Source organism: Pseudomonas sp. H3_C08, assembly GCF_054669455.1.
In genome coordinates, this window is the sequence record NZ_CP162803.1 from 3938529 (window position 1) to 4169214 (window position 230686).

206 protein-coding genes, 3 tRNA genes, 1 other RNA gene, 2 pseudogenes and 1 riboswitch (2 of these 213 only partly in view) are annotated in these 230686 nt (G+C 59.2%); of the genes and pseudogenes, 95 read left to right on the forward strand and 117 right to left on the reverse strand.

Features of this window, described 5'->3' with window-relative positions; all coding sequences use genetic code 11:
• Positions 1-3417: the 3' portion of a dermonecrotic toxin domain-containing protein gene (locus tag AB4N74_RS17955; RefSeq protein ID WP_460096796.1), read on the forward strand. Its footprint begins 1710 nt before the window's first position; the window shows 3417 of its 5127 coding nt (coding positions 1711-5127); its start codon lies beyond the left edge, outside the window; its stop codon occupies positions 3415-3417.
• A gap of 110 nt (positions 3418-3527) precedes the next feature.
• Here the strand turns inward: AB4N74_RS17955 and AB4N74_RS17960 are convergent, their stop codons facing one another.
• The 5 genes from AB4N74_RS17960 to AB4N74_RS17980 form a co-directional block, all read right to left on the reverse strand.
• Positions 3528-4031, reverse strand: a complete 504-nt coding sequence (locus AB4N74_RS17960) for a CS1 type fimbrial major subunit (RefSeq protein ID WP_175559563.1) — start codon at positions 4029-4031, stop codon at positions 3528-3530.
• Positions 4032-4064: 33 nt separating this feature from the next.
• Positions 4065-4808: a molecular chaperone gene (locus tag AB4N74_RS17965; protein WP_460096798.1), complete on the reverse strand. Its 744-nt coding sequence runs from the start codon at positions 4806-4808 to the stop codon at positions 4065-4067.
• Between the two features lie 44 nt (positions 4809-4852).
• Positions 4853-6079, reverse strand: coding sequence for a hypothetical protein (locus tag AB4N74_RS17970; protein WP_460096800.1), 1227 nt, complete (start codon positions 6077-6079; stop codon positions 4853-4855).
• Between the two features lie 4 nt (positions 6080-6083).
• Entirely contained in the window at positions 6084-8606 is a 2523-nt protein-coding gene (locus AB4N74_RS17975; protein WP_320336390.1) for a CS1-pili formation C-terminal domain-containing protein, read from the reverse strand.
• A gap of 123 nt (positions 8607-8729) precedes the next feature.
• Positions 8730-9209: a CS1 type fimbrial major subunit gene (locus AB4N74_RS17980; protein ID WP_099757076.1), complete on the reverse strand. Its 480-nt coding sequence runs from the start codon at positions 9207-9209 to the stop codon at positions 8730-8732.
• Between the two features lie 499 nt (positions 9210-9708).
• On the opposite strand from AB4N74_RS17980, the gene AB4N74_RS17985 reads away from it, so the two are divergent.
• Both AB4N74_RS17985 and AB4N74_RS17990 read left to right on the forward strand, forming a co-directional pair.
• Positions 9709-10284 (forward strand): PadR family transcriptional regulator, encoded by a 576-nt coding sequence (locus AB4N74_RS17985; protein ID WP_093430616.1) that lies wholly within the window; start codon positions 9709-9711, stop codon positions 10282-10284.
• The gene (locus tag AB4N74_RS17990; protein WP_093430617.1) at positions 10281-11066 is read left to right on the forward strand and encodes a siderophore-interacting protein; all 786 of its coding nucleotides are present in this window, start codon (positions 10281-10283) and stop codon (positions 11064-11066) included. The genes AB4N74_RS17985 and AB4N74_RS17990 overlap by 4 nt, the downstream gene beginning before the upstream one ends.
• A gap of 102 nt (positions 11067-11168) precedes the next feature.
• Here AB4N74_RS17990 and AB4N74_RS17995 read toward each other — a convergent pair whose 3' ends face one another.
• Both AB4N74_RS17995 and AB4N74_RS18000 read right to left on the reverse strand, forming a co-directional pair.
• Entirely contained in the window at positions 11169-11810 is a 642-nt protein-coding gene (locus AB4N74_RS17995; RefSeq protein ID WP_460096802.1) for a Pr6Pr family membrane protein, read from the reverse strand.
• Position 11811: 1 nt separating this feature from the next.
• Positions 11812-12042 (reverse strand): VF530 family protein, encoded by a 231-nt coding sequence (locus AB4N74_RS18000; RefSeq protein ID WP_007916799.1) that lies wholly within the window; start codon positions 12040-12042, stop codon positions 11812-11814.
• 300 nt (positions 12043-12342) lie between these two features.
• On the opposite strand from AB4N74_RS18000, the gene AB4N74_RS18005 reads away from it, so the two are divergent.
• The 12 genes from AB4N74_RS18005 to cmoB all read left to right on the forward strand — a co-directional run bounded on the left by AB4N74_RS18005 (position 12343) and on the right by cmoB (position 30325).
• Entirely contained in the window at positions 12343-13704 is a 1362-nt protein-coding gene (locus AB4N74_RS18005) for a carbohydrate porin (protein WP_093430619.1), read from the forward strand.
• Between the two features lie 220 nt (positions 13705-13924).
• Positions 13925-16336 (forward strand): glucose/quinate/shikimate family membrane-bound PQQ-dependent dehydrogenase, encoded by a 2412-nt coding sequence (locus AB4N74_RS18010; protein WP_460096804.1) that lies wholly within the window; start codon positions 13925-13927, stop codon positions 16334-16336.
• A gap of 519 nt (positions 16337-16855) precedes the next feature.
• Positions 16856-17230, forward strand: coding sequence for a DUF6124 family protein (locus AB4N74_RS18015; protein ID WP_460096806.1), 375 nt, complete (start codon positions 16856-16858; stop codon positions 17228-17230).
• 243 nt (positions 17231-17473) lie between these two features.
• Positions 17474-17926 carry a hypothetical protein gene (locus tag AB4N74_RS18020; RefSeq protein ID WP_460096808.1) on the forward strand — a complete coding sequence of 151 codons (453 nt, stop codon included), beginning with the start codon at positions 17474-17476 and terminating at the stop codon, positions 17924-17926.
• 207 nt (positions 17927-18133) lie between these two features.
• Positions 18134-23143: a membrane-targeted effector domain-containing toxin gene (locus AB4N74_RS18025; protein ID WP_460096809.1), complete on the forward strand. Its 5010-nt coding sequence runs from the start codon at positions 18134-18136 to the stop codon at positions 23141-23143.
• Positions 23128-23859, forward strand: coding sequence for a membrane-targeted effector domain-containing toxin (locus AB4N74_RS18030; RefSeq protein ID WP_460096811.1), 732 nt, complete (start codon positions 23128-23130; stop codon positions 23857-23859). Before AB4N74_RS18025 ends, AB4N74_RS18030 begins: the two co-directional genes overlap by 16 nt.
• A gap of 272 nt (positions 23860-24131) precedes the next feature.
• Positions 24132-26549, forward strand: coding sequence for an endopeptidase La (gene lon, locus AB4N74_RS18035; protein ID WP_095122462.1), 2418 nt, complete (start codon positions 24132-24134; stop codon positions 26547-26549).
• Between the two features lie 257 nt (positions 26550-26806).
• On the forward strand, positions 26807-27199 hold the full coding sequence (locus AB4N74_RS18040) for a protease inhibitor I42 family protein (protein ID WP_093430626.1): 393 nt from the start codon (positions 26807-26809) through the stop codon (positions 27197-27199).
• 2 nt (positions 27200-27201) lie between these two features.
• A complete protein-coding gene (locus AB4N74_RS18045) occupies positions 27202-27852 on the forward strand; it encodes a lysoplasmalogenase (RefSeq protein ID WP_460096813.1) in 651 nt (216 codons plus the stop codon).
• Between the two features lie 127 nt (positions 27853-27979).
• Positions 27980-28474 (forward strand): hypothetical protein, encoded by a 495-nt coding sequence (locus tag AB4N74_RS18050; protein ID WP_099757089.1) that lies wholly within the window; start codon positions 27980-27982, stop codon positions 28472-28474.
• Between the two features lie 154 nt (positions 28475-28628).
• Complete coding sequence (gene cmoA, locus AB4N74_RS18055) at positions 28629-29372, forward strand: carboxy-S-adenosyl-L-methionine synthase CmoA (RefSeq protein ID WP_007916813.1); 744 nt, start codon at positions 28629-28631, stop codon at positions 29370-29372.
• The gene (cmoB, locus tag AB4N74_RS18060) at positions 29369-30325 is read left to right on the forward strand and encodes a tRNA 5-methoxyuridine(34)/uridine 5-oxyacetic acid(34) synthase CmoB (RefSeq protein ID WP_460096816.1); all 957 of its coding nucleotides are present in this window, start codon (positions 29369-29371) and stop codon (positions 30323-30325) included. Before cmoA ends, cmoB begins: the two co-directional genes overlap by 4 nt.
• A 151-nt stretch (positions 30326-30476) precedes the next feature.
• Here the strand turns inward: cmoB and tadA are convergent, their stop codons facing one another.
• The 7 genes from tadA to treP form a co-directional block, all read right to left on the reverse strand.
• Positions 30477-30977: a tRNA adenosine(34) deaminase TadA gene (gene tadA, locus AB4N74_RS18065; RefSeq protein WP_257356049.1), complete on the reverse strand. Its 501-nt coding sequence runs from the start codon at positions 30975-30977 to the stop codon at positions 30477-30479.
• On the reverse strand, positions 30977-32353 hold the full coding sequence (locus AB4N74_RS18070; RefSeq protein ID WP_093430630.1) for a multicopper oxidase family protein: 1377 nt from the start codon (positions 32351-32353) through the stop codon (positions 30977-30979). The genes tadA and AB4N74_RS18070 overlap by 1 nt, the downstream gene beginning before the upstream one ends.
• Before the next feature lie 117 nt (positions 32354-32470).
• The gene (locus AB4N74_RS18075) at positions 32471-32761 is read right to left on the reverse strand and encodes a PTS transporter subunit EIIB (protein WP_460096817.1); all 291 of its coding nucleotides are present in this window, start codon (positions 32759-32761) and stop codon (positions 32471-32473) included.
• A 2-nt stretch (positions 32762-32763) separates the two neighbouring features.
• A complete protein-coding gene (gene ptsP, locus AB4N74_RS18080) occupies positions 32764-35292 on the reverse strand; it encodes a phosphoenolpyruvate--protein phosphotransferase (protein ID WP_460096819.1) in 2529 nt (842 codons plus the stop codon).
• Positions 35293-35354: 62 nt separating this feature from the next.
• Positions 35355-36578 (reverse strand): maltoporin, encoded by a 1224-nt coding sequence (locus AB4N74_RS18085; protein ID WP_095125900.1) that lies wholly within the window; start codon positions 36576-36578, stop codon positions 35355-35357.
• Between the two features lie 105 nt (positions 36579-36683).
• Positions 36684-38333, reverse strand: coding sequence for an alpha,alpha-phosphotrehalase (treC, locus tag AB4N74_RS18090; RefSeq protein ID WP_095125901.1), 1650 nt, complete (start codon positions 38331-38333; stop codon positions 36684-36686).
• 90 nt (positions 38334-38423) lie between these two features.
• The gene (gene treP / locus AB4N74_RS18095) at positions 38424-39866 is read right to left on the reverse strand and encodes a PTS system trehalose-specific EIIBC component (protein ID WP_095125902.1); all 1443 of its coding nucleotides are present in this window, start codon (positions 39864-39866) and stop codon (positions 38424-38426) included.
• A 235-nt stretch (positions 39867-40101) separates the two neighbouring features.
• Between treP and treR the strand changes: the two genes are divergently transcribed.
• From treR to AB4N74_RS18115, 4 genes are all read left to right on the forward strand, one after another.
• Positions 40102-40806: a trehalose operon repressor gene (gene treR, locus AB4N74_RS18100; RefSeq protein ID WP_034156275.1), complete on the forward strand. Its 705-nt coding sequence runs from the start codon at positions 40102-40104 to the stop codon at positions 40804-40806.
• A gap of 101 nt (positions 40807-40907) precedes the next feature.
• Positions 40908-43994, forward strand: coding sequence for a membrane-targeted effector domain-containing toxin (locus AB4N74_RS18105; RefSeq protein ID WP_460096824.1), 3087 nt, complete (start codon positions 40908-40910; stop codon positions 43992-43994).
• Between the two features lie 249 nt (positions 43995-44243).
• Positions 44244-46316 carry a TerD family protein gene (locus AB4N74_RS18110; RefSeq protein WP_460096826.1) on the forward strand — a complete coding sequence of 691 codons (2073 nt, stop codon included), beginning with the start codon at positions 44244-44246 and terminating at the stop codon, positions 46314-46316.
• A gap of 157 nt (positions 46317-46473) precedes the next feature.
• Positions 46474-49614, forward strand: a complete 3141-nt coding sequence (locus AB4N74_RS18115) for a membrane-targeted effector domain-containing toxin (protein ID WP_460096828.1) — start codon at positions 46474-46476, stop codon at positions 49612-49614.
• Between the two features lie 76 nt (positions 49615-49690).
• Here AB4N74_RS18115 and guaA read toward each other — a convergent pair whose 3' ends face one another.
• From guaA to AB4N74_RS18135, 4 genes are all read right to left on the reverse strand, one after another.
• Positions 49691-51268: a glutamine-hydrolyzing GMP synthase gene (guaA, locus tag AB4N74_RS18120; RefSeq protein WP_038363003.1), complete on the reverse strand. Its 1578-nt coding sequence runs from the start codon at positions 51266-51268 to the stop codon at positions 49691-49693.
• A gap of 99 nt (positions 51269-51367) precedes the next feature.
• Positions 51368-52837, reverse strand: coding sequence for an IMP dehydrogenase (gene guaB, locus AB4N74_RS18125; protein WP_460096829.1), 1470 nt, complete (start codon positions 52835-52837; stop codon positions 51368-51370).
• Positions 52838-52953: 116 nt separating this feature from the next.
• On the reverse strand, positions 52954-53502 hold the full coding sequence (locus AB4N74_RS18130; RefSeq protein ID WP_095048343.1) for a sugar ABC transporter ATPase: 549 nt from the start codon (positions 53500-53502) through the stop codon (positions 52954-52956).
• A 151-nt stretch (positions 53503-53653) separates the two neighbouring features.
• Entirely contained in the window at positions 53654-54421 is a 768-nt protein-coding gene (locus AB4N74_RS18135; RefSeq protein ID WP_093430640.1) for a sulfite exporter TauE/SafE family protein, read from the reverse strand.
• 100 nt (positions 54422-54521) lie between these two features.
• On the opposite strand from AB4N74_RS18135, the gene AB4N74_RS18140 reads away from it, so the two are divergent.
• From AB4N74_RS18140 to leuA, 4 genes are all read left to right on the forward strand, one after another.
• Positions 54522-55466, forward strand: coding sequence for a LysR family transcriptional regulator (locus tag AB4N74_RS18140; RefSeq protein WP_460096831.1), 945 nt, complete (start codon positions 54522-54524; stop codon positions 55464-55466).
• 85 nt (positions 55467-55551) lie between these two features.
• Positions 55552-56931 (forward strand): exodeoxyribonuclease VII large subunit, encoded by a 1380-nt coding sequence (gene xseA, locus AB4N74_RS18145; RefSeq protein WP_099757096.1) that lies wholly within the window; start codon positions 55552-55554, stop codon positions 56929-56931.
• Between the two features lie 3 nt (positions 56932-56934).
• Entirely contained in the window at positions 56935-57756 is an 822-nt protein-coding gene (locus AB4N74_RS18150; RefSeq protein ID WP_460096832.1) for a peptidoglycan DD-metalloendopeptidase family protein, read from the forward strand.
• A gap of 464 nt (positions 57757-58220) precedes the next feature.
• Positions 58221-59900, forward strand: a complete 1680-nt coding sequence (leuA, locus tag AB4N74_RS18155) for a 2-isopropylmalate synthase (protein ID WP_460096835.1) — start codon at positions 58221-58223, stop codon at positions 59898-59900.
• Between the two features lie 168 nt (positions 59901-60068).
• On the opposite strand, the gene AB4N74_RS18160 is transcribed toward leuA, so the two are convergent.
• From AB4N74_RS18160 to trmJ, 21 genes are all read right to left on the reverse strand, one after another.
• Entirely contained in the window at positions 60069-60860 is a 792-nt protein-coding gene (locus tag AB4N74_RS18160) for an amidohydrolase (protein ID WP_093430645.1), read from the reverse strand.
• Entirely contained in the window at positions 60848-61996 is a 1149-nt protein-coding gene (locus tag AB4N74_RS18165) for a pyridoxal phosphate-dependent aminotransferase (RefSeq protein WP_099757100.1), read from the reverse strand. The genes AB4N74_RS18160 and AB4N74_RS18165 overlap by 13 nt, the downstream gene beginning before the upstream one ends.
• 234 nt (positions 61997-62230) lie before the next feature.
• A complete protein-coding gene (gene der, locus AB4N74_RS18170; RefSeq protein WP_093430647.1) occupies positions 62231-63700 on the reverse strand; it encodes a ribosome biogenesis GTPase Der in 1470 nt (489 codons plus the stop codon).
• Positions 63701-63836: 136 nt separating this feature from the next.
• The gene (bamB, locus tag AB4N74_RS18175; RefSeq protein ID WP_034156262.1) at positions 63837-64988 is read right to left on the reverse strand and encodes an outer membrane protein assembly factor BamB; all 1152 of its coding nucleotides are present in this window, start codon (positions 64986-64988) and stop codon (positions 63837-63839) included.
• Positions 64981-65622, reverse strand: coding sequence for a YfgM family protein (locus AB4N74_RS18180; protein WP_093430648.1), 642 nt, complete (start codon positions 65620-65622; stop codon positions 64981-64983). The genes bamB and AB4N74_RS18180 overlap by 8 nt, the downstream gene beginning before the upstream one ends.
• A 41-nt stretch (positions 65623-65663) precedes the next feature.
• Positions 65664-66953, reverse strand: a complete 1290-nt coding sequence (hisS, locus tag AB4N74_RS18185; RefSeq protein WP_016984369.1) for a histidine--tRNA ligase — start codon at positions 66951-66953, stop codon at positions 65664-65666.
• 37 nt (positions 66954-66990) lie between these two features.
• Positions 66991-68100: a flavodoxin-dependent (E)-4-hydroxy-3-methylbut-2-enyl-diphosphate synthase gene (gene ispG / locus AB4N74_RS18190; RefSeq protein ID WP_003227888.1), complete on the reverse strand. Its 1110-nt coding sequence runs from the start codon at positions 68098-68100 to the stop codon at positions 66991-66993.
• Positions 68101-68103: 3 nt separating this feature from the next.
• Entirely contained in the window at positions 68104-69129 is a 1026-nt protein-coding gene (locus tag AB4N74_RS18195; protein WP_093430649.1) for a RodZ domain-containing protein, read from the reverse strand.
• Positions 69129-69887, reverse strand: a complete 759-nt coding sequence (pilW, locus tag AB4N74_RS18200; protein WP_460096839.1) for a type IV pilus biogenesis/stability protein PilW — start codon at positions 69885-69887, stop codon at positions 69129-69131. The genes AB4N74_RS18195 and pilW overlap by 1 nt, the downstream gene beginning before the upstream one ends.
• Before the next feature lie 12 nt (positions 69888-69899).
• Positions 69900-71048: a dual-specificity RNA methyltransferase RlmN gene (gene rlmN, locus AB4N74_RS18205; RefSeq protein WP_016984373.1), complete on the reverse strand. Its 1149-nt coding sequence runs from the start codon at positions 71046-71048 to the stop codon at positions 69900-69902.
• A gap of 28 nt (positions 71049-71076) precedes the next feature.
• Complete coding sequence (ndk, locus tag AB4N74_RS18210) at positions 71077-71502, reverse strand: nucleoside-diphosphate kinase (RefSeq protein WP_007916882.1); 426 nt, start codon at positions 71500-71502, stop codon at positions 71077-71079.
• An 88-nt stretch (positions 71503-71590) separates the two neighbouring features.
• Entirely contained in the window at positions 71591-71791 is a 201-nt protein-coding gene (gene iscX / locus AB4N74_RS18215; RefSeq protein WP_008084655.1) for a Fe-S cluster assembly protein IscX, read from the reverse strand.
• Positions 71792-71805: 14 nt separating this feature from the next.
• Positions 71806-72147: an ISC system 2Fe-2S type ferredoxin gene (fdx, locus tag AB4N74_RS18220; protein WP_007916885.1), complete on the reverse strand. Its 342-nt coding sequence runs from the start codon at positions 72145-72147 to the stop codon at positions 71806-71808.
• Positions 72147-74012 (reverse strand): Fe-S protein assembly chaperone HscA, encoded by a 1866-nt coding sequence (hscA, locus tag AB4N74_RS18225; RefSeq protein WP_093430652.1) that lies wholly within the window; start codon positions 74010-74012, stop codon positions 72147-72149. The genes fdx and hscA overlap by 1 nt, the downstream gene beginning before the upstream one ends.
• Before the next feature lie 51 nt (positions 74013-74063).
• Positions 74064-74585, reverse strand: a complete 522-nt coding sequence (hscB, locus tag AB4N74_RS18230) for a co-chaperone HscB (RefSeq protein ID WP_460096842.1) — start codon at positions 74583-74585, stop codon at positions 74064-74066.
• A gap of 8 nt (positions 74586-74593) precedes the next feature.
• Complete coding sequence (iscA, locus tag AB4N74_RS18235) at positions 74594-74917, reverse strand: iron-sulfur cluster assembly protein IscA (RefSeq protein ID WP_003227904.1); 324 nt, start codon at positions 74915-74917, stop codon at positions 74594-74596.
• A gap of 34 nt (positions 74918-74951) precedes the next feature.
• Complete coding sequence (iscU, locus tag AB4N74_RS18240; RefSeq protein WP_007916892.1) at positions 74952-75338, reverse strand: Fe-S cluster assembly scaffold IscU; 387 nt, start codon at positions 75336-75338, stop codon at positions 74952-74954.
• Between the two features lie 101 nt (positions 75339-75439).
• Positions 75440-76654, reverse strand: coding sequence for an IscS subfamily cysteine desulfurase (locus tag AB4N74_RS18245; RefSeq protein WP_007916899.1), 1215 nt, complete (start codon positions 76652-76654; stop codon positions 75440-75442).
• A gap of 47 nt (positions 76655-76701) precedes the next feature.
• The gene (iscR, locus tag AB4N74_RS18250; RefSeq protein ID WP_038362955.1) at positions 76702-77193 is read right to left on the reverse strand and encodes a Fe-S cluster assembly transcriptional regulator IscR; all 492 of its coding nucleotides are present in this window, start codon (positions 77191-77193) and stop codon (positions 76702-76704) included.
• A gap of 237 nt (positions 77194-77430) precedes the next feature.
• Positions 77431-78207: a serine O-acetyltransferase gene (cysE, locus tag AB4N74_RS18255; protein WP_025109222.1), complete on the reverse strand. Its 777-nt coding sequence runs from the start codon at positions 78205-78207 to the stop codon at positions 77431-77433.
• Positions 78208-78210: 3 nt separating this feature from the next.
• Entirely contained in the window at positions 78211-78981 is a 771-nt protein-coding gene (trmJ, locus tag AB4N74_RS18260) for a tRNA (cytosine(32)/uridine(32)-2'-O)-methyltransferase TrmJ (RefSeq protein ID WP_460096845.1), read from the reverse strand.
• 145 nt (positions 78982-79126) lie between these two features.
• Between trmJ and suhB the strand changes: the two genes are divergently transcribed.
• A complete protein-coding gene (gene suhB / locus AB4N74_RS18265) occupies positions 79127-79945 on the forward strand; it encodes a type III secretion system regulator SuhB (RefSeq protein WP_016984379.1) in 819 nt (272 codons plus the stop codon).
• A 248-nt stretch (positions 79946-80193) separates the two neighbouring features.
• Here suhB and AB4N74_RS18270 read toward each other — a convergent pair whose 3' ends face one another.
• From AB4N74_RS18270 to queA, 6 genes are all read right to left on the reverse strand, one after another.
• Complete coding sequence (locus AB4N74_RS18270; RefSeq protein ID WP_007916907.1) at positions 80194-80742, reverse strand: glycine zipper 2TM domain-containing protein; 549 nt, start codon at positions 80740-80742, stop codon at positions 80194-80196.
• Positions 80743-80863: 121 nt separating this feature from the next.
• A complete protein-coding gene (gene secF / locus AB4N74_RS18275) occupies positions 80864-81778 on the reverse strand; it encodes a protein translocase subunit SecF (protein ID WP_186624502.1) in 915 nt (304 codons plus the stop codon).
• A gap of 9 nt (positions 81779-81787) precedes the next feature.
• The gene (gene secD / locus AB4N74_RS18280; RefSeq protein ID WP_093430656.1) at positions 81788-83656 is read right to left on the reverse strand and encodes a protein translocase subunit SecD; all 1869 of its coding nucleotides are present in this window, start codon (positions 83654-83656) and stop codon (positions 81788-81790) included.
• A gap of 64 nt (positions 83657-83720) precedes the next feature.
• The gene (gene yajC / locus AB4N74_RS18285) at positions 83721-84059 is read right to left on the reverse strand and encodes a preprotein translocase subunit YajC (RefSeq protein ID WP_007916913.1); all 339 of its coding nucleotides are present in this window, start codon (positions 84057-84059) and stop codon (positions 83721-83723) included.
• Between the two features lie 43 nt (positions 84060-84102).
• Positions 84103-85218, reverse strand: coding sequence for a tRNA guanosine(34) transglycosylase Tgt (gene tgt, locus AB4N74_RS18290; RefSeq protein ID WP_163004798.1), 1116 nt, complete (start codon positions 85216-85218; stop codon positions 84103-84105).
• Between the two features lie 14 nt (positions 85219-85232).
• Positions 85233-86297 carry a tRNA preQ1(34) S-adenosylmethionine ribosyltransferase-isomerase QueA gene (gene queA, locus AB4N74_RS18295; protein ID WP_007916915.1) on the reverse strand — a complete coding sequence of 355 codons (1065 nt, stop codon included), beginning with the start codon at positions 86295-86297 and terminating at the stop codon, positions 85233-85235.
• A gap of 107 nt (positions 86298-86404) precedes the next feature.
• Between queA and AB4N74_RS18300 the strand changes: the two genes are divergently transcribed.
• Positions 86405-86489 (forward strand) — tRNA-Leu (locus tag AB4N74_RS18300).
• A gap of 135 nt (positions 86490-86624) precedes the next feature.
• Positions 86625-86954: a hypothetical protein gene (locus AB4N74_RS18305; RefSeq protein ID WP_460096847.1), complete on the forward strand. Its 330-nt coding sequence runs from the start codon at positions 86625-86627 to the stop codon at positions 86952-86954.
• A gap of 12 nt (positions 86955-86966) precedes the next feature.
• On the opposite strand, the gene AB4N74_RS18310 is transcribed toward AB4N74_RS18305, so the two are convergent.
• Both AB4N74_RS18310 and AB4N74_RS18315 read right to left on the reverse strand, forming a co-directional pair.
• Positions 86967-87335, reverse strand: coding sequence for a PH domain-containing protein (locus AB4N74_RS18310; protein ID WP_460096849.1), 369 nt, complete (start codon positions 87333-87335; stop codon positions 86967-86969).
• A gap of 45 nt (positions 87336-87380) precedes the next feature.
• A complete protein-coding gene (locus AB4N74_RS18315) occupies positions 87381-88127 on the reverse strand; it encodes a hypothetical protein (RefSeq protein ID WP_460096851.1) in 747 nt (248 codons plus the stop codon).
• Positions 88128-88152: 25 nt separating this feature from the next.
• On the opposite strand from AB4N74_RS18315, the gene AB4N74_RS18320 reads away from it, so the two are divergent.
• The 4 genes from AB4N74_RS18320 to AB4N74_RS18335 all read left to right on the forward strand — a co-directional run bounded on the left by AB4N74_RS18320 (position 88153) and on the right by AB4N74_RS18335 (position 91456).
• Positions 88153-88446: a hypothetical protein gene (locus tag AB4N74_RS18320; RefSeq protein ID WP_460096852.1), complete on the forward strand. Its 294-nt coding sequence runs from the start codon at positions 88153-88155 to the stop codon at positions 88444-88446.
• Between the two features lie 10 nt (positions 88447-88456).
• Entirely contained in the window at positions 88457-88612 is a 156-nt protein-coding gene (locus AB4N74_RS18325) for a hypothetical protein (protein ID WP_460096855.1), read from the forward strand.
• A gap of 115 nt (positions 88613-88727) precedes the next feature.
• Entirely contained in the window at positions 88728-89465 is a 738-nt protein-coding gene (locus AB4N74_RS18330; RefSeq protein WP_093430661.1) for a hypothetical protein, read from the forward strand.
• Between the two features lie 71 nt (positions 89466-89536).
• Entirely contained in the window at positions 89537-91456 is a 1920-nt protein-coding gene (locus AB4N74_RS18335) for an alkaline phosphatase D family protein (protein WP_460096858.1), read from the forward strand.
• A gap of 60 nt (positions 91457-91516) precedes the next feature.
• On the opposite strand, the gene AB4N74_RS18340 is transcribed toward AB4N74_RS18335, so the two are convergent.
• A complete protein-coding gene (locus AB4N74_RS18340; RefSeq protein ID WP_460096859.1) occupies positions 91517-92689 on the reverse strand; it encodes an acetylornithine/succinylornithine family transaminase in 1173 nt (390 codons plus the stop codon).
• A 102-nt stretch (positions 92690-92791) separates the two neighbouring features.
• Here AB4N74_RS18340 and AB4N74_RS18345 point away from each other — a divergent pair, with 102 nt between their 5' ends.
• The 5 genes and pseudogenes from AB4N74_RS18345 to AB4N74_RS18365 all read left to right on the forward strand — a co-directional run bounded on the left by AB4N74_RS18345 (position 92792) and on the right by AB4N74_RS18365 (position 95851).
• Entirely contained in the window at positions 92792-93697 is a 906-nt protein-coding gene (locus AB4N74_RS18345) for a LysR family transcriptional regulator (protein ID WP_257356081.1), read from the forward strand.
• 56 nt (positions 93698-93753) lie between these two features.
• Positions 93754-94158, forward strand: a complete 405-nt coding sequence (locus tag AB4N74_RS18350; RefSeq protein WP_077574458.1) for a GNAT family N-acetyltransferase — start codon at positions 93754-93756, stop codon at positions 94156-94158.
• A gap of 60 nt (positions 94159-94218) precedes the next feature.
• The gene (locus AB4N74_RS18355) at positions 94219-94734 is read left to right on the forward strand and encodes a DUF6622 family protein (protein WP_257358621.1); all 516 of its coding nucleotides are present in this window, start codon (positions 94219-94221) and stop codon (positions 94732-94734) included.
• 49 nt (positions 94735-94783) lie between these two features.
• Positions 94784-95032, forward strand: a pseudogene (locus tag AB4N74_RS18360) (ATP-binding protein); the annotation flags it as partial.
• A 117-nt stretch (positions 95033-95149) separates the two neighbouring features.
• Positions 95150-95851 carry a hypothetical protein gene (locus AB4N74_RS18365; RefSeq protein WP_007949995.1) on the forward strand — a complete coding sequence of 234 codons (702 nt, stop codon included), beginning with the start codon at positions 95150-95152 and terminating at the stop codon, positions 95849-95851.
• Between the two features lie 302 nt (positions 95852-96153).
• Here AB4N74_RS18365 and AB4N74_RS18370 read toward each other — a convergent pair whose 3' ends face one another.
• The 8 genes from AB4N74_RS18370 to hmpA form a co-directional block, all read right to left on the reverse strand.
• Positions 96154-96645 carry a RidA family protein gene (locus tag AB4N74_RS18370; RefSeq protein ID WP_007916938.1) on the reverse strand — a complete coding sequence of 164 codons (492 nt, stop codon included), beginning with the start codon at positions 96643-96645 and terminating at the stop codon, positions 96154-96156.
• 407 nt (positions 96646-97052) lie between these two features.
• Complete coding sequence (gene cyoE / locus AB4N74_RS18375) at positions 97053-97940, reverse strand: heme o synthase (RefSeq protein WP_007916939.1); 888 nt, start codon at positions 97938-97940, stop codon at positions 97053-97055.
• 11 nt (positions 97941-97951) lie between these two features.
• The gene (gene cyoD, locus AB4N74_RS18380; protein ID WP_007916940.1) at positions 97952-98287 is read right to left on the reverse strand and encodes a cytochrome o ubiquinol oxidase subunit IV; all 336 of its coding nucleotides are present in this window, start codon (positions 98285-98287) and stop codon (positions 97952-97954) included.
• Positions 98287-98910 carry a cytochrome o ubiquinol oxidase subunit III gene (gene cyoC, locus AB4N74_RS18385; RefSeq protein ID WP_007916943.1) on the reverse strand — a complete coding sequence of 208 codons (624 nt, stop codon included), beginning with the start codon at positions 98908-98910 and terminating at the stop codon, positions 98287-98289. Before cyoC ends, cyoD begins: the two co-directional genes overlap by 1 nt.
• A gap of 3 nt (positions 98911-98913) precedes the next feature.
• Positions 98914-100944 (reverse strand): cytochrome o ubiquinol oxidase subunit I, encoded by a 2031-nt coding sequence (cyoB, locus tag AB4N74_RS18390; protein ID WP_007916945.1) that lies wholly within the window; start codon positions 100942-100944, stop codon positions 98914-98916.
• A gap of 3 nt (positions 100945-100947) precedes the next feature.
• On the reverse strand, positions 100948-101889 hold the full coding sequence (cyoA, locus tag AB4N74_RS18395; RefSeq protein ID WP_007916947.1) for a ubiquinol oxidase subunit II: 942 nt from the start codon (positions 101887-101889) through the stop codon (positions 100948-100950).
• 843 nt (positions 101890-102732) lie between these two features.
• Positions 102733-103242, reverse strand: a complete 510-nt coding sequence (locus tag AB4N74_RS18400; protein ID WP_025109264.1) for a disulfide bond formation protein B — start codon at positions 103240-103242, stop codon at positions 102733-102735.
• 235 nt (positions 103243-103477) lie between these two features.
• Complete coding sequence (gene hmpA, locus AB4N74_RS18405; protein ID WP_257356082.1) at positions 103478-104659, reverse strand: NO-inducible flavohemoprotein; 1182 nt, start codon at positions 104657-104659, stop codon at positions 103478-103480.
• A 164-nt stretch (positions 104660-104823) separates the two neighbouring features.
• Here hmpA and norR point away from each other — a divergent pair, with 164 nt between their 5' ends.
• The 5 genes from norR to AB4N74_RS18430 all read left to right on the forward strand — a co-directional run bounded on the left by norR (position 104824) and on the right by AB4N74_RS18430 (position 109403).
• The gene (gene norR / locus AB4N74_RS18410) at positions 104824-106383 is read left to right on the forward strand and encodes a nitric oxide reductase transcriptional regulator NorR (protein ID WP_460096863.1); all 1560 of its coding nucleotides are present in this window, start codon (positions 104824-104826) and stop codon (positions 106381-106383) included.
• A gap of 326 nt (positions 106384-106709) precedes the next feature.
• Positions 106710-107612, forward strand: a complete 903-nt coding sequence (locus AB4N74_RS18415) for a chemotaxis protein CheW (protein ID WP_460096865.1) — start codon at positions 106710-106712, stop codon at positions 107610-107612.
• Between the two features lie 27 nt (positions 107613-107639).
• Positions 107640-108098, forward strand: a complete 459-nt coding sequence (locus AB4N74_RS18420; protein WP_460096867.1) for a GNAT family N-acetyltransferase — start codon at positions 107640-107642, stop codon at positions 108096-108098.
• 145 nt (positions 108099-108243) lie between these two features.
• On the forward strand, positions 108244-108570 hold the full coding sequence (locus AB4N74_RS18425) for a hypothetical protein (protein ID WP_414927047.1): 327 nt from the start codon (positions 108244-108246) through the stop codon (positions 108568-108570).
• 83 nt (positions 108571-108653) lie between these two features.
• Positions 108654-109403 carry a YkgJ family cysteine cluster protein gene (locus AB4N74_RS18430; RefSeq protein ID WP_093430675.1) on the forward strand — a complete coding sequence of 250 codons (750 nt, stop codon included), beginning with the start codon at positions 108654-108656 and terminating at the stop codon, positions 109401-109403.
• A gap of 139 nt (positions 109404-109542) precedes the next feature.
• On the opposite strand, the gene AB4N74_RS18435 is transcribed toward AB4N74_RS18430, so the two are convergent.
• From AB4N74_RS18435 to AB4N74_RS18450, 4 genes are all read right to left on the reverse strand, one after another.
• Complete coding sequence (locus AB4N74_RS18435; RefSeq protein WP_286079715.1) at positions 109543-109698, reverse strand: hypothetical protein; 156 nt, start codon at positions 109696-109698, stop codon at positions 109543-109545.
• A gap of 19 nt (positions 109699-109717) precedes the next feature.
• Positions 109718-109957: a hypothetical protein gene (locus tag AB4N74_RS18440; protein ID WP_038362870.1), complete on the reverse strand. Its 240-nt coding sequence runs from the start codon at positions 109955-109957 to the stop codon at positions 109718-109720.
• 111 nt (positions 109958-110068) lie between these two features.
• Entirely contained in the window at positions 110069-110374 is a 306-nt protein-coding gene (locus AB4N74_RS18445) for a hypothetical protein (protein WP_093430676.1), read from the reverse strand.
• 228 nt (positions 110375-110602) lie between these two features.
• Complete coding sequence (locus AB4N74_RS18450) at positions 110603-110965, reverse strand: DUF6124 family protein (protein WP_460096870.1); 363 nt, start codon at positions 110963-110965, stop codon at positions 110603-110605.
• A gap of 1069 nt (positions 110966-112034) precedes the next feature.
• Between AB4N74_RS18450 and AB4N74_RS18455 the strand changes: the two genes are divergently transcribed.
• The 7 genes from AB4N74_RS18455 (at position 112035) to AB4N74_RS18485 (ending at position 122101) form a co-directional block, all read left to right on the forward strand.
• On the forward strand, positions 112035-113192 hold the full coding sequence (locus AB4N74_RS18455) for an efflux RND transporter periplasmic adaptor subunit (protein WP_460096872.1): 1158 nt from the start codon (positions 112035-112037) through the stop codon (positions 113190-113192).
• The gene (locus tag AB4N74_RS18460) at positions 113189-116290 is read left to right on the forward strand and encodes a multidrug efflux RND transporter permease subunit (RefSeq protein WP_093430679.1); all 3102 of its coding nucleotides are present in this window, start codon (positions 113189-113191) and stop codon (positions 116288-116290) included. The genes AB4N74_RS18455 and AB4N74_RS18460 overlap by 4 nt, the downstream gene beginning before the upstream one ends.
• Before the next feature lie 9 nt (positions 116291-116299).
• A complete protein-coding gene (locus tag AB4N74_RS18465) occupies positions 116300-116977 on the forward strand; it encodes a heavy metal response regulator transcription factor (RefSeq protein WP_007916978.1) in 678 nt (225 codons plus the stop codon).
• Positions 116967-118331, forward strand: coding sequence for a heavy metal sensor histidine kinase (locus AB4N74_RS18470; protein WP_320336349.1), 1365 nt, complete (start codon positions 116967-116969; stop codon positions 118329-118331). Before AB4N74_RS18465 ends, AB4N74_RS18470 begins: the two co-directional genes overlap by 11 nt.
• 306 nt (positions 118332-118637) lie before the next feature.
• Positions 118638-118859, forward strand: coding sequence for a hypothetical protein (locus AB4N74_RS18475; RefSeq protein ID WP_093430681.1), 222 nt, complete (start codon positions 118638-118640; stop codon positions 118857-118859).
• 196 nt (positions 118860-119055) lie between these two features.
• On the forward strand, positions 119056-120372 hold the full coding sequence (locus AB4N74_RS18480; protein ID WP_460096875.1) for an OprD family porin: 1317 nt from the start codon (positions 119056-119058) through the stop codon (positions 120370-120372).
• 220 nt (positions 120373-120592) lie between these two features.
• Entirely contained in the window at positions 120593-122101 is a 1509-nt protein-coding gene (locus AB4N74_RS18485; protein ID WP_460096877.1) for a sensor domain-containing diguanylate cyclase, read from the forward strand.
• A gap of 176 nt (positions 122102-122277) precedes the next feature.
• On the opposite strand, the gene lpxC is transcribed toward AB4N74_RS18485, so the two are convergent.
• The 18 genes from lpxC to rsmI form a co-directional block, all read right to left on the reverse strand.
• Positions 122278-123189 carry a UDP-3-O-acyl-N-acetylglucosamine deacetylase gene (lpxC, locus tag AB4N74_RS18490; RefSeq protein WP_007916984.1) on the reverse strand — a complete coding sequence of 304 codons (912 nt, stop codon included), beginning with the start codon at positions 123187-123189 and terminating at the stop codon, positions 122278-122280.
• 112 nt (positions 123190-123301) lie between these two features.
• Positions 123302-124498, reverse strand: coding sequence for a cell division protein FtsZ (gene ftsZ / locus AB4N74_RS18495; protein ID WP_016986475.1), 1197 nt, complete (start codon positions 124496-124498; stop codon positions 123302-123304).
• 67 nt (positions 124499-124565) lie between these two features.
• Positions 124566-125825 (reverse strand): cell division protein FtsA, encoded by a 1260-nt coding sequence (gene ftsA, locus AB4N74_RS18500; protein ID WP_007916987.1) that lies wholly within the window; start codon positions 125823-125825, stop codon positions 124566-124568.
• Between the two features lie 15 nt (positions 125826-125840).
• Positions 125841-126707 carry a cell division protein FtsQ/DivIB gene (locus tag AB4N74_RS18505; RefSeq protein WP_053123632.1) on the reverse strand — a complete coding sequence of 289 codons (867 nt, stop codon included), beginning with the start codon at positions 126705-126707 and terminating at the stop codon, positions 125841-125843.
• A 4-nt stretch (positions 126708-126711) separates the two neighbouring features.
• Positions 126712-127671 carry a D-alanine--D-alanine ligase gene (locus AB4N74_RS18510; protein ID WP_093430684.1) on the reverse strand — a complete coding sequence of 320 codons (960 nt, stop codon included), beginning with the start codon at positions 127669-127671 and terminating at the stop codon, positions 126712-126714.
• Positions 127668-129128: a UDP-N-acetylmuramate--L-alanine ligase gene (gene murC, locus AB4N74_RS18515; protein WP_016987574.1), complete on the reverse strand. Its 1461-nt coding sequence runs from the start codon at positions 129126-129128 to the stop codon at positions 127668-127670. Before murC ends, AB4N74_RS18510 begins: the two co-directional genes overlap by 4 nt.
• Complete coding sequence (gene murG, locus AB4N74_RS18520; RefSeq protein WP_460096880.1) at positions 129121-130191, reverse strand: undecaprenyldiphospho-muramoylpentapeptide beta-N-acetylglucosaminyltransferase; 1071 nt, start codon at positions 130189-130191, stop codon at positions 129121-129123. Before murG ends, murC begins: the two co-directional genes overlap by 8 nt.
• On the reverse strand, positions 130181-131398 hold the full coding sequence (gene ftsW / locus AB4N74_RS18525; protein WP_007916996.1) for a putative lipid II flippase FtsW: 1218 nt from the start codon (positions 131396-131398) through the stop codon (positions 130181-130183). The genes murG and ftsW overlap by 11 nt, the downstream gene beginning before the upstream one ends.
• A complete protein-coding gene (gene murD / locus AB4N74_RS18530) occupies positions 131395-132741 on the reverse strand; it encodes a UDP-N-acetylmuramoyl-L-alanine--D-glutamate ligase (RefSeq protein WP_460096882.1) in 1347 nt (448 codons plus the stop codon). Before murD ends, ftsW begins: the two co-directional genes overlap by 4 nt.
• 5 nt (positions 132742-132746) lie before the next feature.
• Complete coding sequence (gene mraY / locus AB4N74_RS18535; RefSeq protein ID WP_007917000.1) at positions 132747-133829, reverse strand: phospho-N-acetylmuramoyl-pentapeptide-transferase; 1083 nt, start codon at positions 133827-133829, stop codon at positions 132747-132749.
• Entirely contained in the window at positions 133829-135196 is a 1368-nt protein-coding gene (locus tag AB4N74_RS18540; protein WP_099757142.1) for a UDP-N-acetylmuramoyl-tripeptide--D-alanyl-D-alanine ligase, read from the reverse strand. Before AB4N74_RS18540 ends, mraY begins: the two co-directional genes overlap by 1 nt.
• A complete protein-coding gene (locus AB4N74_RS18545; RefSeq protein ID WP_427118926.1) occupies positions 135189-136652 on the reverse strand; it encodes a UDP-N-acetylmuramoyl-L-alanyl-D-glutamate--2,6-diaminopimelate ligase in 1464 nt (487 codons plus the stop codon). Before AB4N74_RS18545 ends, AB4N74_RS18540 begins: the two co-directional genes overlap by 8 nt.
• Positions 136652-138391 (reverse strand): peptidoglycan D,D-transpeptidase FtsI family protein, encoded by a 1740-nt coding sequence (locus AB4N74_RS18550; RefSeq protein ID WP_175559568.1) that lies wholly within the window; start codon positions 138389-138391, stop codon positions 136652-136654. Before AB4N74_RS18550 ends, AB4N74_RS18545 begins: the two co-directional genes overlap by 1 nt.
• Positions 138391-138684 (reverse strand): cell division protein FtsL, encoded by a 294-nt coding sequence (ftsL, locus tag AB4N74_RS18555; RefSeq protein WP_007917008.1) that lies wholly within the window; start codon positions 138682-138684, stop codon positions 138391-138393. Before ftsL ends, AB4N74_RS18550 begins: the two co-directional genes overlap by 1 nt.
• Positions 138681-139628 carry a 16S rRNA (cytosine(1402)-N(4))-methyltransferase RsmH gene (gene rsmH / locus AB4N74_RS18560; RefSeq protein ID WP_371748248.1) on the reverse strand — a complete coding sequence of 316 codons (948 nt, stop codon included), beginning with the start codon at positions 139626-139628 and terminating at the stop codon, positions 138681-138683. Before rsmH ends, ftsL begins: the two co-directional genes overlap by 4 nt.
• Positions 139625-140080 (reverse strand): division/cell wall cluster transcriptional repressor MraZ, encoded by a 456-nt coding sequence (gene mraZ, locus AB4N74_RS18565; RefSeq protein WP_007917012.1) that lies wholly within the window; start codon positions 140078-140080, stop codon positions 139625-139627. The genes rsmH and mraZ overlap by 4 nt, the downstream gene beginning before the upstream one ends.
• A 402-nt stretch (positions 140081-140482) precedes the next feature.
• Positions 140483-140837: RNase P RNA component class A (rnpB, locus tag AB4N74_RS18570), an RNA gene on the reverse strand.
• Positions 140838-140910: 73 nt separating this feature from the next.
• Complete coding sequence (rsmI, locus tag AB4N74_RS18575; protein WP_093430688.1) at positions 140911-141816, reverse strand: 16S rRNA (cytidine(1402)-2'-O)-methyltransferase; 906 nt, start codon at positions 141814-141816, stop codon at positions 140911-140913.
• 177 nt (positions 141817-141993) lie between these two features.
• Between rsmI and AB4N74_RS18580 the strand changes: the two genes are divergently transcribed.
• From AB4N74_RS18580 to AB4N74_RS18595, 4 genes are all read left to right on the forward strand, one after another.
• A complete protein-coding gene (locus AB4N74_RS18580) occupies positions 141994-143805 on the forward strand; it encodes a penicillin-binding protein activator (protein ID WP_257356095.1) in 1812 nt (603 codons plus the stop codon).
• Positions 143805-144167 (forward strand): YraN family protein, encoded by a 363-nt coding sequence (locus AB4N74_RS18585; RefSeq protein WP_093430690.1) that lies wholly within the window; start codon positions 143805-143807, stop codon positions 144165-144167. Before AB4N74_RS18580 ends, AB4N74_RS18585 begins: the two co-directional genes overlap by 1 nt.
• Positions 144168-144271: 104 nt before the next feature.
• On the forward strand, positions 144272-144865 hold the full coding sequence (locus tag AB4N74_RS18590) for a phosphoheptose isomerase (protein ID WP_093430691.1): 594 nt from the start codon (positions 144272-144274) through the stop codon (positions 144863-144865).
• Positions 144862-145440: a BON domain-containing protein gene (locus AB4N74_RS18595; RefSeq protein ID WP_007917023.1), complete on the forward strand. Its 579-nt coding sequence runs from the start codon at positions 144862-144864 to the stop codon at positions 145438-145440. The genes AB4N74_RS18590 and AB4N74_RS18595 overlap by 4 nt, the downstream gene beginning before the upstream one ends.
• Positions 145441-145491: 51 nt before the next feature.
• On the opposite strand, the gene AB4N74_RS18600 is transcribed toward AB4N74_RS18595, so the two are convergent.
• From AB4N74_RS18600 to rplM, 7 genes are all read right to left on the reverse strand, one after another.
• On the reverse strand, positions 145492-145905 hold the full coding sequence (locus AB4N74_RS18600; RefSeq protein ID WP_007917024.1) for a ClpXP protease specificity-enhancing factor: 414 nt from the start codon (positions 145903-145905) through the stop codon (positions 145492-145494).
• A 16-nt stretch (positions 145906-145921) separates the two neighbouring features.
• A complete protein-coding gene (locus AB4N74_RS18605) occupies positions 145922-146539 on the reverse strand; it encodes a glutathione S-transferase N-terminal domain-containing protein (RefSeq protein WP_007917025.1) in 618 nt (205 codons plus the stop codon).
• Between the two features lie 146 nt (positions 146540-146685).
• On the reverse strand, positions 146686-147468 hold the full coding sequence (locus AB4N74_RS18610) for a cytochrome c1 (RefSeq protein WP_093430692.1): 783 nt from the start codon (positions 147466-147468) through the stop codon (positions 146686-146688).
• Entirely contained in the window at positions 147468-148679 is a 1212-nt protein-coding gene (locus tag AB4N74_RS18615; protein ID WP_093430693.1) for a cytochrome b, read from the reverse strand. The genes AB4N74_RS18610 and AB4N74_RS18615 overlap by 1 nt, the downstream gene beginning before the upstream one ends.
• Positions 148679-149272: a ubiquinol-cytochrome c reductase iron-sulfur subunit gene (gene petA, locus AB4N74_RS18620; protein ID WP_003228055.1), complete on the reverse strand. Its 594-nt coding sequence runs from the start codon at positions 149270-149272 to the stop codon at positions 148679-148681. The genes AB4N74_RS18615 and petA overlap by 1 nt, the downstream gene beginning before the upstream one ends.
• A gap of 269 nt (positions 149273-149541) precedes the next feature.
• The gene (rpsI, locus tag AB4N74_RS18625; RefSeq protein WP_008080273.1) at positions 149542-149934 is read right to left on the reverse strand and encodes a 30S ribosomal protein S9; all 393 of its coding nucleotides are present in this window, start codon (positions 149932-149934) and stop codon (positions 149542-149544) included.
• Positions 149935-149948: 14 nt separating this feature from the next.
• The gene (gene rplM, locus AB4N74_RS18630) at positions 149949-150377 is read right to left on the reverse strand and encodes a 50S ribosomal protein L13 (RefSeq protein ID WP_007917032.1); all 429 of its coding nucleotides are present in this window, start codon (positions 150375-150377) and stop codon (positions 149949-149951) included.
• A 245-nt stretch (positions 150378-150622) separates the two neighbouring features.
• Here rplM and AB4N74_RS18635 point away from each other — a divergent pair, with 245 nt between their 5' ends.
• Positions 150623-151663: an NADP(H)-dependent aldo-keto reductase gene (locus tag AB4N74_RS18635; RefSeq protein WP_099757145.1), complete on the forward strand. Its 1041-nt coding sequence runs from the start codon at positions 150623-150625 to the stop codon at positions 151661-151663.
• A 102-nt stretch (positions 151664-151765) separates the two neighbouring features.
• Here the strand turns inward: AB4N74_RS18635 and AB4N74_RS18640 are convergent, their stop codons facing one another.
• Positions 151766-152902: an acyl-CoA dehydrogenase family protein gene (locus AB4N74_RS18640; RefSeq protein WP_099757146.1), complete on the reverse strand. Its 1137-nt coding sequence runs from the start codon at positions 152900-152902 to the stop codon at positions 151766-151768.
• 250 nt (positions 152903-153152) lie between these two features.
• Here AB4N74_RS18640 and AB4N74_RS18645 point away from each other — a divergent pair, with 250 nt between their 5' ends.
• Positions 153153-154049, forward strand: coding sequence for a GlxA family transcriptional regulator (locus AB4N74_RS18645; protein WP_175555647.1), 897 nt, complete (start codon positions 153153-153155; stop codon positions 154047-154049).
• A gap of 202 nt (positions 154050-154251) precedes the next feature.
• Here AB4N74_RS18645 and zapE read toward each other — a convergent pair whose 3' ends face one another.
• The 3 genes from zapE to AB4N74_RS18660 all read right to left on the reverse strand — a co-directional run bounded on the left by zapE (position 154252) and on the right by AB4N74_RS18660 (position 157446).
• Positions 154252-155346 carry a cell division protein ZapE gene (zapE, locus tag AB4N74_RS18650; RefSeq protein WP_093430696.1) on the reverse strand — a complete coding sequence of 365 codons (1095 nt, stop codon included), beginning with the start codon at positions 155344-155346 and terminating at the stop codon, positions 154252-154254.
• A 90-nt stretch (positions 155347-155436) separates the two neighbouring features.
• Positions 155437-156792, reverse strand: coding sequence for a tryptophan--tRNA ligase (locus AB4N74_RS18655; protein WP_116255171.1), 1356 nt, complete (start codon positions 156790-156792; stop codon positions 155437-155439).
• A gap of 24 nt (positions 156793-156816) precedes the next feature.
• Positions 156817-157446 carry an alpha/beta hydrolase gene (locus AB4N74_RS18660; RefSeq protein WP_460101185.1) on the reverse strand — a complete coding sequence of 210 codons (630 nt, stop codon included), beginning with the start codon at positions 157444-157446 and terminating at the stop codon, positions 156817-156819.
• Positions 157447-157590: 144 nt separating this feature from the next.
• Between AB4N74_RS18660 and AB4N74_RS18665 the strand changes: the two genes are divergently transcribed.
• Positions 157591-158025: a Z-ring associated ZapG family protein gene (locus AB4N74_RS18665; protein WP_007917055.1), complete on the forward strand. Its 435-nt coding sequence runs from the start codon at positions 157591-157593 to the stop codon at positions 158023-158025.
• A 254-nt stretch (positions 158026-158279) separates the two neighbouring features.
• Here AB4N74_RS18665 and AB4N74_RS18670 read toward each other — a convergent pair whose 3' ends face one another.
• A complete protein-coding gene (locus AB4N74_RS18670; RefSeq protein WP_099757148.1) occupies positions 158280-159017 on the reverse strand; it encodes an OmpA family protein in 738 nt (245 codons plus the stop codon).
• Positions 159018-159134: 117 nt separating this feature from the next.
• Entirely contained in the window at positions 159135-159776 is a 642-nt protein-coding gene (locus AB4N74_RS18675) for an MBL fold metallo-hydrolase (protein WP_257356097.1), read from the reverse strand.
• Between the two features lie 201 nt (positions 159777-159977).
• Here AB4N74_RS18675 and AB4N74_RS18680 point away from each other — a divergent pair, with 201 nt between their 5' ends.
• Positions 159978-165236: a matrixin family metalloprotease gene (locus AB4N74_RS18680; protein ID WP_460096890.1), complete on the forward strand. Its 5259-nt coding sequence runs from the start codon at positions 159978-159980 to the stop codon at positions 165234-165236.
• A gap of 95 nt (positions 165237-165331) precedes the next feature.
• On the opposite strand, the gene AB4N74_RS18685 is transcribed toward AB4N74_RS18680, so the two are convergent.
• The 5 genes from AB4N74_RS18685 to AB4N74_RS18705 all read right to left on the reverse strand — a co-directional run bounded on the left by AB4N74_RS18685 (position 165332) and on the right by AB4N74_RS18705 (position 174873).
• Positions 165332-168064: a LuxR C-terminal-related transcriptional regulator gene (locus AB4N74_RS18685; protein ID WP_257356099.1), complete on the reverse strand. Its 2733-nt coding sequence runs from the start codon at positions 168062-168064 to the stop codon at positions 165332-165334.
• A gap of 176 nt (positions 168065-168240) precedes the next feature.
• Positions 168241-169605, reverse strand: coding sequence for a DUF1329 domain-containing protein (locus AB4N74_RS18690; RefSeq protein ID WP_093441275.1), 1365 nt, complete (start codon positions 169603-169605; stop codon positions 168241-168243).
• Positions 169606-169632: 27 nt separating this feature from the next.
• Positions 169633-171522, reverse strand: a complete 1890-nt coding sequence (locus AB4N74_RS18695) for a DUF1302 domain-containing protein (RefSeq protein ID WP_257356101.1) — start codon at positions 171520-171522, stop codon at positions 169633-169635.
• A gap of 337 nt (positions 171523-171859) precedes the next feature.
• Positions 171860-173542: a fatty acid--CoA ligase gene (locus tag AB4N74_RS18700; RefSeq protein ID WP_093441279.1), complete on the reverse strand. Its 1683-nt coding sequence runs from the start codon at positions 173540-173542 to the stop codon at positions 171860-171862.
• A 146-nt stretch (positions 173543-173688) separates the two neighbouring features.
• Positions 173689-174873, reverse strand: a complete 1185-nt coding sequence (locus AB4N74_RS18705; RefSeq protein WP_460096893.1) for an MFS transporter — start codon at positions 174871-174873, stop codon at positions 173689-173691.
• 84 nt (positions 174874-174957) lie between these two features.
• Between AB4N74_RS18705 and AB4N74_RS18710 the strand changes: the two genes are divergently transcribed.
• Positions 174958-175722, forward strand: coding sequence for an AraC family transcriptional regulator (locus AB4N74_RS18710; RefSeq protein ID WP_095125778.1), 765 nt, complete (start codon positions 174958-174960; stop codon positions 175720-175722).
• A 127-nt stretch (positions 175723-175849) separates the two neighbouring features.
• Here AB4N74_RS18710 and AB4N74_RS18715 read toward each other — a convergent pair whose 3' ends face one another.
• Complete coding sequence (locus tag AB4N74_RS18715; protein ID WP_093441294.1) at positions 175850-176479, reverse strand: LysE family translocator; 630 nt, start codon at positions 176477-176479, stop codon at positions 175850-175852.
• Positions 176480-176570: 91 nt separating this feature from the next.
• On the opposite strand from AB4N74_RS18715, the gene AB4N74_RS18720 reads away from it, so the two are divergent.
• The 3 genes from AB4N74_RS18720 to AB4N74_RS18730 all read left to right on the forward strand — a co-directional run bounded on the left by AB4N74_RS18720 (position 176571) and on the right by AB4N74_RS18730 (position 179403).
• Complete coding sequence (locus tag AB4N74_RS18720) at positions 176571-177536, forward strand: 2-hydroxyacid dehydrogenase (RefSeq protein ID WP_460096895.1); 966 nt, start codon at positions 176571-176573, stop codon at positions 177534-177536.
• 32 nt (positions 177537-177568) lie between these two features.
• Positions 177569-178567, forward strand: a complete 999-nt coding sequence (locus tag AB4N74_RS18725; protein WP_460096897.1) for a methyltransferase — start codon at positions 177569-177571, stop codon at positions 178565-178567.
• Positions 178568-178606: 39 nt separating this feature from the next.
• Positions 178607-178731, forward strand: a riboswitch (yybP-ykoY riboswitch).
• 87 nt (positions 178732-178818) lie between these two features.
• Positions 178819-179403 carry a TMEM165/GDT1 family protein gene (locus tag AB4N74_RS18730; protein WP_077574495.1) on the forward strand — a complete coding sequence of 195 codons (585 nt, stop codon included), beginning with the start codon at positions 178819-178821 and terminating at the stop codon, positions 179401-179403.
• A 124-nt stretch (positions 179404-179527) separates the two neighbouring features.
• On the opposite strand, the gene AB4N74_RS18735 is transcribed toward AB4N74_RS18730, so the two are convergent.
• Positions 179528-180346 carry a M48 family metallopeptidase gene (locus AB4N74_RS18735; protein ID WP_093441307.1) on the reverse strand — a complete coding sequence of 273 codons (819 nt, stop codon included), beginning with the start codon at positions 180344-180346 and terminating at the stop codon, positions 179528-179530.
• A 1441-nt stretch (positions 180347-181787) separates the two neighbouring features.
• On the opposite strand from AB4N74_RS18735, the pseudogene AB4N74_RS18740 reads away from it, so the two are divergent.
• Together AB4N74_RS18740 and AB4N74_RS18745 are read left to right on the forward strand one after the other, a co-directional pair.
• A pseudogene (locus AB4N74_RS18740) lies at positions 181788-181847 on the forward strand (hypothetical protein); the annotation flags it as partial.
• A 198-nt stretch (positions 181848-182045) separates the two neighbouring features.
• On the forward strand, positions 182046-182750 hold the full coding sequence (locus AB4N74_RS18745; RefSeq protein ID WP_460092273.1) for a methyl-accepting chemotaxis protein: 705 nt from the start codon (positions 182046-182048) through the stop codon (positions 182748-182750).
• Positions 182751-182970: 220 nt separating this feature from the next.
• On the opposite strand, the gene AB4N74_RS18750 is transcribed toward AB4N74_RS18745, so the two are convergent.
• The 3 genes from AB4N74_RS18750 to AB4N74_RS18760 are packed head-to-tail and all read right to left on the reverse strand — an operon-like array spanning position 182971 to position 184083.
• A complete protein-coding gene (locus AB4N74_RS18750; protein WP_099757161.1) occupies positions 182971-183594 on the reverse strand; it encodes an SOS response-associated peptidase in 624 nt (207 codons plus the stop codon).
• Positions 183595-183630: 36 nt separating this feature from the next.
• On the reverse strand, positions 183631-183891 hold the full coding sequence (locus AB4N74_RS18755; protein WP_007912819.1) for a putative signal transducing protein: 261 nt from the start codon (positions 183889-183891) through the stop codon (positions 183631-183633).
• 9 nt (positions 183892-183900) lie between these two features.
• The gene (locus AB4N74_RS18760) at positions 183901-184083 is read right to left on the reverse strand and encodes a CPXCG motif-containing cysteine-rich protein (protein WP_320336337.1); all 183 of its coding nucleotides are present in this window, start codon (positions 184081-184083) and stop codon (positions 183901-183903) included.
• 142 nt (positions 184084-184225) lie between these two features.
• Between AB4N74_RS18760 and AB4N74_RS18765 the strand changes: the two genes are divergently transcribed.
• Entirely contained in the window at positions 184226-185389 is a 1164-nt protein-coding gene (locus AB4N74_RS18765) for a 1-acyl-sn-glycerol-3-phosphate acyltransferase (RefSeq protein WP_200887272.1), read from the forward strand.
• An 87-nt stretch (positions 185390-185476) separates the two neighbouring features.
• Here AB4N74_RS18765 and AB4N74_RS18770 read toward each other — a convergent pair whose 3' ends face one another.
• Positions 185477-185755, reverse strand: a complete 279-nt coding sequence (locus AB4N74_RS18770) for a hypothetical protein (protein ID WP_093441332.1) — start codon at positions 185753-185755, stop codon at positions 185477-185479.
• Between the two features lie 193 nt (positions 185756-185948).
• On the opposite strand from AB4N74_RS18770, the gene AB4N74_RS18775 reads away from it, so the two are divergent.
• Positions 185949-186155, forward strand: coding sequence for a hypothetical protein (locus AB4N74_RS18775; protein ID WP_008083982.1), 207 nt, complete (start codon positions 185949-185951; stop codon positions 186153-186155).
• A gap of 292 nt (positions 186156-186447) precedes the next feature.
• Here the strand turns inward: AB4N74_RS18775 and AB4N74_RS18780 are convergent, their stop codons facing one another.
• The gene (locus tag AB4N74_RS18780) at positions 186448-187032 is read right to left on the reverse strand and encodes a YajG family lipoprotein (RefSeq protein ID WP_007912832.1); all 585 of its coding nucleotides are present in this window, start codon (positions 187030-187032) and stop codon (positions 186448-186450) included.
• Between the two features lie 204 nt (positions 187033-187236).
• On the opposite strand from AB4N74_RS18780, the gene AB4N74_RS18785 reads away from it, so the two are divergent.
• Together AB4N74_RS18785 and mqo are read left to right on the forward strand one after the other, a co-directional pair.
• Complete coding sequence (locus AB4N74_RS18785; protein ID WP_007912834.1) at positions 187237-187470, forward strand: hypothetical protein; 234 nt, start codon at positions 187237-187239, stop codon at positions 187468-187470.
• Between the two features lie 710 nt (positions 187471-188180).
• On the forward strand, positions 188181-189689 hold the full coding sequence (gene mqo / locus AB4N74_RS18790; RefSeq protein WP_460096900.1) for a malate dehydrogenase (quinone): 1509 nt from the start codon (positions 188181-188183) through the stop codon (positions 189687-189689).
• A 67-nt stretch (positions 189690-189756) separates the two neighbouring features.
• Here the strand turns inward: mqo and AB4N74_RS18795 are convergent, their stop codons facing one another.
• The 3 genes from AB4N74_RS18795 to AB4N74_RS18805 form a co-directional block, all read right to left on the reverse strand.
• Complete coding sequence (locus AB4N74_RS18795; RefSeq protein WP_093441345.1) at positions 189757-190044, reverse strand: PA4642 family protein; 288 nt, start codon at positions 190042-190044, stop codon at positions 189757-189759.
• Positions 190045-190107: 63 nt separating this feature from the next.
• Positions 190108-190587 carry a hypothetical protein gene (locus tag AB4N74_RS18800; RefSeq protein WP_460096902.1) on the reverse strand — a complete coding sequence of 160 codons (480 nt, stop codon included), beginning with the start codon at positions 190585-190587 and terminating at the stop codon, positions 190108-190110.
• A gap of 180 nt (positions 190588-190767) precedes the next feature.
• Positions 190768-191325 carry a hypoxanthine-guanine phosphoribosyltransferase gene (locus tag AB4N74_RS18805; RefSeq protein WP_008086142.1) on the reverse strand — a complete coding sequence of 186 codons (558 nt, stop codon included), beginning with the start codon at positions 191323-191325 and terminating at the stop codon, positions 190768-190770.
• A gap of 163 nt (positions 191326-191488) precedes the next feature.
• Here AB4N74_RS18805 and upp point away from each other — a divergent pair, with 163 nt between their 5' ends.
• Complete coding sequence (gene upp, locus AB4N74_RS18810) at positions 191489-192127, forward strand: uracil phosphoribosyltransferase (RefSeq protein WP_007912842.1); 639 nt, start codon at positions 191489-191491, stop codon at positions 192125-192127.
• A gap of 2 nt (positions 192128-192129) precedes the next feature.
• Positions 192130-193404 (forward strand): uracil-xanthine permease family protein, encoded by a 1275-nt coding sequence (locus AB4N74_RS18815; protein ID WP_077574503.1) that lies wholly within the window; start codon positions 192130-192132, stop codon positions 193402-193404.
• Between the two features lie 122 nt (positions 193405-193526).
• Here the strand turns inward: AB4N74_RS18815 and hemH are convergent, their stop codons facing one another.
• A complete protein-coding gene (gene hemH, locus AB4N74_RS18820) occupies positions 193527-194552 on the reverse strand; it encodes a ferrochelatase (RefSeq protein WP_093441360.1) in 1026 nt (341 codons plus the stop codon).
• A 13-nt stretch (positions 194553-194565) separates the two neighbouring features.
• The gene (locus AB4N74_RS18825; protein ID WP_186624684.1) at positions 194566-195468 is read right to left on the reverse strand and encodes a TIGR01777 family oxidoreductase; all 903 of its coding nucleotides are present in this window, start codon (positions 195466-195468) and stop codon (positions 194566-194568) included.
• 197 nt (positions 195469-195665) lie between these two features.
• Here AB4N74_RS18825 and AB4N74_RS18830 point away from each other — a divergent pair, with 197 nt between their 5' ends.
• The 12 genes from AB4N74_RS18830 (at position 195666) to AB4N74_RS18885 (ending at position 205799) form a co-directional block, all read left to right on the forward strand.
• Complete coding sequence (locus AB4N74_RS18830) at positions 195666-196652, forward strand: NAD(P)/FAD-dependent oxidoreductase (RefSeq protein ID WP_099757164.1); 987 nt, start codon at positions 195666-195668, stop codon at positions 196650-196652.
• Positions 196649-196864: a TIGR02450 family Trp-rich protein gene (locus tag AB4N74_RS18835; RefSeq protein WP_093441373.1), complete on the forward strand. Its 216-nt coding sequence runs from the start codon at positions 196649-196651 to the stop codon at positions 196862-196864. The genes AB4N74_RS18830 and AB4N74_RS18835 overlap by 4 nt, the downstream gene beginning before the upstream one ends.
• A 220-nt stretch (positions 196865-197084) precedes the next feature.
• Complete coding sequence (locus AB4N74_RS18840; RefSeq protein ID WP_093441378.1) at positions 197085-198047, forward strand: YbgA family protein; 963 nt, start codon at positions 197085-197087, stop codon at positions 198045-198047.
• Positions 198047-198988: a MerR family transcriptional regulator gene (locus AB4N74_RS18845; protein WP_093441383.1), complete on the forward strand. Its 942-nt coding sequence runs from the start codon at positions 198047-198049 to the stop codon at positions 198986-198988. Before AB4N74_RS18840 ends, AB4N74_RS18845 begins: the two co-directional genes overlap by 1 nt.
• Positions 198989-199008: 20 nt before the next feature.
• On the forward strand, positions 199009-200454 hold the full coding sequence (gene phrB, locus AB4N74_RS18850; protein ID WP_460096905.1) for a deoxyribodipyrimidine photo-lyase: 1446 nt from the start codon (positions 199009-199011) through the stop codon (positions 200452-200454).
• Positions 200447-200869, forward strand: a complete 423-nt coding sequence (locus AB4N74_RS18855; protein WP_093441392.1) for a nuclear transport factor 2 family protein — start codon at positions 200447-200449, stop codon at positions 200867-200869. The genes phrB and AB4N74_RS18855 overlap by 8 nt, the downstream gene beginning before the upstream one ends.
• The gene (locus AB4N74_RS18860; RefSeq protein ID WP_099757166.1) at positions 200866-201648 is read left to right on the forward strand and encodes an SDR family NAD(P)-dependent oxidoreductase; all 783 of its coding nucleotides are present in this window, start codon (positions 200866-200868) and stop codon (positions 201646-201648) included. The genes AB4N74_RS18855 and AB4N74_RS18860 overlap by 4 nt, the downstream gene beginning before the upstream one ends.
• On the forward strand, positions 201645-202892 hold the full coding sequence (locus AB4N74_RS18865) for an NAD(P)/FAD-dependent oxidoreductase (RefSeq protein ID WP_257356108.1): 1248 nt from the start codon (positions 201645-201647) through the stop codon (positions 202890-202892). The genes AB4N74_RS18860 and AB4N74_RS18865 overlap by 4 nt, the downstream gene beginning before the upstream one ends.
• On the forward strand, positions 202889-203704 hold the full coding sequence (locus AB4N74_RS18870) for a DUF1365 domain-containing protein (RefSeq protein WP_460096907.1): 816 nt from the start codon (positions 202889-202891) through the stop codon (positions 203702-203704). The genes AB4N74_RS18865 and AB4N74_RS18870 overlap by 4 nt, the downstream gene beginning before the upstream one ends.
• Positions 203691-204956: an SAM-dependent methyltransferase gene (locus tag AB4N74_RS18875; RefSeq protein ID WP_099757169.1), complete on the forward strand. Its 1266-nt coding sequence runs from the start codon at positions 203691-203693 to the stop codon at positions 204954-204956. The genes AB4N74_RS18870 and AB4N74_RS18875 overlap by 14 nt, the downstream gene beginning before the upstream one ends.
• Positions 204949-205440, forward strand: coding sequence for a DUF2878 domain-containing protein (locus AB4N74_RS18880; protein WP_093441415.1), 492 nt, complete (start codon positions 204949-204951; stop codon positions 205438-205440). The genes AB4N74_RS18875 and AB4N74_RS18880 overlap by 8 nt, the downstream gene beginning before the upstream one ends.
• A 53-nt stretch (positions 205441-205493) precedes the next feature.
• The gene (locus tag AB4N74_RS18885; RefSeq protein WP_077574517.1) at positions 205494-205799 is read left to right on the forward strand and encodes a YkgJ family cysteine cluster protein; all 306 of its coding nucleotides are present in this window, start codon (positions 205494-205496) and stop codon (positions 205797-205799) included.
• Positions 205800-205928: 129 nt separating this feature from the next.
• Here AB4N74_RS18885 and AB4N74_RS18890 read toward each other — a convergent pair whose 3' ends face one another.
• The 6 genes from AB4N74_RS18890 to hemA form a co-directional block, all read right to left on the reverse strand.
• Positions 205929-206447, reverse strand: coding sequence for an acyloxyacyl hydrolase (locus tag AB4N74_RS18890; RefSeq protein WP_093441419.1), 519 nt, complete (start codon positions 206445-206447; stop codon positions 205929-205931).
• Between the two features lie 112 nt (positions 206448-206559).
• Positions 206560-207351, reverse strand: coding sequence for a glutamate racemase (murI, locus tag AB4N74_RS18895; RefSeq protein ID WP_116255216.1), 792 nt, complete (start codon positions 207349-207351; stop codon positions 206560-206562).
• On the reverse strand, positions 207344-208099 hold the full coding sequence (locus tag AB4N74_RS18900) for a molybdopterin-synthase adenylyltransferase MoeB (RefSeq protein ID WP_460096909.1): 756 nt from the start codon (positions 208097-208099) through the stop codon (positions 207344-207346). Before AB4N74_RS18900 ends, murI begins: the two co-directional genes overlap by 8 nt.
• Entirely contained in the window at positions 208093-208923 is an 831-nt protein-coding gene (gene prmC / locus AB4N74_RS18905; RefSeq protein ID WP_095050607.1) for a peptide chain release factor N(5)-glutamine methyltransferase, read from the reverse strand. Before prmC ends, AB4N74_RS18900 begins: the two co-directional genes overlap by 7 nt.
• Positions 208924-210006: a peptide chain release factor 1 gene (gene prfA, locus AB4N74_RS18910; protein ID WP_077574521.1), complete on the reverse strand. Its 1083-nt coding sequence runs from the start codon at positions 210004-210006 to the stop codon at positions 208924-208926.
• Positions 210003-211289 (reverse strand): glutamyl-tRNA reductase, encoded by a 1287-nt coding sequence (hemA, locus tag AB4N74_RS18915; protein ID WP_007951716.1) that lies wholly within the window; start codon positions 211287-211289, stop codon positions 210003-210005. Before hemA ends, prfA begins: the two co-directional genes overlap by 4 nt.
• 182 nt (positions 211290-211471) lie before the next feature.
• On the opposite strand from hemA, the gene AB4N74_RS18920 reads away from it, so the two are divergent.
• The 8 genes from AB4N74_RS18920 (at position 211472) to ychF (ending at position 218393) form a co-directional block, all read left to right on the forward strand.
• The gene (locus tag AB4N74_RS18920; RefSeq protein ID WP_093441433.1) at positions 211472-213196 is read left to right on the forward strand and encodes a tetratricopeptide repeat protein; all 1725 of its coding nucleotides are present in this window, start codon (positions 211472-211474) and stop codon (positions 213194-213196) included.
• A gap of 3 nt (positions 213197-213199) precedes the next feature.
• Positions 213200-213817 (forward strand): lipoprotein insertase outer membrane protein LolB, encoded by a 618-nt coding sequence (gene lolB, locus AB4N74_RS18925; RefSeq protein WP_038360912.1) that lies wholly within the window; start codon positions 213200-213202, stop codon positions 213815-213817.
• A 3-nt stretch (positions 213818-213820) separates the two neighbouring features.
• Positions 213821-214672: a 4-(cytidine 5'-diphospho)-2-C-methyl-D-erythritol kinase gene (ispE, locus tag AB4N74_RS18930; RefSeq protein ID WP_460096912.1), complete on the forward strand. Its 852-nt coding sequence runs from the start codon at positions 213821-213823 to the stop codon at positions 214670-214672.
• 36 nt (positions 214673-214708) lie between these two features.
• Positions 214709-214783 (forward strand) — tRNA-Gln (locus AB4N74_RS18935).
• 45 nt (positions 214784-214828) lie between these two features.
• The gene (locus tag AB4N74_RS18940; protein WP_003171603.1) at positions 214829-215770 is read left to right on the forward strand and encodes a ribose-phosphate pyrophosphokinase; all 942 of its coding nucleotides are present in this window, start codon (positions 214829-214831) and stop codon (positions 215768-215770) included.
• Between the two features lie 141 nt (positions 215771-215911).
• A complete protein-coding gene (locus tag AB4N74_RS18945) occupies positions 215912-216514 on the forward strand; it encodes a 50S ribosomal protein L25/general stress protein Ctc (RefSeq protein ID WP_093441442.1) in 603 nt (200 codons plus the stop codon).
• Positions 216515-216685: 171 nt separating this feature from the next.
• Positions 216686-217270: an aminoacyl-tRNA hydrolase gene (gene pth, locus AB4N74_RS18950; protein WP_008079560.1), complete on the forward strand. Its 585-nt coding sequence runs from the start codon at positions 216686-216688 to the stop codon at positions 217268-217270.
• A gap of 22 nt (positions 217271-217292) precedes the next feature.
• On the forward strand, positions 217293-218393 hold the full coding sequence (gene ychF / locus AB4N74_RS18955) for a redox-regulated ATPase YchF (RefSeq protein ID WP_007912904.1): 1101 nt from the start codon (positions 217293-217295) through the stop codon (positions 218391-218393).
• 185 nt (positions 218394-218578) lie between these two features.
• On the opposite strand, the gene AB4N74_RS18960 is transcribed toward ychF, so the two are convergent.
• Positions 218579-219796, reverse strand: coding sequence for an MFS transporter (locus tag AB4N74_RS18960; protein WP_460096914.1), 1218 nt, complete (start codon positions 219794-219796; stop codon positions 218579-218581).
• A gap of 333 nt (positions 219797-220129) precedes the next feature.
• On the opposite strand from AB4N74_RS18960, the gene AB4N74_RS18965 reads away from it, so the two are divergent.
• On the forward strand, positions 220130-222187 hold the full coding sequence (locus AB4N74_RS18965; RefSeq protein WP_460096916.1) for a methyl-accepting chemotaxis protein: 2058 nt from the start codon (positions 220130-220132) through the stop codon (positions 222185-222187).
• On the opposite strand, the gene AB4N74_RS18970 is transcribed toward AB4N74_RS18965, so the two are convergent.
• A complete protein-coding gene (locus AB4N74_RS18970; protein ID WP_093441458.1) occupies positions 222180-223082 on the reverse strand; it encodes a LysR substrate-binding domain-containing protein in 903 nt (300 codons plus the stop codon). The genes AB4N74_RS18965 and AB4N74_RS18970 overlap by 8 nt on opposite strands.
• Before the next feature lie 226 nt (positions 223083-223308).
• Between AB4N74_RS18970 and AB4N74_RS18975 the strand changes: the two genes are divergently transcribed.
• From AB4N74_RS18975 to AB4N74_RS19000, 6 genes are all read left to right on the forward strand, one after another.
• Positions 223309-224427 (forward strand): ABC transporter ATP-binding protein, encoded by a 1119-nt coding sequence (locus AB4N74_RS18975; RefSeq protein ID WP_460096918.1) that lies wholly within the window; start codon positions 223309-223311, stop codon positions 224425-224427.
• 15 nt (positions 224428-224442) lie between these two features.
• Positions 224443-225363: an ABC transporter permease gene (locus tag AB4N74_RS18980; protein WP_064120432.1), complete on the forward strand. Its 921-nt coding sequence runs from the start codon at positions 224443-224445 to the stop codon at positions 225361-225363.
• Entirely contained in the window at positions 225363-226169 is an 807-nt protein-coding gene (locus AB4N74_RS18985) for an ABC transporter permease (protein ID WP_093441465.1), read from the forward strand. The genes AB4N74_RS18980 and AB4N74_RS18985 overlap by 1 nt, the downstream gene beginning before the upstream one ends.
• Before the next feature lie 27 nt (positions 226170-226196).
• On the forward strand, positions 226197-227243 hold the full coding sequence (locus tag AB4N74_RS18990; protein WP_093441473.1) for an ABC transporter substrate-binding protein: 1047 nt from the start codon (positions 226197-226199) through the stop codon (positions 227241-227243).
• 60 nt (positions 227244-227303) lie between these two features.
• Positions 227304-228758, forward strand: a complete 1455-nt coding sequence (locus AB4N74_RS18995) for an amidase (RefSeq protein ID WP_460088984.1) — start codon at positions 227304-227306, stop codon at positions 228756-228758.
• A gap of 86 nt (positions 228759-228844) precedes the next feature.
• A tRNA-Met gene (locus AB4N74_RS19000) sits at positions 228845-228921 on the forward strand.
• A gap of 95 nt (positions 228922-229016) precedes the next feature.
• On the opposite strand, the gene AB4N74_RS19005 is transcribed toward AB4N74_RS19000, so the two are convergent.
• Positions 229017-230117, reverse strand: a complete 1101-nt coding sequence (locus tag AB4N74_RS19005; RefSeq protein WP_460096920.1) for a DUF2817 domain-containing protein — start codon at positions 230115-230117, stop codon at positions 229017-229019.
• 267 nt (positions 230118-230384) lie between these two features.
• On the opposite strand from AB4N74_RS19005, the gene ggt reads away from it, so the two are divergent.
• Positions 230385-230686 carry the start of a gamma-glutamyltransferase gene (gene ggt, locus AB4N74_RS19010; RefSeq protein ID WP_460096922.1) on the forward strand. It continues 1531 nt past the right edge of the window, so 302 of the gene's 1833 nt are visible here — the first part of the coding sequence; its start codon is at positions 230385-230387; its stop codon lies beyond the right edge, outside the window.

Here is a 230686-nt window from a genome sequence, read left to right on the forward strand (position 1 = left end):
AACGAACACGTCCTGCCGCTGGAAGGCAAGCTGTATGTCGTCGAAAAGGCCACGACTGATGCGACGTCCAACACCCACCGTATCAAGCACCCGAGCCGCGCCAACGCCTACCGGCCGAAAATCGAACACAACGGCCACGTCGCCTGGGTGCATGAAGCGGAGACCCCGCACAACTGGCCGAATGACGCGCTGATGCGACGACTGGGCCACAGCGTCGAACGCTTTTCGCCCGCGGAACTTGAGCAGATCCGCATCGGCAGCGGCACCGATCACGACGCCCTGCGTCAGATGCATATCGACAACAGCCCGCCTCCGCCGCTGTTGGCCGACACGGTCAAGCGCTTCAGCGCCTACGACGATGTACTCACGGCGACTGCCGACATCCGCGCGGGCCGCCCGATCGATCCACAGGCCGTCTGGCTGGAACCGGTGTTGACCGGTTTGCCGGGCTGGCCTTACAGCAAAGCGCTGGAGGTGTTTGCCGATGCCAGCCTGAGCGGTTACTCGCGCAAGTACGGCAATCCACAGGCTGCGCCGGCGGAGACGTTGCGCATCAGCCTCAACGATCTGAATGCGGGACAGTTGCCGGATCGCGTGACGAACTTCCTCACCAATGAAGAATTCAACCACCTGCTGGGCCCGGACATTGCCCCTGACCAACGCGTCGCGGCCTTGCGCAATCGGCTCGCCAATGCCGTCGATGAGCGCCGTGGCGAAGTATCCCGTCATGTCTATCAAGCCGGGGAAAGATCAGATAAAGCCGACGTCAAAACCGTCAAACAGACCTTCCCCGACCTCCCGCTGCCGCTTGCCGAAAAACTCGTAGCCCAGGCCAGCCCCACCGAACTGCAAAGAATCGCCGAGGAAAAACGCCTGCCGTTGCGCCTCAAGGTCCAGGCCCGCGAAATGGCCTTCGAAGCCTGCGCCACCCACGCCTACGAGGGCTTTTATCATGACGAGCTGATGACCGCAGACAGTGAACGCCTGGCCCTCAATACCCTCAGGCTCAACACCGACACCTTTGCCGATCTGCGTCTGGAAGTGCGCGACGGCACCTACGACGGACCACTGCGCTGCAGTGTCGGACCCGATGATGCAAGCGTCGTCAGGCGCCTGATCCGCAACGAACAGGGGCGCTATGAAGTGCTCGACGCAGGCAACCGCACGCTGCATGACGCGGATGATTTCTACGAGTCGATTCTGCAGGCCGTGCCTGCCGAAAAATTGCCAGCCGTGGGTTACCGGCACGGTCAGGGGCGCCCGCTGAAACGGTGGATCATGGAAGAGGCCGCCGCCCCTGCGCAGCGCCGAACCGCGCTGGCGGAACCGCCGATCCGCTCAGTGGCGACGATCGAGACCGAAACGCTGGTGCGCGGTTGGCCGTGGTTTTGGGCTGAACCGACGCTGGAACAACGCGTCAGTACGCTCTACCCGAAAATGAACACAAGAGAGGTGAATGCCTTCATTGAAGTCTTGCGGCGCAAGAGCGACGGCAATGCAGTCGATGCCATCGCAAAGCTGGAGAGCGAACGCAAGGATTTGCACCGTAAATTACAGGCATCGCGTGAAAAACACCCCGCCGGCGTGGACGACGAGGGAAATCCGGGCTACGGAGCGTCCATGGATTACATGCAACTTGGCGGGAGGCACATAGAAGAAAGGTTAATTGAGTGTTTCGAGCGCAAAAGCGCGGGGTTCGACGAACAGATCCATCATCCAGAGCAAGGCTATACGCTGGACCTGACCACTGAGTTGAACCGATATGATCTCGAATACTGGTGGGAAGAATTGCGCAAGCAACCCGGCATGAAGCAACACCTTGATCAGATCACCGCACTGAGGCTCAACAAGACATCCCTCTCGGCAAATCGCGACGGACTGCTCGGCAGCTTCCCTCATCTGCGCCAATTGAGCGCCCGCCAGTGCAATCTGAAAGAAATACCCTCCAGCATCGGCCAGATGCGTCAACTCGAGGATCTGGATCTGGCCGATAACCGCATCGACTTGACGTATCGCTCCAGCAAACAACTCGACGCACTGGTACGTCTGCGCACGCTAAACCTGAACGGCAATCCCTTGCGCATCCCCCCGGATGTCGGGCGAATGTACCGGCTGGAGGAGCTGAGCCTGGCTAACACCGACATCCAGACCTGGCCCAAGGGGCTGTTCAAGGTGGACAGCGTTGACCGGCAGCGACCGCGCAGTTTCATGCTCGACATGCGGGGGGCGCCAATCAATACCCTGCCCGAAGTCACGCCTGGCTCTGATCAGGCGTTTGTGCTCAGCCGCGCACGTTTCAGCCTGGAAAAACTGACCAATGAAGAGCGGAAGCGTTTTGGCGAGTATCGAGAGTCTTCACGCCTGGGTTTGGTGCAGGATTATTTTCCCGCCGCCAATGACGAACTCCGCCATTGGCAACTCGCTGCCGATGTGCCCGGCGGTTTCGGCCCGTCTTCGGCACTGAGCAAATATCGCGAAGAAACCTGGCATGACCTGATGGCCGAGCCGCACTCCGCCGGTTTTTTCAGCGTGATTGCCAAACAAAGAGAAAGCGCCGACTACCTGACGGAGCCCGCACGCCGCAAGCTGACCCAACGTGTCTGGGAAATGGTCGAAGCCGCCGCCCTCGATTCAGAGCTGCGCGAAAAACTGTTCAGACAGATTGTGTCCCCGGAGGACTGCGGCGATCTCGGTGCGCAATTGTTCAATTCACTGGGAATGAAAGTGCTGGTGTCCAAAGCCTATACAGCGCCGACATCGGCCCAGGTTCTGGATAACACCCTCGTACGCCTGGCCCGCAGTGCTGCGCGGCTGGACTTTGTGAGCGACGAGGCTCGCGTGGAGTACAGCAGCCAGGCGCAACAGAACCTGATCGATTCGAGGAAGCCTGCACCGGATGAAGTAGAGATTCATCTGGCACTCGAAACCGGCCTGGCGCAAAGACTGGAACTGCCTTGGCAATCGGAGGGCATGCGCTATCAGCCTCGATCCGGTGTCACTAACGCGGAGATCGAACTGGCTCACAGAATGATCATGAATCGGGAACAGGGCGACGGGTTGGTCAATAAAATGATCAACCTGGCTTCAGACAACTTCTGGGAGCGTCATCTGCGCAAGACTCACCCGACACAATACGAGCGCAATGATCGTCTGTTCGAGAACAAACTCGAATGGGTCGAAGAGTTGAAGAAAATAAAAGCGCAGTGGGCTGACCTCAAGGATCCGGGTCAGATAAAACCACTGACGCAAAAACTGGAAAGTCTTGCGAACCAACTCGGCATTTCCGTGGCCGATGTACTCAAGGATGAGCCCTTGAGCCAAAGGCTGTACCAGGACCTGCAGAAACAAATCGGTTATCAGCGCGATGACCTTTCCCGACAATTGACCCGGGAGGCCATGAGAATCGCGAACCTCTGACGGCAGGCTTGCAAACCGGTCAGACCATCAAGGACTGGCCGGCCCCTGCGACAGCTTTTCGCCCCCCCATAGGCCCGGGCTTGCGTGCTCTGGGTCAGGCCAAACCGCGCTCATTCTGCACCCGGCGCCCTGGCGGTGAACATCAGCACCACCGTGCCTTGGTAATCCCCGGAGAGATAGCCGCCCTCCGGCTCGATCGGATCGATCTTCAACGCCACGCGTTTGCTCCTGGCGGCTTCTTCCTCGGACAGCACCTGGCGCGGAGTGGCGTGCGAACTCAGCTCGACATCATTGAAAGAGACCCGCAGATCGATCACTCCGCCGGGGCGGCCATTATCCAGATAGGGGTCAAAGATCAAACGCGCTTCGATCGCGCTGCTGTCATGGTGCACATCGAAATTGCGCATCAGCCCGCTGAGGGTCGAGCGCTGATAGTCCCACTCAAGCCGCTGTGGCCGGTGAATCCAGTCCGGTTCTGCCGGAATGATGTAGAACGGGCGGCTGGGAATGGTCAGGGACACTTCGAAAGTGTGCTCTTCGCGCGCGGCCCACGCCCCGGCGCCGGTCAGCGCAGTGGCGACCACCAGCGCGGCGGCGGTGCATTGCTTGATCATGTTGGTTACCCGATGGGTCAATGGAAAACAAACCTAGCGACTGGCGGTCTTCATGCTTTTTTTCTCGCTGCCTTCGATCAGGAAGAAGCGGTATTCGCGGCCCTTTTCCTTGTCAAAGGCAAAGGTCTTGCCCGCCAGCACGTGGTGTTTGGTGGTCGCGCCGCAGTCGCTTTCCTTGCTCAGTGAACAGCTCTTGAACTCATCGACAATCAGCACGGTGTTGCCATCGTTACGCAGTTCATAGCGTTTTTCGGTGTCATTGATGACGGTGGCAAAACGCGCGTCCTTCGGCCGCACAAAGAAGATCGTGCCGAACCCGGTCATTACGTTGACCCCGGCTGAAAGCGAGTTTTTGTAGTCTTCGCGCTCCTCGCTGCTGACCACGAACTCGTCTTCCTTTTCCGGCACCACCGGGACGAAGCGCACGCGGAAATAGCGCTCGTGATCGCGCTCGCCCATGTACAGCAAACGCGTACCCTGCATGCCCTGCGCCGGGACGATCAGCCGCGCCGGACTGGCCATCACGCCATTGCGTGAAGCACCGTCGGCAGCGTTTTGCACGGGCACTTCCTGCGGCACGCCATCGGCGCCGTAGATGATCTCCAGCACGTTGACCTTGACGAAGGCCGTGGCATCGCCGCTGTTGAATACGCGCTTCAGGTAAGTACTTTTATCAGCGTCGAGATAGTCGTAGACGGTGCCGACATTGATTTGCGGGCCGGCCTGCGCCGTCAGGCAACACATGCTGAGCACGCCCAGCAGAAAACCACGTTTCATCGCGTTCAACTCCATGAAAATCGAAATGGGCCGGACTGGAGCGCTCACGCATCCGAGTCCCAGATAATGGTGATGTTGCCGCGCAGCCGGTCGTTCTTTCCGGGGCGCAGGAGGAATTCGATCGCAAACGGGTCCAGCTCGAAATGCAGCGTGCCGCCCTTGCGCTCCACGTACATGTTTGGCTGGAACGGCCCCATCCAACGGTTGAAATGCAGTGGAATTTTGCTGACGGGGCCACCGCCGGGGCCACCGCCGGGGCCGTCGATTCCCGCAGGCAAGGACATCGAGACCTTGACCTGAACGGAATCGCCCGAAGGGCTGCCGAGGTTGCAGTACGCCCCGCCCTGGGAACTGCACAGCATCATCACCTTGAAGCGCGAAGATGCCGAGATGAAGAACGGTTGGTCGCGGAAGATCCGCGACGGCTTGCGCCCGCTGTCGATCCACGGCGCCCATCCGCCTTCGGGTTCCAGCGACACTTTGTTGCCACCCGGCGGGAGATCGACTTTGAGGGTGTGCTGTACGTCCAGTACGAAGTCGAGGGTCAGGTTGGAGTCATCAGGTTGAAAACTCTGGCCCATATCGAAATCGCCGCCATTGCCCAGGCGGTAGCTCAGTGACCCGGTGTAAAGGCCCGATGACATGCCCAACGGATTTGGCGTGCGCAGTTCATAGGCGAAGTCGAGGGTATCGAAGTACATGGACGGAATGGTCGCCAGGGTCTTTTTGACACAGAGGTCTTCGACAGGGGTTTTCCAGAAAAACCGGTAGTCGGTCGGGGAGTAAGCGCCGACGCCGCTGTACAGGCACGGCGGGGACGCATACACCCAACTGCTGCCTTCCCAGAGCCGTTGATGGCCGAGCAATGGATCGCTCACTCCGACCAGTTCGTGGGCCGGCTGGCTCAGGACGTATTTGGAACCGACGCCCGTAATACGCACTTCCACGGTTTCCGTTTCCATCGTATCGGTATTGGTTACTGTCAATCGGCGCCAATTGGCGGGCACCTTTATGCCGACGCCCCAATTGGGCGGGAGGGTCAGGGTGGAGTTGAACCGGACCGGCGTCTGAATGCTGAACATCGAGTTTTCCGCGCATTGATCCGGATAAGTCGCGCAGTAACCGCTGTTGGGGGTTTTGTTGACGAATACGTTCTTGCCCGGCTGCGAAGAGTCGGGCTGAAACAACGCGCGGATCTCGTGGCTGGCCGCCTGCGCCGAGGACACACCCAGCGCCAGTGCCAGCGCACAACCACCTGTCATCATTTTCATAAGATCAACCTGCCTTCTGTTCGGTGGAGGTGGCGTCAGCGAGGGTGTCCGGCGTGCAGCGCAGATCGCCGATCATCAGCACATTGTTTTCGCTGCGATGGTCGGACTCGTTGAGGCGGAACTGGCAGAGCAACTGGTTGCCCTGACGCACTTCCAGGGTCGGTGAGCCGGCGTTCATTTCCATCGAGAAGAACCCGTCGACTTCGCTCACCCCACGGCTGGCGTGGTTGATCACGTGGTGGCCCTTGAGCGGCCGCCCCTGGCCATCCACCAGTCGGCCGAGCACGGTCATGGTTTTCATCACGCGGACCTTGCGGTACTCCACGCCACCCTTGTTCAGGTGATAGCGGGTGCGCGGCGGTTCGATGGACGCGGCCGGTACGTGGTTGCCCTCGAAGTCGAAACTCACCGAGCTGTTCTGGTACGCGGTGATCGGGATGAAATTGCGCCCCGGCTTCAACGCCGCACCGCCACCGCTGAAATCATCGGCCCGCAGGACGATGTCCTCGATGTCCGACTCGACGTCGACAATCAGCCCGGCGCCACGCACTTCGGTCTGACTGGTCATGAGCATCTGCTGCGCACCGACCACCAGCGTGCTATCGAGGTTGAGGCCGCCGGTGAAATTGCCGTTGTAGGAGGAGCGCTGAATAAAGCCGTCACCATTGACCGCGTCGGTGCGGAAGTTGGCCAGGCTGGCGACGCCCACCCCGTAGGTGTCGGTGAGTGCCGTGACCGACACGTTCTGCAAAACGTGATCCCGGAAATCCTTGCGCCAGCCGAGCGAGGCGTTGTTGTCACGGGCACCGTCACGGGCCGTGCGTGAGCCGATACTGCCGCTGATCTGCTGACCGGGGGCGCCGAGTGCCATGTTGATGCTCAGGTCGACCCCGCGATTGCGCGCATCGCCGCTGCTGAAACTGCCCGGCCGATCAAAAATCGACAGGCGCCAACTGGCATCGCTGCCCAGCACCATCGTGCGCTGGGTCCAGCCCAGATCGACGCCCATGCCTTCGACATTGCCCTCGCTGTGCGAGACCCGCGCGTTGACCGAACTCTTGCTGCTGAGGCGATGGTTGAGCGCCAGCGAGGAATTGCTGGTCTGGCCGATGAACACATTGCGCGGGCGCACCCGGGTGCCGTCCGGCAACGTGTCGTAGGTATTGGTGGTGTCGAGCCAACTGCGGTTATGGCTGACGACAAGACTGCCGGCGCCGTAGTTGTAGAGGCTTTGCAGATCGAGACCGGTGCCGTAATCCTCGGTCTTGTAGACGTTGGCGTAGAGGCTGATGTGATTGGCCAGGGTCCAGTCGATGGACGTGCCGTATTGCAGTTTTTCGCGAATCTGCCGTGCCGACAGCCCGAGGATGACGCGCGGATGCAACAGGTAATTCAGCGAGGCACCTGCGGTCGGGCTGCCGCTGGCCTGGGTGTCCCAGTTGCTCAGCAGTTTCTGTTCTTCGCCGGCAAAGACGTTGTAGCGCCAGCGCTCGTCGAGGTTGCGCCAGTTGTTGGGCTTGTACACCAACTCCTGAGTAGTGGAGGTGATCTGGCCGTCCTCGATCAGCCGGACTTCCACTTCATAAATGCCACCGGGCAGCGGCCGGGTGTCGAGGGTCTGCAAACCGGCCGGCACCGATTGGGTATTGATCAGCAGGCCATCGCGCCAAATCTCCACCGAACCCTGGCGGTTGGCGGTGACATAGATCGGATAAACGCTGGGCATCGGGCTGTTGATGGCCAGGCTGTCGGAGCTGCCGTACATCACGCCGACGGCGGTGTCGGGACTGCTGCCGAACGTGCGCGGCTGGCGCGTCAGCCCTTCGGAATTGGGGGTGAAATAGCCCAGGCGGAAAAAACTGCCTTGCAGTTCGCGCTGAGTGTGCAGCTCTTGAACGGAGTGAAAAAGCTTGTCGTCCGGACCGCCGAGACGGGCTACTTGCAGATTCAGTGTCTGACTCCAGCTGCCCAGACTTGAGCTGGCTTCGAGGCCGAAACGCCCGCCGAGATCCTGATCCTGGCCGCCATTGAGGTTGAGCTGGTTACGCACCATCAAGCCATGACTGCCACCATCAGGCTGTTCGAAGTAACGCTTGGCTTCAACGTCGCGTTCGGCATTTTCGGTGAGAATCGAGACCAGCGAGTTTTCCAGGTTGTAATGCACCGCCAGAAACTGGTCCGGGCAGGAACCGCTGCACGCACCCAAGGGCACGCCGGGTTTCAGATAGCTCGCCCATTTTTCCCGCTCGGCGGGGCCAAAACGATTTTCGCTGGTGTCAGTGAATTCGAGCAGGGTGAGGCGATCGTCGCGGGACAACACCACCATGGCCTCACCCAGTGGTTGCTGATCGACTTCGACCCGTACCGCCAGCGGCACATCAAAGAAATGCTCCTCGAAATCCGCCGGCAAACCCTTGGCCTGCGCCAGCAGACTGCGTGGTGTGGTGCCGGTGGAGTTGGAAGCCACAGCTGCGCTGGCACAAAACAACAGCGCAAGCGCAGCCGCGATGGGTGTCATCGGGAACATGAACGCGTACTCGGATAACAAACAATGGAAGTCCGTCGAGGCAAACAAATCGTCAGCCCCGACGGTCAAGCGTCAACATTGAAGTTGGGCTTAGTGCCTGATCGATCGATCAAGTGACTGCTGTTATGGCGTCACGGCGTCGAAGATCATCGCCACGGCCCCGGTGTAATCACCTGGCTGGAAGTTGTTGCCCACCGCGCTAATGTTCAGCGGCGCACGGTAGTTGACGTCGGACTCGGCTTCACCCACGACCAGTTGCGGAGTCAGGGTCAGTTCCTTGTTGTTGAACAGCACGCGCAGTTCGATAGAAGTACTGCCCGAGATCAGTTTTGGCAGGCTCTCGAGGCTGGCGTGTACCGAGCCGTTATTGTTGCGCACGTCGAAGAAGCCATTGACGTCGCGCATCTTGCCGGTGGTTGGCTGATAGCTCATGTCCTGGTCCTTGTTGACCAGATCCGGATCGGTCGGCACCACATAGAAACCGTTGGTCGGCACATGCGCGACAAGGCTGATCGAGTGCGACGCTTCACCAGCGGCGAATGCGCCAGTGGAACCCAGTGCCAGAAGAGCCAGTGGAGCGGCGATTGCGAGTTTCTTGAACATCGTTATGTACCTGTTTTCTTGATAGGGGGATGAACATTGAAAGTTCAGGTAAATCATTGCCCGAGTTGAGCCAGATCAACTTGAACGTTCAACGCCTAGGCATCATCGACTGTTGCCTCTGGAAAGTAAGCAAGCAACTTCCGATAACCTCGTAGTTAAACAACCCCATGACCCGCCAGAAAAAAGAACAAAATAACGATATTCGAAACAGTAACTGTAAGTTATCCCCTACAGACAGTTTAAATTAAAAAACCATACAGCAACTTCGCCCCGACAGTACGGCAACTCAGGGTCATTTAGAACATATACTCTACATCAAATAGAGTGATGACTTTAACTTTCAAGTTATCGCTGACTTACATCCCGCCGAAAAATCATCGCTTGCATTGGTGGGTGGGCTGCCGCTCGTCAGCCGAGGTCGCGACGCGGGGAAAAACGTCTTGCATAGACATTAAGATATATCTTAAGTTGTATCTAAACACGACGAGAGAAGACCGAAATGAGAGACCATCATTCCCCCCACCGCGAACACGGCGACGGCCGTGACGGCTTCGAGAAGCGCCCCGGACGTGAGCGCGGCGGCCGCGGCCCACGGGTATTCGCCCCCGGTGACCTGAAATTGCTGCTGCTGGCGCTGGTGGCCGAACAGCCGTGCCACGGCTACGACCTGATCCGCCAGATCGAAGGCATGTTCGACGGCGCGTACAGCCCCAGCCCCGGGGTGATCTACCCGACCCTGACCTTTCTCGAAGAGAGCGAACTGATCACTGGCGACGCCGAGGGCGGTAAAAAACGCTACAGCGTCACCGAGGCCGGTCGTTTATCTCTCAGTGAGCAAGCGGTCGCGCTGGACGGCGTGCGCATGCGGATCGATGTGAGCAAACGCTCACTACGTGGCCATGATCGGCCGCCGGAAATCCACGAAGCCGTGCACAACCTGCGCCATGCCCTGCAAATGCACCACGGCCGCTGGAGCGCCGCAGAAATCCTGCGCGTGCGTGACCTGCTCAACGACACCGCCAAAGCCATCGTCGACGGCCCTGCCGTTCAACCTGCCCCGGAGAAAGCCGAATGACTGCAGTCGATACCCAAACCATTCACCGTGTGATGCACGAAATCAAACGCCGCAAGCTGGAAGTCCTGCGCGTGGTCGACCTGACCCCGCGCATGCGCCGCATTACCCTCGGCGGGCCGGAGCTGGCCGGGTTTATCAGCCTGGGCACTGACGATCACGTCAAACTGTTGTTCCCGCAGAACGCCGAACAAGCCGCCGCGCTGGAGACCATGGTGCTCGGCGCCGGCAAGGACGATGGACCAAAACCGGAAATGCGTGATTACACGCCGCGTCGCTACGACCTCGATGCGCTGGAACTGGACATCGATTTTGTCCTGCACGGTGACGGCCCTGCGTCGACCTGGGCTGAGCAAGCCAAGCCAGGACAATTCCTGCACATCGGCGGCCCGCGCGGCTCGATGATCGTCCCGGATATTTTCGACAGCTACTTGCTGATCGGCGACGAAACCGCCCTGCCCGCCATCGCCCGCCGCCTCGAAGGCCTGGCGGCCAATCGCAAGGCCTTGGTGGTGATCGAAGTGGAAAACGGCGCCGAACAGCAAGTGCTCGAAAGCGCGGCGCAGGTCAATGTGATCTGGGTGTTGCGCGAAGGTAGCAAGGACAACCTGCTGGCGACGGTGAAGCAATTGCAGGTGCCTAAAGGCAATCTGTATGCGTGGGTGGCGACCGAAACGAAAGTTTCACGGCAGATTCGCCGGGTGCTGATCGATGAGCATGGGCTGGATGAACAACTCATCAAAGCCGTCGGCTACTGGCGCGCTGAAGGATCGGAAGAAGAGTGATATCCCTTGTAGGAGTGAGCCTGCTCGCGATAGCGGAGTGTCAGTCAATAAATTTGTAACTGATCCACCGCCATCGCGAGCAGGCTCACTCCTACAGGTGCTTTAACTTCGTGCAAGCCTCCAGCGGTCGAGGCCAATGACCAGCAAGCCAATCCCCACAAACCCCAGCAATATCCCCCCGGCATTCAGCAGCACCTGTGAATAACCCAACACCGCCACATCAATGAACGGATACGCATACGCGCCGAGCAGATGCCCGCGCAGCAAGGCGTAGATGAAATACACCAGCGGATAGATCAGCCACACCGGCAGATGCCCCAACCGCAGCGTACCTTTCGGTACGCAGAGCCACCAATAGCCAAGAAACAGCAGCGGCATCACGTCGTGCAGCAACTCGTCAGCAATAAATTGCCAGCCTTCCGGGTGCCACAAATGCCGCAGCAAAAGGCTATAGGCAAGCCCGACCACAGCAATACTCACGGCAATGCCACTGCTGACCCACGGCTGCAAAAACCAGCGGCGCGCGGCGGTTTCGCGAGCGGTCACGGCACAGGTCAGCACCGTCGCCACCAGCGTGTTGGTCAGAATCGTGAAGTAGCTGAAAAAGCTCACCAGCCCGCCCAACAGGCTGGCGCCGACGCTTAAACGTGCGAAGAAAATCAGATAAAGCTGAATGCCCAACCCCGCCCAGCCCAATATGGCTGCGCAGGTGATCAGGCGGCGGCGCCAACAACCGGTATGCATTTCAGAGCGGTCGCTTGGTGCGCATCAATTTCACGTACAGACGCTCGACCTTCTCGCGCGCCCATGGCGTTTTACGCAGGAACGTCAGGCTCGACTTGATGCTCGGATCACTCTTGAAGCAGCGAATATCGATGCGCTCGGCCAGTCCCGACCATTCGTAATGGCTCACCAGTGCATTGAGGATCTGTTCAAGGGTGACGCCGTGCAGCGGATCGGGAGTTTGTTCGTTCATGCCAGGCCTTTGGGCGAAGTGAAAATGCGGAAGCCGCGCACCTTAGCCGAGGGGCTGACCGGGTGGAAGGCCTGACTTCAAATGTAGGCCAACCTGGAAAGATCGCAGGCCACGACCCGGCCGACAATGCGCCCGTTTGCCGCACTGTTACCGAATCCGAAACGCTGCATGTTCACAAAAGGCCTTTGTCTTTTTGTAACAGATCTTTATCCTGCCGCCCTTCCGCTGAATCGCTTCACTGCCTGCGACATATTGAAGCGCTCGAATTGCACCCCGAAAACACCAAAAAAAGACTGAGCCATGCCCGACTTTTCCTTCTCCCGAGACAGCGCTATCTCAACCCTGCGCACCCTTGGCGGCTTTACCGCCCTCGGCCTCGCCACTTGCGTTCAAGCGGCGCCCGCGTTCGACAGTGAATCACCGTACATGCTCGGTGACTGGAACGGCACGCGCACCGAACTCTCGGAAAAAGGCTACGACTTCAAGCTCGATTACACCGGCGAAATGGGCAGCAACCTGCACGGCGGCTACGACCACGACCGCACTGCGCGCTATAGCGATCAGTTCGGCCTGGGCACGCACCTGGACTTGCAAAAGATCCTCGGCTGGGACGACGCCGAATTTCAACTGACCATCACCAAACGCAGCGGCAACAACATCAGCAACGACCGCATCAACGATCCGCGCGTTGGCGGCTTCACCTCGGCCCAGGAAGTCTGGGGCCGTGGCCAGACCACGCGCCTGACGCAGATGTGGTATCAGCAGAAATTCTTCGATCAGAAACTCGACATCAAGGTCGGTCGCTTCGGTGAAGGCGAAGACTTCAACAGCTTCCCGTGCGACTTCCAGAACCTGGCGTTCTGCGGCTCGCAGGTCGGCAACTGGGTCGGCGGCATCTGGTACAACTGGCCGGTCAGCCAATGGGCGCTGCGCGTCAAATATCACCTGACCCCAGAGCTGTACGCACAGGTCGGCGCTTACGAGCAGAACCCGTCGAACCTCGATCGCGGCAACGGTTTCAAACTCAGCGGCAGCGGCACCCAGGGCGCGATCCTGCCGATCGAACTGGTGTGGACGCCGAAACTCAACGGCCTGCCGGGTGAATACCGTGCCGGTTACTACTACAGCAACGCCAACGCCAGCGACGTCTATAAAGACAGCCACGGCCAACCGGCGGCCCTGAGCGGTGAAGCCTATCGCAGCGCGTCGAGCAAACACGGCGTGTGGCTGGGTATTCAGCAGCAAATCACCAGCATGGCCAGCGATAACTCGCGCGGCTTGAGCGTGTTCGCCAACGGCACGATGCACGACAAGAAAACCAACGCGATCGACAACTACGTGCAGGCCGGCATCACCTACAAAGGCCCGTTCGATGCGCGCGCCAAGGATGACATCGGTTTCGCCCTCGCCCGCGTGCACGTCAACCCGGCCTTCCGCAAAAATGCCGAAGCCAGCAACCGCGCCAACGCCGTGTACGACTACGACGATCCGTCCTTCCTGCCGCCGCAAGACACCGAATACAGCGCCGAGCTGTATTACGGCGTGCACGTGACCAACTGGCTGACCGTACGCCCGAACCTGCAATACATCCGCCACCCCGGTGGCGTGAACAACGTCGACGACGCCCTGATCGGCGGGATCAAGATCCAGTCCTCGTTCTAAACGATTTACGTAAATCCATTGTAGGAGTGAGCCTGCTCGCGATAGCGGTGTTTCAGGCGACATCTCCAGTGACTGAAACACCGCCATCGCGAGCAGGCTCACTCCTACAAAAAAGAAATTCGTTAGCTAGACAAGTTTTTATCTGAACCATGCCTGTGCCAAATCGTCATCTAAAGTGACTACAGCGCGGGACTACATAAACGTCACGGAGAATCACACTATGAGCACCGTAAGTGCTTCGAGTCGGGGCCGTCTGCTACCGAGCCTGCTCGGCATTCTGCTTCTACTGATGGGCCTGGCCATGTTGGCCGGTGGGGTCAAGCTGAGCATGCTCGGCGGCTCGCTGTACTACCTGCTGGCCGGTATCGGCATCGCGCTGTCCGGCATTCTGATGCTGATGCGCCGTCGCGCGGCGCTGGGCCTGTACGCCATCGTCTTGTTTGCCAGCACCGTTTGGGCGCTGTGGGAAGTCGGTCTGGACTGGTGGCAACTGGTGCCACGTCTGGCGCTGTGGTTTGTCCTCGGTTTCGTCATGCTGCTGCCGTGGTTCCGTCGTCCGCTGCTGCTTAACGGCCCGGCGCCGATGGGCACTGGCGGTCTGACCGTCGCTGTGGTGCTGGCCGGCGTCACCGCTCTGGCCAGCCTGTTCACCCACCCGGGCGAAACCTTCGGCGAACTGGGCCGCGACACCGCGGACACCACCAGCACCGCGCCAGCCATGCCCGATGGCGACTGGCAGGCCTACGGCCGCACCGAATTCGGTGACCGCTACTCGCCGCTGAAGCAGATCACCCCGGCCAACGTCGGCAAACTGCAAGAAGCCTGGCGCATCCAGACCGGCGACTTGCCGACCGCTGATGACCCGGTCGAGCTGACCAATGAAAACACTCCGCTGAAAGCCAACGGCATGATCTATGCGTGCACCGCGCACAGCAAAGTGTTGGCCCTGGACCCGGACACCGGCAAAGAACTGTGGCGCTTCGATCCGCAGATCAAGAGCCCGGTCGGCTTCAAAGGCTTCGCCCACATGACCTGCCGTGGCGTGTCGTACTACGACGAAGCCGCTTACGCGAAAACTGAAAACGCTGCCTCGGCGGTGATTTCCGAAGCTGGCAAAGCCGTTGCGCAGGCTTGCCCGCGTCGTCTGTACCTGCCCACCGCTGATGCTCGCCTGATCGCCCTGAACGCCGACACCGGCAAGATCTGCGAAGGCTTCGGCAACAACGGTGTGGTTGACCTGACCCAAGGCATCGGCCCGTTCACCGCTGGTGGCTACTACTCCACCTCGCCAGCGGCGATTACCCGTGATCTGGTGATCATGGGCGGTCACGTGACCGACAACGAATCGACCAACGAGCCATCGGGCGTGATCCGCGCTTTCGACGTGCGCGACGGTCACCTCGTATGGAACTGGGACAGCGATAAGCCAGACGCCACCGAGCCTTTGGCACCGGGCGAAACTTACAGCCGTAACTCGGCGAACATGTGGTCGCTGGCCAGTGTCGACGAAAAACTCGGCATGGTTTACCTGCCACTGGGCAACCAGACCCCAGACCAGTGGGGCGCTGACCGCACCCCGGGCGCCGAGAAATTCAGCGCCGGTGTAGTTGCTCTGGACCTGGCCACCGGTAAAGTGCGCTGGAACTACCAGTTCACCCACCACGACCTGTGGGACATGGACGTTGGCAGCCAGCCAACCCTGCTCGACATGAAAACCGCCGACGGCGTGAAACCGGCGCTGATCGCTCCGACCAAACAGGGCAGCCTGTACGTCCTCGACCGTCGTGACGGCACGCCGATCATTCCGATCAAGGAAATCCCGGTCCCGCAAGGCGCCGTCAAAGGCGACCACACCGCACCGACCCAGGCCCGTTCGGACCTCAACCTGCTGGCCCCGGAACTGACCGAAAAAGCCATGTGGGGCGCGAGCCCGTTCGACCAGATGCTGTGCCGCATCCAGTTCAAGGAACTGCGTTATGAAGGCCAGTACACCCCGCCGTCGGAACAGGGCAGCCTGATCTACCCGGGTAACGTTGGCGTGTTCAACTGGGGCGGTGTTTCGGTCGACCCGGTTCGCCAGATGCTGTTCACCAGCCCGAACTACATGGCCTTCGTTTCGAAAATGGTGCCACGCGAGCAAGTCGCCGCCGGCAGCAAACGCGAAAGCGAAACCGCTGGTGTGCAGCCAAACACCGGCGCGCCATACGCGGTGATCATGCACCCGTTCATGTCGCCATTCGGCGTACCGTGCCAGGCCCCGGCCTGGGGCTACGTCGCCGGTATCGACCTGACCACCGGCAAAGTCGTGTGGAAACGTAAAAACGGCACCAGCCGCGACAGCTCGCCCATCCCGATCGGCTTCAACTTGGGCGTGCCTAGCATGGGCGGTTCGATGGTCACGGCCGGCGGCGTCGGCTTCCTCAGCGGCACCCTCGACCAGTACCTGCGCGCGTACGACGTGAACAGCGGTAAAGAGCTGTGGAAATCGCGTCTGCCCGCTGGCGGCCAGGCAACTCCGATGACCTACACCGGCAAGGACGGCAAGCAATACGTGCTGCTGGTTGTCGGCGGTCACGGCTCGCTGGGCACCAAGATGGGTGACTACGTGATTGCCTACAAACTGCCGGAGTAAGTTTTAGCGGCGGTAAAAATGAAGGCGATGTCCCGCAAGGGACATCGCCTTTTTTTGTGCACACCCATTTTGAATCCACCGGAGAACCCTGTGGGAGCGAGCCTGCTCGCGAAGGCGTCAGCACATTCAACATCTACGGTGCCTGACACACCGCTTTCGCGAGCAGGCTCGCTCCCACAGGTTGAAAAGTGTTTATCCGTGGGAAAGGTGCTCGTCCTACAGACGTTGAAAATTGCGCGGAGTTTTCCGACAAGTCGCGTCGGTTGTGCCTCGGAAATCGGCTGGATAGGCTCGGGGGGTCGCTGCAAATTCAGCGAACGGGCGTCGCGGCCCGACTTCTGGGGCATAATTGCCGCCGCTTAACAGCAGCACCCCGAGTGCTTGTTTTATGGTGGCTGTACGCGGGATACCTTCGGGTATGCCGAATGCTCAGGTCGGTCCGCGAACCCGCGTACAGCTGCCACCCTCTTTTTGCGTCGCGGCAATTAGAGGAATGGCCCAATTCCTGAGGAGCAACAAATGAAAAAGCCGACACCCAATCCCCCCGAAATCGAAGACACCACCCCCTACGAATTCCCCGGCTCGAAGCGATTCCACGAAGCCGCCGAACGCGCGCTCGACCACTACCTCAAACCCAACGCCTTGACCCTGCGCTTTCACAAACCCAGCACCATGTTCCAGGTTGCCCCCGAACAGGACAGCGAAAGCCTGCTGGTCCACGCCTGCGAATCGCTGGCCCAGGCCAGCCTCATGACCAGCGACATCGCCGCCTACATCGACCTGCCGCAGCGACGCACGATTCTGGCCATCCAGCAAATCATCATGCTCGCCGAACTGGCCGTGAACCGCGTGCTGGATAACCACGAAATCCGCCAATCCCCAACACACAGCTAACCCTCTGTGGAAGCGAGCCTGCTCGCGATGGCGTCAGCGCATTCGGCAGTTGGACTGACTGACACAGCGCTTTCGCGAGCAAGCCTGCCCCGCACTTGATCAACACTGTGCCTGCTATATAACTCCTATCAAGAAGGCTCATCGCGAACACGTATAAAAACCTGTCAGATATGACAGTTCACTGTCTTCACCCGCCCAATCAGACTTCCTTCTCCAACCAAAATCAGGCACAGGAAGCACCCCATGACCCATCCAAAGGCATCCCCAGCAGTTTGGGTAAACGGTATTCTCAACGTTAATGTAAAAGGCACCATTGGCGGTACGCCGGTTAATCTGACCAGCTTCGCGACAACCAGCATTTCCACCTCTTTCAACGAGCTCGGCGGTTACAATTTTTCTTTCGAAGATAACCACGGTTCATCGAGCCAACGAACCATCTCCATCTCGCTTCGCAAGCTGCTGGACCCTGCAATCGCTGGCTACCTTGAAAATGTCGTGACCGAACGAGGTATTCAGCTTTATGACTATGAAGTGACATCCTCTTCCGACATTTCTGTAAGTCAACTCAATAGCGGCCTGTACTTATACTCCCTCGACAATTTGCAACTTTCCGGTAAGGCACGCCACGGTGATGAAACACGAGAACTCACCGGTAACGGATACTTTTTTCTCCAAGAGCTGACTCACCCTGTCTAACAAACAGGTCAGGATTTCACTCGTCAGGTTAAACGTGCGTCTGCCGTTCCGTCACAGGTGTAGGGCAGACGCATGCCCACGTGAAATACCGAGTCGAACCCAAGCTCTACATCGACAGACCAATAACCCCCCTATACATATATACCACCCGCCCCCCACTGCCCCTCGCCATGCTGGCCGCTCACCCTCAGCATGGAAAAAATGCCCATGAACCTCGCCACACCCCCCACCTCCGAAGAGGTCAAAAACGATCTCAACGCGATCGCCCATCACCTGTTCAATACATCAACCCCGCTGCTTCCCGAACAAAAACCGAGTACCGAACAGGCCTTTCTGAAACGCCTCGACGAACAACTGAAAACCTATCGCACCAGCTACCTGCAACGCAGCCGCGAGCTGTATCAGGCGCTGGAAAACAGCGATCTGCAAAGCGACGAAGGCAAACAACTGATCGCCACCCTGAAAGTCAGGCTGGCCACTCAACTGATCAACATGGATCAACGCGACCGGATCGACGATAAACCGGCGAAAACCTTCCTCAAATATGACGCAGGCTTCACCGCCATCGGCCACGAAGCCAGACAGGCCGTCACCGACCGCTTGCTGCACCCGCAAGCCGGCGAACTGCTGCAAAAACTCGATGCGGTGCCGGTGCTGCGTCCGGCCATGTACGCGCTGCAGTTCAGCTATCAAGACACCACCGTTGAGCTGGCTGGCGCCTTTGTGGTCACGGAAAAGGACACTCGCCGAGTCAAGGACCTGCTGACCGACCAGAGCATGGGTTTCGCCCTGCTGTTTACCCCCGCAAGAGGCATCGAATTCTTCAACTCCCTTGCTGATCTCGACAACCAACTGCGCACATTGCTGAACCAGGCCAGCGGTAGCGAGGAGTTCATGTCCATGCTGCCGACGCGCTATCACGCCGTCGGCGCAGCAGGGATCTGGCCGCTGCTGCTCGCGCCAATCGACAGCAGACCGTTGTTCGAACACACCTACGACGCGCTGATCGAAAAACGCACGCAGGATATCGAGCGCGCCTTGAGCTTCGCCGAAAACCCACAGCAAGACCCCAGGCAATTGCTCACCGCGCTGGACCGCGCCATTGCCGCTGCCCTGCCGGATCTCACGTCGCGTCTGGAATTACGCGCGCAAACCTTGTTCGAGCGCCACCTGCGCTACAGCGCACCGGACTGGTTTCGAAGCGCCAGCACCGCGCAAAAAGACGCACTGGCGCAGCATCTGCGCAACTATCAGCAGGCGCGGCGAGACCTGCTCGACTTGATGGAGCCGGCCGGCAGTCTGACGGCACTGGCCCGCCAGCAATGGCTGGAGCGCCTGAGCGAAGACCTGGAAATCGACGATCTCGAGCCGGCAAAGTTAAGCCTTGCGACCGATCGCCGAGTGCCGGGCTACGGCGTTTATGTGCATCAATCCAGTTTGCTCGAGCTGTCCTTGCGCGGCCCGCACACCGGCGATGAATTACCGGGCTCGGAGTTTTTGAAGTACACCACCCTCACCTACGATGACGCGCCTTTGCCGCCAGCCTACGCGGACGTGACGCCGGCGTGGCTGATCAGGCAAGCCGTGGAGCTGCAGCCTCGGATTGACTTCAATCACTTGCAAAATGAGCTGCAGGCCAGGCCCGCAATCAAACCCGCCATCGAGCAGATGCTCGATAAACGTATCGTCGCCCTCGCTCACACGGCGGTGCTGCAAGGGCACTTGCTCGACAGTGACCTGCAACTGATCCAGCGCCTGCGTGACGGTAGCGATGCGCGCCTGCGCGCCGCCACCCTGTCGCTGCACGGCGCCCAGTTGCAGGATTTGTGGGTGCTGCGCCAGAACGATGACGGCGGCGCGCTCAAACGGCTGTTGCTGTGCACACCACAGGCGCCGCGAACGCAACAATTCCAGGCCTTCGACAGTGAGCGCGAATGCCAGACCCACCTGCTGGGCTGGGCCAAACACAGTGATGCCGCCGACAGCATGGCCGGCTACCTGATCAGCCGTGCGCCCATGCGCTTTCGCGCAAAGCTGCGCCACGTGTTGGCCGGACTGAGTTTCAAACCTGAGGCGCTGGAGCATCAAAAGGTCACGTTCGCTCACACCGGCAGTCATCCCGATTGCCTGCGCACGATGGCTGAACATGTGCTCGCCACACGGATCGACGACTACGATTTCTGTACACCGCTGTGGTATCGCTCCACCACGGCTGCCAACCGCCGAAAGCTGACGACCCTGAGTGAAGACGCCGAAGGCGCCTTGCGCGCGTTCAACAAGCATGCCTTGTCGGGCAGCCGCTTTCCGGCGTTTGATGACTACGTGCACGAGCAAGCCAAAATCAGCTTGAACCGCTTGCTCAAGCGCACCACCAACGATGTCGATCCGGATACCGTCTGGGCTTACTCGCCGACCGCCATCGTGCGCTCGTGGACGCCAAAACCGCTGAACTACACCACGCTGTATCGCGATGGCTACGCCGACGGCGTCGGTTTTCTCGATGAAAAATTTTCCCGCTCGGCGCGTTTCAGAGGCCCGCAGGGCATCGACCTCAGCAACCTGACCGCACAGAATGTCGCGCGCTCGGTCACCGGTGTGTGGATCGGCCAGCGCTACATCGACAAGGTCAAGGCTGAACTGCAAAGTTCGACGAGCGAAGGCTATGACTTTCGGCGCAACACGACCCTGGCCATTACCCAGCGCCAGATGAAAAGCGCCGCGCTGGAATGCCAGCTGCAGGGCCATATCGCCAGCCATGATCTGCAATGGCTGGAGCAGAGTATCGACAGCATGGCTGAAACTTCCGGCGCCATGCGCACGACCTATCCACTCCACCGTTTGATGATCGACGGCGAATGGGTGCTCGATGCGTGGCTGTTCAGCCATGGCGCCAACCCGGTTCTGCTCTACACCCCGGAAGCGCCCGACGGCGTCGCTTTCCGCGAAGCGCGGCTGTTCAATTACCTGCTTCAACAGCAGTCCGGCATGCTCGAATACCTGACGTTGCGCGTCGACGTCAGTGCCCGAACCCGGGTTCGCACATACCTTGAAAACATCAAGAAAGGGTTGCCCAAAGACCTCAATAAAACCACGCCCAGCCCTGCACGTTACGACTCGACCCGCGCAGTCGCGGCGGTCAGTGACCTGCGCACTGTCCTTTACGACATGAAGTTGCAACGTCGTATCGACGACGTTAACGCCACCACCACCAGCCGTGCCGAGATGATCGCCGGTCTGGTCTGGACCAGTGTCGAATGGTTCACCGCCATTGCCACGGCGCCGTTCCCGCTGCTGAGCCTGAGCACCGGCCTGCTCCTGGCGTTCAAGGACGCCATGCTCGTGCTGCACGCGTACCGTCAGGGTGACCACGGCGAAGCGTTCCAGCACCTGCTCGGTTATCTGTTCAACAGTGTCGGCGCGTTGCTGACCGACCTGCGTCCGGCGCTGCGTTCGCTCAAAACTGTGCGCCGGCCTGTGCGGCAGAGCCTCGCCAGTGTCAGCAACGAACAACGCGATGTCATGACCGTGATCGAACAAGTGGAACCTGGCCCCAAGCGGAATGAAATGAGTCCGGTGGTGTACAGAAATGAGCTGTTCTATATCGACAAAGATCCTGACTCCAGCGGTCGTTTTTTGCTTTACCGAGCCAATCCGGATTCCGGCGAACTCACCTCGAGCACCATCCTGACCGTGCGCAACGCAGACGGAAAGTTGGTGCGCAGTGGTTTGGCCGGCGGTGCGCTCGAGTACGAGGTCGTGCCAGAGACACCCGGCCCGGAAAAGGTCTATGGTGTGAAGTCCAAATACCACGATCGCATCGAAATGGTGATGAACCCGCAAATCCGGGAGAACATGCTCAAAAACAGTCAGGACTTCAGCGGCATCGATCCGCAAATTTACCTTGCCGGGTTTGTGGAAAGTTTCGTCCCGGCGCGCACCGCTTACCTGAAGCAGGTCGAAAAGCTCAGCACCGACGCCACCGCGCATTTCGCCGAACTTGCCCCGTTGCCAGCCCGCGCCGAAGTCCCGCCAGTCGCCGACGACCTGTCGTTTGCCCAGTTACTGGCGAGCGACGCCGTCAAAGGAAAAAATCTGGTGATCGGCGCCCAGCCCGGCTCGATCGCCAGTAAACAGTTGCTGATCGAGGGTGTGGACGAACTCGTGAGCAACGGCTTCAAGCGACTTTACGTGGAATACCTGGCGGGCGATGTCTTCAAAATCAAGCTGGAAAAACTGAATAAGGGCGGAACCTGGAAACACATCGAAAAACATCTTAAAGTCGTCGACCTTGCGCTGGGGCATGAGAAAAAAGCGCCATTCTCTTATCTGGCACTGGTGCGTAAAGCGCGCGAAAAGGGTCTGAAAATCCATGCGCTGGATGCGTCGACCAGCTATCAACTGGAAGGAGTGATGGTACTGGACGACGTCTCGCCATTGACCCCTCGCAGCAACAGCATCAGGAATTTCTATTCGCACAAGACGCTGGCCGTCGATATCGCCGATGCGCCTGAGGAGCGCTGGATGGTCCTCACCGAACAATCACGCATGAGCACCTTCGACAACACCCCCGGCCTGGCCGACCTGCACGCGGCTGTCGCCGTGCGCGTGGAAGATGTCGCACAGGATCAGGCGGCACGCATCAGCCTCGATTCAGCCGGGGCAATCCCCGGGGACTCGGCCGCCAAGGGCGATTATCGTGTGCAACGGCCGACGGCGTACAAGGCGCCTCAACCCGTCTCCCGGCCAGCATCGATTGCCCCTGCTGTCGAGCATTTCAGCGAATACGATATTCCACCCGCCATGCGTAACGATATCGCGAGGATGTTGCATCAGCCCAAAGCCATGGACTCACGCTATACCCCGACCGTACCGAAAGAACAACAGGCGCACGATGCGTTCATCGCCAACCGCAAGCGTCTGGAGAAAAAAGCCAGGGACACGTTTACTCATTACACGCCCCCTGACGCTGCCACGCTCCCGACGCTCACCTCAGACATCAAGTTCGAGGAGTTTTTGCGGCTGGTGGCCGACGGCCGCTTGAACCTGCTGATCGGCGAGGCCCATAGCCACGTATCGAGCAAAGCGTTGCTGAAAAAGTACATGCAGGCGCTCAAGCAAGCCGGGTATGACACGCTCTACGTGGAACATCTGTTCACCGATTTGCACCAGGCCGATCTGGATACTTTTTTCGGACACAGCGCATGCCGGACAGACTGAAGAATTACCTGCGCGTTCAGGATCGTGGCCAAATGCCCACTTATAAAGGTAACGATACCTACACAGAGGTCCTCCAGGCGGCGGCCAAGTACAAAGTCCGTATCAGGGCCCTCGATTGCACGGCGTCTTACCACCTCAAGGGTGTGTTTAACGAAGATATCTCGCGAAACGAGATGTTCAGCTATTTTGCCACCCAAGTGATCGAAGCCGACCAACTGTTAAATGGGCCGCATAAGTGGGTGGCCCTTATCGGCAATGCCCACACTAACTACAACCTGGGTGTGCCGGGTCTGGCGGATACCCTCTCGGCGGTCAGTCTCCACGTACGCGACACCGCTCCGGAACTGGCCAGAGATATCCATCGCGGGACCTGGAGAGCGGTGGCCAGCGAGCGCGGAACCAATAGCCGGGCCTTGCGCAGCGATTTCCTGCTGGACGTGGCCGTCGCCGGCAAGAAAAAACCAGCCCTGACGCCGGCCGTCGAGCGCAGCAAACTGACCCGGCCCGGGATGTTCATGATCGAAAATACGGATACGGGCGAGCTCCGTCTGGTGCATAAATCCAGGGCCGACGACATCGTTGAGACACCGATTCAGGTCAATGACCACGGCTTGTTTTTCATTGATCGCTGGGAGAAAAAAGATGAGCGTTTCAAATACCTGGGGACCTTGATCGATATGCTGGTCAGTGATTTGAGAATGACCGAGGTGAAATAAGCGTCAGGTGTAACTGCGCATTGCCAACAACCACCGGGCTTGACTGCCCGGTGGTTTTTTATCGCCAATGCCACAGTTCTGCCCCCTGCCGAAATAGCGCAGCCCATTGGGCGCGAGCGTGCTGCGGGCGGCGTTCAGCCAAACAACAGAGGTCGCCAGGTCCAGAGAAACCCTGTCAAAACCCTGAACACACAAGCAGAAACGTCTGCCCCCATTGAAACCACCCAAGGCCTGCCCCATCTAAGACCCATACTCCATTGCGCAGGTGCCCCATGAGCGACCAGCAAGAATTCCCGGAAAACCCCGACGACTACACCGAAGCCGAAAACATCGAACACACCTCCTCCGGCAAAGGCCTCGCCCTGCCCGGCCAGAACCTGCCGGACAAGGTCTACATCATCCCGATCCACAACCGCCCGTTCTTCCCGGCCCAAGTCCTGCCGGTCATCGTCAATGAAGAGCCGTGGGCCGAGACCCTCGAACTGGTCAGCAAATCCGAACACCACTCCCTGGCCTTGTTCTTCATGGACACGCCCCAGGAAGACCCGCGCCACTTCGACACCGGCGCCCTGCCGCAATACGGCACCCTGGTCAAAGTCCACCACGCCAGCCGCGAGAACGGCAAACTGCAATTCGTCGCCCAAGGCCTGAGCCGAGTGCGCATCAAGACCTGGCTGAAACACCACCGCCCGCCGTATCTGGTGGAGGTCGAATACCCGCACCAGCCCACCGAGCCGACCGACGAGGTCAAGGCTTACGGCATGGCGCTGATCAACGCGATCAAAGAACTGCTGCCGCTCAACCCGCTGTACAGCGAAGAACTGAAGAACTACCTCAACCGCTTCAGCCCCAACGACCCGTCGCCGCTGACCGACTTCGCCGCCGCGCTGACCTCAGCCACCGGCCCCGAACTGCAAGAAGTGCTCGACTGCGTGCCGATGCTCAAGCGCATGGAAAAAGTCCTGCCGATGCTGCGTAAGGAAGTCGAAGTCGCGCGCCTGCAAAAAGAGATTTCGGCGGAAGTTAACCGCAAGATCGGCGAGCATCAGCGCGAGTTCTTCCTTAAAGAACAACTCAAGGTCATTCAGCAGGAACTTGGCTTGACCAAGGACGACCGCAGCGCCGACCTTGAACAGTTCGAGCAGCGCCTCGAAGGCAAAGTCCTGCCGGCGCAGGTGCAGAAGCGCCTCGAAGAGGAAATGAACAAGCTGTCGATCCTCGAGACCGGTTCGCCCGAGTACGCGGTCACCCGTAACTACCTCGACTGGGCGACGTCAGTGCCGTGGGGCGTCTACGGCGAGGACAAACTCGACCTCAAGCACGCGCGCAAAATCCTCGACAAACACCACGCCGGCCTCGACGACATCAAGGATCGCATCCTCGAGTTCCTCGCCGTCGGTGCCTATAAAGGTGAGATCAGCGGTTCCATCGTGTTGCTGGTCGGCCCGCCGGGCGTGGGTAAAACCAGCGTCGGTAAATCCATCGCCGAATCCCTCGGCCGGCCGTTCTACCGCTTCAGCCTCGGCGGCATGCGCGACGAAGCCGAGATCAAGGGCCACCGCCGCACCTACATCGGCGCACAGCCGGGTAAACTGGTGCAGGCGTTGAAAGACGTCGAGGTGATGAACCCGGTGATCATGCTCGACGAGATCGACAAGATGGGCCAGAGCTACCAGGGCGACCCGGCCTCGGCGCTGCTGGAAACCCTCGACCCGGAGCAGAACGTCGAATTCCTCGACCATTACCTCGACCTGCGCATGGACCTGTCGAAAGTCCTGTTCGTGTGCACCGCCAACACTCTGGATTCAATCCCCGGCCCACTGCTTGACCGCATGGAAGTGATTCGCCTGTCGGGCTACATCACCGAAGAAAAAGTCGCCATCGCCAAGCGTCACCTGTGGCCGAAACTGCTGGAAAAGGCCGGCGTGTCCAAGGGCAGCCTGAGCATCAGCGACACCGCGCTCAAAGCCTTGATCGACGGTTACGCCCGTGAAGCCGGCGTGCGTCAGCTGGAAAAGCAAATGGGCAAACTGGTGCGCAAAGCGGTGATGAAGCTGATCGACGAGCCGAAAGCGGTGATCAAACTCGGGCCGAAAGACCTCGAAGCGTCACTCGGCCATCCCGTGTTTCGCAACGAACAAGTGCTGTCCGGTACTGGCGTGATTACCGGTCTGGCGTGGACCAGCATGGGCGGCGCGACGTTGCCGATCGAAGCCACGCGGATTCATACGCTTAACCGTGGCTTCAAACTCACCGGGCAACTCGGTGATGTGATGAAGGAGTCGGCCGAGATCGCCTACAGCTACGTCAGCTCGCACCTGAAACAATTCGGCGGCGACGCGAAGTTCTTCGACGAAGCCTTCGTCCACCTGCACGTACCGGAAGGCGCGACACCGAAGGACGGCCCGAGCGCCGGCGTGACCATGGCCAGCGCCCTGCTCTCGCTCGCACGCAATCAGCCGCCGAAGAAAGGTGTAGCGATGACCGGCGAATTGACCCTGACCGGGCATGTGCTGCCGATTGGCGGGGTGCGCGAGAAGGTGATTGCGGCGCGCCGGCAGAAGATTTTCGAGTTGATTCTGCCGGAGCCGAACCGGGGTAATTTTGAGGAATTGCCGGATTATCTGAAGGAAGGCATTACGGTGCATTTCGCGAAGAAGTTTGCCGATGTGGCGAAGATCCTGTTCTGACAAACAGCCCCTCACCCCAGCCCTCTCCCACAGGGAGAGGGAGCCGACCGAGTTGTCTTGCGCTATACATCGACCTGAAACACCGAGTCGATTATGGATTCAATGATCTATTTCAGGTCGGTGGACTTCTGGAATATCCCCCGGTCAGTCCCCTCTCCCTCTGGGAGAGGGTTAGGGTGAGGGCTTGGCGTTGTCACACTTTGTCTCATCTTCAGTTATGCTCGCCGTTCGTCGTAAACGCCGGAGCCTCTGACCTTATGTCCCCCACTCGCCTGTTTGTCCCCCTCGCCCTTTCGTTGCTGGCCGCCTGCGCCACACAACCGAAACACAACGTGACCGTGGAAAAACAAAGCGAATGCCCCGTACGGCTGACTAACGGGCAAAACCTCATCATCATGCTGCCAAGCAACCCGACCACCGGCTATCGCTGGGCCATTCAGGATTCGGCTGGCGGCGTATTGCGTGCACTCAGCCCCGAGGTCTATAGCAATCCGGAAGACGCCGGCGTCGTCGGCGCAGCGGGCGTATCGACCTGGCGCTTTCAAGCATTTGCCCCCGGCACTGGGCGTCTGCGCCTGACCTCACAACAGCCATGGGCACCGGAAGTGCTGCCAGTGGAAACCTTTGACTGCGCCATTTCGGTGAACTGATCGTGGGCTGGCTGATTCTGGCGCTGATGGGCGCGGTGACGTTTCTCTACGGTGTCAGCACCCACGCGGCGTTACTGTGTCTGTTGGTCAAACCATTGCCGGTGCTGGCGCTGCTCGGCTGGCTCCATGACGCACCGCCCAGCGACTATCGGCGCTGGATCAGTCTCGGCCTGATTTTCTCGTTGCTGGGTGATGTGTTGCTGGCATGGCCAGGCGATTTGTTTGTATTTGGACTTGGCGCATTTCTGATCGCACATCTGGCGTACCTGAAGGCTTATCTGAGCGACTGCAAGCGTTTGGCGGTGATGCCCTTGGTGCTCGCGCTCGGTGTTGGAGCGGTCTTACTGGGGATTCTGATTTCCAGCGGGTTAGGTCCGTTGCTGGTGCCGGTGATTGTGTACGGCACTGCGATCAGCGCGATGCTCTGGCGCGCGCTTGCTCGTCTCGGCACCGATGTGCCGAAACGCTCGGCGTTGCTGGCGGCGGGCGGTGCAGTGGCGTTTGTGTTCTCCGACAGCGTGATTGGCATTGACCGGTTTGTATCGCCATTTCACGCTGCACCGTATGTCATCATCCTCAGCTACTGGCTGGGCCAATGGGGCATCACTGCCTCGTCATTCGAAAGAGTGGAACAACTCAAGCGCACGCTATAAGCCAATAGTTGCCCTTTTATCTCGAAATATTATAAAAACCTGTCAACTCTGACAGTAGTTCATGATTTTTGTTCTCCCTAGTATTCGTTGGCGTTATACAATCCCATGTAATACAAGGAAGAACTTCATGAGCTTTTTCAAAAGTAAAAACGCAACACTTTCCAACACTGCGGAACCTATCATTACCGTCAGTGCTGAAACACTTGCAACGGTGTCTGGCCGAGTGAAATTCGACAGCCAGATTGTGGAGTTCGATGCTGATCCGGCAAGTGATCAGATTGCACTGGTGACCCGTGCAAATTCTCAAGATTATTCGCATCGCAGTAAAAAAGGTCTGGTACTCGTATTTGATAAAACCATTAAATCGGGCAACTACCCTGTTACTGATCCAGGCTTCCCTTTCCATGATGCCTATTATTTTGAAACGGGTACCATCCCCGGCTTTACAACCTCGTTTCAATACACGGCAAAAAGCGGAACGTTCAATGTAGAGGTGATTGAGGCCACAGCCGAGAAACTGCATTACCAAATCGACTTTGATTTCAAGGGTGTCAACGAGCGTAATCAGGAACTGAAAATCGCCGGCAAATCTACTTACATCGTATTACTGCAACCTCGGTAATCAGCGTTAAATAATGAATGACCAAGCTCGCCTAGCGAACCTGGTCATTCAGCCTTTCTAAACCCGCTTTCCCACGCTTTATCAGACAACCCAAGCATCCCCGCGCCCTTTTGGCTAAAATGCCGGCCTTTCCATTTACACCGCCGGAACCGCCGTGAGCAAAGAACCCGATCGTATTTTCGCCAAGCCTTTGGCCCAGGTGCCTGACTTCGCCTTCAATGAAGACGTGGTGCGGGTGTTCCCGGACATGATCAAGCGCTCGGTGCCGGGTTACCCGACCATCGTCGAAAACCTCGGCGTGCTCGCCGCGCAGTTCGCCCAGCCGAACAGCGTGCTCTACGACCTCGGCTCGTCCTTGGGCGCTGTCACTCAAGCCCTGCGTCGCCACGTACGCACCGACGGTTGCCGGGTAATCGCTGTGGATAACTCGGCAGCGATGGTTGAGCGCTGCCGCGAATACCTCAACGGTCAGGACTCGATGTTCCAGGAGTTGCTGCCGGTCGAAGTGATCGAAGGCGACATTCTCGCCCTCGACTTCCAGCCCGCCTCGGTGGTGGCGCTGAACTTCACCCTGCAATTCATCGCCCCCGATCAGCGCACGGCGTTGCTCTCGCGCATTCGCCAATCGCTGCTGCCGGGCGGCGCGCTGATCCTCTCGGAGAAGCTGCGCTTCAACGATGCCGAAGAACACGCGCTGCTCACCGATCTGCATGTCGCCTTCAAACGCGCCAACGGCTACAGCGAACTGGAAATCGCCCAGAAGCGCAGCGCCATCGAAAACGTCATGAAGCCCGACAGCCTCGAAGAACACCGCGAACGCCTGCTGGCCGCCGGGTTCTCGAAAGTCGTGCCGTGGTTCCAGTGTCTTAACTTTGCCTCGTTGATTGCCTTGCCATGATTGATCTGTCCCCCCTCGCCCGCCGTCTGGCCGGCACACCACTGGCCGAATGGGCCAACACCCTGCAAGCGCAACTCGACAAGAAAATGGAGAAAGGTCACGGCGACCTGGAGCGCTGGCAAAGTGCGCTGGATGCCCTGCCGAAAATCCAGCCGAGCGAAGTCGACCTGCTCAACGGTCTGAAACTCGACACCGACTGCGACGAGGAAACCCGCGCGCAGATGCGTACCGCGCTGATGGGCCTGTCGCCCTGGCGCAAAGGCCCGTTTGATTTGTTTGGGGTGCACGTCGACACCGAATGGCGTTCGGACTGGAAGTGGTCGCGTGTCTCTCCGCACCTCGACTTGAAGGGCAAACGCATCCTCGATGTCGGTTGTGGCAACGGTTATTACATGTGGCGCATGCTCGGTGCCGGCGCGGACAGTGTGATCGGTGTTGACCCGAACTGGCTGTTCTTCTGCCAGTTCCAGGCCGTGCAGCGTTATCTGTCAGAACCCAATGCCTGGCACCTGCCCTTTCCGTTCGAAGACCTGCCGCCAAACCTAGAAGGCTTCGACACGCTGTTTTCCATGGGCGTGTTCTACCACCGTCGCTCGCCGATCGAGCATTTGCTGGCGCTGAAGGATTGCCTGGTCAAGGGCGGCGAACTGGTGCTGGAAACGCTGGTGGTCGAAGGCGACAAGCATCAGGTGCTGGTGCCGGAAGACCGTTATGCGCAGATGCGTAATGTGTGGTTCCTGCCGTCGGTGCCGGCGCTGGAGTTGTGGCTGCGCCGTGCCGGGTTCACCGATATTCGTTGCGTGGACGTGAGCACAACCACGGTTGAAGAACAGCGCGGGACTGAGTGGATGAAGTATCAGTCGCTGAGCGACTTCCTTGATCCCGAGGACCACAGCAAAACCATCGAAGGATTGCCGGCGCCGATGCGTGCGGTGATTGTCGCTCGTAAATAATCCAATCGCCCAAACACCGCGGTGAGCCCCCTCACCCCAAGGAGAGGGGGCTGATCATTGAGCTTTTCAAGACTTGAGTTCAACTCGATAACTCAGGTCGGCGCAGATCGCCCATTCAACCCGGTCAGTCCCCTCTCCCTCCGGGAGAGGGTTAGGGTGAGGGGCTTTTTGCTCTTCGGGCGCGAAAGAATTCGGTCAACACCGCGCCACACTCCTCCGCCAACACCCCACCCTCATACAACACCCGGTGATTCAAAAAGCCCTGAGTGAAGAACTGCCCCTGACTCTGCACAATCCCCGCTTTCGGTTCCAGCGCGCCATACACCACCCGCGCCACCCGCGAATGCACGATCAAACCGGCGCACATGCTGCACGGCTCCAGCGTCACATACAGCGTGCTGCCCGGCAGACGATAGTTATCCACCGCCTGCGCGGCTTCGCGAATGGCGACCATTTCCGCGTGGGCACTCGGGTCGCTGGTGCTGATCGGGCAATTGAAACCGCGACCGATGATCTCGCCGTCCTGCACCAGCACTGCACCCACCGGCACTTCGCCGAGGGCTGCGCCTTGTTCGGCAAGGATCAGGGCTTCGCGCATGAAATCGCGGTCACGGCTGCGGTCGATGATCGCGGCAGGGCGAATCTGGCGCATCACTTCACCTCGATGGCGGCCATCAGGCCGGTTTCCATATGGTCGATCACGTGGCAGTGGAACATCCACACCCCCGGATTATCGGCCACCAGCGCCACTTGCGCGCGCTCGTTCTTGCCCAGCAGATAGGTGTCGGTGAAGTACGGAATGATCTTGTGCCGGTTCGACGCGATCACCTTGAAACTCATGCCGTGCAGGTGGATCGGGTGCTGATACTGGGTCATGTTCTTCAATTCGAAGATGTAGCTCTGCCCCAGTTTCAGACTGGCAATCGGCCGGTCGGCGCAGGTCTTGTCGGTGATGTCCCAGGCCTTGCCGTTGATCTGCCACAGGCTCGGCGGCCTGCCGTTGTCGACGTTGACCGATACCGAGCCGACCCACTCGAAATTGAAGTTGAGTTTCTCGGCATTGGCCAGGTCCGGCTCCGCCACCGGATTGGCCGGCAGCGCTTTCGGCCAGTCAGTCGGCGCATCGTTATTGGCCACTGAACGCAGCGTGCCCAGACGCACCGGGCCGTTGCGCAGCGACAATTCTTCACCCGCTGCCGGCGCCTTGATCGCCAGACAGATACGCATGCCCGGGCCCAGCCAGTATTCCTTGCCCAGCGGCCGCGGTTCGACCGGGTTGCCGTCCAGCGCATAGATCTGCGCTTCGACGCCGGGAATGTTGATGCGGTAAGTCAACGTGTTGTCGAGGTTGAGCAAACGCACCCGGGTGATCTGCCCGGCCGGCAGGTCGATCACCGGGGTCGGCACGCCGTTGATGGTCGACAACCGCCCCGCCGTACCGCCACGCGCCGCTTCACGGGGAATACTGAACTCGACGAAATTGCCTTCGTCATCGATGTGCCAGTTTTTCAGACTCAGGGTCTTTTCGTACTTGAAACCGGTCGGTTCGCGCTCTTCGATGATCAATGGCCCGACCAGGCCGCGCCCGAGCTCTTCGCTGCTGCTGACATGCGGGTGATACCAGTAGCTACCGGCATCCGGCACGCGGAATTTGTAATCGAAATACTCGCCCGGCAACACCGGCAGCTGCGACACGTACGGCACACCGTCCATTTCCAGCGGCAGACGAATGCCATGCCAGTGAATGGTCGTCGCCACCGGCAAGTGGTTGATGAAACGCACCCGCAGCCATTCACCCTGACGCACCCGCAACTCGGTACCCGGCGCCGACGGCCCGAATGCCCAGGCCTCGGTCTTGTGCCCCGGCACCAGCTCGACGTCCAGCGGTGCGGCGATCAGCTCATAGTCGTGGCCCGCCTCGGCGTCGGCCATTTTTCCCAGCCAATACCGCGACGCGCCCCCCGCACCGACACCAACGACAACAAGACCGGCCAGGCCACCGAGGATTTGGCGACGGGTAAAGGACATGAACTCAACTACCTCACGTATCAGCGACAGGCCCTGAAAGCCTGCAAAAGGCGAATACGATACACCTGCGGTTGAGAAACAGTAAGGGCGACCTGAGGCCGCACATCAGCTGTCGGCTTAAGATCGCAGCCCGGTAATCAGGTGCACGACACCGTCCTCCAAGGGCATCACGCCCGCGACCCCGGCGACGCTCAACGCCTGTTGATCGATACCCGACACATCACGCAATACAACCCGCACCCGCGTCAACGCCAGCGGTTGCTGTGACTGCAGGTTATCCACACCGCCCAGCGCCGCGACGATCGCGGCGCTCAATCCGGCGCTCGGCTCGGCGGGTGCTTCGGGTGTGTCCACCACCAGATCCGGGGTCAGGGCCTTCCAGAATGCCTTCTGCCATTTATCCAACATCTTCAGTTCTCCAGAACCCGTAAAGTATCGACGGTTGCCTCGTGAAAGAGCTGCAACGCCTCGCGCACCTGCCCGGCACTTTCCAGCCCCAGCACCTGTTGGGTGATGATCTGACAATCGGCCAGCTCGAGTTCGCGCACCGTCGCCTTGACCGGTGCAATCATCGGCACGCTCACCGACAGTTCATCCACGCCCAACCCCAGCAACAACGGCACCGCCAGACGTTCCGAGGCCATTGCCCCGCAGACTCCGACCCATTTGCCATGGGCGTGCGCGGCCTTCACAGTCATGGCGATCAGGCGCAATACCGAGGGATGAAAACTGTCCGCCTGACTGGCCAGACGCGGGTGATCGCGATCCATCGCCAGGGTGTATTGCGTCAGGTCATTGGTGCCGATCGAGAAAAAATCCACCAGCGGCGCAAACAGGTCCGCCATCAGCGCCGCGGCCGGCACCTCGATCATGATCCCCAGTTTCGGCCGTTGCGTTAGCCCCAGCGCGAGGATTTCCTCGTCGAGCATTTGCCGCGCCAGACGCAGCTCCGACAGTTGCGTGACCATCGGCAACATGATGTGCAAACGTGTCAGCTCGCAGCAGCCGAGCATGGCCCGGAACTGCTCACGCAATAACTGCGGGCGCTCCAGGCACAAACGAATGCCGCGCACGCCAAGGAACGGGTTGGTTTCGCTGTCCATCGGCACGTAGGCCAGCGGTTTGTCACCACCGACATCAAGGGTGCGCACCACCAGATTGTGCGCAGGTCCCACGCAGCGAGCGATGGCGCTGTAGGTCGCAGCCTGTTCGTCATGGCTCGGCGCATGATTACGGCCCAGGTAGAGAAACTCCGAACGCAGCAGGCCGACACCCGCACCGCCAAGGGCCATGGCCTGCTCGGTTTCCGCTAACGAGGCGACGTTGGCCGACACCTCGACGTGATGGCCGTCACGGGTCCGCGCCGCGAGCGATGCACTGGCCAACTCATGCTCATGGCGTTGACGCTGTTGCGCGTGCCGCGCCTGCCATTGACTGACGGCCGCAGGATCGGGACGCACATGCAATTCGCCCTTGTCGGCATCGAGCAACACCGGGGTGCCGTTGCTCAACGCCAACATCTGCACCGGCACCCCACAGATCGACGGCAGACCACAAGCGCGCGCAAGAATCGCCACGTGACTGGTTGCGCCGCCGCCGACCGTGGCAAAACCCAGCACCTTGCTGGTATCGATGCCGGCGGTCTGCGACGGGGTCAGTTGATCGGCAATCAGAATGCTTCCATGCGGCAGCTCCATCGCCTGCTCGCCAATCCCCAGCAATAGCTTGAGCACGCGGCGCCCGACATCGGTCAGGTCCGCCGCCCGTTCAGCCAGCAACGCACTGCCCAGTTGGCGAAACATCGCCGCGGTTTCTTCAGTGGCCGCGCGCCAGGCAAACGCTGCGCTTTTGCCCTCGCTGATCAATGCCTGGGCCTGATCGAGCAGCCCCGGATCTTCGAGCAGTTCCTGATGCGCCTTGAAGATCTCGGCCTCGGCCTCGCCAGCGGCGGTGTCGCGCAAATGCTGCAAGGCCAGATCGGCTTCGATCAGGGCATTGGCGAGGGCCTCGCGCTCGCCGTCTGCGCCGCCGCCAAACTCGCTGACGTCGAACACCGGCTCGCTGATCTGCACCACTTGGCCCAACGCCGAACCGGGTGACGCGCAGACGCCACGCAGCAGGGTCAGAACCTCGGTTTCAACCAGCTCGACTGGCGCCACCGCCGTCACCGTTTCACCGCAGCCTTCAATCAGTAATCGAGTCAGCGCCTCGATTGCCGCGTCAGCATCTTCGCCCACCGCACTGACCTGTACGCTGTCGCCGCACGCGGTCTGCAACGCCATGATCGCCACCAGGGATTTGGCGTTGGCCTGAGCCTGCTGTTTATGCAGGTAAATCTTTGCCACGAAGCCCTTTGCCGCTTGCGCGAACACCGCTGCCGGGCGCGCGTGCAATCCGTTGGGATTGGGCAGTTTCAACGTTTGAGAGAACACGGCCTGACCTTCTGCCGCGCCAGCATCCACGCCACAAGCCTGAGTACGGGCGAGCTCAAGCAACGGCTGACCGGTTTCGACCCATCCGCTCGACGCGACCTGCCAGGTGAACGGTTCTCCGCTAATCACCAGCACCAATGTCATCAGGCTGCGCGCATGCCGGGCAATGTAATCGGCGTCGAACTCAATCAACGCTTGTCCGGCGGCAACCCGTTGCCCCTCTTCAACCAGGCGGGTGAAGCCTTGTCCGCCGAGGTTCACGGTATCAAGGCCGATGTGCATCAACACTTGCACGCCATGGTCATCGGTGATGCTCACGGCATGCCCGCTGGCCTGCACGTTGCTGATGACGCCGGCTATGGGCGCACACAGGGTCGATGAAGTCGGGTCGATGCACAGACCGTCGCCGATCACGCGCCCGGAAAACACCGGATCGGGCACCTGCTCAAGCGCGATCAGGACACCGGACAAGGGAGCCAGCAATTGCAATGGTTGGGGTGTGGCCATGACGTCACCTGCAGTTTTGTTCTTTGAAGTGCCCATGGAGCGCGACGCTCCATCAGCATCGCTTATTTCCACCAGTATTCGACCTGCAATCCGACATTCGCACCGTGGCGAGCGCTACCGAAGGCGCCGGTGTCGGAGAGTGCCGAGCCTTTGGCCAGTTCGTTGGCCGCCCGTTTGGCCGCCTCGTTCCAGGTGGCGTACGTGTAATACAGCCGCACCTCGGGACGCGCCCAGAACTCCGGGCCTTTCGGCGACCAGGTCGGGGCAAAGGTAAATTTGCTCAGTTTGCGCGTACCCCCCGGAGCTTCGACTTGATCGTGACCCAGCTCGGTGACCAGTTTGAAGTGTTCGCTGAGCGCATAAGTCGGTCGCACCCCCAGCGAGATCCAGTTCTGGTCGACACCGTCCGGGCGGATGTCTTTCTGGTACACCGCTTCAATCTGGCCACCGAAGCGCGGCGTCACCTGCCAGTCGAAAAACTCGACGACTCGATAACTTTTATTGCTGTCGTCCAATTTGACGTTGCCGGTATAACCCAGTCCGGTGCCCGGCCCTTCACCGTATTGCAGCGCCAGTTTGTTTTTGCCGCCGAGAAAATCCGTCTGCACATGTTGCGTGGTGATCGCCCAGCCCCGGTGGGCATCGCGGCTGTCGGGTTTGTCGATATAACTCAAGCCGAACTCCAGCTCACCGCCAGGATTGGTCTTGAAACCGGCGATGTTGAAGTCGTGCCGATTGATGTAGTCCTTCTGGTACAGGTTGTCCTTGCGCGAGAAGGCGTAGCTGTATTTCAGATCGCCGATCAACACGTCTTCGACCCCGCCCCCCGTGGCGCTCTGGTTCCAGTAGTAGAAGTCGGAAATATGGATGTCATTGCGCTTGTAGTAACGGCGTCCGGCCCACAATGAACCACCGTTGAGCGCGGGCATCGCCGACCACTGTGCGTAGGCCTGCGGCAAGCGGATCGAACCATTGTCGTCTTTGAACGTGGGGCTGCGGTCGTAACGGTTATACAGCGAGGCCATGCCGTCGACACTCAGTACCGAACCGTCGTCAAGGGTGTACAGGTCCTGCCGCAACTCGAGTTCGCCGTACTGCTCGCATTCGTTACCCAAGCGATATTTGGTCTGCGCACCCGGTAACTGGAAGCACGACTGACCGCTGCTGTTGACTGACGTGCCGACACCGCTGCGCAGGTAGCCGCCAAACTCCAGCGCTTGTGACGTTGGCGGTAAGGCCAGGCAAAAACCTGCGACTGCAAGGCTGCGATTTATTGTTGTTTTCATAAGCCACCCCATTGTTTTTATTGTCTGGTTGCATGAATTCGGCGCGCAGAAATCCCCCGCGCAGTGCTCTGCGTGTTTTTTGAACGTTGTTTTTTTAGTTAAAGGTCAGGGATCGATCAGGTGCAGGACGAAGGACTCGTAAGGTCGCAACGTCACCTGGCGCTTGCGCAACGCGCCCTCTGGATAATTGCTGATCAACTGGCGCTGGCTCATCGATTCACTGATGACCGTCGCCGGTAATTCCACTTCACAGGTTGTCCCGTAGAAGTTGTTCACCACCAACAAACGCTCGGCGTCACCTTCACGCACATACGCCCAGACCTGCGGATGTTCGGGCAGTAATTGTTGGTACAGCCCGTCGGTGATCAACGGTTCACTGCGGCGCAGCGCGATCAGACGGCGGTAGTGATGCAACACCGAGTCCGGGTCGTCGAGCTGGTTTGCGACGTTGATCTGCGCAGCATTGGCCGGCACTCCGATCCACGGTTCGACACGGCTGAAACCGGCGTTTGGCCCGGCGTCCCAGTGCATCGGCGTGCGCCCGTTATCGCGGGATTTCTGCATGATCGCTGCCATGTTGTCGGTATCGCTGCTGCCGGCCTCGCGCTTGAGGCGAAAAATGTTCAGCGTCTCGACATCGCGATAATGCTCGATCGATTCGAACCCCGGATTGGTCATGCCCAACTCTTCGCCCTGATACACGAACGGCGTGCCCTGCAGAAAGTGCAGTGCGGTGCCGAGCATCTTCGCCGAGCATTCGCGGTACTCGCCGTCGTTGCCGAAGCGCGAGACCACGCGCGGCTGATCGTGGTTGCACCAGAACAGCGCGTTCCAGCCGCCACCCGCCTGCATGCCGGTCTGCCAGTCGGACAGAATTTTCTTTAGCTGAAGGAAATCGAAGTCGGCGCGTACCCACTTCTGCAGGTTTGGATAATCGACTTTCAGGTGATGAAAGTTGAAGGTCATCGACAACTCTTTCGACTGCGGATTCGAATAGCGAATGCAGTGTTCGAGGCTGGTCGATGACATCTCGCCGACATTGATCAGGTCGTGCCCTTCGAAGACTTCGCGGTGCATCTGCTGCAAGTACGCGTGGACATTCGGCCCGTCGGTATAAAAGCGTCGGCCATCGCTGTCGTCTTCGGGGAAGTCCGCAGGCTTGGAGATCAGATTGATCACGTCCAGGCGAAAACCGCCGACGCCCTTGTCTCGCCAGAATTGCATCATCCGGAACACTTCAGCGCGCACCTTGGGATTGTCCCAATTCAGGTCGGCCTGGGTGTGGTCGAACAGGTGCAGGTAATACTGACCGGTCTGGGCTTCGTACTCCCAGGCGGAACCGCCGAACTTGGATTCCCAGTTGTTCGGCTGATCACGCCAGATGTAGAAGTCACGGTACGGGTTGTCGAGGCTGCTGCGCGCCTGTTGAAACCAGACGTGTTCGATCGAGGTGTGATTGACCACGATGTCGAGCATCAGCTTGATCCCGCGCTTGCCCGCCTCGGCGATCAGCAATTCGCAGTCGGCCATGCTGCCGTAGCTCGGGTCGATGGCGTAGTAATCGCTGATGTCATAGCCGTTATCGCGTTGCGGCGAACGCAGAAATGGCGTTATCCATAAACAGTCGACGCCCAGCCACTTCAGGTAATCGAGTTTGGCGACGATACCGAGCAGATCACCCGTCGGGTTGCCGGCGTGACTATGAAAACTCTTCGGATAGATCTGGTAGATCACCGAACGCTGCCAGTCTTGCATGGCACAACTCCTTCAATAAGTCCGTGCGGCTCGCGCCCAGATTGAAATGCAATCAACTGTGGGAGCGAGCCTGCTCGCGAAAGCGATTGTTCAGGCAACCCGATAACCGGGCCGGACGATCTTCATGCTCAATGCACAGGTCAAAACAAACGGCACGAGCATGGCAATCAGCATCCCCAGCACAAACATCGGGATGTACTGCGGGATGATCGAGATGAACCCCGGCAGTCCGCCGACGCCGATGGCCGAGGCCTGAACCTTGTTCAGCGACAGGAACACGCAGCCCAGTGCCGAACCGGTCAGCGCGGCATAAAACGGAAATTTGTAGCGCAGGTTGACGCCGAACATCGCCGGCTCGGTGATACCGAAGTAGGCAGAGATTGCCGAAGTCGACGCCATGCTCTTGTCCCGTGCATTACGGGTCATCCAGAACACCGCCAGGGCGGCACTGCCCTGAGCAAGGTTGGACATGACGATCATCGGCCAGATGAAGGTACCGCCCTGGGTCGAGATCAATTGCAGGTCGACCGCGAGAAACATGTGGTGCATGCCGGTGATCACCAGCGGCGCATACAGCAGACCGAAAATCGCGCCACCCACCATGGGTGCCAGGTCAAACAGCATGACCAGCCCTTCGGTGATGAAGATGCCGATGTGGCGGGTTACCGGGCCAATCACGGCCAGCGCCAATACGCCGGTAACGACGATGGTGGTGATCGGTACCACGAGTAACTGAATGGCGTTGGGCACGCGCGCGCGCAGCCATTTTTCGATGACGCTCATTACGTAAGCGGCCAGCAGAATCGGCAAGATCTGCCCCTGATAGCCGACCTTTTCCACCTGAAACAATCCGAGAATGTCGAAGTACGGCAACTGCTGCCCGTCCAGCCCGGCAACGGCCTTGCCGTAGTTCCAGGCGTTAAGCAGATCCGGGTGCACCAGCATCAGACCGAGGACGATGCCGAGGATCTCGCTGCCGCCGAAGCGCTTGGCCGCCGACCAGCCCACCAGCGCCGGCAGAAACACGAACGAGGTGTTGGCCATCAGATTGATCAGGCTCCACAGCCCATCGAGTTTCGGGTAGGCATCGAGCAGGGTCTGCCCGTCGATGAACATGCCTTTGGCACCCAGTAGATTGTTGATGCCCATCAGCAGGCCGGCAATGATCAGCGCCGGCAGAATCGGCATGAACACGTCGGAAAACACCCGCACCAGACGCTGCATGGCGTTGATCTTTTCAGTGCTTTTCTGTTTGACGTCAGCGATCGTCGACGCCGCGAGACCGGTCTGACGACGCAGTTCGGCATAGACCTTTTCCACTTCGCCCGGACCGATCACCACCTGATACAGGCCACCGGTAAAGAACGAGCCTTTGACCAGGTCGATCTGGTTGAGCATGGCACTGTCGACCAGGCCCGGATCTTTCAGGGCCAGCCGCAACCGCGTGACGCAATGGGCGGCCTGTTCGAGGTTGTCGCTGCCGCCGAGGCTTTGCAGCAATTGCCTGGTGATGTTCGGATAGTCGTGGCTCATGCTAGTTCTTCCGCTATGGATTGTTGTTATTGGCAGCACGTCGAAGCGAAAAATACTCGTCTGTACGAGTTAATGCAACAACTCGTACAGACGAGTTTGTTTATGTATGTTCCTGCCAGACCGAAGGCGAATTTTCCTACCCTGCCTTAGGGTGATTTCCATCGCCCACATGGACAAAGCCCTACCCTGGCCTTAAGGTTCGAAGCTTTGAGCACAGTCGGCACCGAGCCTACCCATGAGCAAATACAACCAGATCTATAGCGATCTGCTGGCCAGCATCACGACTGAACGCCTGGAGCGCGGCGCCCGCCTGCCTTCCGAAACCGAACTGATGGACAGCTATCAGGCCAGCCGAGGCACGGTGCGCAAAGCCATTGAACTGCTTCAGGAGCGCGGCTTTGCGCAGAAAATCCACGGCAAGGGCACCTTTGTGCTGTCGACCAACCCGATCGAGTTTCAGCTCGGCGGCATCGTCAGTTTTCAGGAAACCTATCCGCGCCTGGGCAACGATGTCAGCACCGAAGTGGTCGAGCTGAGCCAGATCCCGCTCGAAGGCGCCCTGCTCGAACACATCCATGCCGAACCCGGCAGCCTCATCACCCGAATCAAACGTGTGCGGCGGATCGACGGTAAACGCGTGATCCTCGACATCAACCACTTCGTCAGCGAAGTGATTCCCGGCCTGTCCCTCGACATCGCCGAGCAATCGATCTACGCCCATATCGAGCAGACCCTGCAGCTACAGATTGCCTACGCCCAACGCACCATCGAAGCGGTGCCGCGCAGCAAGGATGATCAACTGCACCTGGACCTCGATGGCCAGAGCCATGTGATCGTGGTCAGCAACCAGACCTTCCTCCAGGACGGGCGTCAGTTCGAGTACACCGAATCCCGCCACACCCTCGACAAATTCTACTTTTCCGACGTGGCACGGCGCTGACCCCGACACGTTTCCAACGATCATGTGCGGTACATATGTAGTGCACTCCCCTTGAGCGAATCGGCCATGCTCGGCCTTCATTTCTCAAGGATGGAGAAAGCATGTACGCCACCCAACAAAGCCTTCTGCCTAACGCGGCAGACAAGGCGGTTCTGAAGCGAATCGCCTATACCGTCGTGCACAATTGCCCCGGACTGCAGGACGCCGCCCATGAAGCCGCCCGTGATCTGCTGGAAGCAAAAGGCCTGTCGAGCCTCGACCCGGATGAGGTTTATTTCCATCGCTTCAAGACGGCCCAGAGCAGCATTCGCTCGTTTACCGGCTGGGAGCACATCCGCGAGAAACCCTACGAATCGATGACCCTGACACAGCTGGTCATTCATCGTTTTCGTGCCACCGACCAGGACAACGCCGACCTGCTCGATCTGTACGGCGGCTTCTACAGCGAAGGTCCGCAGGGCGAGAATTTCGACGAAAAAAACCAGGTGTGCCTGCACGGCAACGAGGTCTTGAAGGCGTTCTGGAGCCTCGATTTCAGTGGGCACTACAGCGCCACGCTGACGGACTTCTGGAACAGCCACGGCGAGGATTTCCGCACATTGGCCAAATGCAATTTCCTCAGCCGTGCAGTGCAGGCGCTGGACCTTGGGCAACTCACCCGCAGTGACTTTCAATGGCTGGTGGACACAGTGGTGGGACCGGTCAGCTGGCCGGTCACCCTGAGCACGTTGCAAGCAAGCCACACAACAACGGGGAATGTGTTCGCCTTCGACATTGACGGGCATATCTCCACGCAATTGCTACGCTTCGTCGATTCTGCCGGTCGGCAGATTATCTATCTGCCGAGTGAGACCGCAGCGTTCGTGGTCAAGGAAACGCCGGCAGACCTGCATTGGTGGGTTCTGGATCAACTGAACGACGCCAAACGCCGCGCGACCTTCCTGGAGCATTTTGCCCTCGCCGATCGTCAGCACATGAGCGAGAACATGCCCGATCTGATGAATCGCTTGGTGGCCACCTGGGGCCGGGCCGACCATCACCTGATCAACCGCACAAACCAGGAGTTGAGCGATGATGCATTCAGTTGGCTGCGTGACTCGACACGTCAGGCGATGTTTGCTGAAGCCCACCTGTCCCTGACGTCCAATGGCGATCTGCGCAAGAAACTGTGGATCGGTTATCTGAGTGCGGGCCTCAAGGTATTTGCGCCGATGGCCACCGTCGGTTGGCCGCTGGCGTTACCGGTGATTGGCGCCACCCTTGCCAGCATGGGTCTGAATATCGATCAGGCACAAAACGGCAGGACAAGGGCCGAACGCAAGGCCGGCGTGCTGGGTGCGGTTTTGAGTGGTCTCAATCTGTTATTCAACCTTCCATTGCTGATCGGCACCGGGCCGATGCTGGAGGTTGGCGCCGAGGTCGAGGCGGCAGAAGCCGCCGAAATGGCTGAGTACAGCGAAGCCTTGAATGCCTCTGCCGAAGCCGATTACCAAGAGCCGATCATGGTGCCGGACGATGCCGACATCACCCTGCCAAATATCGATGAAACGACGCTAATTCCGGCGCAAAACGCCCTACCGCCTCCGGTGCCCGAACGCTACCAATGCAACGAGTTGCTTGATGGCACAGCGCTCGGCGAAGAGTCGGGGAAATTCCAGGGTGTCTACCGCCTCGACTCGGATCCGCCCTATGCCATTCTGATGAATGACACGCCGTACTATGTGCGCTACTTCGCCAATGCTCAAGGCAGCGGCGACTGGGCGATCGTCGACCCTGAGCGCCCAAACCAGCTTGTCCACTCGCTGCCTGTGCGTCTCAATGGCGAAGGAGAATGGGAGCGCATGCCAGCCTTGGGTCTCAAGGGTGGCGGCCAGTGCATGGGCAAACAATGCACTCCGGATCTCGAACTCGACACCTTCGAACCTGCCTCGCCCGAAACGCCCGTGCAACCGACAGAAGAACCGCAACCCTCGACATCGCGGCCCCCACGCCCGGTGACCAGTGCCTTTGACATCGAACCGTCGGTACGCCGTTCGATAAAAGCCTGGGCGTTGAACCTCAACGAAACCCATGCCCGGTTGCAGCCCGACGGTGCCGGCGGTTTCGCCATGGACGATCCGTTCGAGTTGTATGCCGCCGGCAAACGCCAACTTCTGCAAAGTTCAGCCCGAGGTTTTTTCAAGAACCTGCCGTGGGTCATCCAGCCCCCGCGCCCGGTGATACCCGAGATCAACCGGCTGATGCCACTGACCGATCTTTTCGATGGCGTTTTTGAAAGTGCCTCCGGACTGGTGGTCGCAGAAACCCTTGATCGCATTGCCAGCATGGGTTTTCTGATCGAAAACATGCCGGCGCTGGCCCGACACGTGAAAACCCTCTACCTGCGCGGCCTGCTCAGTGACTTCGCTCAAGTGGAACTGAACCGCTACTTCATCAGCGGCAATATGACTGCGGATTTACACACTTACCTGAACAGCTTGGGCACCGATCCCGCCGGTCGATTCAACCCACTGGAACTGGTCCAGGTCGCGCGAGCGAACGGGGTTCGGGTCCAGGCGATCGACTGCGCCGCCAGCTACAAAATGAAAACACCGCTGCCCTCCGTCGACGAGCAAATGATGAACACCTTCCTGACCAACGACATCATGACCGGTGACGTCTACCTCAACAGCCCGGGAAAATGGATCGTAGTAACCGATGCTAACAGCACCAATACCTTCAGAGGACTGCTGGGCATCAGTGAACTGAAGGGGGGAATAGGCTTGCGAATCGATGAAGTCGGCGCCGGTGAAGAGCTGGGCGTGGATGTCGATCCGGGTATTGAAGTACCACGCGGCAGCTCGCCCGGCGGCACCGTCAGGCAAGGCAATCCAGATCTTCTGCGTGCCGATCTGCGCTTGAGAATGCCCGCACCCGAGGTGACCTGGACCGAAGAAACGCTGGAGAATCTGTTGTACAGGCGCGGCATGTATCTGTTCGAAAAAACAGGTGAGCGCTACACGCTGATCCACCGCAGCAAACAAGGCATGCTGCAACGCACACCGATCACTCGATCAAGTGACGGCAAGGTCTCCCTCCACCGACCTGCGTGGCAGCGGGTGAATGACATCGCATTCGCCAACCTGAAGGACATGTCTCAACGGTTGTCCGATACCGGGCTGATATTGCGTAGCCGGATCCCTGATTGAGGCTGATCGGTAGTAACCAATCTTCTACCGAAGCAGCTTGTTACCGTTGAGACAGGCAACCACCTGACAAACAGAGACAACCTTACGTAGAATGCCGCCGTGGCTATGGAACACCTTCCTTCTAAACCTCCTATGACCTAGGGGTTTCGCTCTCCACACTGCGCCTGCTTTCTTGCAGGCGTTTTTATATCTGCTGTAGACACGATGCTGCAGCTCGTCCATGACGGCGATCAAAGGAGAAACTCAAGTATGAATCAGGAGCTGTTCCTGCGTCGCCGCAGCAAAGTTCACGTCCCGATGGGCTCTGGCGGTGCTACGCGCGCCCAGGTCGCGTCGGCTGTCCAGGAAATCGCGGCGTTCCGATGCGTACTGTCAGAGTCTCTGATTGAGAAAATCGGCACGTTGTCAGCTACAGAGCTGAAGTACTGGCTACGCGAAATTATCAGAGTGCTTCGACGGCAGACTGGTGCTCACGTGCATCACCGGCCGTTTTATCCTGACTTCCCGGAGCAGGTTCTGACGGCCTCCCAGGCGGAGTTGTACCTTAACGCCGTCATCCACTACCTCACGCTCTGGCGCTTACCAGCAACAGAACACGCTCGACCTCCGATGCTTGAAGGCAACTTCATATCCCGCGTTATCGAACCGGGAAGCGTCTCTGAATTCGAGTCACTGCTTGAGCCGCTGGTTTCATCGCGCACTTCGCTCTCTGAAGAAGAAACGGCCGATGTAGTCTGGTTTATTCGAGAGTACAAAAGCGATGTGTTCCGCTTGCTGCCTGAGACCATTCCGTTCCGGGAGATCCGTGCACAGGTTGGCGGCGCACTGATCCGGTATGTCGCCACCGATGCAAGGGTGGACGCCTTCCTGCAACGAAACGTCGAGACCGCAACTGACGTGCTACGACTGGCAGTCGCGTTGAGTGGCGCAGATGTGTCGCTGACGACAGCTACGACACGCTTCAAAGCAATGAAGCGCTCGATGCGCCGTCTATTTTTGCGCCTGCTCGATAACATACCCAACGCTGCAGAAGACGTGATGCGCCATGCTGAGCGCTGGAAGCGTCTGGCTGAAGTACTACATCCCGGCGATTACGGCGATAAGTATCCTCGAGCCTTAGCCGCTATCACGGCAGCGCGCCGTAACGATCCGCCCGTCACATTTAACTCACGTGTCGAAACATTGCTGGCCCAGCGTGACATCACCGCGCTTACGCCCCTTTTACAAAGCCGTCCAGGTGAGTTCGCACGAAGACTGGATGTGACCCTGCGCCGCGCGACGGAAGCAGACTCGGTACTCGACGCGTTTGAGGCGGTTGCAGCACGAGTGTCCTCGCCTGTGCTGTTGCAGGTGCTGGCCCAGGTTCGCGCCCCGCGCCCCTTGCCCCTGCGGGCGTTCACACCGAAAGGTTCATTCGCCAAAGTCTATGCCATCAGGGATCACCGAGAGCCTCTTTCACCTGAACTGTTGGCGCGCGCTGCTCGCATCTGCGAAGACGCTCTGGTAAATCGTTTTGCGCTGCTACCGCCATTAGGCCGCTGTTACGTCGATCCAGCATTACGCGAATACAAGGTGCCGCTGGCTCAGCGTGCCTCATCGAAGTCGCTGCGAACCCTCGTTCGGGGCAGTCGGCTGCCAATGCCCGACACACGTTTCATTCGACTGTTTCTGTGGTGGAAGAACGGTCGTGCTCGTACGGACATCGACTTGTCCGCCGCATTTTTCGACGCCAATTTCGTGTTCAAAGATACGGTCGCGTACTACAACCTGAAGGGTTACGGCGGCTATCACAGCGGCGACATCGTCGACGCGCCCGACGGGGCTTCGGAGTTCATCGACCTCGACCTTGATGTTCTGGTCGAGAAAGGTATCCGCTATGTCGTCACATCCATCAATTCCTTTACTCAGCAGCCGTATTGCGATCTTCCGGAATGCTTCGCCGGATGGATGGCCCGCAACGACACGGCGTCGGGTGAAGTGTTCGAGCCACGCTCCGTAGTCGACCGCATCGATATCGCCTCCGACACAGTAATTTGTCTGCCATTCGTGATGGACTTACAGGAACGACGCGTGGTCTGGGCCGATCTGGGGCTAACTTCATCTCCCCGGTGGAACAACGTCGACAAAAACCTAAGCGGGGTTTCATTGATGCTGCGAGCCTTGGTGCATACACCACGGCCGGATCTGGAAACGCTGTTCGACTTACATGCTCGAGCGCGGGGAGAACGAGTGGATTCGCCGCAGCAGGCAGAGGCAGTGTTTGCGCTAGATAAAGGGCTGAAGCCGTTCGATGCGGATCTGATTCGATCCCAATATCTTTGATACCGGCAACAGGTGCCTGGAGGACGCCGGACAAACAGCCCTACTCCATCACCCCACTCTATTATCAATAGGGGAGCAATATGCGGTAGCCGGGTAGTGCACTGCCCTTGAGCGAATCGGTCATGCTCAGTCTTTGTTTCTCAAGGATGAAGAACGCATGACCTCCCCCGAACGACGTCTCCTGCCAAACGCTGAGGACAAAACCGCCCTCAAAGCCATTGCTGCGACGATCGTGCAGACCTGCCCGAGTCTGCTCGACGCTGCCCATCAAGTTGCCAACGAAATACTGGCGGACAACGGACTGTCCGGCCTCGATTCCGACCGTGTTTACTTCCACCGTTTCAAAACGGCGCAGAGCAGCACGCTGACCTTCACGGGTTGGGAACATTTGCTGGAAAAACCTTACGAAACGCTCACCCTCACACAGTTGGTGATCCATCGCTTTCGCGCGACTGATCAAGACAACGCAGATCTGCTTGGTCTTTACTGCGGGTTCTACTCGGATGGCCCGGAGGCAGAAAACTTCAATCAGAGCAATGAAGTCCGGTTGCTGGGCAGTGATGTGCTGAAGGCGTTCTGGGACGTCGACTTCAGCGCGCGCTACATAGGCCAACTGACGACTTTCTGGCAAACCTCGTCGGATAACTTCCGAGCCCTGGCAAAGTGCAACTTTCTCAGCCTGGCGGTGCAGGCGCTGCAACAGGGTGACCTTGACGGAACTGACTTTCAGCGCGTCGTCGACTCGGTAATCGGGCCCGTTACTTGGCCTGTTACCTTGCCAATGCTGCAAGCGTTACACCCGGTCGGTGCTGAAGTGCGGGCGCTGGATCTCGATGGCCACGTAGCCTCCAATGCACTGCGTCTGGTGGAAGACAGTGGCCGCCAGACCCTTTACTTGCCAGGCGAAGCCCAGACATTCCTCTTGATGGAGAATGAAGCGGATCTGCATTGGTGGATGCTGGAGCAGATGAATTCAGAGGACAAGCGCACGGCTTTTCTCAAGCATTTCCCGCTGGCTGACCGCAATCACTTGACCGAAAACCTCACCGATCTGATGAACCGCCTGGTGAGCACTTGGGGTCACAGCGATCATCAAATGATCAATCGCAGCAACGTCGCGATCAGCGGTGACGCATTCACTTGGTTGAGCGAGTCGACACGTACGGCCATGGTTGCCGAGGCGCACCTTGTGCTCACTTCCAACAGTCAATTGCGCAAAAAACTCTGGATCGGTTATTTGAGTGCAGGTCTGAAAGTATTCGGCCCGATTGCAGCGGTGGGCTGGCCTTTGGCGTTGCCTTTGATTGGCGCCAGCATCGCGAACATGGGATTGAACATTGATCAGGCCATCAACGGCACTACGCTAACCGAACGCAAAGCCGGTGTTACCGGAGCAGTGCTCAATGCGATCGACATTGTGTTCAACATTCCGTTTCTGATCAGCACGGGCGCGCAACTTGAAGTGGGCCCGCAGGTGGAGTTTGCCGAAGCGCAAGAAATGCTCGGGTTGGTCGAGTTCACTGCGCCTGACGCACCCTTCTTGCCGCCTGTGGATCAACCGCCAGTCGCGACGATTGATCCACAGGCGACCGTCGAGCTGGCAAACGAAATCGCCACCGGGACCACCATCGCATCCACCCGGCAGTTGGCCACACCGGCTGCGCGCCAAGGTTGGTCTGTTCCAAAGATTCCTGCCAAATATCGATGCAACGAGCTACTTGCCCAGCGTTCTGCAGAGGCAGCACCAGGCAAGTATGAGGGCATTTACCGCCTGGACAAGGAGCCGGGCTATGCCATCGAAATGGAGGGTGCGGCTTACTACGTGCGCTACTTTGCCGACTCCGAAGACACTGGCCACTGGGCCATCGTCAATCCCGAGCGACCCAATCAGTTCGCTTACTCGTTGCCAGTACGCTTGAGTAGTAGCGGCAAGTGGGAACGCATACCCGCGTTGCGCCTCAGGGGAGGCGGCCAATGCCTGGGCAAGGCCTGTTTACTGGGCATTGACCTGCCCTCGTCCTCATCCTCGGCTCCAGCCTCATCAACCCCGTCAGCGGAGCTTCCCCTCGTTGAACCGGTTTCACCGGTTGCGCGACCACTGCGTCTGGTTACTCCCCTGAACGACATCGTAGGAATGGACATTGCGAAAATGAAAAGATGGGCAATGAACCTGCCCGAGACTTTCGCCGAGCTCTCCAGTGCAAACCGCGGTCATCCATCAACTGCCGAAACGTATGAGGCTTATTTCCGCGACAGACGCACATCCCTGCTAAACGAGGCCAAAGAGTATTACTCGGAGATGAAATGGACCAACCTGCCCGCACGGCCAGTCATCCCGAAAATCGATCCAGAGATGCAGACGGCTGAGTTGATTGATCGCATCTTTGCCAATACCGATGGACTGGTCGTCGGCGAAACCCTTGATCGCATCGCCAGCATGCGGTTCATGATCGAAAACATGCCAGCGTTCGCACGGCATATCGACACACTGTACGTACGTGGTTTGCTGAATGATTTTGCCCAGGCAGATCTCAACGACTTTTACCTGTCGGGAGAGATGTCAGAGGATCTTCGCGGCTACTTGTCCAGCCTGAGTACCGACCCTGATGACCGATTCAACATGCTCGAACTGATCAAGGCTGCCCAGGCCAATGGCATCCGCAGCCATGGTCTTGAAGTCGCACACAGTTACAAGCTGAAAATACCGCTGACTTCGATCGAAGAGCAGATGATCCACGCCCGGCTCGCCTCTCAAATCATGTGGGGTGACGAGCTCCTCAACAGACCCGGAAAATGGGTTGCCCTGGTCGAGGCAACGAACACCAACGCTTTCAGAAATCTGCCAGGCATAAGCGAACTCAGGGGCGGCATCGGTTTACGCATTGAAGAAGCGGTGCCCAGCGAAGTGCCCGGCGTCAGTCTCGACCCGGGACTGAAAGTCACTCGGGGCCCGTTTGATAACGGGGCAACGACGCGCAACTCATCCGATATTCTATTCGCCGATCTGCGCTTGCAGATCGAAACACCTGTGCCGCAATGGACTGAGGCAACAGAGAACACACTCCTCAATCGCAACGGCATGTTCATACTCAAAAAAATGCAAAACACCTACATGCTCGTGCGTCGCGACAGCTCCAGCAATATCGTTCGAACAATAGTAAATTGCAGGAATGGTCAGTTTTACATCTGGGCACAGTCGATGCCCCGGATCAGCGGCATCATGTTCCGTAACCTCGGCGCTTTATCCCAGCGTCTGATAGAGATCGGCTTGACCCTGCAAAGTCGCTTACCCAACTAACCCGTTTTCAAGGCATGAAACCAAAAAACCCTTGGCTTCAGGCCAAGGGTTTTTCGTTAATCAACGGGTAGTGAGATCATTCCCACTCAATCGTCGCCGGCGGCTTGCTCGACACGTCGTAAGTGACGCGGGAGATGCCTTCGATTTCATTGATGATGCGGCCGGAAACGGTTTCCAGCAGTTCGTAAGGCAGGTGAGCCCAACGCGCGGTCATGAAGTCGATGGTTTCTACGGCACGCAGGGCCACGACCCAGGCGTAACGACGGCCATCGCCGACCACGCCAACCGATTTCACTGGCTGGAACACGACGAACGCCTGGCTGACTTTGTGGTACCAGTCAGCTTTGCGCAGTTCTTCAATGAAGATGTGGTCAGCGCGACGCAGCAGGTCGGCGTATTCCTTCTTCACTTCACCGAGGATGCGCACGCCCAGACCCGGGCCCGGGAACGGGTGACGGTAGACCATGTCGTACGGCAGGCCCAGCTCCAGACCCAGACGACGAACTTCGTCCTTGAACAGTTCGCGCAGTGGCTCGACCAGTTTCAGGTTCATCTCTTCCGGCAGGCCGCCCACGTTGTGGTGCGACTTGATCACATGGGCCTTGCCGCTTTTCGCGCCAGCCGATTCGATCACGTCCGGGTAGATGGTGCCCTGCGCGAGGTACTTGATGTTTTCCAGTTTGTTCGACTGGGCATCGAATACGTCGATGAAGGTGCGACCGATGATCTTGCGCTTCTTTTCCGGATCGGCTTCGCCGGCCAGGTTGTTGAGGAACTGGTCCTCAGCGTTGGCGCGGATCACCTTGACGCCCATGTTCTCGGCGAACATGGCCATCACTTGCTCGCCTTCGTGCAGACGCAGCAAGCCGTTGTCGACGAAGACGCAAGTCAGTTGGTCGCCGATGGCTTTGTGCAGCAGCGCGGCAACTACCGAAGAGTCGACGCCGCCGGACAGGCCCAGCAGCACGTTGTCGGTGCCGACTTGGGCGCGGATGTTGGCAATGGCGTCTTCAGCGATCTTCGACGGCGTCCACAGGGCTTCACAGCCGCAGATGTCGAGGACGAAGCGCGACAGGATGCGACCGCCCTGTTTGGTGTGGGTCACTTCCGGGTGGAACTGCACGCCGTAGTAGCCACGGTCGTCGTTGAACATGCCGGCGATCGGGCAGCTCGGGGTGCTGGCCAGAATGTGGAAGTCTTCCGGCATCTTGGTGACTTTGTCACCGTGGCTCATCCATACGTCGAGGCCGAACAGGCCGTCAGCGTCGATGTGGTCTTCAATGCCGTCGAGCAGGCGGCTCTTGCCGACCACGTCAACGCGGGCGTAACCGAACTCACGCAGCTCGGAACCTTCAACCTTGCCGCCCAGTTGCTCAGCCATGGTCTGCATGCCGTAGCAGATACCGAAAACCGGTACGCCCAGATCGAACACTGCCTGTGGGCAACGCGGGCTGTCGGCGACGTGCACGGACTCGGGGCCGCCGGCGAGGATGACGCCTTTAGGAGCGAATTCGCGGATCGCATCTTCGTCCATGTCGAACGGGTGCAGTTCGCAGTACACACCGATTTCGCGCACGCGGCGGGCGATCAGTTGGGTGTATTGCGAGCCGAAGTCGAGGATCAGGATGCGGTGAGCGTGAATATCGAGGGCCATGATTCAGTCTCGTCTAAGTCGTTCAGAAACAGTCGTGATTCAGAAACAACTCGGGGCTGAATCAAACAGCCCCGGTTGCTTTGCTTGTAGCTTGAAGGCTCAACCTACGCGGTAGTTTGGCGCTTCTTTGGTGATCTGCACGTCGTGAACGTGGGATTCGGCCATGCCGGCGCCGGTGATCCGCACGAATTCAGGCCTGGTGCGCATTTCTTCGATGTTGGCGCTACCGGTGTAGCCCATCGAGGAACGCAGACCGCCCATCAACTGGTGAATGATCGCGCTCAGGGTGCCTTTGTAAGGCACACGGCCTTCGATGCCTTCCGGAACGAGTTTCTCGGCGCCTGCCGAGGAGTCCTGGAAGTAACGGTCGGAGGAACCTTGAGCCTGGGACATGGCGCCCAGCGAACCCATGCCGCGATACGCCTTGTACGAACGGCCCTGGAACAGTTCGATTTCGCCCGGCGCTTCTTCAGTACCGGCGAACATCGAGCCCATCATCACGCAGGAAGCACCGGCTACGATGGCCTTGGACAGGTCACCGGAAAAACGGATGCCGCCGTCGGCGATCAACGGTACGCCAGTGCCTTCAAGGGCAGCGGCGACGTTGGCGATGGCACTGATTTGCGGGACGCCGACACCGGCGACGATACGGGTGGTGCAGATCGAGCCAGGGCCGATACCGACCTTGACCGCATCAGCGCCAGCTTCGGCCAGGGCCTTGGCTGCGGCGCCGGTGGCGATGTTGCCGCCGATCACCTGCACTTCAGGGAAATTCTCTTTGACCCAGCGAACGCGGTCGATCACGCCTTTGGAGTGACCGTGGGCGGTATCAACTACCACCACGTCCACACCGGCATTGACCAGAGCAGCGACGCGGTCACCGGTGTCTTTACCGGTACCGACCGCAGCGCCCACGCGCAGACGACCTTGATCGTCCTTGCTGGCCAGCGGGTAGGCTTTGGCTTTTTCGATGTCTTTGACGGTCATCATGCCTTTGAGGGCAAACTTGTCATCGACGATCAGAACTTTTTCCAGACGGTGCTTGTGCAGCAGCTCGCGGACTTCGTTCTTGTCGGCGCCTTCACGCACGGTGACCAGACGCTCTTTAGGCGTCATCACTTCACGTACGGTGGCTTCCAGACGGGTTTCGAAACGCACGTCACGGGAAGTGACGATGCCGACCAGGTCGCCATCGTGCAGGACCGGAACGCCGGAAATGTTGTGCATGCGGGTCAATTCGAACAGGTCACGTACCGTGGCATCAGCCTCGATGGTGATCGGATCCTTGACGACGCCGGCTTCGAACTTCTTGACCTTACGCACTTCGGCAGCTTGCTGCTCGATGGTCATGTTCTTGTGGATAATGCCGATGCCACCTTCCTGAGCCATGGCGATTGCCAGACGGGCTTCAGTGACGGTGTCCATTGCGGCAGAAACCAGAGGAATGTTCAGCTCGATGCCACGGGTAAGGCGGGTCTTGAGACTGACTTCGTTAGGAAGCACCTCGGAATAACCAGGCACTAAGAGAATGTCGTCGAATGTCAGAGCTTCTTGGCTGATACGCAGCATCGCGGGGGCTCCCGAGCGGGAAAATGGAAGCGCGCCATTATAGTCATCCACCCCCTGCTGTTCAATGTAAAACTCAGCTTAATATCAATGTTGCTGATGTACGGGAATCCCCGCCGTTACAGCTCCACCTTGACCCAAGAGACAGGTTGATCGAGCCAATCGGCGAACTCATCGATAAAGCTCTGCTTGAAGCCCGCCTCCAGCCAGTTGTTGAAGATGAAACCGAGGTTGGAAAACCCGCACTCCTGCAGGTACAGGAAGCCGTTGATGTCGTCTTCGTGACCGCATTCCGGGCAGGTGAAGTTGTCGGTGCGCCCCGGCATCCAGTCTTCGAGGCTTTCGAACAGCGCTTCGCCGATCTCGCGACGACACTCGGCGCAACCGGCCTCTTCGAGAAAGCCCTTGGCCGGTGTGTAGATGCAGCGTTTGGTGACGATCTCCAGCCCGTTGATCGGCTCACCAAATGGCAACGCTTGCGGGTGAAGCACCACGGCACGGGCGCCATCAGCAATCGCATACGCCATGCGGTTGCCGGTGCGGCCACAGGTTGTCAGCTCTTCTTTGATGATGTTCTTGCGCACCAGCCAGCGCACGATCGCCCGGGCCCGGGGTTCGTGGACCGGCAGGGTGGAGATTTTCGGGACGATGATGCTTTGCGAATTCATGGGAAATCCTGCGGTGTGACTTCTGACGCCTTCGCGAGCAAGCTCGCTCCCACAATGGAATGCAGTTCCCTGTGGGAGCGACGGTGCGACGATTCGACCTGCTCGCGAAGAGGCCCTAAAGGCCGGCAGCTTAATCCCTGACAAAATCCGGTCAAGTGCTGAGGTAGCGCCCGATCAATGCCAGCCCGCTCGCCAGCACCAGCCACGTCACCAGCCGTACAAATGCCTCGCGCGACAACTTCATGGTCAAGCGCCGCCCGATCCACAGCCCCAGCGCCATGGCCGGCAACAGACACAACGCCAGCATCAACAAGGGTAGCTCGGCATACACACCGGCGATGGCAAACAGGCTCAAACGCACCACCGTGCTGCAACTGATAAGCGCACTTTGCGTGGCCCGCGCGGCGTCTTTCGGCAGCCGACTGTTGAGATAAATCGCGTATAGAAAGCCGCCACTGCCAAACAGCGCGCCGAACAACCCGCCCACTGTCCCCATCGGCACTGCCCAGGCCGCCGACAATTGCGTCGGCCGGGCTTTGACCCACAGGCTGTAAATCGCGTAAGCGCTGATAAACAATCCCATCAACAACAGCAACAGATCGGATTTCAGATTAAGCAGGAAAATCACTCCCAGCGAGCAGCCCAGCGCCATGCACGGCAGTAGCCGCAACAACTCCGGCTTGGCCACATCCCGCCGCGACGGCAGCAGGTTGCCGAACGCTGCAACGAAATCGAGTAGCACCAGCAGCGGCACAATCTTTGACAACGGCATGAACAGAAGCAGAATCGGCCCCGCCACCAATGCAGTGCCAAATCCGGCAATGCCGAACACGATGTAAGCCAATGCGATGCCCAACCCAATCACAGCCCAGCCGCCAGCGCCCCACGCCCATTCACTCAACAACCCCGCCACACTCATCGTTCCGCTTCCTTAATAAGCCTCAGATGACTTTAGCCAGCGCCGAGGGTTGCGACTAATATCTTCAAAGTCGATCACCCATCTCAAAAAGGCATAACTGGTGCTTTCAACTCGTCAATTGCGTTACTTCGTCGAAATTGCCGACTGCGGCAGTTTCAGTGCTGCGGCTGAACGTTTGTTCGTTGCGCAATCGGCGCTGAGCCGGCAAATCAAGGACATGGAAACGCGCCTGCAAACCCCGCTTTTCGAGCGCACCGCGCGCCAGCCTCGCCTGACTGCAGCAGGCGAAGCTTTTTTGCCGCGAGCAAGAAATCTGCTGAACGAGCTGAGCAAGGCCAGCGCCATGGCCACGGAAGTCGGCAACGGTCAGCTCGGCACCTTACGCCTCAGCCATTCCAGCACTGTGTCGATCAGCGGCCGTTTGCTCAGTGACATCGGCGCTTATCTGCAGCAACAGCCTGGCGTGTCACTGGATATCGGCAAACTCTCTTCGGAAGCGCAATTGGAAGAGTTGGCCGAAGGACGCCTCGACGTCGGCCTGCTGCGCCTGCCGGTGTTGCGCCAGCGCGAAGGTGTTCAGATTGTGCCGCTGTTTACTGAACGGCTGCTGTTGGCAGTTCCGATGAATCATCGATTGGCAGAGGCTGAGCGTGTCGACCTGGCCCAACTGAAGGACGAGGCATTCATCTCGATCCCGCATCCGCAACGCGGCGGTCTGAGTTATCTGTGTGCTGAATTGTGCATGCGTCAGGGCTTCTTTCCGCGAGCGGCGCGGGTCATGTCGCGCAAGACCACCCAGCTCCAGCTGATTCAGGCCGGGTTCGGCATCGCCCTGCTGCCGGAATCGATGCAGGACATCGCTCCGAGCGGTGTACGATTTCTGCCGCTGACCGATCCCGATTGCCAAAGCACCGTCGCGCTCGCCTACCCACAGAACCCCACGCCGCTGATCCAACACTTCCTCCAGACTTTCACCAATCCCCCCTGTGGGAGCGAGCTTGCTCGCGAAAGCGGACCGTCAGCCACTGAAGGTGTCGAAGGATAAGACGCCTTCGCGAGCAGGCTCGCTCCCACAGGGATTTATGGTCATTCATGGAGATTGATCAGCAAATGCCTTTAAACTGCGCCCCATGATTAAAGATCCCTTTGCAAGACTTGGCCTGGACCGTGAGGTCCTGACCGTCAGCCAGCTCAACGGCCGCGCGCGGGTGTTGCTCGAAGACGTGTTCAGCAACATCTGGGTCGAAGGCGAAATCTCCAACCTCGCGCGCCCGGCGTCAGGCCACATCTATTTCACCCTCAAGGACAGCGGCGCTCAGGTTCGATGCGCGTTGTTCCGGCAGAACGCGGCGCGCGTGCGTCAGGCGCTGAAGGATGGCCTGGCGGTGAAGGTGCGTGGCAAGGTTTCGCTGTTCGAAGGCCGTGGCGACTATCAGTTGATTCTCGACACTGTCGAACCTGCCGGTGACGGTGCACTGCGTCTGGCCTTCGATGCGCTGAAGGAAAAGCTCAGCGCCGAAGGTCTGTTCAGTGCCGAACGCAAAGTGCCGTTGCCCGCGCATCCGCAGCGCATTGGCATCATCAGCTCGCCAACCGGCGCGGTGATTCGCGACATCATCAGCGTATTCCGCCGCCGTGCGCCGCAGGTGCAACTGACGCTGATTCCGACTGCCGTACAAGGCCGCGAAGCCACCGCGCAAATCGTCCGCGCGCTGAAAATGGCCGATACCCGTGGTTTCGACGCACTGATCCTCGCCCGTGGCGGCGGCTCGCTGGAAGACCTCTGGTGCTTCAACGAAGAAGCTGTAGCCCGCGCCGTTGATGCGTGTGTAACGCCAATCGTCAGCGCCGTCGGTCACGAAACCGATGTGTCGATCAGTGATTTTGTCGCTGACGTGCGCGCACCCACGCCGTCCGCAGCAGCTGAACTGCTCGCTCCTGATTCCAGCCATCTGATCCGTCAGGTCGAAAGCCTGCATCGGCGCTTGGTGATGCGCATGCGCGACCGTTTGATGCGTGATCGTCTGCGCCTGGAAGGCATGGCCCGTCGCTTGCGCCATCCCGGCGAACGTCTGCGCCAACAGGCCCAGCGCCTGGACGATCTGGACATGCGCATGCGCCGAGCGTTCGAGCGTCATCTCAATACCCGTCGCGAGCGCCTGATCCGCCTAGAAACCCGCCTCGCCGGTCAGCATCCGGGGCGGCAATTGGCGATGTTGCGCCAGCGACTCGACAGCCTCGCCGAACGCTTGCCTCGCGCCATGCGCGAAGGTCTGAAGAACCGTCGCCTGCAACTGCACAGCCAGATGCAGACGCTGCACGTGGTCAGCCCATTGGCGACGCTCGGTCGCGGTTACAGCATTCTGCTGGATGAGCGCGGCCACGCGATCCGCAACGCCGCGCAGACCCACACTGGCCAGCGCCTCAAAGCCAAGCTGGGCGAAGGCGAACTGCAAGTGCGCGTCGAGGACAATCACCTGACGCCTGTCACCCTCTCTTTACTGGACTGATCCATGCCGCGTTTTCTGGCTCCACTGTTTTTGCTCTGCCTGACCTTCAATGCCCACGCCGACAGTTACATCACCCGGCTACTGAACAAACCGGTGCCGGGCGGTGTGGCGGTGGTTGATCTGGGCACCGCCGCGCAGGCACCGAAAGCCACATATCAGGGCAAACCGGTGCTGGTGGTAAAAGAACAGAACACCTGGCTGGCGATCGTCGGCGTGCCACTTACCGTTAAACCAGGTGCGCAGCAGATCAGCAGCGGCGGACGTAACTTGCCATTCACCGTGGGCACCAAGAAATACCCGGAACAACGCATCACTCTGAAGAACAAACAGCAAGTCAACCCGGATCAGTCGAACCTCAAACGCATCGAGGGCGAACTGGCCGAACAGATCAAGGCATATCGCAGCTTCAGCCCGAACACGCCGAGCAATCTGTTGTTGGACAAACCGGTGAACGGTCCGTTGTCGAGCAAGTTTGGCGTGCGTCGCTTCTTTAATGGTGAAGAGCGCAATCCACATGCAGGCCTCGACTTCGCGGTGCCAGCGGGCACGCCGATCAAGACCCCAGCGGCGGGCAAGGTGATTCTGATCGGCAACTACTTCTTTAATGGCAACACTGTGTTTGTCGACCATGGGCAGGGCTTTATCAGCATGTTCTGCCATATGTCGAAGATTGATGTGAAAGTCGGCGATCAACTGGCGCGGGGCGCTGTGGTCGGCAAGGTTGGCATGACCGGCCGCGCGACCGGCCCGCACATGCACTGGAATGTCAGCCTGAATGATGCGCGGGTGGATCCGGCGATTTTCATTGGCGCATTTCAGCCTTAAACGATAGAGCGAAGCTTAAGGCCTCATCGCGAGCAGGCTCACTCCTACATTGGACTGGTGTTGTGAACACGATCAACTGTAGGAGTGAGCCTGCTCGCGATGGCGGCTTATGCTGTACTCAAACACCCCTGACACCCCATCACCCCCGATTGCGCCCCAATCAAACCTCGCGCAAATATCACAACGATCAGCGACCTCCAGCGCAATAAAATCCTGCAAAAACCCGCTTTCCGAGTATTCCTCTCAATTTTTTCCGACTGCTTGCCATCCTCTCCCCTCGCGGTTAGGGTTGAAGGCATGAAAACCTCTCACACCCTCATTCAGCTTCGCCAGCACCGCAGCCTGTGCCTCGTCAGCGCACGACTGCCAGGCTGAATCGCGGCACCTCGTCCCACGCTTTTCCAAGAACATTCGTAACAACGGCAGGCCGCCTCTTTTCGGCCCAGACAATAAGGAATTTCCCGATGAGCATGCTCAAAGATCCGTCTTCGAAATACCGCGCGTTTCCCGTCATCAACTTGCCGGATCGCACCTGGCCGTCGAAAACCATCGACACCGCGCCGATCTGGTGCAGTTCCGACCTGCGTGACGGCAACCAGTCGCTGATCGAACCGATGGACGCGGTGAAAAAGCTGCGCTTCTGGAAAACCCTGGTGCAGGTCGGTGTAAAGGAAATCGAAGCGTCGTTCCCGGCCGCTTCGCAAACTGACTTCGACTTCGTGCGTACCCTCATCGAAGAAGGCCACATCCCGGACGACACCACCATTCAGGTGCTGACCCAGGGCCGTGAAGACTTGATCGAGCGCACCTTCGAATCCCTCCGTGGTGCGAAGAAAGCCATCGTTCACTTGTACAACGCTACCTCGCCGTCTTTCCGTCGCATTGTCTTCAACCAGGACAAGGACGGTATCAAGGCCATTGCAGTCAACGCCGCCAAGCTGTTCGTCAAATACGCGGCGATGCAGCCGGACACCGAATGGACTTTCGAATACTCGCCGGAAACCTTCAGCGCTACCGAGTTGGAATTCGCCAAGGAAGTCTGTGACGCGGTGATCGAGGTGTGGAACCCGACGCCTGAGCACAAGATGATCCTCAACCTGCCCGCTACCGTTGAGTGCGCGACCCCGAACGTCTACGCCGACCAGATCGAGTGGTTCGGCCGCAACATCAACCGTCGTGACAGCGTGATCATCAGCCTGCACACCCACAACGACCGTGGCACCGGCGTCGCCGCTACCGAGCTGGGCCTGATGGCCGGCGCCGATCGCGTCGAAGGCTGCCTGTTCGGCAACGGCGAGCGTACCGGTAACGTTGACCTCGTCACCGTCGCCCTGAACATGTACACCCAGGGTCTTGACCCGCAGCTGGACTTCTCCGACATCGACGGCGTGCGCAAAGTGGTCGAAGAGTGCAACCAGATTCAGGTTCACCCACGTCACCCGTACGTTGGCGACCTGGTGCACACCGCGTTCTCCGGTTCGCACCAGGATGCGATCCGCAAAGGTTTCTCCCAGCAGAAACCGGATGCACTGTGGGAAGTGCCGTACTTGCCGATCGACCCGGCCGACATCGGCCGCAGCTACGAGGCGGTGATTCGCGTCAACAGCCAGTCGGGCAAGGGCGGCATCGCTTACTTGCTGGAGCAGGAATACGGCATCAGCCTGCCACGTCGCATGCAGATCGAGTTCAGCCAGGTCGTGCAGCGTGAAACCGATCGTCTGGGCCTGGAGATGACCGCCAAGCAGATCCATTCGCTGTTGATCAGCGAATACCTGCAAGCCAACACCCCGTACGCGCTGGTCAGCCATCGCCTGCAGGAAGAAAACGGCAACAGCGCCGTCGAAGTGGAAGTGGCAAGCAAAGGTCAGGGCGAAACCAACCTGCACTGGCGCGGCAGGGGCAACGGTGCCTTGGAAGCACTGGTCGCCGGTCTGCCGATTCCGGTGGAGATCATGGACTACAACGAACACGCGATCGGCGCGGGCACCAACGCCAAAGCAGCGGCGTACATCGAACTGCGTGTGAACGGCGAACGTGCAGTGCACGGCGTGGGCATCGATGAAAACATCACCACGGCCAGCTTCAAGGCCCTGTTCAGCGCGCTGAACCGCTCGCTGAGCCAGCCTGAGGCGAAAGCAGCGTAATCGATCGCTGAAATGCAAAAGGCCCCGGCGTTTGAACTCCGGGGCCTTTTTTTGCCTGCGATCGTTCCCACGCTCTGCGTGGGAATGCCTCAAGGGACGCTCTGCGTCCAGTGACGCGGAGCGTCACGGGCTGCATTCCCACGCAGAGCGTGGGAACGATCAGTTACCTCAGGTGAACTCGAAGGTGTCGGCATCCAGATTCGCCGGAAAGCGCTCGCGATACGCCGCCAGTGACGCCGCCTCCAAAACCACCTTGAACACCCCGTCCGCCTCCCCCGCCGCCAGCAAGGTTTCCCCCTGGAAATCCAGCACCTGACTGTCACCGGTGTAGGCAAAGCCCTTGCCGTCGGTGCCGACGCGATTCACCGCCGCCACATAGCAAAGGTTTTCGATGGCACGCGCCGGCAACAGGCGATTCCAGTGCAGACGCCGCGCGCCCGGCCAGTTGGCGGTGTACAGCAACAGATCGGTGTCCTGCGCATCGCGGCTCCACACCGGGAAGCGAAGGTCGTAACAAATCAGCGGACGGATGCGCCAGCCCTTGAGTTCGAACTGCACCTGACGTTCGCCGGGCGTGTAGTGGTTGTGCTCACCGGCCATGCGGAACAGGTGACGCTTGTCGTAATGCAGCACTTCGCCGTCCGGCCGCGCCCACAGCAGGCGATTGCGATGGCTGCCGTCGGCGGCCTGAATGATCACGCTGCCGGTAATGACTGCATCGAGCTTTGCCGCCTGAACCCGCAGCCATTTGCTGGTCGGGCCATTCTCGGCTTCGGCAAGGGTTTCGGATTCCATGGAGAATCCGGTAGTGAACATCTCCGGCAGAATGATCAGATCCGCCCCCCGCGCCTGCTCCAGCAACACCGCGAAATGTTCAAGGTTGGCCTGGCGGTCATGCCAGGCCAGGCTGGTCTGGATCAGCGCCAGGTTCAGATCAGGTAACGCACTCAGATCACGCATAGTTTTGCCGCCGCTTCACGCAGCGTCTCCTCGCGTTTGGCAAAACACAGACGCACCAGGCGCTGGCCTTGCGGTGGGTTCTGGTAGAACACCGACACCGGGATACTCGCCACGCCGTGTTCGCGGGTCATCCATATGGCCATCTCGACGTCGTTGAGGTCGGGACGGATCTGCGAGTAATCGACCAGTTGGAAATAGGTGCCGGTGACTCGGGTGAAGGTGAAACGCGACGGCGCCAGCAGATCGCAGAACAGATCGCGCTTGGCTTGGTAGAAGCCCGGCAACTCTTCGACGTGCTCCGGGTGCTCGGCCATGTAATCGGCCAGCGCATATTGCAACGGCGTGACGCCGCAGAAACTGACGTACTGGTGGACCTTGCGCAGTTCGGTGGTCAGCGCTGGCGGCGCGACGACGTAACCGGTTTTCCAGCCAGTGACGTGATAGGTCTTGCCGAACGAGCTGACCACGAATGCGCGCTGATACAGCTCTTCATGGGCCAGCACGCTGACGTGCGGCACGCCGTCGAACACCAGATGTTCGTAGACTTCATCGCTGATCAGGTAGATGTCGCGACCACGGATCAACTCTGCCAGTTGATCGAGTTCGGCACGACTGATCAGTGCGCCGCTCGGGTTGTGCGGGGTGTTGATGACGATCATTTTCGTGCGCGGACTCAGGGCAGCAGCGAGTTGATCGAAATCGATGGAGAAGTCGTTCGGATTCAGTTGTACATGTACGCAACGACCGCCCGCCAACTCTGTCGCCGGTTCGTAGCTGTCGTAGCACGGATCGAACACGATGACTTCGTCGCCGCTGTGGATAACCGCCTGAATCGCACAGAAGATCGCCTGGGTCGCGCCCGGCGTGACCGTCACTTCACTGTCGGCATTGACTTGCACGCCATAGCTGCGAGCGATTTTCGCCGCAATCTGCTCGCGCAGCGCCGGCAGGCCAGTCATCGGTGAATACTGGTTGTGGCCACTGGCGATGTGCCGACCGACCGCGTCACGCAGGGACTGCGGGCCGTCGAAGTCAGGAAAACCCTGGGACAGATTGATCGCTCCGGTCTGGGCCGCGAGCTGAGACATCTGCGTGAAAATAGTGATGCCGACATTCGGCAGCTTACTGGTGATCATCGGGGTTCCCTGCTCAACACCCGGCTCTGACGACGGCGCGGGAGAGCCCGAGGATAGCCCATCCGGCGCCCATAAAAAAAGGGCGCCGGATGGCACCCTTCTCTCATGTTGATCGTTCCCGCGCTCTGCGTGGGAATGCAGCCTTGGACGCTCTGCGTCCACCGCTTATGTGACGCAGAGCGTCACGGGATACATCCCCACGCGGAGCATGGGAACGATCAACGAGCCGCGACCTTATTTCTTGTCGCGGCGCTTCTTGCTGGCTTTCTTGTTGTGCGACATCAAGCGACGCTTCTTGTTGACCTGGCGGTCGGTCAGCGTGTTCTTGTTGCCTTCGTACGGGTTCTCGCCGCCCTTGAACTCGATGCGGATCGGCGTACCGACCAGCTTCAGCACACGGCGGTAAGTGTTCTCCAGATAGCGCACGTAGGACTTCGGCACTTTCTCGATCTGGTTACCGTGGATCACGATGATCGGCGGGTTCGCACCACCCAAGTGGGCGTAGCGCAGCTTGATCCGGCGGTTGTTGACCATCGGTGGCGCGTGCTCGCCCACCGCGTCTTCCAGAATCTGGGTCAGACGGTTGGTCGGCCAGCGGGTGACCGCCGACTTGAACGAGTTCTGTACGGACGCGTAGAGGTTACCCACGCCAGTGCCGTGCAGGGCCGAGATGAAGTGGATGTCGGCGTAGTCAACGAAGAACAGGCGACGTTGCAGCTCGACCTTGACGAAGTCGCGCTCGCTCGGCGTCATGCCGTCCCACTTGTTGATCGCGATCACCAGTGCACGACCGGATTCGATAGCGAAGCCCAGCAGGTTGAGGTCGTGATCGACCACGCCTTCGCGGGCGTCCATCACGAAGATCACCACGTTGGCGTCTTTGATCGCCTGCAGGGTTTTCACCACAGAGAATTTTTCGACTTCTTCGTGGATCTTGCCGCGCTTGCGCACACCGGCGGTGTCGATCAGCGTGTACTTCTCTTCATTCCGTTCGAACGGGATGTAGATACTGTCGCGGGTGGTGCCCGGCTGGTCATAGACGATAACCCGGTCTTCACCGAGCATGCGGTTGACCAGCGTCGACTTGCCGACGTTCGGACGACCGATGATGGCGATCTTGATCCCGTCTTTTTCGCTCGGGCCAGGAATGCGCTTGGCTTCCTCGCCTTCGGCAACGATTTCTTCTTCGCCGTCTTCCGGCTCTTCTTCGTCTTTGGGGAAATCACCCAAGGCGATTTCCAGCATCTGGGTGATGCCACGGCCGTGAGCACCGGCGATCGGGATCGCGTGGCCCATGCCCAATGGAGCGAATTCAGCGCGGGCCATTTCCGGGTCGATGTTGTCGACCTTGTTGGCGACCACGTAGGAACGCTTGTTACGTTTGCGCAGGTGTTCGGCGATCATCTGGTCGGCGGCGGTAAAACCGGCCTTGGCATCTACCAGGAACAGCACAACATCCGCTTCTTCAATGGCCAGCAGCGACTGCTCGGCCATTTTTTCGTCCATACCGTGCTCGTCACCGGAGATACCACCGGTGTCGACCAGAATGTAGGAACGCCCTTGCCACTTGGCCTCACCGTACTGGCGATCACGGGTCAGACCGGACAAGTCGCCGACGATGGCGTCGCGAGTCCTGGTCAGGCGGTTGAACAAGGTGGACTTGCCGACGTTCGGTCGGCCCACCAGGGCGATTACGGGAACCATGCGGCTCTCCACTTCGTTATTTCAGAAAATACAAAAGCCGCTGCGAGGCAGCGGCTGGTGCTCGGGGCAACGCCTGTTAGCGCTGCAAGCCCCATGAATCCGGGGCCGCCTGGGGGTTTAACCCCAAGCATAGTTGTTACTTGATGGTCAGGGCTTCCAGTTTGCCGCTGTTGCCATAGACATAAATCGTGTCACCCACCACCAGCGGACGGGCACGCAGGCCGTCGCTGTCGATGCGCTCACGGCCGACGAAACGACCGTCAACCTGGCTCAGCAGGTGCAGATAACCTTCCAGGTCACCGACTGCAACATAGCTGGAGAACACTTCCGGAGCCGACAGTTGACGACGAGCCAGCGAATCGTTGCTCCACAATGCTGTGGTGGAACGTTCGTCGACGCCTTCAACGGTGCCCGAGGACAGGCTCACGTAAACGCTGCCGAAACCCTGAGCGATACCGGCGTAGCTCGACGCATCGCGCTGCCACAGTTGACGACCGCTTTCCAGGTCCAGTGCCGCAACGCGACCCTGGTAGCTGGCAACGTACAGCGTACCGCCGGACAACAGCAGACCGCCGTCGATGTCGACTACGCGCTCCAGTTCCGAACGACCTTGTGGAATCGCGATCCGTTGTTCCCAGACCGGCACGCCGTTGGAAATATCCAGAGCGACCACTTTACCGGTCGACAGGCCAGCCACCGCGAGGCGGTTGGTGACCAGCGGTGCGCTGGTGCCACGCAGGGTCAACACGGCCGGGGTGCTGTCATACACCCAGCGCTGAGTACCGGTGGAAGCATCCAGACCGATCAGACGATCGTCCTGGGTCTGTACCACCACCACGTCGCCGTTGTTGGCCGGCGGCGCGAGGACTTCGCTGTTCACACGAGCGCGCCACTTCTCTTCACCGTTGCTGGTGTCCAGGGCAACGACTTCGCCGCGCAGCGTACCGATCAGAACCAGCCCGTAACCCACGCCAACGGCGCCGGAGACAGGCAGGTCAAGATCCTGCTTCCATTTCACGTCGCCATTGCCGCGATCCATGGCCATCACCACGCCGGTTACATCGGCGGCGTAGATGGTGTCACCGTCGATCGCCGGCACCAGCATGTTGTAGGTTTCGCCCTGACCGTCACCGATCGAACGACTCCACTGCTTGTGCAGAACCACTTCTTCTTTGAAGTCGGTCAGTTCAGCCGGTGGCAATTCTTTTTTGCTGTTGCTGCTGCAACCCGCGGCCAGAAGGGCCAGAGCCAGCAATGCTGCATGCTTCCAACGGATCACGTCACGCATCCCCTTTGGCCAGGTCGTCGAGCTTGATTTGAAGGCCACCGACCGCCGCTTCATCCGACAGTGCCGCCTTGGCTTTTTGATACGCCTTGTTCGCGTCATCGGTACGGCCCAGCTGTACCAGCAGGTCGCCCTTGAGTTCTTCGCGAGTGGCCAGGAACGCTTTGTCGGCATCGCCGTCGAGCAGTTTCAGGGCATCTTCAGCCTTGTTCTGCGCGCCGAGTACCTGCGCCAGACGCTGACGGGCGATTTCGCCCAGCGCCGGGTTGGCCGGTTTGTCGACAATGGCTTTCAGTTCGGCCGCGGCGTCATCCAGCTTGCCGCTGTCGACCGCCACTTTGGCCACGAACAGGCTGCCGTACTGCGCGTAGGCGGAACCGCTGAATTCGCTGTTGAGCTTGCCGGCCAGATCCGCAACGCGGGCCGCATCAGGCTTGCCGTCAGGCGTCAGCGTGGTTTCCAGCAGTTGCTGATAGAGCACCGAGGCGCCTTGCGACTGGTTGCTCTGGTATTTGTGATATGCCTGCCAGCCGAACACGATGACCAGCGCCAACAGGCCGCCAGTGACCAGAGGTTTGCCGTTGCGTGTCCACCAGTCCTTCAAATCCGCCAACTGTTCGTCTTCGGTACTCGACACCCCAATACTCCTTAATCGCTAAATCGGCTGTTTGGACAGCTTCAACCCTGCACGACGCAGGTGGCCAGGTGAGCGGCGAGCGCATCCCAGGCAATGCTTTGTTGTTCGCCCTGGCCACGCAGGGGTTTGAAACCTACCACTTGCTGGGCCATTTCGTCGTCACCGAGGATCAGTGCGTACAGCGCACCGCTCTTGTCGGCCTTCTTGAACTGGCTTTTGAAGCTGCCGGCGCCGGCATTGACTTGCAGACGCAGGTTTGGAAGTTGATCACGAACACGTTCAGCCAGAGCCAGACCGGCCAGCTCGGCTTCTTCACCGAAGGCGCACAGATAGACATCGACCTGACGGGAGATTTCTTCCGGGATCTGCTCAAGGGTTTCCAGCATCAGCACCAGACGTTCGATGCCCATGGCAAAACCGACGCCGGTGGTCGGCTTGCCACCCATTTGCTCGACCAGACCGTCGTAACGACCGCCCGCGCAAACAGTGCCCTGGGCGCCGAGTTTGTCGGTGACCCATTCGAATACGGTTTTGCTGTAGTAATCGAGGCCGCGCACCAGTTTCGGGTTGAGCACGTAAGGAATGCCGACGGCATCCAGACGCGCTTTCAAACCTTCAAAGTGCGCACGGGATTCGTCGTCGAGGTAATCGGCCATTTTCGGCGCATCGACCAGCACCGCTTGAGTGTCGGCATTTTTCGTGTCGAGCACGCGCAGCGGGTTGGTTTTCAGGCGACGCTGGCTGTCTTCGTCGAGTTTGTCGTGGTGCGCCGAGAGGTACTCGACCAGCGCTTCACGATAACGCCCACGGGACTCGCTGGTGCCGAGGCTGTTGAGTTCAAGCTTGACCGCATCACGAATGCCCAGCTCGCCCCACAGGCGCCAGGTCATGGTGATCAGCTCGGCGTCGATGTCCGGGCCGTCGAGGTTGAACACTTCCAGACCGATCTGGTGGAACTGGCGATAACGGCCTTTCTGCGGACGCTCGTGGCGGAACATCGGGCCGATGTACCAGAGTTTCTGCACCTGGCCACCGCCGGTGATGCCGTGCTCGAGTACGGCACGCACGCACGCCGCGGTACCTTCCGGACGCAAGGTCAGGGAGTCGCCGTTGCGGTCTTCGAAGGTGTACATCTCTTTTTCGACGATGTCAGTGACTTCACCAATCGAGCGTTTGAACAGCTCGGTGAATTCAACGATCGGCATGCGGATCTGCTTGTAACCGTAGTTATCCAGCAGACGCGCAACGGTGCCCTCGAAATAACGCCACAACGGGGTCTGCTCGGGCAGGATGTCATTCATGCCACGAATGGCTTGCAGAGACTTGCTCACTTTAAATCCTTAAATTCGTTCGGCGCTTCAATCAGGCTCAGCCGCGCGCAATAACCGCAGCGTCAGCTTCGACCTTTTCGGCCGCTTTCTGGCGGATCAGCTTTTCCAGCTCGTCCACCAGATTGTCATTCGTCAGTTTCTGCGACGGCTTGCCGTCGATGTAAATCAGGTTTGGCGTGCCGCCGGTCAAGCCGATATGGGCTTCCTTGGCTTCGCCGGGGCCGTTGACCACACAACCGATCACCGCGACATCCAGCGGCACCAGCAGGTCTTCAAGGCGCCCTTCCAGCTCGTTCATGGTTTTCACCACATCGAAGTTCTGCCGCGAGCAGCTCGGGCAGGCGATGAAGTTGATGCCACGGGAACGCAGATGCAAAGACTTGAGAATGTCGTAACCGACCTTCACTTCCTCGACCGGGTCGGCCGCCAGCGAGATGCGGATAGTATCGCCAATCCCCTCGGCGAGCAGCATACCTAGGCCCACGGCGGATTTCACTGTGCCCGAACGCAATCCACCGGCTTCGGTGATGCCCAGGTGCAGCGGCTGAACGATTTCTTTCGCCAGCAAGCGGTAGGCTTCGACGGCCATGAACACGTCAGAGGCCTTAACGCTGACCTTGAAGTCCTGGAAATTCAGGCGTTCGAGGTGCTCAACGTGACGCAAAGCAGATTCGACCAGCGCAGCAGGGGTCGGCTCGCCGTATTTCTTCTGCAGGTCTTTTTCCAGCGAGCCGGCGTTGACGCCGATGCGGATCGGAATGCCGCGATCACGCGCTGCATCGACCACCGCCCGAACACGGTCTTCACGACCGATGTTGCCCGGGTTGATACGCAGGCAGTCCACGCCCAGTTCGGCCACGCGCAGAGCGATCTTGTAGTCGAAGTGGATGTCGGCAACCAACGGCACTTTGACCAGTTGCTTGATCTTGCCGAACGCCTCGGCGGCGTCCATGTCCGGCACCGAGACGCGGACGATGTCGACGCCAGCGGCTTCCAGACGGTTGATTTGCGCAACAGTGGCGGCGACGTCATTGGTGTCGCTGTTGGTCATGCTCTGAACCGCGATCGGCGCGTCGCCGCCCACCGGTACGTTGCCGACCCAGATCTTGCGCGAAACGCGACGTTTGATTGGAGATTCGCCGTGCATGACTTATTGACCCAACTTCAGGCGAGCAGTCTCGCCACTGGTGAACGGAGCGATATCGACCGGCTGGCCGTTGTAGCTGACCTGCGCGGCGCGGGCAACGCCCAGACGTACGTTAAGCGGCGGCTTGCCGGAAACGGTGACGCTATCGCCTTTATGCTTCAGACCACTGAAAATCACTTTGCCACGGCCATCGGTCACTTGTGCCCAGCAATCGGCACTGAACTGCAGTTGTACCTGACCATCGCCAGCCACCGGAGCGGTTGCTTCTGCGGTCGCTGCCGGTGTAGCAGGAACGACCGGAGCGGTGACGGTCGGCGCTGGAGTGGTTGGCGCGGGGCTAGCCGGGGTAGCGACAACCGGCGCCGGTGTATGAACCGGGGCGGTCGGCGTTGCAGCCGGTGCTGCTGGAGCAGTTGCCGGAGCAGCGCCTTCTGCACCAGTCGATTCAGCCGTGGTTTCCGACTGAGGCAGCGCCAACGCCGTTGAAGTATCGGCCTGGTTTTCCTCGACAGCCTGGTCCTCCGGCTCGTCGATCGGGTGAATCTGAGTCGTGCCGTCAGCACCTTCGACTTCAACGTGCTCAGGGGCCAGGGACGTCAGGTCCTTGGTGCGCTGGGATGTCTGATCCTGCCACCAGACGAAACCGCCGCCGATGACCGCGATCAGCAACAGCAGGCTGACAATACGCAAAATGGTGTGGGAAACCCGCACCGGCTCTTCGATACGGCCGAGGGCGTGAACATTGCTGCCCTGGGAATCGGTACCGGTGGACTGGTCGAACTGCTGGACCAGAACGGTCTGGTCCATGCCGAGCAATTTGGCATAAGCGCGAATGTAACCGCGAGCGAAGGTATGCCCCGGCAGCTTGTCGAAAGCGCCGGCTTCAAGATTGCTCAGGGAAGTCACGGTGAGGTTGAGCTTGAGGGCCACTTCGGCCAGCGACCAGCCATTGCTTTCGCGGGCCTGGCGCAGGGTCTCACCGGGGTTAACGCGATTCGCTGCTACAACTTCGGGATGCGCCGCTTTCATCATTGCTCCGACAGGTATTGCTGATATTCCGGCGTACCGGGATAGAGTCGTTTTAATTGCAGGCCATAACTGGCGGCCTTGTCGCGATCTTCAAACACTTTTGCCAGCCGAACGCCGAGCAATAGACTACGTGCATTTTGTTCGGTCAACTGGCTGAAACGGTCGTAATAGTCTCGCGCGGGCACATAATGCCTGTCTTCGAAGGACAACTCAGCCATTTCCAGCAACGCGCGTGGTTGTTGACGGTTCAAACGCAGTGCTTTTTCCAGCTGTTGCTGCGCCAGATCACGCTCACCGAGCTTCGCCGCCGTCATGCCGAGGTTCTCGAACACACGCGAACGCTCAGGATACAGGGTATCGGCGGCCGCCTGTTCAAAACGCTCGTAGGCTTCTTTATAACGCTGTTGTTCGTAGAGAAAACTGCCGTAATTGTTGAGGATGCGCGCATCGGCGGGACGGGAGGACAAAGCCTTGCGGAAGTGTTCGTCGGCCAGCTCCGGCTCCATTTCGGACTGAAACACCAACCCGAGGGCAGCGTTGGCGTCAGGATCGGAACCGTCGATTTCCAGCGCCTTCTTCAGCGGCACCTTGGCCCGCTCGGTCATGCCTTGCTGCAAGTATCCCAGCCCCAACTGCACGTAGGCAGCCCGCGCTTCATCGCGGCCCTTGCTGGTCTTCATCGGGTTGTAGTCACCCGACAGGACACAACCAGCACACAGGCTGGCCAACAGCAACAGCAGCGCAAAGCGCAGGGACATAGAGATCCTCTCTTAATTTGTGTTCGCGGCGTTCTGTGCCAGATCGCTGTCGGCGCTCAACTCGCGCACTGCGATGTAACGTTCGCTGCGACGGGTGCGATCCAGCACCTGCCCTACCAATTGACCACATGCAGCGTCGATGTCTTCACCACGGGTGGTGCGGACAGTGACGTTGAAACCGGCCTGATGCAACTGATCCTGGAAACGACGGATCGCGTTGTTGCTTGGCCGCTCGTACCCGGAGTGCGGGAACGGGTTGAACGGAATCAGGTTGATCTTGCACGGAATGTTCTTCAGCAGCTCGATCATCTCGACGGCGTGTTCAACCTTGTCGTTGATGTCCTTGAGCAAGGTGTACTCGATGGTCAGCACACGTTTCTCGCCAAGGGCGGACATGTAGCGCTGGCACGACTCGAGCAGCATCTTAAGCGGATATTTTTTGTTGATCGGCACCAATTGGTTACGCAATGCGTCATTCGGTGCGTGCAGGGACAACGCCAGGGAAACGTCGATGTGCTTGGCCAGCTCATCGATCATCGGCACCACACCCGAGGTGGACAGGGTCACGCGGCGCTTGGAGATCCCGTAGCCGAGGTCATCCATCATCAGATGCATGGCGGCAACGACGTTGTCGAAGTTCAGCAGCGGCTCACCCATGCCCATCATCACCACGTTGGTGATGGCACGGTCGACGGTTGCCGGGACACTGCCGAAAGATTTGTTGGCAATCCACACCTGACCGATGACTTCGGCGGCGGTGAGGTTGCTATTGAAGCCTTGCTTGCCGGTGGAGCAGAAACTGCAATCCAGGGCACAGCCTGCCTGGGACGAAACGCACAGAGTGCCGCGTTTGCCCTGGGGAATGTATACGGTCTCGACGCAGCTGCCGGACGCCACGCGCACCACCCACTTACGGGTGCCGTCGCTGGAGATGTCCTCGCTGACCACTTCCGGACCACGGACCTCGGCAATAGCCTTGAGCTTGTCGCGCAAGGCCTTGCTGACGTTCGTCATGGCGTCGAAATCATCGACGCCAAAGTGGTGAATCCATTTCATTACCTGACCGGCACGGAAACGCTTCTCCCCGATTGAGTCGAAGAATTTTTCCATTTCCTGTTGAGTCAGACCCAGCAGGTTGGTTTTTACAGTCGATGTAGTCATGGATTCACCTTCACTCTTAAGCCAATGCTTAGCGAGTGGTTACTTCAGTAGCTGCGAAGAAGTACGAGATTTCACGAGCAGCTGCGGCTTCGGAGTCCGAACCGTGAACAGCGTTGGCGTCGATGGAATCAGCGAAGTCAGCGCGGATGGTGCCGGCAGCAGCTTCTTTAGGGTTGGTAGCGCCCATCAGCTCACGGTTCAGAGCGATAGCGTTTTCGCCTTCCAGAACCTGAACAACAACAGGACCGGAGATCATGAAAGCAACCAGGTCGCCGAAGAAACCACGAGCGCTGTGCTCAGCGTAGAAGCCTTCAGCTTCAGCTTTGGACAGTTGCTTCAGTTTCGAAGCTACAACGCGCAGGCCGGCTTTTTCGAAACGAGTGGTGATTTCGCCGATGACGTTTTTTGCAACAGCGTCAGGCTTGATGATGGAGAAAGTGCGTTGAACAGCCATGGTGTAACTCCAGAAACGGTAATTTGCGAAAAATTAAACCCGCGAATTATACGCGGGTTCTTGGGTATTGCCTAACCTGCGAGGACGATCAGTCCAATTCTTCAGCCCAGAGCGTCTGAACTGCTTCCAACACCTTCTCGCCAACACGGCCAGAGGTATTGTCGAAATCCGGCAGCTCTTTGATCCATTGCTGCAGATCGACGAAATTGACAGAAAACGGATCTACACCCGGTTTGGCCTCGGCCAATTCTTCTGCAATACGTTGAACATCATTCCAACCGTAGCTCATGACAGTCTTACCAGTCAGTGCGGCGCTTCGGCCGCATGGTTAAGCGAATATTTCGGAATTTCGACGGTAATGTCTTCTTCACCGACGATAGCCTGACAGGCCAGACGCGATTGCGCCTCCAGACCCCAGGCGCGATCGAGGAAGTCTTCTTCCAGCTCGTCAGCCTCCTCCATCGAGTCGAAACCCTCGCGGATGATGCAGTGGCACGTGGTGCAAGCACAGACGCCGCCGCAGGCGCTTTCCATCTCGATGTGGTGTTCGTGGGCCAGTTCGAGAATCGATGTGCCGGGCGCAGCCTCGACCACCATGCCTTCAGGGCAGAACTTCTCGTGTGGCAGAAAAATAACCTGCGGCATCAGATATCCTCGATTTCATTCAGATTGCGCCCCGACAGAGCGGCTTTCACCGTCAGATCCATGCGGCGAGCAGCAAAAGCATCGGTCACTTGCGACAGACGCTTGGTCTGCTGCTCGATGGCGTAACCATCCGTACCTTTCATCAGTTCGGCCAGTTCCTGCAGCTGCAGATCGATGACCATGCGCTCTTCGGCGTCGAGCAAACGCTCGCCATCCGCCTCCAGAGCGCCCTGCACGGCTTCGATCAGGCGCTGGGCATCGACTTGCTGCTCACGCAGAACGCGGGCGACTTTGTCGTCATTGGCATGCTGGAACGAATCCTTGAGCATTTTGGCGATTTCGCCGTCGGTCAGACCGTAGGACGGTTTGACCTGAATGCTTGCCTCAACGCCTGAACCCAACTCACGGGCGGAAACGCTGAGCAGACCGTCGGCATCGACCTGGAAGGTCACGCGAATCTTCGCAGCGCCGGCGACCATCGCTGGAATGCCGCGCAATTCGAAGCGCGCCAGCGAGCGGCAGTCACTGATCAGCTCACGCTCGCCCTGCAATACGTGGATCGCCATGGCCGACTGGCCATCTTTATAAGTCGTGAAATCTTGTGCGCGAGCGACGGGGATGGTGGTATTGCGCGGAATCACCTTCTCCATCAGGCCGCCCATGGTTTCCAGCCCCAGGGACAGTGGAATCACGTCGAGCAGCAGCAGTTCGCCACCATCGCGTTTGTTGCCAGCCAAGGTGTCGGCCTGGATCGCGGCACCGATGGCCACCACTTGATCCGGGTCGATTTCAGTCAGAGGCTGACGACCGAAGGCTTCGGCAACGGCTTCGCGAACGCGCGGCACGCGAGTCGAACCGCCGACCATGACCACGGCGTGCACGTCTTCCAGCTCAATACCGGAATCGCGAACGGCGCGACGGCAGGCTTTCAGGCTGCGAGCGACCATCGGTTCGATCAGCGCATCGAAGGCTTCACGGGTCAGCTGTGCTTTCCAGTCGCCATAGGCCACTTCAACGCTGGCCGCATCGGTCAGGGCTTCTTTGGCCGCGCAAGCGGTTTGCAGCAGATTGCGTTGTGCGCCCGGATCGAGATCGGCAGACAGGCCCGCGCTCTCGATGATCCAGCCGGCAATCGCGTGATCGAAGTCATCGCCACCCAGCGCGCTGTCGCCGCCAGTGGCCAGAACTTCAAAAACACCGCCTGTCAGACGCAGAATCGAAATATCGAAAGTACCGCCGCCCAGGTCATAAATCGCGACCAGGCCTTCAGCGTGTTGATCCAGACCGTACGCCACAGCGGCAGCGGTCGGCTCATTGAGCAGGCGCAACACGTTCAGACCGGCAAGTTTCGCCGCATCCTTGGTGGCTTGGCGCTGAGCATCATCGAAGTAAGCAGGAACGGTGATCACCGCGCCAACCAGTTCGCCACCCAACGTCGCTTCAGCACGCTGACGCAGCACCTTGAGGATATCGGCGGAGACTTCGACCGGGCTTTTCGGGCCTTGCACGGTATCGATGAACGGCATGTGCGATTCGCCACCGACAAAGCGGTATGGCAGTTGCTCGCCCAATTGCTTGACGTCGGACAGACCACGACCCATCAAGCGCTTGACCGACAGCACGGTGTTCAAAGGATCGGACGCAGCGGCCAGTTTGGCCGACTCGCCGACTTCGACGTGATCGGCGTGGTAACGCACAGCGGACGGCAGGATGACCTGCCCGTTTGCGTCAGCCAACGGCTCGGAAAGACCACTGCGCAACGCAGCGACCAGCGAATTGGTAGTGCCCAAGTCGATCCCCACAGCCAGACGACGCTGGTGCGGTTGAGGACTTTGGCCGGGTTCGGCGATCTGCAGTAGGGCCATCGTGATCAGGACTTATCTGTATATCAGGCGTGCGACCGGAGCGGCACTGGGTTAATCGTCGAGGCGCTCTTCTAACTGGCGCACTTCGTAGGTGAGCTTGTCGAGGAACTGCATGCGCCGCATCAGGCGTTCGGCCTGTTCGCGTTGCACTGCATCATCCCAACAGGCTGCGAAGCTTTCATTGAGTTCTTCCTGAGCCACTTTCAGGCGCCGCTTGAACACCGCGACACCGTCGAGGTCAGCACTGTCCTGGAGGTCTTCGAGCTCTTCGCGCCATTGCATCTGCTGCAGAAGAAACTCGGGATCATGGACCGTGACTTCCATCGGCACTTCATGCCCGCTGATGGTCAGCAGGTAGCGTGCGCGCTGGGCCGGACTCTTGAGCGTCTGATAGGCGTCGTTGAGCCGTGCAGACTGCTCCAGAGCCGACCGTTGCTCACGCTCGGAAGCATCGGCAAAGCGGTCAGGATGAACGCCGCGCGCCAACTCACGATAGCGCGTGGCCAACTGTTCGAGATCCAGACGGAAACCCGGTTGCAGCTCGAATAAAGCGAAATGACAAGGAATACCCACGACAAGCCTCAGATGTTGAAGCTTTCGCCGCAGCCACATTCACCGCGTACGTTGGGGTTGTTGAACTTGAAGCCTTCGTTCAACCCTTCCTTGACGAAATCGAGCTCGGTGCCGTCCAGGTAGGCCAGGCTTTTCGGGTCGATGATCACTTTTTCGCCGTGACTCTCGAACACCTGATCCTCTGCAACCACCTCGTCGACAAACTCCAGCACGTAGGCAAGGCCGGAACAGCCTGTGGTGCGAACACCCAGACGAATCCCTTCACCTTTGCCGCGCCCGTCGAGGGAGCGCCGCACGTGTCGAGCAGCCGCTTCTGTCATGCTGATAGCCATCGGTGACTCCTTACTCGTCGCCAAATCCAGAAAGTCAGATCAAGCCTTTCTTCTGCTTGTAATCGCGAACAGCCGCTTTGATAGCGTCTTCAGCCAGTACCGAGCAGTGAATTTTCACTGGCGGCAGGGCCAGTTCTTCGGCCAGCTGGGTGTTCTTGATGGTTTCGGCTTCGTCCAGGGTCTTGCCCTTCATCCACTCGGTGGCGAGGGAGCTGGAAGCGATGGCCGAACCGCAGCCGTAGGTCTTGAACTTGGCATCTTCGATGATGCCAGCGTCGTTGACCTTGATTTGCAGACGCATCACGTCGCCGCACGCCGGAGCGCCGACCATGCCGGTGCCGACATCAGGATCTTCCGCGTTCATCTTGCCGACGTTGCGCGGGTTTTCGTAGTGGTCGATGACCTTTTCGCTGTAAGCCATGATTCTCAATCCTCACTCATCAGGGCCGCTCTTGAGACCCTGCAACTGCGCTGCGTAAACCGCCGCGTCGCTACAGGATCTGTATCTGGCGGCTTCTATATTTAGTGTGCCGCCCACTCGATTTTCGAGATATCGACGCCGTCTTTGTACATGTCCCACAGCGGCGACAGAGCGCGCAGCTTGGTAACGGCCTCGCAGACTTTCTGCGCGGCGTAGTCGATTTCTTCTTCGGTGGTGAAACGGCCGAAGGTGAAGCGGATCGAGCTGTGTGCCAGTTCGTCGTTGCGGCCCAGGGCGCGCAGCACGTACGAAGGCTCCAGCGACGCCGAGGTGCAGGCCGAACCAGACGATACCGCCAGATCCTTGAGCGCCATGATCAGCGACTCGCCTTCAACGTAGTTGAAGCTCAGGTTCAGGTTGTGCGGAACGCGAGCGGTCAGGCTGCCGTTGACGTACAGCTCTTCCAGATGCTCGACCTGCTTGTAGAAGCGGTCGCTCAAGGCTTTGATACGGACGTTTTCAGCAGCCATGTCTTCTTTGGCTACGCGGAACGCTTCACCCATACCGACGATCTGGTGGGTCGCCAGGGTGCCGGAACGCATGCCGCGCTCGTGACCGCCGCCATGCATGGTCGCTTCAATGCGCACACGAGGCTTGCGGCTGACGTACAGCGCGCCGATGCCTTTAGGGCCGTAGGTTTTGTGGGCGGAGAACGACATCATGTCGACTTTCAGTTTCTGCAGGTCGATCTCGACTTTGCCAGTGGACTGAGCGGCGTCGACGTGGAACAGAACGCCCTTGGCGCGGAGCATTTCGCCGATCGCGGCGATGTCGTTAACGGTGCCGATTTCGTTATTCACGTGCATTACGGAGACCAAAATGGTGTCTTCGCGCAGTGCAGCTTCAATCATGGCCGGGGTGATCAGACCGTCTTCGGTCGGCTCGAGGTAAGTAACCTCGAAACCTTCACGCTCCAGTTGGCGCATGGTGTCCAGGACAGCCTTGTGCTCGATCTTGGAGGTGATCAGGTGCTTGCCCTTGGAGCCGTAGAAATGTGCCGCGCCCTTGATTGCCAGGTTGTCGGACTCGGTAGCACCGGAAGTCCAGACGATTTCGCGCGGATCAGCGTTGACCAGATCGGCCACCTGACGACGGGCGTTTTCAACGGACTCTTCAGCCTTCCAGCCGAACACATGGGAACGGGACGCCGGGTTACCGAAGTTTCCGTCGACCAGCAGGCATTCACTCATTTTTTGCGCAACACGCGGATCAACCGGGGTGGTCGCAGAGTAATCAAGGTAAATCGGCAATTTCATGGACTATCTCCTAAATCAGGGCTGGCGTGCCGCTAGCTCTCTGGCTGTCATTCGACGGCGGACGCTTCAATCTTGTCCAGGCGTGGCGCCTTGCTGTTGCAACGACGCTGGTCCTGACGCTGGGCTACTTCTTGCACCTCACGGCGAGTCACAAGATCAGCCAAGCTGATACCACTTAGAAATTCGTGAATCTGCAGGCTCAAATCGCACCACAGATGATGGGTCAGGCAGGTGTCGCCGGAATGGCAATCGCCCTGGCCCTGGCATTTGGTGGCATCGACCGATTCGTTTACTGCATCGATCACCTGGGCGACCTGGATGCCCTGCATTTCGCGGGACAACTGGTAGCCACCACCCGGGCCGCGAACACTGGAAACCAGGTTACTGCGGCGCAGCTTGGCGAACAGCTGTTCGAGGTAGGACAGGGAGATGCCTTGGCGCTCGGAGATATCGGCCAGGGACACGGGCCCGTGCTGCGCGTGCAACGCCAGGTCAAGCATGGCGGTCACGGCGTATCGGCCTTTTGTAGTCAGTCGCATGGACAGTTACCACGGAGTTCAGAATGGGGCGAGTATGCAATTCCCGAGTATTTAAGTCAACTTTAAGACCTAGTACTTTAGTCAGGATTACCCGCAAAAGAGCGCGCGCATCATAGCAAAGGCTGGCGGCTTGCAGCCAGCAGTACCGCGTTATCGTTCTTCGCGAGCAGGCTCGCTCCCACACTGGAACGCTATTCCCTGTGGGAGCGAGCCTGCTCGCGAAGGAATCGGCGCGGTTTAGCTGGCCTGACTCTGATCCTTACCCTTCACACAGGCAAAGTCTTCTTCACGCAGCTCAGGCAGATCTTTCGCACAGTAATTGCTACCCAGATCCTTCAGCGCGCCGCACATCCCCTCCAGCCGCCCGTCCACCGCTTGCAGGTGATCGAGCAACTGACCAATGGCACGCGCCACCGGGTCGGGCATGTCTTCGCTGACGCCGTAGGCATCGAAACCGATCTTCTCGGCCATGGCCTTGCGCTTGGCATCCTGCTCTTCATCGGACTTGACGATGATGCGCCCGGGAATACCGACAACCGTGGCGCCCGGCGGTACTTCTTTGGTCACCACGGCGTTGGAACCAACCTTGGCACCAGCGCCGACGGTGAACGGGCCGAGCACCTTGGCGCCCGCGCCCACGACCACACCATCACCCAGCGTCGGGTGGCGTTTGCCCTTATTCCAGCTAGTGCCGCCGAGGGTCACGCCCTGATAAATAGTCACGTCATCGCCAATCTCGGCGGTTTCACCAATGACGATACCCATGCCATGGTCGATAAAGAAACGACGACCGACCTTGGCCCCCGGGTGAATCTCGATCCCGGTCAGCCAGCGACCGAAGTTCGACACCAGCCGCGCCAGCCATTTCAGTTCGTTGCGCCACAGCATGCCGGCCAATCGATGGATCCAGATCGCATGCATGCCGGGGTAGCAGGTCAGGACTTCAAAAGCGTTACGCGCCGCCGGGTCTCGATGGAATACGCTCTGGATATCTTCACGCAAACGCTCAAACATCATTTAGTCCTTCCGCTTAAGAAGCTCACCACGGGCCGCTTTCTGGGTTTCCGTGAGGATGCCACGCAAAATGTTCATTTCCGCCCGACTGACCGAGCTGCGTCCGTACAACCGGCGCAGGCGCGCCATCAAGTGCCGCGGCTTTTCCGGATCGAGGAATTCGATGGCGACCAGCGTCTGCTCCAGATGCTCATAAAAGCGCTCCAGCTCATCCATGGTCGCCAGCTCGGCGCTTTTCACCGAAGCCACTTCTTCCTTCTCGATCTTGCTCGGCTGACCTTGGGCGGCCAGCCAGGCCATGCGCACCTCATAGCTCAACACCTGCACCGCCGCGCCGAGGTTCAGCGAGCTGAACGCAGGGTCGGACGGGATGTGCACGTGAAAGTGACATCGCTGCAGCTCTTCGTTGGTCAGACCGGAATCTTCACGACCGAATACCAGAGCGATTTCGGCGCCCTGGCCGGCTTCTTCAACCACTTTGGTGCCGCACTCGCGCGGATCCAGCAGTGGCCAGGGAATCCGGCGGTCACGGGCGCTGGTGCCAAGCACCAGATTGCAGCCGACCAAGGCATCTTCCAAGGTGGCGACGACTTGCGCATTTTCAAGGATGTCACCGGCACCGGAAGCACGAGCATCGGCTTCGTGGTGCGGGAAGACCCGCGGTTCGACCAGCACCAATCGCGACAGACCCATGTTTTTCATGGCGCGCGCGGCCCCGCCGATGTTGCCGGGGTGGCTGGTATTGACCAGGACGACACGAATGTTATGCAGCAAGGGAGGCGCTCTCGGACACAGGAAAGGGGGGCAAATCTTACAGAACAGCCTACCGTTAAGCTATGAAAGCGAACAGCGTCCTTCACCTGAAGAAAAGTTCTGATAGAATGCGCGGCTTTCTTTAACAACCTTAGGTGACACATCCATGCAGCCCATGCTGAATATCGCGCTGCGCGCCGCCCGCAGCGCCAGTGAACTGATCTTCCGCTCCATCGAGCGCCTGGATACCATCAAGGTCGACGAAAAAGACGCCAAGGATTATGTATCCGAGGTCGATCGCGCCGCTGAACAGAAAATCATCGACGCGCTGCGCAAGGCTTACCCGAACCACTCCATCCGCGGTGAAGAGACTGGCCTGCACGCCGGTACCGGCATCGAAGGCGAAGAGTACCTGTGGATCATCGATCCGCTGGACGGCACCACCAACTTCCTGCGCGGCATTCCTCACTTCGCTGTCAGCATCGCCTGCAAATACCGCGGTCGCCTGGAACACGCTGTTGTTCTGGATCCGGTTCGTCAGGAAGAATTCACCGCCAGCCGTGGTCGCGGCGCCCAACTGAACGGTCGTCGCCTGCGCGTCAGCGGTCGCACCAGCCTTGACGGCGCCCTGCTGGGTACCGGCTTCCCGTTCCGTGATGACCAGATGGACAACCTCGACAACTACCTGGGCATGTTCCGCGCCCTGGTTGGCCAGACTGCCGGCATCCGCCGCGCCGGGTCGGCAAGCCTGGATCTGGCTTATGTCGCTGCCGGTCGCTTCGACGCGTTCTGGGAGTCGGGCCTGTCCGAGTGGGACATGGCTGCAGGCGCCCTGCTGATTCAAGAAGCCGGCGGCCTGGTGAGCGACTTCACCGGCGGTCACGACTTCCTTGAAAAAGGCCACATCGTTGCCGGCAACACCAAATGCTTCAAGGCAGTACTGACGGCGATCCAGCCGCACCTGCCGGCTTCGCTGAAGCGCTAAGCTTCACGCGAAACGGAAAAAGCACCCTTCGGGGTGCTTTTTTTATGCCTGGAATTCGATCTTCAGATCGCCAAAATCTTCATGTGGGAGCGAGCCTGCTCGCGAATGCATTCTGACAATCAACATTGATGTCGGCTGGCACACCGCATTCGCGAGCAGGCTCGCTCCCACAGGAGGGTACGGTGTGCCAGAAATGGCGGGCACAAAAAAGCACCCCGCAGGGTGCTTCTTGTTAAAACAGTCGGTCCTTACTGAGCCGGCTCATTCTGCGACAGAATCAACTTGCCTTCCTTGTCGACCGGAATCTGGTTGCCCGGATCGCGATCCATCCGCACTTTACCTTCCTTGCCATCGAGCGAGTAACGCACGTCGTAACCGACGACCTTGTCGCTGATGTCGTTGACCGTGTTGCAGCGGGTTTGCGTGGTGGTGTAGGTGTCACGCTCTTGCATGCCTTCCTGCACCTTGTTACCCGCATAACCGCCACCGACCGCACCGGCCACCGTGGCAATTTTCTTGCCGGTGCCGCCGCCAATCTGATTACCCAGCAAACCACCTGCCAGCGCACCCACAACGGTACCGGCAATCTGGTGCTGATCTTTTACCGGTGCCTGACGCGTCACTGTCACGTCCTTGCACACTTCACGTGGAGTCTTGATCTGTGTTTTAACCGGCTCGACGGCCAACACTTGCGCATACTCAGGGCCGCTTTTAACCAGGCTGTAGGTGGCAACAGCACCCCCGGCAGTTACACCGACAGCACCCAATACCGCACCAACCAGCAACGACTTGTTCACATGAACCTCCTGACCATCACATGCGGGACACGCCCGCGCTTCTCCCAGCCTTGGAGCATAAAAAAAGGCGCGAGTTCAACTCGCGCCTTTCTTGGGCTGACAGCCGGGAAAACGATGACCGTTATGGACGATCGTCGACTTCCTTCTCGGTGTTCGCCGGAGGAATCAGATCCTCAGTGCTCAGGTTCAGCCAGATCAGCACCACGTTAGCGATGTAGATCGACGAGTAAGTACCCGCCAGAACACCGATGAATAGGGCAATCGAGAAACCGAACAGATTGTCGCCACCGAAGAACAGCAGTGCCGCGATCGCCAGCAAGGTGGAGATCGACGTCGCCATGGTCCGCAGCAGGGTCTGAGTGGTCGAGATATTGATGTTCTCGATCAGCGAAGCCTTGCGCAGCACGCGAAAGTTCTCACGAACCCGGTCGAATACCACGATGGTGTCGTTCAGCGAGTAACCGATGATCGCCAGTACCGCCGCCAGCACCGTCAGGTCGAAGGTGATCTGGAAGAACGACAGGATACCGATGGTCACGATCACGTCGTGGATCAGCGAAACGATGGCGCCGACCGCGAATTTCCACTGAAAGCGGAAAGCCAGGTAGATCAGGATGCCGCCGAGCGCCAGCAGCATGCCGAGGCCGCCCTGGTCACGCAGCTCTTCACCGACCTGCGGGCCAACGAACTCGACGCGCTTGACCGTCGCCGGGTTGTCACCGCCGAGCTTCTGCAGCGCTTCCGCGACCTGATGCCCCAACTGCGGATCTTCACCCGGCATACGCACCAGCAGATCGGTGGTTGCACCAAAGCTCTGCACGATGGCCTCGTGGTAACCCGAAGTCACCAGCTCTTCACGCACCTTGGTGACATCGGCCGGACGCTCGTAGGTCAGCTCGATGAGCGTACCGCCGGTGAAGTCCAGGCCCCAGTTCATGCCCTTGGTAGCGACACTGAAAATAGCCAGCAACGTGAGAAACACTGTGACGCCGAACGCGAAGTTGCGAACGCCCATGAAGTTGATTGTACGTAACATGGCAGCCCCTTAAATCCACAACTTCTTGAAGTCACGTCCGCCAAAGATCAGGTTGACCATTGCGCGGGTCACCATGATGGCCGTGAACATCGAGGTAAAGATCCCGAGGGACATGGTCACTGCGAAACCTTTGACCGGGCCGGTGCCCATGGCAAAGAGAATCCCGCCGACCAGCAACGTGGTCAGGTTGGCGTCGAGAATCGCGGTGAATGCCCGGCCGAAGCCTTCGTTGATTGCACGCTGCACGGTCATGCCGGCGGCGATCTCTTCACGGATCCGCGAGAAGATCAGCACGTTGGCGTCGACCGCCATACCCATGGTCAGCACGATACCGGCGATACCCGGCAGGGTCAGCGTTGCACCCAGCAGCGACATCAAGGCCAGCAGCAGCACCATGTTCACCGCCAGTGCGACGGTGGCGATGATGCCGAAGAAGCGGTAGATGGCGATGATGAACAGCGACACGAACAGCATGCCCCACAGCGACGCATCGATACCTTTGGTGATGTTGTCCGCACCCAGGCTCGGGCCGATGGTGCGCTCTTCAGCGAAGTACATCGGTGCAGCCAGACCACCGGCACGCAGCAACAGCGCCAGTTCGGACGATTCGCCCTGACCGTTCAGACCAGTGATACGGAACTGAGCGCCCAGCGGCGACTGAATGGTCGCCAGGCTGATGATCTTCTTCTCTTCTTTAAACGTCTGAACGGCAACGTCTTTCTCGACGCCATTCACCACTTGCTTGGTGTAAGTGGTGACCGGACGCTGTTCGATGAAGATCACCGCCATGCTGCGACCAACGTTCGAACGGGTGGCGCGGCTCATCAGCTCACCGCCGTGACCATCCAGACGGATGTTCACTTCAGGTGTGCCGTGCTCGCCGAAACCGGCCTTGGCATCGGTAACCTGGTCACCGGTGATGATCAGACCACGTTCGATCTGTGCTGGCGGACGCTTGCCTTCGCGGAACTCGAAGGTTTCCGAAGTGGCTTTCGAAGCACCCGGCTCTGCAGCCAGACGGAACTCAAGGTTGGCCGTCTTGCCGAGAATACGCTTGGCTTCGGCAGTGTCCTGCACGCCCGGCAGCTCAACCACGATGCGGTTGGCGCCCTGGCGCTGAACGATTGGTTCGGCAACACCCAGCTCGTTGACGCGGTTACGTACCGTGGTCAAGTTCTGCTTGATGGAGTATTCACGGATTTCCGCCAGCTTGGCCGGGGTCATCGCCAGACGCAGCACCGGTTGACCGTTGAGGTCGGCCGGAACAATGTCGAAATCGTTGAAGTTCTTGCGGATCAGTGCACGGGCCTGTTCGCGGGAGTCTTCATCGCTGAAGCCCAACTGAATGGCACCGCCCAGTTGCGGCAGGCTGCGATAGCGCAGCTTCTCTTTGCGCAGCAGGCTCTTGACGTCGCCTTCGTAAACTTTCAGGCGTGCATCGAGGGCTTTATCCATGTCCACTTCCAGCAGGAAGTGCACACCACCGGACAAGTCCAGACCCAGTTTCATCGGGTGCGCGCCCAGGTTGCGCAGCCATTGCGGGGTGGTCTGTGCCAGGTTCAGCGCGACGACGTAGTCATCACCCAATGCCTTGCGCACAACGTCTTTGGCCGGCAGCTGATCTTCAGCCTTGCTCAGACGGATCAGACCGCCCTTGCCGTTTGCCGCCAGCGTGGCTGCCTTGACGTTGATCCCGGATTCCTTGAGCGCAGTGCTCACACGGTCCAGATCAGCCTGATTGACTTGCAGCGCAGTGCTTGCACCGCTGACCTGAATGGCCGGGTCATCAGGATAAAGATTGGGAGCGGAATAAATCAGACCGACCGCCAGCACCGCCAGGATCAGAATGTATTTCCACAGAGGATATTTGTTCAGCATCACGCCGCCCGTTATGAACGCGGGGCGCCTTGCGCGCCCCGTCGATTGAGTAGAAGTTGTTGCTTCAGATCGCTTTCAGCGTGCCTTTTGGCAGCGTGGCGGCGATGGCGCCTTTCTGGAACTTCATTTCCACGGTGTCGGAAACTTCCAGAACCACGAAGTCATCGGCAACTTTAGTGATCTTGCCGGCGATGCCGCCAGTGGTCACAACTTCGTCACCTTTCTGCAGGCTGCTCAGCAGGTTCTTCTGCTCTTTGGCGCGCTTGGCCTGTGGACGCCAGATCATCAGGTAGAAGATGACCAGGAAGCCGACCAGGAAAATCCACTCGAAACCGCCGCCCATTGGGCCGGCAGCAGCCGGTGCAGCCGCGTCAGCCATGGCGTTAGAGATAAAAAAGCTCATTTAGCACTCCAGTTGCAAATGTTGAATCTTGGGGTCAGAAAACTCAGTCCAAAGGCGGAACGGGGAGCCCGCGTTTGGCGTAGAAGGCATCGACAAAGGCGGCCAATGTACCCTGTTGAATAGCCTCGCGCAAACCAGCCATCAGCACCTGATAATGGCGCAAGTTATGGATGGTATTGAGCATGCTTCCCAGCATTTCGCCGCACTTGTCCAGGTGATGCAGATAAGCGCGGGAGAAGTTCTGGCAGGTATAGCAATCGCAGGTCGGATCCAGCGGCGATTCATCATGGCGATGGAACGCGTTACGGATCTTCAGCACGCCGGTATCAATGAACAGATGCCCATTGCGGGCATTACGGGTTGGCATCACGCAATCGAACATGTCCACACCGCGGCGCACACCCTCAACCAGATCTTCCGGTTTGCCAACGCCCATAAGGTAACGAGGTTTGTCAGCCGGCATCATGCCCGGCAGATAATCCAGGACTTTGATCATCTCGTGCTTCGGCTCGCCCACCGACAGACCGCCGATGGCCAGACCATCGAAGCCGATCTTGTCGAGGCCTTCCAGCGAGCGCATGCGCAGATCCTGGTGCATGCCGCCCTGCACGATGCCGAACAGCGCCGCGGTGTTTTCACCGTGGGCATTTTTCGAACGCTGAGCCCAGCGCAGCGACAGTTCCATCGACACGCGCGCGACGTCTTCGTCAGCCGGGTACGGCGTGCATTCGTCGAAGATCATCACGATGTCGGAGCCGAGATCACGCTGCACCTGCATCGATTCTTCCGGGCCCATGAACACTTTGGCGCCGTCGACCGGAGAGGCGAAGGTCACGCCCTCCTCCTTGATCTTGCGCATCGCGCCGAGGCTGAACACCTGGAAGCCACCGGAGTCGGTGAGGATCGGGCCTTTCCACTGCATGAAATCGTGCAGGTCGCCGTGTTCCTTGATCACTTGGGTGCCAGGGCGCAGCCACAGGTGGAAGGTGTTGCCGAGAATGATTTCTGCGCCAGTGGCAACGATGTCACGCGGCAACATGCCCTTGACCGTGCCGTAAGTGCCCACCGGCATGAACGCCGGGGTCTCGACGGTGCCACGCGGGAAGGTCAGGCGACCACGCCGGGCCTTGCCATCGGTGGCCAGAAGTTCAAAGGACATGCGACATTCGCGACTCATTCTGTTTCCTCTGGGCCGGTTTCTTTAGGGGCAGTAGGTGCGGGATTACGGGTGATGAACATCGCATCACCGTAGCTGAAAAAGCGGTAACCGTTGTCGACGGCGGCCTTGTAGGCGGCCATGGTCTCGGGATAACCGGCAAATGCCGAAACCAGCATCAACAGCGTCGATTCCGGCAAATGGAAATTGGTCACCAAGGCGTCGACCACATGGAACGGCCGGCCCGGGAAGATAAAGATATCGGTGTCACCACTGAACGGCTTGAGCACGCCATCGCGCGCGGCGCTCTCCAGCGAACGCACGCTGGTGGTGCCGACCGCAATCACTCGACCACCGCGCGCACGGCACGCAGCGACCGCATCGACCACGTCCTGGCCGACTTCCAGCCACTCGGTGTGCATGTGGTGATCTTCAAGCTTCTCGACGCGCACCGGCTGGAACGTCCCCGCGCCCACGTGCAGCGTGACGAAAGTGGTCTCGACGCCCTTGGCGGCAATCGCTTCCATCAGCGACTGATCGAAATGCAGCCCCGCCGTCGGCGCCGCCACCGCACCGAGTTTCTCGGCGTAAACGGTCTGATAACGCTCGCGATCCGAGCCTTCATCCGGGCGGTCTATATAAGGAGGCAACGGCATGTGCCCGACGCGATCAAGCAGCGGCAACACTTCTTCAGCGAAGCCCAGCTCGAACAACGCATCGTGACGCGCGAGCATTTCTGCCTCGCCACCACCGTCGATAAGGATCTTCGAACCCGGCTTCGGCGACTTGCTGGAACGCACATGGGCCAGCACGCGGTGCGTATCGAGCACCCGCTCAACGAGAATTTCCAGCTTGCCGCCGGACGCTTTCTGCCCGAACAGCCGCGCCGGAATCACCCGGGTATTGTTGAACACCATCAAATCGCCCGGGCGCAAATGCTCAAGCAAATCAGTGAATTGACGGTGTGCGAGGGCGCCGCTCGGCCCGTCAAGGGTCAGCAGGCGACTACCGCGACGCTCGGCCAAAGGGTGGCGGGCGATCAGCGAATCAGGGAGCTCGAAAGTAAAGTCAGCAACGCGCATGATGGGGTTCGTCTAGCAGGGCCGGAAAGTCTAGCGGAAATATCGAAAATTCTCTATGTACCTGATTGACCGACGGTAATCTCATCTCTATACTTCGCCGCCATTGAGCCCTGATGGCGGAATTGGTAGACGCGGCGGATTCAAAATCCGTTTTCGAAAGGAGTGGGAGTTCGAGTCTCCCTCGGGGCACCAAAATTAAGAAAGGTCTTGCTTAGCAAGGCCTTTTTTTTCGTCTGTCGGAAAGTGGCTGCTGTTGTAGGAACCGCCGAAGGTTGCGATCTTTTGATCCACCACTTCTTGGTCAACCGAACCCCCAAGGACCCACCCATGGAAACGTCACTGGAAACAGTCGCCCTTTTCTCCCTCAAACTCGCTTACGAGGAAGAAGGCCTGAGCCCGATCCTGCGGGATGACATGATCATGGGTGATTACCAGAAAGACATTTTCGAACTATTGGTGCGGCGCGGGGATGTCGAGACCATTCAGTTCAAGATGAATGAATGCCTGGGGCTGGCGATGGATGCCTTGGGCGGTGTCGAGAAACCGCTGGGGCGCGAGCTGCACAAGTTGTCCGCTGAGTTCAGCGAGGCGCGTTCGCTGGAGCAGCTGGATCAGCCGCTCCTTGCGCTCAAGGGCTATTTGAAAGACATCTTGTAATGGGCTTTGCCGTTACAGCAGATGCTTCGAAATGTACTTGGAAATCTCCACCATCGACGTCTTCCCGGTGAATTCGAACTTCACTTTGCCCAGTGACGAGAAGTAAATCTCCAGCTCCGAATCCAGATCGAACGTGCCCGAGGTTTCCACGGAGTAGGCGACGATGTTCTTGTACGGCAAGGACGTGAAATCCTTCTTGCTGCCGGTAATCCCCTGAACGTTGACCGCGATGATGCGTTTGTTGGTAAACACCACGCCGTCACGCATGGCCTTGTAAGAGTCGATCACTTCTTCGCCATCCAGCAGCAGCGCGCTTACGCGTTCGGCGTACTCATCGCTCTGCTTGAGTTTGAAGAAGCCTTTGTTGTTGAAGTCGATCATCTGTCCATCCTCATCTTCAAGAAAACATCCCGGTATTTCTTTGGTTCAACGACGGGCTTTCAGCACGCGGATATCCGTCGGGAAGCCATCGGCGCCGACAAGCTTTTTCCAGCCCAGATACTGAAATTCGCTCTTCTCATCAATGTAATCGCCCTTCTCCACCGATCGGCCGCCAACCACCGCTACGCGTTTCACCTCACCACAACCGCCGTCAGAAGGCCGAACCGTATAGATCACATACGGCTTCACGTATTGCGTGGCGCGGAAGTACTGGCCGCAGATTTCGTCGACGGTGATCAGCATGGTTTTCAAGCGTGCTTCGCCGTCGGTGTCTTCGTGCAGTTTCAGGAAGGAGATGTCGCCGACGTCGCTGTAGCCGAGGGCGCGGGCGCGTTGGTATTCGGGGGAGTTCTGGTGGACAATTCGGCCTTCCTCCGCAGCGCCTTGCATTTTCGCGGCGAACTCGGCTTTGCCTTGAGCAATGATTGCTTCAGCCTGGCCCGCGAAGTTTTCGCATTCAGCGAATTCTCGCGAGCCCAAGTGATTGGGCGTCAGGTTGGAGCGGTGTTCATTCATGATCTGCAGGTTGCTTTCCAGGGCAAACATCACGTCGTAGGCCGTGGTCCGACCGCTTTGTACGTCGGCCATTTTTTCCAGCACGCGCTGGCAGTTGCCGGCGTAATACTTCCAGCTGTTTTCCGGGTGCTCTTGCACGGCGGCGAATGCGGGGGTTATTGCGACGGCAATTGTGATTGCGCAGAAAAGGCGCAAAAAATGAGTTCTGACAGGCATAGGTAGTCCATTACAGAGGAGAGCGATGGCGCGACGCTACTATTTTGCTATCTTGCCGTCCACTGCCAGTAACGAGGTCGCCAGCGCCTCGATGGAGTCAATTTTCAGAGGGAGAAACACCTTGATGGCCGTGTTGTACTTTTTCGTCTGGGCAGCCGTTTGGGCTTGGGTCGTGCAGACTCGTGGTGCCTGGAACCTGATCCTCGCCAACCTGGCGGGTGCCGCCAGCGGCTTCATCGTAGCGATGATTTTTTTCGGTGATCTGTTCGAGCCTTTTCCCGGCGCACGTTTCTCCTTCACCGGAAAATCTTGCCAGTAGCGTGTTGCAAATGATCACCACGTTCGGCGTGCTGGCGGGCGTCTGGATGTGGCTGGTCAGGCGCCCTCGGCCAGAGCATCCGTTGGCCCGGCAACTTTTCGCTGGTATCTGTGGCTTGGCTGCGGGTGTGACGACGCTGGCGTTTTTCGCGCTCAATTTTCACTGAGCACGGCTATCGCCACTGGCATTACACGTCTGTTTTGTTATCTTGCCGCCCATCGTCAGCGTTCACCTTGGGCGTGCGTTGATTTCAGGTTTTGAAGGTTTAAGGAAAGGATCAAATGGAGTTTCTGCGTTTTCTGGCGTTTGTCGCGGTGTGGGGGTTCATGTGGCGCTGGGTGGTCAAGAACCGCGGCAGCTGGAATATTTTCTACGGCAACATCGTGGGTGCTGCGGGCGGCTTCATTGTGGCGATGGTGGTGCTGTCGATCACGTTGTCGTTGTTTCCTTCGTCGCATGACTACGAAGCGCCGCAGGCCGAAAACACGCAGGTCACCGAGCCGAGCTCTTTATTGCCTGAAGCCGAGGCAGTCACACCCGCCGCCGAACTGAAAGATGCGCCGGCTTTTGCTGCCATCGAGCCGGACGACACGCCCTCTCCTCCCGATTCCGCATTGCTGCCGAACTACGCCAGCCGGGCGCCGAAATCGATCGGGTTACAGACCGTGCTGGATCAAAGCGACTATGACGGTCGCATGGCCCTGGCAGCGCTGAACAAGAAATTACGCGGCGACGCCCAGGCCGACAAATCGATGATTGCGTATGTCATGTGCAGCCCGTTTGTGACCAGCACGTTGCGCTTTCCCGCTTCGGCGCGTTTCGCTGACAGCAAAGCCTTGGTCAGCCACCGCTTCAAGGATCAGGTCTACACCTTCAACAACACCGTCACCGCGCGCAACATGAACGGCGACGATGTCACCTACCGTTTCGATTGCTCGGTGCAAGAGCAGCCGCGAGTTGACGCGCTGCCTGCTCAATGGCGTTTGTTGGCGCTGAAACTGCAAAAAGCCGACTCTTAAGGCTGATTTAAGGGTTCAAGGCGCCGCCTGCGCTATCATCGCCGGCCTGTGCGCCTTGAGCTTTGCCCTCGATGTCTTCGACACCCGCTGACCTGATCCCGCTGCCTCCTGTCCTGGCCGGCCCGCTGCTGCGACGGCTTGAGCCAACGCGCGTGGTCATGTGGCTGGTCGGCACGCGGCCACTGGCGCTGACCTTACGCCTGCAAGGTGTAGGAGACATTCCACTCGATGCCGGGAAATGCACGATCATTCCCGTAGGCCGCGAGGCCTTTGTTCATCTCATCGATGTTGCTCTCGATAGCGCCCTGCCCTGCGACACGCGGATCGCCTATGACCTGCTGATCGACAACGCTGAGGGCATCGCCGACTGGGCGCCGCATCTGCTGTACGGCGATGCGACCAGCCCGAACTTCGTTCTGCGCTCACGGATCGATCAACTGCTACACGGCTCCTGCCGCAAACCGCATCACCCGACGGCGGATGGTTTGCTGTGCGTCGACCAATTGCTGGCGACGGAAACCGACGCGCAACAACGTCCGGCCCTGTTGATGATGAGCGGCGACCAGGTCTACGCCGACGATGTGGCCGGCCCGATGCTGCGGGCGATTCATGCCCTGATCGAAAGGCTCGGCCTGTTCGACGAACACCTCGAAGGCGCGGTAGTCAGCGACAGCGCCAAGCTCTACGAACACCCGGCCAGTTACTACCACCGTGCGGATTTGTTACCGGCGCTGGAAAGCAACGAGACATTGCGCGAGCGATTTTTCGGCGGCGCGCGTAAGCCGATTTTCACCAGCAGCAGTGCTGACAATCACCTGGTGACGTTCGCCGAAGTCATGGCGATGTACCTGCTGGTGTGGTCGCCGACGCCTTGGTCGCTGATCGATCCGCAAGCGCCCGAACTGACGCCCGAACGCCTCAAGCGCTATGACCTCGAACAGACTCGCATCGATGCCTTCAAGGCTGGATTGGGCAAGGTCGCCCGCGCGCTGGCGCATCTGCCGAGCCTGATGATTTTCGACGATCACGACATCACCGATGACTGGAACCTGTCTGCGCAATGGGAGGAAACGGCCTACGACCATCCGTTCTCCAAACGCATCATCGGCAACGCGTTGATCGCCTATATGTTGTGTCAGGGCTGGGGCAACAATCCCGATGCCTTCAAGGATGTCTTGGAGAAAACACTGGGGCTGAGCGCCAGCGGTGATGACCAGTATCTCGACAGCCCGGTGCAGGATGCTCTGATCGATGATTTGCTGCGCTTTCAGCAATGGCATTTCGTCCTGCCGAGCAGTCCGGCGCTGGTAGTCATCGACACCCGTACCCGCCGCTGGCGCAGTGAGATGGCGCTCAAGCAGCCCTCGGGCCTGCTCGATTGGGAGGCGCTGAGCGAACTGCAACAGGAACTGCTCGATCACCCGTCAGCGATCATCGTTTCCCCGGCGCCGATCTTCGGCGTGAAGCTGATTGAAACCGTGCAGAAGGTTTTCAGTTGGTGCGGTTATCCGCTGCTGGTCGACGCGGAAAACTGGATGGCCCATCGCGGTGCCGCGCAGGTAATACTGAACATTTTCCGCCACTCGCGCACACCGGGTAACTACGTGGTGCTGTCGGGCGATGTGCATTATTCCTTCGTCTACGAAGTGCTTATCCGACACCGCAAGGCCGGGCCGCGAATCTGGCAGATCACCAGCAGTGGCATCAAAAACGAGTTTCCGAAAACCCTGCTGGAATGGTTCGACCGCCTCAACCGCTGGCTCTATTCGCCACGGTCACCGCTGAACTGGTTTACCAAACGCCGCCGCATGCGCATCGTGCCGTACACGCCGGAACATGCTGAGGCAGGTGAACGGTTGTGGAATTCGGCGGGGATCGGTCAGGTGTTTTTCAATGAGCAGGGGCAGCCGCGCGAGATCATTCAGCACAATTCGAATGGCAAGGCGAAGACGCGGATGCTGGCGCCGGATCTGGCGGATTATCCGGACTAAGGCCTGCACCGTAAATGTGGGAGCGAGCCTGCTCGCTCCCACAGTGCTGGTTGCCAGCCATCAATGCGCGATCAGTGCTCGCCCCACACCTCTGACAATCATCTCCACCTCACGCTCATCAATCGTCAACGGTGGCAGCAGCCGTATCGTCTTGCCACGCGTGACGTTGATCAACAGCCCATGATCCCGCGCGGCGATCAGGGTCAGATCACGCACCGGTTGTTTCAGCTCGATACCGATCATCAAACCCTGACCACGAATCGCCAGCACATTGGGATTGTCCGCCAGCTCTGCGCTCAAACGAGTTAAGAGCCGTTCACCCTGAATCCGGGCGTTTTCCAGCAGGCCCTGTTCTTCGATGATATCCAGCACCGTGCAACCGACCCGACACGCCAGCGGATTGCCGCCGAAGGTGCTGCCATGGCTCCCGGGCGTGAACAGATCCGCCGCCCTGCCCCGCGCCAGACAAGCGCCGATCGGCACGCCGTTGCCCAGCCCTTTTGCCAGGGTCATGACATCCGGGACAATGCCTTCATGTTGAAACGCAAACCAGCGCCCAGTACGGCCGATGCCGGTCTGGATTTCATCGAGCATCAATAACCACGCATGGCGATTGCACAGTTCACGCAGGGCTTTCAGGTAACCCGGCGGCGCGAGCTGCACACCGCTTTCGCCCTGGATTGGCTCGACCAGAATCGCCACGATGCGCTCGCCGTGCTTTTGCTGCACCAGTTCCAGCGCAGCGAGATCACCGAACGGCACTTTGAGGAAATCCCCCGGCAATTCGTTGAAGCCCAGGCGCACCGCCGGGCCATCGCTGGCTGACAAGGTACCAAGTGTGCGGCCATGGAACGCGTTGACCATGACCACCACCAGCGGTTGTTCGATGCGTTTGCGCCAGCCGTATAAACGCGCGAGTTTCAGCGCTGTTTCATTGGCCTCGGCACCCGAGTTATTGAAGAACGCGCGCTCCATCCCCGACAGCTCAGTCAGCCGTTTCGCCAGTTGTTGCTGCCAGTCGATGCTGTACAGATTCGACGTGTGCAGCAGCAACCCGGCCTGCTCGCTGATCGCCGAAACGATCCGCGGGTGTGAGTGGCCGACATTGGTCACCGCCACACCGGCCACCGCATCCAGATACTCGCGACCGGCCTGATCCCACAGGCGAGTGCCCAGGCCCTTGGTGAAGCTCAAGGCCAGTGGTTGGTAGGTGTTCATCAGGGCGGCGGTCATGACTTCAAACTCCAGTGCAGGTCGGTGTGCTGGCAGTATGGTTAGCCAGCGAAACTGGATAAACTCGGCAAAACTTCATTCATTTAAAAGCAGAGCTTGATAATGGACCTGTTCCTGTCGATGAGCGTGTACGTCAAAGTCGTCGAAGCCGGGAGCATGACGGCGGCCGCGTTGCAGTGCGACATGTCGACGACCATGGTTGGCAATCATCTGCGTGCGCTGGAACGACGGCTCGGCGTGCAACTGCTGCAGCGCACCACTCGACGTCAGCGACTCACTGAATTCGGCAGCGTTTACTACCAGCGCTGTCTGGATGTCTTGGGACTGGTGGCCGACTCCGAACGCTTGGCGGAACAAGCACTCGATGAGCCGCGTGGCCTGCTGCGCATTACCGCGCCACTGACTTTTGGCGTAGAACGCCTGGCGCCAGCGCTCAGCGAATTCTCCCTGCAGTACCCACAGGTCAAAATGGATGTAGTGCTGACCAACAGCCGCCCCGACCTGCTGGAAAGTGGTCTGGACGTGGCGTTTCGGCTGGGGCATTTCGACGAGTCGAATCTAATCGCTCGCCCCCTTATCGATTACACACTGACCGTCTGCGCCTCCCCGCAATACGTGGCGCGTCGAGGCATGCCGCAGACCCCTGAAGATTTGCAACAACACGACTGCCTCTCGTTCGCCTACCCTGCTGGCGACGATTGGCAATCAGTGGAAAAACGCTGGCGCCTCAGCGGCCCGGAGGGAGAAATTCTCGTCGACGTCAGCGGACCGATGCTGATGAACACTTCCGCAGGGTTGCACCAGGCCGCACGCACCGGCATGGGCATCGTGATGCTGCCCGATGCGCTGGTGGAACAGGATCTGCGCGACGGCAAACTGGTGACCGTCGTTCCCGATTATCAACCTCCAAGCCGCCCCCTGCATTTGCTTTATGCTCCGGATCGCTATCGTTTGCCGAAGCTGCGCCGCTTCGTCGAATTCGCGATGCAGACGTGGGGCAGATCCTGAAAACGAGCGACATGGACAATGTCTCGAAGAATTACTGACAAGGAGTCGAAGCGAAGATGAACAACAACCTGACCGTACGCGACCTGCTATCTGACGAAGTGGAGTCGGTACGGCTGTTCCTCGGCCAACATGGCTGGGGGCACCGTACCGGTTCCAGCGAACATTTCGCGCAACTCATCGAACACTCGCAACGCACGGCGATTGCCCTGCTCGGCGCGCAGATCGTTGGCTTTGCCCGGGGCATAACCGATGGCTTGTCCAACGGTTACCTGTCGATGGTCGTGGTCGATGGCGAGTATCGACGCACAGGCATCGGCCGCAGACTGGTTGAGCATGTCATGGGCGATAACCCCGATATCACCTGGGTACTGCGTGCAGGACGAGAAGGCGCCGAAGCCTTTTTTGCCCGCCTGGGTTTTGAGACGTCGGTGATTGCCATGGAGCGACCGCGATTGAAATAACGGGCGTGCGCTCTGGCAAGGGCTATGATCAGCTTCTCTTTCCAGCATGGACGCTGCGCGATGCTCGTCACTCTTCAAAATACTCCCTTGTGGGTTTATGTGGTTTTTCTGGTTCTGGTGTATTTCGGCCTCAAGGCCCGCAAACCCCAACATGAAAGCCGGTTTTCCCTGCTGTCGACCCCGCTGGTATTGTTGGGCTGGTCGCTGTTGTCGTTGAACCTGACGGTTGATCCAGACTTGAGCCTCAGCGGCTGGCTCATTGCTTTGTTACTGGGCACTCTGTCGGCATGGTTGATTTTCCCCAACAAGGGGATAAATCTTGATGATCCGGAAACCGGGTTGATAGTGCCGGGGACTTGGAAAGCGCTGATTCTGCTCCTGCTTTTTTTTGCAGTGAACTACTACTTCGGTTATCAGGATGACGTGCACCCAGAGCGCGCTGCCGCCCCGGATATGTTGCTGTTCAAAGCCGCAGCATCAGGCTTTATCAGTGGTCTGATTAGCGCTCGCTCACTGAAATATTACCGTTTGCTGCGCACCCTTCAGGCTCAACGCCCGCCATTGGGCGCCCAATGATTCAGGAACCGCTTTTCACCAACACCGGTTTTTCCTGAGGGGCTGCGCCGGCCCCCGCATCGCTCCCGAGTTGCGCGAAGGTTTGTTCCTGCGCCCGTTCAATATCGGTGGCGCAAGGCGTGATGGCGGACTGGGGCTGCGTATCGTGCACCGTATCCTGCAATTACACAGGCGCGATATACAGTTACTGGACATGAGCGGGCGTGGCGCGACGTTCCGCTTCTCGCTATCAACAGATCAACAAAGCGCCGAACAATGGATGATGCGTTCAATGAATTTGCACAGCCCGGGCAAATAGTTGAGACCGCCGGCCCGTTGCTCCGTGACAACGCCGCCCCGCTCCCCTAAATTAGTCGGCCTGAAAAAGCCCGCGGCTTTCTCATCTCCACTCAAGTTAAAAAGTAGTGAAATTTCAATGTCCGATTTCAACACCGCTGAATCCGTAGTCACCGAATCGTCCAAAGCGGAATACGAAAACTCCATCAATCTTTCACAACACCTGCCACAAGCCAAAATCATCAGCGAGATGGTCCTGGACGCGTTCCAGTCGACCCGCGAAAGCGACCAGATCCGCGAGCTGCGCGCGGCGATCCGTCAGGCTCACGACAGCTTCGATGACGACAAGGCCTACGAGCTGATGGGCGAACTCAAGGCGCTGAAAGATGCCGAAGCGGCGGACCTCGCCGCCCTTGAAGACCTCAGCAGCAAGTTCTCGATCGGCCGCATCCTGTCCAGCTTCAAGGATGATCCGGCGTTCCAGGAAATCGTTTATGGCCTGGCCCTCAAAGTGCTGAACCAGACCCATCAGGCGATCAGCAACCCGAGCGGCGGCAAGAGCAAGGCTGCGAAGAAGAAAGAAGTCGAAATCTTCACCATCAGCAAGGACGGCATCAGCGTGACCCTGCCGCTGCGCACGCCACGCTCGCGTCTGAACGTAGACCGTGCAGCGCTGGAGTTCCTCGGTTTCACCTTCGTCGGTGAAGGCGAAGAAGCGGAGCTGGAAAGCGAAGTCTTCGTCGACAACGCGGGTACCGAGCAGGCGGTAAACCGCAAGAACATCATCACCGCACTGCAACAGCAGACTGCGTTTGATGGTTACAGCATCGCCGCGCAGTAATAGCGCAGCCGCTGTACGAAAAAGCCCCGCACTGAGATTCAGTGCGGGGCTTTTTGTTGTCCGGCTTGGGATTCGTGAGGAGGCGAAAATCCTCGCCCCTCATCGGAACGCCGCCCGCCCAGCCCTCTCCCGGGGGAGAGGGAGCCGATCGGGAGATATTCAAGAGATGCACCGAAATGAAAGTACTGCGCCGAATCCACAATCGCCTCAATCTCTCAGGTCGATGTATAGCGCAACACACCTCGGTCAGTCCCCTCTCCCGAGGGAGAGGGTTAGGGTGAGGGCAAGCCGCTAAACCAACCTCAAGCCGAAGGATGCAACGCTACAATCATGTCCACTTCAATCGCTGCGTTCTTCGGCAACTGATACACGCCAACCGTAGTGCGCGTGTGCCGGCCGGCATCGCCGAGCACATGACTGAACACGTCCGAGGCACCGTTGGCGACTTCGCTCAGATCAACGAAGTCCGGCGTCGACTTCACATACACCGTCACCCGCAACAACGCCTTGATTTTGTCCAGCGAACCCACCGCATCGACGATCAGCGCCAGGCAACGCATCGCACTGATGCTCGCGGCGGCTTGCGCATCCTTGAGGGTCAACTCCAGCCCGACGCGACCCGGATACTGAATCTTGCCGTTAGTGCGCGGCACCATGCCGCTGATGTACAGCTCATCATGATGACGGATCAGCGGCGCGTAATTGCCGCCGGCGGTGTTCTCACCATAGATGTCGTAGTTCAGCTCTTGGGCCAGGGCAATAAAACGCTCGTCGCAGGTCATCCTCTCAGTCATTTCGCCCAGCCTTATGATCAGTGCATGAAGAACCGCAGGTTAAGACCGATGATTGCCGGAGATTCGATTTGTGGCAGGTCATCGACGTAGTTGGATCCAAATCTAGGTGTTTCACGAAGTGATAGCAACCGGCCGCTAAGGCATCCTTCGCCACATTTTCACGGTGAGCCGCCATCTCTGCGACGCCCTGCATTAACTCAGCAAACAGATCGCGCTTTTTCATCCAAACATGCCCCATTAGAAAATAGCCTCTGGGGATCCTAACTAATGAAAAGTTTTCTGAAGGTAGGATATCTCTCTATAAGCAGACAGTCGTTTCCCAAAGGCACGCTCGACCTTGAATAGCGCCCAACAAAAAACCCCGCACATCTCTCAATGTGCGGGGTTTTTCGTCCAGCCTTTAAACCTTACGGCGCGTACGTCAGCAGCAGCTCTGCGGGCACCTTGAAGTCCAGGGACATCATGACGCTCAACGCAGTGATGGTGAAGATCGAGAACACGAACAGCTTGCGTGCCCAGACCGTGTCATCCACCGCTTTGTAGCCGGTCCAGGCCATGTACAACCAGTACATGCCCATGGCCGCGGCGACGGCGAGGTAGCTCATGCCGGCGTAACCGCTGAAGGTCAGCATCAAGGTCGCTACGAGGAACGCCAGGATGTAGAGCAGGATGTGCTTCTTGGCCACTTGAATCCCGCGCTTCACTGGCAGCACCGGAATCGATGCGGCCAGGTAATCGTTGAAGCGGAAGATCGCGATGGCGTAGGAATGCGGCATCTGCCACAGGCTGAACATCACCAGCAACGTCAGCGCGGCCATGTCGAAGCTGTTGGTTACGGCGACGTAACCGATCACTGGCGGCATGGCGCCCGACAGACTGCCCACCAGCGTGCCGTGAACCGACTTGCGCTTGAGGTACAGGCTGTAGAAGCCGACGTAGATGATGAAGCCGATCACCGCGAACAAAGCGGCCAACGGGTTGGCCACCTTGTACAACAACGCAACGCCGAGAACACCAAGGATGGTCGCGTAGACCAGGGCCAGTTTCAGGGAGATCAAGCCCTGCACCAGCACCCGGTTTTTAGTGCGTTCCATCTTCAGGTCGATGTCGCGGTCGATGCAGTTGTTGAACACGCAACCGGAGGCAACAACCAGGGATGTACCGATCATGGCAGCCAGAAACACCGCCAGATCCACATGCCCTTTCGAGGCCAGGAAAAACCCGCCTGCCACAGAAAGCACGTTACCGAAAATGATCCCCGGTTTGGTGATTTGGATAAAGTGCTTGAGCGACATCGGGTCTTACCTCACTTCGCCATCATGTAGGTGTGGATGCTGAACATGATCCACAACGACAGGCCAACCAGCAGCACGATCACGATCGCCGTGAAGACGAATGCAATCACGTTGTTACGCTGAGCAATGGAACGGTCCAGGTGCAGGAAGTAATACAGGTGAACAATCACCTGGATTACTGCGAACAGCAGAACGATTGCCAGCGTGGTGGCCTTCGGCAGGCTCGGGTACATCACCAGACCGAATGGGATGACGGTCAGGATCACCGACAGGATGAAGCCAATGGCGTACGACTTTACGCTGCCGTGGCCAGCATCATGGCTGTCATGGGAGTGTGCATTAGCCATTACAGAGTCCCCATCAGGTAAACAACGGTGAATACGCAGATCCACACCACGTCCAGGAAGTGCCAGAACAGGCTCAGGCAGCTCAGACGGGTCTTGTTGGTCGCCGTCAGGCCGTGCTTGTTGACCTGGTACATCATGATGCCCATCCAGATCAGACCCGCAGATACGTGCAGACCGTGGGTACCGACCAGGGTGAAGAACGCGGACAGGAAGCCCGAACGGCTAGGACCGAAGCCCTCGGAGATCAGCAGGTGGAACTCGTTGATCTCCATGGCGATAAAGCCTGCGCCGAGCAGGAAGGTCATGAACAACCAACCCAGGACCGCCTGCTTCTTGCCTTTGTACAACGCCAGCATGGCGAAGCCGTAGGTGATCGAACTGAACAACAGCAGAGCGGTTTCGCCCAGCACATATGGCAGTTCGAAGATGTCGTGGCCCGACGGGCCACCGGCAACGTTGTTTACCAGTACTGCGTACACCGCGAAGATCGACGCAAACAGAATGCAGTCGGTCATCAGGTAGAGCCAGAAACCGTATACGGTCATCTCGCCCGAGTCGTGGTGATGGTCATCGTGCCCATGGTCACCATGGGCGTGTCCAACATTGGTCACTAAGTTCGACATGGTTTAAGCCTGTTCCAACGAGGTTTCAACACGGGTGGCACCGGCCGGGATTTTCCCTGCCGCAACCAGACGCTTGTGCTGCTCGGCTTCGATACGCTCGATCGTTTCAACCGGAACCATATAGCCCTGGTCGTCACGTGCAGCGTGGATCACGAAGTAGATGACGGTGCCGGCCAGGCTGGCGATCGCCAACCACCAGATGTGCCAGATCATCGCGAAACCGAAGACGGTCAACAGTGCGCCCATCACCACGCCAGTGGCGGTGTTGTTCGGCATGTGGATCGGCTCGTACTTGGCCGGACGCTGGTACGCAGTACCGTTTTCCTTGGCTTCGGTGAACGGGTCGATGCAGTCAGCCTTAGGCAGCACAGCAAAGTTGTAGAACGGAGGTGGCGACGAGGTCGACCATTCCAGAGTGTGCGCATTCCACGGGTCACCGTGATCGCAAACGTTCTCTGGCTTGTTGCGGTCGCGCACACTGACGTACAGCTGGATCAGTTGGCAGGCGATACCGACAGCGATCATCACCGCACCGAACATGGCAACGTACAGGTACGGTACCCACTCAGGGTTGGTGGTGGCGTTCAGACGACGGGTCATGCCCATGAAGCCCAGTGCATAGAGCGGCATGAACGCGACGAAGAAGCCCGAGATCCAGAACCAGAACGCTGCTTTACCCCAGCCTTCGTGCAGCTTGAAGCCGAACGCTTTCGGGAAGTAGAACGCGAAACCAGCGATGTAACCGAATACCGCACCGCCGATGATCACGTTATGGAAGTGCGCGATCACGAACAGGCTGTTGTGCAGAACGAAGTCAGCACCCGGGATGGCCAGCAGTACGCCGGTCATGCCGCCGATGGCGAAGGTCACCATGAAGCCCAGAGTCCACAGAACCTGGCTGGTGAAGCGCAGACGGCCCTGGTAGATGGTGAACAGCCAGTTGAATAGCTTCACACCCGTCGGGATGGAAATCAGCATCGTCGCCAGACCGAAGAAGGCGTTGACGCTTGCACCCGAACCCATGGTGAAGAAGTGGTGCAGCCAAACCATGAAGCCCAGTACCGAGATCGCGCCCGAGGCGTAGATCATCGAGTGGTGGCCGAACAGTTTCTTGCCGGTGAACGCCGAGATCACTTCCGAGAAGATGCCGAATGCCGGCAGGATCAGGATGTAAACCTCAGGGTGGCCCCACGCCCAGAACAGGTTGACGTACATCATTGGATTGCCACCAAGTTCATTGGTGAAAATGTGGAAATCCATGTAACGGTCAAGGGTCAGCAATGCCAGGGTAGCGGTCAGGATCGGGAACGAAGCCACGATCAGAACGTTTGCCCAGGTGCAGGTCCAGGTGAAGATCGGCATGTCCATCAGTTTCATGCCAGGGGTACGCATTTTCAGTACGGTCGCGAGGAAGTTAACCCCCGTTAGCGTCGTACCTAACCCGGATAGCTGTAGCGCCCAGATGTAGTAGTCCATGCCCACGCCAGGGCTGTATTGCAGACCCGACAATGGTGGATAGGCAACCCAACCGGTCTTGGCGAATTCGCCGACGCCCAGGGACAGGTTGATCAGCACTACGCCGGATACCAGCAGCCAGAAGCTCAGGGAGTTCAGGAACGGGAACGCAACGTCACGCGCGCCGATCTGCAGCGGCACTGCAAGGTTCATCAGGCCGGTGAAGAATGGCATCGCCATGAAGATGATCATGATCACACCGTGAGCGGTGAAGATCTGGTCATAGTGTTCAGGTGGCAGGTAGCCAGGCGAACCCTCGGTGGCCATGGCCAACTGGGTACGCATCATGATGGCGTCGGCAAAACCGCGCAGCAGCATGACCATGGCAACGATGATGTACATCACGCCGATTTTCTTGTGGTCGACCGAAGTCAGCCACTCGGTCCACAAGTAGGTCCACTTCTTGAAGTAGGTGATTGCAGCGAACAGCGCCAGACCACCGAGGGCGATCATGGCGATGGTCACCATCACGATCGGCTCGTGGAATGGGACTGCTTCCCAACTTAATTTACCAAACATCGTTTACTCCTCTGCCCCGGCAGCTGAATGCGAACTCGAGTCAATTTCCGTGGCCGCCACTTCTTTCTCTTTCTTCTCGTGCTTCAGCGGCTTGCCCGGCTTCATACCTTCGTACTTGTCGACGATGATCTGGAACTGGTTCGGCGTGACCGAGGAGTAGAGCTCGACTGGGTTGTTCTGGCTCGGTTTGGCAAGGGCCGCGTATTCAGCTTGATCAAGCTGTTTAGGTGACTTCTTGACTTCACTTACCCAGGCGTCGAAATCTTCCTGAGTGGTGGAGATAGCCTTGAATTTCATACCGGTGAAACCCGCGCCGCTGTAGTTGGCGGAGATACCGTCCATTTCAGCGTTGCGGTCAGCGATCAGGTGCAGCTTGGTCTGCATGCCCGCCATCGCGTAGATCTGGCCGCCCAGACCCGGGATGAAGAACGAGTTCATCACAGCGTCAGAGGTGATCTTGAAGTTGATTGGCGTGTGCGCCGGGAACACGATCTTGTTGACCGTGGCGATGCCTTGTTCCGGGTAGATGAACAGCCACTTCCAGTCCAGCGCAACGACTTCGATGGTCACTGGCTTGACGTCGGATTGAATCGGACGATACGGGTCCAGTTCGTGGGTCGAAATGTAGGTGATGTAACCCAGGGCAATGATGATCAGGACCGGGATGGTCCAGACTGCCACTTCGATTTTGGTCGAGTGCGACCATTTCGGGGTGTAGACGGCGTTCTTGTTCGACGCGCGGTACTTCCAGGCGAACAGGAAGGTCATGACGATAACCGGCACAACGACCAACAGCATCAGCAGGGTCGCGGTGATGATCAGGTTTCGCTGTTCCAGGCCAACCTGGCCCGTTGGATTGAGCAAGGTCATGTTGCAGCCTCCCAGCAACAACGTGCCGAGCAGCGGCACTAGGCCTAGTAATCTGGGGTACCTGTTTTTACTCATCTCACGACCTCTAAAGCAGCTTGCGCAATGCAGTTGGGTTTTGATCGCCAACACTTCACCCTGCCAAGGGTTGGCATTTTCTTTGGATTGAATAAGGGCCGCCCGTCGCGCGTCAGACGCTCGACAAAACCTGGGACAGCGGTCAGTTCTTATTCGAATTCGTGGTCAAAGGCCTTGTTACAGACCAATTCCATTTGGTGCGGAAAGTTGGAAGGCACCGACACCTGGGTGTCTTGAAAGCCTTTCGACTCACTCGACACCCGACTTTCTGCGCAGCGCCTTAATAAAAAAGCGTTCCTTAATAAAGGCTGAACAGTGCCGGGAATTCAGTGCGGGCGATTGTAGATAGGTAGCGCCCTATACACCATGTCTTATCCCGAAATAATTTTTATCCGTTCGAGCAACAATGCATCGCCATTTTTGCAAAAGTTCCACATGTTATCGAAATAGATTCTCAACAAAAACACCAAAAAATGTAGGTGTACCCGCGTCAGTTCAGACAGCTCCGAAGGCTATTTCCGAACGCTGGAACAGCGCAAAGCCCGATAACCCAAGGCTTTTGGCCATATACCCGCGCTTGTTAAAACTGCCTGCTCTGGCACTCGCGTGCTAAAGCCGAAAAACCCCGAAACTGACCAATCCTTTTTTGTAACAACGGCCGATTCCGCGTCACTCAATGGCCCTGCGACATGGCGCGTGTGACAACATGTCGCACACTTGCCACACCCTTCCTTGCCACCCGTCACGGTGTTTTCACAAACACCGTGAAAAGCAAAACGCCCCGATTGGCTGATCCGCAAATCGAGGCGTTTTCTGTATCGGCCAGACAGCCGATTAGTTGACTCAGCGCAGTGCTTTTCGGTTACGCGAGGTCAGCAGCGGCACCAGGATCACCACCAGCACGAACGCCACCAGTGCCCATTGTGCCAACGACAAGCCAAGGATCGGCGGGTACGGCGTCGAGCAGAAACCGTCAACCTGGAAGCCCAGCGGGAAGATCTTCGCCAGCGGCAGATCATCGACAATCGGCTGCAGCACATCGATGCCGCAACTCACCGCCGGATAGAACTGGGTGTACACGTGATGCCCGGCCACACCGGCCCCGGCAATCGCACAAATCACCACCAGCACCTCGAACACGGTGATGCTGCGACGGGTGCGCATGGCCGCGCCGATGAACGCGAACAGCGCGATCAGCAGCAACGCATAGCGCTGCAAGATGCACAGCGGGCACGGCGCTTCGCCGAGCACGATCTGCATATATAGAGCGCCACCGATCAGCGCCAGGCAGATGATCCCCAACAGCACCAGAAAGCGCCGCTCACGGCCCAACCGAATCGTTTCCTCGCTCATCGCGTTTCCCTTTTATGTCCATGGTTCAACCGGCTCGCGGCTGAAGGTTGTCGCAAGTCTACACCGGGGGAATAAACGATAAAGCGGTTAAGCAACCATTAACCTTGGATCATGTTTCACAAATTCAGACCGCATAACGGCCTTCGCGAGCAAGCTCGCTCCCACATTGGATCTGCGTCAAATAAAGATCCTGTGGGAGCGAGCTTGCTCGCGAAGGGGGCGACTCGGTCTTAAATCATTCCAAAGCCGAAGCCGGCCCGAAGAACTCATAACGGCTTTGTTTCTCCGGCACACCCAGCGCTTTCAAATGCCGCTTGATCGCCCCCATGAAACCCTTCGGCCCAAGGAAGTAGGCGTCGACATCACGCTGCTGCGGCAACCACTCGCCAAGCTGTGCCTGATCCAGGATCCCGACCTTGTCCGCTGCCGGACTCACACCGTCATCCTCGGCATAGCAGTAAAAACGCTTGAGTTGCGGATGACGTTCAGCCAGCTCATCAATCCAGCCGCGGAACGCATGCACGCTGCCATTGCGCGCGCAGTGGATAAAGTGCACCGGACGCTCGGTTTCCAGCGCGGCTTCAAGCATCGCCAGAGTTGGCGTGATGCCGACGCCGCCGCTGATCAACACCAACGGCTTGTCGCTCGCGGTCAAAGTGAACTCACCCGATGGCGGGAACAACTGGATGCTCGCGCCGACCTGCAGTTGATCGTGCAAGTGATTGGAGGCACGACCACCCGGTTCGCGTTTGACGCTGATGCGGTACTGACCGTTGTTCGCCAGTGCCGACAGCGAGTAGTTGCGGCGGATTTCTTCGCCATCAAGGATCAGCTTCATGCCGATGTATTGACCCGGTTCGGCCGCGAGAATCGGGCCTTTGTCTGCCGGCTCAAAGTAGAACGAAATGATTTCCGCGCTCTCCTCGACCCTGGCCGCGACGATGAACTCACGCGCCCCGCGCCAGCCGCCGACGGCTTGTTCTTTCTGGTCATAGATCGCGGTTTCGGCGCCGATCAGAATGTCCGCCAGTTGACCGTACGCCGCGCCCCACGCGCTCATCACTTCTGGCGTGGCAATCTCTTCGCCGAGCACTTCGGAAATAGCGCGGAGCAGACAGGCACCGACAATCGGGTAGTGTTCCGGGAGGATCTGCAGGGCCACGTGCTTGTTGATGATCTTCGCCACCAGATCACCCAACTGGTCGAGCTGATCGATGTGCCGCGCGTACATCAACACGCCGTTGGCCAAGGCGCGCGGCTGGTCACCGCTGGCCTGGTGGGCCTGGTTGAACAGCGGCCGGACCTCAGGGTATTCAGAGAGCATCATGCGGTAGAAGTGAGTGATCAGCGCTTCACCGCCGCTTTCCAGCAGAGGCACGGTGGATTTGACGATGGCACGATCCTGAACGCTAAGCATAAGGTTGACTCCTGAGCTTCTTTGAAAAGTTACCTTAGGGTTATCAGATTCCGTGCCAATTTATTTTTTCAAATAAATCAATAACTTAATAACTATGTAGTCATAACGACCCAAAGGCCTTTATAGTCATCCCGACTACATCTTGTCTCTTTGACTACAAGACCATGACCGCCAAATCCCTGCTCACCGCCCTGCTGCCCTTAGTTTCCGATTTGTCCCGCGAACTGCCCGAGGGCGAGCGTTATCGACGCCTGCTCGAAGCCATGCGCGCCCTGCTGCCCTGCGATGCCGCTGCATTGTTGCGCCTCGACGGCGAATCGCTGGTGCCGCTGGCCGTGGACGGTTTAAGTACGGACACCCTCGGTCGGCGCTTCAAAGTCAGCGAGCACCCGCGTTTCGAAATTCTCCTCAGCGGAGCCGGACCCACGCGCTTCGCCGCCGACAGCGACTTGCCCGATCCTTATGACGGTCTCGTCGACGGACTCGACGAGCATCTGGAGGTTCACGATTGCCTCGGCTGCCCTTTATTTGTCGATGAAAAACTCTGGGGCCTGATCACCCTCGACGCTCTCGACCCCGAGCGTTTCGAACCGATCGAACTCGACGCCCTGCAAGCCTTCGCCAGCCTCGCCTCGGCCACGGTCAACGCCGCCGAACGCATTCAACGCCTGGCCAATCGCGTAGAAGACGAGCACCAGCGCGCCGAGGTTTATCGTCAGGCCAGCGGCCAGCAGAACCGCGAAATGATCGGCCAGAGCAAGGCGCTGAAAAAACTGGTGGAGGAAATCAATCTGGTCGGCGGCAGCGATCTGACGGTGTTGATTACCGGGGAAACCGGCGTCGGCAAAGAACTGGTCGCCCAAGCGATTCACGCCGCCTCGCCCCGTGCCGAAAAACCAATCATCAGCCTCAACTGCGCCGCCCTGCCCGACACGCTGGTAGAAAGCGAACTGTTCGGCCACGTGCGCGGTGCCTTCACCGGCGCCACCAGCGATCGACGCGGCAAGTTCGAACTGGCCAATGGCGGCACGCTGTTTCTCGATGAGGTCGGCGAGTTATCGCTGACCGTGCAGGCGAAATTATTGCGCGTTTTGCAGAGCGGTCAGTTGCAGCGTTTGGGGTCGGACAAGGAGCATCAGGTCGATGTGCGTCTGATTGCAGCGACCAACCGCGACCTCGCCGAAGAAGTGCGCAGCGGTCGCTATCGTGCCGACTTCTACCATCGCCTCAGCGTCTACCCGTTGCGCGTGCCGGCGCTGCGTGATCGTGGCCGCGATGTGTTGTTGCTCAGTGGTTTCTTCCTCGAACAGAACCGCTCGCGCATGGGCCTCAACAGCCTGCGCCTGAACAGCGACGCCCAGGAAGCACTGCTCGCCTACACTTGGCCGGGCAACGTGCGAGAGCTGGAACACTTGATCGGGCGCAGTGCGTTGAAGGCGCTGGGCAACTGCAAGGTGCGGCCGAAGATTCTCAGTTTGAGCGCGGCGGATCTGGATTTGCCGCGCGAGGTTGTGGATAACTCGGTTGAAGCGGTTGCCGGAGTTGTGGCTGAGATGCCGCTGATCAGCGGGGATCTGCGCAGTGCGACCGAGCAGTATCAGCGGCGCTTGATCAGTGCGGCGCTGGAACGTAATCAGGATAACTGGGCGAGTGCGGCGCGGGAGTTGGGGCTGGATAGAGCCAACCTCAGTCGCATGGCCAAACGGCTGGGGATGAAAGGCTAAAAGCACACCCTCACCCTAGCCCTCTCCCGGAGGGAGAGGGGACCGACCCGGGGATGCTTAAGAAACACGCAGACCTGAATCTGCTTTACCGAATCCATAATCGACTCGGTCATTCAGGTCGATGTACAACGCCAGACACCTCGGTCGGCCCCCTCTACCTCTGGGAGAGGGCTGGGGTGAGGGACAGTGATAGAGAGAACAGCGATCAACTCAAGCCGACCACCCGACAACTAACCTAAAGCCCACCCCTTTAACGCCGATAACCCGGCATCAATAGTTTTTGGCGATTTGCACCCTCGCCCACCACCTTTCCACAGAAGGTTCATATGTCCTCCACCAAAGCCCGCGCAGACTCACTTTCGCTTCTGCTGTTTACCTTGCGCAGCGGCAAGCTGATGGCGATCAACCTGCTGAAAGTCAGTGAAATCATCCCCTGCCCGCCGCTGACCAAGCTGCCGGAGTCGCACCCGCACGTGAAAGGCATCGCCACCCTGCGCGGTGCTTCGCTGTCGGTGATCGACCTCAGCCGCGCCATCGGCGAACGCCCGCTGGAAGACCCGAACGGCGGCTGCCTGATCGTCACCGACGTCAGCCGCTCCAAGCAGGGCCTGCATGTACAAGCGGTGAGCAAAATCGTCCACTGCCTGACCACCGACATCAAACCGCCTCCGTTCGGTTCCGGCGGCTCGCGTGCCTACATCACCGGCGTGACATCGGTGGACGGCACGCTGGTGCAGGTGCTGGATATCGAAAAGGTTATCCACAGCATCGCCCCGGCGCAGATCGAAATGGCCCCGACCGACCTGACCATGGAAGACGCCGAGGTGCTCGGCAACGCACGCATCCTGGTGGTCGACGACAGCCAGGTGGCGCTGCAGCAATCGGTGCACACCCTGCGCAACCTCGGCCTGCAATGCCACACCGCACGCAGCGCCAAGGAAGCCATCGACTGCCTGCTCGACCTGCAAGGCACGGCGCAGCAGATCAACCTGATCGTCTCCGACATCGAAATGTCCGAGATGGACGGCTACGCCTTCACCCGTACCCTGCGCGAGACTCCGGACTTCGCCCATTTGTACGTGCTGCTGCACACCTCGCTCGACAGCGCGATGAACAGCGAAAAAGCGCGTCTGGCCGGGGCGAACGGTGTACTGACCAAGTTCTCCTCTCCAGAACTGACCCTCTGCCTGATCGAAGCGGCCAAACACGTCGCCGCACACGGGCACTAAGTCTTGGCCCAGAGGTATTGTTTTTTGATGCGGCGCGATCTGAGCAAGGACGCGCCGGATGCGGTTTGGCCTCAAGGCATTGAACTGTGCACGTACTCCGTCGAACTGGCGGCCGATGTGCATGACTTGATGCAACTCGGCTACCGCGAAGGTGGCGGCCGAGTGCCGGCGCTGGACGTTTGGCAGCAGCAGTTCGAAACCGATCCTGAATACGATCCGAGCCTGTGTTTGATTGCCCGTGATGGCGAAGGCGTGGTCGGCGTGGCGCAATGCTGGACCAGCTCGTATATCAAAAATCTGGTGGTGCATCCGCGCATGCAGGGCCGAGGATTAGGCCGGGCGTTGCTGTTCAATGCATTCAAGGTGTTTCAGCAGCGCCGGGAAGGGTTTGTTGATCTGAAAGTGCTGGAGGACAACCAGCGGGCGCAGCGCTTGTATGAAAGTGCCGGGATGTATGTGGTCCGCCGCGAGCTGGTGCCGGACTGATCGACCGTCTTCGCGAGCAGGCTCGCTCCCACCCTGGAATGCTTTTCAAACGGTGGGAGCGAGCCTGCTCGCGAAGAGGCCAGCACAGGCAACTTCCCTTCTCAGGCAGACTCAAACCTTGGCCACCCACGACCAAGGATTCCCCATGAAAGCCATCACCTTAAGCCTGCTCTGCCTCACCGCCCTCGCCTCCCAGGCGCACGCCTCCAGCCCCGACGCCTGGGCCGCCTACGACAAAACCGTGCTCGCCAGTTGCACCAAGGCCAGCGGCTTGAAAAACGCCAAACCGGTCGGCACCCCCGCACAATTCGATGACCGCGTCGGCTACACCGCCGTGTTGCTGCAAGGCCAATACCCACAAAAACACATGAAAGGTCAGCAAGGCACCGAACTGTGTCTGTACAACAAACAGTCGAAAACCGCCTTCGTCAGCGAGTGGGATTCGATCCGCCCGCCCGTTAAAACCAAGTGAATGGCGCATAACTTGCTTCGATCCAGTTCTGTGCGGTGGTTTTCCGCCACCGTTTCACACCCTGATTGAAGACAGATCGCTCAATGAATACGACGTTTTCCTGCGTAGGCTGCGGCAAATGCTGCACCGATCACCATGTCCCGCTGACCCTCACCGAAGCCCGCATGTGGGCGGCGGATGGCGGTCAGGTGATCGTGCTGGTCGAGGCATTTCTCGGTAATGGCCTGGGTTTGCCGGCGCAGCAGCGGGAACATGCCGAACGGCGCTCAGCGCTCGTTCGCAGCGGCGCGGCAGACGCCCATGTGGCGATCACTTTCGCCGCGTACAACGTCGGCCCCTGTCGGAATCTTGACGAAGACAAGTTGTGCCGGATCTACGAGCGACGGCCGTTGGTGTGCCGCATTTATCCGGCAGAAATCAATCCGCATATCCCGCTCAACCCTGCCGCCAAGGATTGTCCGCCGGAGTCCTGGCAACAGGGGCCGGTGTTGATTGCCGGCGGTGAGTTGGTGGATCAGGAACTGGTGGAGTTGATTCAGCGCTCGCGCCAGGCCGATCGGGATGACATCGGCATCAAGGACGCGATTTGCGCGATGCTCGGGATTCGCACCACAGCGCTGAAGGGAGACGGGTTTACTGCGTACTTGCCGAATATGAGTGCTTTTGCTTCGGTGATTGATCAGGTCACCGCGCAACCGCTGACGACGACTCCGAGTGAGTGGGTGTTTCATGTGTCCGGGGATGATGTGGCCGGGCAAGTGCTGGCGGCCGGGGCACAGGTGGTGACTGAGCCGGCGCAGACGTATGCGTTTATCTCGCTGCGCGCGGCTTGATCCAGATTCTTAAGCGCCTATCCGGGCCTCTTCGCGAGCAAGCTCGCTCCCACAGAGATTGTGTCGTGCACGAATTGTATGAACGACCGAAAAACCTGTGGGAGCGAGCTTGCTCGCGAAGACGCCGGCCCGGACAATCTCAATCGCGGATCTGCCGCCGCGCCCAGAACTCCCGCGCCAGCAACCTTAAATCACCGGCCACCCCCGCCACGTCCTCGGAGTTGCGCTGACTCTGCCGCCCCTCATCCAGCGCCACATCGACGTTGCGACCGGTCACCGGGAGATTGATCTTCATGGGATAGCGCGAATAAAACTCAGCGCTTGCCCATCGAACGGCGGGTGCCCGGCGGCGCCATGCCCGGGGTCTTGGTGTGGCCGTTCTTGGCGCCGTTCTTGTACCACGGCTGGTTCGAGCCTTTGGCAGAAGCCAGCTCGCCCGGTTTGAACGGAAATTTGAACGCCGGGATATCGGCTTTGGTTTCGCTGGTATCGGCCAGTTCAGCCGAGACATCGCTCACAGCGTCGTCAACCGGCGGCAGGGTCGGGGAAGTCATAAAAGCTCCGGAAAGCAAAAAGTCGGGCCCGATCAGTGAGCCGCGAAGGCGCGCAGTATACCTGTGCGCCATGGCTCGGCACCTGAAGATTTGCAGCGCACGCCGAACGGTTTACAGGTAGGTGATGGTGACGATGCCTTTGTCGGCCGAGGTCTTCAGCGCTTCATAGCGCATGGAAATCGGCAGCGACTGATGGCTACAGGCGTTGCGCTCAGTGTCGACATCGACTTTCACGCCGGGCTTGATTTCAATCTGGCGAGACTCACGAGCAACAAACGCCCCGACCGGCCCGACCTGACAACCCGAATCAACGATTTGCCCGGTGAAGCGGATCTCACCGGATTGACTGGCCGGCGCGGCGAATGCTGTGAGTGGAAGCAAGAGAAGCACATACGGCAGAGCGGTTTTCAGCTGCATTTCAAGACACTCCCGGGGTGAGCGGCCCAGAGAACCCGGGCTACACCATGTTATCCGCGTGCTGGGACGGATCTTGAGAAGCATAGTTGGCAAATGGGTCCCGAATAGGGACTGATCGGTCCCTTTTTGGGACCGTTATACCGCCATCGCGAGCAGGCTCACTCCTACAATTGGAATACGTTTTAACTGTGGGAGCCAGCCTGCTGGCGATGAACGATGACGCGGTGTTCAACCCTGCGGATCAACCCGATCCAGCGCCCGGTTTACCGCCAGCTCGGCGAGCATGACGATCTGCTGGATCGCCAGCGCCGTACTGCGCTGCGGGCGACTGAGCTGATCGGCCAGATCACCGGCCATGACATTGGCTGAAGCCAGCGATTCGCAGGCGTGGGCAAGCAGGCTTTCGGTGTCGATGTTCGGGTGGATGAGGAACATCGTACTGGGCTGACGCGGTTTGACCGGTTCGGGGCAAAGGTAGAAATCGAGCGCGCGTTTGATGGCTTCGCGGGGTTTGATCTGGTCGTCGGCGCGGATGGCGTCTTCGAGTGGGGTTGTGGGATCGATGGGTGGATCTGGAACTGGCTTAGTCATTGGAAACCCTATTTTGCAAATGGGAGCCATCCCTTGCCGTTTCTCACGCGGCGAAGTGGGTGGCAGCTATGTGCGGGGTGAGAAACCGGAAAAATAGGAAACCGGCCAGACCGAAGTCTGCCCGCACATAGCCGCCATGAAGCATTTGCGAGCAGCGGACAAGCTGCCGGCAATTATGCGGACTGATGGACTGAATCACTAATTTTTCCGGGTTCTCACACCCGATCACCGAGTTTTCGGCGACAGCCAAAGACTAGAGAGCGCACGTCCGACGGACAACCTGAAAACATTGTGGGAAGGTTCTGGTTATTTGACACAAATTTAAACAGCCAAATGCCAACCCTCACCCTAGCCCTCTCCCAGAGGGAGAGGGAACTGACCGTGGTGTTTGGCAGAGCTACGCCGACGTGAAATACCGAGTCGAACTCAGATTCTGAAACAGATCAAAAGCCCCTCACCCTAGCCCTCTCCCGGAGGGAGAGGGGACTGACCGAGTTGTTTGGGAGAACTACGCCGACGTGCGATACCGCGTCGAACTGAGGCTCTGAAAAACACACAAATCGGCCCCCTCTCCCTCCGGGAGAGGGCTGGGGTGAGGGGCGAATCCAACACAAAACCAACGCCGACCACGCCCCGCTCTTCACCACTCAATAGGCCGAGTGTCAGCTCGCCTGCTCTTGATCTTGATCCACGAGCGACGTCGGAAGGCTGAGTGGAGGGATTGATCCGGGCGTGGGAGCGCAGCGACCGTTTGGCGCAGCCAAACACAGCGAGAGGAGGTGCAGCGAAGCAAACCGTAGGCGCTGCGCCCGGATCGATCCCGCAGCGAAGGAACCCCGAGCCCCAGCGAGCGGGCCGCACGCAGGAGCAAGCGTTTTTGGTTACTTTTTAGGCGTTTGTAAAAAGTGACCCGCCGTAAGGGCGGAACCGTAATCAGCCACACCCGCAAAAACGGATATACACCCAGAGAAAACTGACAGCGCCGACAGCTAGCCGTCACCCTCCTGACCCCAAAACAAGTTTATAAAGACCCTAACCCTGCCCAAAATCCGTCCGGCGCCCACCCCGCATGCGAATCCAAAAAAACACAGCCCTGCTAGCCCTAGTGATCGTCCTGGCCGCCGCAGGTACATGGTGGGCAATGAAACCCGCCCCAACCAAACTCGCCACCCCCACCGCCATCCCGGTGCGAGTCATAGCGGTCAGCGAAAAAGACGTCCCCCGCTACACCAGCGGCATCGGCTCCGTACTCTCATTACACAGCGTCGTAGTACGCCCCCAGATCGACGGCATCCTCACCAAAATCCTCGTCAAAGAAGGCCAACTCGTCAAAGCAGGCGACCTGCTGGCCACCATCGACGACCGCTCCATTCGCGCCAGCCTCGACCAGGCCCGCGCCCAACTGGGCGAAAGCCAGGCGCAACTGCAAGTCGCCCTGGTCAACCTCAAACGCTACAAACTGCTCACCGTCGACGACGGCATTTCGAAACAGACCTACGACCAGCAACAAGCCCTGGTCAACCAGCTCAAAGCCACCGCCCAAGGCAACCAGGCTTCGATTGATGCTGCGCAAGTACAACTTTCCTACACACAGATCCGCTCCCCGGTCACCGGCCGTGTCGGTATTCGCACCGTCGACGAAGGCAACTTCCTGCGCATGACCGACACCGCCGGCCTGTTCACCGTCACCCAGATCGACCCGATCGCCGTCGAATTCTCCCTGCCCCAGCAAATGCTGCCGACCCTGCAAGGCTTGATCAACGACCCGCAACGCGCGCAAGTCAAGGCCTACATCGGCGCCGACACGGACGGCGAAACCGGCAACCTGCTCGGCGAAGGTCACCTGACCCTCATCGACAACCAGATCAACGCCAACACCGGCACCATCCGCGCCAAGGCCGAATTCGACAACGCCAGCCAGAAGCTCTGGCCCGGCCTGCTGGTCACGGTAAAAATTCAGACAGCCCTCGACAAAGATGCGCTGGTCGTCCCGCCCACCGTCGTACAACGTGGCCTCGATCAACACTTCGTTTATCGGGTCAACGGCGACAAGGTCGAAGCCGTGCAAGTGCAGATGGTTTATCAAGGCAGCGGCCAGGACATCATCAAAGGCGTGAAGGCCGGTGACGTGCTGGTCACCGACGGCCAGTCGCGGCTTAAGCCCGGCTCGACCGTACAGGTCATGACCGAACCGGCGCAGGTGGTGCAAGCGGAGCCGAAACCATGAAGGCGCACAAAGGCGTCTCCACGTGGTGCATCGATCATCCGGTGGCGACGATTCTGCTGACCATCGCGCTGGTATTGGTCGGCGCAATTGCCTTCCCGCGCCTGCCAATCGCCCCACTGCCGGAAGCGGAATTTCCGACGATTCAAGTTTCGGCGAAGTTACCCGGCGCCAGCCCCGACACCATGGCCTCGTCCGTCGCCACGCCGCTGGAGGTGCAATTCAGCGCCATCCCCGGCATGACCCAGATGACATCGAGCAGTGCGCTGGGCTCAAGCCTTTTGACCCTGCAATTCACCCTCGATAAAAGCATCGACACCGCTGCGCAGGAAGTCCAGGCAGCGATCAACACCGCCGCCGGTAAACTGCCCAAGGACATGCCGACGCTACCGACCTGGAAGAAGGTCAACCCGGCCGACAGCCCGGTGCTGATTCTCAGCGTCAGCTCGACGCAAATGCCCGGCACCGAACTCAGCGACCTGGTGGAAACCCTGCTCTCGCGTCAGATCAGTCAGATCGACGGCGTAGGCCAAATCAACATCACCGGTCAGCAACGTCCGGCAATTCGCGTGCAAGCCTCGGCGGACAAACTCGCGGCGATCGGCCTGACCCTCGCCGATATCCGACTGGCGATTCAGCAGACCAGCCTCAACCTCGCCAAAGGGGCGCTGTACGGCGAATCAAGCATCTCCACGCTGTCGACCAACGACCAGTTGTTCCAGCCCGAGGAATACCGCCAGCTCATCGTTTCCTACAAGGACGGCGCCCCGGTTCACCTAAGAGATGTCGCTAACGTTATCAACGGTTCGGAAGATGACTATGTGCAAGCGTGGGCGGGCGATCAACCGGGGGTAAACCTGGTGATCTCGCGCCAACCCGGCGCCAACATCGTCGAAACCGTTGACCGCATTCAAGCCGCCCTGCCCGGCCTCGAAGCGATGCTGCCGGCCTCGGTGCAAGTGAAAACCCTGATCGACCGCACCCAGACCATTCGCGCCTCGCTGCATGAGGTCGAGATCACCCTGTTGATCGCGATCCTGCTGGTGGTGGCGGTGATGGCGCTGTTCCTGCGTCAGTTGTCGGCGACCCTGATTGTCTCGGCGGTACTGGGTGTTTCGCTGATCGCCAGTTTCGCTTTGATGTACCTCCTCGGTTTCAGCCTGAACAACCTGACGCTGGTGGCGATCGTCGTCGCGGTCGGCTTCGTCGTCGACGATGCGATCGTGGTGGTGGAAAACATCCACCGGCACCTTGAGGCCGGCGACGATATGCGCGAAGCCGCGATCAAGGGCGCCGGCGAGATTGGCTTTACCGTGGTATCGATCAGTTTCTCGCTGGTGGCGGCGTTTATTCCGCTGCTGTTCATGGGCGGTGTGGTCGGGCGGCTGTTCAAGGAATTCGCCCTGACAGCGACCTCGACCATCATGATTTCCGTGGTGGTGTCGCTGACTCTGGCGCCAACACTAGCGGCGCTGTTTATGCGCAAACCGGTGCATCACGCCCACGCCAAACCGGGCTTCAGCGAACGCTTGCTCGGCTGGTACGAGAAAGGCCTGCGCCGCGCCCTCGCCCATCAGAAATTGATGATCGGCGTGTTCGGTCTGTCGCTGGCGATGGCAATTGGCGGTTACATCTTTATCCCCAAGGGTTTCTTCCCAGTGCAGGACACCGGTTTCGTCCTTGGGACAACCGAAGCTGCAGCGGATATTTCCTACGGCGACATGGTGAAAAAACACCTGGCGATGGCCGAAATCGTCGCTGCCGATCCGGCCGTGCAGGCGTTTTCCCACTCGGTCGGCGTGTCCGGCAGTAACCAGACCATCGCCAACGGCCGCTTCTGGATCGCCCTGAAAAAACGCGGTGACCGTGATGTTTCAGCCAGTCAGTTCATCGACCGCATCCGTCCGCAACTGATGAAGGTCCCCGGCATCGTCCTCTACCTGCGCGCCGGCCAGGACATCAACCTCAGCTCCGGGCCGAGCCGTGCGCAGTACCAATACGTGCTGAAGAGTAACGACGGCGCGACCCTCGCCACATGGACGCAACGCCTCACGGAAAAACTGCGCAGCAACCCGGCGTTCCGCGACATTTCCAACGATCTGCAACTGGGCGGCAGCATCACCCACATCAGCATCGACCGCAGCGCCGCCGCACGTTTCGGCCTGACCGCGAGCGATGTCGACGAGGCGCTGTACGATGCCTTCGGGCAACGGCAGATCAACGAATTCCAGACTCAGGTCAATCAGTACAACGTGATTCTGGAGCTGGACACCAAACAACGCGGCAAGGCCGAAAGCCTCAACTATTTCTACCTGCGCTCACCGCTGAGTGGCGAGATGGTGCCGCTGTCAGCGCTGGCCAAATTCGATGCGCCAACCATTGGCCCACTGTCGATCGCGCATGACGGCATGTTCCCGGCCGCCAATTTGTCGTTCAACCTCGCGCCCGGCGTGGCGTTGGGTGATGCGGTGATTCTGCTCAATCAGGCCAAGGCCGAGATCGGCATGCCGACGGCGATCAGCGGCAACTTCCAGGGCGCGGCACAGGCGTTCCAGAGTTCGCTGGCCAGTCAGCCGTGGCTGATTCTTGCGGCGCTGGTGGCGGTGTACATCATTCTCGGCGTGCTTTATGAAAGCTTCGTGCACCCGCTGACGATTATTTCGACGCTGCCGGCGGCAGGTTTGGGCGCGGTGATCATGCTGTGGATCTGCGGCCAGGACTTTTCGATCATGGCGCTGATCGGGCTGGTGCTATTGATCGGTATCGTCAAGAAGAACGGCATTCTGATGATCGACTTCGCCCTCGAAGCGCAGCGCCACCGAGGCTTGTCGCCGCAGGATGCGATTTTCGAAGCATGCATCACGCGGTTCCGGCCGATCATCATGACCACCCTCGCCGCCCTGCTCGGCGCCCTGCCGCTGATGCTCGGTTACGGCACCGGCGCCGAACTGCGTCAGCCGCTGGGGATCGCGGTGGTCGGCGGTTTGCTGGTCAGCCAGATGCTGACGTTGTTTACCACTCCGGTCATATACTTGTGGCTTGAGCGGCTGTTCCACAGGCCCAAACCTGCGCCCGTAGCGGCGCTGGCGACCACAGACTGAGGCAGGGTCATGCGCGTTCTGATTATCGAAGACGAGGAAAAAACCGCGGACTATCTGCACCGCGGTCTGACGGAACAGGGTTACACCGTGGATCTGGCCCGCGACGGCGTCGAGGGTCTGCATCTGGCGCTGGAAAGCGACTACGCGGTGATCGTCCTCGACGTCATGTTGCCGGGCCTCGATGGCTTCGGCGTGTTGCGCGCGTTGCGTGCGCGCAAGCAAACCCCGGTGATCATGCTCACCGCCCGCGAGCGCGTCGAAGACCGCATCAAAGGCCTGCGCGACGGCGCCGACGATTACCTCGGCAAACCGTTTTCCTTCCTTGAGCTGGTCGCGCGCCTGCAAGCGCTGACCCGGCGCAGCGGTGGGCATGAACCGGTGCAGGTGAGCATCGCCGACCTGTGGATAGATTTGATCAGCCGCAAGGCGACTCGCGCCGGCACGCGACTGGATCTGACCGCCAAAGAGTTCTCCCTGTTGAGCGTTCTCGCCCGCCGGCAAGGTGAAATCCTTTCGAAAACCGCCATCGCCGAGATGGTCTGGGACATCAATTTCGACAGCGATGCCAACGTTGTCGAAGTCGCGATCAAACGCCTGCGCGCCAAGCTCGACGGGCCGTTCGACGAGAAACTGCTGCACACCATTCGTGGCATGGGTTATGTGCTGGAGAGCCGTGGTGTCCAGTAACTCGATTGCCCTGCGCCTGAGCGGCATGTTCACGCTGGTGGCGCTGCTGGTGTTTCTGTTGATCGGCGGCGCGCTGTATCAACAGGTCGATAAAGGCTTGGGTCTGCTGCCGGAAGCCGAGCTGGATGCGCGTTACAGCGTGCTCGAATCGGCGCTCAATCGCTTCGGTACGCCCGAGCATTGGGTGAAGATCAACGCCAAGTTGAAGCTGCTGGGTGAAGAGGACAAACGCATTCGTTTCTGGGTGGTGAGCGGCGATCCGGGTTACGAATACGGTCAGCCCGATGCGGCGATCCGTACTTTTGCCAAAGGCCCGCTGGGCATGCATGACTTGCAGTTGCCCGGCCAGCCTTATCCACTGAAAGTGCTGCTGACCGAGTTGCCGGCCAAGGATCAGCGTCCGCCGCTACGGTTCATGATCGGCATCAATACCGAGACCTTTCATGAGACGCAGCACAACCTGCTGATTGCCTTGATCGGGCTGGCGATTGTCGGTGTGCTGATGGCTTCGGCGCTGGGCTATTGGGTCGCGCGGATTGGTCTCAAACCGCTGATCAAACTGTCCCATGAAGCTCAACGACTGGCGCCTCCACTGCGGGCCGGGCGCTTGCGTCTGTCGCCGCTGCCACCGGAACTTGAGCAGTTTGTCGACTCCTTCAACTCGACGCTGGAACGGGTTGAGCAGGCCTACTCGCGGCTGGAATCGTTCAACGCCGACGTCGCTCATGAGCTGCGTTCGCCGCTGACCAATCTGATTGGTCAGACTCAGGTGGCGCTGACCCGTGGGCGTTCTGCCGAACATTATTTCGAAGTGCTGCAATCCAATCTGGAAGAGCTGGAACGGCTGCGCTCGATCATCAACGACATGCTGTTTCTGGCCAGTGCCGACCAGGGCAACAAGGCGACCAAACTGACCTCGACGTCGCTGGCGGATGAGGTGGCAACGACCCTGGAATATCTGGATTTCATTCTTGAAGATGCGCAAGTTGAGGTGCAGGTCAGCGGCGATGCGCAGGTGCAGATCGAGGTCGCGCATTTGCGTCGGGCGTTGATCAATTTGCTCAGCAACGCGGTGCAGCACACCGGCGCGGGTCAGGTGATCGAGGTGCACATCGAGGTTAAAGAGCATCAGGTGAGTATCGGCGTGGCCAACCCCGGTTCGCCGATTGCCAGCGAGCATTTGCCACGGTTGTTCGAGCGCTTTTATCGGGTCGATGCGTCGCGTAGCAACAGTGGCAATAACCATGGGCTGGGGCTGGCGATCGTCAAGGCGATTGCGCTGATGCATGGCGGCGATGTGTTTGTGCGCAGTGATCGGGGGATGAATACCTTCGGGATTTATTTGCCGGTCTGAAAAGCCCCTCACCCTAACCCTCTCCCAAAGGGAGAGGGGACCGACCGAGTTGTTCTCTCGAAGTACGCCGACCTGAAAGCTCGAGTCGAACTCAAGCTTTGAAAAGCCCCCGATCGGCTCCCTTTCCCCCTCGCCCCCCTTGGGGGAGAGGGCTGGGGTGAGGGGGTTGCTCTTGGCTGCACCGCGATCTTCGACTTTTACCTCCCGCGCAACAGTCATTTATGAAAATCACGCTGTTTCCCAACGCCCGGCGACCTTATCTTTGCCCGCACCAAACAGCACTCGCCAAGCGAGAAGGTTTTCAAGATGTCCAACAGTATGGGTATTGCCAGCGCTTTCGTTTTGTCCTCATTGATCCTGTCGCCGATGGCGATGGCTGAAGAATCGCAGTCGTTCGTAGCGCAAAATATCGCTCGCGCGCAGGCCTTCGATCAGCATCAGGCCGAAGTGATGGCCAAGGCACAAGACGCCACGCAAGCCCCGCAGGCTGCCACCTCACAGGCTCAAGCTGCCGAGAAAGACAGCTGAGTCGCGCACCGCGCCAACGTTTCCCTCGACGCGGTTGTTTGGCTCTTCCCGTTCAACCGTCGTCATTCCAGGCCGCTGCCTTTCAGCGGCCTTTTTTCGTTGTGGTCTGAAAGCCGTTTGGTTCGTCTGTAACAACAAGAAACATCAAGCCCTCAAGCCATTGAAGGGCCAGTTGACCCAAGGAGCTCCATCGCACGTGCGTTACCCAGTTCGCTGCACCCCGCTGTTCATTGCAATTGCCGCAACGATTGCCCCTGCCGCTCACGCTGACGAGCCTGCCAAAGATGGCTTTGTCGAGGGTTCGAGCCTCAACCTCAACACTCGCAACTACTACATGAATCGCAACCGCTTGCAGAAGGCGGACGACAACATCGAGTGGGGCCAGGGCTTTCTCGGGATCTTCAAGTCGGGCTACACCGAAGGTACGGTCGGTTTCGGCATCGATGCCCACGCCATGCTGGGATTGAAGCTCGATGGCGGTGGCGGCACCGACGGCTCGAGCATCCTGCCGGTCAGAGAGAATGGCGGCAAAGCGCCGGGGGCGTTCTCCACGGCGGGTGGCACGTTGAAAATGCGCGCGTTCGATACCGAGTTGAAGGCCGGTGACCTGTTCCTCACCAACCCGGTCATCGCCGGCGGTGATACGCGCATGCTGCCGCAGACTTTCCGTGGTGTGAGCCTGACCAACCACAGCTTCGACGGCTGGTTGATCGAAGGCGGCCAAGCCAGTTTCACCAAGCCTTACAACCAGAGTGGGCACACGCGCATCGGCACTTCCTACGGCACTCTTGCCGACGGCGATGAGAGCCAGCACCTGAACTGGGCCGGCGTGGCGTGGAGCGGTGTCGAAGGCCTGACCAGCAGTCTTTATGCCTCTGAGTTGAAGGACATCTGGAACCAGTATTACTACGACCTCGACTACACCTGGCAGTTGAACGATCTGGTCAGCCTCAACCCGGGCTTGCACTTCTATCACACGCAAGACACCGGTGATGCGCTGCTGGGCAACATCGACAACAACACCTACAGCCTGCATTTCACCGTTGGCGTCGGTAATCACAGCGTTACCGCCGCGTATCAGCGGGTCAACGGCAACACGCCGTTCGACTACATCAGCCAGGGCGACAGCGTTTATCTGGATAACTCACAGCAGTATTCCGACTTCAACGGCCCGAACGAGCGCTCGTGGAAGCTCAAGTACGCCTATGACTTCGCCGGTGTCGGCGTGCCGGGGCTGACCTCGTCGGTGTCCTACTCGCGCGGCACTGTGGATCTGACCAAGGTCGACCCTGACAGCACAGGCTATTCCAACTGGTACAGCGCCGATGGCCGCAACGCCAAGCATTGGGAACGCGATCTCGACTTGAAGTACGTGGTGCAGAGCGGTCAGGCCAAGGATCTGGCGGTCCACCTGCAATGGGCGACCAACCGAGGCGGCAACGGCTACGGCGTGATTGATTCGGATACAGATGAATACCGCGTGATCATCGACTACCCGATCAACGTCTTCTAAGATCCGCGCTAAGCTGACTGCAGACTCACTCCGATAGCTCAAGCAATGACCAACCCTGTGGGAGCGAGCTTGCTCGCGAAGGCGATCTTTCAGCAACATTGATGTTGGCTGACACAACGCCTTCGCGAGCAAGCTCGCTCCCACAGGTATTTTGCGTCAGGCGCTTCGGTGGTGTTGTGCAACTACGCTTATAAGACTTTCCCCAACCGACAGCCCAATCATGATTGCGAGCCGTACCCCTCCCGTTGCGGGCAAGACCGGACGCCCCGAGTTGCTGCTGATCTGCGGCAGTTCGCTGACCGTGATCGCGATTCTGTGCATCGTCACGTTCCTGCTGATCCGCGAGCATGCCAACGCTCAGGAATCGGCGACCCGCAGTGCCACCACCATCGCCCAGTTGATCGACGCCGATGTCCTGCGCACGGTCGAGCTGTACGACCTGACCCTGCAAGGCCTGATCGCCGCCGCCCAGCGCGATGACCTGCAAGATGTCTCACCGCAGATCCGCCATCTGGCGCTGTTCGACCGCTCGACCACCGCGCGCTTCAAGGGCGACATACTGCTCCTCGACAAACACGGAGATGTGATTGCCGACTCCTCGCGGATCGAGCCGAAACCGGGCAACTTTGCCGACCGCGATTATTTCCTCGCCCACGCATTCAATCGCGATGTCGGCATGTTTATCAGCCGCCCGTTCAAGACCCGTTGCGACTGCGACGAAGCCAACCAGTGGCGCATCAGCTTCAGCCGACGGATTTCCTCGGACACTGGTGAGTTCGCCGGTGTGGCCGTGGCCTCGATGAAGCTCGATTACTTCGATCAGTTGTTCAACAGCCTCGACATTGGCAAAGACAGCACGCTGAACATCATCAACAACGACGGCGTCCTGCTGGCGCAGAAGCCGTATCTGCAAAGCGATTCCATCGGCAAGAGCTACGGCAACCGACCGAATGTCGTGCGTATTCTGGGTGACAAGGATGGCAATGGCAGTTTTACCAGCACCTCGAGCATGGACCATCAACAACGCCTCTATACCTATTCGCGGGTCGGCAATCTGCCACTGACGGTGATGGTCGCGCTGTCCAGCGACGAGGTGTTCGGCACATGGCGTCGTACCGCCCTGTTGATCAGCGGCGCCACTGGGGTGTTGTGCGTGGGGTTGCTGTGGCTGACCTGGCTGCTGGCTCGCGAGTTGCGCTTGCGTCAACGGGCCGAGCGCGAGCTGGCGCAACTGGCCGCTACCGATGCACTGACGGGAGTGGCCAATCGGCGCATGCTCGATCAGGCACTGCGTCATGAGTGGTTCCGCGCCCAGCGCTCGGGCAAAGCGATGTCGGTGATGATGATCGATGCCGATCACTTCAAGGCCTTCAATGACCGGCATGGACATCAGGCTGGAGATCAGGCGCTGAAGACGCTGGCCAGGGTCATCACGGAAAATGTGCGGCGACCGACGGATCTGGTGGCGCGCTACGGAGGTGAAGAGTTTTCGGTGATTCTCGCCGAGACCGATGGCCATGGCGCACAGCAGATAGCCGAGCATATTCGTCAGGCGGTGGAGCAGTTGTCGTTGGTCGACGGGGCCGAGCGGCCGATGACCGTGAGTATCGGCATTGCGAGCTGGACGGCGGCGAGTGAGATGACGCTGGAGCAGTTGTTGTTTGCGGCGGACAAGGCGCTTTATCAGGCCAAGGAAAGTGGGCGCAATCGGGTGGTGGTGGCTTCCTGATAGATGTAGTGGCTTCACCGGCCCTATCGCGAGCAGGCTCACTCCTACAGGGGAATGCATTTCAAATGTAGGAGTGAGCCTGCTCGCGATGGGGCCGGCCCAGGCAACACAAAAATTGCAGGCATAAAAAAAGGCCATCCGAGGATGGCCTTCAAAAAACTAGAGAGGTTTTTTACTTACACCGCCGCAACCGGGCGCATGTAAGAGATTGGTGCGGTGCTGGCGTCTTCGAACGTCACCACTTCCCAAGCGTCTGTCTGCTCAATCAACTTGCGCAGCAGCTGGTTGTTCAGTGCGTGGCCGGACTTGAAGCCCTTGAACTCACCAATCAGGCTGTTACCCAGCAGATACAGGTCGCCAATCGCGTCGAGGATCTTGTGCTTCACGAATTCGTCTTCATAGCGAAGGCCGTCTTCGTTCAGTACGCCATCGGCATCGACCACGATTGCGTTTTCAACGCTGCCGCCGAGTGCGAGGTTGTGCTTGCGCAGGTACTCGATATCACTCATGAAACCAAAGGTACGGGCGCGGCTGACTTCTTTTACGAACGAAGTGCTGGAAAAATCCACGCTTGCACTTTGGGTGCGGTCCCGGAATACCGGGTGATCGAAATCGATCTCGAAGCTCACCTTGAATCCTTCGAAAGGGACGAAAGTGGCGCGCTTGTCGCCGTCTTCCACTGTCACTTCACGCAGGATGCGGATGAATTTCTTGGCGGCGTCCTGTTCTTCCAGGCCTGCCGATTGAATCAGGAATACGAAGGGTCCAGCGCTGCCATCCATGATCGGGACTTCGGACGCGGAGAGCTCGACGTAGGCGTTATCGATGCCCAGGCCAGCCATGGCCGAGAGCAAGTGCTCTACCGTGTCCACTTTGACGTCGCCGTTAATCAGCGTCGTCGACATAGTGGTTTCACCGACGTTTTCCGCGCGGGCAGGAATCTGCACCACAGGGTCGAGGTCAGCGCGACAAAACACAATGCCAGTGTCGACAGGCGCAGGCTTGAGGGTCAGATAGACCTTCTCACCGGAGTGCAGGCCTACACCTGTGGCACGGATAATATTTTTCAGTGTGCGTTGTTTAATCATGGCTTGGGCCGCTTCAGCGCAAATTGCGAACTGGTATCAACAAAGGCTGGCGATGATAGCAGACCATGCCTTTGCTGAACACCAATCACCTTCATAGCCCTGATACATTCCATCAATCGGCCTGACGACGCAGGAAAGCCGGGATGTCCAGGTAGTCCAGATCATCTTGCGGATTCATCTTCGCGGCAGCCGCAGCACCGGCCTGAGCCTGGTTGCGCATGACGGTCGGACGGTCCAGATCACGGTAGTTGACCGCAGGCGCTTCCTGACGGGCCGGAGCCGGTTGTTGTACCTGGGCAGAAGCCATGGAGGTATGAACGGTGTTGTCGATGACCTTCACAGGCTTCTCGATTTTCGCGCCCAGACCCGTGGCAACCACGGTCACGTGCAGTTCGTCGCGCATGTCAGGATCGATAACGGTACCGACCTTGACCATCGCGTGTTCGGAAGCGAAGGCTTCGATGATGCTACCCACGTCGGAGTACTCACCCAGGGACAGGTCAGGACCGGCGGTGATGTTCACCAGGATGCCGCGTGCGCCTTGCAGGTTCACGTCTTCCAGCAGCGGGTTGCGGATCGCCGCTTCGGTGGCTTCACGTGCACGGTTCGGACCGCTGGCGCAGCCAGTGCCCATCATCGCCATGCCCATTTCGCTCATCACGGTACGTACGTCGGCGAAGTCGACGTTGATCATGCCCGGACGCTTGATGATGTCGGAGATACCGCGAACGGCACCGGCCAGTACATCGTCAGCCTTGGCGAAAGCCGACAGCAGGCTGGCGTCTTTACCGAGGATGGTCAGCAGCTTCTCGTTGGGAATGGTGATCAACGAGTCAACGCTTTCCGAGAGCATGCGGATGCCTTCATCGGCGATCTGCATACGCTTGCGGCCTTCGAACGGGAACGGACGCGTTACGACAGCAACGGTCAGAATGCCCATTTCCTTGGCCACTTCGGCGATGATCGGCGCAGCACCGGTACCGGTACCGCCGCCCATGCCAGTGGTGATGAACACCATGTTGGTGCCCTGCAGGACTTCGGCAATGCGCTCACGGTCTTCGAGAGCGGCCTGACGACCTACTTCAGGGTTGGCGCCAGCGCCCAGACCTTTGGTCACGCCGGTGCCCAGTTGCAGAATGGTGCGCGCGCCGATGTTTTTCAGCGCTTGAGCATCAGTGTTGGCGCAGATGAATTCAACGCCTTCGATGTTGCTCTTGACCATGTGATTGACAGCGTTGCCGCCGCCACCGCCAACACCGATAACTTTGATTACCGGGCTTGCGGGGATGTTGTCTACGAGTTCGAACATTTTCCCTCTCCTTACATTCTCTAGTTTTTTCGCCTACTGCTGTTTGTTGCGGTGTTGCGGTAAAGCTTTAGAAGTTGCCTTGAACCCACTTCTTCAATCGGTCCAGCAACGGCGCCTGTGGCTCTTCGTTGCTGTAGCTGTCGCGGCTGCCGATGCCGGAGAACGAAACCCCGTCGGACTGCTTTTGCAGGCCGTACATCAACAAACCAACGCCAGTGGAATAAATCGGGTTGCGCACTACGTCATCCAGGCCCTTCACGCCATGCGGCACACCAAGGCGCACCGGCATGTGGAAGATTTCTTCGGCCAGTTCAGTGGCGCCTTCCATTTTCGAAGTGCCACCGGTCAGCACGATGCCGGCCGGGATCAGGTCTTCGTAGCCGCTGCGACGCAGCTCGGCCTGAATCAGCGTGAACAGTTCGTCGTAACGCGGCTCGACCACTTCGGCCAGGGCCTGACGCGACAGTTCGCGCGGTGGACGGTCGCCAACGCTCGGCACCTTGATGGTTTCACCGGCACCGGCCAGTTTGGCCAGGGCGCAGGCGTAGCGGATCTTGATTTCTTCGGCGTACTGGGTCGGGGTGCGCAACGCCATGGCGATGTCGTTGGTCACCTGATCACCGGCAATCGGGATCACCGCCGTGTGGCGAATCGCGCCTTCGGTGAAGATCGCGATGTCGGTGGTACCGCCGCCGATGTCGACCAGGCACACGCCCAGTTCTTTCTCGTCGTCGGTCAGTACCGAGTAGGCCGAGGCCAGTTGCTCGAGAATGATGTCGTCGATTTCCAGACCGCAGCGACGCACGCATTTTTCAATGTTCTGTGCGGCGTTGACGGCGCAGGTGACTACGTGAACCTTGGCTTCCAGACGTACGCCGGACATGCCCAGAGGCTCACGAACGCCTTCCTGGTTATCGATCACGTAATCCTGCGGCAGGGTGTGCAGCACGCGCTGGTCAGCCGGAATCGCCACGGCCTGAGCGGCGTCAAGCACGCGCTCAAGGTCGGCCGAGCTGACTTCACGATCGCGGATCGCGACGATGCCGTGGGAGTTCAGGCTGCGGATGTGATTGCCCGCCACACCGACGAACGCCGAGTGAATGCGGCAGCCCGCCATCAGTTGGGCTTCTTCGATCGCGCGCTGGATCGATTGCACGGTGGACTCGATGTTGACCACCACGCCCTTCTTCAGGCCACGGGACGGATGGGTACCGATCCCGACGATTTCCAGCGAGCCGTCGTCGGAAACCTCGCCGACCAGCGCCACCACCTTGGAGGTGCCGATATCGAGACCGACGATCATTTTGCCGCTTTGCACGTTTGCCATGGGTCCTGCCTCTTCTTAATTCTTCGCGACAGCGGGTTGGGCTGTCGTCGGCGCTACAGGTTCCCGCCAGCCAACAGCGAGGCCGTTGGCGTAGCGCAGATCGATGCGCGCAATGTTCGTAATCTGGTCTTTAAGCGTCTTGTCATAGATGGCGATAAAGCGGCGCATCTTTTCCACCAGGTTGCCGCGTCCCAGCAGCAACTCGATGCCGGGGCCGGAACTGCCGGCACCGGTGGTCAGAAACCAACTCCCGCGTTCACGCAGTTCCAGGCGTGCAATCGAGAAGCCCAACGGCCGCAGCATCTGGCTCAGCACCTGATACTGCTGCATCACTTGCTGCTGGGCCCGTTGTGGACCGAACAGCTGTGGCAGATGTTCGTAGTTCGCCAGTTCCTTGGGCGTAAACGCCTGGCCCTGGTTGTTCAGCAACGACTCATCACCCCAACGCGCCACCGGCAGTTGCTCTTCGAGGCGGATCACCACCTGGTCCGGCCACACCCGACGTACTTCGGCGTGGGCGATCCACGGCATCTGCTCAAGCTCGGTACGCATACCGGCCAGGTCGATGGTGAAGAAGCTCGACGCCACGTACGGGGCGATCCGCTGCTGCACCGCTTGCTGGCTGATGTAGCTCAGGTCGCCTTGCACGGCGATCTTGGTGATCGGCCGGTCGGCGTACGGCAGCAAACGCGTTGCACCTTCGTAAGTACCAAAGCCCAGCACCACCAGCAGCACTGGCCAGAACAGACTTTTCAGAAAGCCGAAATTGGCTTTCGGCAGGCGCGCGGACATCGGCTCTTTCGCCACCATTCGGCTGGCACCCCGTGGCACCGGCTTGCGGCCGGGTGCGGGAGGCTGATGTCGGAGCTGAGCGCCTTGCATCGTCTTAACCTCGAGCGTCTTCAACACTGGCGGCCAGAATAGCCAGAACCAGTTGCTGGAAATCCAGACCGGCCGCACGCGCGGCCATCGGCACCAGACTGTGATCGGTCATACCCGGTGCGGTGTTCACTTCCAGGAACCAGAACTGCCCGTCGGCGTCCTGCATCACGTCCGCCCTGCCCCAACCGGCGATACCCAGCGCCTCACAGGCCTTGGCCGTGAGATCCATGAGTTCCTGTTCCTTGGCGGCATCCAGCCCGCACGGAATGCGGTACTGGGTATCGTTGGCGATGTACTTGGCGTCGTAGTCGTAGAACGTGTGCGGTGTACCCAGGGCAATCGGAGGCAACACCTGGTCACGCAGGGTGGCGATGGTGAACTCCGGACCTTGAATCCATTGCTCAACCAAGACTTGCGAATCGTAGGTACTGGCCGCTTTCCATGCGTCGATCAACTCGGACGCAGAACTCACTTTGGCCATCCCGATACTTGAACCTTCATGCGCCGGTTTGACGATCAAAGGGAAGCCCAGTTCCGTCGCTGCCGAAATACAATCGGCTTCGCTGCACAACACGGCGTGACGCGGCGTCGGAATCCCGAGGCTGTGCCAGACCTGCTTGGTGCGCAGTTTGTCCATCGCCAGTGCCGAGGCCAGGATGCCGCTGCCGGTGTACGGAATGCCCGCTACTTCAAGCAGGCCCTGCATGGAGCCGTCTTCACCGCCACGGCCGTGAAGAATGATGAACGCGCGGTCGATCTTTTCGCTGAGCAGACGTTGCAGAATGTCTTCGCCAACGTCGATGCCGAACGCGTCCACGCCAGCGCTTTGCAGCGCGTCGAGTACGGCGTTACCGGATTTCAGCGACACCTCACGCTCGGCACTCAGGCCACCGAAGAGCACGGCGACACGGCCGAAGTCTTTCGGCGCGATAGTGGAAAACAGCTTGGCGTAGGCAGCAGTCATTTCAACTTCCCCTCGACCGACGCCGCCACGGCGCCAGCGAACAATTCACTTTTCAACAGCTTCGGCGCGAGACCACCGATATCACCGGCGCCCTGGCACAGCAGGATGTCGCCGGCACGCAGCAGCGGCTTGACCAGCGGCGCCAGATCGACGCCACGCTCGATGTAGATCGGGTCGAGCTGACCGCGCTGGCGGATGCTGTTGCACAGCTTGCGGCTGTCGGCACCCGGGATCGGCTCTTCGCCGGCCGGATAGACTTCCATCAGCAGCAGGACGTTGGCGTCGGCCAGTACATTGACGAAATCGTCGTACAGGTCGCGGGTGCGGCTATAACGGTGCGGCTGGTAGACCATCACCAGACGGCGCTCCGGCCAGCCACCGCGTACGGCTTTGATCACTGCGGCGACTTCGGTCGGGTGGTGACCGTAATCGTCGACCAGCATCACGTTGCCGCCGTCCACTGGCAGTTCTCCGTAAACCTGGAAGCGCCGACCGACGCCTTGGAAGCCCGACAGGCCCTGGACGATGGCTTCATCGCTGACGCCTTCGTCAGTGGCGATGCAAATGGTCGCCAGCGAATTGAGTACGTTGTGGTTGCCGGGCATGTTCACCGACACGTCCAGCGGCTCGCGATCCGGGCGCAGCACGGTGAAGAACGTCTGCATGCCTTGCTGGCGAATATTGATCGCGCGCACGTCAGCGTCTTCACTGAAGCCGTAAGTCACGGTCGGACGTTTCACCAGCGGCAGGATTTCACGCACCACCGGATCGTCCAGGCACATCACTGCCAAACCGTAGAACGGCAGGTTGTGCAGGAACTCGACGAAGGTTTTCTTCAGTTTGTTGAAGTCACCGTCGTAGGTCGCCATGTGGTCGGCGTCGATGTTGGTAACCACGGCCACCAGCGGTTGCAGGTGCAAGAAGCTCGCATCGCTTTCGTCGGCTTCGGCGATCAGGTAACGGCTGGTGCCGAGCTGGGCATTGGTGCCCGCGGCATTCAGACGACCACCGATGACGAACGTCGGGTCCAGACCACCGGCGGCGAACACCGAAGCGATCAGGCTGGTGGTGGTGGTTTTGCCGTGCGTACCGGCAACGGCGATGCCGTGGCGATAGCGCATCAGCTCAGCGAGCATCTCGGCACGCGGCACCACCGGAATACGACGCTCAAGCGCGTTCGCCACTTCCGGGTTAGAGGTGTTCACAGCGCTCGACACCACCAGCACATCGGCAGCAGCGGCGTTCTCGGCACGGTGGCCAATGAAGATGTGCGCGCCGAACGATTCCAGACGCTCGGTCACCGGCGACGCTTTCAGGTCGGAACCGGAGACTTCATAGCCCAGGTTCAACAACACTTCGGCGATGCCGCACATGCCCACGCCGCCGATGCCGACGAAGTGGATGCGACGGATGCGGCGCATTTCCGGTTGCGGCATGGCTTTCTGATTCTCAACCATGAGCCACCTCCAGACAGGTATCGACCACGCTACGGGTGGCATCGGGTTTCGCCAGACGGCGGGCCGCTTGGGCCATATCTTCGAGTCGTTGCGGTTGCATCAAGACCTCTGTCAGGCGCGCGGCAAGGTCCGCGGCACCAGTCGTTCTTTGTGGCATCAGGAAGGCAGCGCCTTCGCGGGCCAAATAATTGGCGTTGCGAGTCTGGTGATCGTCGATCGCGTGGGGCAAAGGCACCAGCATCGAGGGCAGACCGGCGGCAGCCAGCTCACTGATGGTCAACGCGCCTGCGCGGCACACCACCAGGTCAGCCCAGCCATAGGCCTGGGCCATGTCTTTGATGAACGGCTGCACCTGCGCATCCACGCCGGCGGCGCGGTAGCGCTCTGCAGTCACTTCATCGTGGTTTTTGCCGGCCTGATGAAACACTTCCGGGCGCAAATCGGCAGCGACTTGGGCCAGGGCTTCAGGCAGCAATTTGTTCAACGGTTCTGCGCCCAGGCTTCCGCCGAGGATCAGCAAACGCGCTTTGCGACCGGCCAGAGCAGGTCGCGATGTGTCGAGGAACAGCTCGCTGCGCACCGGGTTTCCGGTGGTACGGCGGGTGTCCGACAGAGTAAAGGTGTCGGGGAACGCTTCACACACCCGGGCGGCGAACGGCACCAGCAACCGATTGGCGGTGCCGGCCACAGCGTTCTGCTCGTGAACGATCACCGGCACACCGGCCAGTTTCGCGGCAAGACCACCGGGGCCAGTCACATAACCACCGAAGCCGACCACACACACTGGCTTCAAACGACGAATGATTGCCCGCGCCTGCCATACCGATTTCAGCAGCATGAACGGCGCCTTGAGCAGCGACAGCTTGCCCTTGCCGCGCAGGCCGGTGGCGTTGATGCGGTGCAGTTCCAGCCCTGCGGCCGGGACCAGTTCATTCTCGATCCCGCGTGGTGTGCCGAGCCAGTGCACGGTGTAGCCGCGCGCCTGAAACTCGCGGGCACAGGCCAGCGCCGGGAACACGTGGCCGCCGGTGCCGCCGGCCATGATCAATACATTAGCGCCCATGATTCGGCTCCTCGGCGAAGTCGCTCTCATGGAATTCCATCTCTTCGCTGCCCAAATGGGTTCGACTCTCCCACTCGATCCGCAGCAGCAAGCCAAGGCAGGCACAGCAGATCACCAACGAGCTGCCGCCATAACTGAGGAACGGCAAGGTCAGACCTTTGGTTGGCAGCAGGCCGACGTTCACGCCGATGTTGATCAGGAACTGACCAATCCACAGGAACGACAGGCCGTACGCCACGTAAGCGGCGAAGAACTGTTTGGCTTTTTCCGCCCACAGACCGATGTACATGCCACGAATACACACGAACACGAACAGGGCGACGGTGCACAGCGAACCGACGGCGCCCAATTCTTCAGCCAGAACCGAGAACACGAAGTCGGTGTGCGCTTCCGGCAGGTAGAACTGCTTCTGCACGCTGTTACCCAGACCGACGCCGAGCCATTCGCCACGACCGAACGCGATCAAGGCTTGCGACAACTGATAGCCGGCGCCGAACTGGTCGGCCCACGGGTCAGCGAAGTTGGTCAGACGCGCCATTCGGTACGGCTGCATTTGAATCAGCAAGACCACCGCTCCGACCGCCAACACCACCATCAGCGAGAAGCGGAACAGCCCGACCCCGCCGAGGAACAGCATGGCCGCCGCAGCGCCCATCATCACCACGGTGGCGCCGAAGTCCGGCTCCATCAGCAGCAGGCCGGCCATCGGCAGCAGCACGATGAACGGCTTGAAGAAGCCCATCCAGCTCTCGCGCACTTCCTTCTGACGCCGCACCAGATAACCGGCGAGGTAGATCACCACGAACACTTTGGCGATCTCGGACGGCTGCACGTTGAAGAAGCTGAAACCGATCCAGCGCATCGAACCGTTCACTTCGCGACCGATGCCGGGGATGATCACCATTACCAGCAAACCGAACGCACCAATCAGCATCAACCAGCCGAGACGTTGCCAGGTGGCGATCGGAATCATCATGGTGACGATGCACGCGCCCAGGCCCAGCACCACATAAATAAGGTGGCGGATCATGTAATACAGTGGGCTGCCGGACTGTGCGGCCGCCACTTCGGTGGACGCCGAGGCAATCATGATCAGGCCGAGGCCGAGCAGCGCCAGACAACCGGCGAGCATCGGGAAGTCGAGGTCGATCCCGCGCCCGGTGATGATCGGTGACGGATACGGTTTGATGATATTGCGCAGGCTCATGCCAATTCCTCCACAGCGCGGACGAACTGGTGACCACGGTCTTCGTAATTCTTGAACATGTCGAAACTGGCGCAGGCCGGCGACAGCAGCACCACATCACCCGGTTGGGCAGCGGCGCGGCATTGCGCAACGGCGTCGACCAGCGAGGTCGCGCGAATCAGTGGCACGGCATCACCGATGGCTGCGCCGATCTTGTCGGAGTCGCGGCCCATCAGGATCACGGCGCGGCAGTTGGCCGCGACCGGATCACGCAGATCGTTGAATTCGGCACCCTTGCCATCGCCACCGGCGATAAGGACGACCTTGCCTTCGATGTCGGCGCCCAAGCCTTCGATGGCGGCCAGTGCGGCACCAACGTTGGTCGCTTTGGAGTCGTTGTAATACGCCACGCCGTCGAGATCGCGGACCCACTGGCAGCGATGCTCGAGGCCGGCAAATGTACGCAGCGCCGAGAGCATGGCGTCGAACGGCAAGCCCACGGCATGCCCCAGCGCCAGCGCCGCGAGGGCGTTGGACTGGTTGTGTGCGCCGCGAATTTTCAGCTCACGCACCGGCATCAGGTTCTGGAATTCGAAGGCCAGATACTTCTCGCCGCCTTCTTCGCGGATACCGAAGGCTTTGAAATCAGGTTTGGTCAAGCCGAACGTCCAGCATGGCTGGCCTTCGCCCATCAGCGGACGGCTCAGTGCATCCTGACGGTTGACCACGAACTGCTTGGCGCCACGGAAGATCCGGTGCTTGGCCAGGTGGTAAGCCGGCAGGCCGCTATAGCGATCCATGTGGTCTTCGCTGATATTCAGCACGGTGGCCACTTCGGCGTTGAGCTGGTCGGTGGTTTCCAGCTGGAAGCTCGACAGTTCCATCACGTACAGCTCGACGTCGTCGCTGAGCAGATCCAGCGCCGGGGTGCCGAGGTTGCCGCCGACAGCGACACGTTTGCCGGCCGCAGCCGCCATTTCGCCGACCAGGGTGGTGACGGTGCTTTTCGCGTTGGAACCGCTGATGGCCACGATCGGCGCCTGCGCGTTACGCGCGAACAGCTCGATGTCGCCGGACAGTTTCACGCCACGGGCCGCAGCGGCTTGCAGGGCCGGGGTCGCCAGCGCCAGGCCGGGGCTCACGTAGAGCTCGTCGGCACGGCAGAGGAATTCGACGTCCAGCTCGCCACAACGCACTTCCACGTGCGGATAGTCACGCTTGAGCGTGGCCAGTTCCGGTGGATTTTCCCGCGTGTCCGCCACGGCAAACGACGTGCCCCGGTTCGCCAGGAAGCGAACCAGGGACATGCCGCTCTTGCCGAGGCCGACAACGATGCGGAAGTGGTCAGAAGCGATCAGAGACACTCGTTCTACCTCAGCTTCAGGGTGGCAAGGCCGATCAGCACGAGAATCACGGTGATGATCCAGAAACGGACGATCACGCGCGGCTCGGGCCAGCCCTTGAGTTCAAAATGGTGGTGTATCGGTGCCATGCGGAACACACGGCGACCGGTCAGCTTAAAGGACGCAACCTGAATGACGACTGACAGGGTTTCCATCACGAACACACCGCCCATGATGAACAGGACGATTTCCTGACGGACGATCACCGCGATGGTGCCCAGTGCCGCGCCGAGTGCCAGGGCACCGACGTCGCCCATGAACACTTGCGCCGGATAGGTGTTGAACCAGAGGAAGCCCAGACCCGCGCCGATCAGTGCACCGCAGAACACAATCAGCTCGCCCGCGCCCGGTACGTAAGGAATCAGCAGGTATTCAGCGAATTTCACGTTACCCGACAGGTAGCAGAAGATGCCGAGGCCACCGCCGACCATCACGGTCGGCATGATCGCCAGGCCGTCGAGGCCGTCAGTCAGGTTGACCGCGTTGCTCGAGCCAACGATCACGAAATAAGTCAGCACGATGAAACCAAGGCCCAGCGGAATGCTGTAGTCCTTGAGCATCGGCAGGATCAGCGTGGTTTCCACCGGGGTGGAGGCGGTCATATAAAGGAAGATCGCCGCGCCGAGGCCGAACACCGACTGCCAGAAATACTTCCAGCGGCTCGGCAAGCCACGGGAGTTCTTCTCGATGACCTTGCGGTAATCGTCGACCCAACCGATGGCGCCGAACAGCAGAGTCACCAGCAAAACAGTCCAGACGTAACGGTTGCTCAGGTCAGCCCAGAGCAGTGTGCTGACACCAATCGAAGACAGAATCAGCGCGCCGCCCATGGTCGGTGTACCCGACTTGGACAGGTGCGATTGCGGACCGTCGTTACGCACGGATTGACCGATCTGACGGTTCTGCAGGGTGCGGATCATCCACGGGCCATAGCACAGCGACAAAACCAGCGCGGTCAGTACACCGAGAATCCCGCGCAGGGTCAGGTACTGAAAGACCGCGAAGCCTTTGTAGAACTGTTGCAGATACTCCGCTAGCAGCAGCAGCATTAATGTTTCTCCAGACTGGACCCGCACAGAGCCGCAACGATGTTTTCCATCGCCGCACTGCGCGAACCCTTGATCAAAATGGTGGTGTTTGTGTCCTGCTCGGCGTCGAGGGCCTGAATCAGTTCGGCTTGGCTGCCGAAGTGATACGCCTGTTCACCGAAAGCGTTTACGGCGTGAACCATGTTTGGCCCAACGGCATAAAGCGCGGAAACCTTGCCCCGGGCGTACTCGCCCACGTCGCGGTGCCCCTGCTCCGCCCAATCGCCCAACTCGCCGATATCTCCGAGCACCAGGACGGTGCGGCCGGAAAAGCCGGCGAGTATATCAACGGCCGCGCACATCGAGGTGGGGTTTGCGTTGTAAGTGTCATCAATCACGCGCATACCGTTTTTTGCCAGTTGCGCGACAGTGCGACCCTTGACCGGTTGCACGGCGCCAAGCCCGGTGGCGATGCCGAACAGCGACACACCCAGGGCGTGAGCGGCAGCGGCGGCAGCCATGGAATTGGCGACGTTATGGGTGCCGAGCAGGTTCAGTTGAACGTGCTCGACACCTTCAGGTGTGTGCAGATTGAAAGCCGGGCAACCACGAGCATCGGTGCTCAAGTCACTGGCATAGAAATCCGCCTGAGTGTTGCTCAGGGCGAAAGTCAGCACTTTGCGCGCGCCTGCACGGGCCTTCCAGATACCGAAGGCTTTGTCATCAAGGTTGAGCACAGCGATGCCGTCAGCTGCCAGACCGTCGATGATTTCGCCTTTGGCTTCGACGATTTTTTCCGGGCCGCCAAACTCACCGACGTGCGCGGTGCCGGCATTGTTCAGGATCGCCACGTGCGGCTTGGTCAGGCCAACGGTGTAAGCGATTTCGCCGAGACGCGAGGCGCCCAGTTCGATCACCGCCGAAGTGTGTTCCGGGGCCAGTTCGAGCAGGGTCAGCGGCGCGCCGAGATCGTTGTTCAGATTGCCACGGGTCGCCAGCACCGGACCGCGCGTGCGCAGGATGCTCGCAAGCATTTCCTTGACGGTGGTCTTGCCGCTGGAGCCGGTGATCGCAGCAACTGGCTGAGTGAACGCGGCACGGTTCAGCGCGCCCAACTGGCCGAGGGCCTGTCGGGTGTCCTTGACCAGCAGTTGCGGCAGCGTGCTGTCGGCAACTTCACGTTCGACCAGCGCAGCGACGGCGCCTTTGGCGGCGACATCGTTCAAGTAGTCATGACCGTCGAAACGCGGGCCGGTCAACGCTATAAACAGTTGACCCGGCTGGATCGCACGGCTGTCGATGCTGACGCCGTCGAAACTGGCATCGGCGGCGATCAAACGTGCGTCGAGCGCGTTGGTCAGTGCGCTGAGTTTCAGGGCCTTAAGCATGGGCCACCTCCCACGCGGTCAGGGCGTGATCAGCCTCGACCAGATCGGAGAAGGCATGGCGCTCGCCGTTGATTTCCTGGTAGTCCTCGTGACCTTTACCGGCCAGAACAATCACGTCATCAGCCGAGGCGCCGGCAATCAGTTGCGCAATCGCCTGGCCACGGCCGGCGACGAAGGTGACTTTATCCACAGCCGTGAAGCCGGCGCGGATGTCGTCGAAAATCACTGCAGGATCTTCGGTGCGCGGGTTGTCGTCGGTGACCAGCACCTGATCGGCCAGACGCTCGACCACTTCGGCCATCAACGGACGCTTGCCGCGATCACGGTCACCGCCGCAGCCGAACAGGCACAGCAGCTGACCTTTAACGTGCGGGCGCAGCGCGCTCAGGACTTTTTCCAGCGCGTCCGGGGTGTGCGCGTAATCGACGACCACCAACGGCTGAGTGCCACCACCAAGACGCTGCATGCGCCCGGCCGGGCCTTCGAGTTTCGGCAGTACTTTGAGAATTTCGTCGAGCGCGTAATCCAGACCGAGCAAGGCACCGACCGCCGCCAATATGTTGCTCAGGTTGAAGCGACCGAGCAGTGTGCTACGCAGATGATGTTCGCCCTGCGGCGTAACCAGCGTGGCGCGGACGCCGTGGTCGTCGAACTGTGCTTCGCGGCAGAACAGGTAAGCGCTGCTGTCGAGCAGGCTGTAGGTGATCAAGCGCGATTCACGTTTTTCCGCGGCCAGTTGCCGGCCGAAATCGTCGTCGAGGTTGACCACGCGGCACTTCAGATCATTCCAGGCGAACAGCTTGGCCTTGGCCTCGGCGTACGCCTCCATGGTGCCGTGATAGTCCAGATGATCGCGGGACAGGTTGGTCATCACCGCGACGTCGAACGCCAGCGCCGTCACGCGGCCCTGATCCAGACCGTGGGACGACACTTCCATGGCCACGGCTTTGGCGCCGGCCTTTTTCAGGTCGCCCAGGGTCGCTTGCACGGCGATCGGATTCGGCGTGGTGTGCAGACCGCTTTGCAGTGCGCCATAGAAGCCGGAACCCAAGGTCCCGACGATGCCGCAATGCTGGCCGAGCAGATCCAGCGCCTGCGCAACCAATTGAGTCACGCTGGTCTTGCCGTTGGTGCCGGTCACGCCTATCAGGTTCAGGTGATGGCTTGGCTCACCGTAAAAACGCCCGGCGATGTCCGACAGTTGCGCTGCCAGGCCTTTGACCGGAATCAGCGGCACGTCAGTGATCGGCAGCACGGTGGCGCCTTCCACTTCATAGGCCACAGCGGCAGCGCCGCGCGCCAGAGCATCGGCAATGTGTGCACGGCCATCGAATTTGCCGCCGGGCACGGCGAGGAACAAATCGCCCGCGCGTACGTTGCGGCTGTCCAGCGCCAATTCACGGATCAACAGATCGTGGCCGGCGTGGGGGAATATCTTGTTCAGACTTAATGACATCAGCCGCGCCCTCCATTGGCTTTCAGCGGTATGACCGGGGTGGCGTTGGCCTGCTGTGTCGTCGGCAAGTTGTCCGGCGTTACGTTCATCAGACGCAGGGTGCCGGACATCACACGGCTGAACACCGGCGCGGAAACCAGACCACCGAAGTAACCGGCCTTGCTTGGCTCATCGATCACGACAACGATGGCGTAACGCGGATCGCTCATCGGGCCGAAACCGGCAAACAGCGAGCGATAAGAGTTTTCCGCGTAGCCCTTGGTACCCACCGAGGTCTTACGCGCAGTACCCGACTTACCCGCCACGTGATACGCCGGCACCTGCGCACGGAACACGCCGCGCGGCGCTTCGATCACCTGGGTGAGCATGCCTTGCAAGGTTTTCGCCACGGCTTCCGGCAGCACTTGCGTGGTCTGCGGCGGCTTGTCGGTTTTGATCAGGGTCAACGGCGCGAGACGACCGTTGTTGGCCAGCGCCGAGAACGCGTGCACCAACTGAATCGCGGTCACGGAAATACCGTAGCCGTAGGACAGGGTCGCGGTTTCAGCCTTGCGCCAATCGCGGTAGTTCGGCAGGTTGCCGACACGTTCGCCCGGGAAGCCGAGGCCGGTGTCCTGGCCGAGGCCGACTTTCTGCGCGAGGCGGAAAATCGTTTCGCCGCCGATATCGAACGCGACCTTACTCATGCCGACGTTACTGGAATTGATCAGGATGCCGGTCAAGTCGAGCACCGGACCTTCGCTCTTGGAAACGTCCTTGATCGTGTATTTGCCGATCTGCAGGGAGCCCGGATACACCTCGACGGTGTCGCTCGGTTTCCAGCGGCCGGTTTCGATTGCAGCCGCCATCGAGATGGCTTTCATAGTCGAACCCGGTTCGAACACGTCGATCATCGCGCGGTTACGCATCATTGCCGGTTGCAGATTGCGACGGTTGTTCGGGTTGTAGGTCGGCTGGTTGACCATGGCGAGAATCTCGCCGGTCTTGACGTCCATGATCACCAGGCTGCCGGCCTTCGCGCCGTTCTCAATGATCGCGTTGCGCAGTTCGCGGTTGGCCAGATATTGCAGACGCAGGTCAATGGACAACGCCAAGGGCTTGCCGGCCTTGGCGTTTTTGGTGACCTGAACATCCTTGATCAGCCGACCGCGCCGATCCTTGATGACTTGTCGTTTGCCCGGCACCCCGGCGAGCCATTCGTCATAAGCCAGCTCGACACCTTCACGACCGTGGTCATCGATGTCGGTAAAACCGACCATGTGCGCGGTGACTTCACCGGCCGGGTAGAACCGGCGGAATTCTTCGATGCCGTAGACGCCAGGGACTTTCAGATCGAGCACAGCCTGGCCTTGCTCGGGGGTCAGCCCGCGCACCAGATAAATGAATTCTTTGTTGGCCTGGGCTTCGAGGCGTTCGGTCAGGGCTTTCGGATCCTGACCCAGCGCGGCAGCAAGTGCCGGCCACTTCTCTTTGGCCGTTTGCATTTCCTTGGCGTTGGCCCACAGCGTGGTCACTGGGGTACTTACGGCCAAAGGCTCGCCGTTACGGTCGGTGATCAGACCACGGTGAGCCGGAATCGGAATATGACGCAGGCTGCGCGCATCGCCCTGACCTTTGAGGAAGTCACGGTCAACCACTTGCAAGTCGATGATGCGCCAGCAGATCGCCGCGACCATCACGCCGAGCAGCGCCACCATCAGGCGGAAGCGCCATGGGAACAGTGCGCCTTCGAGTTTCATCATGGCGCCACCATCTTCACGTCAGCCGCGCCCGGAATGTGCATTTTCAGTTGTTCGGTGGCCAGCACTTCGATGCGGCTGTGCGCGGTCCAGGTGCTCTGCTCGAGAATCAGACGGCCCCACTCGGCCTGCGCCTTGTCGCGCACGCTGAGTTCGTTATAAAGAGTGTTGAGCAACTGCCGGTTCCAGTGCGCGCTGTACGACACGGCGATGGCCGAGACGAGCACGCCGATAAACAGCAGCAGCATCAGAAAGCTGCCGCCGGGCAGTGGCTTGGCGAAAAGCTTGCTCACCGCAGCTTCTCCGCGACGCGCATGACGGCGCTACGGGAACGTGGGTTGGCTTTGAGTTCGGCGTCGGAGGCCGTCTGCGCTTTGCCATGGACTTTGATTTTCGGTTCGAACGCGACATGGCGCACCGGCAGGTTGCGCGGCAGGTTGTCTGCTTCGCCTTTCACCAGTTTGCGCATGAACAGTTTGACGATACGGTCTTCCAGCGAGTGAAAGCTGATCACGACCAGACGGCCGCCGATTTCCAGCGCGTCCAGCGCGGCTTCGAGGCCGGCTTCCAGATCACCCAGTTCGTTGTTGACGTGAATACGCAAACCCTGGAATGCACGGGTGGCCGGGTTCTTGCCCTTTTCCCATGCCGGGTTGGCGACTTTCAATACTTCGGCCAGATCGGCAGTGCGCTCGAACGGCTTGATATCGCGACGCTCGGCGACGGCGCGGGCCATACGACCGGAGAAACGTTCTTCGCCGTATTCCTTGAACACCCGGGCGATTTCCTCAGCCGGCGCGGTGTTGACGAATTCGGCAGCGCTGATGCCACGGGACGGGTCCATGCGCATGTCGAGCGGGCCGTCATTGAGGAAACTGAAGCCGCGCTCGGCGTCGTCGAGCTGCGGCGAAGACACGCCGAGGTCAAGCAGAATGCCGCTGACCTTGCCGGCCAGACCTTGCTCGGCAACCACCGAACCCAGTTCGGCAAAGCTGCGCTGCACAACGACAAAGCGGCCGTCTTCGGCCGCTAGCGTTTGCCCGGTGGCAATCGCTTGTGGATCTTTGTCGAATCCGATGAGCCGGCCGTCCGTGCCGAGCTGGCTGAGGATCAACCGGCTGTGTCCGCCGCGCCCGAACGTGCCGTCCAGATAGCAGCCATCAGGACGTACGGCGAGAGCCTCGACGGCTTCGTCAAGCAGTACGGTGATGTGGTTAAAGCCGCTATCAATAGTCACAGGATCAAATCACGCAGTTCATCAGGCATCGCGCCCGGTTGTTGAATAGCAGCAAGGTCAGCGGCAGATACCGCATTCCATGCATCCTCGTCCCACAATTGGAACTTGTTCAGTTGGCCTACCAGCATCGCGCGCTTATCGAGCTTGGCGTATTCGCGCAGACGCGGTGGAACCAGAAAACGACCACTGCCATCGAGTTCAAGGTCGACGGCATTACCAATCAGCAAACGTTGCAGGCGACGGTTCTCTTCGCGAAGCGAAGGAAGCGCGCGCAACTTGGTTTCAATAATTTCCCACTCGTCGAGCGGATAGACACACAAACACGGATCAACGGCATCAATGGTCACAATCAATTGGCCAGAACTACGCGAATCGAGCTCGTCACGGTACCGGCTCGGCATGGCGAGACGGCCCTTTGCATCGAGACTGATAGCGTTAGCTCCGCGAAACACGTCTGCGTTTCTCCAATTTTTATCGTTTTGAGCTCAAAAAACCCACTTCATGCCACTTTCCGCCACTTGCGCACACTATAGGAATGCGCCCACCACACCGTCAAGGCGCGGATTAAAGGAAAACCCTTACAGAACGGAGATTTAGGAGCATAAAAGGAGGTGCAACGAGAATCTGACGGATACTTTTGACCAATAACTTGATGCAGCACTGAAAGCTGCGCTCGAAAGTTAAAGTAATTTGTTAAGAGTAAGATTTTTTCGGTATTACAAAAGCGCTTCTGCTGTTGATTGAAGCAAGGTGGGAAATGGCTATTACTGCGTTTGCCGCTGCCGGACTTTCAGAGCAGGCCTGCTGATATTACACAGCCCTGTTGCCAATGATTCAAGCAGGGAAAGAAAAAGGTGGAGAGTCGATCTGTAAGCCGGGTTCTGTCTTGAACAGTCATTCGTCTACGATGGCCATCACTGGACATCTTTAGCAACCTACCCGGTCCCAGCGCGGGCCACGCCTTGGGACCCTATTTGGTCTTGCTCCAAGTGGGGTTTACCTAGCCACGAACTGTTGCCAGACGTGCGGTGCGCTCTTACCGCACCTTTTCACCCTTACCGGCGCTTGAGCGCTTAGGCGGTTATTTTCTGTGGCACTTTCCGTAGGCTCACGCCTCCCAGGCATTACCTGGCACTTCGCCCTATGGAGCCCGGACTTTCCTCCCCCCCCCTAATTTTCATAGAGGGCAGCGACTGTCCGATCGACTCTCCGCCGCGAAGGTTAACGGCAGAGCGCCCGAAGAACAAGCGCTAAAAGCCTCAAGACCGCTATGGGTGACGGCCTACACGCCTTTCTGTTTCTCCAGCGCGACCTGATACAGCACGTTTTTGCGCTCGCCAGTGATTTGTGCTGCCAACGCGGCGGCACGCTTGAGCGGCATCTCTTCGAGCAACAGATCAAGAATACGCATCGCCTCGCTGCTGACCGCATCCTCGGACTCCGGTGCCGTCCAGCCCGCCACCAGCACTACGCATTCGCCACGCTGCTGATTGCTGTCGGATTCGACGAACGCGCGCAACTCGGCCAATGGCAGACCTTTGAGCGTTTCGAAGGTCTTGGTGATCTCGCGGGCGAGCAATGCCTGGCGCTCACCGCCAAACACGGCTTCCATATCCTGCAGACATTCAAGAATGCGGTGCGGGGCCTCGTAGAAAATCAACGTACGCGGCTCTTCTTTAACCGCTTCCAGTCGCGCCTTGCGTCCGACCGATTTGGCCGGCAGAAAACCTTCGAAGATGAAACGGTCAGACGGCAGACCGGCCGCCGACAGCGCGGCAATAAGCGCACAGGCACCCGGCACTGGCACGACATTGATCCCGGCCGCGCGGGCCTGACGCACCAAGTGATACCCCGGATCGGAAATCAGCGGCGTCCCCGCATCGGAAATCAACGCGACGTTATCACCCGCCAGCAAGCGGGTAATAAAACGGCTACCTTCATCCCGTTCATTGTGTTCGTGACACGCGGCCAGCGGCGTGCCGATCCCGAAGTGTTGCATCAGGCGCGCCGAGTGACGAGTGTCTTCGGCAGCGATCAATGCCACTTCGCGGAGGATCTTCAGGGCCCGGGCGCTGATGTCGTCCAGGTTGCCGATGGGCGTCGCCACCACATAAAGCGAGCCAGCAGCGGAATTCAGGGAACCTGGAGCAGTCAAAGCGCACACCTCGTGATCGGTAAAAGCGGCCATTGTAGCGCGACACGAGGCTTGCGACGCGCTTCGAGCCACCACGGTTTTGTGCGTGGTTATGCAGCACTGCAACATTTACTTCAGCTAAATCGTCCGATTCACGCCAGTAACATCGCGCCCCGGCCAGTGCTTGGGTACAATTCGACGCTAATTTGATCGAGTATCAGGAACACTTACATGATCGCTTGCCTGCGGCTGTTCACTGCCTTCTGCCTCGCTGCCCTGTTGGCGGCTTGCGTCAGCTCCCCTTCCTCCAGCCTTGGCGAACTTCCACGGACCCCGGATGCCAGCATCGAGCAACTGCTCGAACAGGCTAGCCAGGCGAAAACCCCGGAAAAAGCCGCCCTGTTGCGCCTGAGCGCCGCAGACCTGGCCTACCGTCAGGGCAATGCCGGACAGTCCGCGCAAATCCTGCAACAAGTGCCGATGGAGCAACTCAAGCCCGGCCAGCAGATTTTCGCCAGCACCTTGAACGCTGAACTGGCGATGACGCGCAATCAGCCGAAAGCCGCGCTGACCGCCCTGAGCCACCCAAGCCTGCAGCACTTGGGCGAGATGCCTGAAGAGCAGCAAGTGCGCACCGGCACCGTACATGCCCGCGCCCTTGAGGCCGATGGCCAGACCCTGGCCGCTGCCCGCGAGCGCGTGTTCATCGCGCCGATGCTGCAAGGCGAAGCCGCGAGCAAGAACCACGAAGCGATCTGGACCCTGATCGGCTCGCTGCCAACTGATCAACTGCAACCGAACAGCACCGACGACCTCGGCGGCTGGATGGGCCTGGCCATGGCAGTGAAATCCGCTGGCACCCTGGAACAGCAGCAAGCGGCGATCGACACCTGGCGCGCGCAGAATCCAAAGCACCCGGCGGCGATCAACCTGCCGTTGCCGCTGACCAAACTCAAGGAACTGGCCAGCCAGCCCCTGAGCAAGATCGCCCTGCTGCTGCCACAGGACGGCCAGTTGGCCGCTGTCGGCAAGGCACTACGTGAAGGCTTCATGGCTGCGCACTACCAGGCGCAACAGGCCGGACAGAAGCCCCCAGCAATCGAGTTCTACGACAGCTCGAAACTGACTTCGATGGACGAGTTCTACCGCAAGGCTCAGGCTGACGGCGTGCAACTGGTCGTTGGCCCGCTGGAAAAACCACTGGTCAAACAGTTGAGCACTCGCCCGCAGCTGCCGATCACCACCCTTGCGCTGAACTACAGCGAAGGCGATCAAGGCCCGGCGCAATTGTTCCAGTTTGGCCTGGCCGCTGAAGACGAAGCCCGCGAAGTCTCGCGCCGCGCCCGTGCCGATGGCCTGCACCGCGCCGCGATCATGGTGCCGAAAGGCGAATGGGGCGATCGCGTACTGCGTGCTTTCAGCCAGGACTGGCAAGCGAATGGTGGCAGCATCGTAGCGACCGAGCGCGTTGATCAGCCGGTGCAACTGGCCCAGCAGATCGCCGACATGTTCCAGCTGCGTCAAAGCGAAGCGCGCGCCAAGAGCCTGCAGAATGCCGCCGGCACCAACGTCGCCGCGCAGCCTTCGCGCCGTCAGGACATCGAATTCATCTTCCTCGCCGCAACCCCGCAACAGGCTCAGCAGATCAAGCCAACCCTGAACTTCCAGTACGCAGGTGACGTTCCGGTGTACGCGACGTCGCACGTTTACAGCGCCAGCGGCGACGTGAATCAGTACAACGACATGAACGGCATTCGCTTCTGCGAAACCCCATGGCTGCTGGACTCCAGCGATCCACTGCGTCAGCAAGTGGTTGCGCAGTGGCCGCAAGCCGCCGGTAGCCTCGGCCGCCTGTACGCGATGGGTGTGGATGCCTATCGTCTTGCACCGCGCCTGGGTCAACTCAAGGCCCTGCCGGACAGCCGCATCGACGGTGAGTCGGGCAGCCTCGGCATGACCCAGACCCAACGCGTCGTGCGTCAATTGCCTTGGGCGCAGTTCGTCAGCGGGCAGGTGCAGCGCCTGCCGGACACCCCGCGCTGATGCCTGACAGGTCACGCTCGCAAAGCGGCAAGGATGCCGAGCGCCAGGCGCTCGAGCATCTGCAACAACAAGGTCTGCGCCTGCTGGCGCAGAACTGGTTATGCAAACGCGGCGAGCTTGATCTGGTCATGCTTGATGGCGATACAGTAGTATTCGTTGAAGTTCGCTACAGAAAAAACACTCAATGGGGTGGCGCGCTCGCTAGCATCGATGGGCGCAAGCAGCAGAAACTGATTTTCGCTGCACAGTATTTTCTTCAGCGCGAATCGCGTTGGGCCAATTCCCCTTGCCGCTTCGACGTGGTGGCCATCGACAGCCATCCGAGTCAGCTGAACTGGTTGCAGAATGCTTTCGACAGTTGATCGTCGGCGTTGCGACCCGGACAATCCCACCGACAAATTTTGCTCTTTGCTTTGCGGGCTGCACATTCATGTGCCGGACAGCCGCGCTACTTAAGGTCACACAGATGGACATGCAATCCCGAATTCGCCAGCTTTTCCAGGCCAGTATCGACACCAAGCAACAGGCGATGGACGTACTTGCACCGCACATCGAGCAAGCCAGCCAGATCATGGTCAACACCCTGCTCAACGGAGGCAAAATGCTCTCGTGCGGCAACGGTGGGTCGGCCGGCGACGCTCAGCATTTTTCCTCGGAGCTGCTCAACCGCTTCGAGCGCGAGCGTCCGAGCCTGCCGGCGATTGCGCTGACCACCGATACCTCGACGATCACCTCGATCGCCAACGACTACAGCTACAACGAAGTGTTCTCCAAGCAGATCCGCGCCCTCGGCCAGTCGGGCGATGTGCTGCTGGCGATTTCGACCAGCGGCAACTCGGCGAACATTATTCAAGCGATCCAGGCCGCACATGATCGCGAAATGATTGTCGTAGCTATGACCGGACGCGATGGTGGCGGCATGGCGTCACTGCTGCTGCCCGAAGACGTCGAGATCCGCGTACCGGCCAATGTCACTGCACGTATTCAAGAAGTCCACTTGCTGGCGATCCATTGCCTCTGCGATCTGATCGACAGCCAACTGTTCGGGAGTGAAGAATGACCCCTAATCGCCTTGGCCTTCTGGCCTTGACCCTGTGCCTCGGCATCAGTGGCTGCACCTCAGTGGTGAACGCCAGCCGTGAAGCACCGATCGACGACGACCGTGGCACGCGCACCTTCGGTAGCAAGATCGATGACTCGTTGATCGAAACCAAAGTCGGTGTGAACGTGGCCAAGGCCGACCCGGCACTGGACAACGACTCGCACATCGTCGTCACCAGTTTCAACGGTGTTGTCTTGCTGGCCGGTCAAACGCCTCGCGCTGACTTGAAAGCCAAAGCCGAGCAAGCGGCAGCCGCCGTGCAACGGGTAAAAACTGTTCATAACGAACTTCAGGTCATACCGCCGTCCGGCTTCCTGGCTCGCCAGAATGACACTTGGCTGACGTCCAAGATCAAAACCCAGATGCTCACCGACGCCAGCATTCCCGGTTCGCGCATCAAGGTCGTGACCGAGAACGGCATCGTCTACCTGCTGGGCCTGCTGACCAAACAGGAAGCCACTCAGGCGACCAATCTGGTTCAGGGCGTTTCCGGCGTGCAGAAGATCGTCAAGCTGTTCGAATACATCGACTGACGCACAACCCTATGTAATAAAAAAGGCGATCCATCCGGATCGCCTTTTTTATTACTTCACCACTTTCAGGCTTGGCCGGCCGCTAGGTCGCGGCGGCTCGCTGTCCGGTGGCGGCAAGTCGTCATCCGACTCGATCTCTTCTTCGTCATCCATCGGCGACTCGAGATCAAACACCATGCCTTGACCGTTCTCCCGGGCGTAGATACCCAGAATCGCGCTGATCGGCACGTACAAGCTGTGCGGAACGCCACCGAAGCGACCCTCGAAGGTCACCACGTCGTTGTCCATGTGCAGATGACGCACAGCACTCGGCGAGATGTTCAGGACAATCTGCCCGTCGCTGGCGAAACCCTGCGGCACCTGCACTGCCGGGTACTCGGAATTGACCAGCATGTGCGGGGTGCAATCGTTATCAACAATCCACTCGTAGAGCGCGCGGACCAGATAAGGTCGACTGGAGTTCATAGCGGCTCCTTAAGCCTTAGCGCATATCGCGTTCGACACCAGACAGACTCGCCTGGAAAGCCTCACGCGCAAACGAGCGCTCCATATAATCAAGCAGCGGCTTGGCTGGCCGCGGCAGTTCAATACCCAGAATCGGCAAACGCCAGAGTATTGGCAATAGGCAGCAATCCACCAGACTTTGTTCCTCACTGAGGAAAAACGGCTTGTCGGCAAACAGCGGCGACACGCCCGTCAGGCTTTCACGCAATTCCTTGCGCGCCACGACACGCGCGGCCTCCTTGGACTTGGGATCCAGAATCAGATCCACCAGACCACACCAGTCGCGCTGAATTCGATGAATCAGCAAACGGCTGTTGGCACGCGCCACCGGATAAACCGGCATCAATGGCGGGTGCGGGTAACGCTCATCCAGATATTCCATCACCACGGTCGACTCCCACAACGCCAGGTCACGATCGACCAGCGTCGGCAGACTACCGTAAGGGTTTACCTCGATCAGTTTAGGCGGCTGGCGACCAGCTTCCACATAAATGATCTCGGCGCTGACACCCTTCTCTGCAAGCACGATGCGCACTCGGTGGGAATAGTGGTCGGCGGGGTCGGAGTAACAGGCCAACCGATTGGTCACGCCCATGGCGATCCTCCTCGCTTGTTGAAATTATCGGAACCGGAAAAACGCGCGCGCCCAGAGGGCGCCTCCGGCAACACCTGGCAAACCAGACGTTGCGCTATCGGAGGCGCCCTTGGGCGCGCGCGATTAACAGCAATGCTTGAAGCGTATCAGTGCACGTCTTTCCAGTATTCACGCTTGAGCAGGTAGGCGAACACAAAGAAGAACGCCAGGTACAGCAAGACATAAGTACCGATGCGCTGATGTTGCAGCTTAACCGGGTTAGCCGAGTAAGCCAGGAAGGTTACCAGATTCTTGACCTTCTCATCGAACTGCTCTTCGTTCAGAGCACCGGTTTTCGGCACGATGGTCAGCTGATCGCACGCTTCATGAGTCAGAGGCGTACCGGTCAGCGGATCATATTGCTTCTTGCCGTCTTCGACGATCTGCACCTGTTTGCAACCCACGACTTGACGACCTTGCAGGCCGACCAGCACGTTAGGCATGCCGACGTTCGGGAAAACCTTGTTGTTCACGCCCCATGGACGTGCAGGATCTTCGTAGAACGACTTCAGGTAACCGTAGAGCCAGTCGGTGCCGCGTACGCGAGCGACCAGGGTCAGATCCGGTGGTGCGGCACCAAACCAGGTCTTGGCGTCTGCCGGCTGCATGCCGATGTTCATGTGATCGCCAATCTTGGCGCCAGTGAACACCAGCTTCTCCAGCATCATTTCGTGAGGAATGCCCAAATCATCGGCCACCCGCTCGTAACGCTGGAACTTGGCACTGTGGCAACCCATGCAATAGTTGGCAAAGGTACGTGCGCCATCCTGCAGCGCAGCGTTGTCGGAAACGTCGATGTCGACCTTTTCCAGCTCCGGACCACCGTGTTCAGCGGCGAAGGACAGAACAGGCAGAGCAGCAAAAATCAGAGCAAAAAATAACTTTTTCATCAGCCAGTCACCCTTTCCGGAACCGGTTTGGTCTTCTCGAGCCTGGTGTAGAACGGCATCAGGATGAAGTACGCGAAGTACAGGAAGGTGCAGACCTGCGACAGCAACGTCAGAGACGGCGTCGGAGCTTTCACGCCAGTCCAGCCAAGCAGCACAAAGCAAACGCAGAATATGACGAGCCAGACTTTGCTCATCCAGCCTTTATAGCGCATGGATTTGACCGGACTGCGATCGAGCCACGGCAGGACAAACAGGAAAGCAATTGAAGCGCCCATGGCAATAACGCCCATGAGCTTGTCAGGGATTGCTCGCAGGATCGCGTAGAACGGCGTGAAGTACCAGACCGGCGCGATATGCTCAGGCGTCTTGAACGGGTTGGCCGGCTCGAAGTTTGGTTTTTCGAGGAAATAGCCACCCATTTCCGGGAAGAAGAACACAATAAAGCAGAAGATAAACAGGAACACCACGACACCGACAATATCTTTCACGGTGTAGTACGGGTGGAAAGCAATGCCGTCCAGCGGGATGCCGTTTTCATCTTTGTGCTTCTTGATGTCGACGCCGTCAGGGTTGTTCGAACCGACTTCGTGCAACGCCAGAATGTGCAGTACCACCAGACCGAGAATCACGATCGGCAGAGCCACGACATGCAAGGCGAAGAAGCGGTTCAGAGTGATTCCGGAGATCAGGTAATCACCACGAATCCACTGGGTCAGGTCGTTACCGATCACCGGAATCGCACCGAACAGCGAGATGATCACTTGGGCACCCCAGTAGGACATCTGGCCCCACGGCAGCAGATAACCCATGAATGCCTCGGCCATCAGCGCCAGGTAAATCAGCATGCCGAACACCCAGACCAGCTCGCGCGGTTTCTGGTACGAGCCGTAAAGCAGGCCTCGGAACATGTGCAGATACACCACGATGAAGAACATCGAAGCGCCGACAGCGTGCAGCAGGCGCAAAATCGAGCCGTGATTGACGTCACGCATGATGCCTTCGACAGACGCAAAAGCCTCTTCTGCCGATGGCGTGTAGCTCATCGTCAGCCAGACGCCGGTGACGAGCTGGTTGACCAGCACCAGCAGCGCCAGAGAGCCGAAGAAATAGAAGAAGTTGAAGTTTTTTGGAGCGTAATACTTGCTGAGATGGTCTTCCCACATTTTGGTCGCAGGAAAGCGCGCATCAACCCAATCCATGAACTTGCTCATCACGCTTTCTCCGTATCGACGCCGATGACAATCAGGTCATCGGTCTCATAGGAATGCGGGGGAACTGGCAGGTTCAAAGGCGCAGGTTGCGACTTGTAGACGCGGCCAGCCAGATCGTAGTGGGAGCCGTGGCAAGGGCAGAAATAGCCACCGACCCAGTCTTTGCCGAGATCCGCAGGTGCCACTTCGGGACGGAAAGTTGGTGAGCAACCCAGGTGCGTGCAGATCCCGATCAGCAGCAGAATTTCCGGCTTGATCGAACGCACTTCAGGGTCGACATAGGTGGGTTGCGTGGAGTTTTTGGAGGTTGGATCGGAGAGCTGGCCCTCGATCTTCTTGAGATTCCCCAGGATTTCCGCAGTACGGCGGACAATGAACACCGGCTGGCCGCGCCATTCAGCAATCATCTGCTGTCCTGGCTCGATTTTGCTGACATTCACTTTCACCGGTGCACCGGCGGCTTTCGCCTTGGCACTGGGAAACCATGACCCCACGAACGGGACCGCAGCCCCCACCGCTCCTGCAGCACCCACCACGGATGTGGCTGCTACCAAGAAGCGACGCCGGCCTGCATTCACGCCGTCATTGCTCATTCAGTCCTCTCCCATCAGCTTTTGTGGCCTGTTAAATCAGGCATCTACTAAATAAATCAATGTTACTTATAAAAATTTTGCCGAATGGTAATGAAAAGCCCCAATTCTGACAAGGGAATTACCCGGAGCTCTTACCCTCAAGCCTTGCAGTATAGGGGGTCTACGGAAGTGGCAAGTTGTCGCAGCGCAATTCTTTGATAAATCACAGGCATAAAAAAACGCCCGCTTCCGTGAGGAGGCGGGCGTTCTTTTTGAACGCGGAAGCGGAATTAACGCTTCGAGTACTGCGGACGCTTACGCGCTTTACGCAGACCAACTTTCTTACGTTCAACTTCACGGGCGTCGCGAGTAACGAAGCCAGCTTTGCGCAGAGCGCCACGCAGGGTTTCGTCGTAGTCCATCAGAGCGCGAGTGATGCCGTGGCGGATTGCGCCAGCTTGACCACTTACACCACCGCCGATCACGGTGACGTAGATGTCGAACTTCTCGACAGTCTCAGTCAGCTCCAGCGGCTGGCGAACTACCATGCGGGCAGTTTCACGACCGAAGAAGTTTTCCAGCGAACGGTTGTTGATGGAGATGTTACCAGTACCCGGACGCAGGAAAACGCGTGCGGTTGCGGTCTTGCGACGGCCAGTGCCGTAATTTTGAGTCGCCGACATAATGTACTATTCCGTTAAAACTTCAGTTCTTGGGGCTGCTGAGCAGTATGTGGGTGTGCAGCGCCCGCATAGACTTTCAGCTTACGGTACATGTCGCGACCCAGTGGGTTTTTAGGCAGCATGCCTTTAACCGCGGTCTCGATCACGCGCTCAGGGGCTTTAGCGATCAGCTTTTCAAAGTTGATCGACTTGATGCCGCCCGGGAAACCGGAGTGGGAGTAGTACATTTTGTCAGTGGTTTTAGCACCGGTAACACGAATCTGCTCGGCGTTGATTACGACGATGTAGTCGCCGGTGTCAACGTGAGGAGTGTACTCAGGCTTGTGCTTGCCACGCAGACGGCTCGCGATTTCGGTGGCCAGACGACCCAGGGTCTGACCAGCAGCGTCGACGACAAACCAGTCGCGCTTTACTGTTTCCGGTTTAGCAGTAAAAGTTTTCATTCTTTATAGCCTCAGGGGCCGCCCTGTAAATTAGACGGCGGATCTTACTGAATAGTGCGTACTTTGACAAGTCAAAGGCAGCCGGATACAGACGCTTTCGGGGGCTCGGGTCGGCGCGTCCGTTCAACGGCAAGATTCTTCGGCGGCGGCGCATCACTTCCACTGCAGAAAGAGGTCGGCAATTATGCAGATTGCGAAAAATATTTCAACCTGCTTTTATGATTGTTTTGCCCAAGGAGCACCCGATGGACTATCGCCAGCTAGGCCGTACCGACCTGAACGTGAGTGCAATCTGCCTCGGCACCATGACCTGGGGCGAGCAAAACACTGAAGTTGAAGCCTTCGCGCAGATTGAACGGGCCAAAGAAGCCGGGATCAATTTCATCGACACCGCCGAGATGTACCCGGTGCCGCCGAAAGCCGAAACCTACGCCACCACCGAGCGCTATATCGGCAATTACTTCAAAAGTCGCGGCGACCGCGCCGACTGGATCCTCGCCAGCAAGATCGCCGGCCCCGGCAACACCATCGACTACATCCGCGACAAAAACCTGCGCCATAACCGCCAGCACATCACCGCAGCGGTGGACGCCAGCCTCGAGCGCCTGCAGACCGATTACATCGACCTGTATCAATTGCACTGGCCGGAACGCAGCACCAACTTTTTCGGACAACTGGGTTACAAGCACAAGATCGAAGCCAACCTGACCCCGCTCGAAGACACTCTCGAAGCACTCGACGAGCAAGTGAAGGCCGGCAAGATCCGCCACATCGGCCTGTCCAACGAAACCCCGTGGGGCACCATGCGTTTTCTGGCCTTGGCCGAAGCGCGTGGCTGGCCGCGCGCGGTGTCGATCCAGAACCCCTACAACCTGCTCAACCGCAGTTTTGAAGTGGGCCTGGCGGAAATCGCCATCCGCGAACAGTGCGGCCTGCTCGCCTATTCGCCGTTGGCGTTTGGTTTCCTGTCAGGTAAATACGAAGGTGGCGCTCGTCCACCGAAAGGTCGCCTGAGCCTCTACAGTCGCTTCAGCCGCTATTTCAATGCGCAGTCGGAAGCAGCGTGCAGCCGTTATGTCGCGCTGGCCCGGGAGCACGGTCTGGACCCGGCGCAGATGGCATTGGCGTTCGTCACTCAGCAACCATTCGTCACGAGTAACATCATTGGCGCGACGACGCTTGAGCAACTGGACAGCAACATTGCCAGTTTTGATCTGAAGCTTTCCGATGAAGTGCTGGCAGGGATCGAGGCGATTCACAAGGATCACCCGAACCCAGCGCCTTGATTTACCGCTAAAAGCTTCGCGAGCAGGCTTGCTCCCACAGGTACGGTGATCCCCTGTAGGAGTGAGCCTGCTCGCGATAGCGGTCTGACAGTCACCAGAATTTCAAAGCGACCGCGCAATAATCTCCTTCATGATTTCATTGGTGCCAGCATAGATCCGCTGCACCCGCGCATCCGCCCACGCCCGGGCCACCGGGTACTCCCACATGAAGCCGTAACCGCCATGCAACTGCACGCACTCGTCGAGCACCTTGCATTGCAGATCGGTGCCCCAGTATTTCGCCATCGCCGCCGTCGGCACGTCGAGCTTGCCTTGCAGGTGCAGCTCCAGACATTTATCGACGAACACTCGGCCGATCTGAATTTCCGTGGCCATCTCGGCCAGCTTGAAGCGGGTGTTCTGGAAGTCGGCAATGGCTTTGCCGAAGGCCTTGCGATCGCGGGTGTAATCAAGCGTCCATTGCAACGCCGCTTCAGCTGAAGCCAGGCCACCGATCGCCACCGTCAGACGTTCCTGAGGCAATTCCTGCATCAGATAAGCAAACCCGGCCCCGGCCTGCCCCAGCAGGTTTTCTTTCGGCACGCGCACGTCCTGGAAAAACAATTCCGACGTGTCCTGCGCCTTCATGCCAACCTTCTCAAGGCGCTTGCCCTTATCGAAACCCGGCGTACCCGCTTCCACCAGAAACAGGCTGGTGCCCTTGGCGCCGGCCTTTGGGTCGGTCTTGGCCACCACGATCACCAGATCCGCGAGAAAGCCGTTGGTAATGAAGGTTTTCGAACCGTTGATCACATAGTCGTCACCGTCCAGCACAGCGGTGGTCTTCACACCTTGCAGATCGGAACCCGCCCCCGGCTCGGTCATGGCGATGGCCGTGACCATCTCGCCCGAAACCAGTTTCGGCAGGTATTTGTGCTTCAGCGCCTCGCTGCCGTAATGCAGGATGTACGGCGCGACAATGTCCGAATGCAGCGAGAAGCCGATGCCGGTCAGGCCCAGTCGCCCGACCTCCTCGATCACCACCGCACTGTAGAGAAAGTCCGCCCCCAGGCCGCCGTATTCTTCCGGCAGGTGCGAGCAGAGCATCCCCGCCTCCCCGGCCTTGTTCCACAGTTTGCGGTCGATATGGCCCTGTTTCTCCCATTGCGCATGGAACGGCACCGCCTCTTTTTCGAGGAAGGTGCGGACGCTGTCGCGAAACAATTCGTGCTCGGAGCTGAACAAGGTTCTGGGGATCATGCGGCACCTTTCTTTGTTGTTGGCGGGAGATGGCCTTCAGAGACTAAGCCTCCCCTCTGACACAGGACACTGGACACATCCGACAAAAAATAAGACGATCCAGCCGTCTGGTGACCACTTTCCCTTATAAAAACAAAACAAAAGTTGAATTATGTCCAAGCAAGTCTCCACGCCCTTGCGGCGCGTCAGCATCCTGGCAATCGACCGGGTTTTCGCCTCCACTCTCATGCAAGCCAAGGATTTCTTCCATCTGGCCAGCCTGCGTTATGGCAAACAACTGGGTCACGGCCTGACACCGGCGTTTGAAACACGCCTGGTCAGCCCCGACGGCAAACCGGTGAACAGCTTCAGTGACGTGGTAATGCCGGTCGACGGTGGCCTGGAAAACGCCGACGTCATTATCCTCCCGGCGTTCTGGGACGATTTCGACACGCTGTGCGGCCGTTATCCCCAAGTGTTGCCCTGGCTGCGTGAACAGCACGCTCGTGGCGCGGTGTTGTGCGGCGAAGCCACCGGGGTGTTCTGGCTGGCCGAGGCCGGCCTGCTCAACGGCAAGGAAGCGACCACCTACTGGCGTTTCTTCAATGCATTCGCCGAGCGCTTTCCCAAGGTCTATCTCAATCAGGACAAGCACCTGACCGATGCCGACAACTTGTATTGCGCCGGCGGCACCACGTCAGCCTGCGACCTGTACATCTACTTGATCGAGCGTTTCTGTGGGGCCAACGTCGCGCAAGCCGTGGCCCGCGACATTCTCTATGAAGTGCAGCGCAGCTATGCGCCGGGACGCATCGGTTTCGGTGGGCAGAAGCTGCATCAGGACGTGATTATCCTGCAGATCCAGCACTGGCTCGAAGAGCATTTCGCCGACAAGTTCCGCTTCGAAGACGTCGCCCGCGAGCACGGCATGAGCATCCGTAACTTCATGCGCCGCTTCCAGACCGCCACCGGTGACAAGCCATTGCATTACCTGCAACGCCTGCGTATCGAAACCGCGAAAGGTTTGCTGTCCGGCAGCCGCAAGAGCATCAAGACCATCAGTTATGAGGTCGGTTACGACGATGCGAGCTTCTTTGCGCGGCTGTTCCGTCAGCACACCGAGCTGTCGCCGAATCAGTATCGACAGCAGTTCCAACAAGCCGCCTAACCCTCCCCCCCGTTGATCGTTCCCACGCTCTGCGTGGGAATGCTGCCAATGGACGCTCTGCGTCCGCCCCGGAATGTGACGCAGAGCGTCACGGTATGCATTCCCACGCGGAGCGTGGGAACGATCAGTGTGCGCGGGCCGGTGAATTCGAGATAAAAAAAGGGCCTGCAATTGCAGGCCCTTTTTTGTTTCGCGATTCTGCTTAAGGCTTGTGCGCCCGCGACAGGAATTCGTGCGATTGCATCTCCAGCAGACGGCTCAGCGTACGCTGGAATTCGAAGTTCAAACGGCCGCCGGTGTACAGATCCTTCAACTCGACTTCAGCCGAAATGATCAGCTTCACGTTACGGTCGTAGAACTCGTCGACCATGTTGATGAAGCGGCGCGCAATGTCGTCAGTGGTGACGCTCATCTGCTCGACACCGCTTAGCAGCACGGCGTGGAAGATCTTGCCCAGTTCGATGTAGTCGTTCTGGCTACGCGGGCCGTCGCACAGCTCACGGAAGTCGAACCACGCCACGTCGTCGCACGTACGCAGGGCACGGATTTCGCGGTTTTCGATCATCAGCACATCGTTTTCGACCGCAGCAGTGCATTCCGGCGTCAGCGCCTTGAAGCTCTTGCGCAGACTTTCGTGAGCAGCTTCGTCGAGCGGATAGTGGAACAGCTCGGCTTGTTCGAGGTGACGCAGACGGTAGTCGACGCCGCTGTCGACGTTGACGATCTCGGTATTCTGCTTGATCAGCGCAATCGCCGGCAGGAAACGCGCACGTTGCAGACCGTCCTTGTACAGGCCGTCCGGAACGATGTTCGAGGTCGCGACCAGGGTCACGCCGTTCTTGAACAATTCTTCCATCAGCGTGCCGAGGATCATCGCGTCGGTGATGTCGGAGACGAAGAACTCATCGAAGCAGATCACCCGCGACTCAGTCGCAAAGCGCTTGGCGATGATGGTCAGCGGGTTTTTCTCGCCGCCGAGGGTTTTCATTTCTTCGTGCACACGCTTCATGAAGCGGTGGAAGTGAGTGCGGGTCTTTTCCTTGAACGGCAGCGCTTCGAAGAAGGTGTCGACCAGGTAAGTTTTGCCGCGACCTACGCCGCCCCAGAAGTACAGGCCCTTGACCGGCGTCTGATCCTTTTTGCCAAACAGTTTGCTCAGCAGGCCCGGCTTGTTCTGATCGGCGGCGATCAGATCGTCGTACAGGCGCTGCAAATGACGCACAGCAGTTTCCTGCGCGGCATCATGGAAGAAGTCCGGGCGTTTCAGATCAGCTTGGTATCGTTCTAGGGGCGTCATAATTCGTTAGCAAGGCAACAAAAACGGGCCGTCACTGTAGCGACGGCCCGTGGGAATGGCAATCGGCCCTTGGTCGGACCGTGCCGCCGATTAGTCCTGAACCGGGGTCAGCGCAACGCGCAGAGCCTCGATGGCCGCGTCCCGCGCAGCAGTGTCAGCGAATGCCGGGCTGTCGCCAACGCACTCGCCCTCCAGCCAGACGCTGAAGCTCAGGTCTTCGCTGCGCACGTCCAGCGGCTGGCCGGATTGCAGCTGCTTGGTCACCTGGCCTGCGGTTTTGCCGTCGGCAAAGTTGCGCGACAGCAGCAGTTGCTCGCCATCGGCCGCCAGCAGACGGAAACGGAAGCTGCCGTCGTCTTCACGGAAGCTGACGAAACGCGCGGCTTTCGCGGCCTTCTTCTTGGTCGTCGCGGCGACTTGCACCTGATTGACGAAAGAACGCAGGCCAACCGCTTCACGCAATTCATTGAGGAACGGCGTCGCCACGGCACGGGCCTTCTTGGCGCCGATTTGCAGGATGTCTTCCAGGTCTGCCGGGCGCTCGATCAACTGGTGATACTTGTCGCGCGCTTCACCCAGTTCGTTGTCGAGCAACTGGAACAGACGGTTCTTCGCCTCGCCCCACCCCAGACCACCGAGCAGTTCGCTGCGGAACTCATCAGCCTGCGCCGGTGTGGCGAACGCCTGGAACAAGGTGAACAGGTGCGAGTTGTCCGGATCCTTGGCCTCGCCTGGCGCTTTGGAGTCGGTGACGATCCGCGAGATCGCATCCTTCATCTCTTTGGCGCTGGAGAACAGCGGAATGGTGTTGTCGTAGCTCTTCGACATCTTGCGACCGTCGAGGCCCGGCAACGTCGCCACGCTCTCTTCGATCAGCGCTTCGGGCATGGTGAAGAATTCTTTGCCCTGACCGAACAGGTGGTTGAAACGCTGGCCGATATCGCGGGCCATTTCAACGTGCTGGATCTGATCACGACCGACCGGCACCTTGTGCGCGTTGAACATCAGGATGTCCGCCGCCATCAGCACCGGATAGCTGTAGAGGCCCATGGTGATGCCGGCATCCGGGTCTTCACCGGTTTCGACGTTCTTGTCCACCGAGGCCTTGTAGGCGTGCGCGCGGTTGAGCAGGCCTTTGGCGGCGACGCAGGTCAGCAGCCAGGTCAGCTCAGGGATTTCCGGGATGTCGGACTGGCGGTAGAAGGTCACGCGGTCGACATCGAGGCCACCGGCCAGCCAGGTCGCGGCGATTTCCAGACGCGAGCGCTGGATGCGCAGCGGGTCATCGCATTTGATCAGGGCGTGGTAGTCGGCCAGGAAGTAGAACGAATCGGCATTACTGTCGCGGCTGGCGAGGATCGCCGGGCGGATGGCGCCGGCGTAGTTGCCCAGGTGCGGCGTGCCGGTGGTGGTGATGCCGGTGAGGATACGGGTACGGTTCGTCATGGGTAATCGCTTGTCAGACTGCAATCAATTCGAGAGACGCGGCAGGATCAGATCCTTGAGATCGGTCAGCTTGCCATGAAAAAAGTGTCCGCATTCTGCCACTTTCAGCAGCTCATGGGGGCGCTGGAGTTTTTCCGACCAGGCGTAGACCAGTTGCGGGTCGATGACTTCGTCGGTTTCCGGCTGGATCACGGTGAGTTCGCCATGTTCTGGCAATTGATCCTGCTCACCCAGACGCATGACTGCCGGGGCGACCATGAACAGGTGCTTGAGCTGCACGCCTTGCGCTTCGAGTCGACCGCCGAGACTTGCTGCAACAAATCCGCCGAAGGAGAAACCGAACAGGGTCAGCGGCAGATTCGGGTGTTTTTCCCGCAGCCACTTGGCCGCCGCCTGGGCGTCGTCGACTTCACCGGTGCCCATATCGTGCGCGCCTTCGCTGGCGCCAACGCCGCGATAGTTGAAGCGCAAGGTAATCAGACCTGCGTCGCGCGCGGTGCGCTGAAGGGTCGAGACAACCTTGTTGAGCATGGTGCCGCCCTGCACCGGGTTCGGATGGCAGATCAGCGCGATGCCGATCGGCTGCTCGTTATCCAGGTACAGAGACTCAAGTTGACCCACCGGGCCGTCAATCACTACAGGGGTTTCACGCATCAGCAAGGAAGGAACTCCGTGACCTCGAATCGGGTCGACTCGTCTAGCAAATTGTCTGTGCCAATCTATTGCGAGTGAATCGCGGTATACAGCGCAGGTTCGAGCCGTTAACGTAAAGCAAAGCCGTTTATAGAGGAAGGACTCGTGGAACACTCGCTCTTAGTTTGGTTGTTACCGACTCTTGCCCTGGTTGTGGGTGTCGCCATTGGATTCCTGATCGCGCGCGTTGCGCCGAACGCCGCGCCGAGCCGTACGCAGCGTCAACTGGATGATATCCAGGAGCGTTTCGACAGTTATCAAAACGAGGTGGTCACCCACTTCAACAGCACTGCGATGCTGGTCAAGAAGCTGACCCAGAGCTATCAGGAAGTGCAGGATCATCTCGCCGAGGGCGCCAATCGTCTGGCCCTGGACGAGCAGACCCGCCAGCGCCTGATCGCTGCCCTGCACGCTGACGCGGCAGTCGCGCCACGCGAACGCCTGACGCCACCGCGCGATCAGGAGCCGCCGCGCGACTACGCACCGAAGACCCCGAACTCGCCGGGCATGCTCGATGAGCATTATGGTCTGAAGAAGTAATCAGTCTTCGCTGAAAACAAAAAGCCCCCGGACAATTCGGTTGTCCGGGGGCTTTTTTGTATCTGATGATTTGTGGCTGATTGGTATGCCCTATTCGCGAGCAAGCTCGCTCCCACAAGGTTATGTGTGGAACACAAATTTTGTGTACACCATCAAACCCTGTGGGAGCGAGCTTGCTCGCGAAGGGGCCAGCACAGTCCACACACAAAAATGCCCGATCACCAGGACCGGGCATACTTCATTCAGGTATTCACTTACGGATACTGCTGAACCGTACCCGGCTGCTGTTGCTGCTGACCACCATACTGCTGGCCCGGGATCGCCTTCAGGTTGACTTCAACCCGACGGTTCTGCGCCCGGCCATTCACATCACCGTTGCTGGCAATCGGGTTATCCGGACCGGCGCCACGGGCCGACAGGTTGGCGCCGCTGACACCTTGCGAAGTCAGGTAAGTCGCCACGCTCTGCGCACGACGCTGGGACAGGTCCATGTTGTGCTGGCGGCTGCCGGTACTGTCGGTGTAGCCGACAATTTCGATCTGGTTCTGGTTGAATTCTTTCAACGAGTTGGCCAGGTTGTTCAGCGGCTGGTAGAAGCTGGACGCGATGTTCGCCGAATCGGTAGCGAAGGTGATGTTGCCCGGCATGATCAGTTTGATCTGATCGCCTTGGCGCTGCACTTCAACGCCAGTGTTGGCCATGCTCGCGCGCAGTTTCTTTTCTTGCTGGTCGGCGTAATAACCGTAACCGGCGGCGGACGCACCCACCACCGCCGCACCGATCAAGGCACCTTTGCCGCGGTTGTCGTGACCGATGGCGGCACCGGCCAGTGCGCCGGCGAGTGCACCGAGGCCGCCGTATTTGGCGGTTTTGCTCATTCCTTGGGAGCCACCGTCGGCCTGGCCCTGATTGTCATACGGGTTAGGCGAGGCGCAGCCGGACAGCAAGGCCACGGCAGTAGCGACAATAATCAAACGACGCGTGGTGAACATGGAGAGCTCCTGGTTTTTCGCATTCTGTGGTGCAGCGGCCACTGGGTTAATGGACTTGTGCGGGCGTTGGATCATGACAATGCACAAAAATTCCGCCGGGCACTCGTGACAAAATATTCAGGCGCGTACAAACGGGTTTTCGCGCATTTCATCACCCAGGCGCGTATCCGGCCCGTGTCCGGTAATCACGGTCGCGTCCTCGTCCAAGGTGTACAGCCGCTGCTTGATCGAACGCACGATGGTCGCCTGATCGCCGCCCCATAAATCCGTGCGCCCTACGCCGCGACGAAACAACGTGTCGCCGGCTATCAACAGCTTAGCCTCGGAAAACCAAAAGCTCATGGAACCGGGTGTATGTCCCGGCGTGTGCAGGGCAACACCGCAACCGCAGGCCAGTTCCTCATCGTCACTCAACCAGCGATCTGGCGATGGCACCGGTGTGTACGGCACACCGAACATCTGGCACTGCATTTCGAGGTTGTCCCAAAGGAACTGGTCTTCCTTGTGCAAATGCAGGGTCGCGCCGGTTTTTTCCTTCATCTGCCCGGAAGCGAGGAAGTGATCGAGATGCGCGTGGGTGTGAATAATGCTGACGACTTTCAGGCCATGCGCATCAAGGCGCGCCATGATCAGGTCAGGATTGCCACCGGGGTCGACGACGATGGCTTTTTTGCTGATCGGGTCGCCGATGATGGTGCAGTTGCACTGGAGCGGGCCGACGGGAAAGGTTTCGCGGATGAGCGCAGGTGGGACAGGCATGAACATCCTCGACAAACGGCAATTAACGTTTCTCAGGATTCTACTGCAAGGGCCGATAAAGAACGCCAGGTCAGATATTTGGCGCCATTAATCAAAAAATAATGGCCTAATGATATCAAGTACACAAATTCTGGTGCAAAATCGCATTTTTTTGTAGCGGTCGCATTCAGGAAGGGCCGCATAGTACTCAGGAAATTCCGCATGCCAACGCCCAAGACTTATTCCTTCGCCTTCCCCGCCTCATTGACTGGCAGCGCTATCGTCGACAGCCTAATTTCCGGTAAGTTTTGGCTGGGATCCGGCTGGAATCCATCCGGGGCGACTAATTTGAGCTACAGCTTCATGGCGCCGGTAACGTCATACTTCGTCACCGACTACAGCCCAAAAAATGAATACAACGCTCTGTATGAGCTGACGACAGCACAGAAAACTGCAATAACCGGTGCGTTGGGCGCCTGGAGCGCGGTTGCCAACCTCAATTTCACGTTGACCAGCGACACCCTGACCAACGTTGGCGACCTGCGCTTTGGCGGCTATCGGTTGATGGATGACAAAACCGCGGCCTGGGCCTACTTTCCTGAGAATCTACCTGCGGGAGGCGATGTCTGGGTCGGCGAGGCAACCAACGACCCGAATCCCGTTAAAGGCAGTTACGACTTCATGACGTTCGTGCATGAAATCGGTCACGCGTTGGGCCTCAAGCATCCGTTCGACACCAGCGCTACCAACAACACTCTGCTGGACCCTTCGCTCGACGACGTGCACTTCACAGTGATGAGTTACAACAGTAACTATTCCTATCAGCCGACCACGCCGATGGTTCTGGACATCCTTGCGATCCAGAGCCTGTACGGCGCCAATATGGCGTGGCAGACCGGTGACAACGTCTACAAATGGGCGGCGAACCAGTCGATTTTCGAAACAATCTGGGATGCCGGTGGTAACGACACGATCGATGGCAGCAATCAGCTTGCTGCGGTGTCCATCAATCTCAATGAAGGTGCTTACAGCCAAATCGGCAAGGCTTTCGTTGACCTGAATAATATGACGGCGATCAATGATGGCCTGGCGATCGCGTATGGGGCAAAAATTGAAAACGCCACGGGTTCTGCCTTCGACGACGTATTGACCGGTAACACGCTGAATAACACGCTCAATGGCGGCCTGGGCGCCGACACCATGATCGGCGGCTCAGGTAACGACTCCTATTACGTCGACAACCTCGGCGATGTCGTCGTCGAAACCGGCACCTCACTGACTGAAATCGATCGAGTCTTTGCCTCCATCGACTACACCCTGGGGAGCAACGTCGAGAACGTTCTGCTCATCGGCTCTGCCCTCAATGCCACCGGCAACGAACTCAACAACCGCATGACCGGCAATGACGGCAACAACACACTTGATGGTAAGGCTGGCGCTGACACCATGCTCGGCGGTCTGGGTAACGATACCTATATCGTCGACAACGCCGGCGACACCATCATCGAAACCAGTACTCTGGCTGGCGAAATCGACACCGTACGTTCGTCGGTGAACTGGACGCTGGGAGACAACCTGGAAAATCTGGTACTGACCGGCAGCAGCAACCTGAATGGCATCGGCAACGCCCTGAACAACACGTTGTCTGGCAATGACGGCAACAATTTGCTCAACGGCGGAGCCGGCGCTGACACCATGCTCGGCGGTCTGGGCGACGACACCTACATCGTCGACAACGTCGGCGACACCGTTACCGAACTTGTGGGCGAAGGTCATGATCTGGTCAGATCCTCGATCAGCTATACCCTGTCGGCCAACATCGAAGACGGCACTCTGGTCGGCAGCGGCGTTCTCGACTTGACCGGTAATGCGCTGGACAACGTGCTGACCGGTACCGACGGCGTCAACACGCTCAATGGCGGCCTGGGCGCCGACACCATGATCGGCGGCGCAGGTAACGACTCCTATTACGTCGACAACCTCGGCGATGTCGTCGTCGAAACCGGCACCTCACTGACTGAAATCGATCGAGTCTTTGCCTCCATCGACTACACCCTGGGGAGCAACGTCGAGAACGTTCTGCTCATCGGCTCTGCCCTCAATGCCACCGGCAACGAACTCAACAACCGCATGACCGGCAATGACGGCAACAACACACTTGATGGTAAGGCTGGCGCTGACACCATGCTCGGCGGTCTGGGTAACGATACCTATATCGTCGACAACGCCGGCGACACCATCATCGAAACCAGTACTCTGGCTGGCGAAATCGACACCGTACGTTCGTCGGTGAACTGGACGCTGGGAGACAACCTGGAAAATCTGGTACTGACCGGCAGCAGCAACCTGAATGGCATCGGCAACGCCCTGAACAACACGTTGTCTGGCAATGACGGCAACAATTTGCTCAACGGCGGAGCCGGCGCTGACACCATGCTCGGCGGTCTGGGCGACGACACCTACATCGTCGACAACGTCGGCGACACCGTTACCGAACTTGTGGGCGAAGGTCATGATCTGGTCAGATCCTCGATCAGCTATACCCTGTCGGCCAACATCGAAGACGGCACTCTGGTCGGCAGCGGCGTTCTCGACTTGACCGGTAATGCGCTGGACAACGTGCTGACCGGTACCGACGGCGTCAACACGCTCAATGGCGGCCTGGGCGCCGACACCATGATCGGCGGCGCAGGTAACGACTCCTATTACGTCGACAACCTCGGCGATGTCGTCGTCGAAACCGGCACCTCACTGACTGAAATCGATCGAGTCTTTGCCTCCATCGACTACACCCTGGGGAGCAACGTCGAGAACGTTCTGCTCATCGGCTCTGCCCTCAATGCCACCGGCAACGAACTCAACAACCGCATGACCGGCAATGACGGCAACAACACACTTGATGGTAAAGCTGGCGCTGACACCATGCTCGGCGGTCTGGGTAACGATACCTATATCGTCGACAACGCCGGCGACACCGTTACCGAACTTGTGGGCGAAGGTCATGATCTGGTCAGATCCTCGATCAGCTATACCCTGTCGGCCAACATCGAAGACGGCACTCTGGTCGGCAGCGGCGTTCTCGACTTGACCGGTAATGCACTGGACAACGTGCTGACCGGTACCGACGGCGTCAACACGCTCAATGGCGGCCTGGGCGCCGACACCATGATCGGCGGCGCAGGTAACGACTCCTATTACGTCGACAACCTCGGTGATGTCGTCGTCGAAACCGGCACCTCACTGACTGAAATCGATCGAGTCTTTGCCTCCATCGACTACACCCTGGGGAGCAACGTCGAGAACGTTCTGCTCATCGGCTCTGCCCTCAATGCCACCGGCAACGAACTCAACAACCGCATGACCGGCAATGACGGCAACAACACACTTGATGGTAAGGCTGGCGCTGACACCATGCTCGGCGGTCTGGGTAACGATACCTATATCGTCGACAACGCCGGCGACACCATCATCGAAACCAGTACTCTGGCTGGCGAAATCGACACCGTACGTTCGTCGGTGAACTGGACGCTGGGAGACAACCTGGAAAATCTGGTACTGACCGGCAGCAGCAACCTGAATGGCATCGGCAACGCCCTGAACAACACGTTGTCTGGCAATGACGGCAACAATTTGCTCAACGGCGGAGCCGGCGCTGACACCATGCTCGGCGGTCTGGGCGACGACACCTACATCGTCGACAACGCCGGCGACACCGTTACCGAACTTGTGGGCGAAGGTCATGATCTGGTCAGATCCTCGATCAGCTATACCCTGTCGGCCAACATCGAAGACGGCACTCTGGTCGGCAGCGGCGTTCTCGACTTGACCGGTAATGCGCTGGACAACGTGCTGACCGGTACCGACGGCGTCAACACGCTCAATGGCGGCCTGGGCGCCGACACCATGATCGGCGGCGCAGGTAACGACTCCTATTACGTCGACAACCTCGGCGATGTCGTCGTCGAAACCGGCACCTCACTGACTGAAATCGATCGAGTCTTTGCCTCCATCGACTACACCCTGGGGAGCAACGTCGAGAACGTTCTGCTCATCGGCTCTGCCCTCAATGCCACCGGCAACGAACTCAACAACCGCATGACCGGCAATGACGGCAACAACACACTTGATGGTAAGGCTGGCGCTGACACCATGCTCGGCGGTCTGGGTAACGATACCTATATCGTCGACAACGCCGGCGACACCATCATCGAAACCAGTACTCTGGCTGGCGAAATCGACACCGTACGTTCGTCGGTGAACTGGACGCTGGGAGACAACCTGGAAAATCTGGTACTGACCGGCAGCAGCAACCTGAATGGCATCGGCAACGCCCTGAACAACACGTTGTCTGGCAATGACGGCAACAATTTGCTCAACGGCGGAGCCGGCGCTGACACCATGCTCGGCGGTCTGGGCGACGACACCTACATCGTCGACAACGCCGGCGACACCGTTACCGAACTTGTGGGCGAAGGTCATGATCTGGTCAGATCCTCGATCAGCTATACCCTGTCGGCCAACATCGAAGACGGCACTCTGGTCGGCAGCGGCGTTCTCGACTTGACCGGTAATGCGCTGGACAACGTGCTGACCGGTACCGACGGCGTCAACACGCTCAATGGCGGCCTGGGCGCCGACACCATGATCGGCGGCGCAGGTAACGACTCCTATTACGTCGACAACCTCGGCGATGTCGTCGTCGAAACCGGCACCTCACTGACTGAAATCGATCGAGTCTTTGCCTCCATCGACTACACCCTGGGGAGCAACGTCGAGAACGTTCTGCTCATCGGCTCTGCCCTCAATGCCACCGGCAACGAACTCAACAACCGTATGACCGGCAATGATGGCAACAACACACTTGATGGTAAGGCTGGCGCTGACACCATGCTCGGCGGTCTGGGTAACGATACCTATATCGTCGACAACGCCGGCGACACCATCATCGAAACCAGTACTCTGGCTGGCGAAATCGACACCGTACGTTCGTCGGTGAACTGGACGCTGGGAGACAACCTGGAAAATCTGGTACTGACCGGCAGCAGCAACCTGAATGGCATCGGCAACGCCCTGAACAACACGTTGTCTGGCAATGACGGCAACAACTTGCTCAACGGCGGAGCCGGTGCTGACACTCTCATCGGCGGTCAGGGCACCGATACGCTAACTGGGGGTTCAGGTGCAGATACGTTTGTATTCAATGCCTGGAGCGAAACGGGAATTGGCAATCTGCGCGACGTCATCTCCGACTTCAACAGTGCGCAAGGTGACAAGATTGATTTGACGAAGTTTGATGCCAACCTGTTAAGCGACGGCTTCAACGGCTTCTCTTTCATCGGTGCGGCCGACTTCACCGGTGCCGGTCAACTGCGCTTCATCGACCATGTACTGTCGGGGAATGTCAGCGGCAACGCCGGTGCGGACTTCGAAATCCAGCTGGTGGGTGTGAACAGCTTCAGCGCCAACGATCTGGTGGCCTGATGTAACCTCAGCTCCAACCTGCCCGCAGGTCGGACAACCAACAGAAACGCCCCGAGGATTCGGGGCGTTTCTGTTGGTGTCAATATTGCCGAGGACTAGGTCAAGACCCCCAATTCCTTCGCCCGCGCCACTGCCTGCGTACGCCGCTCCACCCCCAGCTTGCTGTTGATATGGCTGGCATGGGTTTTCACTGTATGCAACGAGATGAACAATTGTTCGCTGATTTGCTGATTCGAACAGCCTTGAGCGATCAGGCGTAACACCGACAACTCCCTGCTGCTGAGCTGCTCAGTGCCCCCATGATCGACGACTGGACGCGCCGCTACAGGCGGAAAATGCGCCAGCAATTGTTGCCCTGACAATGTCGCAGAGGCTTGCAAATGCCCACGCAACCAGTCCGCGTGTCCGTTCACCAAGCTATCGAACGGTTGCAATACCCCCCCCGCCGCCGCTTCCAGAGCCTGACCCAATGCCTTGCGGGCTTCTGTCTCTCGACCGCCTGCCAGCAACAGCGCCACCTTCTGCGTCAACGCCATCACACTAAGCAACTGCCGGCCGGTTTGCTGGCCGTTTTCATGCAAGACGTTCAAACGCCCTTCGGCGAGCATCGGTTGGCCCTGATTCAGGTCGAGCAAAGCCTGTTGCAGTTCCACATGCAGCGGCAGTTGTGGATGGAACTCCGGCGGCGCAGCGGCGCGTTCGCCGGTGTAGGTCTGGCCCAACCGCGCCAGCCATGCCTCGGCCAGATCGGTGCGACCCTGCGCCAGCCACAGTTCACATTTGACCAGAGTGATCATCGCCAGATAATAGATCGGCGGCACGTCCCAGATGTGCATCAGGCGTTCGGCTTCGGCGAGTTCGGCAAAAGCCTTGGCGAATTCGCCACTGCTGCCGTCCAGACGAGCGATGACACAATGGCCGATCAATACGCTGATATCGCGACAGGCTCGTGCCTCGCTGATCCCGGCCAACAACCGCACGCGTGCCGCCTGAGGCTGCAAGCGCATGGCCAACAGAAAACCCTCATACAACGTCAGCCGAGCGCGCACCGCGTACAGACGTTGTGGCGACAAACCACGCAGTCGCCCCAGGCCCTGATGGACTTCATCGAGTGCGCGCAGGATTTCGCCACGCGATTGCAACACCCGTGCACGGTCGTAATGGGCCAAAGCTTCGAACAACGGATTGCCGACCCGCTGCGCCAGCTCCAGGGATTCGCGGTTAAGACCGCGTGCGCGCCACAGATCGCCATCGGCAATGGCCAGATTGGACAAGGTCGATAGACACATCAGCCGTTGGCCATAACGTTTGGCCGGCAGGCTTTCCAGGGCCTCGGTGCAATATCTGATCGTCAGCTCACGATGCCCACGCCCTCGAGCGATGATCCCGCTCAACGCCAGCCATTGCGCCAGCATCGACTTTTGCGCAGTAGCGGAAGGCGCCGGCAGGAAGCGGCTCAGGTGACTGGACAACTCCTCGGCGGCATCCAGCTGACAGGCCAGCCCCAGCGCCCAGCTGTACAGCACGATCAAGCGCGGCGTGCTGATCAACAGGCTGTCTGGCAGGTCCATTTTCCAGCGCAGCAACATGCCGACGTTTTGCTCGGCCAGCAGTTGCTCCTCCGAGAGGTTCTGTACCAGATTTGCCGCGACATCCAGGTGACCGGCACGCAACGCCTGCTCCACGGCTTCATCCAGCAGCCCTTGTGCGTTGAACCAGCGACAGGCACGCAGGTGCAGCGTTGCAGTCGGCACCATCGCCTGAGCAATCGGCCGACTGCGCAACAAATCCGAAAATAAATGGTGATAACGATACCAGTGACCGTGCTCGTCCAGCGGCACCAGAAAGACCTGATGGGCCAACAGGAAACGCAGGATCTCGGCGCTGTCGTGGGCTTCGCGAACGGCGTCGCACAACTCGCTGCAAAAGCGTTCCTGGGGGGCGGTGTCGTACAGAAAGGCTTGCACCTCGGCCGGCAGGCAATCGATGACCTCTTCCAGCAGATAGTCGCGGATCAGCCCTTCCCCACCGTTCAACGCCTGCGGTAGCGCCGCATCGCTGCCGGCCTCAGACACCGCGAGCAGCCAGAACCGCAAACCGGCGACCCAGCCTTCGCTGCGCTGGATCAGGTTTTCCAGCGCTTCACCGCGCAGCGAACTGCTGTGGCGATCGAGCAAGGTCAGGGCTTCGTCGTGAGTCAGGCGCAGATCCGCTTCATGTAACTCCAGCAACTGCCGTGACAGACGCAAGCGCGCCAGATGCCAGTCCGGGCGCTGGCGACTGGTGACCATGACCAGCAAGCCATCGGGCAAATGGTTGAGGAAAAACTGCAGGCAGCGATCGAGCACCGGGCCTTGCGCAAGATGGTAATCGTCGAGCACCAACAGCAGTGGCGCGCCGGGATCGAGGTGCAGGGTCAGTTCATCGAGCAAGCCGTCGAGCCATTCTTCGAAGGCAAAGGGCTGATGGCGTTGGCGCATTTTCAGCAGGCCGAGTGCGCGACTGCCCAGTTGCGGAAAGTAGTCCTGCAAGCCTTCGAGCAGACGTTCGAGAAAGCGCCCCGGGTCGCTGTCGCGAGGACTCAGGCCCAGCCAAAGGCTTTGCCAGTGTGCCGGCAGACTCTGACAGAACTCCACCGCCAGCGAGCTCTTGCCAAACCCGGCGGGAGCACTGACCAGCAACAGACGCCCACCGAGCCCGGCCTGCAGGCGCTCGCAAAGGCGTGGTCGCAAGACGTAGCCGTCGGGCAGCGGCGGGCGGAAAAAACGCCCGTCCAGTGCCGCGATGGCAACGCTTGCGGGACCCGGAAGTGGGGACAGATCAGTCATGGCCGGCTCTTGTTCGAATTGCTGTTGGCGGCGTTGCAGATGTCCGCAGACTAGCCTTAAACGAACCGGTTATGAAGGTTGCTGCTACAAATGGCTACAAAAAGGCTACACGCAAAAAAACGCCCCGAACCAGTCGGGGCGTTTTCACGAGGATGCGGCCTCGGTTTTACAGCGGTTTAGCGAACACCATCCTGACGCAGTGCAGCCGGGGTGAAGTCGCTGGTGGTGGCGGTGAAACCGAAGTCATACGCACTCTTCTCTTCGTTCTTCATGCCCAGTGCAAGATAGCGGCCGGACTGCAGGTCGTAGAGGGTTTCCAGGGCATACCACGGCACTTGCTTGTCGTAGTAGTTCTCGGCATGCGCTTCGGCGACGCGCCACAGTTGGCCACGACCGTCGTAGTGATCGATCACGGCGGCTTGCCAGGTGTCTTCGTCGATGTAGAAGTCACGTTTGGCGTAGATGTGACGCTGACCTTCTTTCAGGGTGGCAACCACATGCCAGACGCGGCGCAGCTCGTAACGTGCCAGATCCTGGTTGATGTGACCGGCCTTGATGATGTCGGCGTACTTCAGTTTCGGATCGTCGAGCTTGTAGCTGTCGGAGGCGATGTACATCTCTTTCTTGCCTTCGAGCTTCCAGTCGTAGCGATCCGGAGCACCGTTGAACATGTCGAGGTTGTCGGAGGTACGCAGGCCATCCGCCGCAGTACCCGGACCGTCATAGGACACTTGTGGCGCACGACGCACACGACGCTGGCCGGCGTTATAGACCCACGCCGAACGTGGTTCTTTGACCTGATCGAGAGTTTCGTGCACCAGCAGCACACCACCGGCCAGACGTGCCGGCGCGGTCACTTTCTGCTTGAAGTAGAACAGGATGTTGCCCGGGTTTTTCGGGTCGTAGTCCTTCATCTTGTCGCGGAACACGAACTGATCCTGGAAGTACACCAGGCTGTACGAGCCGTTCGGTTGCGGCGTGGCCTGGGTCACCAGACGAGTCACGCTGCCACCGCGATAGCGGGTGATGTGGTTCCAGATGACTTCCACACCGCTCTTCGGAATCGGGAACGGCACGGCCGTTTCGAAGTTCTCCAGACCGTTGCCGCCGGACACCAGGTTGGTGGTGGTGGCGTTTTTCTTGATCGCGGCAAACACGTCATCTGGCACGGTCGCACCGCGATGGGACGGGTAAACCGGCATCTTGAAGGTGTCCGGATAACGCTTGAACATCGCGTATTGGCCCGGCGCCAGCTTGTCCTTGTACTTGTCGACATCCTTGGCGGTGATGGTAAACAGCGGTTGCTCACTGGCGTAAGGGTTGGACAGGAAGCCACGCGCGTCGACGCTGCCGGCATTCTTCGGCAGCGGCTTCCACGCCGGGATCGAACCGTCGGCGTTACCGGCCATTTCCGCGCCCATCGGTGTCAGGCTCTTGCCCAGTTTGTCGGCTTCGGCAGCAGGCACGGCGGCCATGACGCCGGTCGCCAGCAGCGACAGACCCAGAACACCGGCGTGGAACAGACTCTTTGTTATTTTCATAAATTCGTTCGTCCTGAAATGCAGTGCTTAGAAGTTCACGCCGAAGCTGAGCGCAACAAAGTCGCGGTCATCCACAGTGGTGTACTTGCCGTCGAAGAAGTTGGTGTACGCCAGGCTCGCGGTGTAGGTGTTCTGGTATTCAGCGTCGACGCCCAGGCTGACCGCTTTGCGACCTTCCTCGAAGTTGCCGCCAGGGCCTGGCGAGTAACCGCTGACGTCGTGGGACCAGGCCACGTTCGGCTTGAGGTTCACACCGGCGAAGACGTCGTTGTATTCCCAGATGGCGCGACCGCGGTAGCCCCACGACATCGAGGTGGTAAAGCCGTCGTTGTCGCAATTGCGGCTGCGGTTGTTCTGCGGTGAACCCGGCCCGGCACCATTGATGGTGCTGGCGTTGAGAATATTGGCGCAGGTATTCACACCGCCAGTGGCTGGCAACTCACCCGGGCCGTATACCGGATCGCGGCCATAGCGCTTGTCGGAACGGCTTTCCAGCCCGCCGACGTAGGTCGCGCCGACTTCGCCGACGAGGGTCAGACGGCTGGCGCCCATGACCTGATCGAAGAAGTGCGTGAACGTGGTCTGGATCTGGGTGATTTCCTTGCGCTCGTAACCGTGCAGATCCTGTCCCGGCACGCCGTTCAGTATCGAAGCGTTGGTCAGTGCCCCGCCAATCGGACGCACACCGGCGAACAGAATGTCGGTGGAGTTCAGTTGTACCGGCGCGTTCGGCCGGTAGCTGATCTCACCGCTCCACGCCGTACCGGTAGGCAGGGTGGTGGAGAAGCTCAGACCGTAGAGGCGAATGTCTTCAGGGTATTCAATGAAGTAGTTCGAGTTACCCGCGACCAGCAACGGTGCAAGTGCCGCAAACGGCCCCGGCAGCGCGCGCGCGGTGTTGTAGACCGATTGCGGAGCACCGGTGGCGCTGAAGATCGGCGCACGGCTGTGGTAGTTCATGAAGTAGGCGCCGAACTCGGTGTCCAGCGGTTCGTACATGTACTTGAAGGACGCACCCCACTGGCCGCTGTCACGGGCATCGCGGTCCGGACCACGGCGCACCAGAACGCCTTCTTCGTTGACGTTGACACCGTTGGCCGCCAACGGCCCCAGGGCGATGGCCGGAATTTGCGAACGCTTGTTCAGCACGCGCAGGTTGTCGTTGCAACCGTCGGCAACGATGTCTGGCTGCGAGAAGAACGTGCCGCAGTTATCGACGACGGTCTGGTCCCATTCCAGCTGATAGAACGCTTCGGCCGAAAGGTTTTCGGTCAGGCTCTGGGACACGTAGAACATGTTGACCGGGATCAGGCCTTCCTTGATCTCGGCGCCCGGACGACGGAACGCGGAAACGTCGATCGGGTTGATCGAGTTGATGCCGCCACCGATGAAGGTACTTTCACCCCAGCTCACCACTTGCTTGCCCAGACGCACGGAACCTGGCTGATCGGCGATCGCGTAGTTGTGGTAGACGAAGGCGTCGAGGATCTGCCCGCCGGACGACTTGGCGCCCTCTTTACGGCCCGAATCGCTGATGTCCTTGAACTCGCGGCTTTCGTCCTTGAGTTCGAAGTCGTACCAGTATTTGCCACGGACAAACACGCCGGTGTCGCCGTATTTCAGTTCAAGGTCATGGATGCCCTTGAAGATCTTCGAAAAGGTTTCGCCGCTCTTGAAGTTGGCGTGGCCATCGTCAGAAGTCTGCGACAGACCATGGCCGCCGTTGTTGACGCCGATGAGGTTCTTGTTCGGGCTCTGGGTAGACCAACTGGCACCGACCGACAGGGAAGAGTCGAACTGGCCCTCGATTTCACCGACGTTGAAACTGACGCCGAATGCGGGCCCGGCGAGCGAAGAGGCAAGACTGACCGCCAGAGGCAGTTTCGCCCGGCGCCAGAACTGGTTTACTGAGGTCATCGACGCTACTCCATGTGCATTATTGTTATGGCAGTGAGTACTTTTAAAAACGCCTGAAGGACCGGGTGCCAGAGACAACCCGAAATCACTCCAAAGATGCATCGCCCCGTTTTGTGCGTGTGCCCCGTTCTTAAAAATCCTTGAGCGGACTATAGCCAGCAGGTGGTACTGCTTGATCCCTCTAAAGTGTGATTTGCAGCTGCCAACCACTCTGGAACAGTCCTTTCGCCAGTCCGACGCATGTCGGCACGGCAAGGATGGCTGATTTTTTCGATTTCACAAGCCAAGCGCTTGCTTGGTGGGTCTGGCGCGCCGGTTTCGGCGCGCCAGCAGACACTCAAAGTGTCGAAAGGAAGGTGCTGTTGTTGGCCTGCCATTCGGTGATGTCGAGGCGGATGCGCTTCTTGTCGAGCTTGCCGACACTGGTCTTGGGAATTTCGGTAACAAGGGCGATCTGACTCGGAATCGCCCACTTGCTCAGGTGGCCCAATTCCACGAACGGTTTGAGGTGTTCCTTGAGTTCGCGTGCCCCGATCACGTGCCCTTCGCGGATCACCAGCAAGGCAAACGGGCGCTCGCCCCACTGCGGATCGGCGATGCCCACCACTGCTACTTCGCGTACCGCGACGTGACGGCTGATCAGGTCTTCGAGATCCAGCGAAGAGATCCACTCGCCGCCGGTCTTGATCACATCTTTGATGCGGTCGCGGATGTCGATCACGCCCATGCTGTCGAGCGTGGCGACGTCACCGGTATGCAACCAGCCGCCAGCCCAGAGCTCGGCGCCCTTCTGCGGTTCGTTGAAATAGCCTTCGGTGAGCCATGGCGCACGCAGCACAAGTTCGCCCTGGGTCTCGCCGTCGGCCGGGAGAAAGTGACCCTCGGCATCGACAATCGCCGCTTCCACCAGCGGCCCCGGCACACCGGCCTTGATCCGGTAGGTGGTGCGCTCGTCTTCAGTGCCGGCCATCAACTCATCATTGAGGTGCGCACAGGATACAAGCGGCCCGGTTTCCGACATGCCGTACGCAGCGGTGAGCTGAATGCCCCGCGCCTTGGCGGTTTCATACAAGGTGCGATTGAGCGCGCTGCCGCCGATGACGATTTTCCAGCCGCCGAAATCGGTGCCTTGCGCGCCTTTGGCGTTGAGCAGCATTTGCAGGATGGTCGGCACGCAGTGGGAGAAGGTAACCTTCTCCTTGCGCCACAACTCCACCAGAAACTCCGGATCGTAGCGCCCCGGATAAACCTGTTTGAGGCCAAGCATGGTCGCCACGTACGGCAGGCCCCAGGCGTGTACATGGAACATCGGTGTGATCGGCATGTACACGTCGTTGGTGCCGAGCAGGCGCACGCTGTCGATCGAACCCATGATCGTCGACACGCCCATGGTGTGCAGCACCAGTTGCCGATGGGTGAAATACACGCCTTTCGGATTGCCCGTGGTGCCGGTGGTGTAGAACGTGGTGGCGACCGAGTTTTCGTCGAAGTCCTGAAAGTCGTACTGCGGGCTAGCGGCGGCCAGCAGTTGTTCGTACTCGCCGACCAGATTCGGCAGGTCGGCGGTTTTTTCCGGCAAATCAGTCAGCAGCAGGGTTTTCTCGACCGTGCTCAGGTGTGGTGCGATTGCCTGGTAAAGACCGACGAACTCGCTGTTGACCAGCACAAAGCGGTCCTCGGCGTGGTTCATGGTGTAGAGGATCTGTTCCGGCGACAGGCGCACGTTGATGGTATGAATCACCGCGCCAATCATCGGAATCGCAAACATGCATTCCAGGTAACGATGACTGTCCCAGTCCATCACCGCCACGGTGTCACCGGCTTTCACACCGGCGGCCGTCAGCACATTGGCCAACCGCGCCACGCGCTCGATCAAGGTCGGGTAGCTATAGCGCAACTGGTCACGGTAGATGATCTCGCGGGTTTTCTCGTAACGGGCGCCGGACATCAGCAGCCGTTTGATCAGCAATGGATACTGGTAGGCCCCATCGGCCGGGGGAATGACGCGAGTCTGCAACATAAGAATCCCTTTTCTGACTGCACGGTGTTGGCGTAGAGATCGGTACTCTAGAACCCTTATACGCCAGCCAAATCAGCCAAAGGAATGATTTGCAAAGCCGTACAAATGCTAGCTTTGCGCCAGCATTTGCCGGTTTTCGCTATTGATCAGGCTGTTTGCCCTACAGCCTCCTCGGAAGGCGTCCGTGGGAATACGACTGCTGCAAGGAAGGTCAAAGCGCCGAAACCCGCAAGAATCAAGTACAGGCCTACAAAACCATGGCGCGGTTCGACATAGAAAATCAGCGGAATCGCCGCCGCACTGGCACCGAACGATAAACAGTAACGCAGAGCGAACACCCGTGATTGCCATTGCGGGGCGACGAAGTTGGCGACCATCGCATCGTTGACGGTGACCTGACCAAACACCACGAACATGAACGCTGCGCCGAAGGCGATCACGGCCCAGCCGTCGGCATAGGCCAGCGCAAACAGCAGCGGTGCCTGGCACAGCGTCAGGACAATGAACGGCCATTTCAGGCTGAGTCGATGCAACACCCGACCAATGCTCAACTGCGCAACCGCACCAAAGGCATAGGCCAGACAGACCACCACTCCAAGGGTTTGCGGCGAGGCAAACAGCTCATGCAAACGCTCCTGAAACAGCTTCGGATAGGTCATGGTGGTGGCGTTGAACACCACGCCGCCAGTGGCCGTCGCCAGCGCCAGCACGCCGAACACCATGAGCATGGAAATACGCTGGCCAGCGGCCCCCTTGAGTGGCGTGTGCGCACGCTTCGGAATCGGCTCTTCACGCACGTGCAAGGCGAAGCCAACCCCCAGCACAATCGCCACTGCGCCCGGTATCAGAAACGCCGAGCGCCAGCCGAATTGCGCCACCAGCAAGCCCGTGATCAGCGCCGAAAACGCCACACCCAGATTGCCCCACATACCGTTGATGCCGATTTCCCGGCCGCGATTTTGAGCATAAGCGACCAACATCGCCGTGCCGACCGGGTGATAAATCGCCGCAAAAATACCGATCAGGGTCAGACCGATCACCAGCATGGCCGGGCTGCTGCTCAGGCCAGTGAAAATCGCTGAAGCGCCGATGCCGAAGAAAAACACCAGCATCATCTGCCGCCGACTCCAGTGATCGCCCAGCCAACCAGCGGGTAGCGAACACGCGCCGAAGGCAATGAAGCCGCCCAGTGACAGGCCGATCAGCGTGGCGTAGTCGAGACCGAAGGCCTGCGTCATACCGAGCACGGCGGCGGGAAATATCAGCATGAACATGTGATCGATCACATGGGCGGCGTTGATATAGCGAATGACGTTTCTGGATTGATTCATGGCGGCACGCTTTACGTTGTTGTGTGGCGCTATGCTAAGTTGGCCACAAAGCGCATTCCTGCCAGACAAGTCATCGAATCAGACATGTTGATCAGCCATTTCGAACACGGCCCGGTGAGCGCCTACCCCCGGGATTATCTGGATGGCGCGCACCAGCCGCTGCACCTGCATCGCGAGGCGCAGTTGTTGTATGCGGTCAGCGGGATCATGCGCGTGGTCACGGACTCGGGTGCATGGGTGATTCCGCCTAGTCGCGCGGTGTGGATTCCACCAGAAGTGGCGCACGAGATTTTCATGAGCGGCGACGTGCAGATGCGCTCGCTGTTCATCGCGCCAGAACTGTCACCCGCCAGCCTGCAACAGTGCTGCGTATTGGCGGTGACGCCGCTGCTGCGCGAGCTGATCCTGCGTGCCGTGCAAGGGCCGCCGCATGCCGACAATCCGCTGATTCAGCAGTTGATGCTGGAAGAACTCGCCGGTCTGGAAAACCTGCCGCTGCACATTCCGATGCCAACCGACCGGCGGCTGCAAAATATCTGTCTGGCACTGCTGCACACCCCCGATCACACCAATACGCTGGAAGACTGGGCGCAGCAGGTCGGCGCCAGCTCACGCACGCTGGCGCGGCTGTTTCAGCAACAAGTGCAGATGAGTTTCAACGCCTGGCGCCAGCAACTGCGCCTGATGGAAGCCCTGCCGCGCCTGCTCGCCGGGGACAGCGTGCAGCGTGTGGCGCAGGACTTGGGTTACGGCAGCGCGCGGGCGTTCAGCGCGATGTTTCGCCGTTTGCTGGGAGAGAATCCCCGCGACTACCTGAACACCCTGAGCAAACTCAGCGAACTCGTGTAGGAGTTTCCCACCCCCTGTGGGAGCGAGCTTGCTCGCGAAAGCAATCTTCCAGTCACCTGTGATGTCGACTGATCCGACGCCTTCGCAAGCAAGCTCGCTCCCACAGGTTCAAGTCGCGGTTCTGAGATCAGTGCATCTCGGTGAACGCGATTTTCACGCCGAGAGCGATCAGCACCGCGCCCATGGTGCGATCGAACCAGTGGCCCATGCGGGCGAAACCGGCACGCACCCGCTGCTGACTGAACAACATCGCCACCAGACAGAACCAAAACGCAGTCGCGACCGCCAGGTAAATCCCGTAACCGGCCTGCACCGCCAGTGGCGTGTGCGGGTTGATCACCACAGTGAACAGCGACAGGAAGAACAGCGTGGCTTTCGGATTCAGACCATTGGTCACGAAGCCCGACGTGAACGCGCCGCGAGCCGTGCGTACGCCGGCCTCTTTGTGCAAGTCATCGGCCACGGCTTTCGCGGGTTGCGCGCGCAATGCCTTGAAGCCGATGTACAGTAAGTAAGCCGCCGCCGCCCATTTCAACGCGTTGAACAACACGATCGATTGCGACACGATCAGGCCGATACCGAGCAGCGAATAACCAACGTGCAGGAAAATCGCCGTGCCCACGCCCAATGCGGTCCAGGTACCGGCGCGACGACCGTGGGTCACGCTCTCGCGCACCACCACCGCAAAGTCCGGGCCGGGGCTGGCGACAGCCAGCAAATGGATCAGTGCAACGGTCAAGAACTCGGTCCAGTACATGGGGGCTCCTTTCGGCCAAGCGTATCAATTTGTTTCATCTGGTAGGCTCGGCAGATTACGCCCTACGCTCACAGCACGAAAGGTACAGTTGATGACGAACACGCACCGCGCGGTATTCCTTGATCACCCTTCGCTGGATCTCGGCGACCTCGACCTTAGTCCGTTGCGCGAGTGTTTCAGCGATCTGCAGCTGTTCGCCCAAACGTTGCCCGGGCAAGTCGCCGAACGCCTGCAAGGCGCCACCGTAGCGATCACTAACAAGATCCTGATCGACGCCGCCGCCATGGCCGCCAACCCCGACCTGAGGCTGATCCTGATCACCGCCACCGGCACCAACAACGTCGACCTTGCGGCCGCCCGCGCTCACGGCATCACCGTGTGCAACTGCCAGGGTTACGGCACGCCGTCGGTGGCGCAGCACACGATCATGCTGCTGCTCAACCTCGCCACGCGTCTGGCCGATTATCAAAAAGCCGTTGGCGAAGGCCGCTGGCAGCAGGCCAAACAGTTCTGTCTGCTCGACTACCCGATCGTAGAACTGCAAGGCAAAACCCTCGGCCTGCTCGGTCATGGCGAACTTGGCGGCGCCGTGGCGCGATTGGCCGAAGCGTTCGGCATGCGCGTGTTGCTCGGGCAGATTCCCGGGCGCCCAGCTCGCCCGGATCGTTTGCCGCTGGATGAACTGCTGCCACAAATCGACGCCCTCACCCTGCACTGCCCGCTCAACGAACACACCCGCCACTTCATCGGTGCTCGCGAGTTGGCGTCGATGAAGCCCGGTGCGTTCGTGGTCAACACCGCGCGTGGAGGTCTGATCGATGAACAGGCGCTGGCCGATGCCTTGCGCAACGGCCACCTCGGCGGCGCGGCTACCGATGTGTTGAGCGTCGAGCCGCCGACCCAAGGCAATCCGTTGCTCGCGGCGGACATCCCACGCCTGATCGTTACGCCACACAACGCCTGGGGCAGCCGCGAGGCTCGGCAGCGCATCGTCGGCCAATTGACCGAAAACGCTCAGGCGTTCTTCAGCGGTAAGGCGCTGCGGGTCGTCAGTTGATAAACTGCGGCACTTTTTTTTGAGGAGCAGTTATGGATCCGCGCAGTGAAGTACTGCTTCGTCAGCCCGAGTTTTTTCAAGGTTCGTTGTTGTTGGCCGGTTTGCCCGCCGATGATTTGCTCGGACGCCTGCCCAACGCATTCGGCTGGTGCTGGCATGCCGGCGACCAGGCCGCACTGGATGCCCGTTTCGAAGGGCGCAGCCATTTCGGCGTGAACATTCCAGAGCTCGAGTTCGACAGCGCCGTGGTGTTCCTGCCCAAGTCCAAAGACCTGACCGATTACATCCTCAATGCCGTGGCCTCGCGTCTGGCCGGGCGTGAAGTATTTCTGGTCGGGGAAAAGCGCAGCGGCATCGAAGGCGCATCCAAGCAGCTCAACCCGTTCGGCAAGCCGCGCAAACTCGACAGCGCGCGGCACTGCCAGCTCTGGCAAGTCACCGTGGCCAACGCCCCTGAAGTGAAATCCCTGGAAAGCCTGGCGCAGACCTATGAATTGCCTTTGGCCGAGGGTCCGCTGAAAGTTATCAGCCTGCCGGGCGTGTTCAGCCACGGTCGCCTGGATCGCGGCAGTGCCCTGCTGCTGGAGCATCTGGACAAACTGCCGAGCGGCCATCTGCTCGACTTCGGCTGCGGTGCCGGGGTTCTGGGCGCTGCGGTCAAGCGTCGCTACCCGCACAATCAGGTGACCCTGCTCGATGTCGATGCCTTCGCCGCCGCCAGCAGCCGCCTGACATTGGCGGCCAACGGTCTGGAAGCTGAAGTGCTGACTGGCGACGGTATCGATGCCGCGCCGATGGGTTTGAGTGCGATTCTGAGCAATCCACCTTTCCATGTCGGCGTGCACACCGATTATTTCGCAACCGAGAACTTGCTGCGAAAAGCGGCCAAACATCTGAAAAATGGCGGCGAACTGCGCTTGGTGGCGAACAGCTTCCTCAAGTATCAACCGCTGATCGAAGAGCATCTGGGCGTCTGTGCAATCAAGGCCGAAGGCAATGGTTTCCGCATCTACCGGGCCAAGCGCGGCTGAAAATTTGTTCTTGCTCAATCGGATTTGCGAAGGCAGAATCCGCTCCGTCCTAGGGGAGTAGTCTCCCACGAGCGCCAAGCTCGTCCGGCATACGTCAACATACTTGATCCTCAGATCATGGCGTATGCGACCCAAGCGTCCGCAGCAGACGGATCGCAGGGTTTGACAAGACCTATGACACGCACACCTTACCCGGGGCGGGAAGGCTGTACGTGTCATAGCCGTGTCGACCCGCCCCTTAGGAAATCCTGATGCTGGACTCGTTACTCGTTCCCACCGCAATCGTTGCCTTGGCCGAAATCGGCGACAAGACGCAACTGCTCGCGCTGATTCTCGCCGCTCGCTTCCGCAAACCCTGGCCGATCATTGCCGGTATTGTCGCCGCGACCCTGGCCAACCACGCAGCAGCCGGTGCGGTCGGCGCCTGGTTTGGCAGCTTCTTCTCGAATGCCACGCTGCACTGGATTCTCGCCGCAAGCTTTACGGCCACGGCGCTGTGGACACTGGTTCCGGACAAAATGGATGACGATGAAACCAGCACCGCACGCAAGTTCGGGCCGTTCTTGACCACGCTGATTGCGTTTTTCCTCGCAGAAATGGGTGACAAGACTCAGGTCGCGACGGTGATGCTCGCCGCGCAATATCCGGAACTGTGGCTGGTGATTATCGGTACGACGGCGGGCATGTTGATTGCCAACGTGCCGGTGGTGCTGGCAGGTAATTTCGCCGCAGACAAACTGCCATTGACCTTGATCCGTCGCCTTGCGGCTTCGGCATTCATGATTCTGGCGATTGTTGCGGTGTACAAGGCGATGCAGAGCAGTGGCTGGGTTTAATCCTCAGTGAAGGATCGTTCCCACGCTCTGCGTGGGAATGCAGCCGGGGACGCTCTGCGTCCCGCTTGGAACGCGGAGCGTCCCTTGAGGCATTCCCACGCAGAGCGTGGGAACGATCACTGACTCAGGATTTAGGAGCTTTTTCGTACAACGGCATGACCTTCGGAATTGCCGCCTGCAACGAGGCAATCCGGCTGGTCGAAGCCGGGTGAGTGCTCATGAACTCCGGCGGCGAACCTTCCGACGCTTTGCTCATTTTGTTCCACAAAGTGATCGCGGCGTTCGGGTTGTACCCGGCGCGTGCGGCCAGTTCCAGACCAATCAGGTCGGCTTCGTTTTCGTTGGCGCGGCTGTTCGGCAGCGTCATCCCGTAGTTGGCCACGGTATCAGCCAGCGCCAGACTGTCCTGCCCCAGGCCGAGCAACGCACCCGCGCCCTGTTTGGCCATTTCAATCCCGTACGCCTTGGACATCGCTTCACGACCGTGCTCGCGCAAGGCGTGGGCGATTTCATGGCCCATAACGGCGGCGATTTCATCGTCGGTGAGTTTCAGGCTGTCGATCAGCCCGGTGTAGAAAATGATCTTGCCGCCAGGCCCGCAGTTGGCGTTGAGCTCATCGCTCTTGATCAGATTGACTTCCCACTGCCATTGCGCCGCATCCGGACGGAAGTTCGGCGCCTGGGCGATCAGACGGTTGGCAATCGCCTGAACCCGCTTGGCCTCGGGACTGGTCTTGTCCAGCACACCTTTGCTGGACGCCTCGCCGACGGTCTTCTGATACGACTGCGCATACATCTGGTCGACCTCTTGCGAGGACAGCATGCTGAACATGTACTGCTTGCGCTCCACACCCACGGCACCGCCGCTGGTGGTGTTGACCGACTGACAACCGGCCAGCAACAGCGCTGCGCTCAGTGCACTTACAACCAATGTCTTGTTCATTCAAAAGCTCCCTGAAAACCTGCGCGTATCCTAGGCGGGTAATTGTATCGACGCCAGATACAACGGACGTGTTGCAGCGACTTTCAGACGTTTCCCACCAGAGCTGTCGCAAAAAATTCACAGCGACCGCCAAGTCCCGTGCAACTGCGTCGCGCACTGATCCATTTGCGACATTGGCTTTCAATTGCTCCGGCTCGCACTCATGGCCCAATGCCCGCTGCCGATACATCAGCGCAGACGTCCTCTTGCGTGCGGAGCTCCCATGAAGTTCAAGTCGATCCAGTTTTCCGTCGCCGCCCTGGCCGGCGCCATCGTCCTCAGCGTGGTCGCCGCGCTGGTGCTGTATGCGCTGTTTTCCGGCGCGCGCACGCAAGAGATGGTGCAACAGCGCACCCAGGCGCAGTTCGAGCAAGTCATCGAACAGCGCCTGACCTCGCTGGCGCAAACCCAGGTCAGCCAGATCCAGCGCGAGCTCGAAGCGCCACTGCTGATTGCCGGTGGCCTGGTGCGGGTCAACGCCCTGCTCGGTACGCCGGGTGCAGATGGTCAGCCGCGCCTCACTGTCAGTCGCGAGCAACTGATCAGCCTGATCAAAGAGAACGTCGAAAAGAACCCGAAAATTCTCGGCACCTACATCGGCTGGGAGAAAAACGCCCTCGATCACAACGACGCGGCCTATATCGGCACCAGCGTGGTCGGGATCGATGCCGCCAACGGGCGCTTCCTGCCGTGGTGGTTCCGCAACGATGACGGCACCCTCGGCCTGGACAAACTGGTCGATGTCGACGACCAGAAAGTCCTGTCTACCGGCGTGCGTGCCAGCGAGTACTACCTGTGCTCGAAAGAAAGCAAAAAATCCTGCGTGATCGATCCGGCGCCGTACAAGGTCGGCGACAAGATCGTCATGCTCGCCTCCTTTATCGAACCGATCATGCTTAACGGCGCCTTCCAGGGCATTGTCGGCGCCGACCTGTCGGTGAACTTCATTCAGGAAATGCTCCTCGGCGCCAACCAGAAGCTCTACAGCGGCGCCGGGCAAATGGCCCTGATCGGCGGCAACGGCCGGATCGTCGCCTACACCAAAGACCCGAGCAAATTCGGCGAAAAAGTCAGCGATATTCTCGACGCTGAGCAGACCGCCAACATGGCCAATCTCAAACGCGGCGAAGTGACTTACTCGGTCAACAAGGACAAGGGTCGCATCGAACTGTACCTGCCATTCGGCATCGGCCAGACCGACGCACGCTGGACACTGATGCTGCAATTGCCTTTGAACGCGGTAATGGCGGATCTGCAAAAGCTGCAGGCCGACCTTGATGCGCAACGCAAGTCCGACACCTTCGGCATGGCCATGGTTGGTCTGCTCATCGCCGGCCTCGGCCTGCTAGTGATCTGGCTGGTCGGCCACGGCATCGCCAGACCGCTGAAGCAAATGGTCGCCATGCTCAATGACATCGCTCAAGGTGAAGGTGATCTGACCCGACGTTTGAGCAGTGATCGCAGCGATGAATTGGGCTCGATCGCCAAGGGCTTCAATACCTTTTTGGCCAAGCTGCAGGCGATGATCACGCAGGTGGTGACGTCGGTGCAGAGCGTCAGCGATTCCTCGGAACACACCGCCGACATTGCCATTCGCACCAACATCGGCATTCAAAAACAAATGGCCGAGATCGATCAGGTCGCCACGGCGGTGCAGGAAATGACCGCCACCGCGCAGGACGTCGCGCGTAACGCGACGCAGGCTGCACAAGCGGCCAGTCATGCCGACCAGGCCGCCAGCCAGGGCATGCAGATTGTCCGCGATACGTCCAATTCGATTGGCGTGCTGGCGCTGGAAATCGGCAAGGCAGTAGATGTGGTACAGACCCTGGCCAAGGACAGCGAGAACATCAACGCCATTCTCACCGCCATTCGCGGCATCGCCGAGCAGACCAACCTGCTGGCCCTGAACGCGGCGATTGAAGCAGCGCGTGCCGGCGAGCAGGGTCGTGGTTTTGCCGTGGTCGCCGACGAGGTGCGCAATCTGGCGCAGAAAACCCAGAAAGCCACTGAAGAAATCCAGACCATGATCCAGCAACTGCAACAAGGCACCCGCGATGTGGTGCGGGTCATGGAGGACAGTCAGAACCGCACTGACGAAAGCGTGCAGCATGCGGCGAAAGCGGCTGAAGCGCTGGAAACGATCACCCAGGCGGTTTCGGTGATCAACGACATGAACACGCAGATTGCCAGTGCGGCGGAAGAGCAGAGTGCGGTGGCCGATGACATCAACCGCAATGTGATCAACATCGGGCAAGTGGCCAATGAAGTGGCGGGGGGCGCGGATGAGTCGAGTTCGGCGAGTGCCGATTTGACCAAGCTGGCCGAGCAGCAGCGGCGGCTGATCAATCAGTTCAAGGTCTGAAAAGCGAAAAGCCCCTCATCGGAACGCCGCCCGCCTAACCCTCTCCCAGAGGGAGAGGGGACTGACCGAGTTGTCTCCCTTCATACATCGACCTGAAATAACCAGTCGATTATGGATTCAAAGCAGAGCGTTCAAGTCGGTGTATTACGACAATATCCCCCGGTCGGTCCCCTCTCCCTCTGGGAGAGGGCTAGGGTGAGGGGCTTTTGATCTAAATGCTTTAACCCGGAGTCAGACACTCCGGCCCATTGAGCTTCGGATCATTGATCAGATTCGCCAGCACCCGCTCACGCAGCGCCGCCGGTTCACTGGCCAGCAACCCCTGCAACACATGCAACGGCGTCTCGGGATCGAGCCACGCCGCCTGCCCCGCCTCATCGAGAATCAACGGCCGGCGCTGACTCGACGCCGGCTGAGTAATCACCGCCGTACTCAACCACACCTGTTCCTGCACCGGATACGCCTCCCAGATCGCCGCGAAAAACAGCGAAGAACCCTCCCCCGGCGTCAGCCAGAACGGCCGCTTGCGCTGCGTCCCGCGCCATTCGTAAAAACCGTTGGCCGGCAGCAGGCAGCGGCGCAGACGCAAGGCTTCGCGGAACATCGGCTGCTCGGCCACGGTTTCCGCCCGGGCATGTGCCGGTGTTTTCGACAGATCGGTCAGCCACGGCGGCGTTAATCCCCAACGGGCGCGGGCCAGGCTGCGCTGGCCATCTTCAGCGGCACGCAGCATCAACACCGAATCATTGGGGGAAATGTTCCACTGCGCCTGCTGATCGGCGGGAAAACCAGGCAGGGCCGCGAAGTCGCGGTTCCAGCGAAACAGGGCATAACGTCCACACATGGGGCAACACGACTCTGAAGTAAAACGAAGGCCAGCCTAACAGACCAGCGTCCCGGGGAAGCTCTCCGGTTCATCGCCGGGCAGCGGCAGCGCGGCATTGTACGCGGTGATCAGCTCGCGGGCGTATTCGGCCTGGTCGTTATCGACGGACAGTCCCAGCAGACCGAAAATCGGCAATTCGCCCGTACCACCGAGCAAATCGCGACCAATCAAATGCGCCTCGATGCCTTCGCTGGCGAGCATGCCCTTGAGCATCTCACCTTCCATCAGGTTTTCCGGCTCGTAGATTCGCTGCATGGGCGCGCCTCACTCGTTTTCACTGTGCACATCGAGCATCCATTCTTGACCGTCAGTCTGCAGATTGAATTTGATCGGCCTGCAACATACCGGGCAATCTTCGGTGTACTGCTGATCTCCTCCGGACAAATCCAGAACCGCTTCGCACCGCTCCCCACAATATGGACATTCATAATGCTCGGTTTCCAGCATCGCGGTCTCCCAAGTGACTTGTGCGTATAATCGCCGGTCTATTTGCAGGGCTATTTTTGTCTGGCTACTTTTTCAGACCGTGCCCCGCGGGTTTTCGATCAAAACCTTTACTTACCCTAGCCGTTTCCAACAAGAGAGCATGATGGGCGAATTCGATGCCATCCGACCTTACGACGACAGCGAAGTACCTGTGGTACTGGCAAGACTGCTCGGCGACAAGGCGTTTCTAGATATCCTCACCCACTTCCGCTTCCCGCGTTTTGCCGGTGCCTTCGGCTGGATGCTCAAACCACTTATAGCCCATCGGCTGCGTCGTGAGTTCGCCGACGTGACGTCGGTGGCGACGTTGCAGGACAAGGTCGAGTCCTACGTCGACCACACCATCGAGCGCGCCACCGACGGCGTGACCTACACCGGTGTCGAGCAATTCAAGTCCGGCAGCGCCTATCTGTTCATCGCCAACCACCGCGATATCGTGATGGACCCGGCCTTCGTCAACTATGCCGTGTACCACGCCGGCCTGCCGACGCCGCGCATTGCGATTGGCGACAACCTGCTGCAGAAGCCGTTTGTCAGCGACCTGATGCGCCTGAACAAGAGTTTCATCGTTCATCGTTCGATCACCGGCCGTCGCGAGAAAATGGCCGCTTATCAACTGTTATCAGCGTACATCAACCACTCGATCCGCAACGATTGCGCGTCGATCTGGATCGCTCAGGCTGAAGGCCGGGCGAAGGACGGCGACGACCGCACCGAGTCGGCGATCCTCAAGATGTTCCACATGAGCCGCAAGGACGAGCCGTTCGGCGAAGTCATCCGCTCGCTGAACGTTACCCCGGTGTCGATCAGCTACGAATATGACCCGTGCGACCAGGCCAAGGCTCGCGAGCTGTACATCCGCGCCACCACCGGCACTTACGCGAAAGCGCCGGGTGAGGATGATGTGAGCATTGCCAAGGGCATCACCGGCTACAAGGGCCGGGTGCACGTGAACTTTGCCGCGCCGATTACCGAGCTGTTCGAAGACACCAAGCAATTGGCGGTCGAGATGGACAAGCAAATTCTCGGCGGTTACCGGTTGTTCCCGGTGCACTACCTGGCGTACGCCCAGTGGGCCGATGCCGATCCGCAGTTGAATGTGCCGAAAGCTGCCGAGGTGTTCCCGGCGGATGAGCTGGCCAAGGCGCAGGAAGAGTGGCAGAGCCGGCTGGATGCGTGCCCGGAAGAGCATCGTCCATATCTGGTGCTGCAATATGCGACGCCGGTGCGTAATCAGTACCGGGTCAAGGCTGGGTTGCCGTTGTAAAGCAACGGCAAGATCAAAGATCGCCGCCTGCGGCAGCTCCTACAGGGGATTCGTGTAGGAGCTGCCGAAGACGGCGATCTTTTGCTTTTAATAGCGCGTGCTGATCCAGGAGACGATCAGGGCCAGCCCGAGGCAAGCAAAACCAAAACGATAGAAAAACCGGTTCATGCGCAAAGTCGCCCAATCAAGGATTGGTTCGGCATTCGGTTGCGCCTGGCGCTGAGCGGCAATGCTGGCCATCGCACGTTGTTCACGGCGACGAGTGGCGTGCAGCAGCCAACTCCCCGGAAACGCCAACAACAACGCCAGCAAGTTGATCAACTTGGCGGGATGGGCGGTAAACAGCGTCATCAAGTGCAGCGACATCACAGACCTCTATCTGAACCGGTACGGCAGACGCCAGATCGACGACTGCGGCGCGGATTCTAACCAAACCTGCCCGTTCAACCCCAGCCTTTGCGACAAATAACCTGACAATCGACCGATGGCTGTCCTGTGTCACGGCTTCGTCATGTGGATACACCAAGATGCGCGCCTCGAAACGCACATGGAACGCGACATGCTTCACGCTGAAAATCAGGATCGTCTGTACCTCATCACCCCTTACGACGAACAGCAAAGTCTCGTCGGCAGCCTTGCCTTCAATGTTCAGGATCGCCATTGGCTGGTGTATTGCGCGCTGGGCGGGCATCAGCATGCGGATTTGCCTGAGACTGATTTGCTGACGGGTGTCAGCGTGCTCGACTTTTATTCTCAGGCGGCCTGAAAAAGCAAAAGCACCCTCACCCTAGCCCTCTCCCCGAGGGAGAGGGAACCGACCGAGTTGTTTTGTCGAGGTACATCGACCTGAAAGTCCGAGGTGAATGTAGATCTCAAGAACAACGCAAATCGACCTGAAACTCCGAGATGAATGCAGATCCCAGGCACAACACAGATCGGCTCCCTTTCCCCCTCGCCCCCCTGGGGGAGAGGGCTGGGGTGAGGGGGTACGATTTCAAGTCCCACAAAAAAGCCCGGGCTCATCACTGATCCCGGGCTTTTTCACATCCGCCGAAAACTTACTCAGCCAGAACCTGACCCACCGTCGGATCCTTGAACAGACGCGTCAGCGCATCGCTCAATACATCGCTGACCAGTTTGGTATTGGTTTCCTGGTTCGGCGCCATGCCGAAACGCTGGTCCAGCGAAGCGCCGTAACGGCCGCTATAACGGCGGTTGGCGTTCTGCACATCAGAGCGGAAGGTTGCGCCAATGGTCGCTTCGGTCACGTACATGCCTTCTTTCGGCGACTGGTATTTCAGCTCGGCCAGGGTCACGGTCAACTGCGGAGCATTTGGCGCGTTGTTGGTCGGGGTGAAGCCGAGCAGACGCACGGCGGCTTCAGCCTGAGCCTGCAACTTCGGCAGGATCTGCTCGCGCTGCACGGTGATAGCGCTGGTTTCCGGGTACAGGCCGCCACGGGTGCCCAACGTTGGCGACGGACGACCGTCAACCACACGCACGACGACTGGCTGGCCACGGCCGACCGCTGGCAGCTGAGTGGTCAGCTTTGGCTCCGGGCTCAGTTGTTGCGGGCTGTGGGCGCAGCCGGCCAGGGTCAAACCGGCCACAGTGATCAAACCGAACAACAGGCGTTGCAACATGCTCTTCTCTCCAGAATCAGGCACAAACAGGCCGGCAGTATAGCGGTGGGCCAGTGCGGGTAACCAGCGCCCGGCAGCGAATACTGAAATGTCTGACAAACCCGTGGGAAAGCGGTTCCTGTCACAGATTATTCACCCGGCATACACGTTCACGTCACGGCGCATTGGCAACCTTGCAATCAGTCCCCCACAAGGTACTCAATCATGCGTTATCTGATCTCGTTGTTCGCCCCACGTCCGCTGCACCGCAGCTTCGCCCTGCTCGACCGCAATGGCCATTGCCAGGCATTCAAGCAGTGCAGCCTGCAGCCGATGGGCGACGGTTGGGTGGAAATCGAAGAAATCCGCCTCAACTGGTTGCACCAGCCACTGCCCGCCAGCGCCCGCGTCATAGCGTCGCAGCCCCGTGCACGGGTGCAAGCGATGTTGAGCATCTGACCGGATGCCTAATAAAAGTCATTAAACACGAGCAACTGCCCGCATTTCTTCGATACAATCTCCCCCCGATTATAAGGACGTCTCCTGATCGGGCCCCGCAACAGCGTCAATGCGCATGCATCGACACCCAAAATCGCCCACAGAGAGCCGCCCACACAGATCGAGTGAAGTTGGCGCGCTTGCCTGTTCTACCGGCAAAAACCCCGCTTTTCGCGAATCTGCAGAGCTGTCATGACGCTCGGCCACCGCGTTGTTTTGCCTTTGCGGGCAAGGTGCCAGGCCTGGACAGCCCTTTTTTGAGGTTCACGTCTTCAAAAGAGCGTGAAAAAAACGGGTTTTCACAACTTCACAAGAGTGTGGCGAGCAAATGAAAAGTTTTGCGTCTGAACATGCACCATTAGCGTCTGAAACAGCCCAACGACACAGGACCGGGTATACCTCGAATATCGGAGCCTGAAGCCTGTCCGCTACGGATTTGGTTGCACAAAAACGGATGTCTCGACCATAAGTCGAATTGCCAGCTGCGTGCTGAAATGAGTTCATGGAGCTCTTGAAAGCCAAGCCGCATACATCCGTCGAAGTTGCGAAAAATTGCGAAGATTCGGACATGGCGAACCTGACCATGGATAGCCTGGACATCACTGACCTGTCCCGGAACGCCTGGCAGCCATGCCGACAATTTGGTGCTGCAGATTTTGGAGACGCGTTAAATGGCGCATAACGAAGCAGTCGACGTAGTTCTGGTTGGGGCGGGCATCATGAGTGCCACCCTGGCCGTGCTGCTCAAAGAGCTCGACCCCGCGATCAAGCTGGAAGTCGTCGAGCTGATGGATTCCGGTGCTGCCGAGAGTTCCAACCCTTGGAACAACGCCGGCACCGGTCACGCTGGCCTTTGCGAGCTGAACTACACGCCGCAAGCCGCCGATGGCACCGTCGACATCAAGAAAGCCGTGCACATCAACACCCAGTTCGAGGTGTCGAAGCAGTTCTGGTCATACCTGACCAAGAAAGGCACGTTCGGCTCGTGCAAATCATTCATCAGCCCGGTGCCGCACCTGAGTTTTGTCCAGGGCGACAAAGGCGTTTCCTTCCTCAAGAAACGTTTCGAGGTCCTGCACAAGCATCACGCGTTCTCCGACATGGAGTACACCGAGGACAAGGCCAAGATGGCCGAGTGGATGCCGCTGATGATGCCGGGCCGCTCGCCGGACGAAGTCCTCGCCGCGACCCGCGTGATGAACGGCACCGACGTCAACTTCGGCGCCCTGACCAATCAGTTGCTCAAGCACCTGACCAGCGCTCCCGACACTCAGGTCAAATACTGCAAGCGCGTCACCGGCCTCAAGCGTAACGGCGCTGGCTGGACCGTCAGCATCAAGGACGTCAACAGCGGCAGCAGCCGTGAAGTCGACGCCAAGTTCGTTTTCCTCGGCGCGGGTGGCGCGGCGCTGCCGTTGCTGCAGGCTTCGGGCATCGAGGAAAGCAAAGGCTTCGGCGGCTTCCCGATCAGCGGCCAGTGGCTGCGTTGCGACAACCCGGAAGTGGTCAAGCATCACCAGGCCAAGGTGTACAGCCAGGCCGCGGTGGGTTCGCCACCGATGTCGGTGCCGCATCTGGACACCCGCGTAGTCGACGGCAAGAAGTCCCTGCTGTTCGGGCCATACGCCGGTTTCACCACCAAGTTCCTCAAGCACGGTTCCTTCATGGACCTGCCGCTGTCGGTTCGCGCCGGCAACATCGGGCCGATGCTGGCCGTGGCGAAAAACAACATGGACCTGACCAAGTACCTGGTCAGCGAAGTGATGCAATCGATGGAGCAGCGTCTGGATTCCCTGCGCCGCTTCTACCCTGAGGCGAAAGCCGAAGACTGGCGCCTGGAAGTGGCCGGCCAACGGGTTCAGATCATCAAGAAAGACCCGAAAAAGGGCGGCATCCTGCAGTTCGGTACCGAACTGGTGTCGGCCAAGGACGGCTCCCTCGCCGCCCTGCTCGGCGCTTCGCCAGGCGCTTCGGTGACCGTTTCGATCATGCTGGAACTGATCGAGAAGTGCTTCCCGGCCAAGGCCAAGGGTGAGTGGGCTGGCAAACTGGCCGAGATCTTCCCGGCCCGTGAAAAGGTCCTGGAAACCGATGCTGCGCTGTATCGCAAGATCAACACGCAGAACAACATCGCGCTGGAACTGGTTGAAGAAAGCAGCGAGACCCCAAGCTACGCTTGATCTTGCCGTATAAAAAACGCCCCGTACTCAGTGAGTGCGGGGCGTTTTTTTATGCCTGGGAAAAGTCTCAGGTGCGGGACTTTTCGATCAGCTCGATGTATTCCGGGGCATTGCGCTGATCGGCGATCAGCTCAACGAAGGTCTTGCCCTGCTCGTCCTTGCCATCAACGTCGTAACCGGCAGCGACGAAGAAGCCCAGAAACCGCTCGAAATCATCAATGCGCAGGCCACGATAAGCCTTGATCAGTTTGTGCAGCGACGGCGAAGTGGCGTCGACCGGCTCAAAGTCGAGGAACAGCTTGATCTGCTCATCGCCGATCTCGTCACCAATCACTTGTTTCTTATCTTTACGCATTGCCGACTCCAGCTCGCAGACATTACACGGGGCGGGCAGTTTACCCCTGCCCGGCCGCCCGGCTCAACGCGATCGCACCTCCCCGGTGTGCAAATCGGCCCAGATGTGGCCGTTGGCATAACTGAGAAACTGCACGTACACGGTGTCGTTGCGCAGAAGATCGATGATCACGCGGTATTGGGCCTGTGGATAAAACAGTGTGAGGGTTTTGCTCTTGTCGTCATAAACCGGCTTTTTCAGGCTTTTGCTTTCACCGTCGAAATTCACCAGCACTTGAGTAATGGTCGCGCCTTTGTTCAGGGATTTGCCCTTGAGGCGAATCAGCAGCGGTGAAGTGACCGGGATCGGCTGCTGATTGGATTGGCGTTGTGCGCCGACGACCACGGAGTAATCGGTGACCTGCATGAGTTGCTGCTGCTCGGGCTCGGCATCGCGCACGGTCAGATCGTCCGGCGGCAGGAATTGACTGTGCATCGGTGCGGCGGAAAGAGGCAGGCTGAAGGTGAGCAACAGGGCGGCAAAGCTGCGGATCAAGAGGCGCATGACAGGCTCCGGAGGGCGGGGCCGAGCACTCTAGCATGGGTATCGCGGATGGATCAGCACACACAAAAACACTGTGGGAGCGAGCTTGCTCGCGAAGGCGGACTGACATTCAAAACAGATGTCGACTGATACACCGCTTTCGCGAGCAAGCTCGCTCCCACATTTAGATCGAGGCGCGGATTACATGCCTTTAACGGCAAAGATCCCGTTGGCGTTGCGCCAGTAGCCTTTGTAGTCCATGCCGTAACCGAAGATGTAGCGGTCGATGCACGGCAGGCCGACGAAATCGGCTTTCAGGTCAGGACGCGCCTTGCGGTCGTGATCCTTGTCGATCAGCACGGCGGTGTGCACTTTGCGCGCACCGGCGTGTTTGCAGAAGTCGATGATCGCGCCGAGGGTGTGACCTTCGTCGAGGATGTCGTCGATGATCAGCACGTCGCGGTCGATGAACGAAACTTCCGGCTTGGCTTTCCAGAACAGGTCGCCGCCGCTGGTTTCGTTGCGATAACGGGTCGCGTGCAGGTAGGAGGCTTCCAGCGGGAACTGCAGATGCGTCAGCAGTTTGCCGGAGAAAATCAGCCCGCCGTTCATCACGCAGAACACTACCGGATTGCTGTCAGCCAGTTGTTCGTTGATTTGTGCACCGACGCGGGCGATGGCGGCCTCGACTTCAGCTTCGGTGTACAGGCAGTCAGCCTCTCGCATGATTTGACGGATATGCTCGAGATCAGCGGACATGGCGCTCTCCAGGGGGGGATGTTTTCGGAAAAGCGGGCAAAGGTACGCATCCATTGAGGCCGAATCAAGCCTTTATGGACTAACGTACAGAATGTCCTATAGGACATCACCCTCGGATAGATTAATCTAGGCCGGTTTTTTTGCCCGCCGCCGGAGTTTTTCCATGCCCATCCTCGAGATCCGCCATCCGCTGATCCGTCATAAACTCGGCCTGATGCGCCGCGCCGATATCAGCACCAAGAACTTCCGTGAGCTCGCTCAGGAAGTCGGCGCCCTGTTGACCTATGAAGCTACCAAAGATTTGCCGCTGGAGTCCTACGATATTGCAGGCTGGTGCGGCACCGTGTCGGTCGAGAAGATCGCCGGCAAGAAGATCACCGTCGTGCCGATCCTGCGCGCCGGCATCGGCATGCTTGAAGGCGTGCTGAGCCTGATCCCGGGTGCCAAGGTTTCCGCTGTGGGCGTTGCCCGCAACGAAGAAACCCTGCAAGCGCACACTTATCTGGAAAAACTGGTTCCGGAAATCGACGAACGGTTGGCGATGATCATCGACCCGATGCTCGCCACCGGCAGCTCGATGGTTGCGACCATTGATCTGTTGAAGAAAGCCGGCTGCAAGGACATCCGCGCGATGGTGCTGGTTGCCGCGCCGGAAGGTATTGCCGCCGTAGAAAAGGCTCACCCGGACGTGACCATCTACACCGCGTCCATCGATGAGCGCTTGAACGAGCACGGTTACATCATCCCAGGACTTGGCGACGCCGGTGACAAGATCTTCGGCACCAAGCAGAAGGACGCGTGACCATGCAGCAAGAGTTCAACGATCCGCTCTGGCGCACGGTGCTGTCCGGCGCCCAGATGCTGTTCGTGGCTTTCGGCGCCCTGGTGCTGATGCCGCTGATCACGGGCCTGGACCCGAACGTGGCACTGTTTACCGCGGGTCTGGGGACGATCCTGTTCCAGATCGTCACCGGGCGTCAGGTGCCGGTGTTTCTGGCGTCGAGCTTCGCTTTCATCACCCCGATCATTCTCGCCAAGGGCCAGTTCGGCCTCGCCGCGACCATGGGCGGTGTGATGGCAGCCGGTTTCGTCTACACCTTCCTCGGCCTGGCCGTGAAGATCAAAGGCACGGGCTTTATTGACCGCTTGCTGCCACCGGTGGTGATTGGTCCGGTGATCATTTCCATCGGCCTGGCCATGGCGCCGATTGCCGCGAACATGGCGATGGGCAAGGCTGGCGATGGTTCTGAACTGATCCATTACCAGACCGCGATGCTGATCTCGATGCCGGCATTGCTGACCACATTGATCGTGGCGGTGTTCGGTAAAGGCATCTTCCGCCTGGTGCCGATCATTTCCGGCGTGCTGGTCGGTTTTGCCATGGCGTTCTATTTCGGTGTCGTTGATACCGCGAAGATTGCCGCAGCGCCATGGTTTGCGATTCCGCACTTCACCGCGCCGGAATTCAACTGGCAGGCGATTCTGTTCATCGTTCCAGTGGCATTGGCTCCGGCCATTGAACACATCGGCGGTGTGATTGCTGTGGGTAGCGTGACCGGTCGCGATTACCTGAAGAAGCCGGGCCTGCATCGCACCCTGCTCGGCGACGGCATTGCCACCACCGCCGCCGGTCTGTTCGGCGGCCCGCCAAACACCACCTACGCCGAAGTGACGGGTGCGGTGATGCTGACCAAGAACTACAACCCGAAAATCATGACCTGGGCGGCGATCTTCGCTATCAGCCTGGCGTTCATTGGCAAGTTCGGCGCGCTGCTGCAAAGCATTCCGGTGCCGGTGATGGGCGGGATTCTGTGCTTGCTGTTCGGCTCGATCGCGGCGGTGGGGATGAACACCCTGATCCGTCACAAGATCGATCTGGGCGAAGCGCGCAATCTGGTGATTGTCTCGGTGACGCTGGTGTTCGGCATTGGCGGTGTGCTGGTCGGCACCGGTACCGGTCCGGACGACTTTGGCCTCAAAGGCATCGCGCTGTGCGCGGTGGTGGCGATAGCGCTGAACCTGATTCTGCCGGGCAATGATGGCTGGAAGAACAAGAAGGCGGATGAGCCGCTGATCTAAGCCTTTAGATCGTCGCTGCCTGAAAGATCGCTTTCGCGAGCAGGCTCGCTCCCACATTGGAAATGCATTCAAATGTGGGAGCGAGCCTGCTCCGGGCGGCGTTCCGACGAAGCTTTTGGCTTTTAGAGCGCCAGCGGCGCTCTTTCGCAGAGGGTTGCCAACGCCTTAGCCCATTGCCGGTCGTCATTCAGGCACGGCACCAGCACCAATTCCTCGCCCCCTGCTTCGCGGAACTGTTCTTTGCCGCGATCACCAATCTCTTCCAGCGTCTCGATGCAATCGGCGACAAACGCCGGGCACATCACCAGTATTTTCTTCACGCCGCTTTTCGCCAGCTCATCCAGCCGTGCCTCGGTGTAGGGTTCGATCCACTTGGCGCGGCCCAGACGCGACTGAAACGACACCGACCATTTGCCATCCGGCAGGCCCATGCGCTCAGCAAACAACGCCGCAGTACGCAGGCATTGCGCGCGATAACAGGTCGCCAATACCGCAGGCGAGGCGTTCTTGCAGCAGTCTTCATTCTTGAAGCAATGATTGCCGGTCGGATCGAGTTTGGTCAGGTGCCGCTCAGGCAGACCGTGGAAGCTCAGCAGCAAGTGATCGTAATCCTGCTGCAGATGCGGCCGGGCGCTTTCGACCAGCGCATCCAGATATTCCGGCTGATCGTAGAACGGCTGCAGCACCGACAGTTGCACGTCGAGTTTCTTTTCGCGGATCACCCGCTTGGCTTCTTCGATCACTGTGGTCGTGGTGCTGTCGGCGAACTGTGGATACAGCGGTGCCAGCGTGATGCGCTTGTGCCCCGCCGCCACCAGTTTCAGCAGGCAGGTTTCAATCGACGGCTCACCATAGCGCATCGCCAGTTCCACAGGGCCGTGATTCCACTGTGCGGTCATCTGCTGTTGCAGACGACGGCTGAGCACCACCAGCGGTGAGCCCTCCTCCCACCAGATCGAGGCGTAAGCGTGGGCCGATTGTTCCGGGCGCTTGACCAGGATCAGCGACACCAGCAGACGCCGCACCGGCCACGGCAGGTCGATCACGTACGGGTCCATCAGGAATTGATTGAGGTAGCGGCGCACATCGGCCACTGAGGTTGAGGCCGGGGAACCCAGGTTGACCAGAAGCAAGGCGTGATCGGTCATGCAACGTCCTATTTCAGAGGCGGCTGGAGAGATCGTCCAGGGCCGCACGTAAATCCGTGAACTGGAAAGTGAAACCCGCTTCCAGCAAGCGTGCCGGCATAGCCTTCTGGCCGCCGAGCAACAACAATGACATCTCGCCGAGACCGACTTTCAGCGCCAGCGTCGGCATCGGCATGAACGCCGGGCGGTGTAAAACGCTGCCCAGCGTCTTGGCAAATTCGCGATTGCGCACAGGTTTCGGCGCGCACGCATTATAAGGACCACTGGCCTGATCACGATGCAGAAGAAAATCAATCAGGGCGATTTGATCGTTGATATGAATCCACGGCATCCACTGCCGACCATTGCCCAAAGGCCCACCCAGCCCGAGCTTGAAGGGCAACAGCAAGCGCGACAAAAAGCCGCCCTCGGCCGACAGCACCAGACCAGTTCGCACCAGCACCACACGGATGCCTTGCCCCTCGGCACGTTGCGCGGTTTCTTCCCAGGCGATGCACAACTGGCTGGCGAAATCGTCGATCACCGGCGGCGAATCTTCAGTCAATTCGCGCTCACCGCCATCGCCATACCAGCCAATGGCTGATCCGGAGATCAGCAACGCTGGTTTCTGCGCGCGCGTGTCGAGCCAGGTCAACAGGGTTTCCGTGAGCGTGATACGGCTGCTCCACAGCAACGCTTTGCGTCGATGGGTCCACGGCCGATCGGCAATCGGCGCACCGGCCAGATTGATGATCGCGTCCACAGGCTCATCGCCAAGGTCTTGCAGACGCGCAATACCCCGCACCTGCGCACCACAGATTTTCGCGACCTTCTCCGGTTTTCGGCTCCAGACCGTCAGGCGATGGCCCTGCTGCGACCAGTGTCGGCAGAGCGCACGTCCGATCAAACCAGTACCGCCGGTCAGCAATATGTGCATGACATCTTCCTCGCGTGGCGTTTAACCCGGATCACTAGTCTATTTTTATAAGCAGGGATCTTTTCTATCGGGCAGGCTCTATTGTTTAACCATAGGCCAAGCTGTCAGATCGAGAACGCTAGAAGTTATACCAAAAAACAAAATTGTACAGGTTTCATCCACGGCGTAGTCTGTACAGAAAGGTAAACGAGGCCCCTATGACTGTACCTATCGCAATCATTGGCACCGGCATCGCCGGACTTTCCGCCGCCCAGGCTCTGACAGAGACCGGGCATACCGTGCAATTGTTCGATAAAAGTCGCGGCAGCGGCGGGCGCATGTCGAGCAAGCGCAGCGACGCCGGTTCGCTGGACATGGGCGCGCAATATTTCACCGCGCGTGATCGGCGCTTCGTCACCGAAGTGCAGCGTTGGCAAAGCCTGGGCTGGGTCGCCGAGTGGACACCGCAGCTCTACACGTATCAGGGCGGGCAACTGAATCTGTCGCCGGACGAGCAGACGCGCTGGGTCGGTACACCGCGCATGAGCGCCATCACTCGTGGACTGCTCGATGGCCTGGAAGTGCACTTTGCCTGCCGCATCACCGAGGTCTTTCGCGGTGAAGAGCACTGGCACTTGCAGGACGCCGAAGGCTTCACCCATGGCCCGTTCAGTCACGTGGTGATCGCCACGCCGGCCCCTCAAGCGACAGCCTTACTGGCCGCTGCCCCGAAACTTGCCGGGGCCGCCGCCGGGGTGAAAATGGACCCGACCTGGGCTGTCGCCCTCGCCTTCGATACACCGCTGGATACGCCCCTTGAAGGCTGCTTCGTGCAGGACAGTCCGCTCGACTGGCTGGCACGCAACCGCAGCAAACCCGGACGTGACAACACACTCGACACCTGGGTGCTGCATGCGAGCAGCGCATGGAGCCGGCAGCACATCGACCTGTCCAAGGAAGCTGTGATCGAGCAACTGCACGGTGCTTTTGCCGAACTGCTGCACAGCGCCATGCCCGCGCCAACCTTCAGCCTCGCCCACCGCTGGCTCTACGCACGTCCGGCGACGGGCCACGAATGGGGCACCCTGGCCGATGCCGATCTGGGTTTGTATGCTTGCGGCGACTGGTGCCTGTCCGGGCGCGTCGAAGGCGCTTGGCTCAGTGGCCAGGAAGCAGCGCGACGCTTGCACGAACACCTGCAATGAACCGCATCAATCCGCGTAAATTGCTGCTGTCGAAATGGACAGCAGCCCACCCGCAGAATCGTGAAAAACACTTTCTGGTGACAGAGCTGTTTCGCGACGAGGAAGGCACGGTGCTGGAGGTTGAGTTGCAGGCGGTGTTGACCCAACGTGCTGAGCGACTCGATTGGCAGACACTACAAAACAACGCTGAATGGCTGCAGGGCTGGAAGTAAATACCGTCCCCTGTGGGAGCGAACTTGCTCGCGAAGGCGGTGTGTCAATCAATGAATTTGTTGAATGTTAATCCGTATTCGCGAGCAAGCTCGCTCCCACAGTGAACCGCGCTCAACAGAAAAAAGTTATACAAACCATTTGACTTGTACACCCATGAATCTATGCTGAGCAAAGTTGTACAGAGATCAACCTCTGTACAGGTATGGATTCGAGGTGCCCATGTCTGACTCTTGCGCAGCCAAACCCAAAATCGCCATCAGCGCCTGCCTGCTGGGCGCCGAGGTGCGCTACAACGGTGGACACAAGGAATCCCGCCTGTGCAGCCGCACCCTCACCGAGCATTTCGATTTCGTCCCGGTGTGTCCGGAAGTCGCGATCGGTATGGGCATCCCGCGCGAGCCGATCCGCCTTGTCGGCGAGGCCGAGCATCCGCAAGCGGTCGGCACGGTAAACCCGTCGATCAACGTCACTCAGCCATTGGCCGAGTACGGCACAAAAATGGCCGCCGAGCTGAATGACATCTGCGGCTACATCTTCATGCAGCAGTCGCCGTCCTGCGGCCTCGAGCGGGTCAAGGTCTACCACACCAACGGCGCCCCGGTGAACGGCGGCGGGCGCGGGATTTACGCCCAGGCGTTCTGCGCACAGCACCCGGATCTGCCCGTGGAAGAAGCCGGGCGCCTCAACGATCCGGTACTGCGTGAGAACTTCATCACCCGTGTGTTCGCCTACAGCGAATGGCAACAGGTCCTCGCCAATGGCCTGAGCCGTCGCGCCCTCACCGAATTCCATTCGCGCTACAAATACTTGCTGATGGCGCACAACCCACTGCAATACAAAACGCTGGGCAAGTTGTTGGGCAATATGGCCGACACCGATCCCGCCGAACTCGGCCCGCGCTATTTCAGCGAACTGATGGCCGCCCTGAAGAAATGTGCCACGCGCGGCACTCACAGCAATGTCCTGCTGCACATCAGCGGTTATCTGAAGCAGGCGATCAGCGCCGAAGACAAACAGGAAATGCAACACGTCATCGGCCAATACCGCCAGGGCATCGTGCCGCTGGTGGTGCCGTTGACGTTGCTCAAGCATCACTTTCGCCTCCATCCGGATTCGTACATCGCGCAACAGGTTTACCTGCAACCGCACCCGGAAAACCTCAGCCTGCGAAATGCAATCTAATGAACGACAAAATGGATACCAGCGCCCAGGAAGACCTTGGCGCGGATTTTAAGAAAGCTCTCGACGAGGGCTGGCTGCCGATTCGCGAAGTCGCGCGACAGACCGGCGTCAACGCGATCACTTTGCGCGCGTGGGAACGCCGCTACGGGCTGGTCGTGCCGCAACGCACGCCCAAGGGCCACCGACTGTATTCGGCCGAACACGTGCAGCAGATTCTGACCATCCTCACCTGGCTCAACCGTGGTGTTGCCGTCAGTCAGGTCAAACCGCTGCTCGACGCACCACAAGCGTTCAGCGAATCGGTGGAAAACGACTGGCAGCGTTTGCGCCAGACATTGCTGGCGGCCGTCACGCAGCTCAATGAACGCAGCCTCGACGACAGCGTCAATCAGGCCATGGCGCTCTACCCGCCACGCACGCTGTGCGAGCAATTGCTGATGCCGTTGCTGGCGGAACTGGAGCAGCGCTGGCAAGGCCAGTTCGGCGCGCAGATGGAGCGGGTGTTCTTTTATTCGTGGCTACGCAGCAAATTCGGCACACGCATCTACCATAACAATCGTCAGCTACATGGCGCCCCGCTGTTGTTGATCAATCATTCCGACCTGCCACTGGAACCTCATCTGTGGCTGTGCGCGTGGCTGATCAGCAGCGCCGATTGTCCGGTGCAAGTGTTTGACTGGCCGCTGCCGGCCACCGAACTGGCGCTGGCAGTTGAACACCTGCAGGCCCGTGGCGTACTGCTGTATTCCAGCAAAGCCATGAACCTTGCGCAGTTGCCCAAGCTGCTGAACGGAGTCAGTTGCCCGAAAATGCTGGTCGGACCAACGGTATGCATCCACCACGCCGAGTTGTCCGTAAAAACCTCCGAGATGGCTGATGTGTTCCTGGCGGAAGACGCGCTTCTTGCGCACCAGGAACTCGTTCAGCGCGGGCTGATTTAATGGACGCCGTGAGTGCCGACATGCAATTGATCTGGATGCGCAGCGACTTGCGCCAACATGACAACTCCGCCCTCGCGGCCGCCGCAGCGCGCGGCCCGACGGTCGCCGTGTACCTGTTGAGTCCGCAGCAGTGGCTGGAACATGACGATGCGCCGTGCAAGGTCGACTTCTGGTTGCGCAACCTCGATGAGCTGAGCAAAAGCTTCGCCGCGTTGAATATTCCGTTGCTGATCCGTACTGCCGCGCATTGGGATCAAGCCCCAGTGGAACTGCTCAAGCTCTGTCGGCAACTGAAGATCGAAGCCGTCCACGTCAACGAAGAATATGGCGTCCATGAAAGCCGTCGCGATGCAGCGGTGGCGGACACACTGCAGGCCGAGGGCATCACGTTTCACAGCTACCTCGATCAGTTGCTGTTCAAACCCGGCAGCGTGCTGACCAAGACCGAGAGTTACTTCAAGGTGTTCAGCCAGTTCCGCAAAGTCTGTTATGAACGCTTGCACCGCTCGATGCCTACGTTGGTCAAGGCCCCTGGCAAACAGGCAAAACTTGCCATCGACAGCGACCCGATTCCCGACTCCGTCAAAGGCTTCGCCACACCGAGCCAAACCCTGCGCGATCTGTGGCCGGCCGGCGAACAGGAAGCCCGGCGCCGTCTCGATACCTTCACCGACGCGCAGATCGACTATTACCAAAGCGAACGCGACTTCCCGGCCAAGCCCGGCACCAGTCAGCTCTCGGCATACCTCGCTGCCGGGGTGATTTCGCCGCGCCAATGCCTGCACGCCGCCCTGCAAAGCAATCAGGGCGAATTCGAAAGCGGCAAGGTCGGTGCGGTTACCTGGATCAACGAGCTGCTGTGGCGCGAATTCTACAAACACATTCTGGTCGGCTATCCACGGGTCTCGCGGCACCGCGCGTTTCGCCCGGAAACCGAAGCGCTGGCCTGGCGTGATGCGCCGGACGATCTCGCCGCGTGGCAAGAGGCGCGCACCGGACTGCCGATCATCGACGCGGCCATGCGCCAATTGCTCGAAACCGGCTGGATGCACAATCGCCTGCGCATGATCGTGGCGATGTTCCTGACCAAAAACCTGCTGATCGACTGGCGCGAAGGCGAGCGTTTTTTCATGCGTCACCTGATTGATGGCGACTTGGCGGCGAACAACGGCGGCTGGCAATGGAGCTCGTCGACGGGCACCGATTCGGCGCCGTACTTCCGCATCTTCAACCCGTTGAGCCAGTCGGAAAAATTCGACAGCGAAGGCCTGTTCATCAAGCACTGGCTACCGGAACTGGCGGCTCTCAACAAGAAAGAAGTGCACAACCCAGCCGACGTCGGTGGTTTGTTCGGCGCGGCTGACTACCCGTCGCCGATCGTCAACCTCAGCACTTCGCGCCAGCGCGCATTGGCCGCCTTCAAGAACCTGCCTTCGCGTACGTCTACCGGAGGCGATGATGAGTGAATTCCTGCGCCGCTTCGCCCGGCAATTTTCAGCGTTGAACAAAGACAACCTGCAAAACCTCGGCGAGCTGTACAGCGATGACATTCATTTCACCGACCCGCTGCACGAGGTGCAAGGGTTGGCGCAATTGCGCGACTACTTCGGCGAGCTGTACGCCAACGTCAGCGAACTGCGTTTCGATTTTCATGGTTTCGACCAGATCGGCGACTGCGAAGGCTACCTGCGTTGGGTCATGAGTTATCGCCATCCGCGCCTGGCGGGTGGCCGTGTGATTCGTGTCAGCGGCTGCTCGCATCTGCTGTGGCACGACAAGGTTTATCGCCATCGGGATTATTTCGATGCCGGGGCGCTGCTGTATGAGCATTTACCAGTATTGGGCCGGGTCATCGCCTGGCTGAAAAGGAGAATGGGATGAGTCGTACACCTCCACGGCGCTATTGGTTGACCGGGGCCAGCAGTGGCATCGGCGCGGCGCTGGCTGAAGAGATCCTGAAAACGGGTGCGCACCTGGCGGTCAGTTCCCGTCAGATCGCCCCGCTCAAGGTCTTGTCGCAACGCTATCCGGGGCAAGTTCTGGTGGTGCCGGGGGACCTGACCAACAGCCAGACGGTGCGCGAAATCGGCGAGCAGATCGCCACGGATTGGGGTTCACTGGATTCAGTGATTCTCAATGCCGGCACCTGCGAGTACGTCGATGCCAAGCAGTTCGACGCCTCGATCATCGAGCATGTCGTGCGCACCAACCTGCTCGCCAGCAGCTACTGCATCGAGGCCGCCTTGCCGCTGTTGCGCAAAGGCACCGCGCCGCACCTGATCGGCATGGCCAGTTCGGTGACCTACCTGCCGTTGCCACGGGCCGAAGCCTACGGCGCCTCGAAGGCCGGTTTGCGTTACCTGTTCGAATCGCTGCGCATCGATCTCGCCGACGAAGGCATTGAAGTCACAGTCATCAGCCCCGGTTTTGTCGAAACACCGCTGACCGCCAAAAACGATTTCCCCATGCCTTTGAGCTGGCCTGTGGATAAAGCCGCGCGGCACATCTTCGCCAAGCTCAAAGATCGGCCATTGGAAATCGCCTTCCCGGCGCTGTTCATGGCCGCGCTGTGGCCGCTGTCGAAACTGCCGGCACGCGTGCAACTGGCCATCGGCAAGCGCATGGTGCGCAAGTCGCCTCCGCTGACGGATCCGACATGAAAATTGCCATCGTCGGCAGCGGCATCGCCGGGCTTACCTGCGCCTACCTGCTCAATCGCCGCCATGAAGTGACGGTGTTCGAGGCGGGCGACTGGGTCGGTGGCCACACGCACACGGTAGACGTCACCGTCGCAGGACAGCCCTACGCCGTGGACACCGGCTTCATCGTGTTCAATGACTGGACCTACCCGAACTTTATCCGCCTCCTCGGCCAGCTTGGCGTGGCGTTCAAACCGACGGAAATGAGTTTCTCGGTGACCGACCCGGACACCGGCCTGGAATACAACGGCAACAACCTCAACAGCCTCTTCGCCCAGCGCAGCAATCTGTTGTCACCGGGGTTCTGGGGCATGTTGCGCGACATCCTGCGCTTCAACAAAGAAGCCCAGCGCGACCTCGTCGAACTGCGCATTGCCGCCGACACCACCCTCGACGAATACCTCAAGGCCGGCGGCTACGGCGAACGTTTCATCCTGCATTACATCGTGCCGATGGGTTCGGCGATCTGGTCGATGCCGATGGCGGAAATGCTCAACTTCCCCCTGCAGTTTTTTGTGCGGTTCTTCAAGAATCACGGGCTGTTGTCAGTCAGTGATCGGCCGCAATGGCAAGTCATCGAAGGCGGCTCGAGTGCTTACATCGCGCCACTGACGGCCGGGTTCAAGGACAGGATTCGGCTCAATTGTCCGGTCACCCGGGTCGATCGCGATGTGCATGGCGTAGTTATCCACAGCCCGGCAGGCCTTGAGCATTTCGATCGGGTGGTGTTCGCCTGTCACAGCGACCAGGCGCTGAAACTGCTGGCGGTGCCCAGCGATGCCGAACGCGCGATCCTCGGTGCGCTGCCCTACGCCGACAACGAAGTGGTGCTGCACACCGATACCCGTTTGCTGCCAACACGCAAACTTGCCTGGGCCAGCTGGAACTATCGACTCAGCGGCGCTGGCCATACTCACGCCGCCGTCACCTACGACATGAACATTCTGCAGGGCATTCAGAGCGAAACCACGTTCTGCGTCAGCCTCAATCAGAGTGCCGGCATCAGCCCCGACAAAGTGCTTGCCCGCTACACCTACGCCCATCCGCAATTCAGCCTCGCGGCGGTGGCAGCACAGAATCGCTGGGGCGAACTGGATGGCGCGCAGCACACGCATTATTGCGGCGCTTACTGGGCCAACGGGTTTCATGAGGACGGTGTCGTCAGTGCCTTGCGCGTTGCCGCCGCGTTCGGGGAAAGCTTATGAACAGCGCCCTGTATCGCGGCTGGATCGGCCATCGGCGTTTTTCGCCGCGCCGCCATGAATTCCGTTACCGGATCGGCTTGCTCTACCTCGATCTCAGCGAACAGGACGCCGTGCTTGCACTGTCGCCGCTGGCCGGGCGCAGCCGCTTTGCGCCGTTTTCATTTCGCGAGACCGACTATCTCAAGACTTTTACCAGCCGTGGCATGCGCCTGATCGATGCCGTGCGTCAGCAGGTCGGCATCGCCATCGGCCACGAACCGCAAGGCTCGATCTGCCTGCTGACCCAGGCGCGCAGTTGGGGGCTGTCGTTCAACCCGGTGAGTTTCTTTTACTGCCATGAGGCGGACGGGCAACTGGCGGCGATCGTCTGTGAAGTCACCAACACACCATGGGGCGAGCGCTATCACTATGTGTTGCCGGCGCGCCCGCCGGTCAATCTGCAGGATTTCCATCAGCACTTTGCCGTGGCCAAAGCCTTTCACGTTTCGCCGTTCCTGCCGCGCGATCTCGAATACCGCATGAGTTTCAGTCCCGCCGCGCAAAACCTCGGTGTGCACATGGCCGACTGGCAAGGCGAGCACAAACTGTTCGACGCCACCCTCAATCTGCAACGCGAAAGCCTCGACCGGCGCAGCCTGCATCGTTACCTGCGGCGCTTTCCGTGGATGACCGCGAAGACCGCCCTGGCCATTTACTGGCAAGCGCTGCGACTGCTGCTCAAACGCGCACCGATTTTTGCTCATCAGACTGCCGACGGCAGTTTTCAAACCGCCACTGTGCCTCCCAAGGAGCACCGCCATGAAATCCTCTAGTCTGTCGGTCAGTCGGCTCAGCACCAACGGTTTGACCGGGTCGCTGCTGCGCCGTGGCGTGCTGCGCCAATTGGCTCAGTTGAAAAACGGCCAACTGCTGGTGGTCGAGGACGGCGAACGCCTGATGTTCGGTACCCCGGGCAGTGCTTTGCTCGGGGAAATCCATGTGCTCGATCCGGCCGTCTGGGGCATGGTTGCCGGGAACGGTTCGATTGGTGCCGGCGAGGCTTTTATCCACGGCTACTGGAGTTCGCCGGATCTGACGGCCGTGGTCCGCGTGTTCGTCAGCAACCTCGACGTGCTCGATGCCATGGAGGGTGGTCTGGCCCGCCTCAGCCGGCCGTTGGTGCAAGGTCTGCACTGGCTCAACCGCAACACGCGCAAGGGTTCGCAGAAGAACATCGCCGCACACTACGACCTTGGCAACGATCTGTTCGAGCAGTTTCTCGACCCGACCATGATGTATTCGGCGGCGCAGTTCCTGACCCCGGAAGACAGCCTCGAACAGGCACAACTGAACAAACTGGAGCGGATCTGTCAGAAGCTTTCGCTGCAACCCAGCGACCATTTGCTGGAGATCGGCACCGGCTGGGGCAGTATGGCGCTGTATGCCGCGCAACATTACGGCTGCCGCGTAACCACCACGACCCTGTCGAAAGAGCAGTACGCGTTTACCGCGCAACGCATCGAACAACTGGGTTTGCAGGATCGCGTCACGCTGTTGCTCAAGGACTACCGCGACCTGACCGGCGAATACGACAAACTGGTGTCGATCGAGATGATCGAAGCCGTCGGCCACCGCTTCCTGCCGACCTACTTCAAACAGTGCGCGCAGTTGCTCAAGAGCAACGGCCTGATGTTGATCCAGGCGATCACCATCCGCGAGCAGCGTTACGAACAGGCCAAGCGCGGCGTCGATTTCATCCAGCGCTACATCTTCCCCGGCGGCGCCCTGCCCTGCGTGCAGAAAATGCTCGAAGTGGTCGGCCGCGACACCGACATGAACCTGCTGCACATGGAAGATTTCGGCCTGCACTACGCCCGCACCCTGCGCCTGTGGCACGAGAACTTCCGCCGCGCCCATGGCCGCTTGAGCGAACTGGGCTATGACGATTATTTCCTGCGGCTGTGGGAGTTTTACCTGTGTTACTGCGAGGGCGGTTTCCTCGAACGCACCATCGGCACCGCGCAGTTGCTATTGGCCAAACCCGCCGCAATGACTGCGCCGCTGCTCGGACGCTTCGATGCTTGAGCGTGTCGCCAATGCCGTACTGTTCCAGATCGGCTGGCTGACCTGCGTGCTCGGCGGCAACAGCCTGTGGTTGCTGGTCGCGCTGGCGGTGCTGGTGATCCATCTGTGCTGGATCAGCAGTTGGGCGGCTGAGGGGCGTTTGATCCTCAGCGTGGTGATTGTCGGCACCGCTGTCGACAGTGTGTTGCGTGGTGCCGGGGTGTTCGCGTTTCAGGATCAGTCGCCGCTAATTCCGTTGTGGCTGATGTTGCTCTGGGCATTGTTGGCGACCACCTTGCGCCATTGCCTGGCCTGGAGCGCGCGGCCCTGGTGGCTGGCGAGCTTACTCGGCGCTGTCGGCGGCGCGCTGTCGTATTACGCTGGCGGGCGCCTGGCCGGGGTGCAATTTCCCTATGGCGAACTGCCGACACTGATCGGCATCGGCCTGCTCTGGGCGTTGTTGTTTCCGTTGCTGCATGGGATGGCTCGGCGGCTGGCGCACTGAGCGTCTGTCAGACCGTTCACACGCGTACCGGTCACTGCCTTACACTGCCGACCATGAAGACCATTCCCCACCAACAAATCACTGAACCGGCGGTCACTTGCTCGACCTGCGCGGCGTGTTGTTGCCAGCTCGAAGTGATGCTGATCACCGACACTGGCGTGCCTGATCGCTTTATCGATACCGATGAGTGGGGCGGCGAAGTGATGCTGCGTCTGGATGACGGCTGGTGCGCGGCGCTGGATCGCGACACGATGATGTGCACGATCTATGAGAAACGCCCGCTGATTTGCCGCGAGTTCGAGATGGGCGCGCCGGAGTGCATTGAAGAACGCAAAGGCATCACGACTGCCTACCGCTGATCACAAGAACACCCCAAAACAAATGTAGGAGTGAGCCTACTCGCGATAGCGGTGTGTCAGTCAATATATGTGTGACTGACACACCGCTATCGCGAGCAGGCTCACTCCTACAGGGGTTATGCGCTCGGCTTAGAGCGGCATCGTGTAATGCAGCGAGTAACTTTCTACCCCGTCGTTGTCGCTGGCCAGACCGGCGTTGGAATAGTGCGTCGCACGAATCCCGACTTCATGCCCGCCATTGAAACGCAGACCAAAACCGAAGCGGTCTTCGAACTGGAAAGAGCCGCCGAGATTGTTGGATTCGTACTTGGTATTGGAGAAAGCCGCGACACCAATCCCCGCCTCCACATACGGTTTGACCGATTGACCGGCAAACTCGTAAACAAATACCGGCGAGAACGACAGACTGTTGTTACTGGAGGTCTTGTCGCCTTCCCAGTAGGTGTAAGCCCCGCTCCAGTAACCGGTCAGACGACCGACGTCACTTTGCAGCCAGCTCTTGTCCCAGTCGAAATTCATGCCCAGGCGGTACGTCATGGTCGAGTCGCTGGTGGCCCCCACCGCAAACTCAACACCGGCCGCTTGTGCAGTAAAACTTTGCCCCATCAGTGCGGCCGCAATCGCGGCCAAGCAGAATAGTCGCTTCACGTTGAAACTTCCTTTTCCGGAACGATCGTTTGGTTTTCTAGATAACTCATCGCTATAGAAGCTAGCGCCTGCTCAGAAGTTCAGCTGAAGTTTTAGTTATTTCACAATTTTTTTACAAGCTGAAGTTTTGCACTTCGTCGGCACTCTGCCCCAGTAACGGCAGGATGTTTTTCAAGTACGCAGGATCGGCGCTGGTCCAGAACCTGACCGGTTGGTTCGGTCCGACAGCGAGCAAATCGCGCTCCGCCAAAAGCCGCTGAAGTTGCCGCGCCACAGCAGCGCCCGTATCGATCAGACTAATGTCCGCGGGGATCATCGACTTGAGCATCGGCTTGAGAAAGGGATAGTGGGTGCAGCCCAAAATGATCGTGTCGCAACCGCTGGCCAACAGTGGCTCGACATACCCTTGCAGCAACTGGCGCAACTCGGCGCTGTGCAGATCGCCGCTTTCAATCAGCTCGACCAGACCGGGACATGGCTGAGTAATCACGCGCACGTCGGTGGCAAAGCGATCAAGCAGTGCGGCGAACTTGGCGCTCTGCAACGTGCCGGTGGTGGCGAGCACGCCGACCACTCCGCTGCGGGTCGCGGCAGCGGCAGGTTTGACCGCAGGCTCCATGCCGACAAGCGGCCAGTCAGGGAAATCACGGCGTAGATCGGCGACACCCGCGACCGTCGCGGTATTGCACGCGATGACCAAGGCCTTGGCGCCTTGCTCGCGGAAAAACCCGGCCATCACGCTGCAACGCTGACGGATGAAATCCGGGGTTTTCTCACCGTAGGGAATGTGCCCGCAATCGGCGACATAGAGCAACGTTTCATTGGGCAGCAAACGCTGGATTTCCGCCAGCACCGACAAGCCGCCGACACCGGAGTCGAACACGCCGATCGGCGCTTCACGCATGGCGCGGACCACAGACGCTGCAGCCTGGGTCACGCTTGACGCGCAACTCACGGAAACGCGAACCGAGGGCATCGACCAACAGCAAACGGCCCACCAGCGGCTCACCGAAACCGACCAAGACCTTCAAGGCTTCCAGTGCTTGCAAGCTGCCGACCAGACCGACCAGCGGCCCGACCACACCGGCTTCGCTGCAAGTCAGTTCAGCTTCGCTGCCGTGCCCGTATAAACAGTGGTAACACGGACTCTCGGCACGACGCGGGTCGAACACCGACAACTGCCCTTCCAGCCGAATCGCCGCGCCGCTGACCAAAGGTTTGCACGCCGCCACACACGCAGCATTGACCGCTTCGCGGGTGGAAAAATTATCGGAACAGTCGAGCACCAGATCCACCGCTGCCACGGCAGCAGCGAGAGAATCCTCGTCCAGCGCCTGGCGATGAGCGATCAATTGAATCTCGGGATTGATCGCGCCCAGACGCTTGAGCGCCGAGTCGACCTTGCTCATGCCGACGCTGTCGGTGTCATGAATGATCTGGCGTTGCAGGTTGGTCAGATCGACCGTGTCGAAATCCGCCAGGTGCAGCTCACCGACACCCGCCGCCGCGAGATACAACGCCACCGGAGCGCCGAGACCGCCGAGGCCGACGATCAACACGCGACTGTCCTTGAGCTTCAGTTGCCCATCGATGTCGATGTGTTGCAGCAGAATCTGCCGGCTATAGCGCAGCAATTCCTGATCATTCAGCACGGCAGGCGCCCCAGACTGATGCGTTGATGACCGCCCAGATCGGTGCGGCTGTGGACCTCTTCAAAACCGCGCGTGAGCAGCAGATCGCGCACGGCTTCGGCTTGATCATAGCCGTGTTCGAGCATCAGCCAGCCAGCGGCCTCCAGATGTTCCGGGGCCTGCGCAACGATCAAACGCAGATCGTCGAGTCCATCCTCACCGGCAACCAGCGCACTGGCCGGTTCGAAGCGCACATCGCCCTCGACCAGATGCGGATCGGCCGCAGCGATGTACGGCGGGTTACTGATGATCAATTGAAAACGCTGGCCCTCCAGCGCACTGAACCAGTGGCTGCTCAACACGGTGGCGTTGTTCAAGTGCAGACGCTGACGATTGCGTTCGGCAAGTGCCACAGCTTCCAGCACACGATCCACGGCAGTGACTTTCCACGCTGGGCGTTCGCTGGCCAAGGCCAACGCAATTGCGCCACTGCCAGTGCCGAGATCGAGCACTTTAGCGGGCGTTGCGGGCAGCAATTCCAGTGCGGCTTCCACCAGCAGTTCGGTATCCGGACGCGGGATCAGCGTGTGCGGCGCGACTTCAAGATCGAGTTTCCAGAAGCCCTGCTGCCCGAGAATATAAGCCACCGGCTCACCGCTACGGCGGCGTTGCAAGTACTCGGCAAAAGTCAGTGCTGCTTCACTCGGCACGATGCGCTCGGGCCAGGTGTGCAGAAAACTGCGCGATTTGCCCAGTGCAGCGGCGAGAAGCAACTCGGCATCCAGACGCGCAGTCGGTGAATCCGGCAATTCAGCGGCACGCAACAGGCTGGCAATGATGGTCATTTATTCACCTATCGCTGCGAGTTGGTCAGCCTGGTATTCGGCCAGCAATGGCTCGATCACCGCTTCAACGCCACCGGCAAGAATTTCGTCAAGGGAATACAGGGTCAGGTTGACGCGATGGTCGGTGACCCGGCCCTGAGCAAAGTTGTAGGTACGAATTCGCTCGGAACGGTCGCCCGAGCCAACCAGCAATTTACGCTCGCTGGCGATCGCGTTGGCCGCCGCTGCGGTTTGCTGATCGTTGAGTTTGGCCGACAGCCAGGCCATCGCCCGAGCGCGGTTCTTGTGCTGGGAACGTTCTTCCTGACACTCGACGACAGTGCCGGTCGGTATGTGCGTGATGCGGATCGCCGAGTCGGTGGTGTTAACGTGCTGACCGCCGGCCCCGGAGGAGCGGAACGTATCGACGCGCAAATCCGCCGGGTTGATCTCGATGGCTTCGCGTTCGTCCGGCTCGGGCAATACCGCCACGGTGCAGGCCGAGGTGTGGATACGGCCCTGGGATTCGGTAGCAGGCACGCGCTGTACGCGGTGCGCGCCGGATTCGAATTTCAGCTTGCCGTAAACGTTGTCGCCTTCGATGCGGGCGATGACTTCTTTATAGCCACCGTGTTCGCCTTCGTTTTCCGACAGGATCTCGACACGCCAGCCGCGACGCTCGGCGTAACGCGAGTACATGCGGAACAGGTCGCCGGAGAAGATCGCCGCCTCGTCGCCACCGGTGCCGGCACGTATTTCGAGAAAGACGTTACGGCCGTCGTTGGGATCCTTGGGCAGCAACATGCGTTGCAGGTCGGCTTCCAGGGTGATCAGCAATTCCTTGGCTTCGCGGACTTCTTCCACGGCCATTTCACGCATGTCCGGGTCGCTGTCCTTGAGCAGCGCCTGCGCGCCTTCAAGATCGCTTTGTACGCTGAGCAGCTTTTTATAGCCTTGTACCACCGGCTCAAGTTCGGCGTATTCCTTGGAATAAGCACGGAATTTGGCCTGATCGGCAATGACTTCGCCGTCGCCGAGCAGCGCGGTCAGTTCCTCGAAACGGTCCTGGAGGACATCCAGCTTGTTGAGCAGTGACGCTTTCATTGCGGTTTTTTATCCGAAAAGCTATCCGGTGAGCCCTCAAGGGCAAAGAGTTCCTGGGCCATGGCCAGCGCATCGAGGCGGCCTTCGGCAGAAAGCTTTTTCAGCTGCACGCTAGGCGCATGCAACAGTTTATTGGTCAGGCCACGGGCCAGTTGCCCGAGCACGTCTTCGGCGTTGCCGCCATTGGCCAGCAGGCGCAGGGCTTTTTGCAGCTCCTCGTCACGCAGGCGTTCGCTCTGTTGACGATAGGCCTTGAGCACATCGACCGCCGCCAGCTCACGCAGGCGCACCATGAAATCGTCAGCGCCGACCGAGACCATCTCTTCGGCGGCTTGTGCCGCGCCTTGGCGGCTCTTGAGGTTTTCGGCGACCACTTCGTGGAGATCGTCAACGCTGTAGAGGTAAACGTCGTCCAACTCGCCGACTTCCGGCTCGATATCCCGGGGAACGGCGATGTCGACCATAAAGATCGGTTTGTGCTTGCGCAGTTTCAATGCGCTTTCCACCGCGCCCTTGCCAAGAATCGGCAACTGACTGGCGGTTGAACTGATGACGATATCGCTGCGCACCAGTTCGGCCGGGATGTCCGAGAGCAACACCGCGTGAGCACCGAACTGCTCGGCCAGCAGACTGGCCCGTTCCAGTGTGCGGTTAGCGACGACGATGCGCTTGACGCCCAGCTCGTGCAAATGGCGGGCGACCAAAGTGATGGTCTCGCCGGCGCCGATCAACAGAGCCTGACTGCGCTGCAAATCACTGAAAATCTGCTTGGCCAGGCTGACGGCGGCAAACGCCACCGATACCGGGTTTTCACCGATGGCGGTGTCGGTGCGCACCTGTTTGGCGGCATTGAACGTCGCCTGAAACAGCCGCCCCAGCAGCGGCCCGATGGTGCCGGCCTCGCGGGCCACGGCGTAGGCCGATTTCATCTGGCCAAGAATCTGCGGCTCGCCCAGCACCAGCGAGTCGAGCCCGGAGGCGACGCGCATCATGTGACGAACTGCCGCATCATCTTCATGCACATAAGCACTCGCGCGCAGCTCATCGAGGCTTAAATGGTGATAGTCGGCCAGCCAGCGCAGCACGATATCGGCCGAAAGCTGATCCTGTTCTATATAAAGCTCACTGCGATTGCAGGTGGAGAGGATCGCAGCTTCGCGGCTGTCGGTCAGTCGGCAGAGCTGCTGCAAGGCCTCCACCAGCTGTTCAGGAGTAAAAGCCACGCGCTCGCGGACGTCTACTGACGCAGTCTTGTGGTTGATACCGAGTGCAAGGAAGGCCATTCAAGGTCGCTGATGGTGACGTGAAGCCGGCAATTGTCCTACTTCGAAAGATTCAGAACAACTACCGCTGACTATTGTCCCAATCGTCAGCCCCTATAATGGGCACAATTGAGTCTCGGTTATGTTTGGCCGAAGGCTTGTGTCATGATGATCCGACCGCAGGTTAGTCGTCCTCTTCCTATATGAATAGATCTTCCGCGTTGCTCCTCGCTTTTGTCTTCCTCAGCGGCTGCCAGGCCTTGGCGCCCGTTTCGCCGGACGGTACGCCGTCGGTCGAAGACACCACGCCTGCGCCTGAAAAGCCCAAGGTTTACAGCTCGTTCAGCGAGGAAACCGTTTTCAGCCTGTTGAGCGCCGAACTCGCCGGCCAGCGCAATCGTTTCGACATTGCCCTGGATAACTACGTGACCCAGGCCATCAACACCCAGGATCCGGGCGTCTCCGAGCGTGCGTTCCGTATCGCCGAATATCTGGGCGCTGATCAACCGGCCCTCGATACCGCGCTGATCTGGGCGAAAAACGCCCCGGACGACCTCGAAGCGCAACGCGCCGCCGCCGTGCAACTGGCGCGCGCCGGGCGTTATGACGACTCGATGGTCTATATGGAGAAAGTCCTGCAGGGCAAGGGCGATACCCATTTCGACTTCCTCGCGCTGTCGGCCGCCGATACCGATCAGGAAACCCGTAACGGCCTGATGAAAAGTTTCGACCGTTTGTTGCAGCGCCATCCGAACAACAGCCAGCTGATTTTCGGCAAGGCCCTGTTGTTGCAACAGGACGGCGACAACAAAGCCGCACTGGCCTTGCTCGAAGACCATCCGCCGGAGGAAGGCGAGATTGCGCCGATTCTGCTGCGCGCACGTCTGCTGCAATTGCTGAACCGTGGCGACGAAGCGCTGCCCCTGCTGCAAAAAAGCATCAAGAAGTACCCGGACGACAAGCGCCTGCGCCTGACTTACGCGCGCATGCTGGTTGAGCAAGACCGCATGGACGACGCCAAGGCCGAGTTTTCCAGTCTGGTTCAGCAATACCCGGAAGACGACGAACTGCGTTACTCGCTGGCTCTGGTCTGCCTGGAAGCCAAGGCCTGGGACGAGGCCAAGGGTTATCTGGAAGATTTGATCGCCCGCGAAAGTCACGTCGATTCAGCGCACCTGAACCTCGGTCGCATCGCTGAAGAGCGCAACGACCCGCAAGGCGCCCTTATCGAATACGCCCAGGTTGGCCCGGGCAATGATTATCTGCCGGCGCAATTGCGTCAGGCCGATATTCTGATGAACAACGGCAAGACCGCTGAAGCGCAGAGCAAACTCGCCGCCCAGCGCGACGAGCAACCGGATTACGCGATTCAGCTCTATCTGATCGAATCGGAAACCCTGTCGGCCAACAAACAGGACGACAAGGCCTGGAAAGTCTTGCAACACGCCTTGCAGCAATACCCGGACGACCTGAATCTGCTCTACACCCGGGCGATGCTCGCGGAAAAACGCAATGATCTGGCACAGATGGAAAAAGACCTGCGCCTGATCATCAAGCGCGATCCGGACAACGCCATGGCACTTAACGCGCTCGGCTACACCTTGTCCGACCGCACCACTCGCTACGCTGAAGCGAAAGCGCTGATCGAACAGGCGCACCAGATCAATCCGGAAGACCCAGCCGTACTCGACAGCCTCGGCTGGGTGAATTACCGCATGGGCAATCTGGATGACGCCGAGAAATATCTGCGTCAGGCGCTGGAGCGCTTCCCTGATCACGAAGTCGCTGCGCACCTCGGTGAAGTCTTGTGGACCAAGGGCAACCAGCGTGAAGCCAAACAAATCTGGGGCAAATTCCTCAAGGATCAGCCCGACAGCACCATTCTGCGCAGCACCATCAAGCGCCTGACCGGATCCGAGACTCTTTAACCCATGTTTTTGCGCCACGTTATTGTTTTCAGCTTCATCGCCCTGCTCGCCGGCTGCTCGGGTTTTGGTACCCGCGAATCGGTCGAGGGCCACGGCAGTCCGGCTCAATGGGCCGCTAACAAACAACAGCTGACCGGCCTTGATGGCTGGCAGATCGACGGCAAGATTGGCATCCGCGCACCGAAAGATTCCGGTAGCGGCACACTGTTCTGGCTGCAACGTCAGGATTACTACGACATTCGTTTGTCCGGCCCGCTGGGTCGTGGCGCCGCACGCCTGACCGGGCGTCCGGGCAAAGTGTCGCTGGAAGTCGCCAATCAGGGGCGCTACGAATCGCAGTCCCCGGAAGCCCTGCTCGAAGAACAGCTTGGCTGGAAACTGCCGGTTTCGAATCTGGCCTGGTGGGTGCGTGGCCTGCCGGCTCCGGACAGCAAAAGTCGCCTGAATCTGGACGCCAACAGCCGCCTGGCCAACCTGGAACAGGATGGCTGGAAGGTCGAATACACCGCTTACACCGAACAAAACGGTTACTGGTTGCCCGAGCGCATCAAACTGCACGGCACTGACCTCGACGTGACGCTGGTGATCAAGACCTGGCAACCGCGCAAGTTGGGGCAGTAACCCATGACCGCTGCACGCCTGACCCTGCCGTCGCCGGCCAAACTCAACCTGATGCTGCACATTCTCGGTCGCCGTGAAGACGGCTATCACGAATTGCAGACGCTGTTTCAGTTTGTCGATTACGGCGATGAAATCACTTTTGCCGTGCGTGATGACGGCGTGATTCAGTTGCACACCGAGTTCGCCGGCGTGCCGCATGACAGCAACCTGATCGTGCGTGCAGCAAAAATGCTCCAGCAACAGTCCGGTTGCTCGCTCGGCATCGATATCTGGATTGATAAAGTCCTGCCCATGGGCGGCGGAATTGGTGGCGGCAGTTCGAATGCGGCGACGACTTTGCTCGGCCTGAATCATTTGTGGCAGTTGGGTTGGGATGAAGATCGCCTGGCCGCACTGGGCCTTTCGCTGGGGGCCGACGTACCGGTTTTCGTCCGTGGCCATGCGGCGTTTGCCGAGGGCGTGGGCGAGAAACTCACCCCCATGGATCCCGAAGAACCGTGGTATCTGGTGCTCGTGCCGCAAGTCTCTGTAAGTACGGCAGAAATTTTTTCCGATCCTTTGTTGACACGTAACACGCCGCCCATTAAAGTGCGCCCCGTTCCCGAGGGAAACAGTCGAAATGACTGCTTGCCGGTGGTTGCAAGGCGTTATCCAGAAGTACGTAACGCATTGGATTTGTTAGGTAAATTTACCGAAGCAAAGCTCACCGGAACTGGAAGTTGTGTGTTTGGGGGCTTCCCAAGCAAAGCTGAAGCTGATAAAGTCTCGGCCCTTCTGACAGAGACCCTTACAGGGTTTGTAGCCAAAGGCAGCAACGTTTCGATGTTGCACCGCAAGCTGCAAAGTCTGCTCTAAAGGAACCAAGTGCACGGCACTTGATGCAACAGATACAGGGGCGTCGCCAAGCGGTAAGGCAGCAGGTTTTGATCCTGCCATGCGTTGGTTCGAATCCAGCCGCCCCTGCCATTTTCTATACTCATCCAGGTTACCCTCAGCCTCTAGGTACTGCGCGTGTCCAAGATGATGGTCTTTACGGGGAATGCTAACCCCGATCTGGCTCGGCGTGTTGTACGTCAGCTGCATATCCCTCTCGGTGACATCTCTGTCGGTAAGTTCTCCGACGGCGAAATTACTGCCGAGATCAATGAAAACGTTCGCGGTAAAGACGTTTTCATTATTCAGCCGACTTGCGCCCCGACCAACGATAACCTGATGGAACTGGTAGTGATGGCTGATGCCTTCCGCCGCTCCTCGGCTACTCGTATCACTGCTGTTATTCCTTATTTTGGTTATGCCCGTCAGGATCGCCGTCCGCGTTCCGCACGTGTGGCTATCAGCGCGAAAGTCGTTGCTGACATGCTCACCGTAGTCGGCATCGACCGTGTTCTCACGGTTGATCTGCATGCTGACCAGATTCAGGGTTTCTTCGATATTCCGGTAGATAACATCTACGGCTCCCCGGTTCTGGTGGATGACATTGAAGATCAGCGCTTCGAAAACCTGATGATCGTATCCCCGGACATTGGTGGCGTCGTGCGTGCACGTGCCGTTGCCAAATCCCTGGGCGTGGATCTCGGGATCATCGACAAACGCCGTGAGAAAGCCAATCACTCTGAAGTGATGCATATCATCGGTGATGTCGAAGGGCGTACCTGCATTCTGGTCGATGACATGGTCGATACCGCCGGCACTCTGTGCCACGCGGCCAAGGCCCTGAAAGAGCATGGCGCAGCCAAGGTCTTTGCCTACTGCACACACCCTGTGCTGTCGGGTCGGGCCATCGAGAATATCGAAAATTCCGTGCTGGACGAGCTGGTGGTGACTAACACCATCCCGCTGTCCGCTGCAGCACAAGCCTGTGCACGTATCCGTCAACTGGATATCGCACCGGTTGTTGCCGAAGCGGTTCGCCGCATCAGCAATGAAGAATCGATCAGCGCGATGTTCCGTTAAGGGCCCTGCCCTTCTCGAAATGTCTCGTTGACGAAAAGCGCCCCGCCCCGGCATTCCTGCCGGGGCGGGGCTTTTTTGCCCATACCGTGTTCGGCGCTGGTCGCAAACGCCACTCGGTCATGGCTATTTTGGAGATACAAAATGAACGATTTTACTCTGAATGCTGAAGTGCGTTCCGACCTGGGGAAAGGTGCGAGCCGCCGCCTGCGTCGTCTCGCCGCTCTGGTTCCAGCTGTTGTTTACGGTGGCGAAAAAGCCCCTGAATCCATCAGCATGCTGGCCAAAGAAGTTGCCAAACTGCTCGAAAACGAAGCTGCCTACAGCCACGTTATCGAACTGAACGTTGGCGGCAAAAAGCAGAACGTCATCATCAAAGCTCTGCAACGTCACCCATCCAAGGGTCACGTTCTGCACGCTGACTTCGTACGCGTCGTAGCCGGTCAGAAACTGACCGCTATCGTGCCTGTGCACTTTGTTGGTGAAGAAGCTCCGATCAAGAAAGGCGGCGAGATCTCGCACGTCCTGAACGAAATCGAAGTAACTTGCCTGCCGAAAGATCTGCCTGAGTTCATCGAAGTCGACCTGTCGGCTCTGGAAATCGGCGCAATCGTCCACCTGTCCGACATCAAAGCCCCTAAAGGCGTTGAGTTCGTTGCACTGGCTCACGGTGACGACAAAGCTGTTGCAAACGTACACGCTCCACGCGTTGCTCCAGAAGCTACCGAAGAAGGCGCAGCAGAGTAATTCACTCTGTTTAGCCTGAGTGAGCAAGTAACATCGCGGACTGGAACGTAGCGAGAAAGCGGGCGAGAACGCGGAGTTTACATCCATGGTAAATGAGCATTTTTCGTCCACTTTCGCCGCTTTGCCTGATCACGGCGATGTTACTCACCACTCAAAGGAAGGGCCCCTATCGTGACTGCCATCAAACTGATCGTTGGCCTGGGAAATCCAGGCGCCGAATACGACCAGACCCGGCATAACGCAGGGGCCCTTTTTGTTGAGCGCATCGCCCACGCACAGAATGTGAATCTTGTGGCCGATCGCAAATATTTCGGCCTGACCGGGCGCTATTCGCATCAGGGTCAGGATGTTCGTCTGCTGATTCCCACCACCTACATGAACCGCAGCGGCCAGGCCGTGGCGGCACTCGCCGGTTTCTTCCGCATCAAGCCTGAAGAAATTCTGGTGGCGCATGACGAACTCGACTTGCCTCCGGGCGTTGCCAAGCTCAAGCAGGGCGGCGGCCATGGCGGTCACAACGGGTTGCGCGACATCATTGCGCAACTGGGCAATCAGAATACGTTCTACCGCCTGCGGCTTGGCATTGGCCACCCGGGCGTCGCCAGTATGGTTTCAAATTTCGTCCTGGGTCGTGCGCCACGCGCCGAACAGGAAAAACTCGATGCCAGCATCGACTTTGCCCTCGGCGTGCTGCCGGATATCCTCGCCGGTGAATGGAACCGCGCGATGAAAAACCTGCACAGCCAGAAGGCCTGACTCTACTCCGAGGGGAAACACCATGGGATTCAATTGCGGCATCGTCGGCCTGCCTAACGTCGGCAAGTCCACCCTGTTCAACGCCCTGACCAAATCCGGTATCGCGGCCGAGAACTTCCCCTTCTGCACCATCGAGCCGAACAGCGGCATCGTGCCGATGCCGGATCCGCGCCTGGAAGCACTGGCGGCCATCGTCAATCCGAAGCGCATCCTGCCGACCACCATGGAATTCGTCGACATCGCAGGCCTGGTTGCCGGCGCCTCGAAAGGTGAAGGCCTGGGCAACAAGTTCCTGGCCAACATCCGTGAAACCGACGCAATCGCTCACGTCGTGCGCTGCTTCGAAGACGAAAACGTGATCCACGTGTCCAACAGCGTCGACCCGAAGCGCGACATCGAAATCATCGACCTGGAACTGATCTTCGCCGACCTCGACAGCTGCGAGAAGCAACTGCAAAAAGTCGCGCGTAACGCCAAGGGCGGTGACAAGGACGCCGTGGTTCAGAAGGCTCTGCTGGAGCAACTGATCGCGCACTTCACCGAAGCCAAGCCGGCACGCAGCCTGATGAAGAACATGAGCGCTGACGAAAAGGCAGTGATCAAGGGTTTCCACCTGCTGACCACCAAACCGGTCATGTACATTGCCAACGTCGCTGAAGACGGTTTCGAGAACAACCCGCACCTGGACGTGGTTCGTGCCATTGCCGAAGAAGAAGGCGCCATGGTCGTTCCGGTCTGCAACAAGATCGAAGCGGAAATCGCCGAACTGGATGACGGCGAAGAGAAGGACATGTTCCTTGAGGCCCTGGGCCTGGAAGAGCCTGGCCTGAACCGCGTGATCCGCGCCGGTTACGAAATGCTGCACCTGCAGACCTACTTCACCGCCGGTGTCGAAGAAGTCCGCGCCTGGACCGTCAAAGTCGGTGCCACCGCACCTCAGGCTGCTGGCGTGATCCACACCGACTTCGAGAAGGGCTTCATCCGCGCCGAAGTGATCGCCTACAACGACTTCATCCAGTACAAGGGCGAAGCCGGCACCAAAGAGGCCGGTAAATGGCGTCTGGAAGGCAAGGATTACATCGTCAAAGACGGCGACGTGATGCACTTCCGCTTCAACGTGTAAGCGTTACGCCCAAGAAAAAGCCGCGTTTGATACGCGGCTTTTTTGTGCCTGAAATATTTTCCGCCACACCACCAATCCCCTGTAGGAGTGAGCCTGCTCGCGATAGCGGAGTGTCAGTCAATTCAACCGTAACTGACACACCGCTATCGCGAGCAGGCTCACTCCTACAATGGGAAATGTGTGAATCAGGCCTTTTTGGTACGCGGCAAGAAGATTGCCAACACGCCAAACAACGGCAGGAAAGAGCAGAGGAAATACACGTACTCAATCCCGTGAATATCCGCCAGATGGCCGAGCAGCGCCGCGCCAATCCCGCCAAAACCAAACATCAAACCGAAGAACACCCCGGCAATCATCCCGACATTGCCCGGCACCAGTTCCTGCGCGTACACCACGATCGCCGAGAATGCCGAAGCCAGAATGAAGCCGATCACCACACTGAGAACAGTGGTCCAGAACAGATCGACGTGAGGCATCAGCAACGTGAACGGCGCCACACCGAGGATCGAGAACCAGATCACCGCCTTACGCCCGATCTTGTCGCCGATCGGCCCACCGAAGAACGTCCCCGCCGCCACCGCGCCCAAGAACAGGAACAGGTGCAGTTGCGAACTGGCCACCGACAGGTCGAACTTCTCAATCAGGTAGAACGTGAAATAGCTCGTGAGGCTGGCCATGTAGAAATACTTGGAGAACACCAACAGCCCCAGCACCACCAACGCACTGATCACCCTGCCCTTCGACAGCCCGTGAGTCGCTGCCTGACCGGCCTTGAGCTTGAACAGATTGAGGTGATGGGCGTACCAGCGACTGATGCGGTACAGCACGAACAGCGCAAACACCGCGAACAAGCCGAACCACGCCACATTGCCTTGGCCGAACGGAATAATGATCGCCGCCGCCAGCAACGGGCCGAAGGCCGAACCGGCGTTACCGCCGACCTGGAAGGTCGATTGCGCCAGACCAAAGCGTCCGCCCGAGGCGAGTCGTGCGATCCGCGAGGCTTCGGGGTGGAACGTCGAGGAACCGATACCGATGAGCGCCGCCGCCAGCAGAATCAACGGGAAACTGCCGACCATCGACATCATCACGATGCCAATCAACGTGCAAATCGAGCCCGCCGGCAACAGCCAGGGTTTCGGATGCCGATCGGTGTGATAACCGACCCACGGCTGCAACAAAGATGCGGTCAGCTGAAAGGTCAGAGTAATCAGCCCGACCTGAGTAAAGGTCAGGCCGTAATTGGCCTTGAGCATCGGGTAGATCGACGGCAGCACCGACTGGATCAGGTCGTTGATCAAATGCGCCAGCGCCACCGCGCCGATGATACGCATCACCAATGGGCTGCTTTGCGGAGCAGCGGGCGCCGAGGCAGCGGCGGTCTGAACGTTGCTGATAGCCATGAAAGTTTCCGGACAGCAGATGGGTGCACGCAGGCAGGTGCGTCAATGTGCCATTTTTCGGTGCGCCAGCGCCATCCCCTTAGCCAGCTAACTAACTGACTGGTCGTCGACTGCAAGGTGATAGCGCAACGCCATGGTCTGAATCTTGCCTTGCTTCATCCCTTGAACGCGGGCGCCTTACAAAGGCGACCGACAATGGGAAGTTTCGCTACAGAGCCGGCCTACAGAGCGGGCGAGAGTGAACTTTCGAGGCCTTTTAGCAGGGCACAACATCAACGTCGAACGACCGCGATGCACGCCAATGGTGCGTGGTGTCCAGAGGAGTCATGAGGCATGCAGGCTTTCCTTTCACCGGGGATCAAATTGCTGGGGCGGTTTGGCTTCGCAGGTAAATTCCAGTTGTTGTTTCTGCTGTTCATTCTGCCGTTGGCCGGCAGCCTGTTGATGATTGGCCAGGACTATCGCGACAAACTCAATCTGATTTCCGGCGAACGTGCCGGCGTGCGTCAGTTGCTCGCGCTGGATGCGCTGGACAACCTGCTCGCCGCCCAACGTGACCGCGCCGCCCGCTGGCGCGCCACGGAAACCAATCGCCAACCGACGCCGGCCACCCTCGCCGCCATGGGCGCATTCGACGCGGTGCAACCGGCGGTTCTGCAAGCCACCACCGATTTAGGCGCTGCGCTGAAAAATGAAGGCGCCGAGGGGGAAACACTCACCCGCTATCAAGCGCTGCAAACCGCGCTCAACGGCCTGGACTCGAAAAGCCTCAGCGGTGTCGGTTGGTGGCCGGACGGCTACGACCGTTTCACCAGCGCCCTCAGCGCCCTGCAAGCGTTGCGCGAGCAGATCGTCATGGACAATCGCCTGACGCTCGCACCGTGGCTGGAAACTTATCTGCTCACGCAGATCTCCACGCAACACGCCCCGGACCTGATCGAACGCGTTGGACGCCTTGCCGCCGTCGGCCAGGCCTCGGTCGTCTCCGGCCAATTCACCCTGCAAAGCCGTTTGCAGTTGCGCGACTTGCGCAGCCGCATCGGTGACGCCCGCGAGCAATTGGTCAAAACGGCCACGCTGCTCGAAGCACGCCTGCCGAAAGATCAGCAGAGCTGGGCCAGCCAATACCACGACAGCCTCAAAAACCTCGACAGCGGTCTGAAGGTGTTGGACGACGGCGTGTTCGGCGGCTCTATCAATCTCAAACCCGAAGAGTTCGAACGCAGCCTCGATGCGCTGCTGACCGACCTAGCCGCACTGCGCCAGCAATCGCTGGTGTCACTGGATCAGCGACTTGACGCTTACCACAGCTCAGCGATCCGCCAGTTCATCATCGTCGCGGCGATCTTCGGCTGCCTGCTGCTCGCGGCGTTGTACCTGTTTGTCTGCCTGCAAGCCTCGATCCGCCGCAGCGCCAGCGGCATCACCCTGCTCGCCGAAGCCCTGCGCGATGGCAACCTCAGTCTCCAAGTACCGGTGGAGGGCCGCGATGAGCTGGCAGCGATCAGCACCGCACTCAACGTTGCCGTGGTGCAACTGCGGGCGAGCATGCTCGGTGTCGATCACGAAACCTCGCAACTGAGCCATGCCGTGCGCAGCCTCAACGAACACTCCAGCGGCGCTCTCGGCGAAGTCGAGGCGCAGCAGTTGCAGATCAGCCAGATCGCCGCAGCTGCCACGCAGTTGGCCGCAACGTCGCAAGGCGTGGCGCAGAGTTGCGAACAGGCTTCCGGCAGCGCACAGCACACCCGGCGCATTGCCGCCGACAGCAGCCGCGATAGCCAGCGCACCACGGCGAGTATTCAGCAGCTCAATCAACGCCTGAACGACACCGCTGCAGCGCTGGGCCGGGTCAGCGAGCAAGGCCAGCAGATTCAATTGGTCGTCGACACCATTCGCGGCGTCGCCGAACAAACCAATCTGCTGGCGCTCAACGCAGCCATCGAGGCTGCTCGCGCGGGTGAACAGGGACGCGGTTTCGCTGTGGTGGCCGATGAAGTGCGCAGTCTGTCGCAACGTACACAGTCGTCCACCGCGCAGATCGCCGGTACGGTCGACAGCTTGCGCGCGACGGTCAACGAAGCCGTGAGTTTGATGGAAGCGGCGTGCGGCCAGGCGCAAACCGATGCCGAGTCGGTGACTGGTCTCGGTGAACGCCTGGGCGAAATCGCCAGCGCCGTGCAAAGCGTCACCGACACCCTGGCGCAGATCGCCACAGCGGTTGAAGAGCAAGCGAGTACCGCCGACGAAGTCAGCGGCAATATTCAACAGGTTGATCAGGCGGCCGTACGTTTGCTTGAAGGCGCACGGGCGGTGAATCTGGCGGCGGACACCCTGAGCCAGGGCAGCAAAGCGCTGAGTGACAACACCGCACGCTTCCGCCTCAGTTGATCACCGCCTCAGGGAAGTCCGTTTCCAGTTCAGCCTTGAGCCATTGAATAAACCACGCCACATCCGCCGAGAGTTCGGCGGACGGCGTCAGCACCCGATAACTCTCAAGCTTCACCTGAGCGTCGACCGCGCGCACCAGTTTGCCGCTGGCCAGTTCATGGCGCACCAGTACCTCGTTGGCCAGCGCGATGCCCTGCCCGCTCTCGGCGACCGACAGCGCGTGATCGTTGTTGACGTAGAGCATGTCGGAATTGAGGTGGATATCGAGGTCATGGGCGGCGAACCAGAGGTTCCACCATTCGCCGTCATCGACGTGGATCAGATCGTTTCTGACCAGATCAGCCGGGCTGTTGATCGGTGCGATGCTGGCCAGATACGCCGGCGTGCAGATCGGAAAAACTCGTGGGCAAATCAGCGCTTCCCGTGAGTCGGCATATTGCCCGTCGAGGCCGTAGACGATGCCCAGATCGGCGCTCTTGCCATCGACTTCGGTAAAAGTGGAGTTCGGCTCGATCGCCAGTTTCAATCCCGGGCGCAGATGCCGCAGCGCTTCGATCCGAGGCATCAACCAGCGTTTGGCGAAACCCGGCACCACCATGATCCGCAGCCAGCGCTCGGTATCTTTCGGCCGAGCTTCCTTACCCGCCTCGATGATCAACTGCAAAGCGGCGCTGATCTTGCGATGGTACTTCTCCCCCGCTGGCGTCAGGTTGACTCCGCGCGAGGTGCGCTCGAACAATTGAATGCCCAGCCAGTCCTCGAGCAATTTCACGTGGCGGCCAATCGCAGGCTGGGTCACGTGCAGGGCTTTCGAGGCTTCGACATAGCTGCCCAAACGGGCAGCGGCATCAAAGGCGCGCACCGCGTTGAGCGGCGGCAAACGGTGGTCGGGCATGATTCCTGGCACCTTCGGCTGTTAAATTTACTAACACCTGCCATGTTTAAATTGAAGTGTCGCGCCGCGCAACCCCTGGCTGATAATCGAGCCACAGCAGAACAAAAAAACAGCTGGTTTCACACCCGAACGCAATCTCGATCCTGCCCAAAAAAATAATATCCATGGCCCGACGGCAACGCTTTGCAAAGCGAGTCTCAGGCGATGGGGGAATCGGAGGTAACGCATGAATGCTCTGCATTCGCTGCAAACGCTGGCGGTCTCGATCCGCTCGGTGCGCAAGGTTTACGGTGATCCGCAGACCGGTCCGGTGGCGCTGAAAAGCATCGACCTGGACATCCGCGACAACGAATTCTTCACCCTTCTCGGCCCTTCCGGCTGCGGCAAGACCACGCTGCTGCGGATGATCGCCGGTTTCGAATTTCCCACCGAAGGCGAGATCCTGCTCTACGGCGAAAACATCGCTGATCGCCCGCCGTTCCAGCGTCCGGTCAACACGGTGTTCCAGCATTACGCGCTGTTCCCGCACATGACCATCGCCGAGAATCTGGCCTTCGGCCTCGAATCGCACCCAATGGGCAAAGTCCTCAGCAAGGCGCAAATCGCCGAGCGCGTGCGCGAGATGTTGGCGCTGGTGCAGATGGAGCGCTTCGCCAATCGCAAACCGGCGCAACTGTCTGGCGGTCAGCAGCAACGTGTCGCCCTCGCCCGCGCTTTGGCACCGCATCCGAAAGTGCTGCTGCTCGATGAGCCACTGTCGGCACTCGACCTCAAGCTGCGTCAGGCGATGCGCGAAGAGTTGAAAACCATCCAGGCCAAGACCGGCATTACCTTCATCTTCGTCACCCACGACCAGGAAGAAGCGCTGACCATGTCCGACCGCATTGCCGTGCTCTCCGAAGGCGAAGTGCAGCAGGTCGGAAGCCCGGAAGACATCTACGAACGGCCGCGCAATCGCTTCGTCGCCGATTTCATCGGCGAAACCAATTTCATTGAAGGCACTGTCACTCGTGTGGAAGACGGTCAGGCGTGGTTCGCCGGCCCGGCAGGTCATCCGCTGCCCGCGCAACAGTGCAGCGATGTGCAGGTCGGCGCCAACGTCACCTTGTCGGTACGTCCCGAGCGCCTGCACTTGGTGGCAGCCGCAACGGACAACGCGCTGCCGTGCCGGATCGAAGCGCAGATCTATCTCGGCACCGATCTGCAATATCAGGTCAGCCTCAGCGACGGTTCGCGCCTCACCGTGCGTACGCCCAATTGCGTCGATCAAAGCCTGCGCTTTGCCGTCGGCTCTCAGGCCGGTCTGTTGTTCGACCGTGGAAGCGCCAGCGTCCTGCACGACTGAGCCGGAGGAATTGCCATGCACGCCTTACCGATTGCCAACACGCTGGAACGCCGCAAGGCTTTCCAGAGTTTCCTCGGGGTCAGCCCGGCGCTGATCGCCATCGGCCTGTTTCTGCTGGTGCCGATTCTGATCGTCATCGGCTATTCGCTGATGGAGGCCAACCCCTACGGCGGGGTCAACAAAGTCTTCAGCAGCGACGCCTATACCTCACTGCTGTTCGAGCGGCAACTGGACGACAGCCTCGCGTTTGCCGACTCGTATTTGATCATCGCCCTGCGCTCGATCGGCATTGCCGGGCTGACCACGATCATCACGTTGTTGATCGGTTTTCCGGTGGCTGTGTGGCTGGCCATGCAACCGGCGCATCGCCGTGGCTTGCTGATCTTTCTGATCACCGTGCCGTTCTGGGCCAACCTGCTGATCCGCACTTACGCGTGGATTCTGCTGCTGCGCAACACCGGGGTGATCAACAACAGCCTGATGGGCATGGGCGTTATCCACGAACCGTTGCAGTTGCTCTACACCGACGGCGCGGTGCTGCTGGGGCTGGTTTACACCTATGCGCCATTCGTGGTTTTGCCGATCTACGCGACGCTGGAAAAGATGGACATCCGCCTGCTCGAAGCCGCGCAGGATCTCTACGCCGGACGCATACGCACCTTGCGCAAAGTGGTTTTGCCCATCGCCAAACCGGGAATTCTCGCCGGCGCGATCCTCACTTTTGTACCGTGCCTGGGCGCGATGATCGCCCCGGAACTGCTCGGTGGCGGCACGCGAATGATGCTCGGCAACCTGATCTTCCGGCAGTTCAGCGATGCGCGTAACTGGCCGTTTGGTGCAGCGTTGTCGCTGGTGCTGATGGCCGCCGTGATGCTGGTGCTGACCGTGTATGCCCTGCGCGCCGAGCGCCAGCGCATCGCCAAAGGAGGTGCGTGATGCTTGCATTATTCAAACGCAAAGGCCCGGGCGTGCAGGACTTCCCCGGTTTCGGCGGCTTCAGTTTTCTATTCTATCTGTACCTGTATGCGCCGATCGTGGTGCTGGTGGTGTTCTCCTTCAATGCCAACCAATCGGCGACGGTGTGGACCGGATTCAGCCTCGATTGGTATCGCGCCGCGTTCGCCAATCAGGCCCTGCGCCAGGCCGCTGGCAACAGCCTATTGATCGCCGTCTGCGCAAGCATGATCGCCACGGTGATTGCCACCCTCGCCGCCCTCGGCACCTCGCGCGGCGCCAAGTTCAAGGGCCTGCACTTGTCGATGGGCGCGATCATGTTGCCACTGGTGTTGCCGGAAATTGTCGTCGGTGTGGCGACGCTCGCATTGTTCTCGACCATCGGTCTGTCGCTGGGTTACGGCAACCTGATCATCGCGCACACGGTGTTCTGCATTCCCTTCGCCTACCTGCCGATTCGGGCACGACTGAACGACATGGACCTGTCGCTGGAACAAGCCTCCGCCGACCTCTACGCCGGCCCGTGGCGCACCTTTCGCAAAGTCACTTTGCCGCTGCTGATGCCGGGGATTTTCTCCGGGCTGATGCTGGCCTTCATCGTCTCGCTGGATAACTTCGTGATCTCGATGATGGTCTCGCAGGCCGGCACGACGACCCTGCCGATCTTCATTTTCGGCCTGCTACGGATGGGCGTGACACCCGACGTCAACGCCGTGTCGACGCTGATCCTCGGCGTCTCGGTGCTGTTCGTCAGCCTCTCTTACCTGTTGGGCAAAAAGAACGCCTGAACCTTCTACGACCTGTGGGGAAATAGCATGAGCAAGTGGATAAAAAGCGTTGGCACTTCGTTGTTTCTGACTGTGCCGCTGGCGATGATGGGCAGTGTTCAGGCCGCCGAGAAACTCAACGTAGTGAGCTGGAGCGGCTACTTTTCGCCGGAGATTCTCGCCAAGTTCCAGAAGCAGACCGGCATCGAGGTCACCGTCGATTCCTATGACTCCAACGAGACGCTGCTGGCGAAACTGAAACAGGGCGGCGCCGGTTATGACGTGGCGATTCCGTCGCACCAGTTCGTGCCGATCCTGATCAAGGAAAACCTGCTGGAACGCTTCGACCCGGTCAAGGAACCCTACTACGCCAGCGTTGTGGATAACTTGAAAAAACCGAGTTGGGACCCGGAGGGCGCGTATTCGGTGCCGTTCATTTGGGGCACCACCAGCGTCGTGTTGGACTCCGCGCGCTACAAAGGCCCGGCTGACAGTTACAAGGTTTTGTATGAGCCGCCAGCCGAATTGCAGGGGCGCATCAACATGTTCGACTCGGTCAGCGACATGGTCGACATGGCCAGCCTCTATCTGAACATTCCGCTGTGCAGCGAAGACCCGAAACAGATGCAGCAAGTGCTGACTTTGCTCAAGGCACAGAAGCCGTTCGTGAAAACCTACAGCTCCAAGGCCGGCTCGATTCGCGAGAACCTTGCCTCCGGTGAAATCGACATGTCGATGTTCTGGGGCGGTTCGTCGATGCGTGCCCGCGAGATGAAACCGACGCTGAAATACCTCTACCCGAAAGAAGGCGTGCTGGCCTGGGTCGACAATATGGTCATCCCTACCGGCAGCAAGAATCCGGCGAATGCCAAGGCGTTCATCGCCTTCCTCAGCCAGCCGGAAAACTCGGCGATGACGCAGAACTTCCTCAAGCACCAGAGCCCGATCAAAGGCGTCGAACCGTTCCTCGACGCGGCGCTCAAGGATGCGCCGGAATTGCACATTCCCGAGGGCACTAACGTGGTGTTCAGCAAGACTTGCGGCGAGGGTGCGATCCGCCTCGCTGACCGTCTGTGGACCAACCTGATGCGTTGATCGTTACCGCCCCGTCGCACAGGCGGGGCGCTTTTCCAGCCGTCTCAAAGGCCGCTTGCAATGAACTCTAATAAAATCAGCGAACTGGTCCTGTTGCAGGCCCACGAGCTCGCCGAACGCATCCGCCTGCGCCAGGTTTCCTGTCGGGAAGTGATGCAGACTTACCTTGCCCATATCGAACGTTTCAACCCGCTGGTCAATGCGTTGATCAGCCTGCAATCACCGGAACAACTGCTGGCTCAGGCCGATGAGCGCGATGCCGAACTGGCGCGCGGCGAGTACCGTGGCTGGATGCATGGCTTGCCTCATGCGATCAAGGATCTATCACTGACCCAAGGCATCCGCACCACATTGGGGTCGCCGCTGTACAAGGACTTTGTGCCTGAGCGCGACGGCATCATGGTCGAGCGGATCAAGGCAGCCGGCGCAATCATCATCGGCAAGACCAACACCCCGGAATTCGGCCTCGGTTCGCAGAGTTATAACCCGTTGTTTGGTGCGACCGCTTGCGCGTATGACCCGAGCAAAACCGCAGGCGGCAGCAGTGGCGGTGCGGCGGCGGCGCTGGCGATGCATCTGGTGCCGGTGGCGGATGGCAGCGACATGATGGGCTCGCTGCGCAACCCGGCGGCGTTCAACAACATCTTTGGTTTTCGTCCGTCACAGGGTCGTGTGCCGTTTGATGACAGTGCCGATCTGTTTTTCGATCAGCTCGGTTACGAAGGGCCAATGGCGCGCAGTGTGAAAGATGCGGCGCTGCTGTTGTCGGTGCAGGCTGGCGGTGATGCTCGGGCGCCGCTGTCCATCGCTGAATCCGGTGAGGCGTTTGCGGCGCCGCTGGAGCGTGATTTCAAAGGCACGCGGTTGGGTTGGTTGGGCGACTTCAACGGTTATCTGCCGATGGAGAACGGCGTTCTGTCGCTGTGTGAGAAGACCTTTGCCGACTTTGAAAGCTTCGGCTGCCACGTTGAGTCCGTTCAGCCGGATTTCGCGCCTGAGCGGCTGTGGAGCAGTTGGCGGACGTTGCGGCACTGGATGGTCGCGGGGTCGCTTGGCGCGACGTATGCCGATCCGCAGAAACGCGCATTGCTGAAACCGGAGGCGATCTGGGAAGTGGAAAACGGTTTGAAGCTATCGGCCAGCGAAGTGTTCGCCGCCTCCGTGGTGCGCAGCGATTGGTATCGGGCGATTTCTCGGCTGTTCGAAAAGTACGATTACCTGCTGCTGCCCAGCGCCCAAGTGTTCCCTTTCGATAAAACCCAGCCGTGGCCAACGTCTATCGAAGGCGTGGCGATGGATACCTATCACCGCTGGATGGAGGTGGTCATCCCCGGCACGTTGTCGGGTTGCCCGGTCGCCAATGTTCAGGCGGGGTTCAATTCGGACGGTTTACCGATGGGGCTGCAAATCATCGGCAAGCACCAGGCCGACTTCGCTGTCCTGCAATTGGCGCACGCGTATGAGCAGGCCAGCCGCTGGTTCCAACGCTGCCCTTCGCCGCTGCTGAGGCAGTGATTTTGATAAACGGTTGAAAGCGTAGAAAAAATTTTTAAATTTACGCTTGACGCTTTTCCATTTCAGGGGAATAATGCGCGCCACTTGGCTACATAGCTCAGTTGGTTAGAGCATAGCATTCATAATGCTGGGGTCCGGGGTTCAAGTCCCTGTGTAGCCACCAAGTACTAAAAACGGCTTACCGAAAGGTAGGCCGTTTTTTTATGCTTCGAGAAAAGTGCGATTTCGTGATGGGGGATTTCTCCCCTCATCTGGTTTTCAGCCTGTCAGCGCCGCCAACCCTTTCACCCAGATCTGCCGCGTGCGCAAACCGACCATTGCCCGCCAGTCCGGATCAGCCGGATAAAACTGCTCCAGCAGATTCAACTTGATCCCCCGCCCCGTCGCATCCAGCGGATCACCATGCAAATGCAGCCACTGGTCATCACGCAAATGCCGATGCACATCCGGCCCCGGATACGTCCCGCACTCGATCACGAACGGCATCAACTGCACGTCCGGTAAAGCATTGAGCAACGCCTGTGAGGTGTACCCCGTAGCCGTCGCCGCCACACCCGTTTCGCTCAAGGTGTCGGCGCCGGTGTGCAGGGTGTAAAGCCAAGGGCCATAAATTGCCTGGGCTTGCGCGAGTGCCGGGTAAGGCGCCTGGGTGATGGTCAGTAACATCGGATGACCGTACTCGCCGGCGCCGGTGTGCAGGTCAAAACACATCACGGTTTCAGCGCCAGCCAGATGCGTTTTGATGATTTGGTGCAGCGTGCGATTCGACCAGCTCGGCGCGCGGCCGCCGTAAAACAGGCCGTCGGGATGGCTGTGCTGACCACCCTCGACAATCGACATCACCGCCGGCCAGCCGTGTTCGTTGATTTGCGCATCGAGCAAGGCATCCGCACGTTGGCGCTCGGGGCCGTGCAAATCGGTGCAGGCGTAGATTTCATGCAGTGCCGCGTACGCGCGGTTATCCGGTAAGGGTCCTGTGAAATCGAGGTGATTGCGGTTGAGGTCGATGTTGTCTTCGTTGACCCGGCGTAACCACGCCGTACCCCATGGGTTGATCAGGTGCACCATCACCACTGCGACATCCTTGGGCAGCGATCCGGGTGCGAAGGTTTTCAGCCATTCGATCTGGCAATCCGAGCCGTAATAGCCCTCGACTCCGTGGGTACCGCTGAGCGCTACCAGCCGGCGCTTGGCCAGCGGATCGCCGAGCACGGCGACGTCGGTGCTCAGCGGTTCGCCGAATGGCCCGCAGCGTGGATGTGCGTAGGAGGTGAGCGCGGCACCGGCGGCATTGGCGGCGGCGATGAACTGTTCGCGTTGATCGTGGTAGCTGGATTTGGTGGGGAACTCGCTGTGCATGCCTGGCCTCTTGTGATTTTTATGCCTTTACCTGTAGGAGTGAGCCTGCTCGCGATAGCGGTGGTTCAGTCAACACTGATGTTGGCCGTAATGCCGCTATCGCGAGCAGGCTCACTCCTACAGGGGATGTTGGTGCTCCATAAATTTGCGGTTGACCCTAGCGAACATCCGCCCCGAAAAGAAAGACAAAAATGCCCATCGGTTTGCGTCGCGACCGAGCGGTCGATAAAGTCCCTGAGACTTTTATCCCACGGACGGAGAGCCCGCGTGTTTTCAGCCTTGCCCTTGAGCCGCTTTCGCCTGCCTGCCCTGACGCTGATCATCAGCGCCCTGACCCTCACCGCGTGCAACGCCCCGCCCTCTTCGACCCTGCCGCTGGCACCGGAAGCCGCGTCCGGTTTCCGCACCGATCTGCAAACCCGTCACGCCAACCAACACATGGCCGCCGCTGCCAATCCTCTGGCTGCTGAGGCCGGTCGCGAAATGCTGCGTCAAGGTGGTTCGGCGATTGATGCAGCGATTGCGATGCAAGCGGTGCTGACCCTGGTTGAGCCGCAATCGTCCGGGAT

Excerpts from the sequence above, each read along its gene's own strand:
- AB4N74_RS17960 (WP_175559563.1), bottom strand. The coding sequence starts at position 4,031 with ATGATCAAGCAATGCACCGCCGCCGCGCTGGTGGTCGCCACTGCGCTG.
- AB4N74_RS17965 (WP_460096798.1), bottom strand. The coding sequence starts at position 4,808 with ATGAAACGTGGTTTTCTGCTGGGCGTGCTCAGCATGTGTTGCCTGACG.
- AB4N74_RS17970 (WP_460096800.1), bottom strand. The coding sequence starts at position 6,079 with ATGAAAATGATGACAGGTGGTTGTGCGCTGGCACTGGCGCTGGGTGTG.
- AB4N74_RS17975 (WP_320336390.1), bottom strand. The coding sequence starts at position 8,606 with ATGTTCCCGATGACACCCATCGCGGCTGCGCTTGCGCTGTTGTTTTGT.
- AB4N74_RS17980 (WP_099757076.1), bottom strand. The coding sequence starts at position 9,209 with ATGTTCAAGAAACTCGCAATCGCCGCTCCACTGGCTCTTCTGGCACTG.
- AB4N74_RS17985 (WP_093430616.1), top strand. The coding sequence starts at position 9,709 with ATGAGAGACCATCATTCCCCCCACCGCGAACACGGCGACGGCCGTGAC.
- AB4N74_RS17990 (WP_093430617.1), top strand. The coding sequence starts at position 10,281 with ATGACTGCAGTCGATACCCAAACCATTCACCGTGTGATGCACGAAATC.
- AB4N74_RS17995 (WP_460096802.1), bottom strand. The coding sequence starts at position 11,810 with ATGCATACCGGTTGTTGGCGCCGCCGCCTGATCACCTGCGCAGCCATA.
- AB4N74_RS18000 (WP_007916799.1), bottom strand. The coding sequence starts at position 12,042 with ATGAACGAACAAACTCCCGATCCGCTGCACGGCGTCACCCTTGAACAG.
- AB4N74_RS18005 (WP_093430619.1), top strand. The coding sequence starts at position 12,343 with ATGCCCGACTTTTCCTTCTCCCGAGACAGCGCTATCTCAACCCTGCGC.
- AB4N74_RS18010 (WP_460096804.1), top strand. The coding sequence starts at position 13,925 with ATGAGCACCGTAAGTGCTTCGAGTCGGGGCCGTCTGCTACCGAGCCTG.
- AB4N74_RS18015 (WP_460096806.1), top strand. The coding sequence starts at position 16,856 with ATGAAAAAGCCGACACCCAATCCCCCCGAAATCGAAGACACCACCCCC.
- AB4N74_RS18020 (WP_460096808.1), top strand. The coding sequence starts at position 17,474 with ATGACCCATCCAAAGGCATCCCCAGCAGTTTGGGTAAACGGTATTCTC.
- AB4N74_RS18025 (WP_460096809.1), top strand. The coding sequence starts at position 18,134 with ATGAACCTCGCCACACCCCCCACCTCCGAAGAGGTCAAAAACGATCTC.
- AB4N74_RS18030 (WP_460096811.1), top strand. The coding sequence starts at position 23,128 with ATGCCGGACAGACTGAAGAATTACCTGCGCGTTCAGGATCGTGGCCAA.
- lon (WP_095122462.1), top strand. The coding sequence starts at position 24,132 with ATGAGCGACCAGCAAGAATTCCCGGAAAACCCCGACGACTACACCGAA.
- AB4N74_RS18040 (WP_093430626.1), top strand. The coding sequence starts at position 26,807 with ATGTCCCCCACTCGCCTGTTTGTCCCCCTCGCCCTTTCGTTGCTGGCC.
- AB4N74_RS18050 (WP_099757089.1), top strand. The coding sequence starts at position 27,980 with ATGAGCTTTTTCAAAAGTAAAAACGCAACACTTTCCAACACTGCGGAA.
- cmoB (WP_460096816.1), top strand. The coding sequence starts at position 29,369 with ATGATTGATCTGTCCCCCCTCGCCCGCCGTCTGGCCGGCACACCACTG.
- tadA (WP_257356049.1), bottom strand. The coding sequence starts at position 30,977 with ATGCGCCAGATTCGCCCTGCCGCGATCATCGACCGCAGCCGTGACCGC.
- AB4N74_RS18070 (WP_093430630.1), bottom strand. The coding sequence starts at position 32,353 with ATGTCCTTTACCCGTCGCCAAATCCTCGGTGGCCTGGCCGGTCTTGTT.
- AB4N74_RS18075 (WP_460096817.1), bottom strand. The coding sequence starts at position 32,761 with ATGTTGGATAAATGGCAGAAGGCATTCTGGAAGGCCCTGACCCCGGAT.
- ptsP (WP_460096819.1), bottom strand. The coding sequence starts at position 35,292 with ATGGCCACACCCCAACCATTGCAATTGCTGGCTCCCTTGTCCGGTGTC.
- AB4N74_RS18085 (WP_095125900.1), bottom strand. The coding sequence starts at position 36,578 with ATGAAAACAACAATAAATCGCAGCCTTGCAGTCGCAGGTTTTTGCCTG.
- treC (WP_095125901.1), bottom strand. The coding sequence starts at position 38,333 with ATGCAAGACTGGCAGCGTTCGGTGATCTACCAGATCTATCCGAAGAGT.
- treP (WP_095125902.1), bottom strand. The coding sequence starts at position 39,866 with ATGAGCCACGACTATCCGAACATCACCAGGCAATTGCTGCAAAGCCTC.
- treR (WP_034156275.1), top strand. The coding sequence starts at position 40,102 with ATGAGCAAATACAACCAGATCTATAGCGATCTGCTGGCCAGCATCACG.
- AB4N74_RS18105 (WP_460096824.1), top strand. The coding sequence starts at position 40,908 with ATGTACGCCACCCAACAAAGCCTTCTGCCTAACGCGGCAGACAAGGCG.
- AB4N74_RS18110 (WP_460096826.1), top strand. The coding sequence starts at position 44,244 with ATGAATCAGGAGCTGTTCCTGCGTCGCCGCAGCAAAGTTCACGTCCCG.
- AB4N74_RS18115 (WP_460096828.1), top strand. The coding sequence starts at position 46,474 with ATGACCTCCCCCGAACGACGTCTCCTGCCAAACGCTGAGGACAAAACC.
- guaA (WP_038363003.1), bottom strand. The coding sequence starts at position 51,268 with ATGGCCCTCGATATTCACGCTCACCGCATCCTGATCCTCGACTTCGGC.
- guaB (WP_460096829.1), bottom strand. The coding sequence starts at position 52,837 with ATGCTGCGTATCAGCCAAGAAGCTCTGACATTCGACGACATTCTCTTA.
- AB4N74_RS18130 (WP_095048343.1), bottom strand. The coding sequence starts at position 53,502 with ATGAATTCGCAAAGCATCATCGTCCCGAAAATCTCCACCCTGCCGGTC.
- AB4N74_RS18135 (WP_093430640.1), bottom strand. The coding sequence starts at position 54,421 with ATGAGTGTGGCGGGGTTGTTGAGTGAATGGGCGTGGGGCGCTGGCGGC.
- xseA (WP_099757096.1), top strand. The coding sequence starts at position 55,552 with ATGATTAAAGATCCCTTTGCAAGACTTGGCCTGGACCGTGAGGTCCTG.
- AB4N74_RS18150 (WP_460096832.1), top strand. The coding sequence starts at position 56,935 with ATGCCGCGTTTTCTGGCTCCACTGTTTTTGCTCTGCCTGACCTTCAAT.
- leuA (WP_460096835.1), top strand. The coding sequence starts at position 58,221 with ATGAGCATGCTCAAAGATCCGTCTTCGAAATACCGCGCGTTTCCCGTC.
- AB4N74_RS18160 (WP_093430645.1), bottom strand. The coding sequence starts at position 60,860 with ATGCGTGATCTGAGTGCGTTACCTGATCTGAACCTGGCGCTGATCCAG.
- AB4N74_RS18165 (WP_099757100.1), bottom strand. The coding sequence starts at position 61,996 with ATGATCACCAGTAAGCTGCCGAATGTCGGCATCACTATTTTCACGCAG.
- der (WP_093430647.1), bottom strand. The coding sequence starts at position 63,700 with ATGGTTCCCGTAATCGCCCTGGTGGGCCGACCGAACGTCGGCAAGTCC.
- bamB (WP_034156262.1), bottom strand. The coding sequence starts at position 64,988 with ATGCGTGACGTGATCCGTTGGAAGCATGCAGCATTGCTGGCTCTGGCC.
- ispG (WP_003227888.1), bottom strand. The coding sequence starts at position 68,100 with ATGCACGGCGAATCTCCAATCAAACGTCGCGTTTCGCGCAAGATCTGG.
- AB4N74_RS18195 (WP_093430649.1), bottom strand. The coding sequence starts at position 69,129 with ATGAAAGCGGCGCATCCCGAAGTTGTAGCAGCGAATCGCGTTAACCCC.
- pilW (WP_460096839.1), bottom strand. The coding sequence starts at position 69,887 with ATGTCCCTGCGCTTTGCGCTGCTGTTGCTGTTGGCCAGCCTGTGTGCT.
- rlmN (WP_016984373.1), bottom strand. The coding sequence starts at position 71,048 with ATGACTACATCGACTGTAAAAACCAACCTGCTGGGTCTGACTCAACAG.
- ndk (WP_007916882.1), bottom strand. The coding sequence starts at position 71,502 with ATGGCTGTTCAACGCACTTTCTCCATCATCAAGCCTGACGCTGTTGCA.
- iscX (WP_008084655.1), bottom strand. The coding sequence starts at position 71,791 with ATGAGCTACGGTTGGAATGATGTTCAACGTATTGCAGAAGAATTGGCC.
- fdx (WP_007916885.1), bottom strand. The coding sequence starts at position 72,147 with ATGCCGCAGGTTATTTTTCTGCCACACGAGAAGTTCTGCCCTGAAGGC.
- hscA (WP_093430652.1), bottom strand. The coding sequence starts at position 74,012 with ATGGCCCTACTGCAGATCGCCGAACCCGGCCAAAGTCCTCAACCGCAC.
- iscA (WP_003227904.1), bottom strand. The coding sequence starts at position 74,917 with ATGGCTATCAGCATGACAGAAGCGGCTGCTCGACACGTGCGGCGCTCC.
- iscU (WP_007916892.1), bottom strand. The coding sequence starts at position 75,338 with ATGGCTTACAGCGAAAAGGTCATCGACCACTACGAAAACCCGCGCAAC.
- AB4N74_RS18245 (WP_007916899.1), bottom strand. The coding sequence starts at position 76,654 with ATGAAATTGCCGATTTACCTTGATTACTCTGCGACCACCCCGGTTGAT.
- iscR (WP_038362955.1), bottom strand. The coding sequence starts at position 77,193 with ATGCGACTGACTACAAAAGGCCGATACGCCGTGACCGCCATGCTTGAC.
- cysE (WP_025109222.1), bottom strand. The coding sequence starts at position 78,207 with ATGTTTGAGCGTTTGCGTGAAGATATCCAGAGCGTATTCCATCGAGAC.
- suhB (WP_016984379.1), top strand. The coding sequence starts at position 79,127 with ATGCAGCCCATGCTGAATATCGCGCTGCGCGCCGCCCGCAGCGCCAGT.
- secF (WP_186624502.1), bottom strand. The coding sequence starts at position 81,778 with ATGTTACGTACAATCAACTTCATGGGCGTTCGCAACTTCGCGTTCGGC.
- secD (WP_093430656.1), bottom strand. The coding sequence starts at position 83,656 with ATGCTGAACAAATATCCTCTGTGGAAATACATTCTGATCCTGGCGGTG.
- yajC (WP_007916913.1), bottom strand. The coding sequence starts at position 84,059 with ATGAGCTTTTTTATCTCTAACGCCATGGCTGACGCGGCTGCACCGGCT.
- tgt (WP_163004798.1), bottom strand. The coding sequence starts at position 85,218 with ATGTCCTTTGAACTTCTGGCCACCGATGGCAAGGCCCGGCGTGGTCGC.
- queA (WP_007916915.1), bottom strand. The coding sequence starts at position 86,297 with ATGCGCGTTGCTGACTTTACTTTCGAGCTCCCTGATTCGCTGATCGCC.
- AB4N74_RS18305 (WP_460096847.1), top strand. The coding sequence starts at position 86,625 with ATGGAAACGTCACTGGAAACAGTCGCCCTTTTCTCCCTCAAACTCGCT.
- AB4N74_RS18310 (WP_460096849.1), bottom strand. The coding sequence starts at position 87,335 with ATGATCGACTTCAACAACAAAGGCTTCTTCAAACTCAAGCAGAGCGAT.
- AB4N74_RS18315 (WP_460096851.1), bottom strand. The coding sequence starts at position 88,127 with ATGCCTGTCAGAACTCATTTTTTGCGCCTTTTCTGCGCAATCACAATT.
- AB4N74_RS18320 (WP_460096852.1), top strand. The coding sequence starts at position 88,153 with ATGGCGCGACGCTACTATTTTGCTATCTTGCCGTCCACTGCCAGTAAC.
- AB4N74_RS18325 (WP_460096855.1), top strand. The coding sequence starts at position 88,457 with ATGATCACCACGTTCGGCGTGCTGGCGGGCGTCTGGATGTGGCTGGTC.
- AB4N74_RS18330 (WP_093430661.1), top strand. The coding sequence starts at position 88,728 with ATGGAGTTTCTGCGTTTTCTGGCGTTTGTCGCGGTGTGGGGGTTCATG.
- AB4N74_RS18335 (WP_460096858.1), top strand. The coding sequence starts at position 89,537 with ATGTCTTCGACACCCGCTGACCTGATCCCGCTGCCTCCTGTCCTGGCC.
- AB4N74_RS18340 (WP_460096859.1), bottom strand. The coding sequence starts at position 92,689 with ATGACCGCCGCCCTGATGAACACCTACCAACCACTGGCCTTGAGCTTC.
- AB4N74_RS18345 (WP_257356081.1), top strand. The coding sequence starts at position 92,792 with ATGGACCTGTTCCTGTCGATGAGCGTGTACGTCAAAGTCGTCGAAGCC.
- AB4N74_RS18350 (WP_077574458.1), top strand. The coding sequence starts at position 93,754 with ATGAACAACAACCTGACCGTACGCGACCTGCTATCTGACGAAGTGGAG.
- AB4N74_RS18355 (WP_257358621.1), top strand. The coding sequence starts at position 94,219 with ATGCTCGTCACTCTTCAAAATACTCCCTTGTGGGTTTATGTGGTTTTT.
- AB4N74_RS18365 (WP_007949995.1), top strand. The coding sequence starts at position 95,150 with ATGTCCGATTTCAACACCGCTGAATCCGTAGTCACCGAATCGTCCAAA.
- AB4N74_RS18370 (WP_007916938.1), bottom strand. The coding sequence starts at position 96,645 with ATGACTGAGAGGATGACCTGCGACGAGCGTTTTATTGCCCTGGCCCAA.
- cyoE (WP_007916939.1), bottom strand. The coding sequence starts at position 97,940 with ATGTCGCTCAAGCACTTTATCCAAATCACCAAACCGGGGATCATTTTC.
- cyoD (WP_007916940.1), bottom strand. The coding sequence starts at position 98,287 with ATGGCTAATGCACACTCCCATGACAGCCATGATGCTGGCCACGGCAGC.
- cyoC (WP_007916943.1), bottom strand. The coding sequence starts at position 98,910 with ATGTCGAACTTAGTGACCAATGTTGGACACGCCCATGGTGACCATGGG.
- cyoB (WP_007916945.1), bottom strand. The coding sequence starts at position 100,944 with ATGTTTGGTAAATTAAGTTGGGAAGCAGTCCCATTCCACGAGCCGATC.
- cyoA (WP_007916947.1), bottom strand. The coding sequence starts at position 101,889 with ATGAGTAAAAACAGGTACCCCAGATTACTAGGCCTAGTGCCGCTGCTC.
- AB4N74_RS18400 (WP_025109264.1), bottom strand. The coding sequence starts at position 103,242 with ATGAGCGAGGAAACGATTCGGTTGGGCCGTGAGCGGCGCTTTCTGGTG.
- hmpA (WP_257356082.1), bottom strand. The coding sequence starts at position 104,659 with ATGCTTAGCGTTCAGGATCGTGCCATCGTCAAATCCACCGTGCCTCTG.
- norR (WP_460096863.1), top strand. The coding sequence starts at position 104,824 with ATGACCGCCAAATCCCTGCTCACCGCCCTGCTGCCCTTAGTTTCCGAT.
- AB4N74_RS18415 (WP_460096865.1), top strand. The coding sequence starts at position 106,710 with ATGTCCTCCACCAAAGCCCGCGCAGACTCACTTTCGCTTCTGCTGTTT.
- AB4N74_RS18420 (WP_460096867.1), top strand. The coding sequence starts at position 107,640 with ATGCGGCGCGATCTGAGCAAGGACGCGCCGGATGCGGTTTGGCCTCAA.
- AB4N74_RS18425 (WP_414927047.1), top strand. The coding sequence starts at position 108,244 with ATGAAAGCCATCACCTTAAGCCTGCTCTGCCTCACCGCCCTCGCCTCC.
- AB4N74_RS18430 (WP_093430675.1), top strand. The coding sequence starts at position 108,654 with ATGAATACGACGTTTTCCTGCGTAGGCTGCGGCAAATGCTGCACCGAT.
- AB4N74_RS18435 (WP_286079715.1), bottom strand. The coding sequence starts at position 109,698 with ATGAAGATCAATCTCCCGGTGACCGGTCGCAACGTCGATGTGGCGCTG.
- AB4N74_RS18440 (WP_038362870.1), bottom strand. The coding sequence starts at position 109,957 with ATGACTTCCCCGACCCTGCCGCCGGTTGACGACGCTGTGAGCGATGTC.
- AB4N74_RS18445 (WP_093430676.1), bottom strand. The coding sequence starts at position 110,374 with ATGCAGCTGAAAACCGCTCTGCCGTATGTGCTTCTCTTGCTTCCACTC.
- AB4N74_RS18450 (WP_460096870.1), bottom strand. The coding sequence starts at position 110,965 with ATGACTAAGCCAGTTCCAGATCCACCCATCGATCCCACAACCCCACTC.
- AB4N74_RS18455 (WP_460096872.1), top strand. The coding sequence starts at position 112,035 with ATGCGAATCCAAAAAAACACAGCCCTGCTAGCCCTAGTGATCGTCCTG.
- AB4N74_RS18460 (WP_093430679.1), top strand. The coding sequence starts at position 113,189 with ATGAAGGCGCACAAAGGCGTCTCCACGTGGTGCATCGATCATCCGGTG.
- AB4N74_RS18465 (WP_007916978.1), top strand. The coding sequence starts at position 116,300 with ATGCGCGTTCTGATTATCGAAGACGAGGAAAAAACCGCGGACTATCTG.
- AB4N74_RS18475 (WP_093430681.1), top strand. The coding sequence starts at position 118,638 with ATGTCCAACAGTATGGGTATTGCCAGCGCTTTCGTTTTGTCCTCATTG.
- AB4N74_RS18485 (WP_460096877.1), top strand. The coding sequence starts at position 120,593 with ATGATTGCGAGCCGTACCCCTCCCGTTGCGGGCAAGACCGGACGCCCC.
- lpxC (WP_007916984.1), bottom strand. The coding sequence starts at position 123,189 with ATGATTAAACAACGCACACTGAAAAATATTATCCGTGCCACAGGTGTA.
- ftsZ (WP_016986475.1), bottom strand. The coding sequence starts at position 124,498 with ATGTTCGAACTCGTAGACAACATCCCCGCAAGCCCGGTAATCAAAGTT.
- ftsA (WP_007916987.1), bottom strand. The coding sequence starts at position 125,825 with ATGGCAAACGTGCAAAGCGGCAAAATGATCGTCGGTCTCGATATCGGC.
- AB4N74_RS18505 (WP_053123632.1), bottom strand. The coding sequence starts at position 126,707 with ATGCAAGGCGCTCAGCTCCGACATCAGCCTCCCGCACCCGGCCGCAAG.
- AB4N74_RS18510 (WP_093430684.1), bottom strand. The coding sequence starts at position 127,671 with ATGACTGCTGCCTACGCCAAGCTGTTTTCCACTATCGCGCCGAAAGAC.
- murC (WP_016987574.1), bottom strand. The coding sequence starts at position 129,128 with ATGGTTGAGAATCAGAAAGCCATGCCGCAACCGGAAATGCGCCGCATC.
- murG (WP_460096880.1), bottom strand. The coding sequence starts at position 130,191 with ATGGGCGCTAATGTATTGATCATGGCCGGCGGCACCGGCGGCCACGTG.
- ftsW (WP_007916996.1), bottom strand. The coding sequence starts at position 131,398 with ATGAGCCTGCGCAATATCATCAAACCGTATCCGTCACCGATCATCACC.
- mraY (WP_007917000.1), bottom strand. The coding sequence starts at position 133,829 with ATGCTGCTGCTGCTAGCGGAGTATCTGCAACAGTTCTACAAAGGCTTC.
- AB4N74_RS18540 (WP_099757142.1), bottom strand. The coding sequence starts at position 135,196 with ATGCTTAAGGCCCTGAAACTCAGCGCACTGACCAACGCGCTCGACGCA.
- AB4N74_RS18545 (WP_427118926.1), bottom strand. The coding sequence starts at position 136,652 with ATGTCATTAAGTCTGAACAAGATATTCCCCCACGCCGGCCACGATCTG.
- AB4N74_RS18550 (WP_175559568.1), bottom strand. The coding sequence starts at position 138,391 with ATGAAACTCGAAGGCGCACTGTTCCCATGGCGCTTCCGCCTGATGGTG.
- rsmI (WP_093430688.1), bottom strand. The coding sequence starts at position 141,816 with ATGGCCGCTTTTACCGATCACGAGGTGTGCGCTTTGACTGCTCCAGGT.
- AB4N74_RS18580 (WP_257356095.1), top strand. The coding sequence starts at position 141,994 with ATGATCGCTTGCCTGCGGCTGTTCACTGCCTTCTGCCTCGCTGCCCTG.
- AB4N74_RS18585 (WP_093430690.1), top strand. The coding sequence starts at position 143,805 with ATGCCTGACAGGTCACGCTCGCAAAGCGGCAAGGATGCCGAGCGCCAG.
- AB4N74_RS18590 (WP_093430691.1), top strand. The coding sequence starts at position 144,272 with ATGGACATGCAATCCCGAATTCGCCAGCTTTTCCAGGCCAGTATCGAC.
- AB4N74_RS18595 (WP_007917023.1), top strand. The coding sequence starts at position 144,862 with ATGACCCCTAATCGCCTTGGCCTTCTGGCCTTGACCCTGTGCCTCGGC.
- AB4N74_RS18600 (WP_007917024.1), bottom strand. The coding sequence starts at position 145,905 with ATGAACTCCAGTCGACCTTATCTGGTCCGCGCGCTCTACGAGTGGATT.
- AB4N74_RS18605 (WP_007917025.1), bottom strand. The coding sequence starts at position 146,539 with ATGGGCGTGACCAATCGGTTGGCCTGTTACTCCGACCCCGCCGACCAC.
- AB4N74_RS18610 (WP_093430692.1), bottom strand. The coding sequence starts at position 147,468 with ATGAAAAAGTTATTTTTTGCTCTGATTTTTGCTGCTCTGCCTGTTCTG.
- AB4N74_RS18615 (WP_093430693.1), bottom strand. The coding sequence starts at position 148,679 with ATGAGCAAGTTCATGGATTGGGTTGATGCGCGCTTTCCTGCGACCAAA.
- petA (WP_003228055.1), bottom strand. The coding sequence starts at position 149,272 with ATGAGCAATGACGGCGTGAATGCAGGCCGGCGTCGCTTCTTGGTAGCA.
- rpsI (WP_008080273.1), bottom strand. The coding sequence starts at position 149,934 with ATGTCGGCGACTCAAAATTACGGCACTGGCCGTCGCAAGACCGCAACC.
- rplM (WP_007917032.1), bottom strand. The coding sequence starts at position 150,377 with ATGAAAACTTTTACTGCTAAACCGGAAACAGTAAAGCGCGACTGGTTT.
- AB4N74_RS18635 (WP_099757145.1), top strand. The coding sequence starts at position 150,623 with ATGGACTATCGCCAGCTAGGCCGTACCGACCTGAACGTGAGTGCAATC.
- AB4N74_RS18640 (WP_099757146.1), bottom strand. The coding sequence starts at position 152,902 with ATGATCCCCAGAACCTTGTTCAGCTCCGAGCACGAATTGTTTCGCGAC.
- zapE (WP_093430696.1), bottom strand. The coding sequence starts at position 155,346 with ATGACGCCCCTAGAACGATACCAAGCTGATCTGAAACGCCCGGACTTC.
- AB4N74_RS18655 (WP_116255171.1), bottom strand. The coding sequence starts at position 156,792 with ATGACGAACCGTACCCGTATCCTCACCGGCATCACCACCACCGGCACG.
- AB4N74_RS18660 (WP_460101185.1), bottom strand. The coding sequence starts at position 157,446 with ATGCGTGAAACCCCTGTAGTGATTGACGGCCCGGTGGGTCAACTTGAG.
- AB4N74_RS18670 (WP_099757148.1), bottom strand. The coding sequence starts at position 159,017 with ATGTTCACCACGCGTCGTTTGATTATTGTCGCTACTGCCGTGGCCTTG.
- AB4N74_RS18675 (WP_257356097.1), bottom strand. The coding sequence starts at position 159,776 with ATGCCTGTCCCACCTGCGCTCATCCGCGAAACCTTTCCCGTCGGCCCG.
- AB4N74_RS18680 (WP_460096890.1), top strand. The coding sequence starts at position 159,978 with ATGCCAACGCCCAAGACTTATTCCTTCGCCTTCCCCGCCTCATTGACT.
- AB4N74_RS18685 (WP_257356099.1), bottom strand. The coding sequence starts at position 168,064 with ATGACTGATCTGTCCCCACTTCCGGGTCCCGCAAGCGTTGCCATCGCG.
- AB4N74_RS18690 (WP_093441275.1), bottom strand. The coding sequence starts at position 169,605 with ATGAAAATAACAAAGAGTCTGTTCCACGCCGGTGTTCTGGGTCTGTCG.
- AB4N74_RS18695 (WP_257356101.1), bottom strand. The coding sequence starts at position 171,522 with ATGACCTCAGTAAACCAGTTCTGGCGCCGGGCGAAACTGCCTCTGGCG.
- AB4N74_RS18700 (WP_093441279.1), bottom strand. The coding sequence starts at position 173,542 with ATGTTGCAGACTCGCGTCATTCCCCCGGCCGATGGGGCCTACCAGTAT.
- AB4N74_RS18705 (WP_460096893.1), bottom strand. The coding sequence starts at position 174,873 with ATGAATCAATCCAGAAACGTCATTCGCTATATCAACGCCGCCCATGTG.
- AB4N74_RS18710 (WP_095125778.1), top strand. The coding sequence starts at position 174,958 with ATGTTGATCAGCCATTTCGAACACGGCCCGGTGAGCGCCTACCCCCGG.
- AB4N74_RS18715 (WP_093441294.1), bottom strand. The coding sequence starts at position 176,479 with ATGTACTGGACCGAGTTCTTGACCGTTGCACTGATCCATTTGCTGGCT.
- AB4N74_RS18720 (WP_460096895.1), top strand. The coding sequence starts at position 176,571 with ATGACGAACACGCACCGCGCGGTATTCCTTGATCACCCTTCGCTGGAT.
- AB4N74_RS18725 (WP_460096897.1), top strand. The coding sequence starts at position 177,569 with ATGGATCCGCGCAGTGAAGTACTGCTTCGTCAGCCCGAGTTTTTTCAA.
- AB4N74_RS18730 (WP_077574495.1), top strand. The coding sequence starts at position 178,819 with ATGCTGGACTCGTTACTCGTTCCCACCGCAATCGTTGCCTTGGCCGAA.
- AB4N74_RS18735 (WP_093441307.1), bottom strand. The coding sequence starts at position 180,346 with ATGAACAAGACATTGGTTGTAAGTGCACTGAGCGCAGCGCTGTTGCTG.
- AB4N74_RS18745 (WP_460092273.1), top strand. The coding sequence starts at position 182,046 with ATGACCGCCACCGCGCAGGACGTCGCGCGTAACGCGACGCAGGCTGCA.
- AB4N74_RS18750 (WP_099757161.1), bottom strand. The coding sequence starts at position 183,594 with ATGTGTGGACGTTATGCCCTGTTTCGCTGGAACCGCGACTTCGCGGCC.
- AB4N74_RS18755 (WP_007912819.1), bottom strand. The coding sequence starts at position 183,891 with ATGCAGCGAATCTACGAGCCGGAAAACCTGATGGAAGGTGAGATGCTC.
- AB4N74_RS18760 (WP_320336337.1), bottom strand. The coding sequence starts at position 184,083 with ATGCTGGAAACCGAGCATTATGAATGTCCATATTGTGGGGAGCGGTGC.
- AB4N74_RS18765 (WP_200887272.1), top strand. The coding sequence starts at position 184,226 with ATGGGCGAATTCGATGCCATCCGACCTTACGACGACAGCGAAGTACCT.
- AB4N74_RS18770 (WP_093441332.1), bottom strand. The coding sequence starts at position 185,755 with ATGTCGCTGCACTTGATGACGCTGTTTACCGCCCATCCCGCCAAGTTG.
- AB4N74_RS18775 (WP_008083982.1), top strand. The coding sequence starts at position 185,949 with ATGCTTCACGCTGAAAATCAGGATCGTCTGTACCTCATCACCCCTTAC.
- AB4N74_RS18780 (WP_007912832.1), bottom strand. The coding sequence starts at position 187,032 with ATGTTGCAACGCCTGTTGTTCGGTTTGATCACTGTGGCCGGTTTGACC.
- AB4N74_RS18785 (WP_007912834.1), top strand. The coding sequence starts at position 187,237 with ATGCGTTATCTGATCTCGTTGTTCGCCCCACGTCCGCTGCACCGCAGC.
- mqo (WP_460096900.1), top strand. The coding sequence starts at position 188,181 with ATGGCGCATAACGAAGCAGTCGACGTAGTTCTGGTTGGGGCGGGCATC.
- AB4N74_RS18795 (WP_093441345.1), bottom strand. The coding sequence starts at position 190,044 with ATGCGTAAAGATAAGAAACAAGTGATTGGTGACGAGATCGGCGATGAG.
- AB4N74_RS18800 (WP_460096902.1), bottom strand. The coding sequence starts at position 190,587 with ATGCGCCTCTTGATCCGCAGCTTTGCCGCCCTGTTGCTCACCTTCAGC.
- AB4N74_RS18805 (WP_008086142.1), bottom strand. The coding sequence starts at position 191,325 with ATGTCCGCTGATCTCGAGCATATCCGTCAAATCATGCGAGAGGCTGAC.
- upp (WP_007912842.1), top strand. The coding sequence starts at position 191,489 with ATGCCCATCCTCGAGATCCGCCATCCGCTGATCCGTCATAAACTCGGC.
- AB4N74_RS18815 (WP_077574503.1), top strand. The coding sequence starts at position 192,130 with ATGCAGCAAGAGTTCAACGATCCGCTCTGGCGCACGGTGCTGTCCGGC.
- hemH (WP_093441360.1), bottom strand. The coding sequence starts at position 194,552 with ATGACCGATCACGCCTTGCTTCTGGTCAACCTGGGTTCCCCGGCCTCA.
- AB4N74_RS18825 (WP_186624684.1), bottom strand. The coding sequence starts at position 195,468 with ATGCACATATTGCTGACCGGCGGTACTGGTTTGATCGGACGTGCGCTC.
- AB4N74_RS18830 (WP_099757164.1), top strand. The coding sequence starts at position 195,666 with ATGACTGTACCTATCGCAATCATTGGCACCGGCATCGCCGGACTTTCC.
- AB4N74_RS18835 (WP_093441373.1), top strand. The coding sequence starts at position 196,649 with ATGAACCGCATCAATCCGCGTAAATTGCTGCTGTCGAAATGGACAGCA.
- AB4N74_RS18840 (WP_093441378.1), top strand. The coding sequence starts at position 197,085 with ATGTCTGACTCTTGCGCAGCCAAACCCAAAATCGCCATCAGCGCCTGC.
- AB4N74_RS18845 (WP_093441383.1), top strand. The coding sequence starts at position 198,047 with ATGAACGACAAAATGGATACCAGCGCCCAGGAAGACCTTGGCGCGGAT.
- phrB (WP_460096905.1), top strand. The coding sequence starts at position 199,009 with ATGCAATTGATCTGGATGCGCAGCGACTTGCGCCAACATGACAACTCC.
- AB4N74_RS18855 (WP_093441392.1), top strand. The coding sequence starts at position 200,447 with ATGAGTGAATTCCTGCGCCGCTTCGCCCGGCAATTTTCAGCGTTGAAC.
- AB4N74_RS18860 (WP_099757166.1), top strand. The coding sequence starts at position 200,866 with ATGAGTCGTACACCTCCACGGCGCTATTGGTTGACCGGGGCCAGCAGT.
- AB4N74_RS18865 (WP_257356108.1), top strand. The coding sequence starts at position 201,645 with ATGAAAATTGCCATCGTCGGCAGCGGCATCGCCGGGCTTACCTGCGCC.
- AB4N74_RS18870 (WP_460096907.1), top strand. The coding sequence starts at position 202,889 with ATGAACAGCGCCCTGTATCGCGGCTGGATCGGCCATCGGCGTTTTTCG.
- AB4N74_RS18875 (WP_099757169.1), top strand. The coding sequence starts at position 203,691 with ATGAAATCCTCTAGTCTGTCGGTCAGTCGGCTCAGCACCAACGGTTTG.
- AB4N74_RS18880 (WP_093441415.1), top strand. The coding sequence starts at position 204,949 with ATGCTTGAGCGTGTCGCCAATGCCGTACTGTTCCAGATCGGCTGGCTG.
- AB4N74_RS18885 (WP_077574517.1), top strand. The coding sequence starts at position 205,494 with ATGAAGACCATTCCCCACCAACAAATCACTGAACCGGCGGTCACTTGC.
- murI (WP_116255216.1), bottom strand. The coding sequence starts at position 207,351 with ATGCGTGAAGCGCCGATCGGCGTGTTCGACTCCGGTGTCGGCGGCTTG.
- prmC (WP_095050607.1), bottom strand. The coding sequence starts at position 208,923 with ATGACCATCATTGCCAGCCTGTTGCGTGCCGCTGAATTGCCGGATTCA.
- prfA (WP_077574521.1), bottom strand. The coding sequence starts at position 210,006 with ATGAAAGCGTCACTGCTCAACAAGCTGGATGTCCTCCAGGACCGTTTC.
- hemA (WP_007951716.1), bottom strand. The coding sequence starts at position 211,289 with ATGGCCTTCCTTGCACTCGGTATCAACCACAAGACTGCGTCAGTAGAC.
- AB4N74_RS18920 (WP_093441433.1), top strand. The coding sequence starts at position 211,472 with ATGAATAGATCTTCCGCGTTGCTCCTCGCTTTTGTCTTCCTCAGCGGC.
- lolB (WP_038360912.1), top strand. The coding sequence starts at position 213,200 with ATGTTTTTGCGCCACGTTATTGTTTTCAGCTTCATCGCCCTGCTCGCC.
- ispE (WP_460096912.1), top strand. The coding sequence starts at position 213,821 with ATGACCGCTGCACGCCTGACCCTGCCGTCGCCGGCCAAACTCAACCTG.
- AB4N74_RS18945 (WP_093441442.1), top strand. The coding sequence starts at position 215,912 with ATGAACGATTTTACTCTGAATGCTGAAGTGCGTTCCGACCTGGGGAAA.
- ychF (WP_007912904.1), top strand. The coding sequence starts at position 217,293 with ATGGGATTCAATTGCGGCATCGTCGGCCTGCCTAACGTCGGCAAGTCC.
- AB4N74_RS18960 (WP_460096914.1), bottom strand. The coding sequence starts at position 219,796 with ATGGCTATCAGCAACGTTCAGACCGCCGCTGCCTCGGCGCCCGCTGCT.
- AB4N74_RS18965 (WP_460096916.1), top strand. The coding sequence starts at position 220,130 with ATGCAGGCTTTCCTTTCACCGGGGATCAAATTGCTGGGGCGGTTTGGC.
- AB4N74_RS18970 (WP_093441458.1), bottom strand. The coding sequence starts at position 223,082 with ATGCCCGACCACCGTTTGCCGCCGCTCAACGCGGTGCGCGCCTTTGAT.
- AB4N74_RS18975 (WP_460096918.1), top strand. The coding sequence starts at position 223,309 with ATGAATGCTCTGCATTCGCTGCAAACGCTGGCGGTCTCGATCCGCTCG.
- AB4N74_RS18980 (WP_064120432.1), top strand. The coding sequence starts at position 224,443 with ATGCACGCCTTACCGATTGCCAACACGCTGGAACGCCGCAAGGCTTTC.
- AB4N74_RS18985 (WP_093441465.1), top strand. The coding sequence starts at position 225,363 with ATGCTTGCATTATTCAAACGCAAAGGCCCGGGCGTGCAGGACTTCCCC.
- AB4N74_RS18990 (WP_093441473.1), top strand. The coding sequence starts at position 226,197 with ATGAGCAAGTGGATAAAAAGCGTTGGCACTTCGTTGTTTCTGACTGTG.
- AB4N74_RS18995 (WP_460088984.1), top strand. The coding sequence starts at position 227,304 with ATGAACTCTAATAAAATCAGCGAACTGGTCCTGTTGCAGGCCCACGAG.
- AB4N74_RS19005 (WP_460096920.1), bottom strand. The coding sequence starts at position 230,117 with ATGCACAGCGAGTTCCCCACCAAATCCAGCTACCACGATCAACGCGAA.